The organism is Pseudomonas lundensis (genome assembly GCF_001042985.1).
GTDB lineage: Bacteria > Pseudomonadota > Gammaproteobacteria > Pseudomonadales > Pseudomonadaceae > Aquipseudomonas > Aquipseudomonas lundensis.
Genome location: NZ_JYKY01000001.1, coordinates 1 through 229489 on the forward strand (window position 1 = coordinate 1; position 229489 = coordinate 229489).

The 229489-nt window shown below is 58.1% G+C and carries 205 protein-coding genes, 1 tRNA gene, 1 other RNA gene, 7 pseudogenes and 1 riboswitch (1 of these 215 cut by a window edge); of the genes and pseudogenes, 114 read left to right on the top strand and 100 right to left on the bottom strand.

Features of this window, described 5'->3' with window-relative positions; genetic code table 11:
- Positions 1–276 precede the first annotated feature (276 nt).
- Together TU74_RS00005 and TU74_RS00010 are read left to right on the top strand one after the other, a co-directional pair.
- Positions 277–1368 (top strand): IS630-like element ISPpu2 family transposase, encoded by a 1092-nt coding sequence (locus TU74_RS00005; protein ID WP_048374440.1) that lies wholly within the window; start codon positions 277–279, stop codon positions 1366–1368.
- A gap of 147 nt (positions 1369–1515) precedes the next feature.
- Positions 1516–2079 (top strand): annotated as a pseudogene (locus TU74_RS00010) (alpha-xenorhabdolysin family binary toxin subunit B); the annotation flags it as partial.
- A 53-nt stretch (positions 2080–2132) separates the two neighbouring features.
- Here TU74_RS00010 and TU74_RS00015 read toward each other — a convergent pair.
- From TU74_RS00015 to TU74_RS00035, 5 genes are all read right to left on the bottom strand, one after another.
- Positions 2133–3296, bottom strand: a complete 1164-nt coding sequence (locus TU74_RS00015) for a type III PLP-dependent enzyme (RefSeq protein ID WP_047273687.1) — start codon at positions 3294–3296, stop codon at positions 2133–2135.
- A 423-nt stretch (positions 3297–3719) separates the two neighbouring features.
- Entirely contained in the window at positions 3720–4877 is a 1158-nt protein-coding gene (locus TU74_RS00020; protein ID WP_047273689.1) for an osmoprotectant ABC transporter ATP-binding protein OsmV, read from the bottom strand.
- On the bottom strand, positions 4874–5527 hold the full coding sequence (locus tag TU74_RS00025; RefSeq protein ID WP_047273691.1) for an ABC transporter permease: 654 nt from the start codon (positions 5525–5527) through the stop codon (positions 4874–4876). The genes TU74_RS00020 and TU74_RS00025 overlap by 4 nt, the downstream gene beginning before the upstream one ends.
- A 9-nt stretch (positions 5528–5536) precedes the next feature.
- On the bottom strand, positions 5537–6430 hold the full coding sequence (locus TU74_RS00030; RefSeq protein WP_047278960.1) for a glycine betaine ABC transporter substrate-binding protein: 894 nt from the start codon (positions 6428–6430) through the stop codon (positions 5537–5539).
- A 24-nt stretch (positions 6431–6454) separates the two neighbouring features.
- Positions 6455–7171 (bottom strand): ABC transporter permease, encoded by a 717-nt coding sequence (locus tag TU74_RS00035; RefSeq protein WP_047278955.1) that lies wholly within the window; start codon positions 7169–7171, stop codon positions 6455–6457.
- Between the two features lie 338 nt (positions 7172–7509).
- On the opposite strand from TU74_RS00035, the gene TU74_RS00040 reads away from it, so the two are divergent.
- The 3 genes from TU74_RS00040 to TU74_RS00050 all read left to right on the top strand — a co-directional run bounded on the left by TU74_RS00040 (position 7510) and on the right by TU74_RS00050 (position 11123).
- The gene (locus TU74_RS00040) at positions 7510–9093 is read left to right on the top strand and encodes a peptide chain release factor 3 (protein WP_047278953.1); all 1584 of its coding nucleotides are present in this window, start codon (positions 7510–7512) and stop codon (positions 9091–9093) included.
- A gap of 370 nt (positions 9094–9463) precedes the next feature.
- Positions 9464–10573 carry a hypothetical protein gene (locus TU74_RS24520; protein WP_169775903.1) on the top strand — a complete coding sequence of 370 codons (1110 nt, stop codon included), beginning with the start codon at positions 9464–9466 and terminating at the stop codon, positions 10571–10573.
- A gap of 223 nt (positions 10574–10796) precedes the next feature.
- Complete coding sequence (locus TU74_RS00050; protein WP_048374444.1) at positions 10797–11123, top strand: hypothetical protein; 327 nt, start codon at positions 10797–10799, stop codon at positions 11121–11123.
- Between the two features lie 67 nt (positions 11124–11190).
- On the opposite strand, the gene TU74_RS00055 is transcribed toward TU74_RS00050, so the two are convergent.
- From TU74_RS00055 to TU74_RS00095, 9 genes are all read right to left on the bottom strand, one after another.
- Entirely contained in the window at positions 11191–12162 is a 972-nt protein-coding gene (locus tag TU74_RS00055) for a peptide ABC transporter ATP-binding protein (protein ID WP_048374446.1), read from the bottom strand.
- A complete protein-coding gene (locus TU74_RS00060) occupies positions 12162–13130 on the bottom strand; it encodes an ABC transporter ATP-binding protein (protein ID WP_047292125.1) in 969 nt (322 codons plus the stop codon). Before TU74_RS00060 ends, TU74_RS00055 begins: the two co-directional genes overlap by 1 nt.
- Before the next feature lie 10 nt (positions 13131–13140).
- Positions 13141–14052 (bottom strand): ABC transporter permease subunit, encoded by a 912-nt coding sequence (locus TU74_RS00065; protein ID WP_047292127.1) that lies wholly within the window; start codon positions 14050–14052, stop codon positions 13141–13143.
- A gap of 10 nt (positions 14053–14062) precedes the next feature.
- Entirely contained in the window at positions 14063–15073 is a 1011-nt protein-coding gene (locus TU74_RS00070) for an ABC transporter permease subunit (protein ID WP_047273705.1), read from the bottom strand.
- A gap of 75 nt (positions 15074–15148) precedes the next feature.
- A complete protein-coding gene (locus TU74_RS00075; RefSeq protein WP_048374448.1) occupies positions 15149–16744 on the bottom strand; it encodes an ABC transporter substrate-binding protein in 1596 nt (531 codons plus the stop codon).
- A 76-nt stretch (positions 16745–16820) separates the two neighbouring features.
- The gene (locus tag TU74_RS00080) at positions 16821–18200 is read right to left on the bottom strand and encodes an OprD family porin (RefSeq protein WP_047292131.1); all 1380 of its coding nucleotides are present in this window, start codon (positions 18198–18200) and stop codon (positions 16821–16823) included.
- A gap of 166 nt (positions 18201–18366) precedes the next feature.
- Positions 18367–19965 (bottom strand): ABC transporter substrate-binding protein, encoded by a 1599-nt coding sequence (locus TU74_RS00085; protein ID WP_048374450.1) that lies wholly within the window; start codon positions 19963–19965, stop codon positions 18367–18369.
- A gap of 299 nt (positions 19966–20264) precedes the next feature.
- Entirely contained in the window at positions 20265–21890 is a 1626-nt protein-coding gene (locus tag TU74_RS00090; protein WP_048374736.1) for an ABC transporter substrate-binding protein, read from the bottom strand.
- 420 nt (positions 21891–22310) lie between these two features.
- Complete coding sequence (locus tag TU74_RS00095; RefSeq protein ID WP_048374452.1) at positions 22311–23030, bottom strand: SIMPL domain-containing protein; 720 nt, start codon at positions 23028–23030, stop codon at positions 22311–22313.
- Positions 23031–23300: 270 nt separating this feature from the next.
- Between TU74_RS00095 and TU74_RS00100 the strand changes: the two genes are divergently transcribed.
- The 5 genes from TU74_RS00100 to TU74_RS00120 all read left to right on the top strand — a co-directional run bounded on the left by TU74_RS00100 (position 23301) and on the right by TU74_RS00120 (position 26743).
- Positions 23301–24563 (top strand): ATP-binding protein, encoded by a 1263-nt coding sequence (locus TU74_RS00100; RefSeq protein WP_047273714.1) that lies wholly within the window; start codon positions 23301–23303, stop codon positions 24561–24563.
- Positions 24556–25116, top strand: a complete 561-nt coding sequence (locus TU74_RS00105; RefSeq protein ID WP_047273716.1) for a response regulator transcription factor — start codon at positions 24556–24558, stop codon at positions 25114–25116. Before TU74_RS00100 ends, TU74_RS00105 begins: the two co-directional genes overlap by 8 nt.
- A gap of 144 nt (positions 25117–25260) precedes the next feature.
- Positions 25261–25755 carry a hypothetical protein gene (locus TU74_RS00110; RefSeq protein WP_048374454.1) on the top strand — a complete coding sequence of 165 codons (495 nt, stop codon included), beginning with the start codon at positions 25261–25263 and terminating at the stop codon, positions 25753–25755.
- A 51-nt stretch (positions 25756–25806) separates the two neighbouring features.
- On the top strand, positions 25807–26094 hold the full coding sequence (locus TU74_RS00115; protein WP_047273721.1) for a PA4642 family protein: 288 nt from the start codon (positions 25807–25809) through the stop codon (positions 26092–26094).
- Positions 26095–26287: 193 nt separating this feature from the next.
- Positions 26288–26743, top strand: coding sequence for a hypothetical protein (locus TU74_RS00120; RefSeq protein WP_047292195.1), 456 nt, complete (start codon positions 26288–26290; stop codon positions 26741–26743).
- An 85-nt stretch (positions 26744–26828) separates the two neighbouring features.
- Here TU74_RS00120 and mqo read toward each other — a convergent pair whose 3' ends face one another.
- Together mqo and TU74_RS00130 are read right to left on the bottom strand one after the other, a co-directional pair.
- On the bottom strand, positions 26829–28328 hold the full coding sequence (mqo, locus tag TU74_RS00125; protein WP_047292137.1) for a malate dehydrogenase (quinone): 1500 nt from the start codon (positions 28326–28328) through the stop codon (positions 26829–26831).
- A gap of 739 nt (positions 28329–29067) precedes the next feature.
- Positions 29068–29301, bottom strand: coding sequence for a hypothetical protein (locus TU74_RS00130; RefSeq protein ID WP_047274279.1), 234 nt, complete (start codon positions 29299–29301; stop codon positions 29068–29070).
- A 157-nt stretch (positions 29302–29458) separates the two neighbouring features.
- On the opposite strand from TU74_RS00130, the gene TU74_RS00135 reads away from it, so the two are divergent.
- Entirely contained in the window at positions 29459–30043 is a 585-nt protein-coding gene (locus TU74_RS00135; protein ID WP_047273725.1) for a YajG family lipoprotein, read from the top strand.
- Positions 30044–30101: 58 nt separating this feature from the next.
- On the opposite strand, the gene TU74_RS00140 is transcribed toward TU74_RS00135, so the two are convergent.
- Complete coding sequence (locus TU74_RS00140) at positions 30102–30308, bottom strand: hypothetical protein (RefSeq protein WP_047273727.1); 207 nt, start codon at positions 30306–30308, stop codon at positions 30102–30104.
- 132 nt (positions 30309–30440) lie between these two features.
- Positions 30441–31607: a 1-acyl-sn-glycerol-3-phosphate acyltransferase gene (locus TU74_RS00145; RefSeq protein ID WP_048374456.1), complete on the bottom strand. Its 1167-nt coding sequence runs from the start codon at positions 31605–31607 to the stop codon at positions 30441–30443.
- A 105-nt stretch (positions 31608–31712) separates the two neighbouring features.
- Here TU74_RS00145 and TU74_RS00150 point away from each other — a divergent pair, with 105 nt between their 5' ends.
- The 4 genes from TU74_RS00150 to TU74_RS00165 are packed head-to-tail and all read left to right on the top strand — an operon-like array spanning position 31713 to position 33699.
- Entirely contained in the window at positions 31713–31895 is a 183-nt protein-coding gene (locus TU74_RS00150; RefSeq protein ID WP_048374458.1) for a CPXCG motif-containing cysteine-rich protein, read from the top strand.
- Positions 31896–31900: 5 nt separating this feature from the next.
- Positions 31901–32161: a putative signal transducing protein gene (locus TU74_RS00155; RefSeq protein WP_047273733.1), complete on the top strand. Its 261-nt coding sequence runs from the start codon at positions 31901–31903 to the stop codon at positions 32159–32161.
- A 44-nt stretch (positions 32162–32205) separates the two neighbouring features.
- A complete protein-coding gene (locus tag TU74_RS00160; protein ID WP_047278930.1) occupies positions 32206–32832 on the top strand; it encodes an SOS response-associated peptidase in 627 nt (208 codons plus the stop codon).
- Between the two features lie 45 nt (positions 32833–32877).
- Positions 32878–33699, top strand: a complete 822-nt coding sequence (locus TU74_RS00165; protein WP_047292144.1) for a M48 family metallopeptidase — start codon at positions 32878–32880, stop codon at positions 33697–33699.
- Positions 33700–33752: 53 nt separating this feature from the next.
- On the opposite strand, the gene TU74_RS00170 is transcribed toward TU74_RS00165, so the two are convergent.
- From TU74_RS00170 to TU74_RS00180, 3 genes are all read right to left on the bottom strand, one after another.
- Complete coding sequence (locus TU74_RS00170) at positions 33753–34337, bottom strand: TMEM165/GDT1 family protein (RefSeq protein WP_047274281.1); 585 nt, start codon at positions 34335–34337, stop codon at positions 33753–33755.
- A gap of 90 nt (positions 34338–34427) precedes the next feature.
- Positions 34428–34549, bottom strand: a riboswitch (yybP-ykoY riboswitch).
- A 49-nt stretch (positions 34550–34598) separates the two neighbouring features.
- The gene (locus TU74_RS00175; protein WP_048374460.1) at positions 34599–35597 is read right to left on the bottom strand and encodes a class I SAM-dependent methyltransferase; all 999 of its coding nucleotides are present in this window, start codon (positions 35595–35597) and stop codon (positions 34599–34601) included.
- Between the two features lie 31 nt (positions 35598–35628).
- Positions 35629–36594 carry a 2-hydroxyacid dehydrogenase gene (locus TU74_RS00180; RefSeq protein WP_048374462.1) on the bottom strand — a complete coding sequence of 322 codons (966 nt, stop codon included), beginning with the start codon at positions 36592–36594 and terminating at the stop codon, positions 35629–35631.
- Positions 36595–36674: 80 nt separating this feature from the next.
- On the opposite strand from TU74_RS00180, the gene TU74_RS00185 reads away from it, so the two are divergent.
- From TU74_RS00185 to TU74_RS00205, 5 genes are all read left to right on the top strand, one after another.
- Positions 36675–37304: a LysE family translocator gene (locus TU74_RS00185; protein ID WP_047292148.1), complete on the top strand. Its 630-nt coding sequence runs from the start codon at positions 36675–36677 to the stop codon at positions 37302–37304.
- A 103-nt stretch (positions 37305–37407) separates the two neighbouring features.
- Positions 37408–39060, top strand: a complete 1653-nt coding sequence (locus TU74_RS00190) for a fatty acid--CoA ligase (protein ID WP_048374464.1) — start codon at positions 37408–37410, stop codon at positions 39058–39060.
- 115 nt (positions 39061–39175) lie between these two features.
- Positions 39176–40942 carry a DUF1302 domain-containing protein gene (locus TU74_RS00195; RefSeq protein WP_048374466.1) on the top strand — a complete coding sequence of 589 codons (1767 nt, stop codon included), beginning with the start codon at positions 39176–39178 and terminating at the stop codon, positions 40940–40942.
- 30 nt (positions 40943–40972) lie between these two features.
- On the top strand, positions 40973–41614 hold the full coding sequence (locus TU74_RS00200) for an MBL fold metallo-hydrolase (protein WP_047273748.1): 642 nt from the start codon (positions 40973–40975) through the stop codon (positions 41612–41614).
- Between the two features lie 100 nt (positions 41615–41714).
- On the top strand, positions 41715–42431 hold the full coding sequence (locus tag TU74_RS00205; protein ID WP_047273749.1) for a YiaD family glycine zipper/OmpA-like lipoprotein: 717 nt from the start codon (positions 41715–41717) through the stop codon (positions 42429–42431).
- Between the two features lie 149 nt (positions 42432–42580).
- On the opposite strand, the gene TU74_RS00210 is transcribed toward TU74_RS00205, so the two are convergent.
- Positions 42581–43015 carry a Z-ring associated ZapG family protein gene (locus TU74_RS00210; protein ID WP_047273751.1) on the bottom strand — a complete coding sequence of 145 codons (435 nt, stop codon included), beginning with the start codon at positions 43013–43015 and terminating at the stop codon, positions 42581–42583.
- 139 nt (positions 43016–43154) lie between these two features.
- On the opposite strand from TU74_RS00210, the gene TU74_RS00215 reads away from it, so the two are divergent.
- The 3 genes from TU74_RS00215 to zapE all read left to right on the top strand — a co-directional run bounded on the left by TU74_RS00215 (position 43155) and on the right by zapE (position 46356).
- Entirely contained in the window at positions 43155–43790 is a 636-nt protein-coding gene (locus TU74_RS00215) for an alpha/beta hydrolase (RefSeq protein ID WP_048374468.1), read from the top strand.
- A 24-nt stretch (positions 43791–43814) separates the two neighbouring features.
- Positions 43815–45170 carry a tryptophan--tRNA ligase gene (locus tag TU74_RS00220; protein WP_047278916.1) on the top strand — a complete coding sequence of 452 codons (1356 nt, stop codon included), beginning with the start codon at positions 43815–43817 and terminating at the stop codon, positions 45168–45170.
- A gap of 91 nt (positions 45171–45261) precedes the next feature.
- Positions 45262–46356: a cell division protein ZapE gene (gene zapE, locus TU74_RS00225; RefSeq protein WP_047273757.1), complete on the top strand. Its 1095-nt coding sequence runs from the start codon at positions 45262–45264 to the stop codon at positions 46354–46356.
- Between the two features lie 68 nt (positions 46357–46424).
- Here the strand turns inward: zapE and TU74_RS00230 are convergent, their stop codons facing one another.
- Together TU74_RS00230 and TU74_RS00235 are read right to left on the bottom strand one after the other, a co-directional pair.
- A complete protein-coding gene (locus TU74_RS00230; RefSeq protein ID WP_169858637.1) occupies positions 46425–47345 on the bottom strand; it encodes a GlxA family transcriptional regulator in 921 nt (306 codons plus the stop codon).
- A 286-nt stretch (positions 47346–47631) separates the two neighbouring features.
- Positions 47632–48670: pseudogene (locus TU74_RS00235) on the bottom strand (NADP(H)-dependent aldo-keto reductase).
- A 246-nt stretch (positions 48671–48916) separates the two neighbouring features.
- Between TU74_RS00235 and rplM the strand changes: the two are divergent.
- The 7 genes from rplM to TU74_RS00270 all read left to right on the top strand — a co-directional run bounded on the left by rplM (position 48917) and on the right by TU74_RS00270 (position 53828).
- Positions 48917–49345, top strand: a complete 429-nt coding sequence (rplM, locus tag TU74_RS00240) for a 50S ribosomal protein L13 (RefSeq protein ID WP_047273761.1) — start codon at positions 48917–48919, stop codon at positions 49343–49345.
- Between the two features lie 14 nt (positions 49346–49359).
- On the top strand, positions 49360–49752 hold the full coding sequence (gene rpsI / locus TU74_RS00245) for a 30S ribosomal protein S9 (protein ID WP_047273763.1): 393 nt from the start codon (positions 49360–49362) through the stop codon (positions 49750–49752).
- 253 nt (positions 49753–50005) lie between these two features.
- Positions 50006–50605: a ubiquinol-cytochrome c reductase iron-sulfur subunit gene (gene petA / locus TU74_RS00250; protein WP_048374470.1), complete on the top strand. Its 600-nt coding sequence runs from the start codon at positions 50006–50008 to the stop codon at positions 50603–50605.
- Complete coding sequence (locus TU74_RS00255; protein ID WP_047273766.1) at positions 50605–51816, top strand: cytochrome b; 1212 nt, start codon at positions 50605–50607, stop codon at positions 51814–51816. Before petA ends, TU74_RS00255 begins: the two co-directional genes overlap by 1 nt.
- On the top strand, positions 51816–52595 hold the full coding sequence (locus tag TU74_RS00260) for a cytochrome c1 (RefSeq protein WP_047273767.1): 780 nt from the start codon (positions 51816–51818) through the stop codon (positions 52593–52595). Before TU74_RS00255 ends, TU74_RS00260 begins: the two co-directional genes overlap by 1 nt.
- Before the next feature lie 184 nt (positions 52596–52779).
- On the top strand, positions 52780–53397 hold the full coding sequence (locus tag TU74_RS00265; RefSeq protein ID WP_016779514.1) for a glutathione S-transferase N-terminal domain-containing protein: 618 nt from the start codon (positions 52780–52782) through the stop codon (positions 53395–53397).
- A 17-nt stretch (positions 53398–53414) separates the two neighbouring features.
- The gene (locus TU74_RS00270; protein WP_048374473.1) at positions 53415–53828 is read left to right on the top strand and encodes a ClpXP protease specificity-enhancing factor; all 414 of its coding nucleotides are present in this window, start codon (positions 53415–53417) and stop codon (positions 53826–53828) included.
- A gap of 120 nt (positions 53829–53948) precedes the next feature.
- On the opposite strand, the gene TU74_RS00275 is transcribed toward TU74_RS00270, so the two are convergent.
- From TU74_RS00275 to TU74_RS00290, 4 genes are all read right to left on the bottom strand, one after another.
- Positions 53949–54530 carry a BON domain-containing protein gene (locus TU74_RS00275; RefSeq protein ID WP_047273769.1) on the bottom strand — a complete coding sequence of 194 codons (582 nt, stop codon included), beginning with the start codon at positions 54528–54530 and terminating at the stop codon, positions 53949–53951.
- Positions 54527–55120 carry a phosphoheptose isomerase gene (locus TU74_RS00280; protein WP_047273770.1) on the bottom strand — a complete coding sequence of 198 codons (594 nt, stop codon included), beginning with the start codon at positions 55118–55120 and terminating at the stop codon, positions 54527–54529. Before TU74_RS00280 ends, TU74_RS00275 begins: the two co-directional genes overlap by 4 nt.
- Positions 55121–55258: 138 nt before the next feature.
- The gene (locus tag TU74_RS00285) at positions 55259–55621 is read right to left on the bottom strand and encodes a YraN family protein (RefSeq protein WP_047273771.1); all 363 of its coding nucleotides are present in this window, start codon (positions 55619–55621) and stop codon (positions 55259–55261) included.
- Positions 55621–57393 (bottom strand): penicillin-binding protein activator, encoded by a 1773-nt coding sequence (locus tag TU74_RS00290; RefSeq protein WP_048374476.1) that lies wholly within the window; start codon positions 57391–57393, stop codon positions 55621–55623. The genes TU74_RS00285 and TU74_RS00290 overlap by 1 nt, the downstream gene beginning before the upstream one ends.
- Positions 57394–57611: 218 nt before the next feature.
- On the opposite strand from TU74_RS00290, the gene rsmI reads away from it, so the two are divergent.
- The 18 genes from rsmI to lpxC all read left to right on the top strand — a co-directional run bounded on the left by rsmI (position 57612) and on the right by lpxC (position 77149).
- Positions 57612–58484 (top strand): 16S rRNA (cytidine(1402)-2'-O)-methyltransferase, encoded by an 873-nt coding sequence (gene rsmI / locus TU74_RS00295; RefSeq protein ID WP_047273773.1) that lies wholly within the window; start codon positions 57612–57614, stop codon positions 58482–58484.
- Positions 58485–58624: 140 nt separating this feature from the next.
- Positions 58625–58978, top strand: an RNA gene (gene rnpB / locus TU74_RS23030) — RNase P RNA component class A.
- Positions 58979–59333: 355 nt separating this feature from the next.
- The gene (gene mraZ / locus TU74_RS00300) at positions 59334–59789 is read left to right on the top strand and encodes a division/cell wall cluster transcriptional repressor MraZ (protein WP_047273774.1); all 456 of its coding nucleotides are present in this window, start codon (positions 59334–59336) and stop codon (positions 59787–59789) included.
- Positions 59786–60733, top strand: coding sequence for a 16S rRNA (cytosine(1402)-N(4))-methyltransferase RsmH (gene rsmH, locus TU74_RS00305; RefSeq protein ID WP_048374478.1), 948 nt, complete (start codon positions 59786–59788; stop codon positions 60731–60733). Before mraZ ends, rsmH begins: the two co-directional genes overlap by 4 nt.
- Positions 60730–61023 carry a cell division protein FtsL gene (gene ftsL, locus TU74_RS00310; RefSeq protein ID WP_019823808.1) on the top strand — a complete coding sequence of 98 codons (294 nt, stop codon included), beginning with the start codon at positions 60730–60732 and terminating at the stop codon, positions 61021–61023. Before rsmH ends, ftsL begins: the two co-directional genes overlap by 4 nt.
- Entirely contained in the window at positions 61020–62762 is a 1743-nt protein-coding gene (locus TU74_RS00315; RefSeq protein WP_048374480.1) for a peptidoglycan D,D-transpeptidase FtsI family protein, read from the top strand. The genes ftsL and TU74_RS00315 overlap by 4 nt, the downstream gene beginning before the upstream one ends.
- The gene (locus TU74_RS00320; RefSeq protein WP_048374482.1) at positions 62762–64225 is read left to right on the top strand and encodes a UDP-N-acetylmuramoyl-L-alanyl-D-glutamate--2,6-diaminopimelate ligase; all 1464 of its coding nucleotides are present in this window, start codon (positions 62762–62764) and stop codon (positions 64223–64225) included. The genes TU74_RS00315 and TU74_RS00320 overlap by 1 nt, the downstream gene beginning before the upstream one ends.
- Positions 64218–65585: a UDP-N-acetylmuramoyl-tripeptide--D-alanyl-D-alanine ligase gene (locus tag TU74_RS00325; protein WP_048374484.1), complete on the top strand. Its 1368-nt coding sequence runs from the start codon at positions 64218–64220 to the stop codon at positions 65583–65585. Before TU74_RS00320 ends, TU74_RS00325 begins: the two co-directional genes overlap by 8 nt.
- Positions 65585–66667 (top strand): phospho-N-acetylmuramoyl-pentapeptide-transferase, encoded by a 1083-nt coding sequence (gene mraY / locus TU74_RS00330; protein WP_047273782.1) that lies wholly within the window; start codon positions 65585–65587, stop codon positions 66665–66667. Before TU74_RS00325 ends, mraY begins: the two co-directional genes overlap by 1 nt.
- Before the next feature lie 5 nt (positions 66668–66672).
- Positions 66673–68019: a UDP-N-acetylmuramoyl-L-alanine--D-glutamate ligase gene (gene murD, locus TU74_RS00335; protein WP_048374486.1), complete on the top strand. Its 1347-nt coding sequence runs from the start codon at positions 66673–66675 to the stop codon at positions 68017–68019.
- A complete protein-coding gene (gene ftsW, locus TU74_RS00340) occupies positions 68019–69230 on the top strand; it encodes a putative lipid II flippase FtsW (RefSeq protein WP_169838967.1) in 1212 nt (403 codons plus the stop codon). Before murD ends, ftsW begins: the two co-directional genes overlap by 1 nt.
- Positions 69220–70290: an undecaprenyldiphospho-muramoylpentapeptide beta-N-acetylglucosaminyltransferase gene (gene murG / locus TU74_RS00345; protein ID WP_047278894.1), complete on the top strand. Its 1071-nt coding sequence runs from the start codon at positions 69220–69222 to the stop codon at positions 70288–70290. Before ftsW ends, murG begins: the two co-directional genes overlap by 11 nt.
- On the top strand, positions 70283–71743 hold the full coding sequence (murC, locus tag TU74_RS00350; protein WP_047273787.1) for a UDP-N-acetylmuramate--L-alanine ligase: 1461 nt from the start codon (positions 70283–70285) through the stop codon (positions 71741–71743). Before murG ends, murC begins: the two co-directional genes overlap by 8 nt.
- Positions 71740–72696 (top strand): D-alanine--D-alanine ligase, encoded by a 957-nt coding sequence (locus TU74_RS00355; protein ID WP_047278892.1) that lies wholly within the window; start codon positions 71740–71742, stop codon positions 72694–72696. The genes murC and TU74_RS00355 overlap by 4 nt, the downstream gene beginning before the upstream one ends.
- A gap of 4 nt (positions 72697–72700) precedes the next feature.
- Positions 72701–73567, top strand: coding sequence for a cell division protein FtsQ/DivIB (locus tag TU74_RS00360; RefSeq protein WP_047278891.1), 867 nt, complete (start codon positions 72701–72703; stop codon positions 73565–73567).
- 15 nt (positions 73568–73582) lie between these two features.
- Complete coding sequence (ftsA, locus tag TU74_RS00365) at positions 73583–74842, top strand: cell division protein FtsA (RefSeq protein ID WP_047273790.1); 1260 nt, start codon at positions 73583–73585, stop codon at positions 74840–74842.
- A gap of 65 nt (positions 74843–74907) precedes the next feature.
- Entirely contained in the window at positions 74908–76125 is a 1218-nt protein-coding gene (gene ftsZ / locus TU74_RS00370; protein WP_047273791.1) for a cell division protein FtsZ, read from the top strand.
- Positions 76126–76237: 112 nt separating this feature from the next.
- Positions 76238–77149, top strand: coding sequence for a UDP-3-O-acyl-N-acetylglucosamine deacetylase (gene lpxC, locus TU74_RS00375; protein ID WP_047273792.1), 912 nt, complete (start codon positions 76238–76240; stop codon positions 77147–77149).
- Between the two features lie 75 nt (positions 77150–77224).
- On the opposite strand, the pseudogene TU74_RS24605 reads toward lpxC, so the two are convergent.
- The 5 genes and pseudogenes from TU74_RS24605 to TU74_RS00395 all read right to left on the bottom strand — a co-directional run.
- Positions 77225–77662 (bottom strand): annotated as a pseudogene (locus TU74_RS24605) (GGDEF domain-containing protein); the annotation flags it as partial.
- Positions 77663–77677: 15 nt separating this feature from the next.
- Positions 77678–78736, bottom strand: coding sequence for a cache domain-containing protein (locus TU74_RS00380; RefSeq protein ID WP_053069944.1), 1059 nt, complete (start codon positions 78734–78736; stop codon positions 77678–77680).
- 86 nt (positions 78737–78822) lie between these two features.
- Positions 78823–80316, bottom strand: a complete 1494-nt coding sequence (locus TU74_RS00385; RefSeq protein ID WP_048374489.1) for a sensor domain-containing diguanylate cyclase — start codon at positions 80314–80316, stop codon at positions 78823–78825.
- 82 nt (positions 80317–80398) lie between these two features.
- Positions 80399–81718: an OprD family porin gene (locus TU74_RS00390; protein WP_048374492.1), complete on the bottom strand. Its 1320-nt coding sequence runs from the start codon at positions 81716–81718 to the stop codon at positions 80399–80401.
- A 190-nt stretch (positions 81719–81908) separates the two neighbouring features.
- A complete protein-coding gene (locus TU74_RS00395) occupies positions 81909–82133 on the bottom strand; it encodes a hypothetical protein (protein WP_047278885.1) in 225 nt (74 codons plus the stop codon).
- Between the two features lie 310 nt (positions 82134–82443).
- Here TU74_RS00395 and TU74_RS00400 point away from each other — a divergent pair, with 310 nt between their 5' ends.
- The 4 genes and pseudogenes from TU74_RS00400 to TU74_RS25015 all read left to right on the top strand — a co-directional run.
- Positions 82444–82779 (top strand): hypothetical protein, encoded by a 336-nt coding sequence (locus TU74_RS00400; RefSeq protein ID WP_048374495.1) that lies wholly within the window; start codon positions 82444–82446, stop codon positions 82777–82779.
- Positions 82780–82850: 71 nt separating this feature from the next.
- The gene (locus tag TU74_RS00405) at positions 82851–83096 is read left to right on the top strand and encodes a hypothetical protein (RefSeq protein WP_048374496.1); all 246 of its coding nucleotides are present in this window, start codon (positions 82851–82853) and stop codon (positions 83094–83096) included.
- 152 nt (positions 83097–83248) lie between these two features.
- A pseudogene (locus TU74_RS25010) lies at positions 83249–83530 on the top strand (PAS domain-containing protein); the annotation flags it as partial.
- Positions 83531–83842: 312 nt separating this feature from the next.
- Positions 83843–84835 (top strand): annotated as a pseudogene (locus TU74_RS25015) (methyl-accepting chemotaxis protein); the annotation flags it as partial.
- 4 nt (positions 84836–84839) lie between these two features.
- On the opposite strand, the gene TU74_RS00415 reads toward TU74_RS25015, so the two are convergent.
- From TU74_RS00415 to TU74_RS23220, 6 genes and pseudogenes are all read right to left on the bottom strand, one after another.
- Positions 84840–85316: a GNAT family N-acetyltransferase gene (locus TU74_RS00415; protein ID WP_048374738.1), complete on the bottom strand. Its 477-nt coding sequence runs from the start codon at positions 85314–85316 to the stop codon at positions 84840–84842.
- 4 nt (positions 85317–85320) lie between these two features.
- Positions 85321–86223 (bottom strand): chemotaxis protein CheV, encoded by a 903-nt coding sequence (locus tag TU74_RS00420; protein ID WP_048374501.1) that lies wholly within the window; start codon positions 86221–86223, stop codon positions 85321–85323.
- 131 nt (positions 86224–86354) lie between these two features.
- Positions 86355–87344, bottom strand: coding sequence for an asparaginase (locus tag TU74_RS00425; RefSeq protein ID WP_047292181.1), 990 nt, complete (start codon positions 87342–87344; stop codon positions 86355–86357).
- Between the two features lie 68 nt (positions 87345–87412).
- Positions 87413–88510: a hypothetical protein gene (locus TU74_RS00430; RefSeq protein WP_226942093.1), complete on the bottom strand. Its 1098-nt coding sequence runs from the start codon at positions 88508–88510 to the stop codon at positions 87413–87415.
- A gap of 112 nt (positions 88511–88622) precedes the next feature.
- On the bottom strand, positions 88623–89510 hold the full coding sequence (locus TU74_RS00435) for a nitrilase family protein (RefSeq protein ID WP_047292183.1): 888 nt from the start codon (positions 89508–89510) through the stop codon (positions 88623–88625).
- Between the two features lie 286 nt (positions 89511–89796).
- A pseudogene (locus tag TU74_RS23220) lies at positions 89797–91743 on the bottom strand (flavin monoamine oxidase family protein).
- 328 nt (positions 91744–92071) lie between these two features.
- On the opposite strand from TU74_RS23220, the gene TU74_RS23225 reads away from it, so the two are divergent.
- A protein-coding gene (locus tag TU74_RS23225) for an IS5 family transposase (protein ID WP_088500171.1) occupies positions 92072–92925 on the top strand; the annotation gives its coding sequence in 2 pieces (ribosomal slippage) (positions 92072–92413 and positions 92416–92925; 852 coding nt in all).
- 4 nt (positions 92926–92929) lie between these two features.
- Here the strand turns inward: TU74_RS23225 and norR are convergent.
- On the bottom strand, positions 92930–94477 hold the full coding sequence (gene norR, locus TU74_RS00450; RefSeq protein WP_048374507.1) for a nitric oxide reductase transcriptional regulator NorR: 1548 nt from the start codon (positions 94475–94477) through the stop codon (positions 92930–92932).
- A gap of 162 nt (positions 94478–94639) precedes the next feature.
- Between norR and hmpA the strand changes: the two genes are divergently transcribed.
- The 7 genes from hmpA (at position 94640) to cyoE (ending at position 102193) form a co-directional block, all read left to right on the top strand.
- Entirely contained in the window at positions 94640–95821 is a 1182-nt protein-coding gene (gene hmpA, locus TU74_RS00455) for an NO-inducible flavohemoprotein (RefSeq protein WP_047295473.1), read from the top strand.
- A gap of 241 nt (positions 95822–96062) precedes the next feature.
- Positions 96063–96572: a disulfide bond formation protein B gene (locus TU74_RS00460; RefSeq protein ID WP_047278874.1), complete on the top strand. Its 510-nt coding sequence runs from the start codon at positions 96063–96065 to the stop codon at positions 96570–96572.
- A gap of 799 nt (positions 96573–97371) precedes the next feature.
- A complete protein-coding gene (gene cyoA, locus TU74_RS00465) occupies positions 97372–98310 on the top strand; it encodes a ubiquinol oxidase subunit II (RefSeq protein WP_047273807.1) in 939 nt (312 codons plus the stop codon).
- Between the two features lie 3 nt (positions 98311–98313).
- Complete coding sequence (gene cyoB, locus TU74_RS00470; RefSeq protein WP_047278870.1) at positions 98314–100338, top strand: cytochrome o ubiquinol oxidase subunit I; 2025 nt, start codon at positions 98314–98316, stop codon at positions 100336–100338.
- A 3-nt stretch (positions 100339–100341) separates the two neighbouring features.
- Positions 100342–100968: a cytochrome o ubiquinol oxidase subunit III gene (locus tag TU74_RS00475; protein WP_047273809.1), complete on the top strand. Its 627-nt coding sequence runs from the start codon at positions 100342–100344 to the stop codon at positions 100966–100968.
- On the top strand, positions 100969–101295 hold the full coding sequence (cyoD, locus tag TU74_RS00480) for a cytochrome o ubiquinol oxidase subunit IV (protein ID WP_047295470.1): 327 nt from the start codon (positions 100969–100971) through the stop codon (positions 101293–101295).
- 10 nt (positions 101296–101305) lie between these two features.
- A complete protein-coding gene (gene cyoE, locus TU74_RS00485) occupies positions 101306–102193 on the top strand; it encodes a heme o synthase (protein WP_047278867.1) in 888 nt (295 codons plus the stop codon).
- 91 nt (positions 102194–102284) lie between these two features.
- On the opposite strand, the gene TU74_RS00490 is transcribed toward cyoE, so the two are convergent.
- Together TU74_RS00490 and TU74_RS25020 are read right to left on the bottom strand one after the other, a co-directional pair.
- Positions 102285–103415, bottom strand: coding sequence for a methyl-accepting chemotaxis protein (locus TU74_RS00490; protein ID WP_371264263.1), 1131 nt, complete (start codon positions 103413–103415; stop codon positions 102285–102287).
- A 6-nt stretch (positions 103416–103421) separates the two neighbouring features.
- Positions 103422–103910: pseudogene (locus TU74_RS25020) on the bottom strand (MCP four helix bundle domain-containing protein); the annotation flags it as partial.
- A gap of 522 nt (positions 103911–104432) precedes the next feature.
- Here TU74_RS25020 and TU74_RS00495 point away from each other — a divergent pair.
- Both TU74_RS00495 and TU74_RS00500 read left to right on the top strand, forming a co-directional pair.
- On the top strand, positions 104433–105533 hold the full coding sequence (locus tag TU74_RS00495) for a polyamine ABC transporter substrate-binding protein (protein WP_047282241.1): 1101 nt from the start codon (positions 104433–104435) through the stop codon (positions 105531–105533).
- A 91-nt stretch (positions 105534–105624) separates the two neighbouring features.
- The gene (locus tag TU74_RS00500) at positions 105625–106188 is read left to right on the top strand and encodes a DUF924 family protein (RefSeq protein WP_048374513.1); all 564 of its coding nucleotides are present in this window, start codon (positions 105625–105627) and stop codon (positions 106186–106188) included.
- A 14-nt stretch (positions 106189–106202) separates the two neighbouring features.
- Here the strand turns inward: TU74_RS00500 and TU74_RS00505 are convergent, their stop codons facing one another.
- Positions 106203–106655, bottom strand: a complete 453-nt coding sequence (locus TU74_RS00505) for an Lrp/AsnC family transcriptional regulator (protein WP_047273821.1) — start codon at positions 106653–106655, stop codon at positions 106203–106205.
- Between the two features lie 159 nt (positions 106656–106814).
- Here TU74_RS00505 and TU74_RS00510 point away from each other — a divergent pair, with 159 nt between their 5' ends.
- On the top strand, positions 106815–107429 hold the full coding sequence (locus tag TU74_RS00510; RefSeq protein WP_047273822.1) for a LysE family translocator: 615 nt from the start codon (positions 106815–106817) through the stop codon (positions 107427–107429).
- Between the two features lie 41 nt (positions 107430–107470).
- On the opposite strand, the gene TU74_RS00515 is transcribed toward TU74_RS00510, so the two are convergent.
- The 3 genes from TU74_RS00515 to TU74_RS00525 form a co-directional block, all read right to left on the bottom strand.
- Entirely contained in the window at positions 107471–109903 is a 2433-nt protein-coding gene (locus TU74_RS00515; RefSeq protein WP_048374515.1) for a TonB-dependent siderophore receptor, read from the bottom strand.
- Positions 109904–110002: 99 nt separating this feature from the next.
- The gene (locus TU74_RS00520) at positions 110003–110971 is read right to left on the bottom strand and encodes a FecR domain-containing protein (RefSeq protein ID WP_048374517.1); all 969 of its coding nucleotides are present in this window, start codon (positions 110969–110971) and stop codon (positions 110003–110005) included.
- Positions 110968–111474: a sigma-70 family RNA polymerase sigma factor gene (locus tag TU74_RS00525; RefSeq protein WP_047273825.1), complete on the bottom strand. Its 507-nt coding sequence runs from the start codon at positions 111472–111474 to the stop codon at positions 110968–110970. The genes TU74_RS00520 and TU74_RS00525 overlap by 4 nt, the downstream gene beginning before the upstream one ends.
- A gap of 180 nt (positions 111475–111654) precedes the next feature.
- Here TU74_RS00525 and TU74_RS00530 point away from each other — a divergent pair, with 180 nt between their 5' ends.
- Positions 111655–112050 (top strand): c-type cytochrome, encoded by a 396-nt coding sequence (locus TU74_RS00530; protein WP_047295452.1) that lies wholly within the window; start codon positions 111655–111657, stop codon positions 112048–112050.
- Here TU74_RS00530 and TU74_RS00535 read toward each other — a convergent pair.
- On the bottom strand, positions 112044–112373 hold the full coding sequence (locus TU74_RS00535; protein WP_048374521.1) for a hypothetical protein: 330 nt from the start codon (positions 112371–112373) through the stop codon (positions 112044–112046). The genes TU74_RS00530 and TU74_RS00535 overlap by 7 nt on opposite strands.
- A gap of 93 nt (positions 112374–112466) precedes the next feature.
- A tRNA-Leu gene (locus TU74_RS00540) sits at positions 112467–112551 on the bottom strand.
- Between the two features lie 106 nt (positions 112552–112657).
- Between TU74_RS00540 and queA the strand changes: the two genes are divergently transcribed.
- The 6 genes from queA to TU74_RS00570 all read left to right on the top strand — a co-directional run bounded on the left by queA (position 112658) and on the right by TU74_RS00570 (position 118733).
- Positions 112658–113719, top strand: coding sequence for a tRNA preQ1(34) S-adenosylmethionine ribosyltransferase-isomerase QueA (queA, locus tag TU74_RS00545; protein WP_047281226.1), 1062 nt, complete (start codon positions 112658–112660; stop codon positions 113717–113719).
- 11 nt (positions 113720–113730) lie between these two features.
- Entirely contained in the window at positions 113731–114846 is a 1116-nt protein-coding gene (tgt, locus tag TU74_RS00550; protein ID WP_047281236.1) for a tRNA guanosine(34) transglycosylase Tgt, read from the top strand.
- A 42-nt stretch (positions 114847–114888) separates the two neighbouring features.
- A complete protein-coding gene (yajC, locus tag TU74_RS00555) occupies positions 114889–115224 on the top strand; it encodes a preprotein translocase subunit YajC (RefSeq protein WP_047273832.1) in 336 nt (111 codons plus the stop codon).
- 67 nt (positions 115225–115291) lie between these two features.
- Complete coding sequence (gene secD, locus TU74_RS00560) at positions 115292–117160, top strand: protein translocase subunit SecD (protein WP_047273833.1); 1869 nt, start codon at positions 115292–115294, stop codon at positions 117158–117160.
- A 9-nt stretch (positions 117161–117169) separates the two neighbouring features.
- Positions 117170–118084 carry a protein translocase subunit SecF gene (gene secF / locus TU74_RS00565; protein ID WP_048374525.1) on the top strand — a complete coding sequence of 305 codons (915 nt, stop codon included), beginning with the start codon at positions 117170–117172 and terminating at the stop codon, positions 118082–118084.
- 121 nt (positions 118085–118205) lie between these two features.
- The gene (locus TU74_RS00570) at positions 118206–118733 is read left to right on the top strand and encodes a glycine zipper 2TM domain-containing protein (protein WP_047273835.1); all 528 of its coding nucleotides are present in this window, start codon (positions 118206–118208) and stop codon (positions 118731–118733) included.
- Between the two features lie 129 nt (positions 118734–118862).
- On the opposite strand, the gene suhB is transcribed toward TU74_RS00570, so the two are convergent.
- Positions 118863–119678, bottom strand: a complete 816-nt coding sequence (suhB, locus tag TU74_RS00575; protein WP_047273836.1) for a type III secretion system regulator SuhB — start codon at positions 119676–119678, stop codon at positions 118863–118865.
- 143 nt (positions 119679–119821) lie between these two features.
- Between suhB and trmJ the strand changes: the two genes are divergently transcribed.
- The 21 genes from trmJ (at position 119822) to TU74_RS00680 (ending at position 138721) form a co-directional block, all read left to right on the top strand.
- Positions 119822–120592: a tRNA (cytosine(32)/uridine(32)-2'-O)-methyltransferase TrmJ gene (trmJ, locus tag TU74_RS00580; RefSeq protein ID WP_048374527.1), complete on the top strand. Its 771-nt coding sequence runs from the start codon at positions 119822–119824 to the stop codon at positions 120590–120592.
- Between the two features lie 2 nt (positions 120593–120594).
- Entirely contained in the window at positions 120595–121371 is a 777-nt protein-coding gene (gene cysE / locus TU74_RS00585) for a serine O-acetyltransferase (RefSeq protein WP_048374529.1), read from the top strand.
- Between the two features lie 258 nt (positions 121372–121629).
- The gene (gene iscR / locus TU74_RS00590; RefSeq protein ID WP_047273839.1) at positions 121630–122121 is read left to right on the top strand and encodes a Fe-S cluster assembly transcriptional regulator IscR; all 492 of its coding nucleotides are present in this window, start codon (positions 121630–121632) and stop codon (positions 122119–122121) included.
- A gap of 49 nt (positions 122122–122170) precedes the next feature.
- Positions 122171–123385 (top strand): IscS subfamily cysteine desulfurase, encoded by a 1215-nt coding sequence (locus TU74_RS00595; RefSeq protein WP_047273840.1) that lies wholly within the window; start codon positions 122171–122173, stop codon positions 123383–123385.
- Positions 123386–123481: 96 nt separating this feature from the next.
- A complete protein-coding gene (iscU, locus tag TU74_RS00600; protein ID WP_007929523.1) occupies positions 123482–123868 on the top strand; it encodes a Fe-S cluster assembly scaffold IscU in 387 nt (128 codons plus the stop codon).
- Between the two features lie 62 nt (positions 123869–123930).
- Positions 123931–124254 (top strand): iron-sulfur cluster assembly protein IscA, encoded by a 324-nt coding sequence (gene iscA / locus TU74_RS00605; RefSeq protein WP_047273844.1) that lies wholly within the window; start codon positions 123931–123933, stop codon positions 124252–124254.
- Between the two features lie 8 nt (positions 124255–124262).
- A complete protein-coding gene (gene hscB, locus TU74_RS00610; protein ID WP_047295442.1) occupies positions 124263–124784 on the top strand; it encodes a co-chaperone HscB in 522 nt (173 codons plus the stop codon).
- A gap of 50 nt (positions 124785–124834) precedes the next feature.
- Positions 124835–126697 (top strand): Fe-S protein assembly chaperone HscA, encoded by a 1863-nt coding sequence (hscA, locus tag TU74_RS00615; protein ID WP_047295440.1) that lies wholly within the window; start codon positions 124835–124837, stop codon positions 126695–126697.
- A 3-nt stretch (positions 126698–126700) separates the two neighbouring features.
- Positions 126701–127042, top strand: a complete 342-nt coding sequence (fdx, locus tag TU74_RS00620) for an ISC system 2Fe-2S type ferredoxin (protein ID WP_047273851.1) — start codon at positions 126701–126703, stop codon at positions 127040–127042.
- Between the two features lie 102 nt (positions 127043–127144).
- Positions 127145–127345 (top strand): Fe-S cluster assembly protein IscX, encoded by a 201-nt coding sequence (gene iscX / locus TU74_RS00625; protein ID WP_048374532.1) that lies wholly within the window; start codon positions 127145–127147, stop codon positions 127343–127345.
- Positions 127346–127439: 94 nt separating this feature from the next.
- Positions 127440–127865 carry a nucleoside-diphosphate kinase gene (gene ndk, locus TU74_RS00630; protein ID WP_047273854.1) on the top strand — a complete coding sequence of 142 codons (426 nt, stop codon included), beginning with the start codon at positions 127440–127442 and terminating at the stop codon, positions 127863–127865.
- Between the two features lie 28 nt (positions 127866–127893).
- Positions 127894–129030, top strand: a complete 1137-nt coding sequence (gene rlmN, locus TU74_RS00635; RefSeq protein WP_047273855.1) for a dual-specificity RNA methyltransferase RlmN — start codon at positions 127894–127896, stop codon at positions 129028–129030.
- Between the two features lie 12 nt (positions 129031–129042).
- Positions 129043–129801: a type IV pilus biogenesis/stability protein PilW gene (gene pilW / locus TU74_RS00640; RefSeq protein ID WP_048374534.1), complete on the top strand. Its 759-nt coding sequence runs from the start codon at positions 129043–129045 to the stop codon at positions 129799–129801.
- A complete protein-coding gene (locus TU74_RS00645) occupies positions 129801–130805 on the top strand; it encodes a RodZ domain-containing protein (protein WP_048374536.1) in 1005 nt (334 codons plus the stop codon). Before pilW ends, TU74_RS00645 begins: the two co-directional genes overlap by 1 nt.
- 3 nt (positions 130806–130808) lie before the next feature.
- A complete protein-coding gene (ispG, locus tag TU74_RS00650; protein ID WP_047273860.1) occupies positions 130809–131918 on the top strand; it encodes a flavodoxin-dependent (E)-4-hydroxy-3-methylbut-2-enyl-diphosphate synthase in 1110 nt (369 codons plus the stop codon).
- Between the two features lie 22 nt (positions 131919–131940).
- The gene (gene hisS, locus TU74_RS00655) at positions 131941–133230 is read left to right on the top strand and encodes a histidine--tRNA ligase (RefSeq protein WP_047273862.1); all 1290 of its coding nucleotides are present in this window, start codon (positions 131941–131943) and stop codon (positions 133228–133230) included.
- A gap of 41 nt (positions 133231–133271) precedes the next feature.
- Positions 133272–133913 (top strand): tetratricopeptide repeat protein, encoded by a 642-nt coding sequence (locus tag TU74_RS00660; RefSeq protein ID WP_047273864.1) that lies wholly within the window; start codon positions 133272–133274, stop codon positions 133911–133913.
- Positions 133906–135057 carry an outer membrane protein assembly factor BamB gene (bamB, locus tag TU74_RS00665; protein WP_047273865.1) on the top strand — a complete coding sequence of 384 codons (1152 nt, stop codon included), beginning with the start codon at positions 133906–133908 and terminating at the stop codon, positions 135055–135057. The genes TU74_RS00660 and bamB overlap by 8 nt, the downstream gene beginning before the upstream one ends.
- A 140-nt stretch (positions 135058–135197) precedes the next feature.
- Positions 135198–136667 carry a ribosome biogenesis GTPase Der gene (gene der, locus TU74_RS00670; RefSeq protein ID WP_047273868.1) on the top strand — a complete coding sequence of 490 codons (1470 nt, stop codon included), beginning with the start codon at positions 135198–135200 and terminating at the stop codon, positions 136665–136667.
- Between the two features lie 123 nt (positions 136668–136790).
- Positions 136791–137939, top strand: a complete 1149-nt coding sequence (locus TU74_RS00675) for a pyridoxal phosphate-dependent aminotransferase (RefSeq protein WP_047273870.1) — start codon at positions 136791–136793, stop codon at positions 137937–137939.
- Positions 137927–138721 carry an amidohydrolase gene (locus TU74_RS00680; RefSeq protein ID WP_048374741.1) on the top strand — a complete coding sequence of 265 codons (795 nt, stop codon included), beginning with the start codon at positions 137927–137929 and terminating at the stop codon, positions 138719–138721. The genes TU74_RS00675 and TU74_RS00680 overlap by 13 nt, the downstream gene beginning before the upstream one ends.
- A 101-nt stretch (positions 138722–138822) precedes the next feature.
- Here the strand turns inward: TU74_RS00680 and leuA are convergent, their stop codons facing one another.
- The 3 genes from leuA to xseA form a co-directional block, all read right to left on the bottom strand.
- The gene (gene leuA / locus TU74_RS00685; RefSeq protein WP_047273871.1) at positions 138823–140502 is read right to left on the bottom strand and encodes a 2-isopropylmalate synthase; all 1680 of its coding nucleotides are present in this window, start codon (positions 140500–140502) and stop codon (positions 138823–138825) included.
- 330 nt (positions 140503–140832) lie between these two features.
- On the bottom strand, positions 140833–141657 hold the full coding sequence (locus tag TU74_RS00690) for a peptidoglycan DD-metalloendopeptidase family protein (RefSeq protein WP_048374538.1): 825 nt from the start codon (positions 141655–141657) through the stop codon (positions 140833–140835).
- Between the two features lie 3 nt (positions 141658–141660).
- Complete coding sequence (gene xseA / locus TU74_RS00695; RefSeq protein ID WP_048374743.1) at positions 141661–143040, bottom strand: exodeoxyribonuclease VII large subunit; 1380 nt, start codon at positions 143038–143040, stop codon at positions 141661–141663.
- 80 nt (positions 143041–143120) lie between these two features.
- Between xseA and TU74_RS00700 the strand changes: the two genes are divergently transcribed.
- From TU74_RS00700 to guaA, 4 genes are all read left to right on the top strand, one after another.
- The gene (locus TU74_RS00700) at positions 143121–143867 is read left to right on the top strand and encodes a sulfite exporter TauE/SafE family protein (RefSeq protein WP_048374539.1); all 747 of its coding nucleotides are present in this window, start codon (positions 143121–143123) and stop codon (positions 143865–143867) included.
- A 102-nt stretch (positions 143868–143969) separates the two neighbouring features.
- Entirely contained in the window at positions 143970–144518 is a 549-nt protein-coding gene (locus TU74_RS00705) for a hypothetical protein (RefSeq protein ID WP_047273877.1), read from the top strand.
- Between the two features lie 151 nt (positions 144519–144669).
- Complete coding sequence (gene guaB, locus TU74_RS00710) at positions 144670–146139, top strand: IMP dehydrogenase (protein ID WP_047273879.1); 1470 nt, start codon at positions 144670–144672, stop codon at positions 146137–146139.
- Positions 146140–146241: 102 nt separating this feature from the next.
- Entirely contained in the window at positions 146242–147819 is a 1578-nt protein-coding gene (guaA, locus tag TU74_RS00715) for a glutamine-hydrolyzing GMP synthase (protein WP_048374541.1), read from the top strand.
- A gap of 287 nt (positions 147820–148106) precedes the next feature.
- Here guaA and TU74_RS00720 read toward each other — a convergent pair whose 3' ends face one another.
- The 7 genes from TU74_RS00720 to TU74_RS00750 are packed head-to-tail and all read right to left on the bottom strand — an operon-like array spanning position 148107 to position 154404.
- Positions 148107–149477: a sensor histidine kinase gene (locus TU74_RS00720; RefSeq protein WP_048374543.1), complete on the bottom strand. Its 1371-nt coding sequence runs from the start codon at positions 149475–149477 to the stop codon at positions 148107–148109.
- Complete coding sequence (locus TU74_RS00725) at positions 149477–150136, bottom strand: response regulator (protein WP_048374545.1); 660 nt, start codon at positions 150134–150136, stop codon at positions 149477–149479. Before TU74_RS00725 ends, TU74_RS00720 begins: the two co-directional genes overlap by 1 nt.
- 11 nt (positions 150137–150147) lie before the next feature.
- Positions 150148–150792, bottom strand: a complete 645-nt coding sequence (locus TU74_RS00730) for a tetratricopeptide repeat protein (RefSeq protein ID WP_048374547.1) — start codon at positions 150790–150792, stop codon at positions 150148–150150.
- Positions 150789–151598, bottom strand: a complete 810-nt coding sequence (locus TU74_RS00735; protein ID WP_048374549.1) for an SDR family oxidoreductase — start codon at positions 151596–151598, stop codon at positions 150789–150791. Before TU74_RS00735 ends, TU74_RS00730 begins: the two co-directional genes overlap by 4 nt.
- Complete coding sequence (locus TU74_RS00740) at positions 151585–152259, bottom strand: iron-containing redox enzyme family protein (RefSeq protein ID WP_048374550.1); 675 nt, start codon at positions 152257–152259, stop codon at positions 151585–151587. The genes TU74_RS00735 and TU74_RS00740 overlap by 14 nt, the downstream gene beginning before the upstream one ends.
- Positions 152256–153737 carry an AMP-binding protein gene (locus tag TU74_RS00745; protein WP_048374552.1) on the bottom strand — a complete coding sequence of 494 codons (1482 nt, stop codon included), beginning with the start codon at positions 153735–153737 and terminating at the stop codon, positions 152256–152258. Before TU74_RS00745 ends, TU74_RS00740 begins: the two co-directional genes overlap by 4 nt.
- Entirely contained in the window at positions 153727–154404 is a 678-nt protein-coding gene (locus TU74_RS00750) for a thermostable hemolysin (RefSeq protein WP_048374554.1), read from the bottom strand. The genes TU74_RS00745 and TU74_RS00750 overlap by 11 nt, the downstream gene beginning before the upstream one ends.
- Positions 154405–154593: 189 nt before the next feature.
- Here TU74_RS00750 and TU74_RS00755 point away from each other — a divergent pair, with 189 nt between their 5' ends.
- Both TU74_RS00755 and TU74_RS24405 read left to right on the top strand, forming a co-directional pair.
- On the top strand, positions 154594–155142 hold the full coding sequence (locus TU74_RS00755; RefSeq protein ID WP_048374557.1) for a cytochrome b: 549 nt from the start codon (positions 154594–154596) through the stop codon (positions 155140–155142).
- A gap of 124 nt (positions 155143–155266) precedes the next feature.
- Positions 155267–155440 carry a hypothetical protein gene (locus TU74_RS24405; RefSeq protein WP_164488083.1) on the top strand — a complete coding sequence of 58 codons (174 nt, stop codon included), beginning with the start codon at positions 155267–155269 and terminating at the stop codon, positions 155438–155440.
- Positions 155441–155689: 249 nt separating this feature from the next.
- On the opposite strand, the gene treR is transcribed toward TU74_RS24405, so the two are convergent.
- Positions 155690–156394 (bottom strand): trehalose operon repressor, encoded by a 705-nt coding sequence (gene treR / locus TU74_RS00760; protein WP_047278801.1) that lies wholly within the window; start codon positions 156392–156394, stop codon positions 155690–155692.
- A gap of 267 nt (positions 156395–156661) precedes the next feature.
- Here treR and treP point away from each other — a divergent pair, with 267 nt between their 5' ends.
- From treP to tadA, 7 genes are all read left to right on the top strand, one after another.
- Complete coding sequence (treP, locus tag TU74_RS00765; RefSeq protein ID WP_048374558.1) at positions 156662–158104, top strand: PTS system trehalose-specific EIIBC component; 1443 nt, start codon at positions 156662–156664, stop codon at positions 158102–158104.
- An 85-nt stretch (positions 158105–158189) separates the two neighbouring features.
- A complete protein-coding gene (gene treC / locus TU74_RS00770; RefSeq protein WP_048374560.1) occupies positions 158190–159836 on the top strand; it encodes an alpha,alpha-phosphotrehalase in 1647 nt (548 codons plus the stop codon).
- 69 nt (positions 159837–159905) lie between these two features.
- Positions 159906–161129, top strand: coding sequence for a maltoporin (locus TU74_RS00775; protein WP_048374562.1), 1224 nt, complete (start codon positions 159906–159908; stop codon positions 161127–161129).
- Positions 161130–161188: 59 nt separating this feature from the next.
- Positions 161189–163711 carry a phosphoenolpyruvate--protein phosphotransferase gene (gene ptsP / locus TU74_RS00780; RefSeq protein ID WP_048374565.1) on the top strand — a complete coding sequence of 841 codons (2523 nt, stop codon included), beginning with the start codon at positions 161189–161191 and terminating at the stop codon, positions 163709–163711.
- A gap of 2 nt (positions 163712–163713) precedes the next feature.
- The gene (locus TU74_RS00785; RefSeq protein ID WP_048374567.1) at positions 163714–163980 is read left to right on the top strand and encodes a PTS sugar transporter subunit IIB; all 267 of its coding nucleotides are present in this window, start codon (positions 163714–163716) and stop codon (positions 163978–163980) included.
- 140 nt (positions 163981–164120) lie between these two features.
- On the top strand, positions 164121–165497 hold the full coding sequence (locus tag TU74_RS00790; RefSeq protein ID WP_048374569.1) for a multicopper oxidase family protein: 1377 nt from the start codon (positions 164121–164123) through the stop codon (positions 165495–165497).
- Positions 165497–165994: a tRNA adenosine(34) deaminase TadA gene (gene tadA, locus TU74_RS00795; protein ID WP_047273895.1), complete on the top strand. Its 498-nt coding sequence runs from the start codon at positions 165497–165499 to the stop codon at positions 165992–165994. Before TU74_RS00790 ends, tadA begins: the two co-directional genes overlap by 1 nt.
- Positions 165995–166010: 16 nt before the next feature.
- Here tadA and cmoB read toward each other — a convergent pair whose 3' ends face one another.
- The 7 genes from cmoB to lon form a co-directional block, all read right to left on the bottom strand.
- On the bottom strand, positions 166011–166967 hold the full coding sequence (gene cmoB / locus TU74_RS00800) for a tRNA 5-methoxyuridine(34)/uridine 5-oxyacetic acid(34) synthase CmoB (protein ID WP_047273897.1): 957 nt from the start codon (positions 166965–166967) through the stop codon (positions 166011–166013).
- Complete coding sequence (gene cmoA / locus TU74_RS00805; RefSeq protein WP_047273899.1) at positions 166964–167707, bottom strand: carboxy-S-adenosyl-L-methionine synthase CmoA; 744 nt, start codon at positions 167705–167707, stop codon at positions 166964–166966. Before cmoA ends, cmoB begins: the two co-directional genes overlap by 4 nt.
- Before the next feature lie 111 nt (positions 167708–167818).
- Positions 167819–168328, bottom strand: a complete 510-nt coding sequence (locus tag TU74_RS00810; RefSeq protein WP_048374572.1) for a hypothetical protein — start codon at positions 168326–168328, stop codon at positions 167819–167821.
- Positions 168329–168417: 89 nt separating this feature from the next.
- Positions 168418–169053, bottom strand: coding sequence for a lysoplasmalogenase (locus tag TU74_RS00815; protein WP_048374574.1), 636 nt, complete (start codon positions 169051–169053; stop codon positions 168418–168420).
- Position 169054: 1 nt separating this feature from the next.
- Positions 169055–169447, bottom strand: a complete 393-nt coding sequence (locus tag TU74_RS00820; protein ID WP_047282267.1) for a protease inhibitor I42 family protein — start codon at positions 169445–169447, stop codon at positions 169055–169057.
- Positions 169448–169536: 89 nt separating this feature from the next.
- Entirely contained in the window at positions 169537–169932 is a 396-nt protein-coding gene (locus TU74_RS00825) for a hypothetical protein (protein ID WP_241485533.1), read from the bottom strand.
- Between the two features lie 263 nt (positions 169933–170195).
- Positions 170196–172625, bottom strand: a complete 2430-nt coding sequence (gene lon, locus TU74_RS00830) for an endopeptidase La (protein WP_048374578.1) — start codon at positions 172623–172625, stop codon at positions 170196–170198.
- Between the two features lie 415 nt (positions 172626–173040).
- Between lon and TU74_RS00835 the strand changes: the two genes are divergently transcribed.
- Positions 173041–175383, top strand: a complete 2343-nt coding sequence (locus TU74_RS00835; RefSeq protein WP_048374745.1) for a bifunctional diguanylate cyclase/phosphodiesterase — start codon at positions 173041–173043, stop codon at positions 175381–175383.
- A gap of 72 nt (positions 175384–175455) precedes the next feature.
- Here the strand turns inward: TU74_RS00835 and TU74_RS00840 are convergent, their stop codons facing one another.
- The 5 genes from TU74_RS00840 to TU74_RS00860 form a co-directional block, all read right to left on the bottom strand.
- Positions 175456–177885: a glucose/quinate/shikimate family membrane-bound PQQ-dependent dehydrogenase gene (locus TU74_RS00840; RefSeq protein ID WP_048374581.1), complete on the bottom strand. Its 2430-nt coding sequence runs from the start codon at positions 177883–177885 to the stop codon at positions 175456–175458.
- Positions 177886–178023: 138 nt separating this feature from the next.
- Complete coding sequence (locus TU74_RS00845; protein WP_048374582.1) at positions 178024–179406, bottom strand: carbohydrate porin; 1383 nt, start codon at positions 179404–179406, stop codon at positions 178024–178026.
- 426 nt (positions 179407–179832) lie between these two features.
- Positions 179833–180684: a TauD/TfdA dioxygenase family protein gene (locus TU74_RS00850; protein ID WP_047292426.1), complete on the bottom strand. Its 852-nt coding sequence runs from the start codon at positions 180682–180684 to the stop codon at positions 179833–179835.
- Positions 180685–180732: 48 nt separating this feature from the next.
- On the bottom strand, positions 180733–181707 hold the full coding sequence (locus TU74_RS00855; RefSeq protein ID WP_048374585.1) for an L-tyrosine/L-tryptophan isonitrile synthase family protein: 975 nt from the start codon (positions 181705–181707) through the stop codon (positions 180733–180735).
- Positions 181708–181886: 179 nt separating this feature from the next.
- A complete protein-coding gene (locus TU74_RS00860) occupies positions 181887–183923 on the bottom strand; it encodes a TonB-dependent receptor (protein ID WP_048374587.1) in 2037 nt (678 codons plus the stop codon).
- A gap of 223 nt (positions 183924–184146) precedes the next feature.
- Here TU74_RS00860 and TU74_RS00865 point away from each other — a divergent pair, with 223 nt between their 5' ends.
- Together TU74_RS00865 and TU74_RS00870 are read left to right on the top strand one after the other, a co-directional pair.
- A complete protein-coding gene (locus tag TU74_RS00865; RefSeq protein ID WP_047273926.1) occupies positions 184147–184377 on the top strand; it encodes a VF530 family protein in 231 nt (76 codons plus the stop codon).
- A gap of 7 nt (positions 184378–184384) precedes the next feature.
- On the top strand, positions 184385–185032 hold the full coding sequence (locus TU74_RS00870; protein ID WP_047278762.1) for a Pr6Pr family membrane protein: 648 nt from the start codon (positions 184385–184387) through the stop codon (positions 185030–185032).
- 51 nt (positions 185033–185083) lie between these two features.
- Here TU74_RS00870 and TU74_RS00875 read toward each other — a convergent pair whose 3' ends face one another.
- From TU74_RS00875 to TU74_RS00885, 3 genes are all read right to left on the bottom strand, one after another.
- The gene (locus tag TU74_RS00875; RefSeq protein ID WP_048374590.1) at positions 185084–185869 is read right to left on the bottom strand and encodes a siderophore-interacting protein; all 786 of its coding nucleotides are present in this window, start codon (positions 185867–185869) and stop codon (positions 185084–185086) included.
- A complete protein-coding gene (locus tag TU74_RS00880; protein WP_048374592.1) occupies positions 185866–186474 on the bottom strand; it encodes a PadR family transcriptional regulator in 609 nt (202 codons plus the stop codon). The genes TU74_RS00875 and TU74_RS00880 overlap by 4 nt, the downstream gene beginning before the upstream one ends.
- 133 nt (positions 186475–186607) lie before the next feature.
- Positions 186608–189706, bottom strand: coding sequence for a transglycosylase domain-containing protein (locus TU74_RS00885; protein ID WP_048374594.1), 3099 nt, complete (start codon positions 189704–189706; stop codon positions 186608–186610).
- 369 nt (positions 189707–190075) lie between these two features.
- Between TU74_RS00885 and TU74_RS00890 the strand changes: the two genes are divergently transcribed.
- Entirely contained in the window at positions 190076–191506 is a 1431-nt protein-coding gene (locus TU74_RS00890; protein ID WP_047273936.1) for an amino acid permease, read from the top strand.
- A gap of 54 nt (positions 191507–191560) precedes the next feature.
- Here the strand turns inward: TU74_RS00890 and TU74_RS00895 are convergent, their stop codons facing one another.
- The 3 genes from TU74_RS00895 to TU74_RS00905 all read right to left on the bottom strand — a co-directional run bounded on the left by TU74_RS00895 (position 191561) and on the right by TU74_RS00905 (position 199695).
- The gene (locus TU74_RS00895; RefSeq protein WP_048374596.1) at positions 191561–192667 is read right to left on the bottom strand and encodes an OpgC domain-containing protein; all 1107 of its coding nucleotides are present in this window, start codon (positions 192665–192667) and stop codon (positions 191561–191563) included.
- Positions 192668–192833: 166 nt separating this feature from the next.
- Complete coding sequence (locus tag TU74_RS00900) at positions 192834–197864, bottom strand: dermonecrotic toxin domain-containing protein (RefSeq protein ID WP_048374598.1); 5031 nt, start codon at positions 197862–197864, stop codon at positions 192834–192836.
- Positions 197865–198075: 211 nt separating this feature from the next.
- Positions 198076–199695, bottom strand: coding sequence for an FMN-binding glutamate synthase family protein (locus TU74_RS00905; protein ID WP_048374600.1), 1620 nt, complete (start codon positions 199693–199695; stop codon positions 198076–198078).
- A gap of 430 nt (positions 199696–200125) precedes the next feature.
- On the opposite strand from TU74_RS00905, the gene TU74_RS00910 reads away from it, so the two are divergent.
- The 3 genes from TU74_RS00910 to TU74_RS00920 are packed head-to-tail and all read left to right on the top strand — an operon-like array spanning position 200126 to position 201774.
- Positions 200126–200563 carry an NUDIX hydrolase gene (locus TU74_RS00910; RefSeq protein WP_082149788.1) on the top strand — a complete coding sequence of 146 codons (438 nt, stop codon included), beginning with the start codon at positions 200126–200128 and terminating at the stop codon, positions 200561–200563.
- Positions 200564–200592: 29 nt separating this feature from the next.
- Positions 200593–201231: a LysE family translocator gene (locus tag TU74_RS00915; RefSeq protein WP_048374602.1), complete on the top strand. Its 639-nt coding sequence runs from the start codon at positions 200593–200595 to the stop codon at positions 201229–201231.
- Between the two features lie 12 nt (positions 201232–201243).
- Positions 201244–201774, top strand: a complete 531-nt coding sequence (locus TU74_RS00920) for a GNAT family N-acetyltransferase (RefSeq protein ID WP_048374604.1) — start codon at positions 201244–201246, stop codon at positions 201772–201774.
- Between the two features lie 33 nt (positions 201775–201807).
- Here the strand turns inward: TU74_RS00920 and metR are convergent, their stop codons facing one another.
- The gene (gene metR, locus TU74_RS00925; protein WP_047273951.1) at positions 201808–202725 is read right to left on the bottom strand and encodes a transcriptional regulator MetR; all 918 of its coding nucleotides are present in this window, start codon (positions 202723–202725) and stop codon (positions 201808–201810) included.
- 107 nt (positions 202726–202832) lie between these two features.
- Between metR and metE the strand changes: the two genes are divergently transcribed.
- Positions 202833–205145, top strand: a complete 2313-nt coding sequence (metE, locus tag TU74_RS00930; protein WP_048374606.1) for a 5-methyltetrahydropteroyltriglutamate--homocysteine S-methyltransferase — start codon at positions 202833–202835, stop codon at positions 205143–205145.
- Between the two features lie 2 nt (positions 205146–205147).
- On the opposite strand, the gene TU74_RS00935 is transcribed toward metE, so the two are convergent.
- The 6 genes from TU74_RS00935 to TU74_RS00960 are packed head-to-tail and all read right to left on the bottom strand — an operon-like array spanning position 205148 to position 212393.
- Positions 205148–206539, bottom strand: coding sequence for a sigma-54-dependent transcriptional regulator (locus TU74_RS00935; RefSeq protein WP_047292447.1), 1392 nt, complete (start codon positions 206537–206539; stop codon positions 205148–205150).
- The gene (locus tag TU74_RS00940; protein WP_048374609.1) at positions 206536–208296 is read right to left on the bottom strand and encodes a sensor histidine kinase; all 1761 of its coding nucleotides are present in this window, start codon (positions 208294–208296) and stop codon (positions 206536–206538) included. The genes TU74_RS00935 and TU74_RS00940 overlap by 4 nt, the downstream gene beginning before the upstream one ends.
- Positions 208296–209420 (bottom strand): GNAT family N-acetyltransferase, encoded by a 1125-nt coding sequence (locus TU74_RS00945; RefSeq protein WP_048374611.1) that lies wholly within the window; start codon positions 209418–209420, stop codon positions 208296–208298. Before TU74_RS00945 ends, TU74_RS00940 begins: the two co-directional genes overlap by 1 nt.
- Before the next feature lie 15 nt (positions 209421–209435).
- Entirely contained in the window at positions 209436–210314 is an 879-nt protein-coding gene (locus TU74_RS00950; RefSeq protein WP_047278742.1) for an alpha/beta hydrolase, read from the bottom strand.
- Positions 210311–211705, bottom strand: a complete 1395-nt coding sequence (locus TU74_RS00955; protein WP_047278740.1) for an aspartate aminotransferase family protein — start codon at positions 211703–211705, stop codon at positions 210311–210313. The genes TU74_RS00950 and TU74_RS00955 overlap by 4 nt, the downstream gene beginning before the upstream one ends.
- Positions 211698–212393, bottom strand: a complete 696-nt coding sequence (locus TU74_RS00960; RefSeq protein ID WP_047292454.1) for an MtnX-like HAD-IB family phosphatase — start codon at positions 212391–212393, stop codon at positions 211698–211700. Before TU74_RS00960 ends, TU74_RS00955 begins: the two co-directional genes overlap by 8 nt.
- A 227-nt stretch (positions 212394–212620) precedes the next feature.
- Here TU74_RS00960 and TU74_RS00965 point away from each other — a divergent pair, with 227 nt between their 5' ends.
- On the top strand, positions 212621–213382 hold the full coding sequence (locus TU74_RS00965) for a MipA/OmpV family protein (RefSeq protein WP_047292456.1): 762 nt from the start codon (positions 212621–212623) through the stop codon (positions 213380–213382).
- Between the two features lie 28 nt (positions 213383–213410).
- On the opposite strand, the gene TU74_RS00970 is transcribed toward TU74_RS00965, so the two are convergent.
- From TU74_RS00970 to TU74_RS01035, 14 genes are all read right to left on the bottom strand, one after another.
- Positions 213411–213830: a DMT family transporter gene (locus tag TU74_RS00970; RefSeq protein WP_047292457.1), complete on the bottom strand. Its 420-nt coding sequence runs from the start codon at positions 213828–213830 to the stop codon at positions 213411–213413.
- A 10-nt stretch (positions 213831–213840) separates the two neighbouring features.
- A complete protein-coding gene (locus tag TU74_RS00975; RefSeq protein ID WP_047292459.1) occupies positions 213841–214215 on the bottom strand; it encodes a DMT family transporter in 375 nt (124 codons plus the stop codon).
- A complete protein-coding gene (locus tag TU74_RS00980; protein ID WP_048374749.1) occupies positions 214212–215132 on the bottom strand; it encodes an arginase in 921 nt (306 codons plus the stop codon). The genes TU74_RS00975 and TU74_RS00980 overlap by 4 nt, the downstream gene beginning before the upstream one ends.
- Positions 215133–215245: 113 nt before the next feature.
- Positions 215246–215572, bottom strand: a complete 327-nt coding sequence (locus TU74_RS00985) for a GlpM family protein (RefSeq protein ID WP_169835823.1) — start codon at positions 215570–215572, stop codon at positions 215246–215248.
- Positions 215573–215580: 8 nt separating this feature from the next.
- On the bottom strand, positions 215581–216906 hold the full coding sequence (gene aauR, locus TU74_RS00990) for a two-component response regulator AauR (RefSeq protein ID WP_047278732.1): 1326 nt from the start codon (positions 216904–216906) through the stop codon (positions 215581–215583).
- Positions 216903–218807 (bottom strand): two-component sensor histidine kinase AauS, encoded by a 1905-nt coding sequence (gene aauS, locus TU74_RS00995; protein ID WP_047292465.1) that lies wholly within the window; start codon positions 218805–218807, stop codon positions 216903–216905. Before aauS ends, aauR begins: the two co-directional genes overlap by 4 nt.
- 115 nt (positions 218808–218922) lie before the next feature.
- Complete coding sequence (locus TU74_RS01000; protein ID WP_048374613.1) at positions 218923–219657, bottom strand: amino acid ABC transporter ATP-binding protein; 735 nt, start codon at positions 219655–219657, stop codon at positions 218923–218925.
- On the bottom strand, positions 219654–220328 hold the full coding sequence (locus TU74_RS01005; RefSeq protein ID WP_047273982.1) for an amino acid ABC transporter permease: 675 nt from the start codon (positions 220326–220328) through the stop codon (positions 219654–219656). Before TU74_RS01005 ends, TU74_RS01000 begins: the two co-directional genes overlap by 4 nt.
- Complete coding sequence (locus tag TU74_RS01010; protein ID WP_047273983.1) at positions 220328–221074, bottom strand: amino acid ABC transporter permease; 747 nt, start codon at positions 221072–221074, stop codon at positions 220328–220330. Before TU74_RS01010 ends, TU74_RS01005 begins: the two co-directional genes overlap by 1 nt.
- A 195-nt stretch (positions 221075–221269) precedes the next feature.
- Positions 221270–222187: a glutamate/aspartate ABC transporter substrate-binding protein gene (locus TU74_RS01015; protein ID WP_047273986.1), complete on the bottom strand. Its 918-nt coding sequence runs from the start codon at positions 222185–222187 to the stop codon at positions 221270–221272.
- Between the two features lie 308 nt (positions 222188–222495).
- Positions 222496–224034 carry a glycerol-3-phosphate dehydrogenase gene (gene glpD / locus TU74_RS01020; protein ID WP_047279240.1) on the bottom strand — a complete coding sequence of 513 codons (1539 nt, stop codon included), beginning with the start codon at positions 224032–224034 and terminating at the stop codon, positions 222496–222498.
- Between the two features lie 231 nt (positions 224035–224265).
- Complete coding sequence (locus TU74_RS01025; RefSeq protein ID WP_047278727.1) at positions 224266–225021, bottom strand: DeoR family transcriptional regulator; 756 nt, start codon at positions 225019–225021, stop codon at positions 224266–224268.
- Between the two features lie 135 nt (positions 225022–225156).
- Entirely contained in the window at positions 225157–226662 is a 1506-nt protein-coding gene (glpK, locus tag TU74_RS01030; protein ID WP_047278725.1) for a glycerol kinase GlpK, read from the bottom strand.
- Positions 226663–226749: 87 nt separating this feature from the next.
- Complete coding sequence (locus TU74_RS01035; RefSeq protein ID WP_047273992.1) at positions 226750–227601, bottom strand: MIP/aquaporin family protein; 852 nt, start codon at positions 227599–227601, stop codon at positions 226750–226752.
- A gap of 393 nt (positions 227602–227994) precedes the next feature.
- On the opposite strand from TU74_RS01035, the gene ybaK reads away from it, so the two are divergent.
- Positions 227995–228465, top strand: a complete 471-nt coding sequence (gene ybaK, locus TU74_RS01040; protein WP_047273994.1) for a Cys-tRNA(Pro) deacylase — start codon at positions 227995–227997, stop codon at positions 228463–228465.
- Positions 228466–228509: 44 nt separating this feature from the next.
- Here the strand turns inward: ybaK and TU74_RS01045 are convergent, their stop codons facing one another.
- On the bottom strand, positions 228510–229489 hold the 3' portion of the coding sequence (locus tag TU74_RS01045; protein ID WP_047273996.1) for an ABC transporter ATP-binding protein. It continues 130 nt past the right edge of the window; the window shows 980 of its 1110 coding nt (coding positions 131–1110); the start codon falls outside the window, past its right edge; the stop codon is at positions 228510–228512.

A 229489-nucleotide genomic window follows, 5' to 3' on the forward strand; every position in this document is an offset into this window, starting at 1 on the left:
AGGGCAAGCCCTCCAAGTTATCTGGTGGATGCGTCTAATGGGTGTTTCTATTGGGTCATTCCAAGCCGTCACATTGGCGATGGAGGGGGGGGTGTGTATAGCCATTGTTTAAGCGATGAGGGGGGGGTGTGTATAGCCGCTGCTGCAGCCACCGAAGGGCTTGATCACGGCTAAGCACTTGGTAGTGGAAATTGTGCTTAGTGGACTGAGCGGGTAGTTCATTTATCTACCGGTAACGATATACTGTGCATCCAATGTCATGGATTGGTTATACGCATGGCCCGACCGACTTCCCCCTTTGCTTTAATGCCTTCAGATCTCATCGCCCTGCAAGGTTGGTTGCGTATGAGTACGCTGGAGCAGAGCCTCGCCCAGCGAGCGCGCATCCTGCTTCTACTGGCTGATGGATTGACGCCCAAGGCCGTCAGCGAGCAGTTGCAGGTCACGCCACCGACGGTATTCAAGTGGCGAAAACGCTATCTGGAGGCGGGAATCGAAGGGTTGAGCGATCTGCCGCGCAGCGGCCAGCCACTCAAACTGGGGCCAGAAAAAATCAACGAAATCCTGACATTGACCACCCGGCGTGTACCCCAGGAAGCCACTCACTGGAGCGTTCGTTTGATGGCCAAGTATGCGCGGGTCACCACGTGGCAGGTTCGGCAGGTCTGGGCCGCTTCCGACCTCAAACCCCATCGCCTGAAGACCTTCAAAATCAGCAACGATCCTCATTTCGCCGACAAGGTAGTCGACGTGGTCGGGCTCTATCTGAACCCGCCGGATAACGCCCTGGTGTTGTCGGTTGACGAGAAAACCCAGATCCAGGCGTTGGATCGCACCCAACCGATGCTGCCGCTACGTCCAGGTCAAGTTGAACGTCGCACGCATGATTACAAGCGCCATGGTACGGCGAGTCTGTACGCAGCTTTCGACATCCTGACCGGCCAAGTCATCGGACGGATTACCCAGCGCCATCGAGCCAAGGAGTTTCTGGCTTTCCTGCAACAGATTGACCGCAGCACGCCAGCCGGACTGGATCTGCATGTGATTCTGGATAACAGTTCGACCCACAAAACGGCTGCAATCAAGCAGTGGCTGGAAAAGCATCCGCGTTTCAAGTTGCACTTCACCCCGACCAGCGCGTCTTGGCTGAACGCCGTGGAAGGCTGGTTTGCACAGCTGGAAAGACGAGCGTTGTACCGGGCCGCCTTCACCAGCGTCGCCGACCTGAAGGCGGCTATCCGCCAATTTATCGAGGCTCACAATGAGCATTCAGCCAAGCCGTTTAAGTGGAATAAAACGGCTGAGGCCATCATTAGCTCGGTACATAAAGCGAAGCTGAGCGTGATAAAAAATAAGTTAATGAATTAACCGCTCAAGCCATTAGTCAGGTAAGCTCGGTTCGGTCAGACGCCCATTGATAACGATGTTTTGGAAGCGGGATTGTTTCGCTTAGCAAGCTCAGAAAATTAACTGACTGTTGCACTTGCTCCTTGAGACCGCCATGATGAGGCTCGCCTCACGGCACTGGTGACACGTGAAGCCGCATTGAAAGCCACGGGTGAGCAACTGCAGGCAGATTGGGATGCCATCAAAGCTGCTAATGAATTACTCGAGACTGATTTTTGGAAGGAGCATATTAAAAAAACACTGCCCACTGCCGAAGAACTGCAGATGTTAGTGTCGCAGGCGCTGGTTCCCAAGTTTGATGTGGAAATTATCAAGTTAGGACTGCAGCGATTAGAGACGTACTTGGATATCTTTGGTGCAGCGGCAAAGCTGGTGTCCTTGGGCGAAGCCCTTGTGCGGCTGTCGAAAAATATATCCGCCAACAACCTTGAGCGCCAAGAGGTTCAAGAGAAAATCAAGGCGTTGCAGGCGCGTAAGGAAAAATTTGAGTCCTATGACGGCGTCTTGACGGCAAGAACGCAATGGGTAGAACAAGTGGGGCTGGTCGTGGAAAGTCTGGTGGTGTTTCTAAGAGAGTGTCGTCTTTTTCAAACAGCTGACGGGTGCGACATTGCTTCATTGCAAACTCACCTGACCACATTTATTTCAGTGTTGCGTCAGGTGCGTGTTTGATTTAAGCGTCAGAGCAAAACGCCCATGCAGTTTGGCTGCATGGGCGTGTGGGATTACAAGTAAAAAGACTTCAGCGGAGGGAAGCCATTGAATTCAACGGCGCTGTAGCTTGTGGTATAGGCACCGGTCGACAACCAGTATAGACGGTCGCCAATAGCCAGATTCAGCGGCAAACCATACTTGTAGTTTTCATACATGATGTCGGCGCTGTCGCAGGTGGGCCCGGCGATGACCACTTCTTCCATTTCACCTTTCTTTTCGGTCCAGATCGGAAACTTGATCGCTTCGTCCATGGTTTCAATCAAACCCGAGAATTTGCCGACATCGGTGTACACCCAGCGCTCCACAGCGGTGCGGGATTTACGGGCCACCAGCACCACTTCGCTGACCAGAATTCCCGCGTTGGCAATCAGGGAGCGACCCGGTTCCAGAATGATTTCCGGCAGGTCATCGCCGAAATCTTCTTTCAGGAAACGAATGATTTCTTCAGCGTAGGTTTCAAGGCTGTTGGTGCGCGTGATGTAGTTGGCCGGGAAGCCACCGCCCATGTTGATCAGCTTCAGGTGGATGCCATCTTCTTCTTTCAGGCGTTCGAAAATCACTTTGACCTTGGCAATGGCGGCATCCCAAACGCTGATGTCGCGTTGCTGGGAGCCGACATGGAACGAAATACCGTAAGGCACCAGGCCAAGGTCGCGGGCCAAAATCAGCAAGTCCATGGCCATGTCGGTCTGGCAGCCAAACTTGCGTGACAGCGGCCAGTCAGCGGTGGTCGAGCCTTCGGTGAGGATGCGCACATACACCTTGGCGCCAGGCGCGGCTTTGGCGATGTTGCGCAGGTCGGCTTCGGAGTCCGTGGAGAACAGGCGCACACCTTTCTCGTAGAAGTAGCGGATGTCTTTGGACTTCTTGATGGTATTGCCGTAGCTGATGCGATCCGGGCTCACGCCCTGTGCCATCACTTTATCCAGCTCATAGATCGAAGCGATGTCGAAGTTCGAGCCTTTGTCGCGCAGCAAGTTGATGATTTCAACCGCCGGGTTGGCCTTGACGGCGTAGTACACCTTGGCAAATTCGAAACCTGCGCGCAGGTCATCGTAGGCCTGGCTGATCATCGCGGTGTCGATTACCACGAACGGGGTTTCCTGGGTGTCAGCGAACGCTTTCATTTTCTGAAAGGTATCGCGCGCGTAATAGTCTTCGACCTTAATCGACATGCTGAGGGACTCCTGGTGGCAAACGTCATCAATAAATGGGCGCAACTGAACATCCTCCGTATCCCCACTTTGGTTCGCCTACTTCCCAAGGCATGTCCGCCGAAAGCAAAAAAGGTAAATGAACCTTGCTGTCTCGTCGTCAGTACTTGAGCCGGATGGATCGTTTCCAGCATGGATGTTCGGCGCGAACTGTAGGGGGTGATTGCCCATTGATCAACAAAAAATGTCGCGTTTTTGCACGAGTTCGTCGCAGGCTGTTTACCGGTGGTTTAAGTAACCGACCGTGGCAGGGAGGGGATGTTCAATAAGGCGTTTTTAGAGGTGCCCAGAGGCCGCAGGCGCAAGGCTCTGCTCCCGTTTCATAGCGGTTTGCAATGAAACGGGAGGCAGAGCCTGGAGCGGATCGCACCTGCGGGATGCGATTTAAGCCAGTGCGGTCTCGGCTGGGGACACGATGCTGGTCTTGGCGCCACGTGAACGACCGGAGCTTAAATAAGCCGCGATCGATTCCTGAGTGACTTCACCCTGGAACACACGCTCGGTGTCCATTACCGGCAACCACGAACGGTTAAATTCGTACATGCGCGACAACAGGATGCGCAAGTGTTCTTCGGACGCCGCCGTGGCGGTGAATTCGCGCAGGAACTGCCCGCATGTGCCGGTCTGACGATGCAGGTCGCGACGCCGTACATAACCCAGCGCCTTGTTGTCGGCGCAGGTGACCACCACATAGCGACGGTCAAGTTCGTCCATCAGTTCCAGTGCTTCGCCCACCGGGGTTTCAGGGCTGACTGAAGGAGCGTTGTCGGCTGCGTCTTCGGCCTTGACCAGCAGCAGGCGCTTGAGGGTGCTGTCCTGACCGACAAAGTTGCTGACAAACTCGTCGGCAGGGTGGGCGAGCAGGGTGTCGGGGTGGTCCATCTGCAACAGCTTGCCGCCCCGGAAGATCGCAATCTTGTCGCCCAGCTTGATGGCTTCGTCAATGTCGTGGCTGACCATGATCACGGTCTTGTTCAGCGCCCGTTGCATCTCGAAGAATTCGTTCTGGATCATTTCACGGTTGATCGGGTCAACGGCGCCGAACGGTTCATCCATCAACAGCAGCGGGGCATCAGCGGCCAGGGCGCGAATCACGCCGATGCGCTGTTGCTGGCCGCCCGACAGCTCGCGCGGGTAGCGGTGCAGATACTGCTTGGGTTCAAGTTTGATCATGCTCATCAGTTCGCGTGCCCGCTCATGGCACTTCTGTTTGTCCCAGCCCAGCAGCCTGGGCACGACCGTGATGTTTTCTTCGATGGTCATGTTCGGAAACAAACCGATTTGCTGAATCACGTAACCGATGTTGCGACGCAGGGTCACCGGGTCGAGGTCAGTGGTGTCTTCGCCGTTGATCAGAATCTTGCCGGAGGTGGGCTTAATCAGGCGGTTAATCATTTTCAACGTGGTGCTTTTGCCGCAACCCGATGGCCCGAGGAATACGCAGATTTCGCCTTCGTTGACGGTCAGGTTTACCGAGTCGACGGCTTTGACATCTTTGCCGTTGCTTTGGAAGGTTTTGCTGAGGTTTTGAAGTTCGATCATTTGAGCAGTCCTTTTGGAGTCAGCGAGCGTTGCAGCCATTGCAAAAGCAGGTCAGCGATGATGGCCAGTACACTGACCAGCACGGCGCCGACGATCAGCATCGACATATCGCTGCGGCTGATGGCAGCCAGAATAAGTACACCCAGACCGCCGGCGCCGATGGTGGCGGCGATGGTCATTACCCCGATGTTCATCACGACAGCGGTGCGTACACCGGCCAGAATCACCGGCACCGCGATGGGCAATTCGACCATGCGCAGGCGCTGGCCGAAGGTCATGCCGATGCCGCGGGCGGCTTCACGAATGCCCGGTTCAACACCGGTGAGCGCAAGAAAGGTATTGCGCATGATGGGCAACAGTGAATAAAGGAACACGGCCGTGATGGCCGGCATCGGCCCCAGGCCCTGACCGAACTTGGAGTAGAAGGGCAGCAGCAGACCAAACAGGGCGATGGACGGGATGGTCAGCAGCACCGTGGCGCTGGCCTGCATCGGCCCGGCTAACGACGGGAAGCGCGTCATCAGCACGCCCAACGGCACGCCGACCACAATGGCCAAGGTGACGGCGATGCCGACCAGGGTGATGTGCTGCCATGTGAGGTGCAGTACAAGCGTCCAGTCCATGTGGGAAAAGGCGTTTAGAAATTCCATGTCTTCTCCTCAGTTGAGCGGGTGTTGGCGCAGGAAGTCGGCGGCCACTTTGGACGGGCTTTCGTGGTCCACGTCGACCCGGGCGTTAAGCTGACGCATGGTTTCATCGTCAAACAGGTCGGCCAGCGGCTTGAGCAGGCCTTCGAGATCCGGGTGCTGATCCAGATAGGCTTTACGCACGACGGGAGCGGCGGTGTAGTCCGGGAAGTAATGCAGATCATCGTTCAGCAGCTTGAGGTTGAACGCACTCAAACGGCCGTCGGTTGTGTAGACCAGACCGGCAAACACTTGGCTGTTTTTCAGCGCGGTGTAGACGAGACCGGCGTCCATTTGGCGAATGTTGCGACGGGTCAAGTCCATGTCGTAGAGCTTGACCAGCCCGCCCAGACCGTCAGAACGGTTGGCAAATTCGGTGTCCAGTGCCACCAGTGCCGTTTCGTGCTCTGGGTCGCGCAGGGCTTTGTTCAGGTCGCTGATGCTGTTGATCTGCGGGTATTGCTCAGCCACTTTTTGCGGTAGCGCCAGTGCAAAGGTGTTGCTGAACTTGGACGGGTGCAGCCAGATCAGGCCTTGTTTGGCGTCGACTTCTTTAACGCGGTCGTAGGATTGCTGACTGTCGAGTTTGTCAGTGATGTGGTTGTACGCCACCAGCGAGACCCCGGTGTATTCCCACACCATGTCCAGCTGTCCCGATTCCTGGGCCGACCGTGCCAGGCTGCTGCCCAACCCGCCCGTGACTTGCGCGTTATAGCCCTTGGCGTTGAGGTATTGCGAGGTGATTTCAGCAAGCAGTGTTTGCTCGGTGAATACCCGTGCCCCGATGCGGATCAAAGGTTTTTCAGCGGCCTGCACAATTCCTGCGCACAGCAGGATGCAGCCTAAAAACAAGCTTATTTTTTTCATGGGTTTTCCTATGCTCAGCCCGACCTAAACAGGTCGCAGACCGCGTTCCAACCATTGGCGGCTGATGAGTATCACCAGGCCGTCGAGCAGCAATGCCAGCAGCGCGGTACACGCGGCGCCGAGGATCAATTGCGGCTGATTGTTGAGGGCGATGCCGGGGAAAATCAGGCTGCCCAGGCTGTTGGCGCCGATCAGGAACGCCAGTGGCGCAGTCCCGACGTTGATCGCCAGTGCTACCCGCACACCGCCCATGATGATGGGCACGGCGTTGGGTAACTCGACGCGCCAAAGCACTTGGCGCGGGGTCATACCAATGCCGACGGCGGCTTCTTTGAGTGAACCCTGGACGTTTTTCAGGCCTTCGTAGGTGTTGCGCACAATGGGCAGCAACGAGGCGAGAAACAGGGCGAAGATGGCGGGGCCGCTACCGATCCCCAGAAAGCCCAGTGCAATGGCCAGTACAGCCAGCGGCGGGACGGTGTTGCCGATGTTGAAGACTTGCATGAAGCGTTCCGCACGTCCGGCCATTGAAGGTCGGCTGAGGAAAATGCCGGCGGGTATCCCCACGAGGAGGGCGGCGAGCATTGAAACGAGTACGAGGTACAGATGGGCTTGCAGGTAGAACAACAGATCATCTTGATAGTGTTCGATAGTGCTGATGCCGATCCAATGGACCAACAGGGCCAGGAGGGCGACAACTGCCACGCAACCTATAAGCCCTTTTCTATAGCGATTAGCCACAGGCGGACTCCTTTTTTTAGTCGGCGAACACATTCTCGTGTGGCAACGCCATTCCTGGCTGCCGACAATGTGTTCGCGAAGAGCAACAGGCGGGGGCAGAGTAAACGCCGGCATCGCCTGTCATTAGCGCAGCCTCGTCAGGCTAACTTGCTGATATTTCAGCCCCTGACGGTATGTCTTATCAGGAGAGTGGACGCCTCCACCGCTCAAAAGGTTCACATTTTTTACGGCACATTGCCACCCTTGTGATTCAGACCAAGGCACCAACGGTGGCTGCGGATGCCGGATTTGGGCTATAATCCGCGCCCTTTTTTGAATCAATCGTCAGGCGATTTCCCATGACCCATCAGGCCGCCGAAGTCGCGAAACGCCGCACTTTCGCCATCATTTCCCACCCCGATGCGGGTAAAACCACCATCACCGAGAAACTCTTGCTGATGGGCAAGGCCATTGCCGTTGCCGGTACGGTGAAATCGCGAAAGTCCGACCGCCATGCCACCTCCGACTGGATGGAAATGGAGAAACAACGGGGTATCTCGATTACCACGTCGGTCATGCAGTTCCCGTATCGCGACCACATGATCAACCTGCTCGACACCCCGGGCCACGAAGACTTCTCGGAAGACACCTACCGTACGCTGACCGCCGTCGACTCTGCTTTGATGGTGCTCGATGGCGGTAAAGGTGTCGAACCGCGCACCATCGCCCTGATGGACGTTTGCCGTCTGCGTGATACACCGATCGTCAGTTTCATCAACAAACTTGACCGGGACATCCGCGATCCGATCGAGCTGCTGGACGAAATCGAAGCCGTACTCAAAATCAAGGCGGCGCCGATCACCTGGCCGATTGGTTGCTACCGCGACTTCAAGGGTGTTTATCACCTGGCGGGCGACTACATCATTGTGTACACCGCCGGTCATGGCCACGAACGCACTGAAGTCAAAATCATCGAGAAACTCGACTCCGACGAGGCCCGTGCCCACCTGGGTGACGAGTACGACCGTTTTGTCGATCAACTGGAACTGGTCCAGGGCGCCTGCCATGAGTTCAACCAGCAAGAATTCCTCGACGGTCAACTGACTCCTGTCTTCTTCGGTACGGCCCTGGGCAACTTCGGTGTCGACCATGTACTGGATGCGGTGGTGGACTGGGCGCCAATGCCCCTGGCCCGTGTGGCCAACGAGCGTACGGTTGAGCCGGAAGAAGAAAAGTTCACCGGCTTCGTGTTCAAGATTCAGGCGAACATGGACCCAAAACACCGCGACCGGATCGCCTTCATGCGTATTTGCTCGGGCAAGTACGAAAAAGGCATGAAGATGCGCCACGTGCGCACCGGCAAAGATGTGCGCATCGGCGACGCTTTGACGTTCTTCTCCTCCGAGCGTGAACAGCTCGAAGAAGCCTACGCCGGTGACATCATCGGCCTGCATAACCACGGCACGATCCAGATCGGCGACACGTTCAGCGAAGGCGAGAGCCTGAGCTTTACCGGTATCCCGCACTTTGCCCCGGAACTGTTCCGTCGCGTACGTCTGCGCGACCCGCTCAAGTCCAAGCAATTGCGCCAGGGTTTGCAGCAACTGGCCGAAGAGGGGGCCACTCAGGTGTTCTTCCCCGAGCGCAGCAACGACATCATTCTGGGTGCGGTGGGTGTGCTGCAGTTCGACGTGGTCGCGAGCCGTCTGAAAGAAGAATACAAAGTGGAATGCTCCTACGAGCCGATCACGGTGTGGTCGGCGCGCTGGATCGAATGCAGCGATAAGAAGAAGCTGGAAGAATTCAGCGTCAAAGCGGTGGAAAACCTTGCGCTCGACGGCGGCGGTCACTTGACCTACCTCGCACCGACGCGGGTTAACCTCGCGTTGATGGAAGAGCGTTGGCCTGATGTGAAGTTCCGCGCGACGCGTGAGCATCACTAAGGCGTGACCCCTCGATAACGCAGGCCATGTCTGCGTTTGAATGCCAGTCAGTTCTGCTGACTGGCATTTTTTTTGGGTCGATTTTTTTGATTCCGTTCTGCTTGCTCTTAGGAGGTACTGAAAAGACGCAAGCTCGATAACGCTCAACACAATAGCGTTGAGTTGAACGGAAGGGTTCGCCACACCATATGAGTCTGTTGCTTGTGCAATCCTACAGAAGCGTCTGAAAGGTGTTGTCGTACAAACAGAGATTAATCTTGTCCTAAGGCTATTTGTTGTGTGGGTACTCGCTTTTAGTAAATTTCATTTTAGTGTTTGTTAATGGGTAAATAACAATCTCAACTACCAAATAGGTGAGTTGAATAATAGTGTGGCTGTCAAGGTGACGGCTTTAAAGGATGATAAAGAAATGAATGGATTCGATGATAAACCGGGTATTCAGATACTCGAAAACGACTCAGCCAAACGTTTGGATGACGATGAGTTTGAGTTGCTCGACGATCGTAATGAAGTCACTGTTGGCTTGGTACGTGAAGACACGCTAAGAGGAGAACACCAAGAGCCAGAAGCGAAGACCGGGAGCTTGAAGTTAAGTCCGAAACCTCCGGCGTTCAGGGTTTCCAAGCCTGTTGCAAAACCCCCGTTCAAGCCGCCTGTAACCCCCCCGATCAAGCCCCCCGTTCAACCCCCGTTCAAGCCACCTGTAAAACCTCCGATCAAGCCACCGGTTCAGCCGCCAGTGAACCCACCTGTAAAACCTCCGATCAAGCCACCGGTTCAGCCGCCAGTGAACCCACCTGTAAAACCTCCGATCAAGCCACCGGTTCAGCCGCCAGTGAACCCGCCTGTAAAACCCCCGATCAAGCCACCGGTTCAGCCGCCCGTAACCAATCCGGCAACCACTGGCGGTGGTCGAGGTCAGATCAGCGAGGCCCTGCAGTTCATTCTGGCGAATTTCGTTGCGTCTGCCGTTGTTGAGATCGTGGTTGATCAGGTCACCGGCAAGCGAACAGTTAAATACCCCGAAGGCAGTCAAATGAATGCGGACGGTTCTCACACCCTCCCCGACGGCTCTAAAGCGATGCCTGATGGCACGGTCAATCATCTTGATGGCAGCACTACCAGACCGGATGGAGTGTGGGTCTCGAAAACGGGCGATACGTTGGATAACAAAACTGGCATCTACACGTTTTCTACGGGTGAGTCTGTGCAAGGGGTAAAAAATAGCAGTGGTGTGTGGACGTTTCCGGACGGGAAAGGTGCGCAAGGTGATGAAAAGGGGGCGGGTGGCTCAGGCACACTGCCTGAAGGCGCGCATGAAAATGAAGACGGAAGTATCACCACAGCCGATGGCATTACGACTTATAAGAATGGCGATAGCTTTAATGACAATACCGGACTGTTTACGTTCAAGGATGGCAGCACGACTCAGGGCGTTAAAGACGCTGACGGTGCTTGGGGGTTTCCTGAAGATAAATAAAGTCGATTAAAAGCAGCGCCAGTTTTCTTGCATAGACGTATCTATATGTAGATCGGCGATGTGCTTTAGTGCAAATTGATCTAACGGTCACGTTTTGGAATGCTCGCCTTTAAAGTTGGCGAAGACTCCTTTCAGCGACTATTTTTAAAACCTCCACGAGGCGTAACAGCGGTGACGTCTCAGCTATTCACGCGTGCGCTTGAGTAATCAGGGAGAGTTCGACATGAGGATTGATCAACGTTTCGCCATGTTGTTAAAAGTCATGATGTTGCTGGCAGTGAGCGCCTCAACGGCGTGGGCGAGCAATCCGCTGCAAGGTCAGGCCGCCGGGTTTTCTGCAACCGGTGTGCCGGGGCCAACGCTCAATGCGATTTACAAATCGGAATCCGAACCGGGTGATCAAGGGCAGGGAGGAAGCGCGGGGGACGACGATCAGGTCGATGGCGATGAAGACACTGATGACAGCACCACCCATAGCGAGGATGGCAAGACCGATCGCAAGGACGATGACAGTGTCGATCACGGCAAGTCCAGCGATGGGCAGTACTAGTCCTTGAGGTGCTCCAATTGCTGAATAAAAACGCGCCTCTGCACAGGCGCGTTTTTATTAGCCCGTATTAAGTGAGGAACTGCTCGGCATAGTGGCATGCCACCTGTCGGTTATCGAGCAAGCGCAATGCGGGTTCGTCCGTGCGGCATAACTCTGTCGCATAGGGGCAGCGCTTGTGGAATGCGCAACCTGAAGGCGGGTTGAGCGGGTTTGGCAGTTCGCCGACGATCTTGATTTTTGGCTTCAGCGGATCGGGATGAATAGTCGGTGTGGCTGACAGTAGCGCTTGGGTGTAGGGGTGTAGCGGCCGGGTGTAAATCTCCTCTTTCGGCCCCATTTCCACCGGGCGGCCGAGGTACATCACCAACACTTGATCGGCTACGTGCCGCACCACTGCCAGGTTGTGCGAGATGAACACATAGGCTGTATTGAACTCTTGCTGCAGGTCCATGAACAAGTTGAGCACTTGTGCCTGAATCGATACGTCGAGGGCGGACGTCGGTTCGTCGGCCACCAGCACTTTGGGTTGCAGCATCATGGCGCGGGCGAGGGCGATTCGCTGGCGTTGACCGCCGGAGAACATGTGCGGATAGCGCTGATAATGCTCAGGCCGCAAGCCGACTTGCTTCATCATCGCCTGCACTTTTTCACGCCGCTCGGCAGCGCTCAGCGAGGTATTGATCAGCAGGGGTTCGGCCAGTTGATCACCGATTTTCTGACGGGGGTTAAGGGACGCATAGGGGCTTTGGAACACCATCTGCACGTCTTTACGCAGCTGTTTGCGCTCTGCCTTGTTAGCCCCGGCGACCTCGTGCCCGGCGATTTTCAGCGAGCCGGACGACGGCTCTTCAATCAGCGTCAGCGCGCGGGCAAGGGTGGACTTGCCGCATCCGGACTCTCCCACCACGGCCAGGGTTTTACCCGCTTCCAGTTCAAACGACACGCCATTGAGGGCGCGCACCAGTGCATGACCCTTGAACAGGCCACGGGACACTTCGTAGTGACGGGTTAGGTCGCGGGCGGTAAGAACGACAGTCATTACGCCACCTCCTGATTCAAGGGGAAGAAGCAGCGCACCTGGCTGTTGGCTTTGGGTTCCAGCGCCGGACGCTGTTGACGGCAGGTGTCCTGAACGTACGGGCAGCGCGGCGACAGCAGGCAGCCTTGCGGGCGGTCATAGCGGCCCGGCACGATGCCGGGCAGGGTAGACAGACGTGAAGCGCCCATGCTGTGTTCCGGAATGGCGGCCAGCAACGCCTCGCTATAAGGGTGCGCAGGGACATCAAACAACCCTGGCACCTGACCGATTTCCACCGCCTGGCCTGCATACATCACGCACACGCGCTGAGCGGTTTCAGCCACGACCGCCAGGTCGTGGGTGATGAGCACCAGGCCCATGTTCTGCTCGCGTTGCAGGTTGAGCAGCAGGTCCATGATTTGCGCCTGAATGGTCACGTCGAGTGCCGTTGTGGGTTCGTCGGCAATTAACAATTTGGGCTCGCCCGCAATGGCCATGGCGATTGCCACGCGCTGGCTCATGCCCCCGGACAATTGGTGCGGGTAGGCGTCCATGCGGCTGGCCGCGCCGGGGATTTCAACCTTTTCCAGCAACTCGATGGCGCGTTTGCGTGCGGCCCTGCCGGACATTTTCAGGTGCAGGCGCAGCACTTCTTCGATTTGAAAGCCCACGGTGTAGCTGGGGTTGAGTGCGGTCATGGGGTCTTGAAAGACCATGGCCATGTCCTTGCCGACAATTTGCCGCCGTTGACGCGGGTTCAGGGTCAGCAGGTTCTTACCGTCGAAGTTCAGTGCGTCGGCGGTGACGATGCCAGGGTGCTCGATCAACCCCATCAGCGCCATCATGGTCACGGATTTGCCCGAACCCGATTCGCCGACGATGGCCAGTACTTCGCCTTTATCCACAGACAGGCTCAACCCGTCGACCACTGGCACCGCCTTGGCGTCGCCAAAACGGACGTTGAGATTCTTGATTTCTAACAGTGACATGGGAATCTCCTCAGGCGGCGTTCTTGAGTTTCGGGTCCAGCGCATCGCGCAGGCCGTCGCCCATCAGGTTGATTGCCAGCACGCTGAGCAAAATGGTCAGGCCGGGCAGGCTGACGACCCACCAGGCGCGTTCGATGTAATCGCGGGCCGAGGCCAGCATGGTGCCCCACTCGGGGGTTGGCGGCTGTACGCCCAGGCCCAGAAAGCCCAGTGCCGCAGCATCGAGAATCGCTGAAGAGAAACTCAGGGTGGCCTGAACGATCAGCGGCGCCATGCAGTTGGGCAGTACCGTGATGAACATCAGGCGCGGCAGGCTGGCGCCCGCCAGACGGGCGGCGGTTACGTAGTCGCGGTTCAGTTCTCCCATGACGGCTGCGCGGGTCAGGCGCACGTAAGAGGGCAGCGACACCACGGCAATGGCGATTACGGTGTTGATCAGGCCCGGGCCGAGGATGGCGACAATCGCCACCGCCAGCAGCAACGAAGGCAGGGCCAGCATGATGTCCATCAGGCGCATGATGCCGGGGCCGAGAAAACGCGGGAAGAATCCGGCGAACAGGCCCAGGATCACGCCCGGAATCAACGAAATGACCACTGACGACAGACCGATCAGCAGGGACAGGCGCGAGCCTTCGATCAGTCGCGACAGCAAGTCACGGCCCAGTTCATCGGTGCCCAGCAGAAATTGCAGGTGCCCGCCTTCAAGCCACGCTGGTGGCGTCAGCAGGAAGTCGCGGTATTGCTCGCTCGGGTTATGCGGGGCGACCCACGGGGCAAAAATCGCGCAGAACACGATGATGCTCATGAAGATCAGGCCGGCCACGGCGCCCTTGTTGCGGGAAAACGCGTGCCAGAATTCTTTGTAAGGCGATGGATAAAGCAGGCTTTGATCCACGGCGGTAGCAGGGGTAGGTGTGCTCATGGTCATGATCTCAGCGCTGATGACGGATGCGAGGGTTGGCAAAGCCGTAGAGGATGTCCACCACGAAGTTGACCAGAATCACCAGGCAGGCGATTAACAGGATGCCGTTTTGCACCACGGGATAGTCCCGGGCGCCAATGGCTTCGATCAGCCATTTGCCGATGCCCGGCCACGAGAAGATGGTTTCAGTCAGTACAGCGCCCGCCAGCAGGGTGCCGACTTGCAGGCCGACCACGGTCAATACCGGGATCAGTGCATTGCGCAAACCGTGTACGAAAACCACGCGTGCGGGTGACAGGCCTTTGGCGCGGGCGGTACGGATGTAGTCTTCGCGCAGCACCTCGAGCATGGAGGAGCGGGTCATGCGCGCGATCACGGCCAGCGGGATGGTGCCCAGCACGATGGCGGGCAGAATCATGTGGTGCAACGCATCCCAGAAGGCTTCGGGTTCATCGCTGAGCAAGGTGTCAATCAGCATGAAGCCGGTTTTGGGCTCGATGTCGTAGAGCAGGTCGATACGCCCGGACACCGGGGTCCAGCCCAGGCTCACGGAGAAGAACATGATGAGGATCAGGCCCCACCAGAAGATCGGCATCGAGTACCCCGCGAGGGAGATGCCCATCACCCCATGGTCAAATAACGAGCCTCGCTTGAGCGCCGCGATGACCCCGGCCAGCAGGCCGAGTACGCCGGCGAACAACAGCGCGGCCATCGACAGTTCAAGGGTGGCGGGGAACAGCGCGGTAAATTCGGTCCACACGCTTTCACGGGTTCTCAACGATTCGCCCAGATCGCCGTGGGCGAGCTTGGTCACGTAGTCGAAATACTGTTCGTAGAGCGGTTTGTTCAGGCCCAGTCGTTCCATGGCCTGAGCATGCATCTCTGGATCGACCCGACGTTCGCCCATCATGACTTCGACCGGATCGCCGGGGATCATGCGAATCAGGGCGAACGTCAGCAGGGTGATGCCGAAGAACGTAGGGATCAGGAGCCCTATTCGGCGGGCAATAAAACTAAACATCGTGTGGTGTACCTCATCAGCCGGTTAGGCAGGACCGCCAGGGCCCGGGTGAACGCTGGCGGGTGTTTTATTGTTCTACTTCGCCCGGGTGGTGGCGAAGTTGTTGTTCGTCAGCGGGCTAAGTACATAACCCTCGACGTTGTTGCGTCGGGCGGTAAAGAGCATGGGGTGTACGACGTTGATCCAGGGCTGGTCCTGATTAAAGAGCACCTGGGCCTGTTCATAGAGTGCCGCCCGTTCGGCGGGTTCAGTGATGTTACGGGCCTTGGTGATCAGGGCTTCAAAGTCCTTGTTGCACCAGCGGGCGTAGTTTTCGCCATTTTTGGCGGCTTCGCAGCTGAGCAGCGGGGTCAGGAAGTTGTCCGGATCGCCGTTGTCGCCGCCCCAGCCGGTCGAGACCAGATCATGTTCGCCATTTTTGGCGCGCTTGAGCATTTCGCCCCATTCCATGACGCGAATGTCCAGTTTGATGCCGATCTTGGCAAGGTCTGATTGCAATAGCTGGGCCCCGAGCATCGGATTAGGGTTGGTCGGGCCGCCGCCGTTGCGAGTAAAGAGGGTAAAGACCTGCCCCTCAGGCACCCCGGCTTCCTTGAGCAGGGCGCGGGCTTTGTCCAGGTCGCGGGGCGGTTGTTCGATGGCGGTGTTGAACCCCAACATTGTGGGCGGGTAGGGGTTGATGGCCAGTATCGCGTTACCTTTGCCGTGGACGGAAGTCAGGTACGTCTGTTTGTCGAATGCCATGTCGATGGCTTTGCGCACGCGCACATCGTCCAGGTATTTGTGGCGGGTGTTCATGGCGATGTAGCTGGTCATCAGCGCTGCCATTTCGTCGACTTTCAGGTTCGGATCTTTCTTGATGTTGCCGACTTCATCCGGCTTTGGGTACAGCGCGATCTGGCATTCGTTGGCTTTGAGTTTTTGCTGGCGCACGTTGCTGTCGGTGGTGACAGCGAAAATCAGCACATCACTCGGTGGTTTGCCACGAAAGTACTCAGGGTTGGCTTTGAAGCGGACCTGCGCGTCCTTGTTGTAGCGCACAAAAATAAACGGGCCGGTGCCGATGGGTTTGCTATTCAGCTCGCTGGTTTTGCCGGCTTTGAGCAGTTGATCGGCGTATTCGGCCGAATAGATCGAGTTGAACGGCATGGCGATGTCGCGCAAGAAGGGCGATTCGGCATGGTTGAGCGTGATTTTGACCGTCATGTCGTCGACTTTTTCGACGCTCTTGAGCAGGTTTTTAAACCCCATGCTTTCAAAGTAGGGGTAGCCGACCAGCGATTTGTCGTGCCACGGGTGATTCGGGTCCAGCTGGCGCTGAAAGCTCCAGATCACATCATCGGCGTTCAGGGTGCGGGTCGGTTTGAAGTAACTGGTGGTGTGAAATTTCACACCGGGGCGTAGGTAAAAGGTGTACTCCAACCCGTCAGGGCTGATCTCCCAACGTTCCGCGAGGGCGGGTTCTACGTCGGTGGTGCCGGGTTTGAAGTCTGCCAGACGATTGAGGATGGTTTCGGCCGAAGCATCGGCGGTCACGGCAGTGGTGTACTGAACGATGTCGAAACCTTCGGGGCTGGCTTCAGTGCAGACCACCAACGGTTTGGCTGAAACGCTGAGCGCGGTGCTGAACACTGCCACGGCAAGGGCCGAGCGTAGTGGAAGTCGTTTCATGGCAACCCTCTTCAATCGGTTGGGCCAGCGTAGCGGCTGTGCCTGACGTGTTGCGCCAGGCACAGCCGCCAGGTGGTTAAAGGATGTTGAACGGAATGGTGGTAACCAAACGGAACTCGTTGATGTTTCCATCGGCCTGGAACCGGCTGGCGCGGTGCGTGGTGTAGGTCGCACGAATCGCCGTGGCTTTCAGTGGTCCGCTTTGAATAGCATATGACGTGCCAATGCTGTATTCGGAGTGGTCTTCGCCGTTCATGTTCTTGACGTCGTAGGCGGTGCCTTTGTATTTGGTGCCGTCGATGTCAAAGCCGCGCGCGTGGTAGGCGTTGAACTTCAGGCCCGGGATGCCGTACTGCGCCATGTTGATGCTGTAGGCCAGTTGCACCGACTTCTCGTTCGGGCCGTTGAAGTCCGACAGCAGGGAGTTGGCCAGGTAGATACCGTTGGTTTCATGCAGGTAGTCGAAGTACTCGTCGCCGATCACTTGCTGGTAGGACAGGGTCACGGTATGCGCCTGATGGGTCAGGCCGAATGCCAGGCTGAAGGTGTCATTGTTGATGTCCCCCATGGCCTTGCTGCCCGTGTCCAGGGTCTTGTAGTAGTTGAAGTTGGTATTCAACCCCAGCACGGCGTTGTCGCCCAGGTCATGCACGGCACCGAAGTAATACTGGTTCCAGAAGTCTTCAACATGCGTGGCGTACAGCGAAGTCTTCAGGCTTTGCAGCGGTTGATAATTGAGGCCGGCGACGCTGGCACGATCAGTCTCGACCCCGGTTGCGCCGTATTCGCTGCGAAACTTCTTCAAGCCTTGTTCGGTACGCGGCGAGACGCGGTCAAAAGAGCCTGCGTCGAAAGACAGGTTGTTGAATTCTTCGCTGTGCAGGGCCACACCCTGGAAGCTGGACGGCAGGGCACGGTTGCCGATCACATCGATGGTCGGACTGCTGAAGTTCTGTCGGCCCACCACCAGCGTGGTGTTGGAAATACGGGCCTTGACGTTCGCCAGCCCGAGCTTGCTCCACTGGCCAACGGCATCGCCGTCACTGTGGGTCAGGGTGCGGTTGTTCTTGCCAGCAATGTCATTTACATCGCGATCAAGGGCGATCGCGTTGTAGGCCGCGACCTCGGTGCTGAAGCCAACGGTGCCTTGAGTGAACCCCGAGCTGTAATCAAGAATGGTGCCTTGCACCCAGTTGATACGGCGCGGTGTGGTTTTTTCGACGCCGTGATCGTTGTACGTGAAGCGGCCGTTATTGCGCTTGAGTTCGTTGGCGTACCAGTTGCGGGTTGTGCCGCTCAGGCTTTGCCCTTCGATGAAGCCGTTGGCTTCGCTTTGGCTGCTGGCACCGGTTTTCAATTGCGTGGGCACAAATGTCTGACTGACCTCTTCGGCATTCGCCATCGCCGCAAGGCTGCTGATGGATAACGCCAGTAACGCGCTGCTTGTGACTCTCATGGTTGAGGCTCCTCTGCTTCTTTTTTTATTGCCGCTCTTTATGAATTGAGCTGGCTGTTGTGGAACGAGTTAGCACATTGCAAACGTTTGCCAAGGGTCACTTGGCTACAGTGTTCTCCAGGCCGCCCCAAGCGGCCTGAAGACACTGACAAGAGTCGGGTAGGGGTTAGTCGGCGATGCTCACGCCGGAGAACGCGTTACGGCCAAACGGGCTCACGGCGAACCCTTGCACTTTGGCGCTCAGCGGCTGGTTAACCGTCGAGTGGGCAATGGGGGTGATCGGGACGTGCTGTTTGAGTAACTGCTGGGCCTGTTTGTACAAGACCGTGCGCTGATCGCGGTCGGTGACGATCTTGGCGCTCTTGACCAGTGCGTCGTACTCCTTGTTGCACCACATGGAGTAGTTGTTGCCGCCAATGGCGTCGCAGTTGTACAGGGTGCCCAGCCAGTTATCCGGGTCACCGTTATCGCCGGTCCAGCCAATCAGGCTGATGTCGTGCTCGCCATTTTTGGTGCGTTTGATGTACTCGCCCCATTCGTAGCTGACGATCTTGACCTTGAGCCCGACATTGCCCCAGTCCGATTGCAGCATTTCAGCCATCAGCTTGGCATTGGGGTTATACGGGCGTTGCACCGGCATGGCCCACAGCGTGATTTCAGTGCCTTCCTTGACCCCGGCGGCGCGGAGCATTTCGCGGGCTTTTTCAGGGTTATAAGGCGCGTCCTTGATGGTGTCGTCGTAGGACCACTGCGTCGGCGGCATGGCGTTCACGGCTTTCTGGCCAGCGCCTTGATACACGGCCTGCAGGATGCTGTCCTTGTTCACGGCCATGTCCAGCGCCTGACGTACTTCAAGTTGATCGAACGGTTTGTGCTGCACGTTGTAGGCGATGTAGCCAAGGTTAAACCCGGGCTTTTCGATGACCTGCAGTGTGGGGTCGCTTTTGAGGCTGGCCACGTCGGCGGGGCGGGGATTGAGCGAGACCTGGCATTCGTTTTTACGCAGCTTTTGCATGCGCGCCGAGGCGTCGGTGTTGATTGAGAAAATCAGGTTGTCGAGCTTGACCTGACTCGGGTCCCAATAGCCCTTGTTGGCGACGTAGCGAATGTTCGAGTCTTTCTGATAGCGCTGAAACGCATAAGGGCCGGTGCCGACCGGTTTTTGATTGATCTGGCTTGGCTTGCCCTTCTTGAGCAGTTGATCGGCGTATTCGGCAGACAGAATCGCGGCAAAGTTCATGGCGATGTTCTGGATGAATGCAGCGTCGACCGAGTTGAGTGTCATGACGACGGTCATCGGGTCGGTCTTTTTAACGCTGGCGATGTTCTTGTCCAGGCTCATGCTGCTGAAGTAAGGGAACTCCGTGGGATACGCCTTGCGAAACGGGTGTTCGGGATCAAGCATGCGGTTGAACGTGAACAGCACGTCGTCCGCGTTGAAGTCGCGCGTCGGAGTAAACCATTTGGTGGTGTGGAACTTTACGTTCGGGCGCAGATGGAAGGTGTACGTCAGGCCATCTTCGGAAATGTCCCAGCGGGTCGCCAGCGCGGGCTCGGCGGCGGTGCCGCCTTTTTCAAATTCGGCCAGGCGGTTGTAAATCGGGTTGGAGGCATCGTTGTCCGTGGCGGTGGTGTACTGCGCGGTGTCAAATCCGGCCGGGCTGCCTTCAGAGCAGAACACCAGGCTGTTTGCAGCGTGTGCCAGAGGGCTGCCTGCTATGACGCCTGCGCTGAGCAAAGCCGATAAAACCAAATGGTTACGCATTGCGATCCCAATCCTTTTTCTTGTTATTGAGTCCTGAGCAAACGCCTTGCACGGTCATTGTTCTCAGGGCGTCGACATCATCAGCTACGGCGTTCACCTCGGCGCAATACAACATGTGTTCAAAAACCATAAGCGGTCGATGGACATGCGTAAATGCGTCGGGCCTGACAGGAGCGTAGGAAATGTCTCGGCGTCCTATAGCCTCTGCTGTAGTACAGAGTGGCTTCAGGATGAAGGGGATTTCCGCCGTCCTGGCAGAGATAGCAGTGCGGTGCTGAACCGCACTGCCAGGTCCTTGCTTACTTGGTCACGCTGACCCCGTAGAACGAGTTCAAGCCAAATGGGCTGATTTTGAAGTCCTGCACGTTGCTGCGCATGGGTTGATACACCGTCGAGTGCGCGATAGGTGTCATCGGCACTTGTGCCTTGAGCAGTTGCTGCGCCTGTTTGTACAGTTTTGTGCGCTCTTCAACATCCGTCGTGCCTTTGGCCGCTTTGATCAGCTTTTCGTAATCAAGGTTGCACCACTTGGAAAAGTTGTTACCACTCAGTGCGTCGCAGCCAAACAATACGCCGAGCCAGTTGTCCGGGTCACCGTTGTCGCCGCTCCAGCCAATGATCATCGCGCCGTTTTCGCCGCCTTTGGAACGCTTGATGTACTCGCCCCATTCATAGCTGATGATCTTGGCCTTGATGCCAATTTTGTCCCAGTCGGACTGCAGCATTTCGGCCATCAGCTTGGCATTGGGGTTGTACGGGCGTTGTACCGGCATGGCCCACAGGACGATTTCGGTGCCTTCCTTGATGCCGGCTTCTTTGAGCAGTTCCTTGGCTTTTGCGGGGTTGTACGGGGCGTCCTTGATCGTTTCGTCATACGACCATTGGGTCGGTGGCATGCCGTTGACGGCTAACTGCCCCGCGCCTTGATAAACCGAGTCAATGATTTGCTGTTTGTTGACCGCCATGTCCAGCGCCTGGCGGACTTTGAGTTGAGCCATTGGGTTTGGCTCGTTACTGCCCTTGATTTTGTCCATCACGTTGTAGGCGATGTAGCCAACGTTGAAGCCCGCCTGGTCAGGCATTTTCAGGTTCGGGTCTTCTTTGAGTGCCTTGAGATCGGCTGGACGCGGGAAGAGGGTGACCTGGCATTCGTTCTTTTTGAGCTTCTGGATACGCACCGAAGGGTCAGTGGTAATGGCGAAAATCAGGTTGTCGATTTTGACGTCTTCTGGCTTCCAGTAGTCCTTGTTGCCGGTGTAGCGGATGTTCGAGTCTTTTTGGTAACTCTTGAATACAAACGGGCCTGTGCCCACCGGTTTCTGGTTGATGTCCGACGGTTTGCCTTCTTTCAACAGTTTTTCGGCGTACTCGGCAGATTGCACAGAGGCAAAGCTCATGGCCAGGTTTTGAATGAACGCGGCATCGACGCCGTTGAGCGTGAACTTGACGGTCTTATCGTCGATTTTCTCCACCTTGGCGATGTTTTTATCCATGCCCATGTCGGTGAAGTAAGGGAATTCGGTCGGGTAAGCCTTGCGGAACGGCATGTCCTTGTCGAGCATGCGGGTGAAGGTGAAGACCACGTCGTCTGCATTGAATTCGCGGGTGGGCTTGAAGTACGGGGTGGTGTGGAACTTGACCCCGTCACGCAGATGGAAGGTGTAGGTCAGGTTGTCGGGGGATATGTCCCAGCTCGTGGCGAGGCCGGGTTCAACCTTGGTGCCGCCGCGTTCGAATTGGCTCAGACGGTTGTAGATGGTCTCGGCCGAGGCATCGAAGTCGGTCCCGGTCGTGTATTGGCCCGGGTCAAAACCGGCTGGACTGCCTTCAGAGCAAAACACCAGATTGGTCGCTGCTTGAGCGAAAGGTGCACTTGCCAGCAGGCTGGCGCCCACTAAAAACGGAATGACCGCGTGTTTGAACATGGTGGCCTCATGATTTTTGTCATTTTTGGTTTGAGGGCGACCTTGTGAGTCGACCCGGCGATACTTATGCACGGCCCATACCCATTGCAAGATGCCTGCTGCCTTGAACCGGTAATTCGTGGAACGATCGTACAAGAATGTCGCTTTTATGTAATTTATGACGCATTTGATCGTTTGCGTCCGGCTTTTTGACGCATTTAGTAATGTTTGTAGGCAGCGGTGAAACAGTCGTTGCACGGTTTTGGGGCGTAGCTGTTACTTATCTAGACTCTGTCGTTAAAAAGCTGTCAGTCAGAGATGATTTGTTGCGTAAGTCTTCACTGGTTAACACGCATGAAGTATCTGTAGGGTTTTTCGCGCGCGCAAAAAAGCCCCTGAAGCGTGGCCGTCTCAGGGGCTTACAGGTTGCGAATCGAGCGGTTACGGCATCTGCACTTCAATCACACCGTCGGCACTCATGCTGACTTCACTGGTGCCTGCTTCGATGTCCGGGGTCGGTGCGGATTCCATGTCGGCGGCGGCCGCTTTCATCATCATCGGGCCGCGCATGAACGGCTGCGGATAGCCGTTGCTATTGAGGTTCAGGCTGACAATTTTGTAGCCCTTGCCGCCCAACGCGTCTGTGGCCAATTGGGCGCGAGCCTTGAATGCATTGACCGCCTCTTTGAGCAGCGCATCTTCGCTGGTTTTGCGCGCGGCATGACCGACGGCGAACTGCATGTTGCCCATTTTCAGGGTTTGCATCAGGTCGCCAGTGAGCTTGGACAGGGCTGCGAAATCAGAGCTTTCCAGACGCAGCTCCGCGCGTTCACGCCAGCCGGTGATCTTTTGCGATTTGTTGTCGTAGACCGGGTAACTGTTGCGACTGCCCTGGCGCAGCGTCACGTCCTTAACCTGCTTGGCCTGGCCAATCGCCTTGTTCATGGCCGTGGTGATTTCAGCGGCCAGTTTGGCGGCGTCGGCGTTTTGCGCCTCGGTATAGAGCGTGACGATCATCAAGTCGCGCGCTACTTCCTGACTGGCTTCGGCGCGTAAAGACACCTGGTTGTAATGCAAATCATCGGCAGCCAGTGCGGGCAGGCTGGCCAGTGCGCCGAGGCTCAGGGTCAGAAGGGCGGCAGTGCGAGGGAAGGTGGACATGAAGGCTCCTTGAATGAGATCGGCAGGCGCAGGCGTGCGGGCCTGCATCTGAAGCATGAGACTGTAGAACGCCGGATTCAGTTCGCCCGTTTACATTTTCAATACATATGCGGCTTGTCGGGTTGCAGACGGCATACCGCGTGCAAGCGCGGGGTGAGTAGCCCGTATTTGTGAAAAAACACTGTGGCCCATTGCCGCACTTTTGCCTGCGGGGCCATCAGCTTGGTTATACTCCCGGCGATCCGCCTGGAGCGCTCATCAGGAGAGCTCATGCTCGCCCCCGTACAGTTAATGTCTGCTGCCCGTCAGAACCTCTGGCGCCTTACGATTATCCGCACCTTGGTCCTCGCTGCCCAAGCGGGTTCGGTGGGGATCGCCTACCTGTTTGACTGGCTGCCCCTGCCCTGGTTTCAGCTGTGTATAACCCTCGGGTGCTCGATGCTGTTGTGCGCGTTTACCGCCATCCGCTTGCGCACCACCTGGCCTGTCACCGAGCTGGAATACGCGCTGCAACTGACGTGTGATCTGTTTATCCACAGCGCACTGTTGTATTTCTCGGGCGGCTCGACCAACCCGTTTGTTTCTTATTACTTGGTGCCGTTGACCATTGCTGCCGTGACGCTGCCGTGGCGGTTTTCCGTGGCATTGTCCGGGATCGCGCTGGCGCTCTACACGTTGCTGCTGGTGCAGTCTTATCCGCTGGATACGGGCGCTTTCTTCCGCGAAAAATTGCAGATCTACGGAATGTGGTTGAGTTTTGCCCTCTCGGCAGCCGTCATCACCTTCTTCGCTGCGCGTATGGCCGAAGAGCTGCGGCGTCAGGAGGAGCTGCGTGCGCTGCGCCGAGAGGAGGGGCTACGTGACAAGCAATTGTTGGCCGTGGCGACCCAGGCAGCAGGCGCGGCTCACGAGCTGGGTACGCCGCTGTCGACCATGAGCGTATTGCTCAAGGAAATGCGCCGCGAACACCCGGACCCAGAGTTACAGGACGACCTGAGCGTGTTGCAAGATCAGGTCAAATTGTGCAAGGAAACCCTGCAACAGCTGGTGCGCGCGGCAGAAGCAAATCGTCGCTTGGCGGTTGAAGTTCAGGACGTTACCCAGTGGCTGGACGAAGCCTTGAACCGCTGGCATTTGATGCGCCCTGAAGCGACCTATCGCTTCAAGTGCCTGGGGCATGCCCCGGTTCCGCGCCTGGCGCCACCGCCGGATTTGACTCAGGCCTTGCTTAACCTGCTCAACAATGCAGCAGACGCCTGTCCGGAAGGCCTTGAAGTCACGGTGGACTGGGATGCGGTGGACTTGACCATCAGTATCCGCGACCACGGTGCAGGTGTACCGTTGGCTATCGCCGAGCAAATTGGCAAACCCTTTTTTACCACCAAGGGCAAAGGTTTCGGCCTTGGCCTATTTTTGAGCAAAGCCAGCGTGACACGCGCCGGCGGCTCGGTAAAACTCTACAGTCATGAGGATGGCGGTACGCTCACCGAGCTGCGCCTGCCTCGTGTCGCCCGAGGAAACGAAAATGAGTGAAGAAATCCAGGTCGAAGGCGAAGAACTGCCGCATCTGTTGTTGGTGGATGATGACGCAACGTTCACCCGTGTGATGGCGCGCGCCATGAGCCGGCGCGGTTTCCGCGTCAGCACGGCGGGTTCTGCGGAGGAAGGGTTGGAGCTGGCGAAGCAGGATCTGCCTGATTTTGCTGCGCTGGATTTGAAAATGGACGGTGATTCGGGGCTGGTGTTGCTGCCCAAGTTGCTGGAGCTTGACCCGGAAATGCGGGTGGTGATCCTGACGGGGTATTCGAGCATTGCCACTGCCGTTGAAGCGATCAAGCGGGGCGCGTGCAACTACTTGTGCAAACCTGCGGATGCTGACGACGTACTGGCAGCCCTGTTGACCCAGCATGCTGATCTGGATGCTCTGGTGCCGGACAACCCCATGTCGGTTGACCGCCTGCAGTGGGAGCACATCCAGCGCGTATTGGGCGAGCATGAAGGCAATATTTCGGCCACCGCCCGTGCCCTGGGCATGCACCGCCGCACCTTGCAGCGCAAATTGCAGAAGCGACCAGTACGTCGCTGAGCCTTATGGTTATCAATGAAGCCGGCCGTATTGGCCGGTTAGTCCATACGGCCCTGCACTCGCCATTAAGGCTGATGTCAGCCGCGTTCGCGAGTCTCGCCCATGTGCGTGCTAGAGTGCTGGCTTCGACTTGCGGAGCACGTCATGAGCCGTTTATCGCGTTACGTTCTACCTCTTGTGTTGATGGCCAGCCTGCCTTTGGCTGCTGCGCCCGCGACAACTCAACTGTTGCACTCGCAGTTTTTGCCTGCTGATGACCTGCAGTTGCGCACCGAAAAACCTGAGCAGCAGCAGTTGATGCTGGTGACGTCCTATTCGGTGGTTGTGGGCAGTCAACGCCAGTCCAATCAACAGCCGATTCCCGTGACCTCGCCATTATTTGTCCGCTTGAAAGGCAAGCCGATGAGCCAGGGCGCGACGGTGCGCGAGGTGTTGATCTCGTTTGACGGAGAAAGCAAAAGCCTGAAAAAACCCGCGTTTGACAGCACAACCAGAACCCTGACGCTGTCGTACCCCATGTCGCAGTATCGCGTGGTGATGGATCTGCTGCGCAATGACACGGTGTATTGCCAGTTTTTGACCTATGCCAACGGCCATATCTGGGCGGACTTGCACACCGGCAGCGTGCGCGCTCGTTGAGGCTTGGGTAAACTGCGGGCCCCGTGAAGTATCAGCAAGCTGGAGTCGGACATGCGTAAAGACAAGAAACAGTTGATTGGCGATGAGATCGGCGATGAGCAGATCAAGTTGTTCCTGGACTTCGAGCCCGTGGACGCGACGTCCCCTTCGCTGCACAAATTGATCAAGGCCTATCGCGGATTGCGCATCGACGATTTCGAGCGTTTTCTCACGTTCTTTAAAGAAGCCGGTTTTGACCTCGATGGCAAGGACGAACACGGCCAGACCTTCGTGGATGTGATCAAGGATCAGCGCAACGCTGCCGAGTACATCGAACTGATCGCTAACGCCCGCGCCTGACGTATGCCGGTTGTCGCGGCCTGTAAGGCTGCGACGCCAAACTCTTCGCTTATTACCGATTTGTCTTACACCCCTGGCAGCCTTGATCGCCGGGTGTTTTTTCGTGGGCGATCAATACTCAAGTCAACAGGCAGTCTGTTCGCTGCTCATCAGCAGGATGGGCGGTGCAAAAAACAGTGAAAGGATTTCAACGTTGAAAGCGATAAAACGGTTTATTACTCGGCTGTTGATGGGGTTGAGCCTGGGGGTGATGGCCTCGCCGGCAATGGCCCTGGATGAGGTGCTTGAGGTCGAGATTCACAATGCGACCTTTGCGGCGATTGCCCCCGGGAAGGATTTTCCGTGGTTGGAAAGCCCGGCCAATGCCGGGCATGACTTTGTCATTGAGCCGGGTGGCAGTCAGGAGTTGACCTACTATTTGCCGCAATCGCGTGGCAATGAGTCGTTCAGTTATCGCCAGGGTGAGCGCGTGTGTGTGTTCAGTTTTAGCCATCTCCCCCCGGACAATCCGAGAGGCAATCGTCAGGTCAATGCCCGTTCGACGGGGCAGGTATTGAGCCTCTGTAGCGCGGAGTTGATCCCCGTCACTGACGACGATGACTTTGTGAGGAACGGCGGAACGCGCATCCTGTTCACCATGGGGCCGTGATCCGGCACCGGTGCGCGAACAATAAAAAACCCTCACCCCAAAAAGGGTGAGGGTTTAAGCGTGACGGTGAAACCCGAAGGTCGCGTTACGCGATGCTGGTGTTCGGCGCCACCAGTTCCAGCAACTCGGAGTTACGAGTGCTGACTTCACGGTACAGCTCGGCGTCTGTTTCCAGCACCTTTTCCCGTGCCGGGAAAATTTCCTTGAGCTTGGCAGCCCATTCGCCCGTGGCTTTTTGCGCGAAGCAACGTTCGATCAGGTCCAGCATGATCGATACCGTCACCGATGCGCCCGGTGACGCACCCAGCAGTGCCGCCAGGGAACCGTCTTTGGCTGCGACCAGTTCGGTACCGAATTGCAGCACACCGCCTTTTTTCGGGTCTTTCTTGATGATCTGAACCCGCTGGCCCGCAATCTCAAGGCGCCAGTCTTCGGCTTTGGCCTGTGGATAGAAACGGCGCAGGGATTCCAGGCGCTGTTCCATCGATTGACGCACTTCGCTGACCAGGTACTTGGTCAGGTCCATGTTGTCGCGCGCAACGGCGAGCATTGGCCCGATGTTGCCCAGGCGAATCGACATCGGCAGGTCGAGGAACGAGCCATGCTTGAGGAACTTGGTGGTGAAGCCGGCATAAGGCCCGAACAGCAGGGATTTTTTGCCGTCCACGACACGGGTGTCCAGGTGGGGGACCGACATCGGCGGCGAGCCCACTGCGGCCTGGCTATACACCTTGGCCTGGTGGTGCTTGACCACTTCCGGGTTGTCGCAACGCAGCCATTGGCCGCTCACCGGGAAGCCGCCGTACCCTTTGCTTTCTTCGATGCCCGAGGCTTGCAGCAATGGCAAGGCGGCACCGCCTGCGCCCAGGAACACGAACTTGGCATCGATATGGCGCGTGTTGCCGCTATTGATGTCCTTGACGCTCACCGTCCAGCCGCTGCCATTGCGTTTGAGGCCAGTGACTTTTTGGCTGTACTTGATTTGCGTGTCCGCAGCGCTGGCCAGATGCTTGAGCAACTGCTTGGTCAAGGCGCCGAAGTTGACGTCTGTACCGTGCATCACACGGGTCGCCGAAATGACTTCATCTGCCGGGCGGCCCGGCATCATCAGCGGCATCCACTCGGCCATTTTAGCTTTGTCTTCGGTGTATTCCATGTCTGCAAACGCATGGTGCTGGCTCAGCACGTCAAAACGTTTTTTCAGGAAGGACACGCCTTTTTCGCCTTGCACAAAGCTCAGGTGAGGCACCGGGCTAATGAAGGACTTGCAGGAACCGAAGGTCCCCTGTTGCGCCAGGTGGGCCCAAAACTGTTTCGAGACTTCGAACTGCGCATTGATGTGCACAGCTTTTTTGATGTCGATCGAACCGTCGGCCGCCTGGGGCGTGTAGTTCAACTCACACAGCCCGGCATGGCCGGTGCCTGCGTTGTTCCACGGGTTGGAACTCTCCGCAGCACCTGAGTCCATTTGCTCTACTACTTCCAGCGAAATGCCGGGGTCGAGCTCTTTGAGCAGTACGGCGAGGGTGGCACTCATGATGCCCGCTCCAACCAGTACTACGTCGACTGCTTCGTTATGCGCCATTAACGCGTCTCCAAAATCTACGGCACCAAATTGACGGCATAGCTGCCAGGTGGTCCGAGGCGTGGATCAGGTGGAGCCTCGGGTCACGCGTGGCCAGGATCGCCATGTCCGATTCATCGCAATTGCTTGCTGCTTCAGCGGACGCCACCAACCGGGCCTTGAAGGTTCATATGAACGCACTTCACAGGGCGGGAGGCAATTCGACTTAAGGTCAAGAGCGTCCGTTTGGGCAACCAAATCCGTAAGCGGACAGGCTTCAGTCGTGTGCGGTAAAGCTGACTTCAGACCTGCTGGATGGGGCTGTAACAGACGCTAATGGTGCATGTTCAGACGCAAAACTTTTCATTTGCTCGCCACACTCTTGTGAAGTTGTGAAAACCCGTTTTTTTTCACGCTCTTTTGAAGACGTGAACCTCAAAAAAGGGCTGCCGCATGCCTGGCACCAAACCCGTGTACGACCTGCAAGGCAGGTGTGGCATAGCGGGCGAACAACGCAGTGGCCGAGCAACATGGCAGCTCTGCAGACTGTTAACAGGTGGTGGTTTGCATGAAAAAAAGCAAGCGCCAGCTCTACACAGTCTGTGTGGGCGGCTCTCTGTGGGCGATTTTGGGGTGCTGATACCTGCGTATCAACGGTGTTGCGGGGCCCGATCAGGAGACGTCCTTATAATCGGGGGGAGATTGTAGCGAAGAAACGTCGGCAATTGATCCTGTTAAATGACTTTTATTGGTGATTGAGTCAAACACCCCACATCGGTTGCACCCTTGAACGCGTTGCAGGCGAGGTCACACGGGCGTCAGGCGGTAAAACCTGGTGCAACCAGTTCAGGCGAACTTCTGAGATTTCGACCCAGCCATCACCGACCGGCGGTTGCGTGCAGTGCTTGAACGCGCGGCAGCGACCGCTGCTGTCCAGGCGTGCAAAGTGGCGGTGGGGGCGGGTGGTGCTCAGCAACGACTTTAACCAGTTCATGGCAAACCCCTCTTTCAGTAGTGCCCCGAGATTGCCACGTTGACGTGACGCACTGATGTACTGCGCATGACAGCCGGGTGACAGCAAGCGGCTGGTTTGCAGGCCGGTGGCCCCGCTATACTGGCGACCAGTTTGACCTTGCCCTGGAGAGATGAGCATGTTGCAACGCCTGTTGTTCGGTTTGATCACTGTGACCAGTTTGACGCTGGTCGGCTGCGCCCACAGCCCGCAACAACTTAGCCCGCAACCCAAGCTGACCACTCAGCTCGCGCCAGTCGGCCGCGGCCAGCCAGTGGTTGTCCGCGTGGTCGATGGCCGTCCGTCGCCGACGCTGGGCACCCGCGGTGGCATGTACCCGGAAACCAGCGCGATCAGTGTCAGCAGTGCGGACCTGATCCCCAAACTGCAAGCCCAGGCCGAAGCCGCCGTCCGCTTGCTGGGTTACACCCCGACCACCAATGCGATGAATGCCCCGCAATTGACGGTGACCCTGGCGGAACTGAAGTACCAGTCCCCCAAAGACTCCATGTACGTGACTGAAGCGACCATTGGTGCCACGTTCCGTTCTGACGTGAAGAACGGTGGCCGTACTTACAGCGGTCGGTACGGCGCGTCGCTGGATCAGCGTTTCGGCATGGCGCCGAATCAGGAAACCAACACCAAGCTGGTCAGCGACGTATTGAGCGATGCCTTGACCCGCGTGTTCAAAGACCCTTCAGTGGGTCGTTTGCTGGGCGAGTAACGGTAGAAAGCAAAAAGCCCGAACTCGGTGAGTTCGGGCTTTTTTGTGCGCGAAGGGTTCAAGCTGCTTCGGCGTATAGCTCCAGACGGCTGACGCCCGTGAGCAAGTCCAGTTCGGGCAAGTCGACATGGGTGTGACCGCTGAGGGCGCAATAAACCAGCCAATGCTGATCCTGAACGTTAAAGGCTAACCCTTCGATCAACGCCTGCTGTTCGTCGCTGGGGGCGATCAGATAGAGGCGGTCCTGGTTTTCTGCGTGCAGCATGACAAGCTCCGTGTCGGTGTCGAGGGGCCACAGAGTGACCGCTTAACATGACGATACGGTGACAGCAGAATTTAGGCGTTGGGCCTGTAGTCGCCGCCGTACAACACGAGGCAGCGACCACAGACGCGGGCTTTACAAAGGCAGGCCTGCCTTGATGCGGTACTGGTTGCGCACCGGCATTGCATATTGCAGCACCAGGTAAGGGCGGTGCTCGGCCGGGCAAGCGTCCAGACGGCGCTGCCACTCTTGTCGGGCCTTGGCCAATTCATCTGCCGGGAACACCTGTGCGGCGTCAGGCACCTGCAGTTGCGGGTCTGCGTCATCCCACTGCGCATACGCCAGGTAGTGCGCCGGGAACAGGCGATAGCCGCCGAGGATCTGGTGATCCATTTCGGCGGCCAACAGCTTGCTGTCTTCGAAAAACTCAGTCACGGGGGCAGCAAAGTTCACGTGCACGCGGCCTTTGTAACCGGTGATGCCGTTGGCGATGCTGGTGTCGTCTTCGCCGGGCGCCTTGGTGTAAGCGCCGGTGGTGGCTCGGATATACAGCTCGCGTGCCTTGGCCTGATCGCACGGGTCGTATTCGTAGCTGATCGACACGGGGGTCATGTTCAGTGACTGAACCACCTCGCCAAACGGCTCGTTCTTGCGGCTCATGTGGAACATTTTCAGGATGGCCGAATCCGTGCGGTCGTCGCCGTCTTTGGCGCGGCCTTCAGCCTGCGCAATCCAGATCGAGACGCCATCGTTGCGGATCGAGTGATTGATGTACGCCGACAGCAATTGATAGGCCGCGAGCTTTTCCCGGCGTCCGGTGATCGAACGGTGCACGATGAAACTTTTGTTGAGGCGCATCAGGTCGCTGACAAACGGCTTTTGCAGCAAGTTGTCGCCGATGGCAATACGTGGCGTCGGCAGGCCTGCGTGGTAAACCGCGTAATTGACGAAGGCCGGGTCCATCACGATGTCGCGGTGGTTGGCCAGGAACAGGTAGGCAGTGCCGGACTTCAAATTCTCGACGCCGGAGTAGGTCACCCCATCGGTCGCGTGTTCAATGGTGCGGTCGACGTACACTTCGACTTTGTCTTGCAAGGTGGCGACAGAGGTCACGCCAGCGAACTCTTTACGCAGGCGATGCGCTATAAGAGGTTTTAACAGCCAGCCGAAAGCGCCAGCCAGGCGCGGGAAGCGAAAGTGGGTCAGGATATCTAGAAACGCCTTGTCGCTGAGCAGCCGGGCCAGCACGGCTGGGACTTCGGCGTCGTCGTAAGGTCGGATGGTATCGAATTCGCCCATCATGCTCTCTTGTTGGAAACGGCTAGGGTAAGTAAACAAGGCAGGCCAAAAATAATAGCCCTGCAAATAGACCGGCGATTATACGCACAAGTCACTCTGGAGACCGCGATGCTTGAAACCGAACAGTACGATTGCCCTTATTGTGGTGAGCCGGCAGAAGCGGTGCTGGATCTTTCGGGCGGTGACCAGACCTACATTGAAGACTGCCCGGTGTGCTGTCGGCCGATTGTCTTCACTCTCCAGACCGACGGTCATGAGTGGATGCTCGATGTCCGTAGCGAAAACGAGTAGCCGTCATGCAGCGCATCTACGAGCCTGAAAACCTGATGGAAGCCGAGCTGTTGCTGGGCATGCTCGCCAGCGAAGGGGTTACGGCGACCCTTCAGGGGCGTGACCTGATCGGCGGCACGGGCGAATTACCGGCACTGGGTTTGTTGGGACTGGCCGTGGCCGATGATCACGCCCGTTACGCGCGCGAGCTGATCGATGCGTACAATGCCGCCTCGCCCTTTGAGGGCGACGAGCCTGATAGCTACCCCGATGTGCTGGAGTGTTAACGGCCCTTTGTTCACTGCTATATAGAAAAGAGTTGTACAGCCCCATGTGTGGACGTTTTGCCCTGTTTCGCTGGAACCCTGCATTTGCAGCCTTGCCCGGTTTTCCGGCGGATCAGCAGGCGCAATGGAATATCTCGCCCAATGATGCGGTGTTGATCGTGCGCGCAGGCGAAGCGCCGGGCCAGCGAACCCTGGCCCGGGCGCGTTGGGGCCTGACCCCGGCCTGGCTGACGGACCTGTCTCGCACACCGGCCCATGCCCGAGCTGAAACCGTTGCGGAACAGCCGATGTTTCGTGACGCCTTTCGCTTGCGTCGCTGCCTGCTGCCGGCCAATGGGTTTTATGAGTGGCGCGGCACCACGCGCAAACGCCCGTACTGGCTGACGCCCGGTGAGGGCGCTTCACTGTTTTTTGCGGCGATTTGGGAGGCCTATCCGGTGCAAGGCCACGAATGGTTGAGCACGGCTGTCATCACTCAGGCGGCGGCCAGTCAGCGGCGCCCGTTGATTCTGGATGAGGCGGGTCAGCAAGCCTGGCTGGATCCTCAAACCCCTTTGCATGTGTTACAGGCGCTGCTGGCCAGCCAGCAATCCCCGTTGCGGGAGCGCCCGCTGGCTAATCTGGTCAATGATCCCAAGCTTAATGCCCCCGAGTGTCTGACGCCGGGTTGAGGCGCGTGTCTGCTACGATGCGCGCCATCTTTATGGAGAGTCGTGATGGGTAAATTAGCGGTAGTGTGCGTGGTGGGCGCAGGGCTGTTGCTCGGCGGTTGTCAGTCGGTCAATACCACCAATGCCGGTGCGGTCGGCATTGAGCGCAAGCAGTACATGTTCAGCATGCTGTCGAGTCAGCAAGTGGATCAAATGTACGCCCAGTCGTACCAACAAACCGTCAGCGAAGCCAATACCAAAGGTGTTCTGGACAAAACCAGTGCCAATGCCAAGCGCTTGCAAACGATCGCCAACCGGCTGATTGCCCAGGTCCCGGCCTTTCGCCCGGATGCGGCGCAATGGAATTGGGAAGTGAACCTGATCAAAAGTGATGAGCTCAATGCCAGCTGCGGGCCGGGCGGCAAGATCATTTTCTATAACGGGATCATTGATCAGCTCAAACTCAACGACGATGAAATCGCTGCGGTCATGGGCCACGAGATTGCCCATGCATTGCGCGAACATGGCCGCGAGTCGATGTCCAAAGCGTACGGCATCGAAATGGCGAAGCAGGGTGCGGGTGCATTGCTGGGGCTGGGGCAGGACAGCCTGCAACTGGCCGATACCGTGGTCAATTACAGCCTGACGCTGCCTAACAGCCGCAGTAACGAAAACGAAGCAGACCTGATTGGTCTGGAGCTGGCGGCGCGTGCGGGCTACAACCCGAATGCCGCCATCACCTTGTGGCAGAAAATGGCGCAAGCGTCGCAAAGTGCGCCGCCTGAATTCATGAGCACCCACCCGGCGTCGAGTAGCCGGATCGCCGCGTTAGAAGCGGCGATTCCCAAGGTGTTGCCGTTGTATCAGCAAGCGCCAAAAACCCAGTAACCCCTGGCGTTGCCCGGCCCTTTCCCGAAGAAGAGGGCCGGTGATGGGGGGGGCTACACCCAGCCGCTGATCGCCATTGCCTTGTACACCGCCACCGCGGCCAGTACGAAGAAGGCGGTCGCCGCCAACCGGCGAATCAGGGTCAGCGGCAACTTGTCGGCTGCAAAGTTACCTGCCAGCACCACCGGCACGTTGGCAATCAACATGCCCAGGGTTGTGCCGATAATCACCAGCCACAGATCCGGGTATTGAGCGGCCAGCATCACGGTCGCCACTTGGGTCTTATCGCCGATTTCAGCGATGAAAAACGCAATCAGTGTGGTCAGGAACGGGCCAAATTTGCGGGCCGTGCTCGCTTCGTCATCGTCCATTTTGTCCGGCACCAGCGTCCACAGTGCGGTGGCCGCAAAGCTGGCTGCGAGGATCCAGTGCAAGGTCACATCCGAGAAGAAACTTCCGAACCAGGCACCTACCGCACCTGCGGCGGCGTGGTTGGCCAGGGTCGCGGCCACGATGCCGGCAATGATTGGCCACGGCTTGCGAAAGCGGGCGGCGAGAATGAGGGCGAGCAGCTGCGTCTTGTCGCCGATTTCGGCCAAGGCAACGATTGCAGTCGGAACGAGTAAGGAGTCGAGCATCATCAGGTGGTTTCCAGGGGCGGGTCGACACGGCTATGACACGTACAGCCTTCCCGCCCCGGGTAAGGTGTTCGTGTCATAGGTCTTGTCAAACCCCGGTCCGTCTGTGCGGACTCCTGGGTCGCATACGCCATGGTCTGTTGACCAAGTATGTTGACGTATGCCGGACGAGCATGGCGCTCGTGGGAGACTACTCCCCTAGGACGGAGCGGATTCTGCCTATGCAAATCCGATCCGGCAAGCCTTGTTTATTAATTTGTTTTATCGACGTTTGGCGCTGTAAATCCGAAATCCCTGGCCTTCAGTCTTGACGGTGCAGGCCCCGAATTGCTCTTCAATGAGTGGCTGGTAGCGCAGGAAGCTATTGGCAACAATCCGAAGTTCGCCACCTTTTTTCAGATGTTTGACCGCTTTTTGCAGCAAGTTTTCCGTGGCGTGGTAATCGGTATGGACGCCTACATGGAACGGTGGGTTACTCAGAATAGTGTTGAGCTCCATCGGCGCGGCATCGATACCGTCTGCGCAAATCACCTCAGCGTCCAGGCCGTTGGCCGCCAGCGTCAGGCGGCTGCTGGCGGTAGCAAACGCATCCACATCGAGCAGGGTGACGCTGTTGTGCGGGTAGCGACGCTTGACCGCTGCGCCCAATACCCCTGCGCCGCAGCCAAAATCCAGTACGTGACCGCTGGGCAGTTTGTCGAGGTGCTCCAGCAGCAGGGCGCTGCCGCGATCCAGACGGCCGTGGCTGAACACGCCGGGCAGGCTGACCACGTTCAGCGGGCCTTCTTCCAGTGCCAGTTCGTAATGCTGCGCAAGGTCTGCCAGGACCGGTGCTTGCGGCGCATTGACCACAGTGACTTGCCACAACTGGCAATGCCGTGCGCTGTCGAGCTTGCGCGGCTTGCCGAACGGGATCAGTTGTTTGGAGGCGCCTTCAATGCCGCCTTTCTTCTCGCCCACCAGAAACACATCGGCATTGGGCAGGCGTGCGGCCACGGCCTTGAGTACGTAGTCGCTCAGCTCTTTGGACTTGGGCAAATACACGACGGCAGTGTCGAACGCGCGCGCCGGAACATCGACCCCAAAATGCACGCGCCCGGCAAAGCGAGCCTCCAGCGCGGCCTGGTCGCCAGCATGCCAGCACCAGCCGTGGGCGTTCGGTAAGCGGCCGAGTACGTCGTCAGGTGGCAGGCCCACCAAGAGCACCTCGCCCTGAAAGTAATCAGGCTGACGAAGCAGTACTTCACTGCGCGGATCCATAATCTGCTCCTCAAAAAAGGGGCGCAGTTTATCAACTGACGACCCGCAGCGCTGTACCGTTGAAGAACGCGTGAGCGTTTTCAGTCAATTGGCCCACAATTCGCTGCCGCGCCTCACGGCTGCCCCAAGCGCTGTGGGGCGTGATGATCAGGCGCGGGATGTCTGCCGCCAGCAGCGGGTTGCCGTCGCGGGGCGGTTCTACGCTCAGCACGTCGGTGGCGGCTCCACCCAAATGGCCGCTACGCAGGGCGTCTGCCAGGGCCTGTTCGTCGATCATGCCGCCGCGAGCGGTGTTGACCACGAACGCGCCGGGCTTGAGCAGTGCCAACTCTTGGGCGCCGATCAAATTCCGCGTGTGTTCGTTGAGCGGGCAGTGAAACGTCAACGCATCGACCTGCGGCAAGAGTTCATCCAGTGGCAGGCGATCAGCGCGTGCCGGTCGCCCGGGGATTTGCCCGACCAGCACGCGCATGCCAAAGGCTTCGGCCAGTTTTGCGACGGCGCTGCCCAGCTCGCCATGACCCAACAGGCCAAGGGTCTTGCCTTCCAGCTCCACAATCGGGAAGTCCAGCAGGCAGAATTGTTTGGCCGTTTGCCATTGCCCGGTAGACACCGCTTTTTGATAGTCGGGCAGGCGTGTGGCCAGTGCGAGCAGCAGCATCAAGGTGTGTTGCGCCACCGAGGGCGTGCCGTAACCCTGGCAATTTGCCACAACGATGCCGTGGGCGCGTGCGGCTTCCAGGTCAATGTTATTGGTGCCTGTGGCGGCGACCAGGATCAGTTTTAGCTGCGGGCACGCCGCGAGGGTGTCAGCGTCCAGCAGGATTTTATTGCTGATGGCCACGGTGGCGCCTTGCAGGCGTTCGATGACGTTTTCAGGGGTAGTGTCGGCGTACAGGTGCAGATCGCCCAGGCATTCACGCAACGGGCTGAGGTTCAGATCGCCCAGATCCAGTGAGGTGTGATCCAGGAACACGGCGCGGCGAGTGTTAGTCATCAACTGTACCTTTTGTGCGGTGAAATGAAGGCGTAATGTGGCGAGCCTATCAGAAGAAACAATTTGTAATGGAGCCGTGCATGTATTGGACAGAATTCTTGACCGTCGCCCTGATTCATCTGTTGGCGGTGGCCAGCCCGGGCCCGGATTTTGCCGTGGTGGTGCGTGAAAGCGTGACCCACGGTCGCCGCGCAGGCATGTTCACGGCGTTCGGGGTTGGCACGGCGATTTTTGTTCATGTCGGTTATTCGCTGCTTGGCATCGGCATCATCGTGTCGCAATCGATTGTGTTGTTTAACGCACTCAAATGGCTGGCGGCAGCTTACTTGCTGTACATCGGGATCAAGGCGCTGCGTGCCAAACCCGCTGATCCTGCCGCCGTGGCCTCTTCGCTGCCGGTGGGCGAACGTACGGCGCGCGGCGCGTTCACGTCGGGGTTTGTGACCAATGGCTTGAACCCGAAGGCCACGCTGTTTTTCCTGTCGCTGTTTACGGTAGTGATTAACCCGCATACGCCGCTGTCGATTCAGGCCGGGTATGGCGTGTACCTGGCTGTCGCGACCGGGCTGTGGTTCTGCATGGTGGCCATGCTGTTCAGTCATCAACGTGTACGCACAGGGTTTGCGCGCATGGGCCACTGGTTTGATCGCACCATGGGCGCAGTTCTGGTCGCGCTGGGCGTGAAACTGGCCTTTACCGAAATGCATTGAGGCTTTAAGCCCTGATCACCGCTGTGAATTAATGGGTTTTTGTCACTGCCGACTAGAGTTACCCCCAAGGCGACGTTGATCGTTTTCTCATTGGGGGTTTCTCATGTTGCAGACTCGCATTATTGCGCCCACCCAAGCGGCGCATGCAGCCCCGCTGCTGATCAAGCAATTGCTGTTGTCCGGGCGGCGCTATGAAGCGTCGCGGGAAATCGTCTATCGCGACCTGCGGCGTTATTCCTACGACACCCTCAACGAGCGGATTGCCCGGTTGGCCAATGTGCTGACAACTGCCGGTGTCAAAGCAGGTGACACCGTGGCGGTGATGGATTGGGACAGCCATCGTTATCTGGAATGCATGTTCGCCATTCCGATGCTCGGAGCGGTGGTGCACACCCTCAACGTGCGTTTATCTGCCGAACAAATCCTTTACACGATGAACCACGCGCAAGACCGGTTTGTATTGGTCAATAGTGATTTCGTGCCGCTGTATCAGAGCATCGCCGCGCAATTGACCACGGTCGAGAAAACCCTGTTGCTGACGGACACGTTTGAGCCCGCAGGGCAGTTGCCCAATTGCGTCGGGGAGTACGAGCAACTGCTGGCGGCCGCGAGCCCTGACTACAGGTTTGAAGAGTTCGATGAGAACTCGGTGGCCACCACGTTTTACACCACAGGCACGACCGGTAATCCCAAAGGGGTGTATTTCACCCACCGGCAACTGGTGCTGCACACCCTCGGGATCTCGACCATTCTCGGCAGCGTGCCGGCTGAGCGGTTGCTCGGCGGCAGCGACGTGTACATGCCGATCACACCGATGTTTCACGTGCATGCGTGGGGCATGCCGTATCTGGCCACCCTGCTGGGGCTTAAGCAGGTGTATCCGGGGCGATATGAGCCGGAACGGTTAGTTGCGCTCTGGGAACGCGAACAGGTGACGTTTTCTCATTGCGTGCCGACCATTTTGCAAATGCTGCTTAACGCACCAAACGCCCAGGGCACTGACTTCAAGGGGTGGAAAATCATTATCGGCGGCAGCGCATTGAGCCGTACGCTATTCGCCGCTGCCAAGGCCCGCGGCATTGAGTTGATGGGGGCTTACGGCATGTCCGAAACCGGTCCGCTGGTGGCTTGCGCGCACCTGGACGACCACGCATGCGCGGGGCCGGAGGATGAGCGCATCAGTCACAGAATTCGCGCAGGGGTGCCGGGGCCGCTGGTGGATGTGGCCCTTGTGGATGAACACGGGCAGTTCCTCGCCCATGACGGCGAAACCCAAGGGGAGCTGGTGTTGCGTGCGCCGTGGCTGACCGGCAGTTATTTACATGAGCCCGAAAAGGGCGCCGAGTTGTGGGCGGGCGGCTGGCTGCACACCGGCGACGTGGCAACCCTCGACCGTCGCGGGGCGATCGACATTCGTGACCGGATCAAGGACGTCATCAAGAGCGGTGGCGAGTGGGTGTCGTCGCTGGAACTGGAGGACTTGATCGGTCGTCACGCGCAGGTGCGCGAGGTGGCCGTGGTGGGTGTGCCCGATGCGCAGTGGGGTGAGAGGCCAGTGGCAATGCTGGTGCTGGCAGAAGATGCCCGTTTGGATGCTGAGGCGCTCAAAGACCACCTTCAGCCTTTTGTCGATGCGGGTTCTTTGCGCCCTTGGGCGGTGCCCGCTCAGGTCGTGCTGGTGACTGAAATCCCCAAGACCAGTGTCGGCAAGCTCGATAAAAAAAGGATTCGCCATCAGGTTTCACAAACCCTGTAGCCGCTGAAGCATGCAACGACCGTGGGTGAGGGGCATATGCGTCGAGGATCTTGTCAAAATCTGGTTTTCCTTCATCCTTGCGGGCCTATTGCGACGTGCCCTCGGAGAAGTATCAATGCCCTCAGTCAACCGGTTCTGGCGTCGCGCCCAACTGCCGCTGGCAGTCAGCTTTGCCGCGACGCTCGCCGGGCCCGCCTGGGGGCTGAGCTTTAACGTCGGGGACGTCGAAGCTCAGCTCGATTCCGAGTTATCGATTGGCGCCAGTTGGTCGACCGCCAAGGCCGATCAGTCATTGATCGGTGCCAATAATGGTGGCACTGGCCACTCGCAAATTTCCGACGATGGCCGATTGAACTTCAAGCGCGGCGAAACCTTTTCCAAATTATTCATGGGGGTTCACGGGCTGGAGCTGAAGTACGGCGACAGCGGCCTCTATGTGCGTGGCAAGTATTGGTACGACTTCGAACTGCAAGATGACAGCCGCCCGTTCAAGGACATCAGCGACAAAGGCCGTCGTGCCTCGGCGCAATCCGCTGGCGCGCAGTGGCTGGATGCGTTCGTGTACCACAACTATGTGATTGCCGATCAACCCGGCGCCGTACGTTTGGGCAAGCAAGTGGTCAGTTGGGGGGAAAGTGCTTTCATCGGCGGCGGGATCAATGCCATCAATCCGACGGATGCGTCGGCTTATCGCCGTCCGGGCACCGAGTACAAGGACGGCCTGGTGCCGGTCAACCTGTTCTACCTGTCGCAAAATCTCACCGACCGGTTATCGGTGGAAGGTTTTTATCAGTTGGACTGGGAGCAGTCCGAGGCCGACAACTGCGGGACATTTTTCTCGCAATCGGATGTGATTGCGGACGGCTGTAGCGGCAACTACCGGGTGATGAGCGCGCGTTCAGCCCTGGCGGTGGCCGACCTGGCGGCGCTGACCTCGGCCGGGGTCGACATCAACAACGAAGGTGTATTGGTGCGTCGGGATGCGGATCGTAACGCGCGCAACAGCGGGCAGTTCGGACTGGCCATGCACTATCGCTTCGACCCGCTGGACACTGAGTTCGGCGCGTTCTTCATGAACTACCACAGTCGTGATCCGATCATCAGCGGCCGTGCGGCTTCGCAGGCGGTGTACAACGCGGCGTCTGCCGCTGGCAGCCTGGGCTCGATGCAGGTCGCGGGCAATGCCAGTTACTACGTCGAATACCCCGAAGACATTCGGCTGTACGGCATGAGTTTCGCAACCACGTTATCCACAGGCACGGCGTGGAAAGGGGAGTTGAGCTATCGTCCAAATGCGCCGGTGCAACTCAATACCGATGATTTGCTGTACGCCAATGTCACCTTGCTGCCGGGGTTGGCGGATGCGTCCCCGTTGAGCGTGACGCCGGGGGCCGATGCCGCAGGCTATCGGCGTAAAGAGATCACCCAGTTTCAGACCTCGCTGACGCACATTCTGGACAACGCCATGGGCGCCAATCGGCTGATTCTGACCGGGGAAGTTGGCATTACTCACGTTGCCGGGTTGGAAAGCCGATCCGATAAGCGCTATGGCCGCGACCCGGTGTTCGGTCAGGAGGGTAACGATGGCTTTACCACGGCCAATTCGTGGGGCTATCGGGCGCGGGCCGTGTGGGAATACAACAGCGTGCTGCCGGGCATCAATCTCAAACCCGCTGTGGCGTGGTCCCACGACGTCAGCGGTTACGCACCCGGCCCCGCGGCCACGTTCGAAGAAGGCCGAAAAGCGGTCAGCATCGGCCTGGATGCCGAATACCAGAACACCTACACCAGCAGCGTGTCGTACACCAATTTTTTTGGCGGCCGCTACAACACCTTGAGTGATCGCGACTTCATGGCGTTAAGCGTCGGGGTCAAGTTTTAAACCGTTTTATCCGCTTTGGAACCCCGAACCATGAATAACCCGCCTGCGCTGATCCGTGAAACATTCCCCGTCGGCCCTTTGCAGTGCAACTGCACGATCATCGGCGATCCGGTGACGAAAAAGGCCATTGTGGTCGACCCGGGTGGCGATCATGAATTGATTCTGGCGCGCCTGGAGAAGCATGGTTTGAAGGTAGTGAGCATCATCCACACCCATGCGCACCTGGACCATTTCCTGGCATCGGGTCAGCTCAAGGAGAAAACCGGGGCGACGTTGCATCTGCACAAAGAGGATCAGTTCCTGTGGGACAACCTTGAAATGCAGTGCACGTTGTTTCGCGTCCCCTACACACCGGTGCCGTCACCGGATCGCTGGCTTGACGACGATGAAGAACTGGCGTGCGGGTGTGGCGTGGCGATTCACACGCCGGGGCATACGCCTGGCTCCATGAGCTTCTGGTTTGCTGATGCAAAACTGTTGATTGCCGGGGACACGCTGTTCCGTCGTGGTGTTGGCCGTACGGATTTGTGGGGTGGCGATCAGGCAACTATCGTACGTTCCATCAAGCAGCGTCTGTATACGCTGGATGAAGATGCCACCGTGATTACGGGTCACGGCCCTGACACCCGTCTGGGCGATGAGATGCGCGAAAACCCGTTTGTACGTGCTTGATCAGCCAATGGAATTTTTAACGTTGGCTGTGTTCCAACGCCCACAGAGGTCCATTGCCAACGACCTCTGCCCCCAGAAAGTATTGAGTAGGAGCTTCACCATGTTTATTTCGAGTCGTTTGATCGTGGCCGCCAGTGCCATTGCTTTGCTGGCCGGCTGTGCCTCGCCCAACCCGTATGACAATCAGGGTCAGGCATCGACGGGCATGAGCAAGACGGCCAAGTATGGCGGACTGGGCGCGTTGGCCGGTGCAGTGGCGGGGGCTGCCATTGACCACAACAACCGTGGCAAGGGCGCACTGATCGGCGCTGCCGTTGCGGGTCTGGGGGCCGCGGGTTATGGCTACTACGCTGACAAGCAAGAAGCTGCACTGCGCGCCAGTATGGCCAACACCGGTGTAGAAGTTCAGCGTCAGGGTGACAACATCACTTTGGTCATGCCGGGCAATATTACGTTCGCGACCAGCTCAGCGAACATTTCGCCCAGCTTCTACCAGCCGCTCAATAGCCTGGCCAACTCGCTGAAGCAACTCAATAACCAGCAACAGATTCAAATTGTCGGTTACACCGACAGCACCGGTAACTACAACTACAACATGCAGCTGTCTCAGCAGCGTGCGCAGAGCGTTGCCACTTATCTGACGTCTCAGGGTGTCAGTGGCCAGTATTTGTCTGTCACAGGTAAAGGTCCTGCGGACCCGATTGCCAGCAATGCGACCCCTGATGGCCGGGCTCAAAACCGACGTGTTCAGATCACCCTGGCGCCGATTCCAGGCATGAACTACCAGCAACAAGGTCAGGTTCAGCAATACCCGTAAGCCTCGTTTTTAGCCGTTTTTGACGGAGAGCGTGCAGGTTTTGTGAGACGGTTTGCCATGCAAACCTTCAACGGTCACAGCCCGATGCACAACAAAAAGCCCCGCGATCTTCATCGCGGGGCTTTTTGGTGAACGCTTTACCGGATGAATTACTTCTTCAGGCCGTAATGCTCGTCGAGCATGCCGGGGGCGTTCGGGGTTTTCGGCGCGTAGTCCAATGGCGGCTCTGAGCTGTGCGGCGGGGTAAGGCGCTCGCGGTGCGGCTGAGGCGCTTCGGAATGCAGTGCGGCCAGCAGGCGTTGGCGAGTCTGCTCGTCGAGGGCCAAACGGTTGGCGCCCTCGGCGAGATGGTCTTGCACATCCTGATAGCTCTGAGTGAGTTTCTTCACCAGATTGGCGGTGCTGTTGAAGTGGGTGACCACTTCATTCTGATAACTGTCAAAACGTTCCTGGATGTCATCTAGCTGGCGCTGCGTGCGGTTAGGCGCGGCATTGGGCAGAAGACGAGCGACCAGAAAACCAATGGCGACACCTGCAACCAAGGCTAGAGTCGGCAACAACCAAATCAAGAGCGAGTGTTCCACGAGTCCTTCCTCTATAAACGGCTTTGCTTTACGTTAACGGCTCGGACCTGCGCTGTATACCGCGATGCACTCGCAAATATGTCAGACAGAATCTATCAGCTAGACGAGTCGACCCAATTTGAGGTCACGGAGTTCCTTCTTGCTTACCCGCGAAACCCCCCTTTTGATTGATGGCCCGGTGGGCCATCTGGAAGCGTTATACCTCGATCAGCCCGAAGCAAAAGGCCTTGCGCTGCTGTGCCATCCCAACCCGGTACAGGGTGGGACGATGATGAATAAAGTGGTTTCAACCCTTCAGCGCACGGCCCGCGATGCTGGCCTGACTACCTTGCGGTTTAATTATCGTGGCACCGGCGCCAGTCAAGGCCGCCATGACATGGGCACCGGCGAAGTCGATGATGCGTTGGCGGCGGCTCATTGGCTGCGTGCCAAACACCCGGATCTGCCGATCACGTTGCTGGGTTTTTCGTTTGGCGGATTTGTGGCTGCAAGTTTGGGCGGCCGGCTTGAAGCCGAAGGCGAAGCCCTTAAACACGTGTTCATGATTGCACCGGCGGTGATGCGTCTGCGTGACGAAGATGCGTTGCCCCACGAATGCGCATTGACCGTGATCCAGCCACAAACCGATGAAGTGATCGATCCGCATCTGGTTTACGACTGGTCCGAAGACCTCTCGCGCCCCCATGAGCTGCTGAAAGTGGCAGAATGCGGACACTTTTTTCACGGCAAGCTGCCTGAACTCAAAGAGTTGGTGCTGCCACGCCTTTCGAATTGATTGCAGTCTGATAAGCGATTACCTATGACCACTCGTACTCGAATCCTCACCGGTATTACCACCACCGGTACGCCGCACCTGGGCAACTATGCCGGTGCAATTCGCCCGGCCATCGTGGCCAGCCGTGACAGCAACGCCGACTCGTTTTACTTCCTGGCGGACTATCACGCGCTGATCAAATGCGATGACCCGCAGCGCATCCAGCGCTCGCGTCAGGAAATCGCGGCGACCTGGCTGGCGTCGGGTCTGGATGTCGAGCGCGTGACGTTTTACCGTCAATCAGACATCCCCGAGATTCCTGAGCTGACCTGGCTGTTGACCTGCGTAGCGGCTAAAGGTCTGCTCAACCGTGCTCACGCTTACAAGGCGTCGGTGGATAAAAACCTGGAAAACGGCGAAGACCCGGACGCCGGTATCAGCATGGGCTTGTACAGCTATCCGGTGCTGATGGCTGCCGATATTTTGATGTTCAATGCCAACAAGGTGCCGGTCGGTCGCGACCAGATCCAGCACGTTGAAATGGCCCGTGATATCGGCCAGCGTTTCAATCACCTGTTTGGCAACGGCAACGATTTTTTCGCCATGCCTGAAGCGCTGATTGAAGAAAGCGTTGCCACCTTGCCCGGTCTTGATGGGCGCAAGATGTCAAAAAGCTACGACAACACGATCCCGTTGTTCACCAGCGCTAAAGACATGAAAAACGCCATCTCGCGCATCGTGACCGACTCCCGTGCGCCCGGCGAAGCCAAGGATCCGGACAACTCGCATTTGTTCACGCTGTATCAGGCGTTCTCCACCCCCGCGCAGACGGCAGAGTTCCGCAGCGAGCTGTTGCAGGGCTTGGGTTGGGGTGAAGCCAAAGAGCGCCTGTTCAAGCTGTTGGACGCCGAATTGGGCGAGGCTCGCGAGCGGTATCACGAATTGATGTCGCGCCCATCCGACATGGAAGACATTCTGCTGGCCGGAGCCCGCAAGGCTCGCTCCATTGCAACGCCTTTCCTGGCGCAGTTACGCGAAGCCGTCGGCCTGCGTTCGTTTGTCAGTGCGGCGCAGGCCACGACAGCGACCAAGAAGAAAGCCAGCAAAGGCCCGCGCTTTGTCAGCTTCCGTGACGAAGACGGCAGCTTCCGCTTCCGCTTGCTGGCCACCGACGGTGAGCAATTGTTGCTGTCGCGCCGCTTTGCCGATGGTAAGGCGGCAGGGCAGGTGACCAAGCAACTGCAATCCGGCGAGCCGCTGGACGTGCGCACCCAGGACTCGAGTTTCAGTGTGTGGCTGGCAGGAGAATGCGTGGCGGACAGCCCGGAATTCGCCGACAGCGTCGCCCGTGATGCAGCCATCGAGACCCTGCGTGCGGCGCTGGTGCCTGCACAGGATTAAGAAAGTGCGGCGATTCGCCTCAGGTCCGATTGCCATTCCCCAGGGCCGTCGCTACAGTGACGGCCCGTTTTTGTTGCCTTGCTAACGAATTATGACGCCTCTAGAACGATATCAAGCTGATCTGAAACGCCCGGACTTCTTCCACGATGCCGCGCAGGAAAACGCCGTACGCCATTTGCAGCGTCTGTACGACGATCTGGTTGCCTCTTCGCAGAGCAAGCCGGGCCTGTTCGGCAAGCTGTTCGGCAAAAAGGACCAGACGCCGGTCAAAGGCCTGTACTTCTGGGGTGGCGTAGGGCGGGGCAAGACTTATCTGGTTGATACGTTCTTCGATGCCCTGCCGTTTAAGCAGAAGGTTCGTACGCACTTCCACCGCTTCATGAAGCGTGTGCATGAAGAAATGCGCACCCTGAATGGCGAAAAAAACCCGCTGACCATCATTGCCAAGCGTTTTGCCGACGAGGCGCGGGTGATTTGTTTCGATGAGTTCTTTGTGTCGGACATTACCGACGCCATGATTCTCGGGACGCTGATGGAAGAGCTGTTCAAAAACGGTGTCACTCTGGTTGCGACTTCTAACATCGTGCCTGATGGTTTGTACAAAGACGGTTTGCAGCGCGCGCGCTTCTTGCCTGCCATTGCACTGATCAAGCAGAACACCGAGATCGTCAACGTTGACAGTGGTGTGGACTACCGCCTGCGCCATCTGGAACAAGCTGAGCTGTTTCACTTTCCGCTCAATGAAGCGTCGGAAAAATCTCTGCGCGAGAGCTTTAAAGCGCTCACACATAACTCGACCCGTGCTGTGGAAAACGATGACTTGATCATCGAGAACCGCACCATTCGCGCCTTGCGTACGTGCGATGACGTGGCCTGGTTTGAGTTCCGCGAGCTGTGTGATGGCCCTCGTAGCCAGAACGATTACATTGAACTGGGCAAGATCTTCAATGCGGTGATCCTCAGCGGCGTTGAGCAGATGGACGTGAAAACGGATGACATTGCGCGCCGTTTCATCAACATGGTCGACGAATTTTACGATCGCAACGTCAAGCTGATCATTTCGGCTGAAGTCGAGCTCAAGGACTTGTACAAGGGCGGGCGTCTGAATTTTGAATTCCAGCGCACCCTGAGTCGTCTGCTGGAGATGCAATCCCACGAATACCTGACGCGGGCGCACAAGCCTTAGTCGAGCACTTCATGAGAAAGGCCTGCTGATGCAGGCCTTTTTTGTTTGGCGATGTGCGTTGCGGCCGGCTACGCGGCTTGTTGAAATTGGTGGCGGTATTGGTTGGGGGACAGCTCGGTGTGTTGCCGGAACAAGCGCGCAAAGAAGCTGGCGTCGTCGTACCCCACGTCGTAACTGATGGTCTTGATGCTTTTGCGGGTGGCCGAAAGCAGCCCTTTGGCGGTCTCTATGCGCAGGCGTTGCAGGTAATGCAAGGGTTTGTCGCCTGTCGCCAGCTGGAAGCGCCGCATAAAATTACGAATGCTCATGCCGTGCTCGCGAGCCACGTCCTCGAAGCGGAACTTGTCGGCAAAGTGTTCTTCGAGCCAGTGCTGGATTTGCAGAATGATCACGTCCTGATGCAGCTTTTGCCCGCCAAACCCGATGCGGCCGGGGGCGTAGTTGCGTTGCACTTCATACAGGATGTCGCGTGCGACGGCCTGGGCAATATTGGCGCCACAGAAGCGTTCGATCAGGTAAATGTAAAGGTCGCAGGCTGAGGTCGGCCCCCCCGCGCAATACAAATTGTCAGCATCTGTCAGGTGTTTGTCTTGATTCAGATGAACGCCCGGGAAGCGCTCGGCGAAGCTGTTGAAAAATCGCCAGTAGGTTGTCGCTTCCTTGCCCTCCAGCAAACCGGCTTCTGCCAGCCAGAACACGCCAGTGGCTTCAGCGCAGAGCACGGCGCCGCGTGCGTGTTGTGCGCGTAACCAGGGCAAAATTTGCGGATAGCGCTCACACAGTGTGTCGAAATCGTCCCAAAAGGCGGGGAGGATGATGATGTCTGTGTCTTCGAGGCTGCCGTCCACTGGAAGCATCACATTACTGAAACTGCTGACAGGCAGGCCGTCAGGGCTGACGAGCCGTGTTTCGAAGGTAGCGTTGAGGCCTTGGCCAAGCTGTTTGCCGTGGCGCAGGCTGGCGAGGTGAAAGAAATCCTTGGCTTGCATCAGTGTCGAGGCAAAAACCCGATCGATGGCCAATATGCTGACGCGCCGCAAGGGCGCGGTGAGATGAGTAGACATGATTTGATTATTCTTATAGGTGAAATTGGTCAACTTACGGCTGGATCGTCTTATTTTTTATCCTGTGTGTCTAGGGGCTGTTCCCGTTTCATGGCAGCCGCCCTGCGCCACGTGGACTTTCGTCCGTTCAAGTCGCGTGTCACCTGGCCAGCGATACAGCGGCGGCCGGTAGCGGCGCAAGCCATCGCCAGCCGCTGCTACGGGGCGGGTGTCAAGGCGCGGGGTTTGGCTGCGCTTTGTGAATGGCCTCGATACCTGCCAGTACTTCGTCCGAGAGTTTTATTTTGATGCTGTCGATGTTGCTCTCAAGTTGCGCCATCGTGGTTGCGCCAATGATATTGCTGGTGACGAACGGCTGTTGCGTCACATAAGCCAGGGCCATTTGCGCCGGATCCAAGCCGTGTTGACGAGCCAGCGCCACATAGCGCTCGGGCAGCCACGGCCTGCGGGTTGGAATAGCGCGAGAAGCGGCTGTAGAGGCTCAGGCGGCCCTTTGGAGGGCGGGCGCCTGCGTTGTACTTGCCGGAGAGCATCCCGAACGCCAGCGGGGAGTAGGCGAGCAGGCCGCACTGTTCGCGAATGGCGATTTCAGCCAGGCCGACTTCAAAGCTGCGATTGAGCAAGTTGTAGGGGTTCTGGATTGAAACGGCTCGCGGCCAGCCCCGGCTCTCGGCCAGTTGCAGGAATTTCATCGTGGCCCACGGGGTTTCGTTGGACAGGCCGATGTGTCGGATTTTGCCCGCTTTTACTTGCTCGTCGAGGGCTTCGAGGGTGTCTTCAAGCGGAGTGAACTGCTCGTCAGCATGGTGCGTATAGCCCAGTTGGCCAAAGAAATTGGTGCTGCGCTCGGGCCAATGCAGCTGGTAGAGGTCGATCCAGTCGGTTTGCAAGCGTTTGAGGCTCGCATCCAGCGCCTGGACGATATGGGTGCGGTTGTGTTTGAGCTGGCCATCGCGGATGTAGTCGATACCATTGCCGGGGCCGGCGATTTTACTGGCCAGTATCCAGTCGGCACGATCGCCGCGGGCCTTGAACCAGTTGCCTATGTAACGCTCGGTGGTGGCGTAGGTCTCGGCCTTGGGTGGCACCGGGTACATTTCGGCGGTGTCGATGAAATTGATCCCTGCGTTTTTTGCGTACTCAATCTGCGCGAAGGCTTCATCCTGGGTGTTCTGCTCGCCCCAGGTCATGGTTCCGAGGGCAATTGCGCTGACATTCAGGTCGGTTCGGCCTAGCTGGCGGTAGTCCATAGGGTGCTCCTTGGGGGAAAGAATCATAAAAGCAGGTTGTAATTTTTTCCGCAATCTGGATAATTGCCGACCTCTTTCTGCAGTGGAAGTGATGCGCCGCCTGCCGAAGAATCTTGCCGTTGAACGGACGCGCTGACCCGAGCCCCCGATAGCGTCTGTACCCGGCTGCCTTTGACTTGTCAAAGTACGCACTATTCAGTAAGATCCGCCGTCTAATTTACAGGGCGGCCCCTGAGGCTATAAAGAATGAAAACTTTTACTGCTAAACCAGAAACAGTAAAGCGCGACTGGTTTGTCGTCGACGCTGCTGGTCAGACCCTGGGTCGTCTGGCCACCGAGATCGCGAGCCGTCTGCGTGGCAAGCACAAGCCGGAATACACTCCGCACGTTGACACCGGTGACTACATCGTTGTTATCAATGCTGAGCAGATCCGTGTCACTGGTGCCAAAACCTCTGACAAAATGTACTACTCTCACTCCGGTTTCCCGGGCGGGATTAAGTCGATCAACTTCGAAAAGCTGATCGCCAAAGCTCCTGAGCGCGTGATCGAGACCGCGGTTAAAGGCATGCTGCCTAAAAACCCGCTGGGTCGCGACATGTACCGTAAGCTGAAAGTCTATGCGGGCGCTGCTCACCCTCATACTGCTCAGCAGCCCCAAGAACTGAAGTTTTAACGGAATAGTTCATTATGTCGGCGACTCAAAACTACGGCACTGGCCGTCGTAAGACTGCAACCGCACGCGTTTTCCTGCGTCCGGGTACTGGTAACATCTCCATCAACAACCGCTCCCTGGATAATTTCTTCGGTCGCGAAACTGCCCGCATGGTAGTTCGTCAGCCGCTGGAATTGACTGAGACTGTTGAGAAATTCGACATCTTCGTTACCGTGATCGGCGGTGGTGTAAGTGGTCAAGCTGGCGCAATCCGCCACGGTATCACTCGCGCACTGATGCAATACGACGAAACTCTGCGTGGCGCTCTGCGCAAAGCAGGCTTCGTAACTCGCGATGCTCGTGAAGTTGAACGTAAGAAAGTCGGTCTGCGTAAAGCGCGTAAGCGTCCGCAGTACTCGAAGCGTTAATTCGCAGCTTCGTTCAAAAGCGCCCAGTCTCCTTCGGAGCTGGGCGTTTTTTATGGGTGATGATTTATGCGTGTGACAACTTGCCACATCCAGCAAATGCCTATACTACAAGGCTTGTAGCCGACCGAGATCGGTAATTACCTTGTCAGAGTAGGGGCTTTTCATTACCATTCTGCAAAATTTTTATAAGTTCAGATTTTTACTTAGTAGATGCCTGATTTAACAGGCCACAAAGCTGATGGGAGAGGACTGAATGAGCAATGACGGCGTAAATGTCGGCCGGCGTCGCTTCCTCGTAGCAGCCACATCCGTGGTGGGTGCTGCAGGAGCGGTGGGGGCGGCAGTCCCGTTTGTGGGGTCGTGGTTCCCCAGTGCCAAGGCGAAAGCCGCTGGCGCACCGGTGAAGGTCAATATTGCTAAGGTTGAGCCAGGTCAGCAGATGATTGCTGAGTGGCGTGGTCAGCCGGTATTCATTGTCCGCCGCACTGAAGAGATTCTGGCGAATCTCAAAAAGATTGACGGCCAGCTTGCTGACCCGGAATCCAAACAATCTGACCAACCCGAAAGCTCAACAAATGAATACCGTTCCATCAAGCCGGAAATTCTGGTGTTGATCGGTATTTGTACGCACTTGGGTTGCTCGCCGACGTTCCGCCCTGAAGTCGCACCTGCCGACCTGGGTAAGGATTGGGTGGGTGGTTATTTCTGTCCTTGTCATGGTTCGCACTATGACCTGGCCGGTCGCGTCTACAAGGCACAGCCTGCTCCACTGAACCTGCCGGTGCCGCCTTACTACTACGTAGAGGGCAGTGACAACATCATTGTCGTTGGTCTCGAAGGGGAGAGCGCGTAATGAGCAAGTTCATGGATTGGGTAGATGCACGCTTCCCGGCCACCAAGATGTGGGAAGACCATCTCAGCAAGTATTACGCACCGAAGAACTTCAACTTCTTCTACTTTTTCGGCTCGCTCGCGTTACTGGTTCTGGTTAACCAGATCGTAACCGGTGTGTGGTTGACCATGAGCTACACGCCGTCGGCAGAAGAAGCATTTGCTTCTGTCGAATACATCATGCGTGACGTTGAATACGGCTCGATCTTGCGCCTGTTGCACTCTACGGGTGCATCTGCGTTCTTTATCGTGGTGTATCTGCACATGTTCCGTGGCCTGCTCTACGGTTCGTACCAGAAGCCGCGTGAGCTGGTTTGGCTGTTCGGCATGATGATCTATCTGGCCCTGATGGCTGAAGCCTTCATGGGTTACCTGCTGCCTTGGGGGCAAATGTCCTACTGGGGTGCCCAGGTGATCATCTCGCTGTTTGGTGCAATTCCGGTTATCGGCAACGACCTGACTCAGTGGATTCGTGGTGATTACCTGATCTCCGGTATTACCCTGAACCGTTTCTTTGCCCTGCACGTAGTGGCTCTGCCTATTGTGATTTTGGGGCTGGTGGTGCTGCACATTCTTGCCTTGCACGAAGTCGGGTCAAACAACCCGGATGGCGTGGATATCAAGAAGCACAAAGATGAAAACGGCATCCCGCTGGACGGCATTCCTTTCCATCCGTACTACACGGTTAAGGATATTGTCGGCGTAGTCGTGTTCCTGTTTGTCTTCTGCTCGATCGTGTTCTTCTTCCCGGAAATGGGTGGTTATTTCCTCGAAAAGCCGAACTTCGAACAAGCGAACGCCTTTAAAACACCGGAACATATCGCGCCTGTCTGGTACTTCACTCCGTTCTACGCGATTTTGCGTGCTATCCCTGACAAGCTCATGGGCGTTATTGCCATGGGTGCAGCGATCGCGGTGCTGTTCGTGTTGCCATGGCTGGACCGTAGCCCTGTCAAATCCATGCGCTACAAAGGCTGGATGAGCAAAATTTGGCTGTGGGTATTCTGCATCTCCTTCGTGATTCTGGGTGTGTTGGGCGTATTGGCGCCGACCCCGGGCCGCACGTTGCTGTCGCAGGTGTGTACCTTCCTGTACTTCGCCTACTTCATTTTGATGCCGTTCTACACCAGGCTTGAGAAGACCAAACCGGTTCCGGAAAGGGTGACTGGCTGATGAAAAAGCTATTTGCTGTATTGATGCTTGCTGTTATGCCTGCACTGTCTTTCGCTGCGGAGCAGGGTGTTCAGCTCGACAAAGTCGACATTGATGTGTCTGACAAGGCTGCCATGCAGGACGGCGCACGTACGTTCGCCAACTACTGCATGGGCTGTCACAGTGCCAAGTTCCAGCGCTATGAGCGGGTTGCTGACGACCTGGGCATTCCTCACGACGTCATGCTCGAAAACCTGGTGATGACCGGTGCCAAGATCGGTGATCACATGGACATCGGCATGAAGCCTGAAGATGCCAAAGCGTGGTTCGGCGCGGCACCGCCCGATCTGACCCTGGTGGCGCGTGTACGTGGTACTGACTGGCTCTACAGCTACTTGCGCTCGTTCTATGAGGACCCGTCGCGCCCTTGGGGTGTGAACAACAAGGTCTTCCCGAACGTGGGCATGCCAAACGTTCTGGCGCCGCTTCAAGGGCGTCAGGTGATTGGCTGCAAGCAAGTTCAGATCGTCGAAGACGGCAAGAAGCAGTATGATCCGCTCACCGGCACGCCTTTGACACACGAAGCGTGCGACCAGCTGACAGTACTGCCAAAAACCGGCACGCTGACTGAAGAGCAGTTCGACGAGAAGATCAAGAACCTCGTGACCTTCCTGGCCTATTCGGCCAACCCGGTGAAGCTGGAGCATCAGCGCATCGGCACGTACGTTCTGCTCTATCTGGCGTTCTTCTTTGTATTCGCTTATTTGCTCAAGCGTGAGTACTGGAAAGACGTGCACTGATATCGTTACACGCATTGCTGTTTAACGTGTGCGCCCGAGGGTGTCTCTGAACAGGTAGCTAGGCTGGTTGTGGTACACAAGGTCGTTTGATCGTGTGTGCCATCATCATGCAGTTACTGGAGACGCACCTCGGGCGCTTTCGTTTTTCTGCTTCTGATCATTTCAACAAGCGAGGAGGACCGCCATGGGCGTGACCAATCGGTTGGCCTGTTACTCCGACCCCGCCGACCACTATTCCCATCGAGTGCGCATTGTGCTCGCCGAGAAAGGTGTCAGCGCCGAGATCATTAGTGTGGAGGCGGGTCGTCAACCGCCAAAACTGATCGAAGTGAACCCATACGGCAGTTTGCCAACGCTGGTCGATCGTGACCTTGCGTTGTGGGAATCGACTGTAGTGATGGAATACCTGGATGAGCGTTATCCGCATCCGCCTTTGCTGCCGGTCTATCCGGTCGCACGTGCCAACAGCCGTCTGCTGATCCATCGTATCCAGCGTGACTGGTGCGCCTTGGTGGACCTGATTCTGGATTCGCGCACCAAAGAGCCTGCGCGTGTACAGGCACGTAAAGAGCTGCGCGAGAGCTTGACGGGTGTGTCGGCGTTATTTGCTGACAAACCTTTTTTCCTCAGTGACGAGCAAAGTCTGGTCGACTGCTGTCTATTGCCGATACTCTGGCGTTTGCCTGTTTTGGGTATTGAACTGCCGCGGCCTGCCAAGCCGCTGCTTGATTATATGGAGCGCCAGTTTGCGCGTGAGGCTTTCCAGGCAAGCTTGTCTGGTGTCGAACGCGACATGCGCTAAGGCTTTAGGAGCCCTTGATGAATTCAAGTCGACCTTATCTGGTGCGTGCGCTCTACGAGTGGATTGTTGATAACGACTGCACGCCGCACATGTTGGTAAATTCCGAATACCCGAAGGTGCAAGTGCCTCAGGGTTTTGCCAGTGAAGGGCAAATCGTGTTGAACGTTGCGCCTGCCGCTGTGCGTAATCTGCACATGGATAACGAAGCGGTCAGTTTCGAAGCGCGGTTCGGGGGTGTGCCTCACACGCTGTACGTGCCAATTTCAGCCATTCTGGGGGTCTACGCCCGTGAGAATGGCCAAGGCATGGTGTTTGATCTGGAAGAAGCTCTTGAGGCTGATGATGAGATCGAACCGGATGATGATTTGCCGCCTCCGGGCAGCGAGCCTCCACGTCCTAGCGGTCGGCCAAGTCTGAAAGTGGTGAAGTAATAAAAAAGGCGACCTCACGAGGTCGCCTTTTTTGTGCGTGTTGTTTTTCAGGGTCTTGTCTGTCGAACGTGTGCCGATCCGTCATCTGCTTTGTGGCTCGGCACCAGCGTTCGGGTTGGTTCAGTCGATGTATTCAAACAGTTTGACGATTTTTTGCACGCCGGATACGCCTTGAACCAGGTTTGTCGCGCGGGTGGCTTCCTGTTTGGTTACCAGGCCCAGCAGGTAAACAATGCCATTTTCGGTGACGACTTTGATTCTGGAGCCCGGGATCGCGCCATCAGTCAGCATTTGCGATTTGATCTTGGTCGTTAGCCAGGCGTCGTTATTGCGGGCCAGGATCGAAGAGGGGGCCATGACCTGCAGTTCGTTGTTGACCTTTTTAACGCGCTGAACAGCGGCGGCTGCCTGTTCGGCTTGTGCCTTGAGATCGGCGCGCGGTGTTTGCCCGGCCAGCAGAACGATGCCGTTGTAGCTGGTGACAACGATGTGTGAGCCATTATCCAGGTCAGGATTGGCTTTCGCGATATTCACCGCCACTTTGGTTTCGATCAATGAATCGTCGATCTTGCTGCCGAAGGTGCGCGTGCCGCGATCATCTTCAATAGGTTTGTCGCGGGTCGCCGTCAGCACCGAGCTGCAGCCGGCAGTCAAACCCAGGCATAAGGTCAGGGCTACTAAGCCAAGGCGATTAAAAGTCATTCTTCACTCCCGAACAGTTGGCTGTCGATCAGATCGCACAAGCAGTGGATCGCCAGCAGGTGGACTTCTTGGATGCGTGCGGTGACCAGAGAGGGCACGCGGATCTCAACGTCTTCGGGCAGCAACAGCGAGGCCATGCCGCCGCCATCACGACCGGTCAGGGCCACGACCGTCATTTCACGGTCGTGCGCGGCCTGAATGGCCTGAATGATGTTGGCCGAGTTGCCGCTTGTGGAGATTGCCAGCAGTACGTCACCCGGTTGGCCCAAGGCGCGTATCTGCTTGGAGAAAATCTCGTTGAAGCTGTAGTCATTGGCGATTGAGGTGAGGGTCGAGCTGTCAGTCGTCAATGCGATGGCGGGCAGGCTCGGACGTTCGCGCTCGAAACGGTTAAGCAGTTCGGATGAGAAGTGCTGAGCATCGCCCGCCGAACCACCATTGCCGCATGACAGCATTTTGCCTTCGTTTAGCAGGGCATTAACCATCACCTGGCTGGCTTGTTCGATGTGCGGTGCAAGCACTTCCATTGCCTGCTGCTTGGTATCGATACTGGCCTGAAAAAGCAGGCGAATCCGGGATTGCATGTCCATCTATGTGACCTTAAGTAGGGCGGCAGTTCGGGCGTGATCCAGGTATTCCTGAGTGACTTCCCGGTACAAAAAATGTACAGCCTGCCAAGCAAAGCAAAATCGTTGAATAAAGGGTTTTTGAATCGGCCCGCCAGCCCTTCAGCTGTCGAAGGCGTTGCGTAGCCAGTTCATGTCGGGTGTCGAGCTGTCGATGGCAATAACGTCAAACCTGCAAGGGTTATTGGCCCACCGGGATTCTTGCTGCAAAAAGGTTTGAGCGGCCAGAATCAACTTTTGTCGCTTGCGCGCATCGATGCTGGCCAAGGCTCCGCCCCACTGCGCATGTTGCCGGTAACGAACTTCGACGAATACTACTGTATCGCCGTCGAGCATGACCAGATCCAGCTCCCCGCGCTTGCATAGCCAATTGTGTGCCAGCAAGCGTAATCCGTGCTGCTCAAGATGCCGTTGCGCCAGGCGCTCGGCATCTTTGCCTGTTTGTTGGCGTGAGCGCTGGGGCATCAGTGTTGAGTGTCTGGCAGATTTTGAACCTGGCCATTGACGAATTCAGCCCAAGGCAGCTGGCGTTCGATCCGTTGGCTCTGGCTCATGCTCAGACTGCCTGACAGGCCGTCAATGCGGCTGTCTGGTAGTGCTTTCAACTGACCCAGGCTGGGTGTCAGGCGATAGGCGTCAACGCCCATTGCATACAGACGTCCCAGGCTGCCGCCTGCTTGTGGCCATTGGGCAGCTACTTGCTGACGCAAAGGGTTGGACGGGTTTAGCAGCCAAGGTGTTTCGCAAAAGCGGATGCCATTCATGTCGTTGTATTGGTTCTGATCGCCACTGGCGCTGAAGACGTGAGACGTGGCGTACACAGGCAGGTCACCTGCATATTGGTAGTTGAGCGTAGGTTTGATCTGCTGTGCCTGTTGCGGGGTCGCGGCCAGGAAAATGAATTCCATGTCCTGACGGCGGGAAGGATCGCTTGAGTTGCCGCTTTTGCGCAGTTGCACCAGGTCAGCCACTTGCTGGGCCAGTGCGACAGGCTTGTCGATGTGCTCGACTCCAACGATGGTGCCGCCATTGGCTTCCCATTCTTGACGGAAAGCTTTGAGTACGCGGTTGCCCCACTCACCTTGCGGCACCATGGCGCCTGCGCGTGTCAGGCCGTCTGCTCGGGCGCGACGTGCAACCTCACGGGCCTCATCTTCAGCGGCCAGGCCGAATTGGAAGAGTTGCGGTGGTGTTTGCGACGCCTCGCTGTAATTGAGTGCGAGGGTGGTAATAGGAAGTTGTGAACGCGCACTCAGTTGTTTGACCAGTGGCTTCTCCAGCGGGCCGACGACCAGTTGAACGCCGTCAGCCTGGGCTTTGCTGTAGAAACTGTCGAGTGAGCCAATGCGCGAGCTGTCATAGAACAGAATCTCGGGCGGGTTCTGACCGGCTTGCTGGGCCTGGTAGTGGGCTGCCACGAAACCGTCGCGCAATGCCTTGCTTACCGAAGCCAGTTGCCCTTCCTGAGGCAACAGCAGGGCGATTTTGCTCAAGGGTTGGTTGGCCAGTTCTTTGAGCTTGACCAGCGGGGTCGGAAGTTGGATGGCTGCAGGGTGCGCCGGGTTTTGAGCGCGCCATTGATCGATTGCGTTTTGCTGGTCTGCCAGTGTGCCTGCGCTTTTAACGGCGAGGGCAAGTGACATCCAGCCGCCCAGCACGTCGTTGCTTTGGGGTTGCAACTGATCGGCGGGCAGTGCTGCCACCAGTGACCAAATTGCATCGTTGTTGCTGTTGGCGGCATCACCGGTCAGCAGTTGGCTCATTGCCGCGCGTTCGCGAGCTGCTGCCAGTGTCTGGCCGTCCTCTTCCAGTGCGCGAGCGTGGACGGTGTGGCTGCGTACCTGCAAATCGGCAGGCATTTCATTGAGTCGCGCGACGCTTGGATGGCTCAGGGCGACCAGCGCTTCTTTGGTTTGTTTGCGGCTCATGGCCAGCTCGGCAGACAGCGTGCTGGCAAATACTTGCTGGGCAGGTTTGAGTTGCTCCAGCGTAACCTGTGCCAGGATCTGCTGGGCTCGATCAAAGTTATGCTGTTTATAAGCCAGGTCGGCAGCAGACAGTCTCAGCAGCGCAGCCTGTTCCGGGTTCTGGCTCTGCGCTGCCTGCTGGAGCAACTGCTCAAGGCTGGCATCAGGCGTGCGTGGAAGTTCGCCAAGGCTAGAGGAGGGCGAGCTGGCACAAGCCGCCAACAGGGCAGCGAGGCAGAGGGCAGTGAACAGCCGCAGGCAAGCGATCATGTAGTGTTCCTGATACTCGATCAAATAAGGGGGCGAAGTGTACCCAAGCGCTGGCCGGGGTGCGATGTTACAGACCATAAAGCCTAAATTTAGATGACTTCAGGCGTCTGTGGCGGACAATCTTTTCCGTATATGTCTTTTCTGTCATGCCTCAAAGGTGCTGCGAGCAAGGCTCTACGCGCTACAATGGCGCCTTTAACTCTTTTGAGGTGTGCGTTTTGACTGCTCCAGGTGTTGTGAATTCCGTTGTTGGCTCACTTTATGTGGTGGCCACGCCCATCGGTAACCTGGACGATATCAGTGCGCGGGCGCTCAAAGTATTGCGTGATGTCTCGCTTATTGCAGCGGAAGACACGCGCCATTCGCTACGTCTGATGCAGCATTTCGGTATTTCGACGCCGCTGGGTGCGTGTCACGAACACAACGAGCGCGATGAAGGTAGTCGCTTCATTCAGCGGTTGCTGGCAGGCGAAGACGTCGCGCTGATCTCGGATGCCGGAACGCCGTTGATTTCTGATCCGGGCTATCACCTCGTTCGCCAGGCGCGTGCTGCAGGCATTCCTGTCGTCCCCGTGCCAGGAGCCTGCGCCCTGATTGCGGCTTTATCGGCTGCCGGGCTGCCTTCTGATCGCTTCATCTTCGAAGGCTTCCTGCCTGCCAAGGCGGTTGGCCGTCGGACGCGACTTGAACGGCTTAAAGAAGAACCGCGGACCTTGATTTTTTATGAAGCGCCACATCGCATTCTTGAGTGTCTGCAAGATATGGAACTGGTGTTTGGTCCGGATCGTCCGGCGTTATTGGCCCGTGAACTGACCAAGACCTTCGAGACGCTCAAGGGTTTGCCATTGGCTGAGCTGCGTGAGTTCGTCGAAAGTGACAGCAATCAGCAGCGCGGAGAGTGTGTCGTGTTGGTGGCTGGTTGGACCGCCCCTGAAAGCGAAGAGGCAATCAGCAGCGAAGCCATGCGTATTCTTGATCTCTTGCTCAAGGAAATGCCCCTCAAACGTGCGGCAGCGTTGGCCGCTGAAATTACCGGTGAGCGCAAGAACGTGCTCTATCAAGTGGCACTTGAGAAGCAAAAAGTGAATTGAAAGCCCGGTGTGTTCGGTCGGCCATAGCGTGTTTTTGATGTTCTGCCGGCGCGCGCGCCGTTTTCTGATCGGCGGCTGTGCGCCTTTTACGGCTTTTAAAGCTTGTCCTATACGCTTTGTGCCGTTAATCTTCGCGGCGGAGAGTCGATTGGACAGTCGCTGCCTTCTATGAAAATTAGGGGGGGGAGGAAAGTCCGGGCTCCATAGGGCGAAGTGCCAGGTAATGCCTGGGAGGCGTGAGCCTACGGAAAGTGCCACAGAAAATAACCGCCTAAGCGCTTCGGCGCCGGTAAGGGTGAAAAGGTGCGGTAAGAGCGCACCGCACGTCTGGCAACAGTTCGTGGCTAGGTAAACCCCACTTGGAGCAAGACCAAATAGGGTTCCAAGGCGTGGCCCGCGCTGGAACCGGGTAGGTTGCTAAAGATGTCCAGTGATGGCCATCGTAGACGAATGACTGTTCACGACAGAACCCGGCTTACAGATCGACTCTCCACCTTTTTTCCTGCTTGCACTGCGAGCAGTTGGCAATATTCAAGACCCGCTCTAACCCCCTCGCTTCAAACACACGATAATTTCACGAAGTAATGACAAAAAGTTCTTAGTCTTAACAAACTACTTTAAGTTTGAAGTCCAGAGCTTTGAGTTCATTGGCTATCACTCGTCAAATATTCCTTCGCCTTGCTGCTGTACGTCTATTTACCCACCTAAATCTCAGTTCTGTAAGGGTTTTCCTTCGGGTCGCGCCTTGACGGTGTGGTGGGCGCATTCCTATAGTGTGCGCAAGTGGCGAAAAGTGGCATAAAGTGGGTTTTCTAGACGTAAAACGCTAATATTTGGAGAAACGCAGCCGTGTTTCGTGGAGCCAATGCAATCAGTCTCGATGCAAAGGGCCGTCTCGCAATGCCGAGCCGGTACCGTGACGAGTTGATTTCGCGTAGCTCCGGGCAGCTGATTGTGACCATTGATGCGGTAGATCCCTGCTTATGTGTGTACCCGCTCGATGAGTGGGAATTGATAGAAACCAAGCTGCGGGCATTGCCTTCGTTGCGTGAAGAGAACCGCCGGCTGCAACGCTTGCTGATTGGTAATGCCGTCGACCTTGAGCTCGATGGCAGTGGTCGTTTTCTGGTGCCGCCGCGCTTGCGTGAATATGCCAAGTTGGAAAAACGCGCGATGTTGGTGGGCCAGCTGAACAAGTTTCAACTGTGGGACGAGGATGCCTGGGAAGCTGTTTCTGCCGCTGACCTTGCAGCTATTCAACAACCGGGCGCGATGCCTGACGAACTGCGTGATTTAATTCTGTGACTATAGATAGCGGCTTCAACCACATCACCGTACTGCTCGACGAAGCCGTAGAGGTTCTCGCCGTACGTCCTGATGGATGCTATCTGGATGGCACCTTCGGTCGCGGCGGACATAGCCGTTTGATACTCCAGAAGCTCGGTCCGCAGGGACGCCTGCTCGGGTTTGATAAAGATCCACAAGCGATTGCCACAGGGCAAGCGCTGGCGGCCGAAGACGGCCGCTTTGTCATTGTGCAGCGCAGCTTTGCCGAGATGGGCGCTGAGGTGGCTGAGCGTGGGCTGGCTGGCAAAGTCAGCGGCGTTTTGCTGGATTTGGGTGTGTCCTCGCCTCAACTCGATGACCCGCAGCGTGGTTTCAGCTTCATGAACGACGGTCCGCTGGATATGCGTATGGACCCTTCGCAAGGTGTAAGCGCTGCCGAATTCGTGAACACGGCGACCCGTGAAGAAATAGCCCGCGTTTTCAAAGAATATGGCGAAGAGCGTCACGCCTGGCGTATGGCGGGTGCAGTGGTCGATCGGCGTGAAAGCAAGCCGTTCGAGCGCACGGCTGATCTTGCTGAAGTCCTGAAAGTGGCTAACCCTGCGTGGGAAAAGGGCAAGAACCCGGCAACCCGCACGTTCCAGGGCTTGCGCATTCACGTCAATAACGAACTGGGTGATCTGGAAGCGGGCCTTGAGGCCGCTTTGGAATCGCTGGAAATCGGCGGCCGTCTGGTCGTCATCAGTTTCCACTCCCTGGAAGACCGCATCGTCAAGCAGTTCATGCGCAAGCTGGTTAAGGGCGAGTCAGACAACCTGCCTCGCGACCTGCCCATTCAGCACGTTGCTTTTGTTCCTAAAATCAAAATTCATGGCAAGGCCCTGACGGCCTCCGATGCAGAGCTAAAAGCCAACCCGCGCTCACGCAGTGCTGTCATGCGCGTTGCGGAGAAGCTTCGTTGAACAAGCTCTTTGCCAAGCCACTTCCCGGCGGAAGCTTCTTCATGCTGCTGTTGTTTATTGGCGTGCTGGTTTCGGCTGTCGGCGTTTCATACAGCGCGCACTGGAACCGGCAACTGCTCAACACCCTGTACGGCGAATTGAGTGTGCGTGATAAAGCGCAGGCCGAATGGGGCCGCCTGATCCTTGAGCAAAGTACGTGGACGGCCCACAGCCGTATTGAAACCCTGGCCAGCGAACAGCTGAAGATGCGCATTCCTGGCGCAGCAGAAGTTCGGATGGTGGCGCCATGATCAAACTCGAAGGCGCACTCTTCCCGTGGCGTTTTCGCTTGGTGCTGGCTTTGCTGGCACTGCTGGTAGGCGCGATCGCTTGCCAGATCATCTACCTGCAAGTGATCGACCATGACTTCCTTAAAGGTCAGGGCGACGCGCGCAGCGTTCGCCATATTCCGATTCCTGCTCACCGTGGCCTGATTACCGACCGCAATGGCGAGCCGTTGGCGGTCAGTACACCTGTAACCACCTTGTGGGCCAACGCCAAGGAAATGCAGGTTGCCAAAGATCGCTGGCCGGCTCTGGCCCAAGCGCTGGGCCAGGATCCAAAGGTCCTGACGGCGCGTCTTGAGCAGCAAGCCAACAAAGAATTTATCTACCTGGTGCGCGGCTTGACCCCGGAGCAGGGCCAGGCCGTTCTCGACCTGAAGGTGCCAGGTGTTTATGGCATTGAAGAGTTCCGTCGTTTCTACCCGGCGGGTGAAGTGACAGCCCACATGGTCGGCTTTACAGATATCGACGATAAAGGCCGGGAAGGCGTTGAACTGGCTTACGACGAGTGGCTGGCGGGCGTTGCGGGCAAGCGTCAGGTCATCAAGGACCGACGCGGGCGACTGATCAAAGACGTGCAAGTGACCAAAAACGCCAAGGCAGGGAAGACCTTGGCGTTGTCGATTGACCTGCGCCTCCAATACCTGGCTAACCGGGAGCTGCGCAACGCGCTGGTCGAAAACGGTGCCAAGGCAGGCAGCCTTGTGATCATGGACGTAAAAACCGGCGAGATTCTGGCCATGGTCAATCAGCCTACGTACAACCCGAACAATCGTCGCAACCTGCAACCGGCAATGATGCGTAACCGCGCCATGATCGACGTGTTCGAGCCGGGTTCGACGGTGAAGCCGATTTCCATGAGTGCTGCGTTGGAAACCGGTCGCTGGAAACCGACCGACAAGGTTGAGGTTTATCCCGGTACGTTGCAGCTCGGCAAATACACCATTCGTGACGTATCGCGTACCGAAGGGCCGATTCTCGACCTGACGGGCATCCTGATCAACTCCAGTAACGTGGGCATGAGTAAAGTCGCGTTCGATATCGGCGGTGAGGCGATTTTCCGTCAGATGGCGAAAATGGGCCTGGGGCAAGACACCGGGCTCGGCTTTCCCGGCGAGCGTGTAGGCAACCTGCCGAACTACCGCGAATGGCGCAAAGCCGAAACCGCCACGCTGTCTTATGGCTACGGTGTGTCGGTGACAGCGATTCAGCTGGTGCATGCGTTCTCGGCACTGGCCAACAACGGCAAACTGGCGCCCCTGACACTGCTTAAAACCGACAAACCGGTTCAGTCCACCCAAGTGATGCCCGAACAAGTTGCAAAAACAGTGCAGGGCATGCTGCAGGAAGTGATCGAAAACCCCCGTGGTGTGTGGCGTGCCAAAGTGCCGGCTTACCATGTGGGCGGCAAATCAGGGACGGCGCGCAAGACTTCGTCTGGCGGCGTCAAAGGCTACGCCGTGAACTCCTATCGCTCGTTGTTTGCAGGCTTCGGCCCAATGAACGACCCGCGTTACGCCATCGTGGTGGTGATCGACGAGCCGAGCAAAGCCGGTTACTTCGGTGGTCTGGTATCGGCGCCGGTATTCAGCAAGGTTATGTCCGGCACCCTGCGCCTGATGAACGTCACGCCCGATAACCTGCCGACTGCGGCAGAGCAACAAGCAGCGGCGGCCGCTGCGGCAGCCAAAGGAGGGCGCGGCTAATGTCCTTGAGCCTGAACAAAATTTTTCCGCACGCCGGTCACGATTTGTTGATCCGCGAGTTGACCCTTGATAGCCGTAACGTGCGTGCGGGCGACCTGTTCCTTGCCGTGCCGGGCGGCAAGCTCGATGGTCGCGAACACATCGCTGATGCCTTGAGCCGAGGCGCGGCCGCTGTTGCTTATGAAGTGGATGGCGCTTCCGTACTGCCCATCACCTCCGTGCCTTTAATTCCGGTCAAAGGCCTTGCTGCGCAGTTGTCGGACATCGCCGGGCGCTTTTATGGCGAGCCGAGCCATCACCTCAATCTGGTGGGTGTCACTGGCACCAATGGTAAAACCAGCGTTACTCAACTGGTGGCGCAAGCGCTTGATTTGTTAGGCCAGCACTGCGGCATCGTCGGCACGTTAGGCACCGGCTTTTATGGCGCGCTGCAGAGCGGACGCCACACCACGCCCGATCCGATTGCCGTGCAGGCCATGCTGGCGGACCTGAAAAAAGCCGGTGCGAAAGCGGTGGCAATGGAAGTCTCCTCCCATGGTCTGGATCAGGGGCGGGTCAGTGCATTGGCATTTGATGTGGCAGTCCTCACTAACCTGTCGCGCGATCATCTGGACTACCACGGCACGATGCAGGCATATGCGCAGGCCAAGGCCCGGCTGTTTGCATGGTCTACCCTGCGCTGCCGGGTACTGAATCTGGATGATGCGTTTGGTCGCGAGCTTGCCGCTGAACAGCACGACTCCCGCCTGATCAGCTATAGCCTCGAAGACAGCAGTGCCTCTTTGTATTGTTTCGACGCAACGTTTGACGATGACGGCGTGCGTGCCACGGTGAGAACGGCTCAAGGTGAGCACCTGCTGCGCAGTGCGTTGCTCGGTCGTTTTAACCTGAGCAACGTATTGGCCGCCATTGGTGCCTTGATGGGGCTGGATTACCCGCTGGATGAAATTTTAAACGTGCTGCCAAAGCTGGAAGGTCCGGTCGGTCGCATGCAGCGTTTGGGCGGCGGTTCCAAGCCGTTGGTCGTGGTTGATTACGCGCATACCCCTGACGCGCTGGAAAAAGTTCTGCTGGCCCTGCGTCCTCATGCCAAAGGCCAATTGCAGTGCCTGTTTGGCTGCGGCGGTGATCGCGATCGCGGTAAGCGCCCGCTGATGGCTGAGGTGGTGGAGCGTTTGGCTGACACCGTACTGGTCACCGACGACAACCCGCGCACTGAAGACCCTGCGCAGATTTTCGCTGATATCCGCACCGGTTTTGCCGACGACTCCAACGTCACCTTCGTTGCCGGGCGTGGCAAAGCCATTGCGCAGATCATTGCCCGCGCCAATGCAGATGACGTAATCGTCCTGGCGGGTAAAGGGCACGAGGACTATCAGGAAATCAACGGCGAACGCCATGCTTTCTCCGATCTGGTCGAAGCCGAAAGTGCCTTGCTCGCCTGGGAGGCCGACCATGCTTAAGCCTTTGTTGTTGAGCGAAGTCAGCACAGCCCTCGCGGGGCATCTGCTTAACGCGGATGCAACCTTTAAGGGTGTCAGCATCGACAGCCGTGCGATTACCAAGGGGCAATTGTTCATTGCCCTGACAGGCCCGCGTTTTGACGGGCATGACTACTTGAACGAAGTGGCGGCCAAGGGCGCTGTTGCCGCGCTGGTCGAGCGGGAAGTGCCTGAGTCGGTCTTGCCCCAATTGATCGTCAAAGACACCCGCGTTGCGTTGGGCCAACTGGGTGCGCTGAATCGCGCTGGCTATGACAAGCCGGTGGCTGCGATTACAGGTTCCAGCGGCAAAACCACGGTCAAGGAAATGCTCGCATGCATCCTGCGCACGCGCGGGCCCGTATGGGCAACCAAAGGTAATTTGAATAACGACCTCGGTGTGCCATTGACCCTCATGGAGCTGGCGCCCGAGCATACAGCCGCCGTGATTGAGCTGGGCGCGTCGCGTCTGGGTGAAATCGCGTACACCGTCGGTCTCACGCGCCCGCACGTGGCGGTGCTGAACAACGCAGGCACTGCGCATGTCGGTGAATTTGGCGGCCCGGAAAAAATCGTCGAAGCCAAAGGTGAAATCATCGAAGGGCTGGCGGCTGATGGCGTTGCTGTGCTCAATCTGGATGACAAGGCATTTGGTATCTGGAAGGCCCGGGCCGGTGAGCGCAAGGTCCTGACGTTCGCTCTGAGCAATGTTCAAGCGGATTTTCATGCCAGCCAATTGACCCGTGATGCCCGGGGTTGCCCGGGGTTCATGTTGCACAGCCCGGCGGGCGTGGAACACGTTCAGCTCAACCTGTTGGGCAGTCATAACGTGGCCAATGCCCTGGCCGCAGCGGCGGCGGCTCATGCGCTGGGCGTCTCGCTGTTTGGCATCGTTTCTGGCTTGAACGCGGTGCAACCGGTCAAGGGGCGGGCTGTGGCTCAACTGACCCCGTCCGGGCTACGAATTATTGATGACACTTACAACGCAAACCCCACCTCAATGTGCGCTGCCGTTGATATACTCGCCGCCTTTTCCGGCCGCACCGTCCTGGTGCTCGGAGATATTGGCGAGCTGGGTGAGTGGGCGGAGCAAGGACATCGTGAAGTAGGCGCTTATGCCGCCGACAAGGTTTCAGCGCTCTATGCGGTGGGGCCGATGATGGCTCATGCCGTCGCTGCATTTGGACACCAGGCTCGTCACTTCGCCAATCAGGCTGACCTGATCAAGGCGCTTCGCGCTGAGCACGAAACAAACACCACTATTTTGATCAAGGGCTCGCGTAGCGCTGCGATGGAAAACGTCGTTGCGGCGCTGTGCGGTTCCAGCGGGGAGAAACATTAATGCTGCTGCTGCTAGCGGAGTATCTGCAACAGTTCTACAAGGGCTTCGCGGTCTTCCAGTACTTGTCCCTGCGGGGAATTCTCGGGGTACTGACCGCGCTGTCTTTGTCACTGTGCCTCGGGCCGTGGATGATCCGCACCCTGCAAAACCGTCAAATCGGCCAATCTGTGCGTAACGACGGTCCGCAATCGCACTTGTCAAAATCCGGCACCCCCACCATGGGCGGCGCATTGATTCTGTCCGCCATCACCATCAGCACCCTGCTGTGGGCAGACCTGAGCAACCGTTATGTGTGGGTGGTGATGCTGGTCACCCTGCTGTTCGGTGCCATCGGCTGGGTCGATGACTACCGCAAAGTGATCGAGAAAAACTCCCGCGGCCTTCCGAGCCGCTGGAAGTATTTCTGGCAATCGGTGTTCGGCCTGGGCGCCGCGATCTTCCTGTACATGACAGCACCGAGCGCGGTCGAAACCACCCTGATCCTGCCGATCCTCAAAGATGCCAGCATTCCGTTGGGCATTGGCTTCGTGGTGCTGACCTACTTCGTGATTGTGGGCTCAAGCAACGCAGTCAACCTGACTGACGGCCTCGATGGCCTGGCAATCATGCCGACGGTGATGGTGGGTGGGGCGCTGGGCATCTTCTGCTACCTGTCGGGCAACGTGAAGTTTGCCGACTACCTGCTGATCCCTTACGTGCCGGGTGCCGGCGAATTGATCGTCTTCTGCGGTGCGTTGATCGGCGCCGGTCTTGGGTTTCTGTGGTTCAACACATACCCGGCCCAAGTCTTCATGGGCGACGTCGGCGCGCTGGCGCTGGGCGCCGCGTTGGGCACCATCGCGGTCATCGTGCGTCAGGAAATCGTGCTGTTCATCATGGGGGGCGTGTTCGTGATGGAAACACTTTCCGTGGTGATCCAGGTCGCGTCTTTCAAGCTGACCGGCAAGCGTGTGTTCCGTATGGCGCCCATTCATCACCACTTTGAACTCAAGGGCTGGCCCGAGCCGCGTGTGATCGTCCGTTTCTGGATCATCACCGTGATTCTTGTGTTGATCGGCCTTGCCACATTGAAGCTGAGGTAGAACCTGTGTCTCTGATCGCTTCTGACCACTTCCGCATCGTTGTCGGCCTCGGCAAGAGCGGCATGTCCCTGGTGCGCTTCCTGGCGCGTCAGGGCGTGTCGTTTGCCGTCGCCGACACGCGGGAAAACCCACCGGAGCTGGCCACGCTGCGCCGTGACTACCCGCAAGTGGAAGTGCGTTGTGGCGAGCTGGATGTCGAGTTTCTGTGCCGTGCCGACGAGCTGTATGTAAGCCCGGGCCTGGCGCTGGCTACCCCGGCTTTGCAAGCAGCGGCTGCCCGCGGCGTGAAGCTGTCGGGTGACATTGACCTGTTCGCGCGTAACGCGAAAGCGCCCATCGTTGCAATCAGCGGTTCCAACGCCAAGAGCACCGTAACGACACTGGTTGGCGAGATGGCAGTGGCGGCAGGCAAGCGTGTGGCGGTCGGGGGCAACCTCGGCATGCCCGCACTCGACCTGCTCAGCGACGACGTTGAGTTGTACGTGATGGAACTGTCGAGCTTCCAGCTTGAAACCACCCATCAGTTGGGCGCTGAAGTGGCCACCGTGCTCAACGTCAGCGAAGACCACATGGACCGTTACAGTGGCTTGCCCGCGTATCACTTGGCCAAGCACCGGATCTTCCGGGGGGCCCGCCAAGTGGTGGTCAATCGTCAGGACGCGCTGACCCGCCCACTGATGAGTGACGGCCTGCCGTGCTGGACATTCGGTCTTGGCGCACCGGATTTCAAAGCGTTCGGCTTGCGTGAAGAAAACGGCGAAAAATACCTCGCCTTTGAATTTCAAAACCTCATGCCCGTGCGTGAGCTGAAAGTGCGCGGTGCCCACAATCAGGCCAACGCCCTGGCTGCTCTGGCGCTGGGCCATGCGGTGGGGTTGCCGTTCGACGCGATGCTGTCGAGCTTGCGCACTTTCACCGGCCTTGAGCATCGCTGCCAGTGGGTTCGCGAGCTGGACGGCGTGAGTTACTACAACGATTCCAAAGCGACCAACGTAGGCGCGGCATTGGCCGCCATCGACGGTCTGGGCATGGACATGGACGGCAAGCTCGTCCTGATCGCCGGGGGGGACGGCAAAGGCGCCGATTTTAGCGGTCTGCGTGATTCCGTGACGCGTCACTGCCGTGCCGTGGTACTGATCGGCCGGGATGCCGACCTGATTGCCGACGCACTGGGCGATGCTGTGCCTCAAGTACGCGCCGCTTCGCTGGATGAGGCCATTGCCCAATGCCGCGCGCTGGCCCAGCCCGGTGATGCTGTCTTGCTATCGCCCGCCTGCGCCAGTTTCGACATGTTCAAAAACTACGAAGAGCGCGGCCAGTTGTTCGCCCGTGCAGTGGGGGCCCTGGCATGATCTTCGGCGTCCTCAAACCCTATCCTTCACCGCTGATCACGGGCCGTGGCATTGACCTCGACTTCCCGCTGCTCGCCGGTTGCCTGGCCTTGCTGGGCCTGGGTCTGGTGATGATCACCTCGGCATCGTCCGAAGTGGCCGCGTTGCAATCGGGCAACACGCTCTACCACATGATTCGCCACCTGTTTTACATTGTGATTGGTCTGGGCGCCTGCATCCTGACGATGATGGTCCCGATTGCGACTTGGCAGCGGTGGGGCTGGATGTTGTTGGTCGGAGCATTTGGCCTGTTGGTCATGGTGCTGTTGCCCGGCATTGGGCGTGAGGTCAACGGCTCGATGCGCTGGATCGGGTTCAGTTTTTTCAACGTTCAGCCGTCTGAAATTGCCAAGGTCTTCGTGGTGATTTACCTGGCCGGTTACCTGGTGCGCCGCCAGAAAGAAGTCCGCGAAAGCTGGATGGGCTTTTTCAAACCGTTCATCGTGTTGCTGCCCATGGCGGGCCTGTTGCTGATGGAGCCCGACTTCGGCGCCACTGTCGTGATGATGGGGGCGGCGGCTGCCATGTTGTTTCTGGGCGGGGTTGGGCTTTTCCGCTTTGCCCTGATGGTGGCACTCGCGGTAGGTGCGGTGTTTGTGCTGGTTCAGGCGCAACCCTACCGGATGGCACGTTTGATCACCTTTACCGACCCCTGGTCTGACCAGTTCGGTTCGGGCTATCAGTTAACTCAGGCGCTGATCGCGTTTGGTCGTGGGGAGTGGTTCGGCGTCGGTCTGGGCAACAGCGTTCAGAAACAGTTCTACCTGCCCGAAGCCCATACCGACTTCGTGTTCTCCGTGCTGGCCGAAGAGCTGGGCGTGGTGGGTTCGCTCCTCACCGTGGCCCTGTTCGTGTTTGTCTGTGTGCGCGGGATGTACATCGGAATGTGGGCCGAGCGCGCCAAGCAATATTTCGCGGCCTACATGGCGTACGGCTTGTCCTTCCTGTGGATCGGTCAATTCCTGATCAACATCGGGGTGAACGTGGGCTTGCTGCCTACCAAAGGGCTGACTCTACCGTTCCTCAGTTATGGCGGCAGTTCGTTGGTGATTTGCTGCGTGTGCATGGGGTTGTTGCTGCGCATTGAGTGGGAGAGTCGTACCCACTTGGGCAGTGAAGACACCGAGTTTAAAGAAAGCGATTTCGCAGAGGAGCCGAACCATGGGCGCTAATGTGCTGATCATGGCAGGCGGCACCGGCGGACACGTGTTCCCGGCTTTGGCCTGTGCGCGCGAATTTGAAGCCCGTGGTTACACCGTGCACTGGCTTGGTACACCGCGCGGTATCGAAAACGAACTGGTTGAACCCGCCGGTTTCACCTTGCACCGGATCAACGTCACCGGCCTGCGGGGCAAGAGCAAACTGTCGTTGCTCAAGGCGCCCTTCGTATTGCTCAAGGCGTTGATGCAGGCGCGCGCAATCATTCGTCAGCTCAAGCCCGTGTGCGTGCTGGGTTTTGGCGGGTACGTGACTGGCCCCGGCGGTTTAGCCGCCAAAACCTGTGGCGTTCCGGTGATCATCCATGAGCAAAACGCCGTGGCCGGCACCGCTAACCGCCTGCTATTGCCGATGACGCAGCGCGTGCTCGAAGCCTTCCCGGAGACCTTTGAGCCCTCAGACAAACGCCGCACCACCGGCAACCCGGTGCGCGCCGAACTGTTTTCTCTGGCGCCACGCACGCCTTTGCACGGTCGCAAGGCACGTTTGCTGGTGTTGGGCGGTAGCCTTGGGGCCGAGCCGCTGAACAAGTTGCTGCCTGAAGCGCTGGCCCAAGTGCCGGCCGAGGTGCGTCCTGAAGTGTTTCATCAGGCCGGCAAGCAACACGACCAGATTACCGCCGAGCGCTACACCGCGGTTGGCGTTGAGGCTCAAGTACAGCCTTTCATTAAAGACATGGCCCACGCTTATGGCTGGGCCGACCTGGTGGTTTGTCGCGCAGGCGCGCTGACCGTCAGTGAACTGGCTGCGGCCGGTCTGCCTTCGCTGTTGGTGCCTTTGCCCCACGCGATTGACGACCATCAGAGCCGTAATGCCGACTTTTTGGCCCGGGAAGGCGCGGCTTTCCTGATGCCACAAGCGACGACTGGCGCAGCCGATCTGGCTGCACGCCTGACAGAGGTTTTGATGCAACCGGAACGACTGAACAGCATGGCGACCAATGCTCGCCGCTTGGCCAAACCTGATGCGACCCGCAACGTTGTCGATATCTGCCTGGAGGTGGCCAATGGTTGAGAATCAAAAAGCCATGCCACAACCGGAAATGCGCCGTATCCGTCGCATCCACTTTGTCGGTATCGGCGGCGTGGGCATGTGCGGGATCGCTGAAGTGTTGCTGAACCTGGGTTATCAGGTGTCGGGCTCTGACCTGAATGCATCGCCTGTCACCGAACGCCTTGAGTCGTTCGGTGCGCACATTTATATCGGCCACCGCGCCGAAAACGCCGCCAACGCCGATGTGTTGGTGGTGTCGAGTGCCGTCAATACCTCGAACCCGGAAGTGGCCAGCGCGCTTGAGCGTCGCATTCCGGTCGTGCCGCGTGCCGAGATGCTGGCTGAACTGATGCGCTATCGTCACGGGATTGCCGTGGCCGGTACGCACGGCAAAACCACCACCACCAGCCTGTTGGCCTCTGTGTTTGCCGCCGGTGGATTGGACCCGACATTTGTGATTGGTGGTCGGCTGAATGCAGCAGGCACCAATGCACAACTGGGCACCAGCCGTTACCTGATTGCCGAAGCTGACGAGAGCGATGCCAGCTTCCTGCATCTGCAACCGCTGGTAGCTGTGGTCACTAACATCGACGCTGACCACATGGCGACCTATGAAGGCGACTTCAACAAACTGAAGAAAACCTTCGTCGAATTCCTGCACAACTTGCCGTTCTATGGCCTGGCCGTGCTGTGCCTGGACGATCCGGTGGTGCGTGAAATCCTGCCGCTGGTCAAGCGTCCGACCGTGACCTATGGCTTCAGCGAAAACGCTGACGTGCGTGCAATCAATGTACGCCAGCAAGGCATGCAAACATTCTTCACCGTGCTGCGCCCTGACCGTGAGCCGCTGGATGTGTCGGTCAACATGCCGGGCAACCACAACGTGCTCAATGCGTTGGCGACCATCTGCATTGCCAGCGATGAAGGCATCAGCGATGACGCCATCGTTCAAGGTCTGTCGGGCTTCCAGGGTGTGGGCCGTCGCTTCCAAGTGTATGGCGAGCTGCCAGTCGACGGCGGCAGCGTGATGCTGGTTGACGACTATGGCCACCACCCGACTGAAGTCGCCGCCGTGATCAAAGCCGTACGGGGTGGCTGGCCTGAGCGTCGTCTGGTGATGGTCTACCAGCCGCACCGTTTCAGTCGCACCCGCGATCTGTATGACGACTTTGTGCAGGTGCTGGCCGATGCCAACGTGCTGTTGCTGATGGAAGTCTACCCGGCGGGCGAAGAACCGATCCCGGGTGCTGACAGCCGCCAGTTGTGCCACAGCATCCGCCAACGCGGCCAGTTGGACCCGATCTACATTGAGCGCGGCGTTGAGCTGGCGCCGATCGTCAAGCCGCTGTTGCGTGCGGGCGACATCCTGCTGTGTCAGGGGGCTGGTGATATCGGTCGTCTGGCGCCGCAACTCATTAAAAGTCCGTTGTTTGCCGGTGCTACCGTGGCAGCCAGCGAAGGAAAGTTGAAATGACTGCAGCCTACGCCAACCTGTTTTCGACCATTGCCCCCGCAGACTTCGGCCGCGTAGCGGTGCTGTTCGGCGGCAAAAGCGCTGAGCGTGAAGTGTCGCTCAAGTCTGGCAATGCGGTCTTGAATGCACTGCAAAGCGCCGGCGTGGATGCGTTCGGCATTGATGTGGGCGATGACTTCATCACCCGTATCACCCGCGAAAAAATTGACCGTGCGTTCATCATTCTGCACGGCCGTGGCGGTGAAGACGGCAGCATGCAGGGCCTGCTGGAATGCCTTGGCATTCCTTACACCGGCAGCGGCATCCTGGCGTCAGCCTTGGCAATGGACAAGTTGCGCACCAAACAGGTGTGGCACAGCCTGGGTATTCCGACCCCGCGCCATGCCGTATTGAGCACTGAAGCCGATTGTATTTCTGCGGCGAAGGAACTGTGCTTCCCTTTGATCGTCAAACCGGCCCATGAAGGTTCAAGTATCGGTATGGCCAAAGTGAACAGCGTTGACGAGTTGATCAGCGCATGGGCCGACGCCAGCAAGTACGATTCGCAAGTGTTGGTTGAACAATGGATCTCGGGTCCTGAGTTCACCATCGCCACCCTGCGTGACCAGGTGTTGCCTCCGATTGCCCTGGGCACCCCGCATACGTTCTACGACTACGACGCCAAATACGTGGCCAACGATACCCAGTATCGCGTGCCATGCGGTCTCGATAGCGCCAAGGAGCAAGAGCTCATGGACCTCACGGCAAAAGCCTGTGAGGCGATCGGTATTGCCGGTTGGGGCCGTCTGGATGTCATGCAGGACGCCGATGGCCAGTTCTGGCTGCTGGAAGTCAACACCGCGCCGGGCATGACCGATCACAGCCTGGTGCCGATGGCGGCCAAGGCTGCCGGTCTCGATTTTCAACAGTTGGTGCTGTCGATTTTGGCAGCCAGTGTAGAGCGGCGAGGTTAAGTCCATGCAAGGCGCCCAGCATCGCCAGCCGCCCCTCGCTCCCGGCCGCAAGCCGGTGCCGCGTGGCGCGAGCCGAATGGTGGCGAAAGAGCCGATGTCGGCGCGCCTGCCAAAAGCCAATTTCGGCTTTTTGAAAGCGCTGTTCTGGCCGGTGTTGCTGGTGGCGTTGGGTTTCGGCACTTACGAGGGTGCGCAACGGCTCATGCCTTACGCAGACCGGCCGATTACTAATGTCAACGTGCAGGGCGACCTGACCTACATCAGCCAGCAAGCCGTGCAACAGCGCATCGCACCTTACATTGCCGCGAGCTTTTTCACGGTCGACCTGGAAGCCATGCGCACCGAACTGGAACAGATGCCATGGATTGCTCACGCCGAAGTACGGCGGGTCTGGCCGGATCAAGTGGTGATCCGTCTTGAAGAACAATTGCCGGTTGCACGGTGGGGCGATGAAGCACTGCTGAACAACCAGGGGCAAGCCTTCACCCCGCGTGAACTGGCCAATTACGAACATTTGCCGCAGCTGTTCGGCCCTCAACGGGCTCAGCAGCAAGTGATGCAGCAGTATCAGGTATTGAGCCAGATGCTGCGTCCGATGGGCTTCTCCATAGCCCGGCTGGAACTGCGTGAACGCGGTAGCTGGTTCCTGACCACAGGGGCGGGCAGTGCAGGGCCAGGTATCGAGCTGCTGTTGGGACGCGATCACCTGGTAGAGAAAATGCGTCGCTTCATAGCCATCTATGAAAAAACGCTGAAAGAACAGATTACGAACATAGCGCGCATTGATTTGCGTTATGCCAACGGATTGGCCGTCGGCTGGCGGGAACCTGTGGCACCCACGATAGCCCAACCCGCTGTCGCGAAGAATTAAGAAGAGGCAGGACCCATGGCAAATGTGCAAAGCGGCAAAATGATCGTCGGCCTGGATATCGGCACCTCCAAGGTGGTTGCGCTGGTAGGCGAAGTCGCGGCCGACGGCCAACTCGAAATCGTTGGTATCGGCACCCATCCATCCCGTGGCCTGAAGAAGGGCGTGGTGGTGAACATCGAATCCACTGTGCAATCGATCCAGCGCGCAGTGGAAGAAGCGCAGTTGATGGCCGGTTGCCGTATTCACTCGGCGTTTGTCGGCGTGGCAGGCAATCACATTCGCAGCCTGAACTCCCACGGCATCGTGGCGATCCGCGACCGTGAAGTCAGTTCGGCCGACCTTGAGCGCGTGCTCGATGCTGCCCAGGCAGTGGCCATTCCGGCAGACCAGCGGGTGCTGCACACCTTGCCGCAGGACTACGTAATCGATAACCAGGAAGGCGTGCGTGAGCCACTGGGCATGTCGGGCGTACGTCTGGAAGCCAAGGTGCACGTGGTGACATGTGCCGTGAATGCTGCGCAAAACATTGAGAAGTGCGTGCGCCGCTGTGGCCTTGAGGTGGATGACATCATCCTTGAGCAACTGGCGTCGGCCTACTCGGTACTCACCGATGATGAAAAAGAGCTGGGCGTTTGCCTGGTCGACATCGGCGGCGGCACCACTGACATCGCGATTTTCACCGAAGGTGCGATCCGTCATACCGCGGTGATCCCGATTGCCGGCGATCAAGTGACCAACGATATCGCAATGGCGTTGCGCACCCCGACCCAGTACGCCGAAGAAATCAAGATTCGCTACGCCTGCGCGCTGGCCAAGCTGGCAGGCGCCGGTGAAACCATCAAAGTGCCAAGCGTGGGTGATCGTCCACCGCGCGAGCTGTCGCGCCAGGCCCTGGCCGAAGTGGTCGAGCCTCGTTACGAAGAGCTGTTCAGCCTGATCCAGGCCGAGCTGCGCCGCAGCGGTTACGAAGATTTGATCCCTGCGGGCATCGTCCTGACAGGAGGCACCTCGAAGATGGAAGGCGCGGTCGAACTGGCCGAAGAAATCTTCCACATGCCTGTGCGTCTTGGTGTGCCACACAGTTTTAAAGGGTTGGCCGATGTTGTGCGTAACCCGATTTACTCCACGGCTGTGGGCTTGCTGCAATACGGGCTGCAAAAACAGTCCGATGGCATTTCTCTGTCGGGATTAGGCAACCGCGACAGTTACAGCAGTGAAGAACAGAAAGCCCCTGTCCTTGAGCGCCTTAAGCGCTGGGTACAGGGCAATTTCTAAGCAACAAACGATTTACCAGCAGTAGAAGTAGGCGAAAAAAACTAGAGAAGGTAAGGAGAGGGAAAATGTTCGAACTCGTAGACAACATCCCGCAAAGCCCGGTAATCAAGGTTATCGGTGTTGGTGGTGGCGGTGGCAATGCTGTTAACCACATGGTTAAGAGCAACATCGAAGGCGTGGAATTCATCTGCGCCAACACGGACGCCCAAGCGCTGAAGAGCATTGGTGCCCGTACCATCCTGCAATTGGGCACTGGCGTGACCAAGGGCCTGGGTGCCGGCGCGAACCCCGAGGTTGGCCGTCAGGCTGCTCTTGAGGACCGCGAGCGCATCGCTGAAGTGCTGCAGGGCACCAACATGGTGTTCATCACCACGGGCATGGGCGGCGGAACCGGTACCGGTGCTGCACCGATCATTGCCGAAGTGGCCAAGGAAATGGGGATCCTCACCGTTGCGGTAGTGACCCGTCCGTTCCCGTTCGAAGGTCGCAAGCGCATGCAGATCGCTGACGAAGGTATTCGTCTGCTGTCTGAAAGCGTCGATTCGTTGATCACGATTCCGAACGAAAAACTGCTCACCATTCTCGGTAAAGACGCCAGCCTGCTGTCGGCTTTCGCCAAGGCCGATGATGTACTGGCCGGTGCCGTTCGCGGTATCTCCGACATCATCAAGCGTCCGGGCATGATCAACGTCGACTTTGCCGACGTGCGCACCGTGATGAGCGAAATGGGCATGGCGATGATGGGCACTGGCTGCGCCAGCGGTCCTAACCGTGCGCGTGAAGCCACTGAAGCGGCGATCCGCAACCCGTTGCTCGAAGACGTGAACCTGGAAGGCGCGCGCGGCATCCTGGTGAACATCACTGCCGGTCCTGACCTGTCGTTGGGTGAATACTCCGACGTGGGCAGCATCATCGAAGCTTTCGCTTCCGAACACGCGATGGTCAAGGTCGGCACCGTAATCGATCCGGACATGCGCGACGAACTGCACGTGACCGTGGTTGCAACCGGTCTGGGCGCGAAAATCGAGAAGCCGGTCAAGGTGATCGACAACACGGTACAGGCGTCGTACGCCGCTTCTTCGGCTCAGGCCGCAGCCGCGCGTCAGGACGTTCGTCAGGAAACCCGTCAGGAGCTGCCATCGGTTAACTACCGTGACCTCGACCGTCCGACCGTGATGCGTAATCAGGCCCAGCAAGGCGCGACAACCGCTGCCAAGCTCAATCCTCAAGACGATCTGGATTACCTGGACATCCCGGCTTTCCTGCGTCGACAGGCTGATTAATGAAATCAATCAGGGGGATTAAGGTGATTGGTGTTCAGCAAAGGCTCGGTCTGCTATTATCGCCAGCCTTTGTTGATACCAGTTCGCAATTTGCGCTGAAGCGGCCAATGCCATGATTAAACAACGCACCCTGAAAAATATTATCCGTGCCACAGGTGTCGGCCTGCACTCCGGTGAGAAGGTCTACCTGACCCTCAAGCCTGCGCCTGTGGACACCGGCATCGTGTTTTGTCGTGCAGACCTTGACCCTGTGGTGCAGATTCCTGCTCGCGCGGAAAACGTCGGCGAGACAACCATGTCGACCACGTTGGTCAACGGCGATACCAAAGTAGACACGGTAGAGCACTTGCTCTCGGCCATGGCTGGCCTGGGGATCGATAACGCCTACGTCGAACTCTCCGCGTCTGAAGTCCCTATCATGGACGGTAGCGCTGGACCTTTCGTATTTTTGATTCAATCTGCCGGCCTGGAAGAACAGGACGCGCCGAAGAAATTCATCCGTATCCTGCGTGAAGTGACCGTTGAAGATGGCGACAAACGCGCCACTTTTGTCCCTTTCGAAGGCTTCAAGGTGACTTTCGAGATCGATTTCGATCACCCGGTTTTCCGTAATCGCACACAAAGTGCAAGCGTGGATTTCTCAAGCACTTCGTTTGTAAAAGAAGTCAGCCGCGCCCGTACCTTTGGCTTCATGAGTGACATCGAGTACCTGCGCAAGCACAACCTCGCACTCGGTGGCAGTGTGGAAAACGCGATCGTTGTCGACGCGGACGGTGTACTGAACGAAGACGGTCTTCGCTATGAAGATGAATTCGTGAAGCACAAGATCCTCGACGCCATTGGCGACCTCTACCTGTTGGGCAATAGCCTGATCGGCGAGTTCAAGGGCTTCAAGTCTGGCCATGCATTGAACAACCAGCTGCTTCGCAAGCTGATTGAGCAGAAAGATGCGTGGGAAGTCGTGACCTTTGAAGATGCCAGCACTGCACCGATTTCGTACATGCGTCCGGTTGCGGCAGTTTAAGTAAAACTTCTTTCTCTAGTTTTTGAAGGCCGCCCTCGGGTGGCCTTTTTTTATGGCCCCAAAGGGTGCGAGGGGCTAAGCGACGTTTTGCTCGTGTTGCTGCTCACTGACGCTGACAACCCTGTTTCTACCGCTGTGCTTGGCTTCATACAGCGCTGTATCCGCTTTGCGCACCAGCTCTTGCAGCGTGTCACCGGCTCTCACCTGACGGGTATAAGTGCCCAAACTGATGGTCACTGAGGCGCCTCCATCAGTAATCGGCGCCATCCCTTCCACCGCTTTGCGTATCCCTTCGGCAATTTGCCGGGCGCCGCGCGTGTCCGTGTCCACCAGCAACACCGCAAACTCCTCTCCGCCATAACGCGCTGCCAGATCGGAGGGGCGCCGTACCTGTGATTTGATCCGCTGGGCGACTTTGCGGATGACCTCGTCACCGGCCTGATGCCCGTAGGTGTCGTTGAACGCCTTGAAGTGATCAATGTCCATCATGATCAGCGAAATACAGCGACCTCCGCGTTGCGCCCGCCGCTATTCCTGGGCTAACCGCGCATCCAGCGTCCGACGATTGGCCAAGGTGGTGAGGGGATCAGTGGTGGCCAGCCCTTCGAGTTCGGTTTCAACATGCTGACGCAAGCGCATTTCACGGTTCAGCATCCAGGTCATCCAGATCAGAGACAGGCATAGCAGCGCAGCAAAGCTACCCACCACCCAGGTGGTCATGCGCCAGCCCTCAAAGATGCTGTCTGTAGACAAAGCCACGACGACAACCAAGGGTAAATTGCGAACCCGTGAAAAACTGTACAAGCGCTCTACGCCATAGATGTGCGAGGTTGCGATGAAACTGCCCTCGGTCTCGTCGAGAAATCGCTGGATGCCGGGCAGGCAACCGACGTAGGTGCCAAAAAGGGGGCGGATAGTCACGGGGTACTGGGTTATCAGCGTCCCGTCACTGCTCATCAGATTGATAGTGTCATCCGGGCTCAGCTCAAGACTCTGAAACAGCTCATAGAAGTATTCCAGCCTCATTTGTGCAACCCCGACCCCCAAAAAGGTGCCATCAGGCGCACTGATACGGCGACTGAACGCGATGTTCCAGTCATCCACATCGGGGCCAGTCTTGAAGGGAGGGCTGATAAAGAGCGCATCGCGTGAGCCATGACGGTGAGCGCTAAAGTACGCTTGATCGCTAAGGTCAGCAGGTGACGCAATGGCGGTGCGCGAGTCGGCGACTAAAATGCCGTTGGCATTGAGGATGAAAAAACCATCGTCCGAGGGAGCGTCCAGCGCTCTGCTAAACAGGAGCTGGTGCTGAATATCCGCAGGCAGCGTGTTCAGCTCGGCGCTTTGCCAGGTTTTAATCATCCCGTTCAGCACGTCGTCATAAAGGCGCATGACTTCGCTGATGTTGCGATCAACCAATTGCACGATGTTGGTGGCTGAGCGCGTCGCCTGTTTTTTGTCGTCGATGTAATCATGGTGAATAAAAAAACCGATGATGCTCAAAATCGCCATGATCGACAGGCTGGCGAAGGTCATGAGCAGGCGTTGGCTCACGATGTGTTGCTCAGAGGCAGGCCGGGTGTTCATGAGCGCACAATAAGTACGGCTCGCCAAATTTCAAGGTCTTTGAGTTGAAAAAAATGACCCCATAACCAGCGTGCGGGCTGATTGGCTCAAGCGTCGCCTGCGGCGTTGCGACTGACCACGCAATTACGCCCGTTTTTCTTGGCCTCATAGAGCGCCTGATCGGCACAGTGCAAAAAACGGGTTTGTGAATCGTCCGCGGTTACCTGTTGGGTGCACGTGCCAAGGCTCACGGTGATCGGTATACCCCCCGGTTTAATGGGGGGCAGTTGCTCAATGGTGTGACGAATACGCTCTGCGAGCTGCGCTGCACCCTCGGCGTGGGTGTCGGGCAGGACCATGGCGAACTCTTCGCCGCCATAACGGGCAACCAGATCAGTTGAGCGTCGCACGAAAGTCTTCAGGGTTTTGCCAACCAGGCGCAAGGCTTCGTCACCGTAGGGGTGACCGTAAGTGTCATTGAACGACTTGAAATGATCGACGTCGATCATGATCAGCGACAGCGGTTTGCGAGTGCGTTGAGCGCGAAGCCACTCAGTCGTGAGGGTTTCATCCAGTTTTCGGCGGTTGGCCAGTTCGGTAAGCGGGTCGGTGCGGATCATCGCTTCCAGCGTCTGCTCTGCCTTGCGTCGTAATTGCAGTTCGCGACCCAGCAGCCATGTCAGGCCGAGCAAGGTGATGCACAGCATCAGCGTCACACACCCGACCAACAACGCATTGCGCCGCCAACTGGCGAACACGTCTTCAGTGGCCAGTGAAACCACCACCACCAACGGCAGCTTGCCGACCTCAGAAAAACTGTACAGCTCCTCTTGGCCGTGTTTGCTGGAGACCGCAATAAAGCTGCCTTTGTGCTCCTTCAACAGGCGATTGAAGATCGGGTCGTGGCTCAGATCGTCCCGGGCATTGTCACGGCCGGGTTGCTGGATGAGCAGGGTGCCGTCGGTATTGATCAGGCTGATGGTGCTGTTGGCCCCGAGATCCAGCTTTTGAAACAACGAGCGAAAGTACTCGACCTTCATTTGGGCGATCGCCACACCCTGGAACGAACCGTCGGCACCGGAAATTCGACGGCTGAAGCTGATGCAGCACGCTCCCTGAGTGGCCTCGGTCGGGAAGGGATGGGAGATAAACAGGTCATTGCCGGATGAGTCACGCTGCTCGATAAAGCTTTGCCAATGACTGTAGTTTTTACCGGGCGTGTAATCGGCAAGGGAGCTGACCACCAGATCGCCTCGGGCGTTGAGCAGGAAAAAGCCACCGTTGTCGGGTGTTTCTTCAGCTTTATCGAACATCAACATTTGCTTCAGCGGCTGGGAAAGGTTGCCAAGGTCGCCACGTTTCGAGACCCGGATCAGCGCGCTGAGTGCGGAGTCGTATTGCTCAACGGTGTTTTGAACATCGCGATCGATCAGGCGAACAATATTGAGCGAGGTACGGATGGCCGCCAGTTCAACACTGCGATGCTCGCGCATCAGCAAAAACGCATTGATGCTGAGAATGGCCATGACGCACGCCGTCATGGCGATCAACAACCAGCCCTGCGTGATCGGTGGTTTAGATGAGTGGTGGGTTATTGCCATGCTGCGGTCGGCCTCTAGACAGCCCCTAAATAAGCACACCCCCACAAAAAAGCCAGCGTAAACGCTGGCTTTGTATCAGGGTTTAAAACACATCAAGAGGATAGTCGATGATGACGCGGTATTCATCGACATTGCTGTCGACCGCCTGATACGCCTCATTGCCCCGGTTGGCCGACCAGCGCAACGCGACGCCCAGGTCTTTCGCCGGGCCTTCCTGCAGCACATATTTGACGGTCAGGTCGCGTTCCCAGTGTTTGGCGTGCTTGCCGTCAGCGTTGTACCAATTGCCGTAACCCACGCTGTTGGGGTCAACCTTGGTCAGGTCAAGTTCACCGCGCGAGTACGAAATCATGGACGTCAGCCCGGCCAGGCCCACGCCGGCAAAGTCATATTCGTATTGAAGCTTCCACGAGCGTTCGTTCGGCCCGTTGAAGTCCGAATACTGCTGCGAGTTATCCAGATAAACGCTGTCGCCCTGATAGATGTAGTCAAACGGCGTGTTGCCATTGACCCGCTGGTACACCGCGGTCACCGTATGCCCGGCGACAGCCACGGCAAAATGCAGGCTGAAGGTGTTGTTGTCGATGTCACCCAGCAGGGCCTTGCCTGTGTCCTGAGTGTGATAGAAGTGCAGCCCCGGGTTCAGGCTGACGCTATCGGTCAGGGCGTAGGTGTAATCCAGATCGTAGTAGTACTGGTTCCAGATGTCTTGCAGCTCGGCCGCATACAGGTTGCTGGTGAGTTCAGGCACGCCGCTCCACGAGGCGCCAGCCCAGTTCATGTGCTTGCTGCTCTGACCATCGAGGTTGCCATACATGGTCGTCAGGCGGCGCATGCCGCTCTGGTTGTAAGGTTTTTCGAAGCTGACCTGGCCGCCTTCGAACATCCAGCCATCCAGGCTGTGATTAGTCAGTGTCACACCGCGGAAGGTCTGCGGCAGCATGCGCGTCTCGCCACCGGCGATCACCGGGTTGGTGAGGAACATGTCGCCCGCTTTCAACTCAGTGTCAAAGACGCGCATTTTTAGCGCAGCGCCAGCGGACGAAAACGCGGTAGGCGCTTTGCCACTACCGTCGCTGACCGGCAGGATGCTGCTGCCGTCCGTACCGCCACCACCGTCGAGTTTCAGACCGAGCATGCCGTAAGCGTCTAGCCCGAAGCCCACCACACCTTGGGTAAAGCCCGACTCGAACCGCCCGATGACCCCTTGGCCCCACTCTTTACTGTCATCCGCTTTGGGGCTGCGAATATCGTGGTTCATGTAGTAATTGCGAAAATGCAGCTTGAGGCTCGAACCTTCAAAAAAGCCGTCTTTGGCCGTTTCATCATCGGCGTAAGTAAGGGTCGGGATCGTTGCAGCCAGCGCTAGGAATAGCGGGCTGAAGTTGAGTGCGTTCTTCACCGGTCAGTAGCTCCTTTTAGGTGATGGCAGTTTTTATTTTCGTTAGAAACTCGGACTATTTTTGAAAGACGCCAAACGCCGTGACGGCTTTTTGAGAGCAAAAAAAAGCCGCTATAGTAGCGGCTTTTGAAACAATCAGTCACATATAAAGGCCGTGACTGACTGGGTCGGGAAGACTTCCTGGAAGGAATCAGCTGTCCTTGCTGTCATCGCTGGTGCTGGCTTTAACCTGTGTGTGCTGAGGCTGTGCCTCGTGTTGGTGGCTGGCGGCGAGTTCTTTTTGGTGCTGTTCAAAGGCGGCTGCGCGGGCTGCATTTTGTGCAACAAACGCTGGCGATTCTTCCGCCATGGCCAAAGGCGACAACAACAAAGACGACAAAGCGAAAACGCTGGCCATACCCATACTGCTGGACATTTCAAAGACCTTCTTGCTGAGCAAGTTCTGTGTGGTGCGATCAAAATATAGGCAACCCCCACCCCGAAAAAGCCCTGCTCTGGATAAGGACTTTTGCGTTTTGAGTAACAAACGTCAAGACGGGCGGACTAGAGGCAGTGCGCCGATCCAGCGTTTCATCAGCCCCGTTCAATCTTTTCCTTCACCGAGATGCGGGCGGCAATCAGGCTTGAATCACAGCCGTACTTAACCCTAAAGAAAACAAGGTTTTGGCCGATGCGCTGGTTATTAGAGAGGGGCGTCGATGCGTCTCTGGATCGGGGGGATGTGAATGAAAGTATGTGCGCTGGGGCTGGCGGCTTGTGTGTTGTTCGGGCTGTCCAATGAGGCGGTGTCTGAAACGGCTGCCATGAGTGGCACCGTCCATTTTCAAGGCAGGATTGTGGAAGCAGGGTGTGAGCATGGTCGTTCGGGAACCGTGGAATATGGCAATAAAACGCAGTTGATCGAAGTCGCGCCCAATGTGGTGTTGGCGGTGAACATGGCGAGCAATGCCTGCCGCACGGGACATTTACCGTTTGTCGCGTCCTATCAGAAGCTAAACACTCCCGCCTACAGTGAAGAGCAAGGTGTGCGCAACGGCGTGCTGACTATTTCCTACCTCTGAGTGCAACGCGGGGAGAGGATGGCAGGTATACTGCGCGGCTTTCTTCCTACCCCGCATCCTCCGGAGCTTTCATGACTTCCTCCAAACAACCGACGGCTCCTGAAACCCTCGCGGCTGAACAGGCCGAGCTGAAAGCCACTGCGAACGCCGCCGACAAATCGGCAGTTCCTGCATTCAGCTTTCCGTTCAACCCGTCGGCCTTCGCCCAGGCCAAAAAAGACAACCAGCCCTGGTATCAAAAGTCGGGCAAGGGCGGTCATGACAAAACCCCGGGCGCGCCACCCCATGGCACCCGTAAAACCATGGGCAAACGTTAATTTTTGACGTCGGAAAACCGGCGCATATCGCCGATTTTCAGTGGTTTACCGATTAACGTCGGCGAACCTGCGCCAGATCAGTATTTCGTTAATGGGTGCGCTTAGAGTCGACAGCCCTGCCGACTCCTCCCAATATTTCGAGCGCGCCTGTTATGAAAATCAATCTACCGATTACCGGCCGATCCGTTGATTTTGCACCCGACGCTAACATCCTCTCCACCACCGACCTCGACAGCCGTATCACCTACGCCAACCCCGACTTTATAAACGTCAGCGGGTATGAGTTGAGTGAGTTGCTGGGCAGCCCCCACAACGTGCTGCGTCACCCCGACATGCCCGCCGCTGCCTTCAGCCATATGTGGCAGACGCTCAAGGCTGGACGCTCATGGATGGGGATGGTGAAAAACCGCTGCAAGAATGGCGACCATTATTGGGTCAGCGCCTACGTCACGCCGGTCATGCAAAACGGCGAAACCGTCGAGTATCAATCGGTGCGTACTCACCCAACCCCGGAGCGGGTTGCGGTGGCTGAAGCGTGTTATGCCGGTCTGCGCGCAGGGCCGATGCCGCTGTGGAAGCGTCTGCCCACGTTGGGGTTGACCAGCAAAATAGCGTTATTGGTCAGTGCCGTGTTGGGTGCTGTCATGGCGATCGGCACGGTGATGTTGCCGCAGATTAATCCGCCAGCGGGTTTAGGGCTCTGGCTGGCGGGCAGCGTGCTCAGTTCGGCCGCCATCGCATGGGTGCTCAAACCTTTGAACGCTTTGGCCCGTCGCGCCAAGGACGTGGGGGATAACCCATTGAGCCAGCAGATCTATACCGGCCGCCAAGACGAACTCGGGCAGATCGAGTTCGCACTGCACATGTTGCAAGCCCAGGTCGGGGCTGTGGTCGGGCGTATCGGTGACGCTTCCCAGCGCTTGGCCGGGCACGCCGGTGAACTGGTGGAACACCTGCAAAGCAGCCACAACAGCACCCTGCATCAGCAACTGGAAACCGATCAGGTCGCCATCGCCATTAATGAAATGGCGGCCAGCGTGGCCCAAGTGGCAAACAATGCGCAGCAGGCTTCGCAGGCGGCTGATCGTGTCGAGCATGAAACCCGCGAAGGCTACGACCTGGTGATCAGAAGTCGCACCTCGGCGCAGCATTTGGCCACTGAACTGGTGCGAGCCACTGAAGTGGTTCATCACCTCGAAAACCACAGCAGTGATATTTCATCGGTGTTGGAGGTCATACGCAGCATTGCGGAGCAAACCAACCTGCTGGCGCTCAACGCCGCCATTGAAGCGGCCCGTGCGGGCGATCAGGGGCGCGGATTTGCGGTTGTGGCGGACGAAGTGCGCGGTCTGGCGCAGCGCACTCAGCAGTCCACCAGCGAAATTCAGCAGATGATCAGCACCCTGCAAAACGGTGCGCGGGCCGCGGTGCAGGTGATGCAGCAAAGCAGCGAGTACGCGCAAAGCAGCGCCAGCCAAGCGCAATTGGCCAGCAGTGCGCTGGACGGCATCAGCCTGCAAATCAAAAGAATCACCGAAATGAGCGTGCAGATAGCCTCGGCCGTCGAAGAGCAAAGCGTGGTCAGTGAAGACATCAACCGCAACATCGCGGGGATTCGCAGCGCCTGTGAGGTCACGGTCAACGCCGGGCAACAGAGCCAGCGCAACTCCGGGGATGTGTCCGCTCTGGCGGCAGCCTTGCGCAGTCTGGCTCAGGACTTCTGGCAGTCCCGGCGCTAGGCCGTCACAGCGTTTCGCGCTGGACCCAAACCATGCCGTGGCGGGCGTACAGGTTGCGGGCCTTGAGGTTGTGCTCCATGACCTTGAGGTCGACACAGGCTTCGCCACGCTGGCGGAACGCAAGAAACACATGTTCCAGCAGCGTGCTGCCCAGTCCGCGCCCGCGATACGCAGGGTGAACCACCAAATCCTTCAGGTACGCGCTGGTCCAGGCCTGCGCAACCCCCACCACGCGTGCGGCGTGTCGCAGCACAAAACACAGCGTGGGATCGTAGTCGGCATCGCGGCCCAGCGCCTGCTGCCATGCCTGCAAGGGGAGCACGCTGCCCTGTCCGTCGGCGTAGCCCGCAACAAGCAAGGCATGAACCGGCTCAATCAGGCTCGGGTTGAGGGTGCTCAGCGTGAAGCCTTCAGGCCAGGGCTGAGCGGGCGGCAAAGGGGCGCGCAAGTCCTTGCGCAGCAGCAGGCACGCCCCGCTCACGGGTTCAATACCCTTGAGCAGCGACGGTACGGGCAGCTTCAATCAGGCACTTGGTCAGGTCTGGCGACGAGAACTTGGTCAGCACCGCATTTGCCCCGGAGAGGCGCGCTTTCTCGCTGTTCATGGCGCTGTTGAGCGAGGTGTGCAACAACACATACAAGTGATTGAAGTCCGGGGTTTCGCGCAGCGTTCGGGTGAAGGCGTAGCCATCCATCTCGGACATTTCGATGTCCGACACCACCAGGTTGATCTGATCTTTCGTGCCCTGCAGTTCCAGCAAGCGGTCGATAGCTTCTTTGGCGCTGCGAGCGGTATGGCACTGCAAGCCCAGATTGCGCAGGGTAATCACAGATTGTTGCAGGGCGACCTGACTGTCATCGACCACCAGAATCCGTGCATTGGCCAGCAATTGCGCTTCTTCCATGGTCACGGCGTCCGGGTCCTCAACGATCTGTGAAGGCGCAATGCCGTGAATCACTTTTTCGAGGTCCAGCACCTGCACCAGCACGTCATCGACCCGTGTCACGCCGGTAATGAACGAGCGCGAACCGCCCGAACCATAGGGCGGCGGGCGGATGTCGGTACTCAGGCAATGAATGATCTTGCTCACCGCCTGCACATGCAGCCCCTGCTTGGAGCGGCTGACATCCGTGACGATCAGGCAGCCTCCGTTGGGGTCTTCCAGCGGCTGCTCACCGATGGCGCGACTCAAGTCAATCACCGCCAGCGACGCCCCGCGCAGCACGGCAATGCCTTTCACATGCGGGTGCGACTCCGGCATTTTCGTCAGTGGCGGGCAGGGGATGATTTCGCTGACCTTGAGCAAGTTAATCGCCATCAGCTTGCCGCTGCGCAAAGTGAACAGCAGAAGCGAAAGAGAATCTGCGCGGGCGTTGTGGGATGACATAAAAACCTTCTGTGTAAAGAGATGCGCGCGGGCCATAAGCCAACAGCGGCGAGCGATACAGGGTTATCGACCTGATTGGAAGGGTCTTTAGCAAAACCCCCGGATCAATCCCGGTTTAGGGTGGATGACGTTTAACAGCCTTGGCCATGGGCAAGAAAATCGTTCAGTTTTGACAGTTGGCCGCATCCGATCAGTAGCCAGAGTAATATCCGGGCTTTTCGTGGGCAGAGAAATCCGCTCAGATACACACCCTTGCGGATTAAATCGATTTCCCCGCCCGCGAATCCGTAAGTGTGGAAAGCCGTTGTCCCGGCCCCCGTGCGCGAACCCACGATGACAGGGAGGTTGATCGCAATCGCCTGTAGCGCGCATGACCACTGCTCACTGACATGACCAGCCCCCAAACCCGCAATCACCACGCCTTGATACCCCATCTGCTCCAACCGCTCAAGAATGAGGGTGTCAGCTGATAGTGAGGCTTCCAGTAACGCGATTTTGTGCGTTGTGCAGGAGGGTAAGGGCAGTGTCATTCGGGCATTACCGGGGCGCAGAAAGCGGGGCGTGCGCTCGATCATCAATCCCACAGGGCCGAGTGTCGCAGAGGTGAAAGCATTCAGGGCCAGGGTATGGGTTTTACGAACCGAGAGTGATGCGTGAATTTCGCCATTCATGACCACCAAGACACCCCTGCCTTTACTCGACCCACTTATCGCCACACGGCAGGCATCCAGCAGATTGGCAGGACCGTCAGCACCGGTCTCGCTGGCTGAGCGCATTGCGCCCGTTAAAACCAAGGGCGCATCGTGCGCCCACACGTACTCGAAAAACGTTGCGGATTCTTCAAGGGTGTCGGTTCCCTGGGTAATAACCACGCCTTCAGCGCCCAGGTTGATCTGCTCATTGGCCCATGCCAGCACCTCCAACAAAAGCTCAAAATCCACTGAGGCGCTGGGTAACAGGCTCAGCGTTTTGAGCCGTATGTGGGCTAATCTAGCCACTTCAGGCACAGAGGCCAGCAACTCATTACCGCCCAGCGACGGAGTAACGCCTTCGCCCGGCTCCACGCATTGCATGCTGAGGGTGCCGCCCAGTGTTGCGATGGCAATTGTCGGTCGAATCATGCGTTCCTCACTGATACGTAGAGGCAGGTTTCACAGATTTAAACCCGCCACGATGGCTGGCAAAAAGGTTAATTGGAGACCCAAAAGCAAAGGGCTGGAACAATCAGCAACGTACTGATTGCCATCGACAGGACGTTGCCGATGTAAGGGTGTACGTACGTTGGTAACCGTTGAGCAATGGCGCAGGCCAATGGCGGTGCCATTAAGGCCCCAAGAAAGGCACTGATGATCACCACCGTTGCACTGCCGCCGCAGGTCAGCACAGCGGCCGGTACCACGGAGACCAGTGGGACATACGTGGGATACCAGCCTCTTTTTTTCCATTGATGGCGCCACATCGTCACCCCCAGCAAAGAGGTCAAGGCTTGCCCTGCAACCAGATGCAGCACCAAGCCTGACCCATAGGCGGGACTCAAGGGGTTTAACCCGTAGGCCAGCAGCACGCCCACTAATAAACCCAGACTCGCCCACTCATTACCAAAGAAAGGCGCTTCGGAAAAGTCCGCCAGAACCCGGCGCATCGTCCATAACAACCCGTAATCCGGTGCCTTTCTCGCGGGAGGTTGAGCACGTTCAGGTGCAGATTCTGACGGCCGATTCACCAGAACAGGCATTGCACGACACAGCATAAAAGCTGCCGCGCTACCGACAGCCATCCCCAGTACATTGCCAATAACCACGGGTAATCCCAAAGGCGCGCACAGGTAATTGACGAATAACAGGCAAGCCGGGGTGACGAATAGCGCACCCAGGACGGCACCGTTAAGGGTTACTTTCCAGCCTCCACCAAAGAACAGAACCATGGCGGCAGGCAGCGATACAAACGCTGCGAATGTGGGTTGCCAGGTATCGGCGGACAGAGTCCAGCCCCACAACGCATTGCTCAGTAACAAACCCAGCAGGGAACTGGTCACCAGCCATGGCCACAGCCCCGAGCCGTAACTGATGCTGAAGCCTTGCCACGCAGGTGCGTATCGGCTGGTCCAGTAGCCCAAAGCGGCCCCGAGCAGCAAACCGAATGAAGCCAATTCATGCTTATAGAACGCGACCTCGGTGATGTCTCCGAGTACCCAGCGTAGCCAGGACATCGGGGACGGCAGCGCAGCCATCATCTCGCCATAGCTTGGCCAGTGTCCCGTATTTGAGTCCGTATAGCTCAGCGTCATCCAGATCGAAAAAAAAACGATGGCCAATGCGGCAGCCATGATGGCCCCTGCCAGACGGGCAGCCGCGCGTGATGTATCGCGTACTGGTGAGGAGTCCATGGTGGCACTCCCATCAGCGTGGAAAGCAAGGGTGATAGCAATAACCCAGCATCTCGTCATACACGTCAGTGCGACGATCCCGGTGCAGATCGTTCAGGTTGTTCCAGATCGGCGCGCTGCGTGCGCTGGCCAGATCGATATCGGCGTAAAGAATGGTCTGGGTATCTGCCGGCGCGATCTCGCCAATGGGCCAGCCATTGGTGCCAGCGATCAGCGAGCACCCCAAAAAGCGCTCGCCCTGTTCTTCGCCGATACGATTGGCTGCCGCGATAAACACGTTATTAACGTGGGCTGCGGTCATCGTGAGGTAGGAGGCCATGCATTTTCCCGCCTCATCGAACAGTGGCGGCGGGGTCCAGACCCAGTTGTTCAGGCTGCAAATGATATCGGCGCCTTGCTGGGTCAGCAGTCGCGGCACCTCCGGAAACCAGATATCCCAGCAGATCAGCAGGCCAATGCGCCCAATTGGCGTTTCAAACACAGGGAAACCCAGATTGCCCGGTGTGAACCACAGCTTTTCTCGATTCCATAAGTGGGCTTTGCGATATTTGCCGATATAACCGTCCGGCCCGATCAGCAGGGCGGTGTCAAACAACTGCATCCCCCCACGTTCCGCCAGCCCGGCCACCAGATAAATCTGATGTCGGGAAGCGAAATCACACCATGCCTGCGTACTGGGGCCGTCCGGGATGATCTCTGCATGCAGGAAGGCGTCCTGCCGATCTGCGAACGAATAGCCGGTATTGGTCAGTTCGGGAAGCACAATCAAATTCGCCCCGTTTGCGACGGCTTCCTTGGCAAGATCCAGACTGTTATCAAGGTTGGTTTGGCGATGCCGGGTGCCAACTTGCGGATCAAATTGCACCACGGCAACGCGCACACCGCTGACAGCTTTGCTCATGACTGACACCCTTTCTTGTTGGTATGAAGGTGTTCAGTAAGAGGATTTGTCAGCTCTGGCGTCTATCGGCGGCGTCTTCTCGGCTTGTAGTACGTTGCCCGCATCTTGGTAAGGTAGGTCAATATTTCCTACGCCATGAAGGTTTGAATTCTGTTTGCACTGCTGATGGTACAATTTTTAATGAATAGTAATAAATTTTATTGTGAACCTGATGCTGATTTTGTAAGTTTATTGGTTAATATTTTTTAGTTGTGTTTGGAGTCTTAGGTTGTGGGTGGGCGATGATTTATATCTTTGGTCTTGTTTGATATTCGGGGTAATTCTCTAGTCTGAATCCGCCGTTAAACATGGCATGAGTTGTGTTGCATAAGTTAATGACAGCATCAATTGCCCCTCTAAGGCAAGGTTCGGTCCAGCCGGCATCAACAGAAAAAGATTCGCCTGATAGATAGAGTCCTGATATATGAGCATGGTCTCGGTTGTATTTCATGAGGCTGACCGCATCGTAATAGGTCCCTGCGCGATATAGTTTTGCGCATCCTAATGCGTTTTTGTCAGTCATCCAGCGCTGCACAAATGATTTTTTTGAATCAATGAAGGGTGAGATAGGCGTTTTTATATTTCCTGAGCGCAATAGGATGCGATCAAGCTCGGCTAGGCATTTGGTAGTTAATTCTTGATCCTCGAAAGATGCTAATTTGGTTGCGTCATCTTCCCATGTGTAGCTAAGTAATATACAGTCGTATGGATAGTTTTCGTGATACCTGTAGGTGTACACATCGTGAATAAAGCTATCAGTTACGATTGTTTGTGGTATTTTTTTATTTTCAGATAAAAAATTCTTTTTTAGTGGGGCGTAGATCTTGCAACTGGTTTCCCAATGGGCGCTTTTATATGCATTGATAATTGAGTGCGGTAACATGGATTGGCTGAAATTTTCTAATTGAATATGTGTCTCGATTATCCATGATGGCAGGGTCATAATGACTGCATCGAAGTTATCGCTCCGTTCAGACTTTTCAGTAGGGTTGGAGATATTCCAATCATATGTTACTCGAATTTGTCCATTTTCGAGCTTGCTTAAGCGAGTCACTGAAGAGTCAGTTAAAAATCCACTTCCGCGCTTCAGGCAATGGTCGTAAAAAGAAACGCCGGATAGGCTTGTTTTCATGAACAACATACACTCGTCAAGGGCTGCCAGACCAAGATACCGGGGTGGTTGAAAACTTAAATTATTCGAGTCTTTCAGAGAATCATCTCCCAAATACGGAGAGGGCTTTGGATTGCCCTCGGTGTCAATTCGGCCATGTATCAGCTGCAAATTGCTACTAAAACCAAAAATTGCCGTGCGGAGAGGGTAGAGGCAGCAAATGTCATAAAAAGCTCCCCAGCTACCATCTCCAATCCCTATAGAGTAAAAAATGGCCGACTCTTCCGTACTCATTCCCAGTCCGCCGAAATCTCCCGGTGTATTCGATGACCACTTTGAAAGAGCCGGTAACGTCACTAATTCACGGAAGGGAAGGTTTTGATAGCGTGCAACGATAGCTGCCCATGTAGACTCCCAGTCTGAAGTTCCATATATTCGTGCCACGGTATCTGTCATTTGGTCTGCGAAACGGCGCCATTTTTTTATATATACCAGAGAGTTTCTCGCCAGGAGGTGGGGTATGACCCTCCGGATTTTTCCAAATCAGCATTTGAGGTTCGGGTTGATCTTCAAGTTTTCCTTCTTGCAAATAAATCCCGGTACTTCTAACGTGCGGTGTGCCAGGGTTAGGGAAGTCTGAAAGTGATAGTTCGAATAGTTTGCTGTAATAGGCCATTAATGATTGGCCCTCAGTGGGAGGTTCGCCGGCTTTGTTGAAGAGAGGTAAACGCATAGCACCCATCTCAAAGGGAGTACTGCCTAGTAATGGAGAATGGTCATGACTTACAATTGAGAAGTGACGCCCGCCAATGCGATTGGATTGTTCAATTAATGTGATGTTGGTAAAGCCGCAGCGAAGTAGTTCGTGTGCAGCATCAATCCCGTAATGCCAGCACCCACGATGCAGATTTTATAATCTGGTTGTGTTGAGTTGGCGATTCCAAATTGTTGCTCAACTAATTTTCGATAGTTGAAGCACAGATCCGGTGGCCCTGGGAAACGTCCCCTCCATCCACTTTCTAGGTGTTCAATTTGTTGCTTGGCAGCAAAGGCGGGATAGTCATAGGTAGATCCAATCGTCACGGTGATCATTCCATAATTAGTTGTTGTCTATGAGGCGAATTTTAGATGTGCATGGTGTGGCTGAGGTGGTACATGTTTAGAGTTTTTAATATTTCTAAATTGAATAATTTTTCGGTGGAGTGTTGTCAGTATTCTTCGTATGGCGGAGTTACATGATTTGCGATGGTATGCATGTTATGACCGAGTAACCTTTTGCTGTTCTAAGTCTCGCTGTTTGTGTCAGCCTCGGATTTTTTTAGGCTCTGTACGAAATCAGCCGAAACCAATTTGAATTCCGCAGGCGCCGAGTTTCAGTAAAGTCCGCGACCATCAAAGGCAGGAGCCCACGATGGCCAAACGATACAAACTCCCCGACGCCGCCTGGGATTTGGTTGCAGACATCTTCTATGAACTCCGCCGCAGTGGGCGCCCACGAGCAGATGATTGCATGATGCTCAACGGCGTCCTCTGGGTGCTCTGTTCTGGCGCTGCCTGGCGCGATATGCCTGAGCGCTTTGGCCCATGGTCGACGGTTTATCAGCGCATCCGTGATTGGCGCAATCGCGGAGCGTTTGACCAGATGCTCAAGCGGCTTCACATCAAACTCAACGAGCAAGGGTTAATTGATCTGGAGACCTGGATGATTGACTCCACCGCAGTACGAGCAACCCGGACCTCATCTGATGCTGGGAAAAAAGGGGGCCTGAAGAACCGCAAGATCATGCGCTCGGGCGCAGCCGGGGCGGCCTGACCACCAAAATCCATATGCTGTGCGATGCCAACGGTGTCCCGCTGAAGTTCCTATTATCCGGTGGACAGGCCAGTGACATTGCTTACGCTCAGCCGTTGCTCGACGAAGCGTACATACCCAGCTTGCGCGGTCGCCCTCGCAATCGCTGCCGATGGTTGCTGGCGGACAAAGGCTATGACGGTGAAGCGTTGCGTCGCTACTGCGACCGGTATCGGATGCAGCCGGTGATTCCTCTGCACAGTATGAAGCGCAAACCTAAGCCGGGGTTACCGAGATTGTTTGATCGTCCCAAGTACCGACAGCGCAATATCATCGAGCGTATGTTTGGCTGGCTGAAGGAGAACCGCCGCATCGTTACGCGCTTCGACAAACTCGCGAAAAGTTATGCGGCGATGGTCTCTCTGGCCTGCGCCATGCGATGTTTACGACATTACTTTTCGTACAGAGCCTAAGGACCTATTTCAACCCCAACCGCTTGGCCAGTCGCCCCAGATTGGCCCGGTCCAGTCCCAGTTCGCGTGCGGCGCTGGCCCAGTTGTGTTGATGGCGCTCCAGGCAGGCGCTGATGAGGTTTCTTTGGTAGTGCTCAGTCGCTTGGCGCAAGTCGCCGGTTGTCTCGGGCAGTGCGGTGGGTGTGGGTTGGGCCGCCTCGGTGACGCGGGTGGAGGGTAGGTCCAGGTCGTGGGCGGTGAGGGTCAGTATGCGCGGGCGTGTCGGGCAGTTGCCCAGGGCTTTGAGGGCGCTGCGGCCGATGAGGTGTTCCAGCTCGCGCACGTTGCCCGGCCAGTCGTAATGCACCAGCGCGGCTTGCGCGTCGGGGCTCAGGCGTAAGCTGCCCAGGCCCATGCGTGAGCGGTTTTGCTCAAGGAAGAAGCCGCTGAGCAGTAACACGTCGCGCCCGCGTTCGCGCAGGGCGGGTACTTTAAGTGGGTAGACGCTGAGGCGATGGTAGAAGTCGGCGCGGTAGCGGCCGCTGCGCACTTCTTCAGCAAGGTCGCGGTTGGTGGCGGCGATCAGGCGAACGTCAACGCGGTGCTCCTGATCCGATCCCAAACGTTGCAACTGGCCGCTCTGGAGCACGCGCAGCAGTTTGGCTTGTACGGTGAGTGACAGTTCGCCCACTTCGTCGAGGAACAGCGTGCCGCCGTTGGCCAGTTCGAATTTGCCCCGCCGATCGTTGGTGGCGCCGGTGAAGGCGCCGCGTACGTGGCCGAACAGTTCGCTTTCGACCAACGTGTCGGGCAGCGCCGCGCAATTGAGGCTGATCATCGGTTTGTCAGCGCGTGGTGAGGCGGCATGAATCGCTTGCGCCACCAGCTCTTTGCCCACACCCGTTTCGCCGGTGATCAGGACCGTCAGGTCACTGCTGCCCACCAGCGCGATTTCGTCGATCAGACGTTTGTGGGTTTTGCTCTGGCCTATCAATTCTTTGTGGGGGGAGCCGTTGGCCTGCCGGTACAGCTCGGCCTTGAGTTGTTCGTCTTCCACCCGCAACGCCAGCCGTTCAATACGCTGGGCCACGTTTACCGTAGCGGCCGCGAGGCTGGCGAAGGCTTGCAGGGCATCCAGCTCGATGGGTTCGAAGCGTTTAGGGTCCAGGGCATCCAGGGTCAGCAGTCCCCAGGGTTTCTCGTCAATGAACAGCGGGCAACCCATGCAATCGTGAATTTCCAGATGCTCGGCCAGCCCGTCCACTAGGCCGTCGTACGGGTCGGGGAGGTCGCAATTACTGGGGAATCGTGTCGGGCCGGGGCTGCTGAGCAACACGTCAAAGCGCGGGTGTTCGCTGACCTTGAAGCGTCGTCCGAGGGTGTCGAGGCTCAGGCCGTCAACCGCCAGCGGCACCAGCCACTCGCCATCAAGGCGCAGCAAGGCGGCGGCATCGCACGGCAGCAGAGCGCGCATGGCCTCAAGCAAGCGGCGGTAACGCTCGCTCTCTGGCAGTTCGCGGGACAGGTCAGCGACCAGGGGCAATAACGTGGTGAGCAGAAGTCTTGCAGTCATTTTGACCTCATGTAGTCGAACCGACTATAAATCAGCCTGAGTCATAATGACTAATATTGTTTTAACTGACTGTTTTTAAAGGGTTTAAAAGTTGGCACGGATTCTGATACCTCAATGGTCATCAAGTTTTAGTTACTGCCTACGTGCTCTGGAGTCACCTTTATGCTTACTGCTCAGGATCGTGCCATCGTCAAATCCACCGTACCGCTGCTGGAAAGCGGCGGTGAGGCCTTAATCACCCATTTCTACCGGATGATGCTGTCGGAGTACCCCGAGGTACGCCCGTTGTTCAATCAGGCCAATCAGGCCAGCGGTGATCAGCCCCGCGCCTTGGCCACCGGGGTGCTGATGTACGCCCGCCACATCGATCAGCTCGACCAGTTGGGTGATCTGGTCGCCAGGATCATCAACAAACACGTGGCACTGCAAATCCTGCCCGAGCATTACCCGATTGTCGGTAAGTGCCTGTTGCGTGCGATCGAAGAAGTGCTGGGCAGTGACATCGCGACCCCTGAAGTAGTGGCGGCGTGGGGCGCGGCATACGGGCAACTGGCCGATATCCTGATCGGCGCCGAAGCGGCCATTTACGATGCCAAGGCCGCTGCGCCGGGTGGCTGGCGGGGCGGTCGCGCGTTCAAGCTGGCTGCCAGGATCGATGAAAGCGCCGAGATCACGTCCTTTTACTTTCGGCCGGTTGACCAGCAGCCGATCCTTGAATTTGAGCCGGGTCAGTACATCGGTCTCAAACTGGACATCGACGGTGTCGAAGCCCGTCGCAACTATTCGTTGTCGGCGCTGGCGCAGGTGGGTCGTTATCGCATCAGCGTCAAGCGCGAGGTGGGCGGGGTGGTGTCCAACTACCTGCATGACCGTTTGCAAGTGGGCGACGTCGTGGAGTTGTTCCCGCCAGCGGGTGAGTTCACATTGACCGACAGCGAAAAACCGCTGGTGCTGATCAGCGGCGGCGTAGGCATTACGCCGACCTTGCCGATGCTGGAAAGGGCATTGACCACGCAGCGCCCCATCCATTTCATCCACTGCGCGCGTAACGCTCAGGTGCACGCATTCCGCGGCTGGGTGGATGAGCTGGCCGAGCAATACCCGCAATTGCAGCGTTTTTACTGCTATGCCGAGCATGACGGGCAGGGGCAGGGCGCCGATCACGTGGGCCTGTTGAGCGCTGAACTGCTGGAAAAATGGTTGCCGGCCGATCGTGATGTCGATGCTTACTTCCTCGGGCCCAAGGGCTTCATGAGCGCTATCAAGCGTCAGCTCAAGGCGTTGGGTGTGCCTGAAAAGCAAAGCCGCTACGAGTTTTTCGGCCCGGCTGCTGCGCTGGAATAAACCGTTACTGGCCGGGCCCATCAACGGCCAACGAGCCCCGTAGTGATCGTCTGTTGACTTCGCGCCTAGCGTGATGTGTGACTGGCGATGGCTGCGGGGTTTTTGTTAATCGCGCTTTAATCGCGCCCGTTGTTAATCCTCTTCCTGCAGTTGCCCTGCATCCATGCTGTAGGTCTGGGTGTAAACTGCGCGCTTTGTGACGGCCGGACGGCCCTTGGACAATCAGGCAAAAGGAAACACGATGACGGACGACATGATGCGGCTGGGGCGCGAAAAGCGCTTTCTGGTCTTGCTGGGGCTGATTTGCCTCGCCCTCATTGGTGGTGCGCTGTATATGCAGGTCGTGCTCGGTGAGGCGCCTTGCCCGCTGTGCATCCTGCAACGTTATGCGTTACTGCTGATCGCAATTTTTGCCTTCATTGGCGCGGCCATGCGCACCCGGCGCAGCATGACGGTGTTTGAGGGGTTGGTGGTATTAAGCGCCATTGGCGGGATCGTCGCGGCGGGGCGCCACGTGTACATCCTGGCTAACCCTGCGGTCAGTTGCGGTCTGGATGCCCTGCAACCGATTGTGGACGGCTTGCCTTTGGCTGCCGTCTTCCCGCTGGGTTTTCAGGTTGATGGCTTCTGTTCGACGCCGTATCCCCCTGTGCTGGGCCTGTCGCTGGCGCAGTGGGCGCTGGTGGCATTCGTTCTGACGGCCGTGCTGGTGCCGCTGGGCATTTACCGCAATCGCAGCAAACCTGCCTGAAACCCTAAATCAGGTTGCAGCCGCCTCGTTCTTGTGCGCAAGGACGAGGCTTTTTTTCGTCCATGAAAAAGGTGAAGAGGGTGTGATCCGCCGCAGTGAAGGGGTGCGCAGCACTGCGACATATTGTCACGGAGAAATTGTCACAGGGGATGTTTTCATTTCACAATACGCAGCTGAAACGTCTCACTGGTTTCACCACCCATGAGGCGTTTTGACGCTGTAGCAGGGCTTGAAAAGGTCCATGCAAGGCGCCATCAAAAACGCTGCAAGCCTTTTTGTTTGGGCGTTTTGGCGCGTTGGGGGATGAGTTTGCGTGCGCTAAAAAGGGGCGGATTCAGCTAAGGGGGAAGGGCGTGCTACTGGCGCGTCAGGGAGGGGCTTCAAACGCGGCGCGTAATAATAGTGGGGGATTGTTACCACAGCCGAGAATAATTATTTCGGGATGAGACATGGTTTATAGAGAGCTACCTAACTACAATCGCCCGCACTGAACGTCCAGCCTGCTCATCCCTGAGCCCAAGCGGGAAGTTGAAGGTCGCCTGGGTGGTTGTTACAGGCTTCCCATGCGACTCCCAAGGTACTGGCAACCCTTCTAAGTTCCGCACCAAATGGAATTGGTCTGACAAGGCCTTTGACCCAGTATCGAATAAGAAATCACTGCTAACCCAGGATTTGCCCAGTCGCTTCACCGCGATGAAGCAGGCCCTTATTCAATCCGGAAAATTGCCAACCCTTGGCAGGGTGAAGTGTTGGCGGAAAAAACCAACTGCATTGTGCAAGCTGTTTTAGAGGTCGTGAGATGACTAAAAAAAGGTACCCCAGACTCTTTGGCTTATTGCCACTTTTCGGCATGTTGTTGCTGGGAGGCTGCAATATGACGTTGCTCGATCCGGTGGGGCAGATCGGCGTCGATGAAAAGAATCTGATCATCACTGCTACATTGCTGATGCTCTTGGTCGTGGTGCCGGTCATCTTGATGACCCTTGTTTTCGCGTGGAAATACCGCGCGTCGAACAAGAACGCCACCTACGCACCAAAATGGTCTCACTCCACCAAGATCGAAGTTGTGATCTGGACTGTGCCAATCCTGATCATCATCGCGCTGGGTGTGATCACGTATAAGTCGACCCACGCGCTGGACCCGTATCGTCCGATTGAGTCTGACGTCAAGCCTGTGACCATCGAAGTGGTGGCCATGGACTGGAAGTGGCTGTTCATCTACCCGGAACAGGGTATCGCCACCGTCAACAAGATCGTGTTCCCGGCCAACACACCGGTTAATTTCCGTATCACGTCCGACACGGTCATGAACTCGTTCTTCATTCCAGGCCTGGGCGGTCAGATCTACGCCATGGCCGGTATGCAGACCAAGCTGCATTTGATTGCTAACAAGAACGCCGAGCTCGATGGCATCTCTGCCAACTACAGCGGTGCGGGCTTCACTGGCATGAAATTCAAAGCAATCGCGACTTCCCAGGCTGAGTTCGATGCGTGGGTAAGTGAAGTCAAAGCGTCACCTAAACAGCTTGATACAGCTGAATACGAAGCCTTGACCAAGCCAAGTCAGAACAATCCCGTTGAGCTCTACTCCTCGGTCAAACCGAACCTGTTCCAGACCATCATCGACAAGTATGAAGGCATGAAACCAGGCAAGCCGGTGCAGCACGAGAAGAAAGAAGTGGCCGGGACCGAAGGTTTGGACACCAGTTCGCATTCAGCTGCCGGGGCAGAGGAGTAAACGATGTTTGGTAAATTAAGTCTGGACGCCATACCGTTCCACGAGCCGATAGTGATGGTTACCGTCGCTATGATTCTGCTCGGTGGTCTGGCGTTGGTTGCAGCACTCACGTACTACAAAAAGTGGACCTACCTGTGGACCGAATGGCTAACGTCAGTCGACCACAAGAAAATTGGCGTGATGTACATCATCGTTGCCATGATCATGCTGCTGCGTGGCTTTGCCGACGCCGTCATGATGCGTACCCAACTGGCCATGGCCACTGAAGGTTCGCCTGGCTACTTGCCACCTGAACACTATGACCAGATCTTCACCGCTCACGGTGTGATCATGATCATCTTCATGGCGATGCCATTCTTCACCGGCCTGATGAACCTGGCAGTGCCGCTGCAGATCGGCGCACGTGACGTTGCCTATCCGTTCCTGAACTCCCTGAGCTTCTGGCTCCTGGTGTCGGGCGTGGTACTGGTCAACCTGTCGCTGGGCGTCGGCGAGTTCGCCAAGACCGGCTGGGTTGCGTATCCGCCGTTGTCAGGTCTGGCGTACAGTCCGGGCGTGGGTGTGGACTACTACATCTGGGCACTGCAGCTATCGGGGTTAGGTACGACGTTAACCGGGGTTAACTTCCTGGCCACCGTGCTGAAAATGCGTACCCCTGGCATGAAGATCATGGACATGCCGATCTTCACCTGGACCTGCACCTGGGCAAACGTTCTGATCGTGGCTTCGTTCCCGATCCTGACCGCTACCCTGGCACTGCTGACACTTGACCGTTACTTGGATTTCCACATTTTCACCAACGAACTTGGTGGCAATCCAATGATGTACGTCAACCTGTTCTGGGCGTGGGGTCACCCTGAGGTTTATATCCTCATTCTGCCGGCGTTCGGGATCTTCTCTGAAGTCATCTCGACCTTCACTGGCAAGCGTCTGTTCGGTCACCACTCGATGGTCTACGCCAGTGGCGCGATCTCGATCCTGGGCTTCATGGTTTGGCTGCACCACTTCTTCACCATGGGTTCGGGTGCCAGCGTCAACGCCTTCTTCGGTCTGGCGACGATGCTGATTTCCATCCCGACGGGTGTGAAGCTATTTAACTGGCTATTCACCATCTACCGCGGCCGTCTGCAGTTCACCAGCCAGGTGATGTGGACACTGGGCTTCATGGTGACCTTCGCCATCGGCGGTATGACAGGCGTATTGCTGGCCATCCCGGGTGCTGACTTCGTACTGCACAACAGCCTGTTCGTGATTGCTCACTTCCATAACGTGATCATCGGCGGTGCGGTATTCGGTTACATCGCAGGTTTCAGCTTCTACTTCCCTAAAGCGTTCGGCTTCAAACTGAACGAGAAGTGGGGCAAGGCAGCGTTCTGGTTCTGGATCACCGGCTTCTTCGTTGCGTTCATGCCGCTCTATGCACTGGGCTTCATGGGCATGACCCGTCGTCTGAACGCCACCACCAACCCTGAGTGGGTGCCTTACCTGTACGTGGCGTGCGTCGGTGCTGCACTGATCGCCGTGGGTATTGCGTGCCAGCTGATCCAGCTGTACGTCAGCATCCGTGACCGCAACAAGCCAGAGAACGCCTGCGAATTCGGCGATCCATGGAATGGCCACACCCTGGAATGGTCGACCTCGTCGCCACCTCCTTTCTACAACTTTGCTGTATTGCCAAAAGCCGACGGTATCGATCCGTTCACCGAAGCCAAGGAAAACGGTACGGCGTACCAGGCTCCGGCCAAGTACGAACCGATCCACATGCCAAACAACACCGCGACCGGTGTGGTGATGGGCGCACTGCTGACCGTATTCGGTTTCGCAATGATCTGGCACATCTGGTGGTTGGCGATCGTCAGCCTGGTTGGCACCGTGGCGTACTTCGCGATCCACGCTGCCCGTGATGACCAAGGCTACATGGTGCCGGTGGAAACCATCGAGCGCATCGAAGCCGAGCAGCACAAGCGTCTGGTAGCCGCTGGCAAGATTCCGGCTACCCGTGTTGAAACCAAGTTGGAACAGGCATAAACCATGTCGAACTTAGCGACTCATGCTGGACAGGCCCATGGTCACGACCATGGGCACGATGACCATCACCACGACTCGGGCGAGACAACCGTATTTGGTTTCTGGCTCTACCTGATGACCGACTGCATCTTGTTTGCGTCGATCTTCGCGGTATACGCGGTATTGGTTAACAACGTAGCGGGTGGCCCATCGGGCCACGACATCTTCGAACTGCCGTACGTGCTGGGTGAAACCGCACTGCTGCTGGTCAGCTCGATCACCTATGGCTTCGCCATGCTGGCGCTGTTCAAGGGCAAGAAAAGTCAGGTGCTGTTCTGGTTGGCTCTGACCTTCCTGTGCGGTGCAGGCTTCATCGCCATGGAAATCAACGAGTTCCACCTGTTGATCTCCGAAGGCTTTGGGCCTAGCCGTTCCGGCTTCCTGTCCGGGTTCTTCACCCTGGTCGGTACCCACGGTCTGCACGTGACCAGCGGTCTGATCTGGATGGCGATCATGATGTATCAGGTCCAGAAAAAGGGCCTGACGGCGACCAACAAGACGCGTCTGAGCTGCCTGAGCCTGTTCTGGCACTTCCTGGACGTGGTGTGGATCTGCGTATTCACCGTTGTTTACCTGATGGGGACTCTGTAAATGGCTAACGCACATTCTGAAGGCGCGAACCACGGCAGCGTGAAGTCCTACGTAATCGGCTTCATCTTGTCGGTGATCCTGACCGTCATTCCGTTCGGGCTGGTGATGTACCCAACCCTGCCGAAAATGACCACGCTGGCGATCGTGCTGTTGTTCGCCGTGATTCAAGTGATCGTTCACCTGGTGTATTTCCTGCACCTGGACCGTTCGCCTGCACAACGCAATAACGTCGCCGCGCTGGTGTTCTCGGCGCTGGTTATTGTGCTGTTGGTCGGCCTGTCCCTGTGGATCATGTTCAGCATCCACACTGTAATGATGGCGAAGTGAGGTAAGCCCGATGTCCTTTAAGCACTTTATCCAAATCACCAAACCGGGGATCATTTTCGGTAACGTGCTTTCTGTGGCAGGCGGGTTCTTCCTGGCCTCGAAGGGGCATTTCGATCTTGCCCTGTTCCTGGCCGCGGTGATCGGCACCTCCTTGGTGGTTGCGTCCGGTTGCGTGTTTAACAACTGCATCGACCGTGACATCGACATCAAGATGGACCGCACCAAGAACCGCGTACTGGTGCAAGGCCTGATCTCCCTCAAGGTGGCGTTGCTATACGCCACCTTGCTCGGGGTCGCCGGTCTTGTACTGCTGTACCGCGTGGCCAACCCGCTGGCAGCGTTGTTTGCCGCGATTGGTTTCGTGATTTACGTCGGTTTGTACAGCCTGTACTTCAAGCGCAAGTCGGTTCACGGCACCTTGATTGGCAGTCTGTCGGGTGCAATGCCGCCTGTTATCGGCTACGTGGCTGTGAGCAACAGCTTCGACCTGGCCGCGCTGACATTACTGGTGATGTTCAGCCTGTGGCAGATGCCGCATTCCTACGCCATCGCGATCTTCCGCTTCAATGACTACCTGGCTGCATCGATTCCGGTGTTGCCTGTGAAGCGCGGGATCAAGGTCGCCAAGAAGCACATCCTGCTCTACATCCTCGCGTTCCTGATCGCGACCCTGATGCTCACCCTCGGCGGTTACGCCGGCATGAGCTACCTGGCCGTGGCAGCCGCGATGGGCATGTACTGGCTGTACATGGCGTGGACGGGCTACAAAGCCGTCGACGACAAGGTCTGGGCACGCAAGCTGTTCGTGTTCTCGATCTTCACCATCACCGCGCTGAGCGTCATGATGTCCCTGGATTTCAAAGTGCCGACGGAGTTGTTACTGACTTACGCGCACTAAGCATCCCGGATAAAAAAATCCCCGCCCTTCGAAAGAAGCGCGGGGATTTTTTTTGCAGCCTGTCTTCACAGGCCGGGTTGCTCAACCCGCCTCAGAGGCTAAAGCGAGCCACCATGGTATTGAGGTCAATGGCCAGGCGTGACAGGTCGTTACTGGCCAGGTTGGTCTGAGTGGCGCCGCTGGCGGACTGTACGGACAGGTCGTTGATGTTGATCAGGTTGCGATCCACTTCCCGCGCGACTTGAGCCTGCTCTTCGGCGGCGCTGGCTATCACCAGGTTGCGCTCGTTGATTTCAATGACGGCCCCGTTGATGGTTTCCAGGGACAGTCCCGCACCCCGGGCGATGTTGAGCGTCGATTCGGCGCGCTCGGTGCATTGACGCATCGAGTTGACCGCGTGCTCAGTGCCCCCCTGAATGCTGTTAATCATGTGCTCGATTTCGCTGGTCGATTGCTGCGTGCGATGAGCCAGCGCCCGAACTTCATCCGCCACCACGGCAAAACCGCGACCCGCTTCGCCCGCGCGCGCCGCTTCAATCGCGGCGTTGAGGGCCAGCAGGTTGGTTTGGTCGGCCAGGCCACGAATCACGTCCAGCACCTTGCCGATGTCTTGCGACTCCTTGGCCAGCTCCCCGATCAGATTGGCTGTGCTTTGCACGTCATTGCCCATGCTTTCAATGGCGGTAACCGTTTCTTGCACCAGATCACGGCCATCGCCCGCCGAGTCGGCTGCACTTTTAGACGCTTCAGAAGTACTGACCGCATTGCGTGCCACTTCCTCCACTGCGCTGGTCATTTCGGTCACGGCGGTGGCGGCCTGCTGAATCTCATTGTTTTGTTGCGTGAGGCCGCGGGCGCTTTCGTCGGTCACGCTGTTGAGCTCTTCGGCAGCACAGGCCAGTTGCGTGGCAGACCCGGAAATGTGCAGCAGCGTGTCACGCAGGGTGCTTTGCATGCTCTGCATGGCGAGCAACAGGCGAGCCGCTTCATCGCGGCCTTCCACGGTGATCGGGCGTGTCAGGTCACCTTTGGCAATCTCTTGCGCCGCTTCCAACGCCTGCCCGATCGGGTGGGTGATGCTGTGGGTCAACCGCCAGGCGCAGAGGACGGTCAGCCCGGTGGCGAGCAACAACAGTGCGATGGTGAAGTTGAACGTGGTGTCGTAGTCGTCAGTGCTTTGGCGATAAGCACGGGCACTTTGCGCGGAGTTGATGTCCAGCATCGACTCGATCGCGGCGCTGATATTGCGCGAAACCACGCTCAAGGGACCGGCCTGCAGGCGCTTCAATTCGTCCTGTTGATCGTTGCGCGCCAACTGGATCAACTGTGCTTCGAGGGTTCGGTACTGCGCTTGCTCGCGGTTCAGTTGTTCATAACTGGCGCGCTCTTGCGGGCTGCTGATCAGCGGCAGATAGTCAGCCATTGCTTTACGGGTGCGGTCTTCCAGCGATTGCAGCTCACTGAATACACGGGTTTTAGCGTCGGGATCGGGCTCGTCGCGCAGCTGATAGCTCAGTACGCGCTGGCGCTGGTTGAAATAACTGAAGTCGCTGAGACCAACCAGGCTGGGCATATCGCTGGTGGCAATGTTCTGACCCACTTGATGGATTTTGTTCATTTGCGTGAGGGCGTAAATCCCCAAAATCAGCATCAGGGTGCCAATCAGGGAAAACCCCAGCAATGCGCGTGGGGCGATATTCATGTTACGTAAATTCATCAGTGATCCTAAACATCAAAGGCAGCCTGCAAGCGGGCTTGCAGGTAAGACAGCGGCGCGAAAATACTCGCACCAAAGAGTGATAGCGGAATGCTATCGCTCGCCTGTCCGGTAACTTGATCTCAGGGTCAAAGTAATTTGTGAAAAAGTGTGCACCAGCCCGTAGTAGTTATCGCCAGCGCGGCGCTCGCTGCTTGCTGGGTTTGGCTAGATAAGCCATGGGAAGGGTGGGCAAAACGCTGCTTGGCGCTCAAGACCGTCTTCACACCCCCGAACGCGGTCGCGGGTGCCTGAACATGACAATCGCTGACCTTGGAGTGACGGCCGTTTTTAACGGCGTGATGCGACCCCGTGGCCACAATCATCCCCTTTTGGCCTGCCTGCCCCTGTGAACCTGCAAGGTCCGCGGCAAGAATCAAAACAGCATCGCCACCAAGCGTACGGTCTCAACAGCTTTCGCGAGTGACTGCCGTGCACAGCACATAACAATGATCGCTCTCACGCCATTTGGGGAAACACGTCATGAATGCATTGAAATGCGTACTGAATGCTACTGTCTGCGGGCTGGCATTAATGGCTGGCTCGGCACAGGCAGATGAGCGTGAGCTGCGGGTGTACAACTGGGCGGACTACATCCTGCCTTCCGTGCCCAAGGACTTTGCCAAACAAACAGGCATCAAGGTGACGTGGGACACCTTCGACACCAACGAATCGCTGGAAGCCAAATTGCTGACAGGTCATTCGGGTTACGACCTCGTGGTGCCGTCGAACCAGTTCCTCGACACCCAGATCAAGGCCGGCGTGTTTCAAAAACTGGACCGCAGCAAATTGCCGAACTGGCAGCATCAAGACCCAGAATTACTCAAGTTGCTGGATCAAAACGACCCTGGTAATCAGTACGCCATTCCCTACATGTACGGGACGGTGCTGATTGGTTTCAACCCGGCCAAGGTCAAGGCGGCGCTGGGCGACGACGCACCTGTAGACAGCTGGGATTTAGTGTTCAAGCCGGAGAACATGGAAAAGCTCAAATCCTGTGGCGTCGCCATGCTCGACTCCGCATCGGAAATCCTGCCATTGGCCCTGCATTATCTCGGGCTGGACCCCAACAGTCAGAATCCGGCGGACTATGAAAAGGCCAAAGCGCTGATGATGAAAATCCGTCCTTACGTGACTTACTTCAACTCCGCCAAATACATGACAGACATCGCGAACGGCGATATTTGCGTGGCGATTGGCTACTCAGGCAGCTTCTATCAATTTGGTAACCGGGCCAAGGAGGCGGGCAATGGAGTGGTGGTCGATTGGCGCTTGCCGAAAGAGGGCGCGCCGATCTGGTTTGACACCTTCGCCATCCCCAAAAGTGCCAAGAATGTCGACGAAGCCCACGCGTTTCTGAATACCTTGCTGGACCCTAACGTCATCGCCCCGATCAGTGATTTCCTCGGTTATCCCAATGCCAACAAAGACGCCCTCGCGCTGATCAACCAAGACATCACCGGCAACCCCAACCTCACGCCCACCCCGCAAGCCCTGAAAACCCTCTACGTGGTGCAACCGTTGCCGCAAAAGCTGGAGCGGGTACGCACACGCGTCTGGACCAGTATTAAGTCGGACAAGTGACGCCTTGGCGCATCTCAAGCCAGAGTCCTGCGGCTTGCAGACGGTCTATGGTGTAGTCATGGTGTTTACACAGGCCGAGGAATGACACGTGATGACGCTCGACAGCAACGTTGAAACTGAAACTGCCCCGCAACGTGTGATTGAATTTTGGAAAAACGCAGGCCCAAAACAGTGGTTTGCCAAGGATGCAGGGTTTGATAAGCGGTTTCGTGATGCGTTTTACACTGCGCACTTTCACGCCGCGCGGCGGGAGTTGGAGCATTGGTCAGCGGCGCCTGACAGCGCGCTGGCGTTGTTGATTTTGCTCGATCAATACCCGCGCAACGCGTTCAGAGGGACGGCGCATATGTTTGCCACTGACCCGTTGGCGCGGTTTTACGCGCGGCAGATGATCGATGGCGGGATGGACAGGCAGGTGGCCGCTGATCTGCGTATTTTCTGTTACTTGCCGTTCGAGCACTCTGAAGACCCTGTCGATCAACAGCTGTCGTTGCAACTGCATCAAGGCCTGGAGCCCCAGGATTTCAAATGGGCCAAAGAGCACGCAGACATCATCGAAACATTCGGCCGTTTTCCTCATCGCAATGAGGTGTTGGGGCGGGTGACGACGCAGGCTGAGCGCGCTTATCTGGAGAGTGGAGGCTTTGCGGGGTAGGTCGTCCTGTTGTGTTACAGCGGCAACACACGGTCATGGATGACCCGTTTCATCACCAGTGTCGACACCAGGCGCTGTACGTTGGGCAATGCGCTGAGGTGTTCGTCGTAGAGCTGCTGGTAGGCTGGCAAGTCTTTGGCGATGACGTGCAGCAGGTAGTCCGGGTCGCCGAACAGCCGTTGGGCTTCGACGATTTGCGGGATGTCTGGCAGTGCAGCCTCGAAATCGGCTACGGCCTGACGCGTGACTTCGCGCAAGGTCACGAACACCATGGCCGAAAAGTTAAGCCCCAGCTCGCTGGGCGCCAGCACAGCCCGATACCCCAATATCACCCCGGCTTCTTCCAGTGCCCGCACCCGACGATGGCACGGCGACAGGCTCAGGCCCACGCGATCAGCCAATTCAGTGAGAGAAAGCCGGCCATCGGTGTGCAGTTCAGCAAGAATCTTTCGGTCAATTCGATCCACTGAGAAGAACCTTCTAATTGTGTGGCGCTGGTCGGGGATAAACGCAAAGTAATCCTAGCAGCATTTACTTAATCTTCTATCGGTCGGTTTTGCCACGAGCGGCCTCAGTCGTCTGGCTTGCCCTTTAACCCTGTTTGGCCCCTAGAAGGTGCTTATCTCGTGACTCTCAGTGTTCTGGCCGCGTTCTGGGCGGTGTCGTTCCTGTTCATCATCACCCCTGGCGCCGATTGGGCGTATGCCATCTCGGCGGGCATGCGCGGCCGTTGGGTAACGCCTGCGGTGGCAGGTTTGTTGTCGGGGCATTTACTGGCGACGATCATTGTCGCGGCGGGCGTCGGCGGGTTGATGGCCAGCAATCCGATGATTCTCAAGGTGCTGACCGTGGCTGGGTCGCTGTATTTGTTCTGGCTTGGCGTGGGGATGCTCAGAAACCCCGCCACCCCGGTGTCCGGAAGCGTCCAGGTGGCGGACTCCTGGTCACGTTGGGCGTGGAAGGGGTTGTGCGTCAGCGGTTTGAATCCGAAGGTGTTTTTGTTGTTTCTGGCGCTGTTGCCGCAGTTCACCGACCCCCTGTCGACATGGCCAGTGCCTGCGCAGATCGTGGCCCTGGGCGGGCTGCATGCGGTCAGTTGCGGCGTTGTGTATTTATTGGTTGGATTCGGCGCCCGAGCGGTGCTGCAAACTCGGCCCGGCGCGGCGCAACGGGTCAGTCAGACCTCGGGCGCCATCATGATCCTGATTGCCCTGATATTGCTGGCCGAGCAGATGCTGTAACCCGTCGCTGCCCGTGTGTCAGGGCAGCGAGGGTGCAGGGCTTAAAAGTCTGCCTTGAGCGACATGACGACGTTACGCGGTTCGCCATAGAAGTTGCCGAACCCTTCAGTGCCGATACTGGCGTAATAGCGTTTGTCGAACAGGTTGTTGCCATTGAGCGCGACCGACCAGGTGTCATCAATGCGATAGCCAATGCGCCCGTTCCATACCGCGTAACCCGCCTGGCTGACATCGTTGCCGCTGATGGGCGACACGCGGTAGTTGCTGCTCTGCGCGTTGACGCCCGCCCCTAACGTGACGCGCTCCAGGGCGCCCGTCAGTGCGTAATCGGCCCACACACGCAACAGGTGACGCGGCACGTAAGAGGTGTAGGCCAGGCCTTTCTGATCGGGCTGTGCGTCTTCCAGTACTTTGCTCTGGGTGTAGGTGTAGCCCGCCAGCAGTTGCAGGCGCTCGATAACTTCGCCGCTGATTTCTGCCTCGAAGCCCTGGGCGCGGACTTTGCCGGAGTTCAGTGAGCAACTGCTGTCCGGGCACAACGGATCATCTTGCGCGGCATCGTTTTGCACGGTGCGGAACAGGTTAAAAGCGCTGTTGAGGCGTCCTTCGAACCATTCGCCCTTGATCCCCAGCTCGTAACTTTTGCCGATTAACGGTTTGAGGCTGCTGCCGTCGATGGTTTTGTAGCCGCCTTGTGGGGTGAAAATGTCGGTGTAGCTGGCGTAAGTGGTGAGGTTATCGTTGATGTCGAACAACACGGCGGCAAAGGGGGTGACTTGCCCGCTTTCCCTGGCTTTTGAGCTGACCGGGGTGCCTTCACCGCGCCAGTAGGTGGTGGAGTCGCTGTCCGATGAGTACCAGCTGACCCGGCTGCCAACCACAACGGTCAGAGGATCGGCCAGTTTCAGTCGGGCGAGGCTGTAGGCGCCATATTGCTGGATGCGCATGTCCACCGGGCCGCCCCGCGAGGCATTGGCAAGGTAGTAGCCCTCGTCCGGCCGTGGCAGATGGTGATCCGGATTGAAGATGTCCTGGCGCTGGGGCAGGGCCGCCACGGCGTAGAAGTCATCTTTATGCGAGCGACTGGCGTTGGCGCCCACGATCAGTTCGTGCGCTTGGCCGAAGGCATCAAACGTGCCATCGACATAGGCATCGAAGCCGTAGTCGACCTGGTCGTAGTCGTAAATGCTCCCCAGCATGAGCGTGTTGGTGTGGGTAGCACCTACGGGAACAGGCCCGCTGGGGAAGGCGTATTCCATGTCCTGGGTATTTTTGGAATACACCCCGGCCACCTTGAGTGCCCAGTCGTCACTGAGGGTGTGGGTCAGGTCACCGAAGACGGTCGTGCGTTTGCTGCGCTGATTATTCCACGCGGTATTCAGGCAGGTGGAGCGTTTGAGCTTCAAGTCGCTGCCGTCGGCATAGCGCGGCAACCCACCCCAGCACGGGGTGGCATCTACGTCTTCATACGCCAGGCCCAAGCCGAGCGTGGTGTCCGGGGTGAGGTCCAGATCAAGGGCGCCGTAGTAAATCTGGTCGCGGCGTTCCGCGACGTCATAAAAATACTGGCGGGTTTGTTGGGCCATTACGGCGCGGCCTCGCAACGTGCCGGACTCATTCAAGGGCCCGCCGGTGTCCACCAGGCCGCGATAGTTGTCCCATGTGCCCGCCGAGAGCGAGAGTTGCGTGTGCGGCGTGTACCCGCCGCGTTTGCGCACAAAATTGACCCCGCCCGCCGTGCCGCCCGCGCCCTTCATCATGCCAGCGGCACCGCGCAACACCTCAACCCGGTCATAAATTGCCATGTCGCTGTTGAAGCTGTCGGCCTGTACGTAGCTGCTGCCGATGTCCAGCGGCACGCCGTCGTACTGATACTGGCCGCTCATGCGAAATCCGCGCGAGTAAAAGTACTTACCGCCCATGGGAGAGTCGTACACGGTGATCCCGGGGACTTTCTCCATGACTTGATCGATGGTGTTGAGGTTTTGGTCATCGAGCATTTTGCGGGTGATCACGGTGACGGACTGTGGTGTTTCTTTGAGGCTGTGTGAACCCTTGCCGATGGTGACCGCCTGGGCCGTGTAAGACCCGGAACCTTCAGTGGTGGCGTCGCGGCTTTGCTCGACGACGCGGGTGACCCCCAATTGCAGTGCATCGCCGTTTTGCGGAGCCGGTTCGACGCTGAAGTTGCCCTGGCCCGTGATGCGCAATTGCAGACGGCTGCCTGCCAGTGCCGCGTCGATCGCCTGCTCGGGTGACATGCGCCCGACCACAGCCGGTGCCTGCTTGCCCTGCACGAGGGCGGGTTCAAGGGAGATGATGTTCCCGCTCTGGCTGGCAATCGCATTGAGGGTAGTGGCCAAGGGGCCAGCCGGAAGGTTGAAATTCACGTCTTGCGCCTGAACCAGTGCAGGGCTCGCCACCGTTGCCAGAGCAACGGCAACGCAGAGGGCGTTGGGCCACGGGTTGATCACAGCATTCTCCTGATCGTGTGAAGGTGTCAGGAGATAGGTGGGATGAGAAATGAAAACCGGACACAAATACGATTAATTTTCAAAAAGAAAAACCCTTGTTCATCGGGCGCTGATCACGGTCAGCCATGGGCTGTAGTGATCCACGCGAATGGCATGGGTTTCTGCCAGTGCGGCGAATGCCCGCTGGGGATCGTTGAGCGGATACACGCCTTGTACGCGTAATTGCCGTACCTCGGGCGCCACGCGTACGAAGCCACGGGTATAAGGCCTCAACGCATCCACGACCTGCTCCAGCGGATCATCCAGCACGTTCAGCCTGCCGCTTTGCCAGTCGGCGCGCTGGCGTTGTTCACCAGGCACCGGGCTGATGCGGTCGGCATGCAGCAGCGCTGACTGGCCTTCTTGCAGGTTAAGCGTAGCGCCGTTGGGCAGGCGGGTTTCAACGGCATGCTGCAACACCACCACGCGGCTGACCCCGTGCTCTTGAGACACCAGAAAGCGCGTGCCCAAGGCGCGGACTTCACCCTGCGCCGTACGCACCCGCAAAGGCCGTTGCGGATCGGGCGCCACCTGAATCACCAGTTCGCCGCGGCGCAAGATGAGCAGGCGTTGAGCGGCATCGAAGTGCAGGTCCACGGCGCTGTTGGCATTGAGGCTCAAGTGGCTGCCATCTGCCAGATTGAAGTCTTGACGTTGAGCGCGGCCCGTTGACAGGTCGGCCAGCAAGGAAACACCAGACGGGCTTTTTGCGCCGAGCCATACACCGCCGCCCAGCACTCCCAGCCCTGCGATCATGCGCAAGGCGTCACGCCGCGTAGTGTGGGGTTGAAGCAGGACCTTGCGGGCTTCACTTGCCTGGCCGGGTACGCGGTTATCCAGTGCGCGCAATGGGTTGAACGAGGCGCCGATGCGGTTTTGCAGCGTGCACCACGCCTGCTGGTGAGCCGGGTCGTGATTGAGCCATCCAGTGAAGCGCTTGAGCAGATCAGGCGTGGGCGTGTCGGCGCGCAGCTTGACCATCCAGTCAATCGCCTGCTCGCTGATCGGGTCCAGTTGCGGCTTGCTCATTGGCTGGCCTCGCACAGGTAGCACATGCGCAAGGCTTGCTTCATGTAGCGGCTGACGGTGCGTTCTGAAAGCCCCAGCTTTTGAGCGATGGCCACGTAGCTCAAACCGTCGAGCTGGCTGTAAAGGAATGTGGCTTTGACCGCCATCGGCAAACCGTCGAGCGCGCGGTCAATGGCAATCAGTGCTTCGGTCAGTTGCAGTTGTTCTTCTGGCGAGGGGGCGACGGCTTCCGGCAACAGCGCCAATCGCTCCAGATAGGCCAGTTCCAGCTGGCGTCGCCGGTGTCGATCGAAGATCAGCCGCCGGGCAATGGTCGACAGGTAAGCACGGGGTTGCTCAATGCTGTCCGGGTCCACTTGGGCCGCCAGCAACTGGCAAAACGTGTCCGCCGCCGTGTCCTGTGCGTCGGCGTGATTACGTAAGCGGCGCTGAATGTGTTGCAGCAACCAGCGATGATGATCGCTGAAAAAGAAACCCAGCTTGCTGGTCGAAGGAGAATGCACCGGTTGGCGTCCAGATGTGAGTGCGAATAGTTCTCAATAGTAGCGGCGAGATGATGGCCACTGCAATCACTGCGTGCGCGGATGCATACACAGCGGTGTTGGGCCGTGATTGGAGAGACGTCGCGGGTGCGGGCATAATGGGTCACTGACATTGTTTGCAACATCTGACTGGAGTCGCCCATGAAATCCCCCGTCTTGCCAGGCCTGGCCCTGATTGTCGCTGCCGGAATGATGAGCTCAGCGGCCGTCGCAGCGGGGGATGCTGAAGCGGGTGGCAGGTTATTCACGAAAATGTGCGCGGGTTGCCACAGCATCGGCAAAGGCGCCCGGGGCGGTTTTGGCCCGCAACTCAATGGCGTGATCGGACGGCCTGCCGGGGCAACCCCCGACTATCAATACTCCGACGCCATGAAGCATTCAGGCGTGGTGTGGACCAAGGACAAGCTGGCGGCCTACATCGAAGCCCCGAAGAAGGTCGTCAGTGGTACGCGCATGATTTTCTGGGGGATCAGCGATCAGGAAAAAATCGACAACCTGCTGGCCTATCTGGAGACCTTTCAGGACGCCGATCACTGAATGTCTTTCAAGTAACTCGTGAGGTGAGTCAGCGGCGTGCCCATTTGCTCCAAGGTTTGAGCCTGAGCGAAGGCGGTGGCTAGCTTGTGCAGTTCGCGTCCCAAGGGCTTTTGTGTGCCGCCTAACGCGTTCAGCGCCTGGCTCAGACAATCCGCCACTTTTGCCTGAATGCCAGGGGCGTCGTGTTTGCGCACCAGCAACGCAAATACTTCGCGCTGATAGTCATCCATCACCGGGTCGTCACGCAGAATCGGGCTATGACCGTCGGTCTCATAGACCAATTTCAGAGAGAAAAGGGCGACAGTCTCCAGCGACGATTCCATGTTGGGATTTCCTGTTAGAAGGTGCCGTATGGCAGCGTTCACTTTTCTGCAGGCGAAAAAAAAGACCTTGAATTTCAAGGTCTTTTTTTAAGATGGTGCCCCGAGGGAGACTCGAACTCCCACTTCTTTCGAAAACGGATTTTGAATCCGCCGCGTCTACCAATTCCGCCATCAGGGCTCAATGGCGGCGAAGTATAGAGATGAGCTTTAGGTCGGTCAACAACTTATTGGTCTATTTTTGCTAAGTCCGTTAAACTCCCCGGCCCTGCTAGACGAAACCTATCATGCGCGTTGCTGACTTTACTTTCGAACTCCCTGATTCGCTCATCGCACGCCATCCTTTGGCGGAGCGCCGCAACAGCCGCCTGCTGACCCTGGATGGGGAGAGCGGGGCGCTGGCTCATCGTCAATTCACTGATTTGCTTGAACATTTGCGTTCGGGCGATTTGATGGTGTTTAACAATACCCGGGTGATTCCGGCCCGCCTGTTTGGCCAGAAGGCCTCCGGCGGCAAGCTCGAAATCCTCGTCGAGCGGGTGCTCGACAGCCATCGGGTGCTGGCGCATGTGCGCTCCAGCAAGTCGCCCAAACCGGGGTCGAAAATCCTCATCGATGGCGGTGGCGAGGCCCAAATGCTGGCGCGCCACGATGCGTTGTTCGAGCTGGGTTTTGCTGAAGAAGTGCTGCCGTTGCTGGACCGTGTCGGGCACATGCCCCTGCCGCCTTACATCGATCGTCCTGACGAAGGTGCCGACCGCGAGCGTTATCAAACGGTCTACGCTCAACGTCTTGGTGCTGTGGCAGCGCCCACCGCCGGGCTGCATTTCGATGAGCCGCTGATGCAGGCCATCGCCGCCAAAGGTGTCGAGACCGCATTCGTGACGTTGCACGTAGGGGCGGGCACGTTCCAGCCGGTGCGGGTTGAGCGTCTTGAAGACCATCACATGCACACCGAGTGGCTGGAAGTGGGTCAGGAGGTGGTCGACGCCGTGGCCGCCTGCCGCGCGCGCGGCGGTCGCGTAATTGCGGTGGGCACCACCAGTGTGCGTTCGCTCGAAAGTGCCGCGCGCGACGGTACGCTCAAGCCGTTCAGTGGTGACACGGACATTTTTATTTTCCCTGGCCGGCCGTTTCATGTGGTCGATGCGCTGGTGACCAACTTCCATTTGCCGGAGTCCACGCTGTTGATGCTGGTTTCGGCGTTCGCCGGCTACCCCGAAACCATGGCGGCCTATAAGGCTGCGGTTGAGCAGGGGTACCGCTTCTTTAGTTACGGTGATGCAATGTTCATCACCCGCAATCCTGCGCCGACGGCTCCCGCCCCGGCCCCAGAGGATCAAGCATGAGCAACTGTCGTATGTCCTTCGAGCTGCTGGCCACTGATGGCAAGGCGCGTCGCGGTCGTCTGACCTTCCCGCGTGGTGTGGTGGAAACCCCTGCGTTCATGCCGGTAGGAACTTACGGTACGGTCAAAGGCATGCTGCCGCGCGATATCGAAGCGATTGGCGCGCAGATGATTTTAGGCAACACCTTTCACCTCTGGCTGCGTCCGGGCACTGAAGTCATCAAGAAGCACGGCGACCTGCATGACTTCATGAAATGGCAAGGGCCTATCCTGACCGACTCGGGCGGCTTTCAGGTGTTCAGCCTTGGCGCGATGCGCAAGATTAAAGAAGAGGGCGTCACCTTCGCTTCCCCGGTCGATGGTGCCAAGGTGTTCATGGGGCCGGAGGAGTCGATGCAGGTCCAGCGTGACCTGGGTTCTGATGTGGTGATGATTTTCGACGAGTGCACCCCGTACCCGGCCGATGAAGACGTGGCCCGTGTTTCGATGGAGCTGTCGTTGCGCTGGGCTCAGCGTTCCAAAAACGCCCACGGCGATAACACGGCGGCACTGTTCGGTATCGTTCAGGGTGGCATGCACCAGAACCTGCGCGAGCGTTCGCTGGAAGGGTTGAACAAGATCGGCTTCGATGGTCTGGCCATTGGCGGACTGTCGGTGGGTGAACCCAAGCACGAGATGATCAAGGTGCTGGACTACCTGCCCGCCATGATGCCAGCTGACAAACCTCGTTACCTTATGGGGGTTGGCAAGCCTGAAGATCTCGTGGAGGGTGTGCGCCGCGGTGTGGACATGTTCGATTGCGTGATGCCAACCCGTAATGCCCGCAATGGGCATCTGTTTATCGACACCGGTGTGTTGAAGATCCGCAACGCGTTCCATCGCCATGATGATTCGCCGCTGGATCCGACCTGCGATTGCTATACCTGCCAGAACTTCTCCCGTGCTTATCTGCATCATCTGGACAAGTGCGGTGAAATGCTGGGTAGCATGCTCAATACCATCCACAATTTGCGGCACTATCAGGTGCTCATGGCTGGTTTGCGCGAGGCTATTCAACAGGGTACATTGGCCGCCTTTGTCGATGCCTTCTATGCCAAGCGCGGGTTGCCTGTACCGCCCCTGGACTGATTTTCGGACCCTAAGAAACACTTTTTGCAACTGGAGTGCTTAATGAGCTTTTTCATCTCTCCCGCTTTCGCGGACGCTGCTGCACCTGCTGCTGGCCCAGCCGGTACTGGTTTTGAGTGGATTTTCCTGGTCGGCTTCCTGGTCATCTTCTACCTGATGATCTGGCGCCCGCAGGCCAAGCGCGCCAAAGAGCAGAAAGCCCTGTTGGGTAACCTGCAAAAAGGCGACGAAGTCGTTACCACTGGCGGCATCGCCGGCAAAATCACCAAAGTGACTGACGCTTTTGTTGTGATCGAAGTGTCTGACACTGTCGAGCTGAAAATTCAGAAGGGCGCTGTAGCCGCCACGTTGCCTAAAGGCACGCTGAAAGCGATCTAAAGTTTCAACTTTTAACAATCGACGGGGCGCGCAAGGCGCCCCGCGTTCTAAGCGGGCGGCGTGATTGATGCTGAACAAATACCCTCTGTGGAAATACGTACTGATCCTGGCGGTGCTGGCGATCGGTTTTATTTATTCCGCTCCCAATCTCTACCCGGATGACCCTGCAATTCAGGTGTCGGGCGCGAGCACGGCGCTGCAAGTCACTGATGCTGACCTGGAGCGTGCGAGCAAGGCGCTCAAGGATGCTGGCATTGCGGTGAAAGGCGCGACACTGGCCCAGAACGGCAAGGGCGGCTTGTTGCGCCTGGCGAGCAAAGACGATCAGTTGCCGGCCAAAGACGTGGTGCGCAAGGCGTTGGGTGACGACTATGTCGTTGCACTGAACCTGGCTCAGACCACGCCGCAATGGCTGCGTAATCTGGGTGCTCACCCGATGAAGCTGGGTCTGGACTTGTCCGGCGGTGTGCATTTCCTGTTGGAAGTGGACATGGACAAGGCCGTTGACGCGCGCATGAAAGTGTACGAAAGCGACGTCAAAAGCCTGTTGCGTAAAGACAAGCTGCGCTATCGCAGTCTGCCGCAACTCAATGGCGCCATTCAGTTGGGCTTTGCCGACGAAGCGACCCGTGAGCAAGCGCGTAGCCTGATTCGCAAAAACTTCAACGACTTCGACATTACCGCTGCCGACCTCAATGGTCAGCCGGTGCTGCGTCTGGCGATGACCCCGGCCAAGCTGGCGGAAATCCGTGAATATTCCATCAAGCAAAACCTGACCACTGTCCGTAACCGGGTGAACGAGTTGGGTGTTGCCGAGCCTTTGGTTCAGCGTCAGGGTGCTAACCGCATCGTGGTCGAGCTGCCGGGCGTGCAAGACACCGCCGAAGCCAAGCGTATTTTGGGCAAGACGGCCAACCTTGAGTTCCGCCTGGCGGCAGAGCCGGGCGCTTCCAAAGCCACTTCCGAAACGTTCGAGTTCCGTGAAGGCAATCGTCCTTCCGCGCAAATCGAGCGTGGTTTGATCATCACCGGTGATCAGGTAACGGATGCGCAGGCAGGTTTTGACGAGCATGGTCGTCCACAGGTGAACATCAAGCTTGATGGTCATGGTGGCGAGTTGATGAGTCGTTCCACGCGCAGCAACGTCGGTCGCAGCATGGCGGTGATCTTCATCGAGCAGAAGCCGGTGACGACCTACACCAAGCAAGTGGTCGATGGTGTCGAGAAAGAAGTGCCGGTCCAGGCCTTCAAGGAAGAGAAAAAAATCATCAGTCTGGCGACCATTCAGTCGCCGCTGGGCAGTCAGTTCCGGATTACCGGTCTGAACGGTCAGGGTGAGGCTTCCGAGCTGGCGCTGTTGCTGCGTGCCGGTGGTCTGGCTGCACCGATGTACTTCGCTGAAGAGCGCACCATTGGTCCGAGCCTGGGTGCTGACAACATCACCAAGGGTATTGATGCGTCGCTGTGGGGCATGCTGTTTGTGTCCATCTTTATCATCGCGATCTATCGCTTCTTCGGTGTGATTGCGACGGTGGCACTGGCGGGCAACATGGTACTGCTGCTGGCCTTGATGTCTTTGCTGGGGGCTACGCTGACCCTGCCGGGTATCGCCGGTATCGTATTGACGATGGGTATGGCGGTCGACGCCAACGTGCTGATCTTCTCGCGTATCCGTGAGGAAATTGCCAATGGCATGACGCCACAGCGGGCGATCAATGAAGGCTTCAATCGCGCGTTCACGGCGATTGTCGACTCCAACCTGACAACCCTGTTGGTCGGCGGGATTCTGTTTGCCATGGGTACCGGGCCGGTCAAAGGCTTTGCGGTGACCATGTCCCTCGGGATCTTTACCTCGATGTTCACGGCCATCATGGTGACCCGCGCGTTGGTCAACCTGGTTTACGGCGGTCGGGACTTCAAGAAGTTGTGGATTTAAGGGGCTGCCATGTTACGTACAATCAACTTCATGGGCGTTCGCAACGTTGCGTTCGGCGTCACTTTGCTGCTTACCGTGCTGGCCTTGTTCAGCATGTTCCACAAAGGCATGAACTACGGCCTGGACTTCACTGGCGGTACGCTCATCGAGCTGACCTACGAGAAGCCGGCTGATCTGACCAAAGTGCGCAACGAGCTGGTGACGGCTGGTTTTCACGATGCGGTCGTGCAGAGCTTTGGTGCGACCACTGACTTGCTGGTACGCATGCCGGGCGATGATCCATTGCTGGGCAACAAGGTTGCGGCGGCGCTGGGTCAGGCGGATACCGACAACCCGGCCGTGATCAAGCGCGTCGAGTTCGTGGGTCCGCAAGTGGGTGAAGAGCTGCGCGACCAGGGTGGTCTGGGCATGCTCATGGCCTTGGGCGGCATCATGTTGTACCTCGCGTTCCGCTTTCAGTGGAAGTTCGCGGTCGGTGCCATTGTTTCGCTGGTGCATGACGTGATCGTGACCATGGGCGTGTTGTCGTGGTTCCAGATCACGTTTGACCTGACGGTGCTGGCGGCGGTGCTGGCGATCATTGGTTACTCGCTCAACGACACCATTGTTGTGTTTGACCGGGTGCGGGAGAACTTCCGTGTGCTGCGCAAGGCGAGCCTGATCGAGAACATCAACATCTCGACCACGCAGACCCTGCTGCGGACCATGGCGACGTCGATCTCCACGTTGCAGGCCATTGCGGCGCTGCTGATCTTTGGTGGCGATAATCTCTGGGGTTTCTCGATTGCCCTGTTTGTCGGTGTGTTGGCGGGTACTTACTCGTCGATCTACATCGCCAACGTAGTGCTGATCTGGCTGAATCTCAATGCTGAGGATCTGATTCCGCCCGCGGCGAGTGAAAAGGAAATCGACGACCGTCCATGACTGTTCGTTGATGGCCAATGGTCACTAAAAAGGCGCGAGTATTGAACTCGCGCCTTTTTTTATGCTCCAAGGCTGGGATTAGCGCGGGATTGTTCCTGCGTAGAAAGGCCTGGAGGTTCACGTGAATAAATCTTTGCTGGTAGGTGCTGTTTTGGGTGCTGTCGGTGTCACTGCCGGTGGTGCTGTTGCTACTTACAGCTTGGTTAAAGCCCCTGAGTCTGCGCAGGTGCTGGCTGTTCAGCCGGTCAAGCAACAGATTAAAACCCCTCGCGAGGTGTGTAAGGACGTAACCGTAACGCGTCGTGCGGCGGTTAAGGATGAGCATCAAATTGTTGGCAGCGTCATTGGTGCTGTGGCGGGTGGTTTGTTGGGTAATCAGGTGGGTGGCGGTAACGGCAAGAAGATTGCGACCGTTGCGGGTGCCGTAGGCGGTGGCTATGCCGGTAACAAGGTTCAGGAAGGCATGCAGAACCGCGATACGTACACCACGACTCAAACCCGCTGCAATACCGTCAACGACATCAGTGACAAGGTGGTGGGTTACGACGTGCGTTACGTGCTGGACGGTAAGGAAGGCAAGGTTCGGATGGATCACGAGCCGGGCAGCGAAATTGCCGTCGACAAGCAGGGCAAGCTCATACTCAATTGATATCGCTCTAGAGGCAGTAGAGTCAGTTCGGCCTCTCGCCGTTTATCGGCGCGCGCAGCGATCAAGGTGTATTGAAGTGACCAAAAAAAAGCACCCCGAGGGGGTGCTTTTTTGGTTTGCGCGGTTCGCTTAGCGTTTCAGTGAGGCCGGCAAGTGAGGCTGGATTGCAGTCAGTACGGCTTTGAAGCACTTGGTGTTGCCGGCAACGATGTGACCCTTTTCAAGGAAATCGTGGCTACCAGTGAAGTCGCTGACAAGGCCGCCTGCTTCTTGAATCAGCAGGGCGCCCGCAGCCATGTCCCATTCGGACAGGCCGGACTCCCAGAATGCATCGAAGCGGCCTGCTGCGACGTAAGCCAGGTCCAGGCTCGCAGCGCCGGCGCGACGAATGCCTGCAGTTTGGCCTACCAGGCTGCGGAACATGCCCAGGTAGTTATCCAGGTTATCCATTTGGTTGTCGCGGAACGGGAAGCCGGTACCCAGCAGGGCGCCTTCCAGGCTGGTGCGGCCGCTGACACGCAGGCGGCGACCATTCAGTTGAGCGCCGCGACCACGGCTGGCGGTGAATTCTTCCTGGCGAACCGGATCAAGAACGACGGCGTGCTCAAGGCGGCCGCGGTATTTGCAGGCGATGCTGACAGCGAAGTGCGGAACGCCGCGCAGGAAGTTGGTGGTGCCATCGAGCGGGTCGATGATCCACAGGTAGTCAGCACCTTCGCCGCTGCCCGCATGCAGGCCGGTTTCTTCACCGAGAATGCCGTGGGTCGGATAAGCCTTGCGCAAGGCGTCGATGATTTTCTGTTCGGCAGCACGATCGACTTCAGAGACGTAATCCTTGGCGTCTTTTTCGTCAACCTTGATGGTATCCAGGCGCTCGATGGAGCGGAAAATCAATTCACTGGCGCTGCGGGCGGCGCGCAGCGCGATATTCAGCATGGGCTGCATGGACGTTTCACCTAGGTCGTTAAAGAAAGCCGAACATTCTAGCAGAAAAGTTTGGCATATGAAGGTTTGCGTTAGCTTTCGTGGCATAAGGTGATGGGCTTAGGTAAGATTTGCACCCTCTTAACAGTCTGTGAGCGCTTCCATTGCTGTCAAATATTCGTGTCGTTCTGGTCAATACCAGTCATCCCGGCAATATCGGCGGTGCTGCGCGTGCCATGAAAAACATGGGCTTGTCGCGATTGGTTCTGGTAGAGCCAAGACTGTTTCCTCATCACGAGGCGGATGCGCGTGCTTCGGGCGCCGGTGACATCCTCGAACGTGCTCAAGTGGTTGCGACCCTTGAAGAGGCGCTGGTGGGTTGCAACCTGGTCCTGGGCACCAGTGCGCGCGATCGCCGGATTCCCTGGCCGCTGCTGGATCCGCGCGAATGCGGGCAAAAGGTCGTGGATGAGGCGGCTCAAGGCGCCGAGATAGCCTTGGTTTTCGGTCGCGAAGATTCCGGTCTGACCAATGAAGAGTTGCAGCGCTGTCATTATCATGTGCACATTCCGTCGGACCCTGAGTTCAGCTCGCTGAATCTGGGAGCCGCTGTGCAAGTGCTGAGCTACGAAATTCGCATGTCGTGGCTGGCTGCGCAGGGGCAGCCGAGCAAGGTCGAGAAGGATGAAGTTGCCTCCACCAAAAGTGGAGAGTTGGCGACGATGGATGAGCTCGAGCGTTTCTACGAGCACCTGGAGCAGACCTTGGTGGCGATCGAGTTTCTCGATCCTGAAAAACCGCGTCACCTGATGGCGCGCCTGCGTCGTTTGTATGGTCGTAGCTCGGTAAGTCGTGCCGAGATGAATATATTGCGTGGCATTCTGACCGAAACCCAAAAAGCAGCCCGTGGCGAGCTGCTCAAGCGCAAGGATTGAAGATGTTCGAGCGTCTGCGTGAAGATATCCAGAGTGTGTTTCATCGCGATCCTGCTGCGCGCAATGCGTTTGAAGTGTTGACCTGTTACCCGGGCATGCACGCCATCTGGCTTCATCGATTGTCGGGGTGGTTGTGGCATGCAGGCTGGAAGTGGATGGCGCGGCTGGTCTCTAACTTCGGACGCTGGATGACGGGCATTGAAATTCATCCGGGTGCCAAGGTGGGTCGTCGTTTCTTCATTGATCACGGGATGGGGATTGTGATCGGCGAGACCGCAGAGATCGGTGATGACGTCACCCTTTATCAGGGTGTAACCCTGGGTGGCACCAGTTGGAACAAAGGCAAGCGCCATCCTACGCTGGAGAACGGTGTCGTCGTCGGTGCGGGCGCCAAGGTGCTGGGCCCATTTACGGTGGGTGCAGGCGCCAAGGTGGGCTCGAATGCGGTCGTCACAAAGGCAGTGCCTGCGGGTGCAACGGTTGTTGGGATTCCGGGGCGAATTATCATCAAGGCCGAGGGGGACGTTGAAGCCAGGCGTAAGGCGATGGCAGAGAAAATCGGCTTCGATGCTTACGGTGTCAGCGAGGACATGCCCGATCCTGTGGCGCGGGCTATTGCGCAATTGCTGGATCATTTGCAAGCCGTCGATGGCAAGCTGGACGGTATGTGCGGGGCCCTGAAGGAGCTGGGCAGTACCTACTGCGCCAAGGACTTGCCCGCATTGCGCGAGGAAGATTTCGCCTGTGTTCAGGGCAAGGATGAAGTCAAGCCCGGTTAGGCCGAAAGTGGTTCTAGGCGGTTGTGAAGGGTTGCGGCGCCACCTGCTTGCATCATTGGCCTGACGCTTTCTTGAGGCTTGCGGCAACGAGCGCGCTGTAAAACGCAGCATCGCTCGTGTGCCATTACGTCGCATAGCCTGCTACAATGCGCGCGCTGTTTTGCGGGTAATCCCGACTAAAGTACTAGGTCTAATAGTTGACTTAAATACTCGGGAATAGCATACTCGCCCCCATTCCGAATTCCGTGGTACCTGTCCATGAGACTGACTACAAAAGGCCGTTACGCCGTAACTGCAATGCTCGATTTGGCGTTGCACGCACAGCACGGGCCGGTGTCCCTGGCCGATATTTCCGAACGCCAGGGCATTTCCCTTTCCTACCTTGAGCAACTCTTCGCCAAGTTGCGCCGCAGCAGTCTGGTTTCCAGTGTGCGTGGCCCAGGCGGTGGCTATCAGCTATCGCGCGATATGCAAGGTATTCAGGTTGCCCAGGTGATCGATGCAGTCAACGAGTCTGTCGATGCGACACGTTGCCAGGGTCTGGGCGATTGCCATGCTGGCGATACCTGCCTGACACACCACTTGTGGTGCGACCTGAGCCTGCAAATCCACGAGTTTCTCAGCGGTATCAGCTTGGCTGATCTTGTTACTCGCCGTGAGGTACAAGAAGTAGCCCAGCGTCAGGATCAGCGCCGCTGTAATGGCAAAGCGCCGCACCTGGATAAGATCGAAGCGTCCGCCGTCGAGTGATTGCATAAAAACGACGGTGCGCCAGCCAGCCTGATTTAGGAGATAGTCCATGAAATTGCCGATTTACCTTGATTACTCAGCCACCACCCCGGTTGATCCGCGTGTTGCTCAAAAAATGAGCGACTGCCTGCTGGTTGACGGGAACTTCGGTAACCCGGCTTCGCGCTCCCACGTTTTTGGCTGGAAGGCCGAAGAAGCGGTCGAGAACGCACGTCGCCAGGTCGCAGATCTGGTTAACGCCGATCCGCGTGAAATCGTCTGGACCTCCGGTGCGACCGAAGCCAACAACCTTGCCATCAAGGGCGCTGCGCACTTCTATGCGTCCAAAGGCAAGCACCTGATTACCGACAAAATTGAACACAAAGCCGTACTCGACACCATGCGTCAGCTGGAGCGTGAAGGTTTTGAAGTGACCTACATCGAGCCGGGTGAAGACGGTCTGGTCACGCCTGCCATGGTTGAAGCGGCCCTGCGTGAAGACACCATCCTGGTTTCGGTCATGCACGTGAACAACGAGATCGGCACCATCAACGACATCGCTGCCATTGGTGAGCTGACTCGCTCGCGCGGTGTGTTGTTCCACGTTGATGCCGCTCAGTCCACGGGCAAGGTAGAAATCGACCTGTCCAAGCTCAAAGTCGACCTGATGTCCTTCTCGGCTCATAAAACCTATGGCCCTAAAGGCATCGGCGCCCTGTACGTCAGCCGTAAGCCTCGCGTGCGTATCGAAGCCACCATGCACGGCGGCGGTCACGAGCGCGGTATGCGTTCCGGCACGCTGGCGACCCACCAGATCGTGGGCATGGGTGAAGCGTTCCAGATTGCTAAAGAAGAAATGGCTGCTGAAAACGTGCGTATCAAGGCGTTGAGCGATCGTTTCTTCAAGCAGGTTGAACACCTCGAAGAGTTGTACGTGAACGGCAGCATGACTGCGCGCGTGCCGCACAACCTGAACCTGAGCTTCAACTATGTTGAAGGCGAGTCGCTGATCATGGCGCTCAAGGATCTGGCCGTGTCTTCCGGTTCGGCCTGTACCTCGGCTTCCCTTGAGCCGTCTTACGTGTTGCGTGCGCTGGGTCGTAACGATGAATTGGCCCACAGCTCGATTCGCTTCACGTTCGGGCGTTTCACCACGGAAGAAGAAATCGATTACGCCGCGCAGAAAGTGTGCGAGGCGGTGACCAAGTTGCGCGCACTGTCGCCACTGTGGGACATGTACAAAGACGGTGTCGACATCTCGAAAATCGAGTGGGCGGCGCACTGATATTTCAAGTCGCCGCAGACAGCCGCTGTAAATGCAGCGAATAGCAGCGTTTACAGTGGCTCAAGAGCGACTCTCTGATGAGTGAGGATTAGTACCATGGCTTACAGCGAAAAGGTCATTGACCACTACGAGAACCCACGCAACGTCGGCAAGATGAACGCGGAAGACCCGGATGTCGGTACCGGCATGGTCGGCGCGCCTGCTTGCGGCGACGTGATGCGCTTGCAGATCAAGGTTAACGAGCAGGGCATCATCGAAGACGCCAAGTTCAAGACCTACGGTTGCGGATCGGCCATTGCTTCCAGTTCCCTGGCGACCGAGTGGATGAAAGGCAAGACTCTGGACGAAGCAGAGACCATCAAGAACACTCAGCTGGCTGAAGAGTTGGCGCTGCCGCCCGTCAAGATTCACTGCTCTGTACTCGCCGAAGACGCCATCAAGGCTGCCGTTCGCGACTACAAGCAGAAGAAAGGTTTGATCTGATCCATTGCGCCCCAATATGGCGCACATGTGGTGAAGAAACTGGCAACAGGTAAGGAGTCACGATGGCTATCAGCATGACAGAAGCGGCGGCCCGACATATTCGCCGTTCCCTTGACGGGCGCGGCAAGGGTGAGGGGATTCGTCTGGGTGTTCGCACTACCGGCTGCTCCGGCCTCGCCTATGTGCTGGAGTTTGTCGACGAAGTGGGCGAAGACGATCAGGTGTTTGAAACCCATGGCGAAAAAGTGATCATTGATCCCAAAAGCCTGACCTACCTTGACGGCACCGAGCTGGATTTCGTCAAGGAAGGCCTTAACGAAGGCTTCAAGTTCAATAACCCCAACGTGCGTGGCGAATGTGGCTGCGGCGAGAGCTTCAACATTTGAGGCCAGTCGTGGGTACTCCTTGTCATTTTGCTTTGTTTGAACTGCAACCGAGCTTCAGCCTGGACCTCGATCAGTTGGCTACGCGCTACCGTGAGTTGGCGCGCGGTGTTCACCCGGATCGCTATGCTGATGCTTCCGAGCGGGAGCAGCGCATGGCGCTGGAGCAGTCCGCCAGCCTTAACGAGGCCTATCAGACACTCAAAAGCCCATCCAGGCGCGCGCGTTATTTGCTCGAACTCAAGGGTAATGACGTGCCTCTGGAAGCAACGGTGCACGATCCTGAGTTTTTGATGCAGCAGATGCAGTGGCGCGAAGAACTTGAAGACTTGCACGACACCGCCGACATGGCAGGTATTGCAGCTTTCAAGCGTCGACTCAAAGACGCTCAGCAAGCCTTGAACGACAGCTTCGCTGCTTGTTGGGATGATGTTGCGCAGCGTGAACAGGCCGAACGCCTGATGCGGCGCATGCAGTTCCTCGACAAGCTCACTTACGAAGTGCGCCAGCTAGAAGAGCGCCTCGACGATTAACTCCGTGCTTTTCCGATTGCACGCCTGATTACAGATAAGTCCTGATAACGATGGCCCTACTGCAGATCGCCGAACCCGGCCAAAGTCCTCAACCGCACCAGCGACGTCTGGCTGTGGGGATCGACTTGGGCACCACCAATTCGCTGGTTGCTGCCTTGCGCAGTGGCCTTTCCGAGCCTCTGGCTGACGCAAGCGGCAATGTCATTTTGCCCTCAGCCGTGCGTTATCACCCTGACCGCGTAGAGGTGGGTGAATCAGCGCGCCTGGCGGCTTCAGCCGATCCGTTCAATACGGTGTTGTCGGTCAAGCGCCTGATGGGGCGTGGTCTGTCCGACGTCAAGCAACTGGGCGAGCAACTGCCTTACCGCTTTGTGGGCGGTGAGTCGCACATGCCGTTCATCGATACGGTTCAAGGGCCCAAAAGCCCGGTCGAAGTTTCGGCTGAAATCCTCAAGGTATTGCGCGAGCGTGCCGAGAAAACACTGGGTGGTGAATTGGTCGGTGCCGTGATTACGGTCCCCGCTTATTTTGACGACGCTCAGCGTCAGGCGACCAAAGATGCGGCCAAGCTGGCTGGTCTTAATGTGTTGCGTTTGCTCAATGAACCGACGGCTGCTGCGGTGGCTTACGGTCTTGACCAGTCTGCTGAAGGTGTTGTCGCTATCTACGATCTGGGCGGCGGCACGTTTGATATTTCAATCCTGCGCCTGACCGGCGGTGTATTCGAAGTATTGGCGACCGGCGGCGACAGCGCGCTGGGTGGTGACGATTTCGACCATGCCATTGCTAATTGGATAGTCGAGCAGGCAGGGTTGTCGGCTGATCTGGACCCTGGCACTCAGCGTCAACTGCTGCAAAGCGCCTGCGCGGCCAAGGAAGCGCTGACGGATGCGTCGAGCGTGACGGTTACGTTTGGCCAGTGGTCTGCCGAGCTGACCCGCGAAAGGCTCGATGCGCTGATCGAGCCAATGGTCGCCCGCAGCCTCAAAGCCTGTCGCCGAGCCGTGCGCGACGCCAATATCGAAGTCGAAGATGTGCAGGCCGTGGTCATGGTGGGTGGATCGACGCGCGTCCCTCGGGTGCGCGAGGCAGTCGCCGACATGTTTGGCCGTCAGCCGTTGACTGACATCGACCCGGATCAAGTGGTTGCCATTGGGGCAGCGATCCAGGCCGATACGCTCGCGGGCAACAAGCGTGAGGGGGGGGAGTTGCTCCTGCTTGACGTGATCCCGTTGTCGCTCGGTCTTGAGACCATGGGTGGCCTGATGGAGAAAGTCATTCCTCGCAACACCACGATTCCCGTCGCGCGAGCTCAGGATTTCACCACTTACAAAGATGGCCAGACGGCCATGATGATCCACGTACTGCAGGGTGAGCGCGAGCTGATCAGCGACTGCCGTTCGTTGGCGCGTTTCGAGTTGCGTGGCATACCGCCGATGGTCGCAGGTGCCGCGAAAATCCGCGTGACTTTCCAGGTGGATGCCGACGGTTTGCTCAGCGTGTCAGCCCGTGAAACGGGATCGGGCGTTGAAGCCAGTATTCAGGTCAAGCCGTCCTACGGCCTGACGGATGGTGAAATCGCCAAAATGCTCAAAGATTCGTTCCAGTACGCAGGTGACGACAAAGTGGCTCGCGTGTTGCGTGAGCAGCAAGTCGATGCGCAGCGCCTGATCGAAGCCGTGCAAGCCGCGCTGGAGGTGGACGGTGACCGTCTGCTTGATGCTGAAGAGCGCAAGGTGATCGAGCTGCACATGCAGCAATTGTCCGAATTGTTAAAAGGCACCGATGGTTACGCCATTGAGCAGCAGACCAAGCGTCTGTCGCACGTGACCGATGCCTTTGCTGCCCGCCGTATGGATCTGACTGTCAAGGCGGCTCTGGCCGGGCGCAACCTGAATGAAATCGAGGAATAACTGATGCCGCAGATCATTTTTCTGCCACACGCCGAGCATTGCCCGGACGGTATGGTTGTTGAGGCCGAGACCGGTAAGTCGATCCTCGAAGTGGCGCATGACAACCACATCGAAATCGAAAGCGCCTGCGGTGGCGTCTGCGCCTGCACCACTTGCCACTGCATCATTCGCGAAGGGTTTGATTCGCTGGAAGAAGCTGACGAGCTCGAAGAAGACTACCTTGATCGCGCGTGGGGCCTGGAGGCACACTCGCGTCTGAGCTGTCAGGCCAAGGTCGGGACCGAAGACCTGACGGTCGAAATCCCGAAGTATTCGCTTAATCATGCTGCCGAAGCGCCGCACTGATTCGATCGCTGCCGGGGTGCGCTGACTGATTCGGGTCATTCCCTCTTTTCAGCCGCGCCAAGGTTCTGAGCGGTATAAGACTCTGCTTTTAAAGGAAGTGTCATGAGCCTTAAATGGGTTGATGTACAGGAAATCGCGATTCAGCTGGCTGAGGCTCATCCGGATGTTGATCCGCTGACGGTGAATTTCGTCAAGCTGCGCAATCTGGTGATGGCGCTGCCAGAGTTCGATGACGTCCCTGATCGCGGAGGGGAAAAGGTCCTCGAAGCCATTCAGGGGTTGTGGATCGAAGAGGCTGACTAAGCCTGCAACGCACGTAATTATGCAATACCCCTGAACCCGCGTATAATTCGCGGGTTTAATTTTTCGCTTCAATCACTGTTTCTGGAGTTACACCATGGCTGTTCAACGTACTTTCTCCATCATCAAGCCTGACGCCGTTGCTAAAAACGTTATCGGCAAGATCGTTACTCGTTTCGAAGACGCTGGCCTGCGCGTTGTTGCTTCGAAAATGAAGCAACTGTCCAAAGCCGAAGCTGAAGGTTTCTACGCTGAGCACAGCGAACGTGGTTTCTTCGGTGACCTGGTTGCCTTCATGACTTCCGGTCCGGTTGTTGTTCAGGTTCTGGAAGGCGAAAACGCTATCGCTCGTAACCGTGAGCTGATGGGCGCTACCAACCCTAAAGAAGCAGCTGCTGGCACCATCCGTGCTGACTTCGCTGAATCCATCGACGCTAACGCTGTTCACGGTTCCGACTCCGAAGCAGCCGCTGCTCGCGAAATCGCTTACTTTTTCGCAGCTACTGAAGTAACCACTCGATAAGCATCGGCTTGTGAGTGAGGGTGAAGACATGATTGCAACGACTGGCAAAACTAACCTGTTGGGTCTGACTCAACCGGAAATGGAGAAATTCTTCGACTCAATCGGGGAGAAGCGTTTCCGTGCCGGTCAGGTCATGAAGTGGATTCACCACTTTGGCGTCGATGATTTCGACGCCATGACGAACGTCAGCAAGGCCTTGCGCGATAAGCTCAAGGCCATTGCCGAGGTTCGCGGTCCTGAAGTCGTCAGCGAGGACATATCCACCGACGGTACCCGTAAATGGGTCGTTCGCGTGGCGTCCGGCAGCTGCGTCGAGACCGTTTATATTCCCCAGGGCAAACGTGGCACCTTGTGCGTTTCGTCCCAGGCGGGCTGTGCCCTGGATTGCAGTTTCTGCTCCACCGGCAAGCAAGGTTTCAATAGCAACCTCACGGCCGCTGAAGTCATCGGCCAGGTGTGGATTGCCAACAAATCCTTTGGCAGCGTTCCGGCAACCATCGACCGCGCCATCACCAACGTGGTGATGATGGGCATGGGCGAGCCGCTGCTCAACTTCGACAACGTTATCGCTGCCATGCACCTGATGATGGACGACCTGGGCTATGGCATCTCCAAGCGCCGGGTAACCCTGTCCACGTCTGGCGTGGTGCCGATGATCGATGAGCTGGCCAAGCACATCGATGTATCGCTGGCGTTGTCGCTGCACGCACCCAATGACGCACTGCGCAGTCAATTGGTGCCAATCAACAAAAAGTACCCGCTCAAAATGTTGCTGGAATCCTGCCGTCGTTATATGGCGACCCTGGGTGAGAAGCGCGTTCTGACCGTTGAGTACACCTTGCTCAAAGACGTGAACGACCATGTCGATCACGCGCGTGAAATGATCGAACTGCTCAAAGACACGCCCTGCAAGATCAACCTGATCCCGTTCAACCCGTTTCCTCACTCCGGTTATGAGCGCCCTAGCAACAACGCTATTCGCCGTTTCCAGGAGCTGCTGCAAAACGCGGGCTACAACGTGACCGTGCGCACCACGCGTGGTGAAGACATCGACGCGGCGTGCGGGCAGTTGGTGGGGCAGGTCAATGACCGGACGCGCCGCAGCGAGCGCCACATTGCTTCGATTGAAGCCGATCTGGCGCAAAACGCCGCCGCCCGGCCTTAAGAGAGGAACGCTATGACCCTGCGCGCGGCGCTTTGTGTGGTGTTGGTCAGCGTAATGGCTGGCTGCGTTTCATCGGGTGGATCAAACCCGTTGAGCACCAACAAGGGCCGTGATGCAGCGCGTCAGGCGTATGTGCAACTGGGGCTCGGCTATTTGCAGCAAGGTTTGGCCGAGCAGGCGAAGATCCCGCTGGGTAAGGCACTCGAACTCGACAAGCGTGACCCGGACACCCTCGCCGCACTGGCTTTGCTGTATCAGTCCGAAATGGAGCACGAGCTTGCAGAGAACAGTTACCGTCAATCGCTGAGCGCTCGTGCCCAAGACGCGCGTACGCTCAATAACTACGGCAGTTTCCTGTTCGAGCAGCAACGCTATCAAGAGGCCTTTGCGCAGTTTCAGAAAGCCTCGACCGATAATCTTTACCCCGAACGCTCCCGTGTTTACGAAAATTTGGGTATAACGGCGCTCAAGCTTGGGCAACCCGTAGTGGCGCGCCAGCATCTGGTGAAAGCGCTGCGTCTGAATCCGAAGCAGCCGCGAGCCTTGCTGGAGATGGCCGAGCTGTCGTATCAGGACAGGCAATATGTGCCAGCCCGTGACTATTACGATCGTTTTAGCCTGCTTAGTGGGCAAAATGCACGTAGTCTATTGCTCGGCGCGCGGTTGGCGACTGTCTTCGATGACCGTGCCACACCTGCCACGTTTGGCCAGCAACTAAAACGACTTTATCCCGGCACGCCGGAATATCAGCAATACCTGTCGGAGCAATGATGAAAGCGGCGCAACCCGAAGTTCCAGCAGTGACACGAGTCAATCCCGGCGAGACCTTGCGTCAGGCCCGGGAGAACAATGGATGGACATTGGCCGAAGTTGCCTTGAAGCTCAATCTCACGGTCAGCTCCCTGAGTAATCTTGAGGCGGGCGCGTTCGACAAATTGCCGGGTCATACATTTGCCCGTGGCTACATCCGCGCTTATGCCAAATTGCTGGGCATGGACCAGGCTGCGCTGGTGCATGAGTTTGATGTCTACACAGGAACGGATTCGACCGGCAGCAGCGTTCACAGCCTTGGCCGAATCGAAGAGCCCGTGCGTGTGTCGCATACCATCTTGCGTATTGTCAGCCTGTTACTGCTGCTGGCAGTGATCGGCGGCGGCTTTCTCTGGTGGCAGGACCAGACGTCCATGCGCGCCAAAGACCTTGTTGGCCTCACGCCTGAGCACGTTGAAGTGGAAGGCGCGGACGGCACAACCCAGATCCATCCGCTGGACGAACCGGAAGATCAGGCCGTCGCTGAAGCCAAAACCGAAGGCGATGCGGCTGTCCCGGCCGAACCCGCAGACGACCAGACGGGCGCGACTGCGTTAGCACTGCCTGGCGTACCCGAAGCGCCCGTTGCTGTTGCGCCCGCGCCTGCAACCCCTGCGCCGGCGGCTCAAGCAGCGCCAATGCCAACACCGGTGACGCCGGTGGCGCCTGCCTCCGTGGCCGCTCCCGCTGCACCTGTCACTGAAGCGGCACCTGCGGTGGCAGGTGCTGGCAAGGTGGGCGTGCAGTACACCGCCGATTGCTGGACTCAGGTCACCGATGCGAATGGCAAAGTGCTGTTTGGCGGTCTGAAGCGCAAGGGCGACAATCTTGAAGTGAGCGGTAAGCCTCCACTCAGCTTGCGTCTGGGCTATGCCCGGGGTGCGCAAGTGACCTACAACGGTCAGGCAGTGGATGTGGCTCCTTTCACCAGTGGCGAGACTGCTCGCCTGAAGCTAGGTCAATAAGTCATGCACGGCGAATCACCCATCAAACGTCGCGAATCGCGCAAAATCTGGGTTGGCTCTGTACCGGTAGGTGGCGATGCCCCTATCGCGGTTCAGAGCATGACCAACAGTGACACCAATGATGTTGCAGCGACCGTTGCTCAGATCAATCGCCTTGAAGCCGCAGGCGTCGATATCGTGCGGGTTTCCGTCCCGGACATGGATGCTGCCGAAGCGTTTGGCCGCATCAAGCAACTGGTCAAGGTGCCATTGGTCGCCGATATTCACTTTGACTACCGCATTGCATTGCGTGTGGCCGAGTTGGGTGTCGATTGCCTGCGTATCAACCCCGGCAACATCGGTCGCGAAGACCGTGTACGTGCCGTTGTGGATGCAGCACGTGATCGGGGTATCCCGATTCGTATCGGCGTGAATGCCGGTTCCCTCGAAAAAGATTTGCAAAAGAAATACGGCGAGCCGACGCCTGCCGCGCTGGTCGAGTCGGCACTGCGTCACGTAGAGCACCTTGAACGCCTGAATTTTCAGGACTTCAAAGTCAGCGTCAAAGCGTCCGATGTGTTCATGGCCGTTGAGGCCTATCGCTTGCTGGCCAAGGAAATCGTTCAGCCTTTGCACTTGGGAATCACCGAGGCAGGCGGGTTGCGTTCCGGCACAGTGAAATCTGCCGTGGGGCTGGGTATGCTGCTCGCCGAGGGCATTGGCGATACCATTCGTATCTCGCTGGCCGCCGACCCGGTAGAAGAAGTGAAAGTCGGCTACGACATTCTCAAATCCCTGCGTTTGCGTTCCCGTGGCATTAACTTCATCGCGTGCCCAAGCTGTTCGCGCCAGAACTTCGACGTGGTAAAAACCATGAACGAGCTGGAAGGGCGCCTGGATGATCTGTTGGTCCCCTTGGATGTTGCTGTGATCGGCTGTGTGGTCAACGGCCCCGGCGAAGCCAAGGAGGCCCATGTGGGCCTGACCGGCGGTACGCCAAACCTGATTTACATCGACGGCAAGCCGTCGCAGAAATTAACGAATGAAAATCTGGTGGACCAGCTTGAAAAACTGATCCGCCAGAAAGCGGCCGAAAAGGTCGAAGCCGACGCAGCTGTTATTGCGCGCGGCTAATCAAACGAATTAAGGATTTTCTGTGAGCAAGTCACTGCAAGCCATTCGTGGCATGAACGACATCCTGCCCGAGCAGACGCCCCTGTGGCGTTTCTTTGAGGGCAAGGTCGCGCGTCTGCTGGATAACTACGGTTACAAGCAAATTCGCATGCCGATCGTCGAGTTCACCGAGCTGTTCAAGCGTTCGATCGGTGAAGTGACCGACATTGTCGAAAAAGAGATGTACACCTTCGAAGACCGCAACGGCGATTCGCTGACCCTGCGTCCCGAAGGCACTGCGGCCTGTGTGCGTGCTGTGCTTGAGCACGGCATCACCGGCGGCGGTCAGGTGCAAAAACTGTGGTACGTCGGCCCGATGTTTCGCCACGAGCGTCCTCAAAAAGGCCGTTATCGCCAGTTCCACCAGGTGGGCGTCGAGGTGTTCAACCTTGACGGTCCGGACATCGATGCCGAGTTGATCGTGCTGACCTGGCGCCTGTGGGGCGAGCTGGGGATTCGTGACGCGGTCAAACTGGAACTCAATAGCCTGGGCACCAGCGAGGCCCGTGCCCGCTACCGTGCCGCGCTGGTTGAATACCTGACTTCGCGCCTGAGCGAACTGGACGAAGACAGCCAGCGCCGTCTCAAGTCCAACCCGCTGCGTGTTCTCGACACCAAGAACGCTGACACACAGGCCGTTCTGGTTGACGCACCGAAGCTGGTGGACTACCTCGACGAAGAGTCCCGCGTGCACTTCGAGGGCCTCAAGGCGCGTCTCGACGCGGCCGGCATTCCTTACGTCATCAACCCGAAACTGGTTCGCGGGCTTGATTACTACAGCAAGACCGTATTCGAGTGGGTCACCGACAAACTCGGGGCCCAGGGCACTGTCTGTGCCGGCGGGCGTTATGACGGTCTGGTTGAGCAAATGGGCGGCAAACCGACCTCCGGCGTGGGCTTCGCCATGGGCATCGAGCGTCTGATCCTGATGCTGGAAACCCTTGAGCAAATCCCTGAAGAAATCTCGCGCCAGGTCGATGTGTACCTGTGCGCCTTCGGTGAAGCTGCTGAACTGGCCGCACTGGCCTTGAGCGAACGTGTTCGCGATCAGTTGCCGAACCTGCGCCTGCAAGTCAATGCCGGTGCGGGCAGCTTCAAAAGCCAGTTCAAGAAGGCCGACAAGAGCGGCGCGCTGTATGCGCTGATCCTGGGCGACGACGAATTGGCCCGGCAAGTGGTAGGCGTCAAACCCCTGCGTGGCCAGGGTGAACAACAAACTATTGCCTGGGATGCTCTTTCAGAGCACTTGGCCACCTGCGTCGTGCAGGGTTGAAGCTGTAAAAACAGCCGATTTATCGAATAAGGAGTGTTGGGGTGTCGAGTAACGATGATGATCAGCTGGGCGAGTTGAAAGACTGGTGGCAGCGCAACGGCAAACCCCTGGTCACTGGCGGCTTGCTGGCGCTGGTGGTGGTGTTCGGCTGGCAGGCTTGGCACAAATATCAGAGCAATCAGTCGCAGGGTGCGTCGATTCTCTACCAACAACTGCTTGAAACCACATTGACGCCGAGCGGCCAGCCTGATGCCGCGCAAGTCGCTGATCTGGCCAACAAGCTGAAGAACGAATACAGCGGTAGCGCCTACGCGCAATTTGGCGGTCTGTTTGTTGCCAAGGTGGCGGTTGACAGCGGCAAGCTGGATGACGCGGCCAATGAGCTGAAAATCATCGTCGACAAGCCTGCCAATGCCACGTTGGGCGAAGTCGCGCGTCAGCGTCTGGCTCAGGTTCTGGCTGCACAGAACAAGGTTGATGAAGCCTTGAAGCTGCTTGAAGGTGATTCGGACAAAGCATTCCTGGCCAGCCGTGAAGAGCTCAAGGGTGACCTGCTGGTTCAGCAGGGTCGCACTGATGACGCACGTGCAGCCTACGAAAAAGCCAAGGCGGCGCTCTCGGATGAGGCGGCAGTCGGCGGCTTACAAATCAAGCTCGACGACCTGGCCAAAGGGGATGCGTAACGTGATTCGTTGGAAACATGCAGCATTGCTGGCTCTGGCCATTTTGGCCGCGGGTTGCAGCAGCAACAGCAAAAAAGAACTGCCACCGGCCGCGCTGACGGACTTCAAAGAAGAAGTCGTTTTGCAAAAGCAGTGGAGCCGCTCGATTGGCGACGGCCAGGGCAAAACCTACAACATGCTGGTGCCAGCCGTTGAAGGTAATACCCTGTACGCGGCCGATGTGACCGGTGTCGTGATGGCGCTGGACCGCATGAACGGCGACGTCAAATGGAAAAAGGACCTTGAACTGCCTGTTTCCGGCGCTGTTGGCGCGGGTTATGGTCTGGTACTGCTGGGTACCTTGCAAGGTGAAGTGGTTGCGCTTGACGCCAGTTCTGGCGAAGAAAAGTGGCGCTCCCGAGTGACCAGCGAAGTCCTGGCTCCGCCTGCCACCAACGGTGACGTGGTGGTGGTTCAAACCCAGGACGACCGCCTGATCGGCCTGGATGCCTCGACCGGCGACCAGCGCTGGACCTACGACAGCACGCCGGGTGTTCTGACCCTGCGGGGTACGGGGGCTCCTGTAGTCACCAACCATTTGGCGGTGGCAGGTCTTTCCACCGGTAAAGTGGTGGCGCTGGACACTCGCAATGGCGTGCCCGTTTGGGAGCAGCGTGTTGCCATCCCACAAGGCCGTTCCGAACTGGAGCGCATTGTTGACATCGACGGTGGCCTGCTGCTGTCCGGTGGCACGCTGTACGTTGCCAGTTACCAGGGCCGCATGGCGGCACTGGAACTGGAAAGCGGCCGTGTGCTGTGGCAGCGTGATGCTTCCAGCTACGCCGGTGTCGCACAAGGTTTTGGCAGCGTCTACGTCAGCCTGGCGTCCGGCACTGTTGAAGGCGTCGACGAGCGTTCGACCACCGCCCTGTGGAGCAACGATTCCCTGGCCCGCCGTCAGCTGTCGGCACCGGAAGTCTTCTCCAGCTATGTAGCGGTCGGCGACATGGAAGGCTATCTGCACCTGTTGAGCCAGGTTGATGGTCGTTTCGTAGGCCGTACCCGCATTGACAGCGATGGCCTGCGGGCACGCCCGCTGGTGGTCGGTGACATGATTTACGTGTTTGGTAACAGCGGCAAACTGGAAGCCCTGACCATTCGCTAAGGCGTCTATGCTTGAGGCTCTAGGGCCTCGGGCAGCCTTGCTCTGGCAAGGTTTGCGGCACATTTTTGTGCTGTTCCGAACTCTGGCCGCTGCCTTGCAGCGGCTTTTGTATTTTCTGAAATAACGAAGTGGAGAGCCGCATGGTTCCCGTAATCGCCCTGGTGGGCCGACCAAACGTCGGCAAGTCCACCTTGTTCAACCGCCTGACCAGGACACGTGACGCCATCGTCGGCGACTTGTCCGGTCTGACCCGTGATCGCCAATACGGTGAGGCCAAGTGGCAAGGGCGTTCCTACATTCTGGTCGACACCGGCGGTATCTCCGGTGACGAGCACGGTATGGACGAAAAGATGGCCGAGCAGTCACTGCTGGCCATCGAAGAAGCTGATGTGGTGCTGTTCCTGGTAGATGCCAAGGCGGGTTTCACTGCCGCTGACCAGATGATCGGCGAACACCTGCGCAAACGAAACAAGCGTTCCTACGTGGTTGCCAACAAGGTCGACAACATCGACCCGGACATGGCTCGCGCAGAATTCGCACCGTTGGGCATGGGCGACGCGATTCCGATCGCCGGTGCCCACGGCCGCGGTATCTCGCAGTTGCTCGAAGTGGCGTTGTCCTCGTTCCCGCGTGACGAAGACGATGCCGAAGAAGGCGAACCGGAAATCGTTCTTGAAGGCGAGGAAGCCAAGCGCATTCCTGGGCCGGGCGAGAAAGACGGCATCAAGATCGCGATCATCGGTCGTCCGAACGTCGGCAAATCGACACTGGTCAACCGTATGCTCGGTGAAGACCGGGTTATCGTGTACGACCAGCCCGGCACGACCCGTGACAGCATTTACATCCCGTTTGAGCGTAACGACGAGAAGTACACGCTGATCGACACGGCCGGTGTGCGCAAGCGCGGCAAGATCCACGAAGAAGTCGAAAAATTCTCCGTGGTCAAAACCCTGCAAGCGATCAAAGACGCCAACGTGGTGATCTTTGTCATGGACGCGCGCGAAGGCGTTGTGGATCACGACCTGAACCTGTTGGGCTTTGCGCTGGAGGCCGGTCGGGCTCTGGTCATCGCGATCAACAAGTGGGACGGCATGACCCCGAGCGAGCGCGACTACGTCAAGACCGAGCTGCAACGCCGCTTGTTCTTCGTCGACTTTGCCGACATCCACTTCATCTCGGCGCTGCACGGCACGGGCGTGGGTAACCTGTACCAGTCGGTACAGAACTCCTTCAAGTCGGCGGTGACCCGCTGGCCAACGAATCGCCTGACCCAGATCCTTGAAGATGCCGTGGGCGAGCACGCACCGCCGATGGTCAACAACCGTCGCATCAAGCTGCGTTATGCCCACTTGGGTGGTGCCAACCCGCCGATTATCGTGATTCACGGTAACCAGGTTGAGAAGGTGCCGAAGTCTTATGTCCGTTACCTCGAAAACACCTACCGTCGTGTCTTGAAGCTGGTCGGTACGCCGATCCGCATCGAGTTCAAAGGGGGTGAGAACCCGTACGAGGCGAACAAAAACTCGTTGACCGACCGTCAGGTCAACAAGAAGCGCCGCATGATGTCGCACCACAAGAAAGCCGAGAAAAAACGCAAAGACAAGCGCTGATCGCGCAACCTCCATGCGTAATGAGAAAGGGTCCTGACGGGCCCTTTTTCGTGTCTGGTGTTTGGGCTATCCTCCGTGGGTCCTGTGCCGCAGTCAGTGCCGGGAACTCAACAGGGAACGGCCATGATCACCAGCAAGTTGCCGAACGTCGGCACCACCATCTTCACGCGCATGTCGCAGCTCGCGACTGAAACCGGCGCCCTCAACTTGTCTCAGGGGTTCCCTGACTTTGATGGCCCGCAAGCCTTGCGTGATGCTGTCGGTCAACACATTGCCAGTGGTCACAACCAATACGCCCCGATGACCGGCTTGCCCGCGCTACGTCAGCAAGTGGCCGCCAAAATAAGCCGCAGCTATGGCGTAACGGTCGATGCGGACGCTGAAGTGACCATCACGCCGGGTGCGACTCAGGCCATTTTCTGTGCCATTCAGGCTGTTATTCACCCTGGTGATGAAGTCATCGTGTTTGACCCCTGTTACGACAGTTACGAGCCTTCCGTAGAGCTGGCCGGTGGCCGTTGCGTTCACGTGCCGCTGGCACTGGATGATTTCTCCATCGACTGGCAAAAACTCAGTGAGGCCATTGGCCCACGTACGCGCATGATTATCCTCAATAGCCCCCACAACCCGAGCGGGGCGCTGATCAGCCGCGGGGAGCTGGACCAGTTGGCAAAACTGATCGAACACCGTGACATCTACCTCATCAGCGATGAGGTGTACGAACATTTGGTGTTCGACGGGGTGCCCCACGTCAGTGTTTTGTCACATCCCGAGTTGTACCATCGCGCATTCGTTGTCAGTTCTTTCGGCAAGACCTACCACGTAACCGGCTGGAAAACCGGGTATGTGGTCGCGCCGCCCGCCCTGACGTCAGAGCTGCGTAAAGTGCACCAATACGTCAGTTTTTGTGGGGTGACGCCGCTGCAATATGCGCTGGCCGATTTTATGGCCGCTTGCCCGCAGCACGTCGAAGAACTGCCTGCTTTTTATCAGGCCAAGCGCGACCTGTTTTGTGATTTGTTAAGCCCATCGCGCTTTACCTTCAAGCCGGTGGCGGGGACTTACTTTCAGTTGGTTGATTACTCCCTTATTCGTCCGGACCTTAATGATGTCGACATGGCCGTGTGGCTGACCCGCGAACATGGCGTGGCGACGATTCCGGTTTCGGTGTTCTACCAGACCCCGCCCGAAGGGCAGCGGCTGGTTCGCCTATGTTTTGCAAAACGCGAGGAGACGCTGCGTGAAGCAGCAGAAAAACTATGCGTGATCTAAGTGGTTTACCCGATTTAACTGTAGCGCTGGTTCAGACCACCCTGGCCTGGCATGACCGTCAGGCCAATTTCGATCATTTCGACGACCTGCTGCAGCAGGCCGCGGGCGCGGACCTGGTGGTACTGCCTGAAATGTTCACCACCGGTTTCAGCATGGACTCCAGAGCCCTGGCTGAAGCAGAAAATGGCCCGACCACCACGTGGTTGCGCGAGCAAGCCAAAAAACTCGATGCCGTTGTGACAGGCAGCATCATCATTGAAGCGGCGGATGGCAGCCATCGTAATCGGCTGCTATGGGCCCGCCCGGACGGTGTCGTGCTGCACTACGACAAACGTCACTTGTTCCGTATGGCAGGCGAGCACGAACACTTCACCCCCGGTGAACGTCAGGTTCAGTTCGAAGTGAAGGGCTGGCGCATCAGGCCATTGATCTGTTACGACCTGCGCTTCCCGGTCTGGAGTTGCGATCCCCATGACACCGATTTGTTGCTTTACACCGCCAACTGGCCGGGCGCGCGGCGTCTGCACTGGAATCGCCTGCTGCCTGCCCGGGCCATTGAAAACCTGTGTTATGTCGCCGCCGTAAACCGGGTCGGAGCCGATGGCAAGGGACTGGTGTACACGGGTGACAGCCATATTCTCGATTTTCAGGGCGAGTCACTGCTCAGCGCAGGTGAGGCGGATGGCGTGTTCCAGGTCAGCTTGAACGCCGGTGAACTGGCCGCTTACCGTGAGCGTTTTCCGGCGGATCTGGATGCGGATGCGTTCGAGCTGAAAGTCTAAGGCCATACCGTCCACACGGGCGGTGAGGGCGTTCAGGGTGTAGCGCGCAAAAAAAGCCCCCATGGCCTTCACCATGGGGGCTTTTGTGTCGCTGGCCTGCGTTAAGCGGCTTTTGCTTCGGCTTCGCTCAGGGCACGGTTCAGTGCGCTGAACAGGGCTTTGAAGCTGGCGGTGGTGATGTTTTCATCGATGCCGACGCCATGCACGGCGCGCTCGCCGTTGACCCGCAATTCAATGTAGGCCGCCGCTTTGGCGTGGGTGCCCGCACCGATGGCATGCTCGTTGTAATCCATGATCTCGGCCTTGACCGGCAAGCCTGCTACCAGTGCCTCCAAAGCGCCATTGCCTTTACCGCTCCAGCGCAGGTTGGTTTCGCCCGCGCCCTTGGCTGACACCTCGACGTCGACAGCACTGTGGCCGTTCTCTTCTTGCAAGCGATGGCTCACCAACGCGTAAGGCGTGTTGGCTTGCAGGTATTCGCTGTGCAACAGGCTGTGGATCTGCTGGGCCGTCATCTCAAGGCCCAGACGGTCAGTTTCACGTTGCACCACCTGACTGAATTCGATCTGCATGCGGCGCGGCAAGCTGATGCCGTATTCCTGCTCGAGCAGGTAGGCAATGCCGCCTTTGCCGGACTGGCTGTTCACGCGAATCACGGCTTCGTAGCTGCGACCGATGTCTGCCGGGTCGATTGGCAAGTACGGTACTTCCCACAACGCGTCTGGCTTCTGCTGAGCGAATCCTTTGCGGATGGCATCCTGGTGCGAGCCGGAGAAGGCGGTATGCACCAGGTCGCCCACATACGGGTGGCGCGGGTGAACCGGAATCTGGTTGCACTCTTCGACGACTTTGCGCACGCCGTCGATGTCCGAGAAGTCCAGTTGCGGGTCCAGGCCCTGGGTGTACATGTTCAATGCCACGGTCACCAGATCGACGTTACCGGTGCGCTCGCCGTTGCCGAACAGGCAGCCTTCGACACGGTCGGCGCCCGCCATCAGGCCGAGTTCGGTGGCCGCCACACCGGTGCCACGGTCATTGTGGGTGTGCAGGCTGATGATCACGCTGTCACGACGGTTGATATGGCGACCGAACCACTCGATCTGGTCGGCGTAAATGTTCGGCGTGGCGCACTCAACCGTGGCAGGCAGGTTGAGGATCATCTTGTGCTCAGGGGTCGGGTTCCAGACCTCAATCACGGCATCACACACTTCTTTGGCAAATTCCAGCTCAGTGGCGCTGAACGTCTCGGGCGAGTACTCGAATGTCCACTGGGTTTCAGGCTGTTGCGACGCGTATTTGACGAACAGCTTGGCTGCGCTGACGGCGATTTCCTTGATGCCGTCCTTGTCCTGGTTGAACACGATGCGGCGGAAGGCCGGGCAAGTCGCGTTGTACAAGTGAACGATGGCTTTTTTGGCACCGCGAAGCGACTCGAACGTGCGGGCGATCAAATCTTCGCGGCCCTGGGTCAAGACCTGAATGGTCGTGTCATCCGGGATATGGCCGTCTTCAATCAGGGTGCGCACAAAGTCGAAATCGGTTTGCGAAGCGGCCGGGAACGACGCCTCAATCTCCTTTACACCCACGCTCACCAGCGTCTTCCAGAAGCGCAGCTTCTTCGCCGCATCCATCGGTTCGATCAGCGACTGGTTGCCGTCGCGCAGATCGGAGCTGCACCAGATAGGTGCTTGAGTGATGGTTTTCGACGGCCAGGTCCGGTCAGGCAAATCAATGACGGGGAACGGGCGGTATTTGGAAGACGGGTTTTTGAGCATGGTCATCAGGCAATCCTTATTGTACGAGCCGAAAAAAGGCGGCTAACCGGAGATACAAAGCAGAGGGGCGAGGCACCGCAATCAGCTTTGCAGTCGTGCGCTGACGAGGCAAAGGCTGCGATGTTGACGTTGCAGAATGAGGGTGTGAGAGGTTTTCATGGCCTCAACCCTAACCATTGGCAGTAAGGATGGCAAGCGGCCAAAAAACTTTGAGAGGAATGCTCGTAAATGAATGGTTTTCGAAGGTAAATAGCGCAATCGTCTTTTATTGTTGCTTTTGATTGCGCTTCAAAGAGTGCTGCCAGCGTTTTGTGCTCTGCGCGCTCGGTGCAAATGTTACGGCTGGAAAGCGCCAATGAAAATCGCCGGGTCGACGCGCGCATCATTCAGGCTGACATTCCAATGCATGTGCGGTCCGGTAGCGCGGCCGGTTGATCCGACCCTGCCCACCACATCGCCCCGTGCCAGTTGCTGCCCGACCTGGGTGTCAATCTTCGACATGTGACAAAACATGCTGATGAACCCTTGGCCGTGGTCAACAAACACCGTATTGCCGTTGAAGAAATAATTGCCGATCAAAATCACCTTGCCTGCTGCGGGCGTTTTGATTGGCGTACCTGCGGGCACGGCAAAATCCAGACCGGCGTGCGGGTTACGCTCTTCGCCATTGAAGAAGCGCCGCACGCCAAACTTGCTCGACAGCGGTCCATTGACCGGTTTGTCGAGCAACAGGTTGCTCGGCGTCGTGGGGCTGAACGTGCGGTAGGCCTTGATCTGAATGGCCAGCTCGTTGTCGATGCGTTTGAGGTCAGCGGGGTTCGGATTGACCTGACGCTGGTTTTTCAGGGTGATGCGCTGTTCGGGGTATTTTTTGTGACCAACCGTGAAATTCAGGTCACGGCCGCCTGCGCTGATGGATTGAGTACCGGGTTTGACCGTTAACGGAATACCGACGATGGCACGCCAAGTGTCCTGTTCCTTGACCACCAGCACCGGTTTGCCCTGATAGGTGGCCTTGGGCGCTTGCGCGCCGCTGCCCAGTTCAATCACGGCCACACCGCCCTGCACCGGTTTGTTGAGCAGGCGGGTGATGTAACTGTCAGCCGCGTTCGCGTTGACGGTCAGGCATAGCAACAAAAGAGCAGAGACGAAACGCAGCATCGATCAATCCAGTAATGAAAGGGTGACAGGCGTGAGGTGGTTGTCCTCGACGCGCACATGGAGTTCGCCTTCACCCAGCTTGGCTTTCAGGCGTTGGCCGTTGTGAGTTTGTCCGGCGCTGCGAATGGCGTTGCCGCGTTCGTCGAGCAGGATGCTGTACCCGCGTCCCAGGGTGGCCAGCGGGCTGACCACGTGCAGCGTTTGCATCTGGCTTTGCAACTGCAGTCGACGGGCCTTGAGGCCTTCGCGCATCGCGCGCGGCAAGCGCTCGGCCAGACTGTCGAGGCGCTGGCGCAGCAGGGCCAGTTGGCGGCCGGGGTGTTGACCGGCCAAGCGCGTTTCCAGGCGAATCAGGCGCTCTCGACGGGTATTGAGGCTGCGTTCAAAGGCGCGGCGCATGCGCATGTCCAGGTCATCCAGGCGCTGTGCTTGCTGGCGCAGACGCTCGCCGGGGTGACGCAAGCGACGCGCGAGCCCGTCAAGGCGCAGGCGCTCACGCATCAAACGGTCACGTATACGCATCACCAGGCGTCTGTGCAGGCTTTCAATGCGGTGTTGCAAGTCGCTGGAATCCGGGGCCAGCAACTCGGCGGCGGCAGACGGCGTAGGCGCTCGCACATCGGCCACGAAGTCACTGATCGAGACATCGGTCTCGTGACCGACAGCGCTCACGATCGGGGTGACGCAGGCATCGATGGCGCGGGCGACGGCCTCTTCGTTGAAGCACCACAAGTCCTCCAGCGAACCCCCGCCACGGGCCAGAATCAGCGCATCAAAGCCACGTGCATCGGCAATTTTCAACGCTCGCACGATTTGCGCAGTGGCTTCGCGCCCCTGAACGGCGGTAGGAATCAGGGTCAACTCGACCTGAGGTGCGCGTCGGCGAAATACGCTGATGATGTCGCGTATCACGGCGCCGGTGGGCGAACTGATAATCGCGATGCGCTGCGGGTGGGCGGGCAGGGCGACCTTGCGTTCAGCGCTGAACAGGCCTTCGGCGCTGAGCTTTTCTTTCAGCGCATCAAAGGCCATCCGCAGCGCGCCGTCACCCGCAGGCTCAACGGTATCGAGGATCAGTTGGTAATCGCCCCGGCCTTCGAATAACGACACCTTGCCGCGCACCTTGACCGCCAGGCCATCTTTCAAGGTTTGGCGTACGCGGGCAGCGTTGTTGCGAAACAGCGCGCACCGCACCTGGGCGCCGCTGTCCTTGAGGGTGAAATACACGTGGCCGGACGCCGGGCGAGCGAGGTTGGAGATTTCGCCTTCGACCCAGATGTTGCTGAACACGTCTTCGAGCAACACCCGGGCACGGCCGTTTAGCTGGCTGACGGTCAGGACTTCGCGGTCCAGATTGAGTCTTGCAAAGGGGTCTTTAATCATGTCGGCCATCATAAGGGCGGATTGTTATCACTGCACGTATCTGGTTACAGTCCGAGCACTAAAAACAAGGAAGTTGCCCCATGGATCTGCCTTACACCGGGAGCGAGTGGTTGTTGCTGGAGCTGGCCATCGCTCTGGCGTACATCGTATTTGGCGTGGCCGGGTTCGGCACCGCGCTGGTGGCGGGCCCGCTGTTGATCCTGTGCCTGCCGTTATCGAAAATCATCCCGTTGCTGGTGCTGCTCGATTTTGTGGCGGCATTCGGGAATTGGTTGCCCGCGCGTCGCGACGTGGCACGCGCCGAGCTCTTACGCTTGCTGCCCTGCATGGCGCTGGGGTGCCTGGTCGGTGTGGTGTTTCTGCTGAACCTCAAATCAGATGTGTTGCTGCTGATGATGGGGATTTTCATCAGCGCCTATGCGATCTACAGCCTGGCCGTGAAGGCACGGCCAAGGCAGGTGGCGGCCGGTTGGGCGATTCCGGCCGGCACGGTGGGCGGGTTGTTTGGTGCACTGTTTGGCAGTGGCGGCTTTTTGTATGCGCTGTACCTCAATGCACGCTTGCCCAAAGAGGCGGCGCGGGCCACGCAAAGTGCGTTGATCAGTTGCAGCACGGTGGTGCGCTTGACCTTGTTTGTGATGGCCGGGGTGTACGCCGATGGCGCGCTGCTGCTATTGGCCGTCTGTCTGTTACCGGCAATGGCACTCGGGTTATGGACGGGACGCCGACTGACGCGCAAATTGTCCCGCGAGGCCTTTGTGCGACTGGTGACATGGCTGGTGCTGGCCAGCGGCATTGCCCTGATCGTGCGCTACTTGAGCGCTTGACCTCGGGGGATCAGGCTTTAAGCTGCGCCCCCTGAAACCCTTGCAGTCTGCGCCAGTGTTTACACCTTTGGCTTTGTTCTCTTTTTATACGTGTCGTTTTTCATGAATTCGCAAAGCATCATCGTCCCCAAAATCTCCACCTTGCCGGTTCATGAGCCGCGCGCCCGCGCCATCGTGCGCTGGTTAGTGCGCAAAAATATCATTGAAGAAGCCCTGACCACCTGCGGTCGCACCGGCAACGGCATGGCCCATGCCATCGCGCCAGGCGCTGCCGAGGTCGTGCTGCACCCTGAGGCGCTGCCGTTCGGTGAACCGGTCAATGGTCTGGAAATCATTACCAAGCGCTGCATCTACACCCCGGCCAAGGGGTTTCTTGAAGAAGCCGGATGCGCCGAGTGTCGCAAGGAAGTCGGTGAGGCCCTGTTCGAAAGCCTTGAAGACTGGATGCCGGGGCGCACCGACAACTTCACTTGCCCGTTGTGCGGCCATGAAGATGACATCAATGGTTTCCTGTTCCTGCAGCCCTGTGCGTTCTCCAATCTGGGGTTCATCTTCAATAATTGGGCCGAGGCGGGTTTCAAACAGAGCTTCCTGGACGAGTTTGCCGACTGGCTGGATCAACCCGTGGCGTGGGTGAGGGTGGAGCTTTAACGCGTGCGCCAGCGCCGGGGCATTTTTTCTGCCTTGAGAGTCAGCAAATCATTGACCCTTAGCGCAAAACTCTCTAAAGGTTTCCGTTGAGCCGCACAGGTGTTTTAAGTACAATGGCGCGCTTCCATTTTCCCGCTCGGGAGCCCCAGCGATGCTGCGTATCAGCCAAGAAGCACTCACTTTCGATGACATCCTTCTCGTCCCCGGTTATTCCGAGGTTCTCCCGAACGAAGTCAGCCTCAAGACTCGTTTGACCCGTGGCATTGAACTGAATATTCCGCTGGTTTCCGCCGCAATGGACACCGTAACTGAAGCCCGTCTGGCAATCGCCATGGCTCAGGAAGGCGGTATCGGTATCATCCACAAGAACATGACCATCGAGCAGCAAGCTCACGAAGTCCGCAAGGTCAAGCGTTTCGAAGCCGGTGTGGTCAAAGAGCCCATCACGATCGAAGCGGATGCCACCGTCCGTGAACTGCTCGAACTGACCCGCCAGCACAACATCTCCGGCGTTCCGGTCCTGCAAAATGGCGACCTGGTCGGCATCGTGACTTCCCGTGACGTGCGCTTTGAAAACCGTCTGGAAGCCTCCGTACGCGATGTGATGACGCCCAAAGAGCGTCTGGTCACCGTCAAGGAGGGCGCCGACAAAGAAGAAGCCCGCGAGCTGTTGCACAAACACCGCATCGAGCGCGTTCTGATCGTTGACGACAAATTTGCCCTCAAAGGCATGATGACCGTCAACGACATCGAAAAAGCCAAGGCCTACCCGTTGGCCAGCAAGGACGACCAAGGTCGTCTGCGCGTGGGCGCTGCGGTCGGCACCGGCAAAGACACCGCTGATCGCGTTGCAGCCCTGGTTGCTGCCGGCGTTGACGTTGTCGTAGTCGACACCGCGCATGGTCACTCCAAAGGCGTGATCGACCGCGTGCGTTGGGTCAAGCAGAACTTCCCTGACGTGCAAGTCATTGGCGGCAACATTGCCACCGGCGCAGCGGCACTGGCGCTGGCTGAAGCGGGCGCGGACGCCGTCAAGGTCGGTATCGGCCCGGGCTCGATCTGCACCACCCGTATCGTGGCCGGTGTGGGCGTTCCGCAAATCAGCGCGATTGCCAATGTGGCCGCTGCCCTTGAAGGCACTGGCGTTCCCCTGATCGCTGACGGCGGCATCCGTTTCTCCGGTGACCTGTCCAAGGCCATCGTGGCCGGTGCGTCCTGCGTGATGATGGGGTCGATGTTTGCCGGTACTGAAGAAGCACCGGGCGAAATCGAGCTGTTCCAGGGGCGTTCCTACAAGGCCTATCGCGGCATGGGTTCGCTGGGTGCGATGTCGCAGTCCCAGGGTTCCTCCGACCGTTACTTCCAGGACTCCTCCGCAGGTGCCGAGAAGCTGGTGCCCGAAGGCATCGAAGGTCGCGTGCCGTACAAAGGCTCGCTGACAGCGATCATTCACCAACTGATGGGCGGTCTGCGTTCTTCGATGGGTTACACCGGCAGCGCCGACATCGAACAAATGCGTACCCAGCCAGAGTTCGTGCGTATCACCGGTGCCGGCATGGCTGAATCTCACGTCCACGACGTGCAGATCACCAAGGAAGCGCCAAACTATCGCGTAGGTTGATAGTAATCGCACCCAGGCCAATGCCGGGTGCGATGCGAATTAAGTAACCGGGGCTGTTTGATTCAGCCCCGTGTCGTTTCTGAAATTAATCGAGATTTTGTCATGGCCCTCGACATTCACGCTCACCGCATCCTGATCCTGGACTTCGGTTCCCAGTACACCCAGCTGATCGCCCGCCGCGTGCGCGAGATCGGTGTCTACTGCGAACTGCACCCGTTCGACATGGACGACGCCGCGATCCGCGAATTCGCCCCTAAAGGCATCATCCTGGCAGGCGGCCCGGAGTCGGTTCACGAAGCCAACAGCCCGCGCGCGCCACAGGCCGTTTTCGATCTGGGCGTACCGGTCTTCGGCATTTGCTACGGCATGCAGACCATGGCCGAGCAACTGGGCGGCAAGGTTGAAGGTTCCGAGCTGCGTGAGTTCGGTTATGCCCGCGTAGACGTGGTCGGCAAAAGCCGCCTGCTCGACGGCATCGAAGACCATATCGACTCCGACGGCCTGTTCGGCCTGGACGTCTGGATGAGCCACGGTGACAAAGTCACCAAAATGCCGTCTGACTTCCACATTCTGGCCAGCACCCCGAGCTGTCCGATTGCCGGTATGTTCAACGACGAACGCGGCTACTACGGCGTTCAGTTCCACCCGGAAGTGACCCACACCAAACAGGGCGGCCGCATCCTGTCGCGCTTCATCCTCGACATCTGCGGCTGTGAAGCCCTGTGGACGCCGTCGAAGATCGCTGAAGACGCAATCGCCAACATCCGCGCCCAGGTCGGCACCGACAACGTGTTGCTCGGTCTGTCGGGCGGCGTGGACTCCTCGGTCGTGGCGGCCCTGCTGCACAAGGCCATTGGCGACCAGCTGACTTGCGTGTTCGTCGACAACGGCCTGCTGCGCCTGCACGAAGGCGAGCAAGTGATGGCCATGTTCGCCGAGAACATGGGCGTCAAAGTGATTCGCGCCAACGCTGAGGACCAGTTCCTCAACAACCTGGCGGGCGAATCCGACCCTGAGAAAAAGCGCAAGATCATCGGCCGTACCTTCATCGACGTGTTCGATGCCCAATCCTGCAAGCTGGACAACATCAAGTACCTGGCCCAAGGCACCATCTACCCGGACGTGATCGAATCGGCTGGCGCCAAAAGCGGCAAGGCGCACGTCATCAAGTCGCACCACAACGTGGGCGGCCTGCCGGAAGAAATGAACCTCAAGCTGGTTGAACCGCTGCGCGAGCTGTTCAAGGACGAAGTTCGTCGTCTGGGGCTGGAACTGGGCCTGCCGTACGACATGGTCTACCGTCACCCGTTCCCGGGCCCGGGCCTGGGCGTGCGCATCCTGGGTGAAGTGAAAAAGGAATACGCCGACATCCTGCGTCGTGCTGACCACATCTTCATCGAAGAGCTGCGCAAGGCCGACTGGTATCACAAAGTCAGCCAAGCGTTCGTGGTGTTCCAGCCGGTGAAATCGGTGGGTGTGGTCGGTGACGGCCGTCGTTACGCCTGGGTTGTTGCCCTGCGTGCCGTAGAAACCATCGACTTCATGACTGCGCGTTGGGCACACCTGCCTTACGAACTGCTGGAAACCGTGAGCGGTCGCATCATCAACGAAATCGAAGGCATCTCCCGCGTTACCTACGACGTGTCGAGCAAGCCGCCGGCAACGATTGAGTGGGAGTAAGCATTTCTCGTAACTAATTGATTTTTGTGTAAAAAATTATGATGGTTACGATATTCTCTATGTTATCAATGGCGTTGGCCATGGTGCTCAGTGCAAGCATCACTAGAAAAGGACATCGATACCACGTTCAGTTGGACAATGCTGGCATGGTATCGAGTGTGCTTATCCGCGCAGAGGAAGTAATGGCTGGCGGGGGGGCTGATTTCAGCATCGAATGTGGTGCGCCTCATTGCTCACACGATGTTTACCGACTATGCGAAACGAAATAATCGCTTGATGCTGTGCGATTATTCTTTGGCTGGAATGGATAACGTAGCCCTCAAACCTCCCTCGGCCCTGTTTACCAGTTCGATACTACCGTTCAAGCGCATGGCGATTGTATTGACGATGGTTAGCCCTAAACCGGCTCCTTGCGCCGTTCCACGGCTATAGAAACGCTCAAACAATCGCTCTCTAGATGACTCATCAATTCCCGGCCCTTGGTCGTCGACGGTCAAATTACAGAAGCCATCAGCCTGGCTCAGTTGCACAGTGATTGCCCCGTGTTCGGGAGAGAAACTGGCTGCGTTGGTGATCAGGTTGTTCAGCGCGATGTCAATGGCGGCGGGGTTGGCGAATACGTAAAATGGCTGGTCGCTGACATTGAATATCAGTTCAAGGTTTTTGCTCAACAGCCACGGTGTCAGTTGCACGAGACTGTTACGTACGGTTTCGCTGAGGTCGATGCGCTGTAGCGGTGTCGGATTAGGTTGGGGTTCCAGTCGCGCCATGGTCAGTAACTGGTTGACCAGTCGGCTGGTGCGATCAACGCCTGATATAAGGAATTCCAGCGATTCGCGACGTTCCTGTTCCGTGCCTGCCTCCAGCAGGTTTTGCGCATGTACACGCAGCACGGCGAGTGGCGTACGCATTTCGTGGGCTGCGTCGGCAATGAAGCGTCGTTCGCGGCCAAGCACTTCTTGAATCTGCGCGAGCATGCGGTTGAGCGCCGCCTGCATGGGCTCAAGTTCGCTGGACAACGGTGCCAGTTGCAAGGGCTCAAGTGAACCGCTGTGGCGGGCACGCAGGGTCTCGGCCATGTTTGCCAAGGGCTTTAGGCCCCAGCCTATAGCGAGCCAAACCATCGCCGCGAGCAGCAAACTGCCGACGATGTTCGGCCATAGCGTATGACGCACGATGCGGTCGACCAGATCCGCGCGCACATCATCGCGCTCGCCAACCCAGATGCGCATGCCGTTTTGTGGGTCTTCAAGGAGGAATGCGCGCCAATGACGATGGTTCAAATCCGCCACATCACTGAAACCCGGTTGCGTCGGCGGTGAACTGAAGGAGGGTGCGCTGGCGGTGTGCACCAACACCTCCCCGCCAGGGCTCCATACCTGAAAAGCAATTTTCCGTTCGTAAGGATGGCCATCGCCGCGCGGAACCGCTTCGCCCAGTGCGGTATTGAAGGCCTGGTACAGTTCGGCATGCTGCTTGCTCGCCAGCGGCATGCGCATCACGCCTTGCAATAAGCGCGCGTTTTGCGCCAATTGAGCATCGTAAACCTCGGCGATTTCATGGTTGCTATCGTGCAGGTTAAAGGTGCTCAGCACCGCGAGACCGACAAGCAACAGGCCAATGATCAGCGTCAATGTACGGCGGCGGATCGAAGTCATCAGCGGTCCTCCACTAGATAGCCCACACCCCGAATGGTACGGATCAGCTCAGTGGAGAACTTTTTACGTAGGTGATGGATGTGCACTTCTAGCGTGTTACTTTCCGCTTCTTCACTCCAGCCATAGAGCAGTCGAATCAGTTGGTCGCGAGTCATCACCCGGCCTGGAGGTGAGAGCAGTTCATGCAGCAACTGATACTCCTTGGGCGTCAGTGCTACGGGAAGGCCCTTGTAGCTGACCTGCTGGGTGCTGGGGTTGAGGCTGATGCCGGCATGTTCGATCAGCGCTTGCGCGCGGCCGGCACTGCGCCGCAACAACGCTCGCAATCGCGCCTTGAGTTCGGCCAGGTCGAACGGTTTGATCAGGTAGTCGTCGGCACCGGCATCCAGCCCCGCGATGCGATCTTCGGTTGCATCGCGGGCGGTGAGAATCAATACCGGCAGGTTCGAGCCGCTGTCGCGCAGGCGCCGCAGTACTTCGAGACCGTCCATGCGTGGCAAGCCGAGATCCAGCACAGCGACATCGAACGTTTCGCTGAGCAGGGCATGCAGCGCGCTGCTGCCGTCCTTGAGCCAATCGACGGTGTATCCCTCGCGCCCAAGCGCTTGATGAATGCCTTCACCTAGCGCCACATCATCCTCAATCAGTAATACACGCACGGGGACTCCTGTCAGTCGGTTTTCTTATTGACGTCCACCAGCAGCGTGGTGATCTCTTTGCGACGTCCGGCATCTGCCGTCTCACGGCCGGGACGCGGCGCCGCTTGCAGGGCTTTTTGCAGCGCTGCTTTTGCTTCAGCGTAGCGTTTCTGACGGTAGAGGTGATCGCCCCAGAAGTACAGGGTGTCGATGCCGTCGGAGTTGAGTTGCAGCGCCTGCTTGATCAGTTGCTCAGCTTTGTCGCTGTCGCCGAAACCGATGGGCCAGCCGGGCACCCGATCATACAGCGCCGCCAGGCTAGTATAGGCAGAGCCTTGCAGGGCCTTAGGGTCGAGCGTCAGGGACTTCTCCAGGTCGGCCTTGGCTTCCTTGGCTTTCCCCAGCGCTCCGAGTCCGCCTTCGGCACCGGCCCAGCTGCTGGTGACAATGCCTTTCCAGATCCAGGCTTCGGCTACCGCCGGGCGCTGCGCAGTGAACGCCTGGGTTTCACTGGACAACTGCTCGAACGCGGCAGCGCGCTGTTTTTCCGCCACTTCATATTGGATGTGCGCCCAGCTTTGTTGAATGCTGCTCAGGCGCTGCTGGTCGGCGGCCTCCAGCGCCCAAACGCTTTGGCTGAGGGTTGCTATCAATAGGCACGCGAAGATTTTTTTCATGGTTTGAGGGTCTCGTTCTCGGGTTTTTCGCTGAAGCGACGGATCAGGGGCAACTGCTTGCGCAGACCTCGATCGACCAGTTGCGGCAGTAGATTGTTTAGGCGCACGAAGAAGCGCTCGGGCCATCCCAGATACAGGTCGCGGCGGTCCCCGGCAATCGCGTGGATCACCGCCGAGGCCACGGTTTGCGGATCATCGACGTTGGCCTTAAGCGCATCGTTCAGGGCTTGCGCCGTCACGCTGTTCATCGACGTGCGGGTGGCCCGCGGTGCGACGTAGAGCACGCTGACCCGGGTGTCGGCCAGCTCTCGGCGCAACGCTTCGGAGAACCCGCGCAGGGCAAACTTCGTCGCGCAATAGCTGGCGTAACCGGCATAGCCGATCGAGCCATAGGTCGAGCCGACGTTGACTACCATGGCGCTATCGGCCTGCTTGAGTAGCGGCAGCAAAAGCTTGGTCAGGCAAATCGGCGCGTTGATATTCAACGCGAGCATCGCACTGATATCACTGTCGTCGAGCTGTTCGAGCATGGCGAAGTGATTCACCCCTGCAGCGTTGATCAACAGATTGACTCCGCCAATTTCTTCGGCGGCGGCGAGTACTTTGCGTTGGTCGCTTGGCAGTGTCAGGTCAGCTGCGACCCAGCACAGGGCCTCAGGGTAGCGTTTGAGCAGCGGGGCCAAGGCTTCCTGATGCCGCGCCACGGCCAATACTCGAGCACCGGCGGCGCACAAGGCTTCGGCGATAGCCATGCCGATGCCGCCACTGGCACCGGTCAAGACCACGCGCGCGTTACGCAGCTGCATGTTCAATCTCCGCGTCACGAGGCAGGCCGCGAAACATGTCGGTGTACAGTCGGTACACAACTTTTGAAGCATGAATCACTGCCGCTTGATCCTCAGGATCTTCCAACTGATTCATCAGGCGGCGATAGGTTTGCATGTGTTCGATGTCGAGCGAACCATGAGAACTCAGGTAACTGAAGGCGGTTTCCGGCAACGCCAGGCGGTCCCGAATGCTCCCTGCCGCGTGTGTGGCCAGGGCGATGCTGGTGCCTTCGAGGACATTGACCATGCCGAACAGACCCACCGGGTTGCCTCTGGCGATCAGGTCATAAAGGAAGCTCACCATCAGCTCAATCGGCAGCGAAGGCTGACCATCATGCACGGCCTTGCGATCACCTCCGCAGGCTGCGATGTCGTTGAGCACCCACTGTTCGTGGCCGTATTCGTCTTCGATGTACTCGCACACCGCTTTGCGTAGCCATTCCAGACGTGTGGGCAAACGTGCGCCGCACGCCATCATCAACGGCACGGTGTGGCGCACGTGATAGTAGGCCTGTGCGAGAAAAGCCCGATAGCTATCGAGGCTGACCTTACCGTGCAACGCATCGAGGATGATGGGCAGATTGAACAGCTCGTGGCGTTCATGCTGTGTGGCTTCTTGCAGGGTGTCGAAAAAACTCATGATGCGGCTTCCTCTCGGACAACGGATTCGGTCAATTGGGCGTGGTATTGCGCGACAATGGCATCGCGGCGTGGGCGGCCATTGGCGGTTAGAAAGCCATTGGCGGCGGTGAAGGGGTGCTGCAGGCGCGTCCACTGATGCACCTGGGCGTAATCGGGCAGCGCCTCGTTGGCTTCGGCGACGGCAGCGGCTAGTTCGGCATCGGTGCAGTCCGGGCGATGCGGCCAGAGCAGGGCGTGATTGCGCGGCAAGGACTCGCCGTAAACGAACGCCTGAGCGATGTGGCGGCGCTGGATCAGCTCCGACTCGACCCATTCCGGGTTGACGTTGCGCCCGTAACTGGTGACGAACTGATGCTTCTTGCGGCCCTTGAGATATAGAAAACCTTCCGGGTCGAACTCGCCCAGGTCGCCGCTCGGCCACCACTCATCGGCGTACGGTGCGTCTCCTAGATAGCCGAGCAACGTCGAGCCCTTGATTAGCACTTCACCGTCTTCGGCCAACCGCACTTCGACATGGGGCAGCGGTCGACCGACACTGCCGGGTCGGAGTGCGCCGGGGCGGTTGAGGCACACCACTGACGCGCATTCGGACAAACCGTAACCTTCAAAAACTGGTAAGCCGACCCGTTGCGCACGATCCAGCAAATCTTTGGAAACTCGTGCACCACCGACCGCAGCAAAGCGCAGAGTTTGCGGGGCGAAGGCTTTCTGTTCGGCGGCGCTGACTAGCATCAGTAACAGCTGTGGCACCAGAATAAGGCTATGCGGCGCACGCCCGGCGAGATAACCCAGCAGGTGCGGGACATCGACGCCACTGGCGCCCTGAATGCCGAGGGTTTTCTGGCTCGGCAAACTGAGCATCGCACCGGCATACAGCGCGGCATAACAGCCTAGGTTCTCCAGCAGTATCGCCAACGGTAGTAGCGCCAAGTGATGCTGCGGCCGGGTGGTTTCGCTCGCCTGATCCAGCTCTCGTGCGACCCGCAGCAAGCTGTCGGCACTCAGGCAAACACCTTTCGGCGTGCCGGTGGTGCCGGACGTGAAGGTCAGTTTGGCGGTGCCAATCGGCATGTGTCTTTTGCTGGTAAAGGCGCGGCACCAGAACTCGCCGCGTTGCTCATAGCCCGCAGCGCGCAGTTCGGGGTCCAGCTCCGGTTCGGCAATCACGCGTTCGGCCTGACTCTGCTCCAGGCAATGGGCGCGTTGTGCCGCGCTGAAAAACGGCGGCAGCGTCACGCAGGTCAACCCTTCGAACAACACCGCAAGATCCCAGAGCATTGCGTCGACGCCGTTGTCCAGCGCCAGGGCGACGACTTGCACCTGCTCATCGCGTAGGCGCTCCTGGCGATACAGCACTTCTGCATACAGGGTGGCGTAATCGAGTTTCAGCGTATCGCCCCAAATCGCGGTCGTGTTGTCATTGCGCCGGGCATGCTCGCGCAAGGTTTCCTGAAAGCGTTGCAGTTCAAGCGACATGACAGGCTCCTTCAATCGGGGTCGGCAAACCCAGGCGGCTGAACAGGCCGATATTGCGTAGGTGGGCGAACCCGGCGCGGATATCGCCGACGTGCACCCAAGGTTTGCTCTCGTAATAACTGCCCCAGTGTTGGCGCTCGTCACCCAGTCGATCCGGATCAGCGGCGCACAATGTCACGGGTTTCAGGCCGAGACGACGGAAGCTGTTGACCAGTCCGATATTGCCGGTGAACGTCACCCATTCCAGGCCACCCATGGCCAACAGATAGGTGATGGCGATGATGCTCAGGCGCGCGCTGCCGGTGTCGCTGGCCGCCAGATTGCCAACCTCGACAATGGCATTTCGATCTACCGAGTGATCAGCCGCCGCGCTGATCAAAGGCTCGATTGGTTCATCCAGATACCGCTCCAGAAACAGCGGCTCAAGGTGAGCGCGACGCACGCCGGCCACTGCGCACAACTGGCCCTCACCGTCGTGCATGCCGAACAGCTCAGGCATGAAGTGGCGGATGTCGGCGCCGTGGGCCTTGTGGAAACGCTGCTGGATAAAATCTTCGAACGTCGCTCGCAAAGCGTCGTTCGGCAAAGCACCAGCCAAGGTTAACGGTGACATTTCAGCTTGGCCAAAATGCAAGGGCAGGGGGATGTTCCAGTCGAAATCGAGCATGGGCCGAACGCCTTCCTCAATGAGATTGAGCGAAGTATCCAAGCCATTTCTTAATGAAGTCTGAAGGTGAAAGAGGAATAACCTTTGGGTCGATCTTCAGACTCTCTTAAGGCAGGACGAGCAGGGTTACGCAGCCGGTTCAAGGCAACCGGATCAACGGTCCCTCACAACAATCAACAGGCGTTTCTTATGACCAGCGACACCTCCGTAACCCGATATGGAAAACTTTCAATAACCCTGCACTGGCTGATGCTGGCCCTGTTCGTCGGGGTATATGCCTGTGTTGAAATCAAGGGTTATCTGCCCAAAGGCAGCGAAGCGCGGGGTTTGCTCATGGGCTTTCACGGCTTGTTTGGTACAAGCATCTTCGCCCTGGTGTGGGTTCGCCTGGTCGGGCGCCTGAACCCACGACCACCGATTACCCCGCAACCACCGGCTTGGCAGATTGCTATCGCGCATCTGACACACCTTGCGCTGTACGGGCTGATGATCGCAACGCCCATCCTCGCCTGGCTGATGCTCGCAGCTGGCGATAAGCCGTTCCCGTACTTTGGCTTTCACGTGCCGGCACCGGTAGCCATTGCCCCGGACTTCGCCAAACAGCTCAAGTACTGGCATGAGCTGGTTGGCACTACAGGATATTGGTTGATTGGTTTGCACGCTGTGGCGGGGCTGTTTCATCACTATTGGGTGAAGGACAATACGCTGGAAAGGATGTTGTTTGAACGAAATTCATGAAGGACAGCTGTTGGCCGATTTCTGTCAGTCTTCACAAGCAGTACCGGCCAGAAGCTGATGGATTTGTAGTGGCCTGAGCAGGCTATTCTTGAGGCTGAGGGCATTTGCGAACTAGGGGCGATTGATGAAAGACCGTAGTCACGATGAGGCAATGGCAGAGCTTTTCCAGGCCGATCCGTCTTTTGCGGCGGATCTGCTGGCCGAGGTTGTTCGTGATGGGAATGCGGATGAGTTGGCCATTCTAGAGAGGCAGCTATCGGCAGCCTTTGCCAAGAGAGAGGCTAATCCGACTTCTTGAACGCTTTACTGTGCATGGCATTTTTCATGGTTGTTCAAATATCCAGCGTCTTAAGGCTATGTTTTATAAGAATCTTTTTGGTCAATTGATAATAGAGTGGGAATAAGCCTGGCCGGTTAACCGGTTCGATGTGAAAAAGGCGGTCAACACTCAGTGTTGACCGCCTTTTTTGTTTCTGCGCTTTGTCACCGTGCGGCTAACCGGGGTGGCGGTCACTGACGAGCGCAAGGCTGCGCGTAACCAGTGAGCCTAGCGCCGTGCCACATCGGAAAAGTAAAACTTGTCCAGCGTGTGCCGCGACTCGGTGTACTCAAACTGCCGTCCGTCCTGCAAAAACGTTTGGTTGCTGACCACGATCACATGGCTTTGGCCGTCCATGTCCAGGTGTTGCTGATCGTCCTGGCTGCGCGGCACGGCTTCGATGGTGCGCTGGGCGTAGCTGATTTGCAGCTTCAGGTGCTGTTCGATGTAGGCATAAATCGAGTGCTGGGCGATGCCTTCGTCCAACCCCGGGATCAGGTCGGTCACGAAGTGGTTGATGTCCAGAATCACGCGTTTGCCATCGATGCGCCTGACCCGTTTGATGCGGGTGATCGAACTGCCAGCCTCGGCATCAATGTGCGCGTGCAGCGCGCCTTCAAGGGCAATCTGGCTGAATTCGACCACGTCGGTGCTGACGTTTTCACCCAGCCGCGGCCAGGTTTCTTGAAAACTGACGATGCCGCCCAGTTGAAACTCAATCGGGCGGGTGGACAGCACAAACGTCCCTTTGCCATGCACCTTGTGCGCAAAACCGCGTTCCTGCAGTTGCTCAATTGCTTTGCGCACCGTGCCGCGGCTGGCCTCGTAGGTGGCCATCAATTCAGCTTCCGAGGGCAGGCGGGCGCCGTGTTGCAGGCGCTCGCTGGTGATGCTGGCAAGCAGATCGCTGTAGATCTGGTTGTATTTGGTCATGGCGAGGGCTCGATGCCGATGGGTGCTCTGGGCCCGAACCTTAAGTGCAGGGTTCAGGTAGCGCAAGTCCCATAAAAGATTGGGAGCCATCACACGCAGTCTTCAGATTTGTCTTTCAGTCCCGGTCCTGTGCTGGCGAGCGAAACATACAATACTTTAACTCGTCTGTACCAGTTGTTGATTTAACTGGTACAGACGAGTATTTTTCGTTTCAGCGTGCTGCCTCAACGACGCCCCATAACAATAATTCCAGGCAGGAGATCCGGCATGAGCCACGATTACTCTTCCATCGCCAGCGAGCTGATCACCAGCCTCGGTGGTGCCGACAACATCGAACAGGCTGCGCATTGCGTCACGCGTCTGCGCCTGGCCCTCAACGATGTAAACCGGGTCGACAGCGCGACCCTCAATCAGATCGATCTGGTCAAAGGTTCCTTTTTCAACGGCGGGCTGTTTCAGGTGGTGATCGGCCCCGGCGATGTCGAGAAGGTCTACGCCGCCTTGCGTGAGCAAACCGGGTTGGCGGCCTCGACGCTCGCAGACGTCAAACAGAAGGGCGCCGACAAGGGCAATGGCTTGCAGCGCCTGGTGCGGGTGTTTTCGGATGTGTTCATGCCGATTCTGCCAGCGCTCATCATTGCGGGCCTGTTGATGGGCATTAACAACCTGATCGGCGCCAAAGGCATGTTCATTGCCGACAAAACCCTGCTCGACGCTTATCCCTCGCTGGACGGGCTGTGGAGCCTGATCAACCTGATGGCCAATACCTCGTTTGTGTTCCTGCCCGCGCTGGTCGGCTGGTCAGCGGCCAAGCGCTTTGGCGGCAGTGAAATCCTCGGCATCGTGCTGGGCCTGATGCTGGTGCACCCCGACCTGCTCAATGCCTGGAACTACGGCAAGGCGGTGGCGGGGCTGGAGGGCCAGAGCCTGCCGTACTTCGACATCTTTGGCGTGTTCCAGATTGAAAAGGTCGGCTATCAGGGGCAAATCCTGCCGATTCTGCTGGCTGCCTACGTGATGAGCATGATCGAGAAATGGCTGCGCGCGCGGGTGCCCAATGCCATTCAACTGCTGGTGGTGCCCATTACCACGATTGTCATCACCGGGGTGCTGGCGCTGGCCGTGATTGGCCCGGTCACCCGGCATCTGGGGATTCTGATTACCCAGGGCCTGGTGATGCTGTTTGACCTGGCGCCCGTGATCGGCGGCCTGATCTTTGGTGTGCTGTATGCGCCGATGGTGATTACCGGCATGCACCACATGTTCCTCGCGGTCGATTTGCAGTTGATCTCCACGCAGGGCGGCACCTTTATCTGGCCGATGATTGTGATGTCCAACCTGGCCCAAGGCAGTGCCGCGCTCGGGGTGTTCTACATGAGCCGCAACCTGCGCGAGCGCAGCATGGCGTCAACCTCAGCAATTTCCGCCTATTTCGGCATCACCGAACCGGCGATGTTCGGCATCAACCTGCGCTACAAATTCCCGTTTTATGCGGCGCTCACCGGGTCGGCACTGGGCAGTATTTTCCTGTCGCTCAATCAGGTGCAGGCCTCGGCGATCGGTGTCGGCGGGTTGCCCGGTTTTATCTCGATCACCCCCGGGCACATCCCGATGTTTGTCATCGGGATGCTGGTGGCCATCGTCGTGCCGTTTGCCCTGACGTGTGTGCTGAGCATGAAAATCATCCGCCCCGGTTACCGCGTGGCCTGAACCCTCACTTGAGGGGCGGCGGCAGGCTGCCCCTCCTGAAAAGCGCAACCGCGATAACCCAAGGCAACACAAGGAACTTCCCCCCATGCACGATTGGCAGCGTTCGGTGATCTATCAGGTCTACCCCAAGAGTTTTCATAGCCATGCCGGCAACGCGACCGGCGATTTGCTGGGGGTGGTCGACAAGCTCGACTACCTGCAATGGCTGGGGGTGGATTACCTGTGGCTGACGCCGTTTCTGCGCTCGCCCCAGCGCGACAACGGCTATGACATCAGCGACTACTACGCCATTGACCCGAGCTACGGCAGCATGGCCGATTGCGAGCTGCTGATCCTCGAAGCCCGTGCCAGGGGCATCAAGCTGATGCTCGACATTGTGGTCAACCACACCTCCATCGAGCACCCCTGGTTCCAGCAGGCCCGCAGCAGCCTCGACAACCCGTACCGAGACTTTTACATCTGGCGCGACCAGCCAAACAACTGGCATTCCAAGTTTGGCGGGTTGGCGTGGGAGTACGAGGCGCAAACCGGCCAGTACTACCTGCACCTGTTTGACCACACCCAGGCCGACCTCAATTGGGACAACCCCAAGGTCCGCGCCGAGGTTTACACGTTGATGCGCTTCTGGCGCGACAAAGGCGTGGGCGGTTTCCGTCTGGATGTCATCAACCTGATCTCCAAGCCCGCGGACTTTGCCCAGGATGACAGTGACGGACGGCGTTTTTACACCGATGGCCCGCGGGTGCATGAGTACCTGCAAGAGATGCACCGCGAAGTCTTCGCCGGGCACGACCTGCTCAATGTCGGCGAGATGTCCTCGACCTCCCTTGAACACTGCATCCGTTATTCCGACCCGCAGCGCCGCGAGCTGTCGATGACCTTCAACTTTCATCACTTGAAGGTGGACTACCCGAACCAGCAAAAGTGGGTGCGCGCCGACGTCGACTTCCTCGCGCTCAAACGCATCCTCAGCGAGTGGCAGCAGGGCATGCAGGCCGGTGGCGGCTGGAATGCGCTGTTCTGGTGTAACCACGATCAGCCGCGCGCCGTTTCGCGCTTTGGCGATGACGGCGAACACCGCGTGCTGTCGGCCAAAATGCTGGCCACCGCCCTGCATGGCCTGCAAGGCACACCCTTTGTCTATCAGGGGGAAGAGCTCGGCATGACCAACCCCGGCTTCGAGCACATCGAGCAGTACCGCGACGTCGAAACCCTGAACATTTACCGCCTCAAGCGCGACGCAGGCGAACCCCATGCCGGGTGCATGGCCGCGATCATGCAAAAGTCGCGGGACAACGGCCGTACGCCGATGCAATGGAACCACCAGCCGAATGCAGGTTTCAGCACCGCGAAACCCTGGATAGACCTGCCGGACAACGCCACTCGCATCACCGTCGAAGACCAGCGCCACGACCCGTCGTCGGTGCTGCACCACTACCGCCGCCTGATCGCCTTGCGCCGTGCCGAGCCGTTACTGCAACACGGCGAATATCGCCCGTTGCTGCTGGACCACCCACGTGTCTGGGCCTACCTGCGTCAGGGCGATAACGAGCGATTGCTGGTGCTCAACAACTTTTACGGCACGCCCTGCGATGTCGAATTGCCCGCTGAGGTCATCGACCAGCACCGGCAACAGCGTGTGCTCATCAGTAACTACGACGACTGCCCGCAGCGAACGCGGCGCATCACGTTACGGCCCTACGAATCGTTCGCCTTGCACGTGCAGGACTGACGCGGGCTAACCCCTGCCAGCGGTTTAGCCGTTGTGATTTACCCATAACAATAAGAAAGGTCATCTTTTATGAACACACCACTCAACCGCTGCGTGCTTACCGCATCGTTATGCCTGCTGGCACCGCTCCCGGCGCAGGCGCTGGAATTCTCGGGTTACCTGCGCAGCGGCGTCGGCAACTCGCTCAACGGGGGCAAACAATCGTGTTTCAAACTGCCCGGCGCTGAAACCAAATACCGGCTGGGCAACGAGTGCGAGCAGTACGCGGAGCTGGAACTTCGCCAGGACATCCTGACCCTGGATGACGGCTCGGTGCTCAGCGTCGACGGCATGGCCTCGTTTTACAACCAGTACAACCACCAGCTCACCTTTGAAGGGGAGAACGGTTCGGTGCGCATGCCTCAGCTGTACGCGCAATGGTCGAACCTGCCGCGTCTTAATGGCGGCTCGCTGTGGGCCGGGCGGCGCTACTACAAACGCAATGACATCCACATCTCCGACTTTTACTACTGGAACCAGAGCGCCACGGGCGGCGGCATCGAAGATGTGCTGATCGGCGGTTTGAAATACAGCTATGCGTTTTCGCGCAAAGACAGCCTTTATCAGGAGCAGGCTGTCACCCGTCACGACGTCAACGTTGCCGGGTTCAAGACCAACCCCGGAGGCGAGCTGGAGTTCGGTGTGAGCTACCTCGAAAAACCCCGGCGCACCGATGCCCACAGCGGCTGGGCGATCACGGCGCAGCACGTGCAAAACGCCTTTTTGGGGGGCCGCAACACCGTTGCCCTGCAATACGGCGAGGGTTCAGGGACAGGGCTTGGCTACACCGGCAACACCCGGCTGGACAACAGCAGTAAACGGTATCGGCTGGTGGAGTTTTTTGACTGGCAAGTGACGCCGCGCTTCGGCGGACAGGTCGAGGCGGTCTATCAAAAAGACGTTCGCCCTCAGGGTGGCAATCAAGAGTGGCTGTCGCTGGGTGTGCGCCCGGCGTACGCGATCAGTCAACAGTTCAAACTGGTCACCGAACTTGGCCACGATCAGGTCAAGGCCGCCGACGGCACCCGCACCTTGAGCAAATTTACCTTTGCGCCCACTTGGTCGCCCAAGGGGCCCGGCTTTTGGGAGCGCCCCGAAATTCGCCTGTATTACACCTATGCCCGCTGGAACAAAGCCGCACAACTGGCCGCCAATCGATTGGGCGCCGGGTCGGCGTTATCTGACAGCGGCGCGTTTGGCAGGGCCCGGCACGGTTCAAATATGGGATTGCAGGTCGAGTACTGGTGGAAATAAGCGACGCTGGCGAGGCGCGCACGCCCTCGGCATTCAAACTCTCTATTGCAGGTGAAGTCATGGTCACACCCTCACAACTGGAACTGCTGGCGCCCCTGTCAGGCGTGGTGCTGGCGCTCGACGATGTCCCTGATCCGGTGTTCTCCAGTCGCCTGATGGGCGATGGTGTGTGCATCGACCCGACGTCACAGATGTTATGCGCCCCGCTGGCCGGGGTGGTCAGCAACCTGCAACACACGGGGCATGCCCTGAGCATCACCCTCGACAGCGGTGTGCAGGTGCTGCTGCACATTGGGCTGGACACGGTGAACCTTCAGGGCAAAGGTTTTATCGCGCAGGTTGAGGAAGGCCAGCGGGTTGAGGCCGGGCAGCCGCTGATTGAGTTCGATGCCGACTACCTGGCGCTGCATGCCCGCAGTTTGCTGACGCTGATGCTGGTGATCAGCGGGGAGGGTTTTCAGGCGCTGGCGCACGGCAAGGCGCACATCCAGACCGGGCAGCCTCTTTTGCACGTGCAGGTGCACGCGGGTAAAGACGAGGGGGCAACCGGTCATGAAGACAGTCCGGTGTTGCATTCGCAGGCCGTGTTGCTGCCCAACCCCAATGGCCTGCATGCGCGACCGGCCGGGGTGTTGGCCCAGGCGGCGAAAGGCTTTGCGGCACGTGTTCAACTGCATCGCCAGCACGACAGCGCCAACGCCAAGTCGCTGGTGGCGATCATGGCGTTGCAAACCGCGTATGCAGACAGCGTTTACCTCAGTGCGGCGGGACCGGATGCCGAGGCGGCCCTGCGTGAGTTGTCCGAGCTGCTGAGCCAAGGCTGTGGCGAAGAGGTTGAGCACGTGGTGTTGGCCCCAGACCCCGACCCCGTCGCCCATGACGGGGTGTCGGATGTGCTGCGCGGCGTGTGCGCCTCCACCGGTTCGGCGTTCGGTTACGTGGTGCAGGTGGCGCACAGCGCGCTGGAGGTGGACGAACATGCCAGCGAGGCGCAACGCGAACACGCCGCGCTGCAACACGCGTTGGCCCGGGCGGCCGATGAGTTGCAGGGGCTGCGCGATGACGCATCCAACCCGGCGCAGCGCGACATCTTTCGGGCGCATCAGCAGTTGTTGCAAGACCCGAGCTTGCTGGAGCATGCCGCCGAGCTGATCAACGCAGGCAAAAGTGCAGCCTTTGCCTGGCGCAATGCGACCGAAGCCACCTCGGCGCTGTTCAAGGGCCTGGGCAGTCCGTTACTGGCTGAGCGGGCGCTGGATCTGGAAGACGTGGGGCTGCGCGTGCTCAAACGGATTCTCGGCGTGGATGACCGTGCGCTGGCGTTGCCCGATCAGGCGATATTGGTGGCAGAACAACTGACGCCCTCGCAAACGGCCGGGCTCGACACCCGCAAAGTCGTGGGGGTTGTCACCGTGGGCGGCGGTGCTACCAGCCATGTCGCCATTCTGGCCCGTGCCTTGGGCATCCCGGCGTTGTGCGGGGTGTCACCTCAGGTGCTGGCGCTGGCCAGTGGCCTGCCGGTATTGCTGGATGCCGATGCAGGTCAGTTGCACGTGCAGCCTGATGTAGGGCAGATGGAGCAATTGGGTGCGCAGCGCGCGTTGCGTGAGGACCGTCTACAACGGGATTTGCAGCACGCGTCGTTGGCGGCCTGCACCCTGGACGGGCACCCGGTGAATATCACCGCCAATATTGCCTCGCGGGCAGAGGCTGAACACGCGATGACCCTGGGCGCCCACGGCGTCGGGCTACTGCGCTCGGAGTTTTTGTATCTGGATCGCAGCCGCGCGCCTTCCCATGACGAGCAAGTGGCCACCTACTGCGAGATAGCCCGCGCCGTGGGCACTGAACACCCGCTGGTGGTGCGTACGCTGGATGTGGGCGGTGACAAACCGCTGGCCTACGTGCCAATGGCCAGTGAACTCAACCCGTTCCTGGGCATGCGCGGTATTCGCCTGTGCCTTGAACGTCCGCAGTTGCTGCGCGACCAGTTGCGCGCCGTTTTGGCCAGTGCCGGGCTGACGCAACTGCACATCCTGTTGCCGATGGTCACGCACTTGTCCGAGTTGCGGGTCGCGCGGCAGATGTTGCAGGAAGAGGCGCAGCGGCTGGGGCTCAGCGCGTTGCCCAAGCTGGGCATCATGATCGAAGTGCCTGCGGCGGCCTTGATGGCCGACCTGTTTGCGCCCGAGGTGGATTTCTTCTCGATTGGCACCAACGACTTGACCCAATACACCTTGGCCATGGACCGCGATCATCCGCGCCTGGCCCGTCAGGCCGACAGCTTGCACCCGGCCGTGTTGCGCCTGATCGCTCACACGGTCCGGGCCGCCCACGCCCATGGCAAGTGGGTGGGCGTGTGTGGCGCGCTGGCCTCCGAGCCGTTGGCGGTGCCGGTGCTGCTGGGCCTGGGGGTGGATGAACTGTCGGTCAGCGTGCCGCTGATCCCGGCCATCAAGGCACGGGTGCGCGAAGTGCAATTGACCGCCTGCAAGGCATTGGCCGACAAGGTGCTGGCGCTGGAAAGCGCCGAGCATGTGCTGGCCACCTTACAGCCTCAATCGTTAGTGCTGGAGCATTGAACATGTTTGAAAAACTTCATCAGGCGTTCTGGAAAGCGCTGACCCCGGATCTGATGCCCGACGTGACCCGCCCGGCCTCGTCGTTGCTGGACAGTGCTGTATTGGCGGCGTTGGGCGGGGCCGAGAACATTACATCCGAACAGAAAGTCGCACTTACCCGCGTGCGCGTCCAAGTGTGCGATGCCTCGAAACTGACCCTGCACGCGCAGCAATTACCGAACGTCATGCCCTTGGCCAATGGCGTGGTGCATGTGCTCGTAGGGCTGTAAACGCCTCGTCGAGGTTCAGGCTTGCGGGCGTGGGTGCGGCCCTTCGCCACCCCGGCCTTACTGTTTCTCAACTGCAGGTGTATCGTATTCGCCTTTTGCGGGGCGTAAGCCCGTTTACGATACGAGAGGTAGTTGAGCCCATGTCCTTTACCCGTCGACAAATACTCGGTGGTTTGGCCGGCCTGGTCGTGGTGGGTGTCGGAGCGGGTGGCGCTTCGCGTTACTGGCTGGGGAAAATGGCAGACGCCGAGGCCGGCCACGATTACGAGCTGATTGCCGCGCCGCTGGACGTCGAGCTGGTGCCCGGGCATCAGACCGAAGCCTGGGCCTTTGGCCCATCGGCACCGGGTACCGAGCTGCGGGTGCGTCAGGGCGATTGGCTGCGGGTGCGCTTTATCAATCATCTGCCGGTGCCCACCACCATTCACTGGCACGGGATCCGTCTGCCGCTGGAGATGGACGGCGTGCCTTATGTGTCCCAGTTGCCGGTTCTGCCGGGCGAGTATTTCGACTACACATTCCGCGTGCCGGACGCTGGCAGCTACTGGTATCACCCGCACGTCAACAGCAGTGAAGAGCTGGGGCGCGGGCTGGTGGGGCCGCTGATTGTCGAGGAGCGCGAGCCGACCGGTTTTGTCCACGAACGCACTTTGAGCATCAAAAACTGGCACGTGGATGAAGAGGGCGGGTTCATGCCGTTCAGCATCACCCGCGAAGCCGCACGCGGCGGTACGGCAGGGCGCCTGTCCACGATCAACGGCAGCCATGTGCCGACCATCGAACTGCCCGCCGGGCAAATCACCCGTGTGCGTCTGCTCAACCTCGACAACACCTTGACCTACCGCATCAACATCCCGGGGGTGGAGGCCAGGATCTACGCGCTGGACGGCAACCCCATCGAGCCACGGCCGCTGGGCAAGGAATACTGGCTGGGCCCCGGTATGCGCATTTGCCTGGCCATCAAGGCACCCGCCGAAGGCGAAGAATTGTCCCTGCGTGACGGGCCTGTGCGCCTGGGTACGTTGCGGGCGGTGGCCAGCCCCGGTGCCGCGACCCAGTGGCCTGCCGCCTTGCCGGCCAACCCGATTGCCGAGCCGGATGTGGCCAATGCCGAGAAGCTCAACTTCAATTTTGAATGGGTCGGTTCGGTGTCCGAGAATCAAGACGGCGATCAACCCCCCAGCCTGTGGCAAATCAACGGCATTGCCTGGGACATCAAAGACAAGACCTGCGCCGATCGGCCGATTGCCAAACTCAAGCTGGGGCAGAGCTACATCTTCGAATTGAAGAACATGACCCAGTACCAGCACCCGATCCATTTGCACGGCATGAGCTTCAAGGTGCTGGCGTCCAATCGCAAAAAAATCACCCCGTATTTCACCGACACCTATTTGTTGGGTAAAAACGAACGTGCCCGCGTGGCGTTGGTGGCGGATAATCCCGGCGTGTGGATGTTCCACTGCCATGTGATTGACCACATGGAAACCGGCCTGATGGCCGCCATTGAGGTTTCCTGATGCGACAAGGGCGTCAACCCCAGATCATCGACCGCAGCCGCGATCAAGACTACATGCGTGAAGCGCTGGCACTGGCTGCTCAGGGGGCGGCCCTGGGGGAAGTGCCGGTGGGTGCGGTGCTGGTGCAAAACGGCGAGATTATCGGGCGCGGTTTCAACTGCCCGATCAGCGGTCACGACCCCAGCGCCCATGCCGAAATGGTCGCCATACGTGCCGCAGCCGCCTCGGCCTGTAACTACCGCCTGCCGGGCAGCACGCTGTACGTCACGCTGGAGCCGTGCAGCATGTGCGCGGGCCTGATCGTGCATTCGCGGGTGTCACGCGTGGTGTATGGCGCGCTGGAGCCCAAGGCCGGGATTGTGCAAAGTCAGGGGCAGTTCTTCACCCAGGGCTTTCTCAACCACCGGGTGCTGTTTGAAGGCGGGGTGCTGGCCGACGAATGCGGCGCGATCCTGAGCGACTTTTTCAAGGCCCGCCGCGCCAAACAGCCGTTGTAGCCGGGTTAGCGTGTGGTCACTTGCGGGCCACAATCACTGCGCGCATCGGCGCAGGCAACCCTTCAATGGTTTTGCTGTGGTCGTTCGGGTCGAGGTAGTCGCTCAACGACTGGAATTTCATCCACGGCGTTGCCCGCTGTTCTTGCACGGTGGTGATGCTCACGTCGACACAGCGCACCTCGCTGAAACCGGCGCGCCGCAACCAGCGCTCCAGCGCCGCAATTGACGGCAGGAACCACACGTTGCGCATTTGTGCGTAGCGGTCTTCCGGCACCAGCACCTGATTCTCGTCGCCTTCAATCACCAGGGTTTCGAGCACCAGTTCGCCGCCCTTGACCAAGCAGTCCTTGAGCGCCAGCAAATGCTCGATGGGGGAGCGGCGGTGGTAGAACACGCCCATGGAAAACACGGTATCGAAGCCTTCGAGGTTCGCTGGCAGGTCTTCGAACGGGAAGGGCAAATGCCACGCGGCTTCTTGCTGCAAGAAGCGCTGCACGGCCTGGAACTGGCAGAAAAACAGCCAGTTCGGGTCTACGCCGATGACGCTGTGGGCGCCGGCGCCCAACATGCGCCACATGTAATAGCCGTTGCCGCAGCCCACATCGAGGATGCGTTTGCCTGTGAGGTCGATGTGCGGCGCGACCCGCGACCATTTCCAGTCCGAGTGCCATTCGGTGTCCACATGCACGCCGAACAGGTCAAATGGCCCTTTGCGCCACGGCGACAGCCCCATCAGCGCCTGATGCATCTGCGCGCGGGTGTCGTCGTCGCAGTCGGTGTCCAGGGTCAGCCCGTTGAGCAGGTCGATCTCGGTAGGCTTGACGTCGGGCAACGCATCCAGCGCGCTTTGCCAGCGCTCAAGGTCGCCGTGGCCTTTCTCCATTTTGAGGTCGAGCTGAGCCTGCAGCGTGGTGGCCCATTCGGCCAGGGGCGTGCCGGCCAGACGCCGGGCAAGAGGGGAAAGATCAATCATGGCAAGGCAATCAACGAGGCAAAGTTAAGACACTGGAACCACGGCACGACGGTCGAGAACCCGGCGGCCAGCAGGCGTTCGCGGTGTTCTTCGAGGCTGTCGGGCTTCATGACGTTTTCGATGGCGCTGCGTTTTTGCGCGATCTCCAGATCGCTGTAGCCATTGGCGCGCTTGAACGCAATGTGCAAGTCAGTGAGCAAAGCGTGCTCCTGAGCGTCATTGAAGCGCAGCTTCTCTGACAGGATCAGCGCACCGCCCGGCAACAGCGACTGGCGGATGCGCCCGAGCAGGGCCAGCCGTTGCTCGGGGGCAATGAATTGCAGCGTGAAGTTCAGCGCAACCACTGAGGCCGGTTCAAATTGCAGCGCAAGAATGTCGCCTTCGATCACCTCAACCGGCAACAGCTCCTGAAACATCGAGTTCTGCCCGTTGAGGTATTCGCGGCAGCGCTCGACCATCGCCGCCGAGTTGTCCACCGCAATCACCTTGCACCCTTCGCTGCGCACATGACGGCGCAACGCCTGCGTCACCGCCCCCAGCGAACTGCCCAGGTCATAAAGCACGCTGTGGGGTTGGGCGAATTGCGCCGCCAGCACACCGAGGTTTTCCACAATGGTCGGGTAACCGGGCACCGAGCGTTTGATCATGTCCGGGAACACCCGTACCACGTCTTCGTTAAAGGCGAAGTCCGGCACCTGGGCCAGGGGCTGGGCGAAAATACGGTCGGGTTCTTTGCTCACGAGGGTTCCGGCGATGGAAATTCAAAAGGGGCGGCATTTTAGCCAAGTTGGCGCCGGAGTGCGCGGTCTGTCTGATAAACCGCGCAGCATTCTGAATGTGCTGACAGGGTGTCAGGGGCATTCACACAACGAGGACGAGACGCTCACATGCCCGGTCAGAGTGATGTTTTTCTGTTCGCTGTCCTGTGCGGTAAACGTGAACTCACGGATGTAGTACGCGTGGTCGATGATGTCCAGCGTCAAAGAGCCGTTGATTCCTTCGCAGTTGTAATAGATTTCATTGCCGCCCACGACCGCGAACTCCACATACGACAAGCCCTGGATCGGCCCGAATACACCCTGCTCAAAAGTGTGTGTACCGCTTTTAATACCCAGATCAAAAATGATATTAATCACCCGGTATTCGTAAGAGCCAAAGGTTGCAGCCGAGGCCGCAATGGACAGGGTCTTGAGGCCGCTGCCCAACATGATGTCATCGGCCTTGAAATCGGCGCGGTCCGTAATGGTGGCCGAGGCGTCGCTGATCAGTGCCTGTTTAGGGCGTGACGGGTGCTTGGGGTTTGGTTTGAGCGTGCCTTTGACTTTGTCTTTGCCACGCGTAGAAAAGTGATTGGCCATCATTGAACCCTCGCTGACTGATTGGGTGTGCAGAGACGGTATTAATGATGGCAACGGGCATGGCGTCTACTGTCATAAGTGACAGTGGAGGGTCAGCGTTTGCGCTGGCTAAATACCGATGCGGCAATGCCCCATTGACCGAGCCAGTAGCTGAGGATGATCAGGTAGGGCGCGGCACCGAACTTGATCACGAAGCGGTCAATGCCGATCAGGCTGTCAGACACCACAAACGCCAGTGCGCCGGCCGCTGCCAGGCAGGCCGAGCGCGCAGGCACGTCAGTCCCCAATCGGGCGAGGGCGCGCCACAGCATGGCGCTGATCGTGAGGGCGTAGACGATGACCGGGATCAGCAAATCCCCCAGGCCATGGCTGGCCATAACGCTCAATAACCCGCCGCCGGCGGCCAGCGCCAGTAGCAGAGGCAGCGCTGCGATGCGTCGGCAATCGGCCAGGTAGGCCTTGAGGTACGCCAAATGGGCCAGCAGAAAAGCCCCGAGGCCAAACACGAACAGGTCTACGGGCCAGGCCAGGAGCACGTCACCGAGCAACGAAAACAGTAAACCGATACTGATCCAGCGCCGATAAAGGCTGGGCGGCGCGTCTTGTAGCCAACCGAGCAAGGCCAGCACGGGCAAGGGTTTGCTCAGCAGGCACAACAGCGTGGACTGCATGTGCACGCCATACAGGTAGGCGGCGGCGCCCATGACCGCGAGGATCAGCCACGGCATGTCAGTTCACCGTGACAGGGCAGTCAAACACGTGGGCGGGCTCTGCTTCAGGCTCCCAGGGCTGCTGATAGGTCAGGCGCAGGCGACCGGTGCCCGGTGCAAAGGCCTGAAAGCGCCAGGTGGATTGCCCGCCACTGCCCAGCAACTGGCCACTGTCGGCGCTTTTGTAAACTTCAGGGCCGAGGCTGCGCAACACGCCGCCTGCCGAATCCTGAATGGCCCAGCGGTAACCGGTCGTGGGGTTGCTGGGCAGCGTCAGCGTCAGATTTTGCCCGGTGTGCAATTGCATCGGGCAGTCACTCTGTTCTTCCACAATCACGTTGTGCGCCGGTTGCTGGGCGCAAGCCGCCAGCAAGGTCAAGCTGAGCAAGGGGATAAGACGCGCGGGGGACATTGAAGGCTCCATCGGGACAAGAACAAGCGCGCAGCATAACCCAAGACGGCAATCGGGCTATGCCACGCGGCTAAAGTTGCCCGTGGTGCTCAATAACTCATTGCGGCGTGAGGCGGGGTCACGGTGAATTCGCCGCAGACCTCGAACGGGTCGCTGAGGTGATCAGTGCCTTCAAAGGTGAACAGGCGTGCGCTGTAGCAACTTTCGATGACGGACAGGTGCAGGGTGCCAATATCAGCCTGGGTCAGGTGATACACCAGATCGCCATCCTTCTCGACGCATTCTGTGTAAGACATGTCGCGTACCGGGCCGGGTTGCCCGCGCTTGTACAGGTAAATGCCGGACTGGATATTGACGTCCAGGGTCAGCGACATGCAGCGATACTGCGGCGACCCGAAGTCTTCGATCTCAGCGGTGATGACAATCTTTTTTTGGCTGCTGGCAAAAGTGATTTCCTGCGCTTCGAACAGATGCCGACAGGACACCTCCGCTCTCAGTTCACCCGTAGTTCTAGGGTTGAACGCAGGCTTACCCAAAATTTTTTGCCATATAACGGCAGGGTTTCCATATGCAGGGTGCTGTAGTGCCATGATCCAAGCCCATCCAACGCTAACGGTTCTGGGGCCTATTAGTGTCGGGAACGGGTGTTGTGTCTACTGACAGAAATGACAGGGGTCGCCCCGCACGGGCAGTACTACAGCGCCGTCATGTTTGCATGGAGGCGCTGTAGCCCGTGGCTTTCAGCGGTTTAGAACAGCACTTTGGCCACGTCATTGAAGCGTTTGGCAAAGTGCACGGTGATGCCTTCTTTCAAATAGTCCGGCAGTTCTTCAAAGTGGCCGCGGTTGGCTTCAGGGAGGATCAGCTCGTGAATCTTCTGCCTGCGCGCCGCGATGACTTTCTCACGGACGCCGCCAATGGGCAGCACATGCCCGGTCAAGGTCAGCTCGCCGGTCATGGCGATGCCCTTTTTCGGTGGCTGGTTGCGCGCCAGTGACAGCAGTGCGCTGGCCATGGTCACACCGGCGCTCGGGCCGTCTTTGGGCGTGGCGCCTTCGGGCACGTGCAAATGCACAAACGCCTCATCGAAGAACTTGGGATCACCGCCAAACTGCTTGAGGTTGGAGCTGACGTAGCTGTATGCAATCTCGGCAGACTCCTTCATCACATCACCCAATTGCCCGGTCAGCTTGAACCCGCGGTTGAGGGTGTGGATACGGGTTGCCTCAATCGGCAGGGTCGCGCCGCCCATGCTGGTCCACGCCAACCCGGTGATCACGCCCGTCCCGCTGATGACCTGTTCATTGCGGAACACCGGCATGCCCAATGACGCTTCGAGGTCTTTGGGGCCGATCTTGATCACCGCCTTGGGGTCTTCCAGCAACTTGACCACGGCTTTGCGCACCAGTTTGCCGAGTTGTTTCTCCAACTGACGCACACCGGCTTCGCGGGCGTAGCCATCGATCACGGCCCGCAATGCACTGTCGCTGATGCTCAGGCTGTTTTTGGACACCCCGGCTTTCTCCAACTGCTTAGGCCACAGGTGACGCTTGGCAATCGCGATCTTTTCTTCGGTGATGTAACCCGAGAGGCGAATCACCTCCATACGGTCGAGCAACGGCCCCGGAATCGAGTCCAGCGTGTTGGCCGTGCAGACGAACAGCACTTTGGACAGGTCCAGGCGCAAATCCAGGTAATGGTCGAGGAAATCGACGTTCTGTTCCGGATCAAGGGTTTCGAGCAGGGCAGAGGCAGGGTCGCCCTGGAAGCTCTGACCCATCTTGTCGATCTCGTCGAGCATGATGACCGGGTTCATCACTTCGACGTCTTTGAGGGCCTGCACCAGCTTGCCCGGCTGGGCGCCGATGTACGTGCGACGATGGCCTTTGATCTCGGCTTCGTCACGCATGCCGCCGACACTGAAGCGGTAGAACGGTCGTCCCAGGGACTCGGCGATCGACTTGCCGACGCTGGTTTTACCCACGCCCGGCGGGCCGACCAGCAACACGATCGAACCGCTTACCGACCCCTTGTAGGCGCCGACTGCCAGAAATTCGAGGATGCGGTTTTTGATGTCGTCGAGCCCCGAATGGTGGGCGTCCAGCACCTTGCGGGCATGCTTGAGGTCGAGTTTGTCTTGCCCGAATACACCCCAGGGCAGCGACGTTGCCCAGTCCAGGTAGTTGCGGGTGACCGCGTATTCGGGCGACCCGGTTTCCAGGATCGACAGTTTGTTCATTTCCTCATCGATGCGTTTCTGCGCCTGAGCCGTGAGGGTTTTGCCTTCAAGGCGCTGCTTGAACTGCTCGATGTCCGCGCTGCGGTCGTCTTTGGTCAGGCCCAGTTCCTGCTGGATCACCTTGAGCTGTTCTTTGAGGAAGAACTCGCGTTGATGCTCGCCGATTTTCAGGTTCACTTCGGCGGAAATTTCTTTTTGCAGGCGCGCGACTTCGACTTCCTTGCGCAGCATCGGCAGGACTTTCTCCATGCGTTTGAGCATGGGCACGCAATCGAGCACTTCTTGCAGCTCGTTGCCGGTTGCCGAGGTCAGCGCGGCCGCGAAATCGGTCAGCGGCGACGGGTCGTTGGGGCTGAAGCGATTGAGGTAGTTTTTCAGCTCTTCACTGTACAGCGGGTTGAGCGGCAGCAGCTCCTTGATGGCATTGATCAGCGCCATGCCGTAAGCCTTCACCTCATCGGTGGGCTCTTTGGGCTGCTGCGGGTATTGGACTTCCACCAGATAAGGCGGGCGGTGGTGTTTGAGCCACATGCTGATGCGCACACGGGTCAGGCCCTGGGCCACGAATTGCAATTTGCCGTTTTCGCGGCTGGCGTGATGCACTTTCACCAGCGTGCCGTATTCCGGGAGGCTGGAGGTGTCGAAATGGCGAGGGTCATCAGGTGGCGTATCGACAAAAAACAGGGCCAGCGAGTGATGAGGTGATTTGCTGACCAGTTCCAGTGTTTCGGCCCACGGTTCTTCATTGACGATGACCGGCAGTACTTGCGCCGGGAAGAACGGGCGATTGTGAATCGGGATGATGTACACCTTGTCCGGCAGGCTCTGCTCCGGCAATGCCAGTTCAGTCCCGACCGAGTGGGGTTTGTGTACGGATTCGGTGTGTTCTATGTCTGCGTATTCAGTGCTGTTATCCGGGAAATCTTGCTGGTCGCTCATGGGGCACCTGCGCAATGGGGTATGGGGGTTAGATGGGGCGCGGTGTCAGTGGTTTCAATGGTGAAACGTTTTTCATCCTCTAGCCGCTGCCGAAGACTGCGCCGGTAGCGTAGCCGATGGCGCCCGGACGGCTTTTTGCAAGGGCCCGGCAGCCAGCGCAAAACCTCTGCCAGTGATTGATAAAACCTGGGTACACCCTCGTATTCGCTAGGCCTTTGTCGCCAACAACTTGACGGTAGACGGCCCGAAATTATTAGGCGATCTTCTGTTGGGCGACAGTTACGATTCATAACAATAAAGATGGAGTGGGCAGCCGCTTGCGTGGCTGCCTTCAGGGCGCACAAGGAGCGCGTATGCCTCAGGGAATCATCGCAAGGTGGGTGCAGGCATTGACTCAGTGGATCGAGGCCGCGCCATGAAGCTGCGCAACAGTTTTCAGGCCCGTATCAGCCTGTTTCTGGCGTTGCTCCTGCTGTTGCTCATGGGGGTGGTGTATTTCGCGGTTAAAACCGTGACCATCACCGTTGCCAGAGACCAGGCCGAAGAGCAGCTGCACACAGGCACGCGAGTGTTCGAGCGCTTCATGGATTTACGCTGGCGGCGGATTCAGTACGGTCTCAACTGGCTGACCAATGACTCGGGCTTTCGCCAGGCGGCACTCAACGGCAGCCCCGCACAAATCGAAGCCGCCCTGCAAGAATTCGAACCGAGCATTCGCGGCAGTGAGTTATTCGTACTGGACCTCAACGGTCGCATCATCACCAGCACCCTCAAAGGCCTGCCGCCCGGACAGCGCTTTCCTTACGCCAAAGACTTGAGGCTCGCACGCCGCCACGCGCAATCCATGTTGATCGGCGTTTTGGACAATCGACCCTACATGATGGTCCAGGGCGTGGTGCTCACCCCCTTGCCCGTCGTGCGTGTGGTGTCGGGGATGCCGATGGACGACGTGTTTGCCCACGAACTGCGCTCGTTGAGCAACCTGGAAGTGTCATTCATGGCCCTCAAACAGGGCGAAAGTGGCGTACTCAGCAGTACCCTGCCTGACGCCATGAACACCAGCATCGCCGCGTTCATGAGGGACCGCCCGGTCGGCACCCAGGTCTATTTCAACGAGTTTCAGGACAAACGCTTTCTCGGTCAGTTGCTGCAACTGACCACCTCAAACGATCCGCAAAACGGGCACGTGATGGCTTTCTTGCAAAGCCCGCTGGACCAGACGATGCAGGCGTTCAACTCACTAGATCGCAAGTTTTTGTGGATATCCCTCGGCGCGTTGTTGCTGTCGTTGCTCGGCGCCCTGTGGCTGGCGCGTGCGGTGTCGCGCCCGGTCAGCTTGCTGGCCGAGGCCGCCCAGCGAATCGGACGCGGCAATTATCAGGTGCCGGTCGAACTCAAGCGCAAGGATGAACTGGGCTTTTTGGCCAAGGCGATCAACGCGATGCAAAGCGGTATCGCCCTGCGCGAACAGCAACTGGCGCATAACGCGCTGCACGACGCGCTGACCGGCTTGCCCAACCGCGCGCTGGCCATGGAGCGACTGGGCAGCGCCATCAGCGCGAGCAGGGAGGTGGTGCTGATTTATCTGGGCGTCGAAAACTACCGGGTGATCAACGAAAGCTTCGGCCAGGACGGCCTGGAATTGATCATGCGCGAAATCAGCCGCGTCATGCTCGACACCTTGCACGAACGGGACACCGCCGCGCGCATCACCGGCAATGAGTTTTTATTGCTTCTGGAAAGCACCCAGCTCGATGCCGCCGTGGCCATGGCCGACAGGCTCCACCGGCTGTTGAAACGACCGCTGAGCATCGATGGGCATGAGGTGTCGCTGGAAATCTGCATGGGCATTGCGGCCTACCCGATCAACGGGCAAAGCGTCGAGGAACTGATCAGCCGCGCCGCCCTTGCCCGACGCGATGCCGCTGCGCTGCCGGGTTACTTGCAGGTGTACCAGCAAGACCGCGACCTGGCCCATCAACGGCACATCCAGCTGATACGCGACGTGCGCAGCGCGGCGAGCGAGGGCGAACTGTTTTTGCTGTACCAGCCCAAACTCGACATCAGAAGCGGCCACGTGCATCAGGCTGAAGCCCTGCTGCGTTGGCGTCACCCCGAATTGGGCGTGGTGTCGCCAGCCGAATTCATCCCGCTGGCCGAACGCACCGGCAGCATGCCGTTGCTCACGCACTGGGTCATCGAAGAGGGCGTGCGCCAACTGGCCGAGTGGAATCGCAAAGGGCTGCACCTGCAACTGTCCCTCAACATCTCGGCGGCGGATTTACAGGGCGAAGACCTGCTGTTGAGCGTCGACGCCTTGCTCTCGCGCTATCAGGTATCGGCCGGGCAATTGATTTTCGAAATCACCGAAAGTGCGGTCATGCGCGACCCGGAGCATTCCCTCAGCGTGCTGGAAAAACTGCGCGAGGGTGGCATAGGGCTGTCGGTGGACGATTTCGGCACGGGCTACTCGTCACTGGCGCACCTCAAGCGGCTACCGGTGCAAGAGCTGAAAATCGACCAGTCGTTTATCCGCAACCTGGACGAGACCAGCGAAGACGCAGTCATCGTGCGCTCGACCCTGGAGATGAGCCATAACCTGGGGTTGAAGGTCGTGGCCGAAGGCGTGGAGTACCAGCACACCCTTGACCTGCTGGCGCGTTGGCAATGCGACACGGCTCAGGGCTACCTCATCAGCCGCCCGCTGGAGGCGTCGGCGTTAGAAGCATGGCTGTCACGGTTGGAAGAAACGGCCTGAAATGGGGGGGATCACCCACAAAAAAAGCGGCTATCTCTCGATAGCCGCTTCTCTTTTAACGAGCCGTGTTACTTAGTCGGCCAGTTTGAACGCCATGATGTAGTCACCTTTTTTGGTGCCCAGACCGCCGTGACCGCCCGCCATGACGACGACGTATTGCGTGCCGTCCTTGCCGGTGTAGGTCATCGGGGTGGTCTGACCGCCTGCTGGCAGGCGACCTTCCCACAGCTGCTTGCCGTTACGGACGTCGTAGGCACGCAGGTACTGGTCGAGGGTGCCGCTCAGGAAGGCTACGCCACCTGCGGTGGTGAAGGTCCCGCCCAGGCTTGGAACGCCCATCGACAATGGGATCGGTACCGGCGAGCTGTCACGCACGGTGCCGTTTTTGTGTTTCCAGATCACGTTGTTGTTGGTCAGGTCGACCGCTGCAACGTAACCCCATGCCGGTGCCTGGCAAGGCAGGCCCAACGGGGACAACAGAGGCTCAAGGATGACGCCGTAGGGCGCGCCTTTGTTCGGTTGTACGCCGGAGGTCTCGCCTTTACGCGGGCCCATTGCCGCCACTTCCGCCTGGGGAACCAGTTTGGAGGTGAAGGCCATGTAGCTCGGGTTCAGGAAGGCAATTTGACGGATCGGGTCAACCGAGATGCCGCCCCAGTCGAACACGCCAAAGTTGCCCGGATAAACGATCGAACCTTGCAGCGATGGCGGGGTGTACATGCCGTCGTAACGCAGGGATTTGAAGTTGATCCGGCACAGCATTTGGTCAAACGGTGTCACGCCCCACATGTCACGCTCGGTCAGTTCCGGCGGAATCATGTTCAAATCCGAACGTGGCTGGGTCGGTGCGGTGTGGTCGCCTTCTACAGCGCCGCCCGGAGCCGGCAGTTCACGGATCGGTACGATGTCTTCGCCGGTACGACGGTCAACAACGTAGATGCTGCCTTGTTTGGTGGACGCCAGCAGAGCCGGTTTCACGCCATCAGCTGTTTTCAGGTCCATCAGGGTCGGTTGACCGCCCACGTCCATGTCCCACAGGTCATGGTGCGTGAACTGACGATACCAACGGACTTTACCGGTGTTGATGTCCAGCGCGGTCACGCCGGCGCTGTAACGCTCGGAGTCTTCGGTACGGTCGCCGCCATATTGGTCAGGCATCTGGTTGCCCATCGGCAGGTACAGCATGCCGAGGTTTTCATCGACCGCGAACATCGACCACATGTTAGGCGAGTTGCGGGTATAGGTCTGGCCTTCAGCAATCGGCGTGGTGTCTTGCGGATTGCCGCTGTCCCAGTTCCATACCAGCTTGCCGGTACGTACGTCGTACGCACGGATCACGCCCGACGGCTCGTCAGTGGAGATGTTGTCGGTCACGTGGCCGCCGATCACGACCAGATCTTTGGTCACGGCAGGTGGCGACGTGGAGTAGTAACCGCCCGGTGCAAAGCTACCGATGTTGTGGCGCAGATCGACGGCACCGTGGTCACCGAACGCTTCGCACACTTTACCGGTGTCGGCGTTCAGCGCGATCAGACGGGTGTCGGCAGTCGGCAGGAACAGGCGACGCGGGCACGAGTTGCTGGCGGTCGCCGTGGCTGCTTCAGCCGCTGGCTCGGCAGCGCTCTGCTCGGTGGCGGTGTTGGCATAGGCCGCTTCGTCGTGATAGCTCACGCCACGGCAGGTCATGTGGGCCCAACCTTTGAAGTTTTCAGCGTTCTGCGTGCTGATCTTCGGGTCGTAACGCCAGATTTCCTTGCCGGTGTCCGGATCAAGGGCAATCACCTGACTGTGCGGGGTGCACACGTACAGCATGCCGTTGACTTTCAGCGGGGTGTTCTCGGCCGTGGTTTCGCCCGGATCGCCTTCGCCCGGGATGTCACCGGTACGGAATGTCCACGCTGGTACCAGCTTGTGGGCGTTTTCCGGGGTGATTTCTTTCAGCGGCGAGTAGCGGTCGCCATGGGCAGTACGCCCGTAGGACTGCCAGTCACCGTCCGGCATGGCCGGTGCGGTGTTGGTCATGCCTGGAACGGCATCGCGGTCCAGTTCGCCTTTGATTTCGCCGGGGCTGGTGAATTGGCTGGCCAGTGCAGCCAGACCTGCCAGTACCACGGCGACGCTCAGTGCGCCCGTCGTGACCGGCGCCGATTGGCTGCCCGTCAGCGGACGACGCAACCAAGGCAGTAGCAGTACGATACCGATCGCAAACCAAAGGGCCAGGCGCGGTACCAATTGCCACCAGTCCAGGCCCACTTCCATCAGTGCCCAAACCGTGCTGGCGAACAGCACGATTGCGTACAAGCCAAGCGCCGCGCGGCGTCCCGCCATCAGCAATGCGCCCGACAGACCGAAGCCGATACCTGCCAGCAGGTAGTACAGCGACCCGCCCAGCGTGACCAGCTTGATACCCCCGACCAGCATGGCCAGGCCCATTAGCAGCAGCAGGATACCGAGCAACGTCGGTAACAGGCGGCTACGACTTGAAGCACCTTCAGTGCTCATAGTGTGGTTCTCCGTTACGTTGATAGTGTCCCCGCGCAGGCCCTGCAGAACACAGCGCCAGGCGGGTGCGAATCAGTGAAGTAAGTCCTTGTGAGTCAGCTTCAAGCTTCGTGCTCGTCGCGAGAGTCCGTCCCAGAATCAGAACGAGCTTTGAATCTTCAGACCGCCGATCAGCGCGTCGTCCAGATGGCTCACGCCGCCGGGGTGCCGGATGTATTGCAGGTTCGGTCGAACGGTCAGCCAGTTGGTCACGTGCACCCCGTAGTAGAGTTCGGCGCTGTATTCAGTGTCTTGGGGTGGCAGGTAATCGGCGTTGTCGAAATCGTAGACAGCACGGGCCTGATTGGTCGCCTGGGCGTTTTTGCGGTACGCCGGGTTGACGTGAACCCGTGCCACGGCAAAGCCGATATCGTCTTTGGCGCGTGAATCGAATACGCCTTTGTAAACGATGCCCGCCTGAACATAGTTATCGATAGGATTGGTTTTTTTATCGTGAACGGTGGCATTGGCGAACACACTCAAGCCCCTCGACAGATCGCTGGCGCGGCTGGTGAGTTGCTGCTGCACACCCAACCACATGCCATGCTTGCTCGAACTGCTGCGATAGGCTTCGCCGCTCAAGGCTGCCGGCTGGCCATTGGCATCTTTGTAAACATCGGTTGCCTTGGCACTACTGTAGTAGTAACCGGCACGGTATTCCCCTGGCAGGCCGTTGATTTTTGGCGTCCACACCAACTCAACCGGCAATACCGCGCCTTGGGTGCCGCTGCCGCTGAGCTTGAAACCATTGCCGCGGTCGAGGTTGGACGGGTTCTGCTCGTAAGCACCGACCTGCGCATACAACTCAGGGGTCAAGTGGTATTTGACGCGCAACGCCCACTGGCTGACGGGCCAGTTGTACCAGATGCTGCCAGCCCAGTTGCCGACTTGCGAGCCGCAGAACGCAAGGTTCTGAAAGTCGCAAGGGAAGCTGTTGAAATCCTCGCCCTGACCAAAGCGGCCGACTTTGATGTCGAGCTTCTGGTCAAAGAATTTCTGCTGATACCACATCTGCGTCAGGCGAGTGGTCTGGCCGCGGCCCCAGACTTCCTGAGCGGAGGTGAACCCGCCCACGCGCGGGTCATTGATGCGGTCGTTGCTGATGTTGTTGCCGCTGCGATGGGTGATCGTCAGCTGAAACTCGGCATCGCTCCACCCCAGAATCTTTTGCAGGTCCAGGTGCGTGCCCAGGCCGAACTGGTCGCTGTAGCGCGCGGTGCGGTCGTGGTCATAACCGCCATGCAGGTTGGCGCCTACCTCGCCCACGTAATCGAGGGAGAAGGCGTAGCCTTTTTGCTCCAGCTCGCTACGGGTGCCATTCCAGTCACCGAGCATCCATTTGGAATCGCTGTCGAAAGCAGGGGCCGCGTTGACGCAGGTGGCCAGCCCCAGAGCGGTGAGTCCGCCCATCAGGTTCACGGCTTTTTGCCCGGCAATAGGAAACAACGCACTGTGTTTGCGCAAAATCTGAAATTTGGACATAGGTTGAGGTTGCGAGTCTTTGTAGGTATGGCTGTGGCTGTGGTAGCGCTGTCTTGAGAAAAACGGTGCTAGCCCTTCTGGATTTGGAGGCGGAATGAATCGGTTCAGCCTCTAAAAATGGAATGATAAAGTGCTGTAACGTTTTGAAACAGCACTTTAAATGACATGGATCATTTCGTAATTGGTAACAGTGTGCTGCGACTGATCGTCTCAGGGCTTTACGGCCCTGTATTTGCTGGCTTTGCCAGGTCAGGGCGGCGAACGCATGCGGGGTGAAAAAAACTTCGTCGATCTCCCTCGCACGGAGACGAAATGGGGCGCAGGAAGTGTTTTTTACACGTCTTGGGTTAATGACTGCGTCGCCAGGTAGCGCGCCAGCCCCCGACCTCGCTCATCGCCAAACGTGACGATGCGCGAGGTTGCGGCTTAGCCCTGTGGTTGCAGGGCGCTGTTATGGCAAACGGGATTGGCGTGAATATGCACGCGTTGCAGATGCCGCGCTGAGCGCGCGGTGAACGCTTCGCGCCCGTGCAACAGGGAAAAATTGTCGGCGATCACCACGTCGTTTTGTTGCCACGCATGCCGGTAGTAAACGCGCGGGTCATGCAGCCGGGCCTGCAAGTCCTCCTCGAACCCTTGCACCTGTTCAGGGCTGAGGCCGTGGTAGTGCAATGCATGGCGGTTGAGGAACCGTACGTCATCCTGAGCCGGTTCGTTGTAACGCAAGACGGTTTGGCCGGTACGCGGATGCTCCACCAGCAAGGGCGAGCACACCTGTCCGCCGTAATGCACCACTTGGCGAATACGGTAGGTCACGCTGATGCGGCGCCAACGTTCGATCACGGCTTTGGGCGTGCGCGCCAGCAATCCTTGGGTATCCAGAAACGTCGTACGGCCTCCTTCATCTTCGCCGGGTGCAAAGAGGCAATTGAACAACTGAAACTCAGGAATTGTCGGCTTGTACATGCCATCCCAATGCAGCGGAACCAGGCTGTGATCAAAAATATGGTCGGTGGCGTCCGGGTGTTCCTTGACGTCAAGCACGGCGCCAAAGGGCCACATCTTGATCTCACCCCATTGCTCGGAAAAGCGGGTGAAGCTGGCTGAATCGACGAAGGTCGGAGCAAATCCGCGCAGGATCAGTAAGTGGTGCTCGCGCGCCAGCTGTTTGAGTACTTCAACGTCCAGTTGTTCAGCCGTTTGCCCCGCAAAGCCGGGGGTGATCAGTAAACCAAAGGGTGCGTGAAGGCTGGCCTTGAAAGCGCGTGTGTTTTCCATAACGGGTTACCAAAGTCAGAGGGTGAACGTTCAGACGCAGGGGGCGGCTCACGCGTGTGCGACGGACTTTCGCGAGTCCAGCGTATAGTGGCTGTGCTTGCCATCCACCCAGACCGGTTCGGCGTTCAACTCCACGGCTTCGGTCTTTTTCATCAGCAAGAATGTCCCGTCCACTTCGACAGCCGTGCCGTGCCACGGGGTTAGCCAGTCATCTTTGGTGGGCAGCATGTGAATGCCCATTTTCAGGCTCGATGCCGGTTGCGGATGAATGGACAGGCGGATGGCATCCGGGAAGCACTGCGCCAGTAAATTGCCCCAGGCCCAACTGCTTTGAATCACCCCATAGGCGCGCTGTCGAGCGTCCCGCTGCAGTGCCGTTTTGGAGCCCTGGTAGTCGGGCATCAAGCCGTCTTCAAACATGAAACGCGTAATGGCCCGGTACAGGCGGGTGCCGTCTTCATCGTTGATCAGGAACGTGCGGATGTCTTCCAGCGGGTCTGCATAGCCTTGCAACAAGGTGCTGCGCAGCACGTCATAGTCATCGGTCAAGGCGGCGAACTCGTCGATATCCCCCAGGTTCAAGACGTCCAGGCAATTCAACTGCTCATCGTGAATCAACGCTTTGATCTTGCCTTGATAGGTGTTGATCGTGTCGTCATTGACGTTGATCAGGTCAGAAAAGACGTGCCCATCCGAGCAGATGGTCAGCCTCGCGCCTGGCGCATAGTGGGCTTTGATGTTCTCGCAAAGCGAGTTGAGAAACGTCAGCGCCAGTTTTTCCGCCATGTCCGGCACGGTGCCGAGCACTTTGTTGGGGTTAGGGGATTTGGCGGGGAATGCCGGGAGGATAAAGTGAATCGGCAGATTGGCGCTGACAAATGTCTGAATGCGCGGCAATTGGGTGAGGATGACGAGTTCGTTTTCCAGGGAAATATCTTGATCGCTACCGGAAAAACGACGTCTGTAGTGCAGGATTTCATGCAGAATTTTTGAGGCAGTGGTGTGACGATAGCTTCCGTTCATAGGGACTCCTGACGCTCCATGGATGTAACAGTGACACAGTGAGAACGGAGTGGGAGCGTAGCGATTGAGCGGGTGTTTGCTTTTATTTTTTTGCTCAGGTCATGACCTCATGCCCAATCCAGAGCTGTTGCCGAGCGCCTGCGGGCGTGGGCCGCAGGCGTTTTTGCTAGCCGCTTGCGTTAAAACGTCGTACGCAAGCCCACTTCAATGCTGCGGCCGGGGGCTGGTGCGATGTCTCGCAGAATCGAGCTCGCATAACGCACGGTCTGGTTGGTCAGGTTCTCGCCCTTGACGAATGCCAGCCATTGGCTGCCGCCCAGATCAAAGTGATAACCGGCGCTGGCGCCCAACGTGGTGTAGCCGTCGGTGCCGGACTCGTTGTCCGGGACGCGCCCCTGATTGCTGGCGTGTTCGACGTCCACCCGCGCCTGCCAGCGGTCCAGCTCCCAGAGCAAACCGCTGCTCAGGCGCAAGGGGGCAATCCGCGGCAGGGCTTGGCCGGTGTCGAGGTTGGTGGCGCGGGTGTAATCGCCCGCCAGTTCCAGTGCAAATTTACCGTAGGCGCTTTCGCCCAGCTTCCAGTGATCTTTCGCTTCAAACCCGGTGAAACGTGCGCGAACCCCGGAGTAGGTGTATTCGGGCATGCCATCAGCGTCAGGTTCGCCTTCGTCATTGAGCGTGCGACCTGTACCCAGAAGGCCGATGTAATGGGAGAAATGGCTGTAGAACACGCCAACGCTGCCTGCGTGGGTGCCGTTGTCAAAACGCAGTGCCAAGTCGCTGGAGACGGCTTTTTCTTTCGACAGGTTGGCGTTGCCCACTTCATAGGTGCCGGTGGCCACGTGTGCCCCGTTGGCGTACAGCTCGTAGAACGTCGGGGCGCGCTCGGTGTAGCCCAGCGTGGCTGCCAGCGACCAGACCGGTGTCAGGCTAAAGACCGCGCCTGAAGAGACGCTGCCAGCGGTGAAGTTTTTTGAGCTGTCCGCTGCGCTGAAGCGCTCATTGCCTTTGGCGTCCGGGTCAACCACCGTGCGCTCCAGTCGCCCGCCCAGGCTGAGTGTGAGGCGGTCGGTGGCCTGAAGCTCTTCGAGAATGAATAGCGCGCCGCTGTGGGTGTCGGTGTGCGGGACGAACGCTTCCTCGCCCAAGGCCGAAAACTCATTGCGATTGACCTGTGCACCCACCACTCCATTAAGAGGGCCCAGGGGTACGTGCCTGGCCTCTATCCGGGCTTCATACCCCTTGTTTTTAAAGGTGGTGCCGACTTCGCCGTCTTCGATTTCACGGTGCTCATAGTCGGTGTAGCCCGCGTTGAATTTCAGTGAGCTGAAGGGACCTTGCAGGTTGCGCAGCTCTGAGGCGAACGCGTAGTGGTCCTGTTTCATGCGGATGCGCACATCCTGCTCCGCTGGCGAACCGTAGTTGGCGTCGTAGTTGCTGTAGGACAGGCCCGCGTATCCGTCGTCCCACGTGTAGGAACCGCCGACAGCACCGCCATCCTGTCGGCCATTGCTGTTGCCCAGACGGCCTTTCTTCTCGTCGCCGTCTTCGCTTTGCGGTGCATGACGGCTGCGTGCGTAGCCGGGGATTTTCAGGTCATTGAAGGTCCGTGCATTCGCGTCCAGGTGCAAGGCGAAGCTGCCATCGCCGGCTTCGAGTTTGCCTGCGCTGCTGCGCGTTGTGGCTGCGCCGCCATAACGCAGTTCCCCGGCACCCTGAATGCCCTCAATGGCCTCGGTGGGGATGCGATTGTCAAAGGTGTTGACCACCCCGCCAATCGCATTGCCGCCGTACAGCAGGGCAGCGGGGCCGCGCACTATTTCAATCCGTTCGACGTTAACCGGGTCCAGCGGCACGGCGTGGTCATAGGACAGTGACGAGGCATCCAGCGCGCCCACCCCATTGCGCAGTAGGCGGATACGGTCGCCATCGAGGCCGCGAATGATCGGGCGGCTGGCGCCCGGCCCAAAGTAGGACGACGACACGCCGGGTTGCTTGTTCAGGGTTTCGCCCAGGCTGCCTTGCTGTTGCAGGGTCAGGTCGTCACCTTCGAGCACGGTGGTCGGGGACGCCAGTTGACTGCTGCCCAGCGGGTTGCCGGTAATCACTTGGGGTTGCAGTTCCAGGGCGTAGGCGGGAGAGGCGATGAGCAGAGCGGCGGCCAACGGGGTGAGGGGTAAACGGCGAAGAGGGCGGGGCAAAGCAGGGGACGACATTGCAAGTTCCTTGGCAAGGTGGGCAGGGAAAAACGGACGCGGCGTACGCGCTATCGGGATAACAACGGTTACAATATAACATCACTTTAATGGTCGCCAAGGGGAACTTTCATCCCGTATGCCCACTCAGGGCTAAACTGCGGCAGGGCACGCGCACTTCCCCCTGAGGCAGCGCTCGGCTAAGGTGCGCGGCTTTCCTTCTTTTGCTTACTTAAGGCTCGGCATGACTGAACCCAACAACGATCCCCTGCACGGCGTGACGCTCGAATACATCCTGACCGCGCTGGTGGCGCACTACGGGTGGGAAGGGCTGGCGCAACGCATTGATATTCGGTGCTTCAAGAGTGACCCGAGCATCAAGTCGAGCCTGACCTTCTTGCGTAAAACCCCTTGGGCGCGGGAAAAGGTCGAGAAGCTGTATGTGAAATACGCCCGCACCAAGCGCGATATTTGACGGCCCGATGACTTCTCGCCCGACGACATTCAGCGCAGCCACTGTACGCACGCTGTGCTCCTGGCTGGCGATCCTCGGCTGGAGCGGCTTGGCGATTCAGCTCGACCTGATCCTGATGGCGCGCTGGACGTCAGGCGCCAGCCTGTTGGGCGGGCTGGTGAATTACTTCGGTTTCTTCACCATCCTCACCAACACCCTGGCCGCAGCGGTGTTGACCTGCCAAGCCACACGGCGTGACTCGGCGGGCAGGCGGTTTTTCCTGCAACCCAAGGTCAGCAGCGGAATTTGCGTGAGCATGATCGTGGTGGGCGTTGCCTACAGCCTGTTGTTGCGCAACCTTTGGCAACCCGAGGGGCTGCAATGGCTCGCCAATGAGCTGCTGCACGATGTGATGCCGGTGCTGTACGCGCTGTATTGGTGGTGGTGCGTGCCTAAAGGGGCGCTGCGTATCCGTCACATCGGGCTGTGGGTGCTGTACCCCCTCGTGTACTTCGGCTACATCCTGCTACGCGGGCATCTGTTAGGCGTCTACCCGTATCCGTTTGTGGATGTAGACAAGCTGGGCTACGCGCTGACGATCATGAATGCCAGCGGCATATTGGCGGGGTTTATCGTCGTGGCCGTCATCGTGGTGGGGCTGGATCGCTGGAAGTAGGAGATGAGCGCCGGTGAATCATGGCGCTGCGCCAGCGATCCGCCAGGCGGCTTATTCTTCGGCGCTGGCGTCCAGCCGCCAGTAGCCAGCGGCTTTCACCCACTCGTCATTCAAACCATGGGTGTCGAGCAACACTCTGCGCACTTTGCGCGACAGTGCGCTTTCGGTCGCCACCCATGCGTACAGCTGGCCTTCGGGCATCTTCAATTGCTCGACCGTTTTGAGCAGGTCTTCAGTGGCCTGATCGCGGTGGACCCAGATCACCTCAACGCTTGCAGCGCTTTGGAGCGGTTGTTCTTCTGCCGCATTTTCGACCTCAACCACCACCGTGGCCCGGCGGTTGGCCGGCAACTCTTCCAAACGGCGGGCGATGGCGGGCAGGGCCGTTTCGTCGCCGATCAGCAGATAACTGTCGAACATATCCGGCACCACCATTGAGCCCCGCGGGCCGCCGATGTGCAGGGTTTGGCCGGGTTGCGCCTGCGCCGCCCAAGTGGACGCAGGGCCGTCGCCGTGCAGCACGAAATCGATGTCCAGTTCGCCTGTCTTCAGATCAAAACGACGCGGCGTGTAGTCGCGCATCGGTGGCAGGCTGGTGCTTTTCAGGCCGGCGCTCAGCTCCAGCCCTTCAAGTGACGCCTGTTCTTCAGCGGTTTGCGGGAAGAACAGCTTCACGTGGTCATCGCTGCCCAGGCTGATAAAACCGGCCAGCTCAGGCCCGCCGACAGTGATGCGGCGCATGCGCGGGGTCAGGTCGACGACACGCAGTACCGTCAGTTTTCGGCGTTTTATTTCATGCATGACGCGGTGAATGGTCTGCGGCGTTGCGGCATTCATTGGGCATTCTCCTGCGTGGGCCGGTCAGTCACGGGGCCGTCGACGATGGCTTTGGCGGTGGTGTTGAGCAGGTCGCGAACGCGCAGGATTTCTTCCGGGTTCCAGCGGCCGTGGTGCATTTGCAGGGCGTGGCGCAGGTTGTGCACGGCCTCGTGGATTTCTTCCGGCCGATCATGGCCGCGCAGCGAGCGCTTGCTCACGTCAATGCGCATCCGCACGCCGTCCAGCGCAATCGCCTGTTCAGTCAACGACTGGCGACCCGCCTCGGTGATGGCATAACGCTTTTTACCGCCTTCGGTTTCGCCCTGAATCATCTCGCTTTCTTCAAGGAACGTCAGGGTCGGGTAAATCACGCCGGGGCTTGGGCTGTACGCGCCCTCGAACAGGGTTTCGATCTGGCGGATCAGGTCATAGCCGTGGCAAGGCTGTTCGGCGATCAGGGCCAGCAGCAGCAATTTCAGATCGCCCGGGGCAAATACACGAGGGCCTCGTCCACCGCGTTCACGGCCGGGGCGCTTCTCGAAACCATCCGCGTGCACGCCATGCTCGCGGTGGTGGGGGTGGTGGGGGTGGTGGGGGTGGTGGGGGTGATGATGTTCGCTCATGTTCTCTTCGCACTCTGTATAAGTTAGATACAACTTAAGATATATCTTAAGAGTGTTCAAGCCGAAAGGATGAACGGTAACGATTCTCAAGTGAGCGCCGGCGTTTTTTCAGGTGCGGGTGTTTGGGCAGGTGTTACAGCTGCGCAGTGGGCGGATGACACAACGTGTGGGTGGCGGGTTGCAGATAGGGCGTGAGGATGGGCGCCATGCCTTTGAGCACTTGCACCGGCAACGCGGAGGTGAATTTGAAGGCTTCGGCCGAGCGGCCCGGCACAAACGCTGTCAGGGTGCCAAAGTGCTGTTCGCCGATGTAGAACACAAAGGTCGCGGTGCGGTTGATCGACTTGGAGCTGATAAGGCGCCCGCCAGCGCCCATGCTTTCGATGCGGTTATCGCCGGTGCCGGTTTTGCCGCCCATGGCCAAGACATTGCCGTCGGGTTGTTTGAAGCTGCCGGACACGCGACGTGCCGTACCGGCGTCTACCACCTGTGACAGGGCCTCGCGCAATGCGGTGGCCACTTCACTGGGCATGACCCGCTCGCCTTTGTCGGGGTCATTGATCAGGCGGGTTTCGTAGGGGGTGTCGGCGGCAAAATGCAGGGTATCGATGCGCAACACCGGCAAACGCACGCCATCGTTCAAGATAATCCCCATCAGCTCAGAGAGCGCTGCCGGGCGATCCCCCGAGCTGCCCAGCGCGGTGGCCAGCGAAGGCACCAACTGATCAAACGGGTAGCCGACTTTCTGCCAGCGCTGGTGGATATCGAGGAACGCTTCAATCTCCAGCATCGTGCGAATCCGGCTGTCACGGGCACTCTTGTGTCGGCTTTTGAACAGCCAGCTGTAAACCTCCTGACGCTCAAACTGGCTGGCGGCGACGGCTTGCTGGAAGGTGGCTTGCGGGTTGTTCAGCAAATACCCCATCAACCACAGGTCCAGCGGGTGGACCTTGGCAATGTAGCCTTGATCCGGCAGGTCATACGCGCCAGGACTGTAGCTTTGATAGAGTTTGGCCAGGCGCTCGTCAGGCACCTTGTCACTGCGTAAATGCGAACGCACAAAACTGTTGAAAGTCGCCTGATCGGCGCGCGGAAACAGATACCGGTGGACCGCCGCCATGCGAATAGGGGTGGGGTGCATGCTGTCCAGAAAGGTATCGAGGCGTGCCTGCGTGTCCTTGCCTTTGTATTTTTTCCAGAATTTAAGCATGTAGGTGGTGCCTTCACGGTCCGCAAAGCGCGCCAGGTATTCCTGCCGACGGGGGTTGAGGTCGTCCTTGAGCAGTTCTGCACTGTTGCTCGGCGCCTGATACGTCGTGTAACGCACCACGTCGCGCATCAGGCGCACAAACGGCAGGTTGATGGATTCACGGATCGCGTCGCGCAGGGTTGGGTTGCGGCCATTGTCCTGAACGCGGAAGTTATTGAAGTGGTGCATGCCGCCGCCGGTGAAAAAACGCTCCCCCGGATTTGCCGAATAGGTGCGGTTGAGCGCTGCATCGAGCATGCCGGCAAGGCTCGCGTTCGGGTCGCGGATCAAGTAGTCCACGGCCCAACGGCTCAAGCGGTCTTGCTCATTGATCTGGACTTTCTTCAGGTTGGCGCTGGACTGGCCCGCGTACCGCTCATGCAACTCAGCGATGATTTGCAGGTAAGTGGTCATCACCCGCAGCTTGGCGGTCGAGCCCAGCTCCAGTTTGCTCCCTTCATTGATGTCGAACGGTTGGTCCGTGCTGTCGGTTTGCACCCGTGCGCGGGCACCATCGGGCGTCAGCTCAAACAAGGTGAAGCTGTAGCGCACCTGCGCCGTGCTGCTGGGGGTCAGCAACCGCTCGCCCAGCAGTCCGAGTTTGCCGGCAACAGCGGGGTCGGCCAGGTTGCGCAGGTATTCGCTGACCTGGCGCTGCAAGTCGTACTGCAAGGTGCTGGTGGCTGACAGGTCGAGGCGGTCAAGGTCATACAGCGGGCGTTGGAGCAGGGCCGACAAACGACCGCGGGCCACGCTGATGCCTTTGTTGGTTTCAATCGGCTGGATCGTCGGGGCGGTGTTCCAGTCCCGGTAAGTCACACGGCTGGCCAATGCTGCAGTGGTCAGTGCAGGGTTGATCACCTGATTCTGGGCCAGCAGGCGGATATGGCTGTCAGTCAGCACCGCCAGCTCGTCGCGGCCTTTGGCCAAATAATGCGAAGGTCGGCGTTGGGCAATCATCAGTGACAGCACTTCGCGCAGCGCCAACCCGCGTTGCGCCAGGCTTTGCGGGTCGCTGGCGGTGCTGGCCAGGTGCTGATTGACCTGATTGAAATCGGCGCCGTACCAGACGCGCAAGCCCTCGGCCATACCGTGCACCTCGCCATGCCCGGGCACCGCCGACAACGGCACACTGTTGAGGTAGTCGCGCACAATCGTCTGGCGTGCTTTTAAGGTGTCGGGGCCATCCTGATACGCGCGCACGCTGGCAGACACCATCTGCCGCAGTTTTTCACTGCCCGACACGGTCAGCCCATCGGGGGAGTGCCGGTATTTTTCAAGCTGGGTGGCTAGCGTGCTGCCACCCGCTGACTGGCCGGGCAAGTGGAGTAATTTGGCCACCTGTGACCAAGCGGCCATAGCGAAACGCGGCCAGTCCACCGCCGGGTTGGCCAACGGCTGGGCGGGGTCGAGCAAGTCGCGGTTTTCAATGAACAGCAAACTCTGCACCACCACGGGCGGGATGCTGGCGAAGTCGGAATACAGCTGCTGCGGGTAGTTGTAGTGGTACAGCGGTGCTCCCGAGCAGTCCGTGATGGAGAGTCCGGCCTGAATCTTTTCCGAGTAGGGGACGAAAAACCCTTTCTTGCTGTAGCTCAACAGTTCTGGTGAGAAGCGAGTTTGCTCGGCAATCACGTAATCGCGTTTTAACAGGCGCGGCAAAAAGTCGCCCAGCGAGCTGTAACCCAAGCGCTTGTCGAACGGCCCTGCGCCGGGATACAGCATGGAGTCGCTGGCGCCCGCGTGCATCGAATAGTTCAGGGCTGCGGCAAAGCGACTGAACTCCAGGGCCTGTAGCCTGGAGGTGCGCACTTCCTTCTCGATGGCAAACCCCAGAACCACCAGCGCGATCAACAGCAACACGCCCAACGCCATCCAGCCATAACGCCACCCGCGGTGCCGTGGGGCAGGGGACGGGGCGTCCTCCACTGCCGTATCAGGCACTGCGAGTTTGCTGGAGTTTGAATGCCACAGTGCGCCCATAGTTGACCGATCCACGTGCGCATTTTGGCTGCGCTTGAGTCAAGCGTAGACGGTGGGCCACGGGCACGAGAACTTTGTGTGCCGTTCTTCGCGCGGGATTCCCATCCGTTGCCTCACTTGCGGCGGTGAGGCGATTCGCCCAAGAACGTAGGGATAGAGCCTTCAAGTAAGGTAAATACGTCCTAGGTAGGGGCATGACTGTGCACCAACGCTGTGCAATACTCGCCGCCGATCTCAGTAGGGCATTTCCCTTTTGACCTGCCGACCCACGAGGTCCGGGCCGATCAAGAGGGGAGCCGGACCACACGCCCGGCTTGATAGAGCGCCCGATTGATGCCACATCCAATAACAATATGAGGTTGTACTTTTATGCCAGTCGGCAACCACCAGCCCCACAGCGACACCGCTCAGGGCGGTCCGCTCAAGCGTGAACTGGGCGAGCGTCACATTCGCTTGATGGCGCTTGGCGCCTGTATCGGCGTCGGCCTGTTCCTGGGCTCGGCCAAGGCAATTGAAATGGCAGGCCCTGCCATCATGCTGTCGTACATCATCGGTGGCCTGGCCATTCTGGTGATCATGCGCGCGCTCGGCGAAATGGCCGTGCACAACCCGGTAGCCGGCTCGTTCAGCCGCTACGCACAAGATTATCTGGGCCCGCTGGCAGGCTTTTTGACCGGCTGGAACTACTGGTTCCTGTGGCTGGTGACCTGCGTCGCGGAAATCACGGCGGTGGCGGTGTACATGGGGATCTGGTTCCCGGATGTCCCGCGCTGGATCTGGGCGCTCGCGGCGCTGATCAGCATGGGCTCGATCAACCTGATCGCGGTCAAGGCGTTCGGTGAGTTCGAGTTCTGGTTTGCCCTGATCAAGATCGTGACCATCATTGCGATGGTGCTCGGTGGCATCGGTATCATCGCCTTCGGTTTTGGCAACGATGGCGTCGCGCTGGGTATTTCCAACCTGTGGACCCACGGCGGCTTCATGCCCAATGGGGTGCAGGGCGTGCTGATGTCCCTGCAAATGGTGATGTTTGCGTACCTGGGCGTTGAGATGATCGGCCTCACCGCCGGTGAAGCGAAAAACCCCCAGAAGACCATTCCGAGTGCGATTGGCTCGGTGTTCTGGCGCATTCTGTTGTTCTATGTGGGCGCGCTGTTCGTGATCCTGTCGATTTATCCATGGAACGAAATCGGCACCCAGGGCAGCCCGTTCGTGATGACCTTTGAGCGTCTGGGTATCAAGACCGCTGCCGGTATCATCAACTTCGTGGTCATTACGGCGGCATTGTCGTCGTGCAACGGCGGCATTTTCAGCACCGGGCGCATGCTCTACAGCCTGGCGCAGAATGGTCAGGCGCCTGCCAATTTCGGTACAACCTCCAAGAACGGCGTGCCGCGTCAGGCGTTGCTGCTGTCGATTGCGATGTTGCTGTTGGGCGTGGTGCTGAACTACCTGGCTCCGGAAAAAGTGTTTGTGTGGGTGACGGCCATCGCCACCTTCGGCGCGATCTGGACCTGGTTGATGATTCTGCTGGCGCAACTGCGCTTTCGCAAAAACCTGAGCCCGGAAGAAGCCGCCGCCCTCAAATACCGCATGTGGCTCTACCCGTACAGCTCCTATGCCGCTTTGGCGTTCTTGCTGTTGGTGGTCGGGCTGATGGCGTACTTTGTGGAGACACGCGTGGCGCTGTTTGTAGGGCCTGCGTTCCTGATCCTGCTGACCGTGCTGTTTTACGTGTTCAAGTTGCAGCCGACTCAGGTGAGCGAGCCGAACCCGGGCGCGCAGCTGAAAAAAAGCTGATGCACTGACCCAGTGACACACCGTGCCGGAGCGAGTGAACTCGTTGCGGCACGGTTATTTTGCAGTGGCATTCAACTGTTTGTTCCAGTCCAGCCACGCTGCCAGTACCGCCATCATCCCCACGCCCAACACGGCGCTGATCAGTTTGATCGCCAGTGTGTCACCGCCCAGTGCATTGAGCATGTCGGCCAGTGGCGCCAAAATCACCCCCAAACAAAACACTTCCAGCGAATAACGCCCCATGCGACAGGCTTGCCGTACCAGCCAAAGGTTGAGCCAGTGACTGTGGGGGACCACTTTTGCAGCTACGTAAGCCAGTGCCAGAAAGTGCAATAAACGCACAGAGGACAGGTTGGTCTTGCTGATCGGGTACAAGTGCTCGCCCAGCCACAGCGGCATGAGGGCATCGTGCACTTGAGGCCACTTCCAGGACAGTGCCAGCAGCCCTGCGAGCACCAGGTATGTTACTGAACCCAAGAACAGCGGTTGACGCATCAGCGGGCGGGTTTCAGGCGCTTTATCGCGTTGCGCCCAAAGGGCCGCAGCGCCGCCGAGTACAAACAGGAACTGCCACGCCAGCGGGTTGAAAAACCACACCCCACCTTCTTGTGCCGCCAGGTTCCAGTAGGGGGCCGTGAGGTACACCAGAAAAGAAACACCCACCACCATCGCAGGCTTGCGCAGCAGCAAGGGCAATACCAGCGCTAAGCCCAGTAATAGCAGGATGTAAAGCGGTAACGGGTCCATCAAGTTGGGCTTGAAACGCAATAAAAGTTCGTCGGTCAGCGCCTGTTGCGGGTTGCTCAAAAAGTACTGCAACCCCATTTCTTGCACCAGATCTCGGGTTTCGACGTGATTGTTGGCAAAGAACACAATGCCCATCAGTACCGCCAGCAAGAAAATATGCACCACGTACAACACCCAGGCGCGGCGCAGAATTTTAATGCCTGCCCGAAGAAAGCCGTCCCGCTGTGCGATTTTTCCGTAAGCCAGTACCGCGGCATACCCGGCCAGAAAAACGAAAATTTCGGCGGCATCACTGAAACCGAAGTTGCGCACGGTCAGTTCAGCCAGCGGGTTGTGCGGGATGTGATCCCAGAAAATAAAAATAAGCGCCAGTGCGCGAAAGAAATCGATGCGGTGGTCGCGTCCGGTCGTCATCACGGAAGTACTCAGATATCAAGATTAGATAAAGTCCGGCCTGCGCAGCAGAGGTTGCGCGCCGCACAGCGGCGGCGCGCAGGGTGAAGGCAATTGTCAGTAATTGCAAAGTCTTGATATTACGCCGTGTCTCTGATCATCGACGTTGAGACGTTTAAATCCCTTTTTATTCCTCCTCAATGACCTCAAGCAGCTTTTTATCGAGAATGCCTTGCGTGATCTGTTCGAGGGTTTTGGCCTTATTGGTGGCCACTGCGGTCAGTTCGGCATGGTAGAGGTCTTCAAACGCCGATGATTGAGTGAAAACCTTGCGTTCATCAATCACCAGTTTTTCTGCCAGCTGTTTGAGTTCGCTTTGCAGACTCGTCAGCAGTGCCTGATCGCCGGCTTGCGTCGCATCCACCCACAATTGGTGTGTTTCACGCAGGTTTTCAAGTTCCAGATAGCGTTGATCGAACAAGGCATTGCTGGTTTTGATGCTGGCTTTATACGTTGATTCGATATGGTTTTTCCACGGTTCTTGCTCAAGGAGTTGCTTGGCCATAAAACCGGGCCTGGCTTCTTTATTGACAACGATCTGGTAGGCATCTTCAATTTGAGCCGGCGTTACCTTGGCGACATTCCTGAACTTCATATGGGCTGGCTGCCAGAGCAATTCCAACCGCTTCGCCAGGTCAACCTGGTAAATCAGTTTCACCTCTAGCGGGTCGGGTTTAAGGCGGTCAATCTCCGACACGGACAATTGGGCGTTGCGTCGAGCGGTTTCATAGGCGGCCTGCTGCAGTTCAATCTGGGTTTGAGCGATGTCATTGAGTTCGATCAGTCGAACTTCGCTTTTCATTAACTTAAGCAAGGCGAGTTCTTTTTCAGCCCCTTCAGCCAATAAGGCTTCGCGCAGCAGCACCCTGTAACCGAAGCGACTGAAAAGGGTGGAGACGCGGTCGACACAGGTTTCATTTTCAATCGAGTGTGCAAACACGGTCGCACGGAATTCGCTGTCTAGTGCCGCGGTTTCAAGTACCTGCCAGACCCGATCCGTCAACAGGATGCGGTCACGCTCATAATCTGCACTGGCAACCAGATCGCGTATGACCTTGAAGAAATTTTCAGAGTCGGGCTCGGCGTGTAAAGCGTCCCACAGCTCATTTTTTAAACGGATATCGGCAGGTGGCGTATCGGCGCTCAGCCACAAATTGGCCGGGTGCGGCGTATCGGCTACATGGACACGTGTCTCAAGGGGAAGCCCTAAACGGGTTCTGAGTTCATTGACTAAATCATGGGTCCGGGCGTTCAGCGGATTGTCATGTAGAAAAGTCGATCTCAATCGGATTGCAGGCAATTGAAAATACCCAGCCGGCAGCGAAGTGATGCTGTTTGCGCGCAAGTCGAAGTGCGTTAAATGCTGCAATTGGTTGACCCCCGCTGGCCATTGCGTGAGTCGGTTTTGGCTTAAGTTCAGACGGCGTAGTTCAGTCATCTGGCTGAAATCAGGCAGGAGATCTAACTTATTATGGCTGAGGTCAAGCACCGTGATTTTTTTCAGGTTGGCGAGTTTGCCGGCAGTCTCTTCAGTGAATACCAGCTTGTTCTTGTGCAACTTGAGCACGTTCAACTCCTGCAAAGTGAACAGTGACTCAGGGAGTTTGCGTAGATGGGCTGATTCCAGAGAAAGCTCGCGCAGTGAGGGGAAGTGCTTTAAAAACGAATCCATACTGGGGTGCAGGTATTGATTATTCATTTTCAGTGAAGTGACATGACTGAAATCGGCCTCCAGGGTGGGCAAGGTTCCTAGCTGAGTATTGCTGAAATCCAGTCGCGAGCCATGTACCAAGTTTCCTGAGTCGGGGGTGCGCTGCCAGCATTTGATCAGCTTGTCGGCGAAACGGGCTTTGTCACGCAGGTGCACCTGGCGAATATGCGCGTCGCTGATTTGCACAAACTCCAAAGGTTCTTGTTGCCAGTCTTCCAGGGTCTTTTTCAACCCTTTGAGCTCTTTGTTCAGTGCTTCAAGTCGATTCAAACCTTCGCGGCTGAACAAGCTGTCAACGCCAATAAAGTTCTGAACGTCTTCAGTACTGTGGGCGGGGTACAACTTGGACTTCAAATGCCGGATTCTTCGAGGATGAGTGGAAATACAGGCAAACGGTGCCCGGGTACAACGTGCCCCCTCGATTTCCAGTCGCGGGTAACCGGTGCGTCCTTTTGCCAGGCGAAGCGGTGAGCGGGGTGCGAGTATCTCCGGGGGCATGCCCAATACGGTACGCAGCCTGGAGCGTGTCAGCGGTTGGTGCTGTTTCAGCGCCTCTTTGAGCTGTTGACCCTGACTGGTGTGAGGGAAGCCTAACTCGGCTCTTTGTAGGTCGGGCAAGGCATGCAGTACGCTGGTATACATGTCATCCAGAGGATGCAGCATTTGATCCTCGCCGTTGTACGTGATGTAGCGATCACCTTGTTTGACCAGTACTTTACGAATCGATGCATCCGGTGCGCCCACCTGATCGAGTAGCGTTCCAGAGAGTTTAAGGTCGTGAACTTCCAGCCTGAAATCCGTGGGCCAACCTGGCATGTCGGCCAAGCTGTGGAGTATCAGTTTGTGGGCATCTGGCGAAGTGCGGTAATCGAAGTAAAACCCTTCATAGGCACGCATTAGCCGGTTTTCTTCCTCAAGCAGTCGGGCCTCCTCTTGTAAACGCAACGCAATGCGGCCAGCTTCCAACTGCACGATTTCAGAGGTGTTGGCTGTGCTGATGATTTCGTTGGCGGCGGACAGCGGCAGTGTCGGATGCGCCTCTTTCAGTTTCTTCACCCACAGATCCTCAGACTCCTGAGACTGCGCGTACACCGCGTCCAGCACGTTTTCTTGCAGGTGTTGCGCGTGGTCAGCAATTCTGGAACTCAATAACGTTGCCTGTTCGTTCAGGTCAAGCACGACAGTACCCGTCACGGGGTCTGTTCCGATCAAGGATTCGATTTCCGCATTGCTTAGCGACATCAGTACTGTCTTAAGCAATTGGCCCTCACGTACCTGGCTGTCGAGTACCTGGATAACAGGTGTTTTACCTTCAGTGACAGGTCCATATTCCATGATGACCTTTCCAGAACTGTCGATGCAGCGCAGGTTTTTTTTAGGGGTCCACATTTCGTGGTGGGTCATCACTGTAAGTTGCAATAAAGGATCGGCTGTTGTGTCGCCCGCCCGCATCTGTGCAATGAACCGCTTGAGTTCAAGACGCGCTTTGAGTCGCTGAACACAATCATCCAGCAGGGCGGGAGGCGCTTTCTGATCGATAAAACTCTGTCGTACGGCTGATTCCTCTGTGCCCGAAGCTTTTAATAAAGACAGTGCCTGCTCATCGCTGAGCCCCTGGAGGGATGTATCAAGGCGACGAACAAAGGTAGTGGTCGCCCATGTGTCGATTTCTTCAATTTCATGTATCCAGGCACCTTGACCATTGGAGGTGATTAACGGCGAATAGGCGTCAGGCCGGCTGGGGTGTTTCAGGCGGTAGGTATTTTCAGACTGGTGCTGCACTTGATACTGCTTGCCTTCCAGTGCCACATAACTTTTGTTCTGGTGAGTATAGAGTCCGCGTTTGTCTGCTTTAGTCGAGGCCGTGTGGGGAACGTCATGTTCAAACTGAGTGAGGTCCGGTTTCCAGAGCTGTTGGCTGCCGTCCGGCAGCTCAAACATGTCCAGCTCTTCAACCAGCGGCGACTTTTCGATGACAGGCGGCGCCGTAAATTCCTTGGCCAGTTTTCCTGCTGCCGCAATAAAGGCCACATTGATCAATACGCTTCGGGTATAGGACCAGGCGAGTGCCTGATCGTTTTGCTCCCACGCTTCAATGCCGTGGTAGAGGTCGGTCAGGATCTGTGCGGCGAAGACCACCGTCATCACTTCCCCCAGTCCGGGGATAAATAGCGCGGCGACATTGAGTACATTCAGGCTGACGTCGAAATAATGCTCAAGTCGGTTGATCAGCGAGACGCGATTTATTTCCGACGTGGGCACGGCTAGAAAACGTGCGTCGTTCAGGAGCTGAAACTTCTTATATTCAACGAGATGACTAAACAGATTGCCCCGCACGGGTGTGCGCGTCATTTCAAGCGGGTCGTTATTGTGCTTGATAAACCGTAAGTTCAAACGTTTGAGAAGCCTAAGTTTTTGAGACTGCGGCGCCAGGTGGATAAAAAACTGACGGTACTGCGCATCTTGCATTTTTCTCATCCAGTCGGCCGAGGCCATGCGGATGGAGGGGTACTCTTTGATGCAACTGATTGGGTCGCCGGGTATATAAAGTATGCAACGACGATCCAGTTCAAGCGGGTCGCCATGTGACAGAATCATGGAGTTGAACGGGATGTCGTCCATGTGCAGGGCATTACACGTCAAGGGCAATGTATTGAATAAAGGTTTTTCTTCACCCTGGGCATAACGTATCAACAGGCTATGGGTACTGGTGCTGATGTCACCTTTCATAAGTGCAATCTGAGCCTGTAGCATCAACACATCGCGATCATGGCGTTCGAAGGTGTGGATCAGTTGATGATTAGCGGCGCTGTCAGCGGGATTGAAAATGCGCGTGAGGTGAGCCTGGTACTTGCCACCGATATCCAGGTCTCGACACAGGCGAGCAAAATCAACCGGCGGGATATCAATCAAGCGTGGCGCCGGTTTGTCAGAGCCCTCTGATTGATGTGTCCATAAGTAAGAACCTTTCGGAAAACCGTCGGGTTGCGCCTGGCTTTCGTCGAAGTTATGCAGGGCTGCTTGCAGCAACGTTTGCGTCGTGGAACTTTCGACTTCTTGGGTGAATAGATTGAGTTTGGTGTGAGTGATGATGTTTTTTTCGACGTCGCATTCAATGCCGAATCGTTTGAGTAACGCCGCTTTTAATAATGGGCTTGCAAACGTATTAACGGTCTGCACCTGATCCAGGTACGTGTTGACGGCTGTCATTGACAGGCTATTAAGGGCCTGTATTTCTTTAAGGGCTTCGCGTTGGGCCTGCGTGGCGCCGGTGTACCATGCCGGAAGAGAAAGTGCATGTTCAGGCAATTTTGACATGACTTGGTGCGGCGCCTGCCTGACGGCCTCACGGACAGTGTTTTTTATAAAGTCGTGGTGAATACCCACTTCTTGCAAGTTGGGCAGGGTTTCAGATGCTGTATTTAAAACCGGTGTGGGTGTGGGCATCGAGTTGTCTCCAGACAGTTAAAAATACGAGTCTAGAAAGTTTATCGTGCGCTAAAAAGTCTAAATAGTTGATGGTGTCAGTCAGTGGGTGAGCATATATTGAAGTGCAAGAAGTAACTAATTAATACCGGTGTTTTTTTAAGTGTGCCCGTTTCTTTCAAGCGACCGGGGGATAGGCATGTTCATTCCCCCGGTGCCGCACGACTGAACCTTATGCCGTCGCAATCACGTTGGGTTCAAAGCTGTCTGCTCGTGCCATTTGCCACATGCGCGAATAAAACTCGCCATTGACTTCACCGATCAATAACTCACCGGGCTTGAGGAAGACGTGTAATTGGGAGAACAGTTTGACTTCGGTTGCCGAGACTCGACGTACCAAGTGCTTGGCCTGGAGCTGTGACGGGTGCTCAAGGCCCGCCGCTGCCAGCATCTCTGCCAGCCCTTTGAGCGTGTTGCGATGGAAGTGGAACACCCGCTGCGCTTTGTCGGGCACCACCAGTGCACGTTGACGCAAGGGGTCTTGGGTGGCAACGCCGGTGGGGCATCGGTTGGTGTGGCACGACTGCGACTGAATGCAGCCGATGGCGAACATGAAGCCGCGCGCGGAGTTGGCCCAGTCCGCGCCGATGGCCAGCACGCTGGCGATGTCGAAGGCGCTGACGATTTTGCCGCTGGCGCCCAGTTTGATCTTGCTGCGCAGGTTCAATCCCACCAGCGTGTTGTGCACGAACAGCAGCCCTTCGCGCATGGGCGCACCCATGTGGTCAGTGAATTCCACCGGGGCGGCGCCTGTGCCGCCTTCCTTGCCGTCGATCACGATAAAGTCAGGGAGGATGCCAGTTTCGAGCATTGCCTTGGCGATGCCCATGAACTCCCACGGGTGACCCAGACAGAATTTGAAGCCCACGGGTTTTCCCCCGGACAATTCGCGCAATTGGGCAATCCAGCGCATCAGCTCGATAGGGGTCGAAAACGCGCTGTGCCGCGACGGCGAAATGCAGTCTTCACCCATCATGATGCCGCGTGTTTCTGCGATCTCTTGCGTCACTTTGTCTTTAGGCAAGATCCCGCCATGGCCGGGTTTGGCGCCTTGGCTCATCTTGATTTCGATCATGCGCACTTGCGGGTTTTGCGCCTGGACGGCGAAGCGCTCCGGGTCGAAGCGCCCGTCGGCGGTGCGGCACCCAAAATAACCGCTGCCCAGTTCCCAGGTCAGGTCGCCGCCGTTTTCCCGGTGGTAAGGGCTGATACTGCCTTCGCCCGTGTCATGGGCAAAATTACCCAGCTTGGCGCCCTGGTTCAGTGCGCGGATCGCGTTGGCGCTGAGGGAGCCAAAGCTCATGGCCGAGATGTTGAACACCGACGCGGAGTACGGCTGGGTGCACTGTGGGCCGCCTACCATCACCCGAAAACTGGCCGGGTCGCTCAGTGGCGCAGGGCGCATGGAGTGGCCGATGAACTCGAAGCCCGACTGGTACACGTCAATCAGCGTGCCGAACGGTTTATCAGCGCTTTCATTTTTGGCGCGGGAATAGACCAGCGAGCGTTGGGCGCGAGAGAAGGGCAGCGCATCGCTGTCGGACTCCAACAAATACTGGCGAATTTCCGGGCGGATGGTTTCAACCATGTAGCGGATGTTGCCTAGAATCGGGTAGTTGCGGCGCACCGCGTGGGGTGTTTGCAGCAGGTCGAAAATACCGATCAGGCTCAACACCAGGGTGACCGCAGTAAATGGCCACAACCACTCGTGGTGCATGAACGGCAGGCTGGCAAGCGTGAAAATCACGCAAAAGGCAAAAAACGCATAACGGCTCAACAGTGACAGGCTCATACGGTTTCCTGTTTCAGGCTTATTTGTTCAGTCAGGCCATTGCGCCTGAAGGGCTCGCATGTAACACGAGCGGGGACTCACGGTGTGATCAGGTTCTGTCCGAAATGTCTCTGCGCTCGATGAGGCGGCGTTTAAGACATTTCATACAGATCCTAGAGGCCCTCTCTTTTTAGCCTGGAGGTTTCCCCGGGGAGGCGCTTGCGCTGTATCAAGCAAGCGCCAGTACAGAAAGCAGACTCGCCATTGAACGAGATTTCGCAGGGCGCAGCATCCCGACGAAAGTCGTGGCGTAAACACACACCGCATCAATGACGGGGCTTTCAAGGGGCTCACCATACAGACTGAAGCGGGCAGCGCGCTATCTGTGTCTTTTCGTCAGGGGGCTGTCATGTGATCCTTCGCGCTCTTTCTGGTTAGTTGGCTGATTCTTGTGAGTTCTTCAGATATTTCCTGCGCTATCCTTCCCAACACCATTCGCATCGCGGCGGCCGTACTGATCGGCCCTGACGGTCAGACCTTGCTGGTGCGCAAGCGCGGTACCCAAGCGTTCATGCAGCCGGGTGGCAAAATCGATGCCCATGAGCAACCCATCGACGCGTTGGCCCGAGAGCTGGAAGAAGAGCTGGCGCTCACGATCGACCCGGCCCGTGCCACCTATTTGGGGCATTTTTGCGCGCCTGCGGTGAATGAACCGGGGTTTGAAGTGCAGGCCGAACTGTTTTTGCTGCACATCGATGCGGTCGTGGCCCCGGCTGCGGAGATCGAGGAAGTGCAGTGGATTGATCCGTGCGGGGACGGTGGCCTAACTCTGGCCCCTTTGACCCGTGATGTGATTTTGCCGTTCTACCGTCAGATTATTCCTGCCTGATCCCGACTGACTGCTGACAAGGACTGTCCCTGATGCCTGCCCATGATTTGCTGATGTTTGCCGCCGCGTGTCTGGTGATGGTGCTGACGCCCGGGCCGAACATGATCTACCTGATCTCTCGTTCGATCTGTCAGGGTCGTAAGGCGGGCGTGACGTCGCTGCTGGGCGTGGTGGCCGGCTTTTTCGTGCACATGCTGGCGGCTGCGATCGGGCTTACGGCCGTGTTCCTCGCGGTTCCACTGGCCTATGAAGCCTTGAAGTGGGCAGGCGCGCTGTACCTCTTATGGATGGCCTGGCAAGCGGTGCGACCCGGCGCGCGCTCGCCGTTCGACGCCCGGGAGTTGCTGCCGGATGCCCCGTCAAGGCTGGTTCTGATGGGGTTCTTGACCAGTGTGCTGAACCCCAAGGTGGCGATGTTCTACCTGTCGATTTTTCCGCAGTTCATCAGCCCGGAGCACGGTTCGCTGTTTATCCAAAGTATCCTGTTGGGCCTGACGCAAATCAGCGTCAGTTTCACCGTGAATCTGTTGATCGCATTGTTCGCTTCCGGCATTGCCGTCTGGTTCGTGCGCAACCCGCTGTGGTTGGCCGTGCAGCGTTATGTGATGGGCGGGGTGCTGGCTGCGCTGGCCGTGAGACTGATGCTGGAGCAACGAAAAACCGTATGACGTGGACCTGTAATGGCTATAGAACTGCTTAATCCTTCACACGCCAGGGCGTATCGCCAGCTTATGCTTGAGGCGTACGCACTACACCCCGAGGCCTTTGTCTCTAGCATTACCCGCCGTGAAGCGATGCCGCTGAGCTGGTGGCAATCGCAGCTGGATGACGAACTGAGCACGCTGTATGGCGCGTTTGTGGAGGGGCAGCTGGTGGGGGTTGTCGGTCTGGCGTTCGAACCCTGGGAAGACATGCAGCACAAGGCCACCTTATTTGGCTTGTACGTGGGTGAACACTGCCGGGGGCAGGGGCTGGGCGAGCAACTGGTGCACGTTGTGCTGTCACTGGCTGAAGAAGAACCCGATCTCAACGTGATTGAGCTGACGGTGAGTGCGAACAGTCTCCCGGCATTGGCGCTGTACACCCGTTGCGGGTTTCAGCAGTCGGGCCTGGAAGACTGCGCCATCAGGGTGGGCGAGGACTATTACGACCGTGTGCACATGCGCCGACAGGTCAATCGACCGGATGACCCGGCAGGCGCAGCTGCATAGCTGCGCCCGGCGTCGACAGGTGCAGAGCGCGTTTCAACGCACCGCGCTGACACCGTCCAGCGTCGAGAACGAGGTGTCCTTGGCGGTCAGCAGGAAGTCGCGCATGTAGGGCGCATCCAGCATGTCTGCCCGAATGGCTGCGTAGAGTGTGGCGAACAAGCCTTTTTCCCCCAGGCGCTTGGCCTTTACATAGCCCCGCGAGCTGTATTCATGCAGCGCCCAGTGCGGCATGCCGCAGACCCCGCGCCCGCTGGCGACCAGTTGCATCATCATGACGGTCAGCTCCGAGGTGCGCACTTGCGCGGGCTCCACGTCGGCGGGTTCCAGAAAGCGGGTGAAGATATCGAGGCGATCACGTTCCACCGGATAGGTAATCAACGTTTCGCTTTTCAGGTCGTCGGGCACGATAAACGGCTTGCTGGCCAACGGGTGCTGATTGGCCACTGCCAACATGGCTTCGTAGGTGAACAACGGCACATACGTCAGGCCCGCAATCTCCTGCGGGTCGGAAGTCACCACCAGGTCCAGGTCGCCTCGGGCCAGCGCCGGGAGCGGGGCGAAGGCAAACCCCGAGGCCAGATCGAGCTCCACCTCGGGCCATGCATCGCGGAACTGGTCGATGGTCGGCATCAGCCACTGAAAGCAGCTGTGGCATTCGATGGCCATGTGCAGGCGTCCGGCCGTGCCGCCCACCAGACGCGCGATATCACGCTCCGCGCTGCGCATCAGTGGCAGCATGGCGTCGGCCAGTTGCAACAGGCGTAAACCGGCACTGGTGAAGCGCACGGGTTTGGTTTTGCGCACGAACAACGGCATGCCCATGCGTTCTTCCAACTCTTTGAATTGATGAGACAACGCCGACTGGGTCAGGTGCAGGCGTTCTGCCGCTTCCACCAGGCTGTCGGATTCGCGCAAGGCGTGCAGGGTTTTGAGGTGACGAATTTCCAGCACGGGTGCTCCATGAGTAATTTTGATGATGAACACGAAAACGTTGAGTTTGTCTCATGTTGCACCGTCTGTCGATAATTGGGCCATTACTGACATGGAGGAATGCCGTCATGGCCCTGGCCCACAATCTTGGTTTCCCACGCATCGGCGCGGATCGCGAACTTAAAAAAGCCCTTGAAGCCTATTGGAAAGGCGACATCGACCACGCCGCGCTGCAAGCCGTGGGCCGTGAATTGCGCGCCAAACACTGGCAACTGCAAAAAGACGCGGGTATTGATCTGCTGCCCGTGGGCGATTTCGCCTGGTACGACCAGGTGCTGACTCATTCACTGACCTTCGGGGCGATCCCGGCGCGTTTCGCCAACACGCTGGACCACAACGGCCGCCCGACCCTGGACACCCTGTTCGCCATGGCTCGTGGCGCCAGCCACAGCTGCTGCGGCGGCGAACACAGCCAAGGCCAGTACGCTCAGGAACTGACCAAGTGGTTCGACACCAACTATCACTACCTGGTCCCGGAATTTACGCCGGATCAGCGCTTCGAGCTGAGCTGGAACGAACTGTTTGAGGAAGTCGATGAAGCGCTGGCGTTGGGCCACAAGGTCAAGCCCGTCATCATCGGTCCGCTGACGTATCTGTGGCTGGGCAAGGCCAAAGGCAACGCGTTCGACAAACTCGACCTGCTGGAAAACCTGCTGCCGGTGTACGCACAGATCCTTTCGCGCCTGGCTGAGCAAGGGGTGGAGTGGGTGCAGATCGACGAGCCGATCCTGTCGCTGGACTTGCCGCAAGCCTGGAAAAACGCCTTCGAACGCGCGTATCACATTCTTCAGTACTCGCCCCTGAAAAAACTGGTGGCGACTTACTTCAGCGGGCTGGAAGACAACCTTGGTCTGGCGGTCAGCCTGCCGGTGGAGGGGCTGCACGTTGATCTGGTGCGCGCTCAGGACCAGTTGCACGGGATTCTGGATCGCCTGCCGACCTATAAAGTGCTGTCGCTGGGACTGGTCAATGGTCGCAACGTGTGGCGCTGTGACCTGGAAAACGCCTTGGCGCAATTGCAACTGGCCGAAGAACGTTTTGGGGACAATGTGTGGGTCGCTGGTTCGTGCTCGCTGTTGCACAGCCCGGTGGACCTGGACCGCGAAACCCAACTGGACGCGGAGCTCAAAGGCTGGCTCGCCTTCGCCAAACAAAAATGCAGCGAAATCGCCGTGCTGCGTGATGCCCTGAACATCCCGCAAGACCCAAAGGTGCAACAGGCGCTGGCCGAAAGCCGCGCGCTACAGCACAGCCGTGCCCACTCGCCGCGCATCCATAAACCAGTGGTGCAAGCGCGCCTGGAGGCCATCACGGCCGCTGACAGCCAGCGTCAATCGCCCTTTGCCGAACGTATCGAAGTGCAGCGTGCGCGCTTGAACCTGCCAGCGTTTCCGACCACAACCATCGGCTCCTTCCCGCAGACAGCTTCGATTCGTCTGGCGCGTCAGTCGTACAAACAGGGCAAGTTGTCGACCAGCGAATACACCGACGCCATGCACAGTGAAATCCGCAATGCCGTAGAGACTCAGGAGCGCCTCGGTCTGGACGTGCTGGTTCACGGCGAAGCCGAACGCAATGACATGGTCGAATACTTCGCCGAGCAACTGGACGGCTACGTGTTCACTCACTATGGCTGGGTGCAGAGCTACGGTTCGCGCTGCGTGAAACCGGCGATCATTTTTGGTGACCTGAGCCGCCCCAACGCCATGACCGTGGAGTGGATCACGTACGCCCAAGGCCTGACCGACAAAGTCATGAAGGGCATGCTGACCGGCCCTGTGACCATGTTGATGTGGTCATTCCCGCGCGAAGACGTGCCGCGCAACGTGCAAGCGCGACAATTGGCGCTGGCCATCCGTGACGAAGTGCTCGACCTGGAAAAAGCCGGTATCAAGATTGTGCAAATTGACGAAGCGGCGTTCCGCGAAGGTTTGCCGTTACGCCGCGCGCAGTGGCAGGAGTACCTGGACTGGGCGGTGGAAGCCTTCCGCCTGTGCGCCTCGGGCGTGGGTGACGAAACCCAGATCCACACCCACATGTGCTACAGCGAATTCAACGACGTGATCCAGTCGATTGCCGCGATGGATGCTGACGTGATAACCATCGAAACCTCGCGCTCGGACATGGAGTTGCTGGAGGCCTTTGAAGCGTTCGATTACCCGAACGACATTGGACCGGGGGTCTATGACATCCACTCGCCACGGGTGCCGGACACGGCGCAAATGGTCAAATTGCTGAGCAAGGCCGCGCAGCGCATCCCGGCAGAACGGTTGTGGGTCAACCCCGATTGCGGCCTCAAAACCCGCGCCTGGGCCGAGACTGAAGCCGCGTTGATCAACATGGTGGCCGCCGCCCGCAAGCTACGGGCTGAAGTGGCCTGACTTTAGCGGGCTATTTTTTCGACATGGATGTTCAGCTTTTTCAGTCGATACCAAAAGCTTCTTTCTGAAATACCGATCAATTGCGCCGCAGCCGCCTGCACGCCGTTGGCCTGTTGCAAGGCCGCCAGGATGTACGCTTTCTCGACCTCGGCCAAGGCGGCCTCAAGGTCCGGCGGCACGCTGGGGCCCAATTGCGGTACGGCGCCGTGTTGATTCGGTTGCGGGGTAAACAGGTACGGCGGCAAGTCGCTGTCTTCAATGGTCTGGCTGGTGGCCACGATGGTGGCGCGCTCAACGCAGTTTTGCAGTTCGCGGATGTTGCCCGGCCAGTTGTATTCGGCCATGGCCTGCAAGGCGTCGGGGCTGAAGCCGGTGATGCGTTTACCGGCCGTCGCGCCCAGGCTGTGGGCGAAGTGGCGGGCCAGCGGGGCAATGTCTTCCACACGCTCGCGCAAGGCGGGCAGCGGGATCGGGAACACATTCAGGCGGTAGTACAAGTCTTCGCGAAACTCTTTATTGGCCACGGCCTCCAGCAGATTTTTGTTGGTGGCCGCAATGACCCGCACGTCGACCTTGCGCTCGCGGGGATCTCCCACCGGCTCGATGACCCGCTCCTGCAGCGCGCGCAGAATCTTGGCTTGCAGCGCCAACGGCATGTCACCGACTTCATCGAGAAACAACGTGCCTTTGTCGGCCTGTAGAAAACGCCCGACACGGTCGGCTACGGCGCCGGTAAACGCGCCTTTGCGGTGGCCGAACATCTCGCTTTCAAGCAAACCTTCAGGAATCGCCGCACAGTTGACCGCGACAAACGGCTTGTCGGCGCGGCTGCCATGTTTGTGAATGGCGCGGGCGACCATCTCTTTGCCGGTGCCACTTTCGCCGGTCAGCAGAATGGTGGCGCTGCTGTCACGCACGGAGTCGATGGCCTGCAACACGCGGCGAAAGCTCGGGCTGTCACCGATCAGGCTATCAACGTGCTGATGTTCGTCCAGTTCTGCGCGCATGCGGGCGTTGTCGCGCAAGATGTCGCGAAATTGCAGGGCCTTGTTGACGGTGATGTCCAGCTCGTCAATGTCAAAGGGTTTGGCGATGTAGTCGTAGGCGCCATTGCGCATCGACTGGACGGCGTTTTTTACGGTGCTGTAGGCGGTCATCACAATCACGGGCAACTGCGGGTAGCGCTGTTTGACCTCGGCCAGCAATTGCGGGCCGTCCATGCCCGGCATGCGCCAGTCGCTGATCACCAGATCAATGTCTTGCTGTTCCAGGATCGCCAGCGCCTGCAAGCCATTGCCTGCCGTGAACACCTGTACATCGTTCTGGCTGAGTGCCGAACTGAGCAGGTCGCACAGCTTCGGTTCGTCGTCGACCACCAGCACGTTATGACTCATGACTCATCCCCTCCGTGGACCGGAATATACAGATTGAAGGTGGCACCGGCGCCTTTGTCGCTGACGCATTCGATGCGGCCGTCGTGGCTGTCCATGATTGAGAACACCTTGGCCAGCCCCAGGCCTGTGCCCGAGGCTTTTGTCGTCACAAAGGGCGTGAAAATCCGCTCCATCATGTCGGGCGCAATGCCTTCGCCCGTGTCGGTAATGCTGATGACGGTGTAATCGTCTTCCTGCGCAATGCCGACGGTGAGGTGGCCGCCGTCGGGCATGGCGTCGATGGCGTTGATGATCAGGTTCAGGCACGCCTGCTTCAACTGCCGCGCATCGGCATACAAGGTGGCGCCGGGTGCCTGATCATCGATGCGGGCTTCAACGCGATGAGACTCAAGTTCGGGTTTGCAGAACCCCAGAATGTCCTCCACCAGAGGCCGTGCGGGCTGAACGCAGCGCACGGGCGCACGGGGTTTGGCGAAGTCGAGAAATTCGGTAATCAGGTCGTTGATGCGCGTGACTTCGCTGACCACGTACTCAAGGTGGCGCTTGTCGTTGTCGCCCAGGTCGGCGCGCCGGTGCAGCAATTGGGTGGCGGTTTTGATGATGCCCAGCGGGTTGCGGATTTCGTGGGCCAGGCCCATGGCCACTTCCCCCAGCGCGTGCAGGCGATCGCGGCGCCGCAGTTGCGCTTCGAGGTGATGCAGCTGACCCAAACGCACCGTCATGTGGTTGAAGGTGCTACTGAGCTCAGCCAGTTCATCGTTACCGGACACCGCCACGCGCTGGTTGTAATCCCCCGCCGTGACGGCGCGCACCCCTTCGGAAAGCGCCCGCAACGGGCGTGTCAGGCGTTCGGAAACCAGCCAGCCAACCGTCAGCGAGAGTACCGAACCGAGCAGGAAAATAAGCACAAACAGGTTGGTCTGGTTGACCAGCCCTACGACGCTGGTGTGGCGCAGCAGGCCGCTGTAAATCACGCCTTGCAGTTCGCCAGTGTCGTTCAGGATCGGCCAGTACAAACCGCTGTAGCGGCTGGTGAACTGTTCGCTGGGCAGTTTGGTGTCGCGCAGGGTTTGCTCAATGGCCTGAGGCACCGTAGGTTGGCGGTCTTCAAAGCGCTGGCTGGAGAAAATCTCGGCAAAGCCGCTGGGGTTGTGCAGATAGAGCCGTAAATCGAGCGAGTGGACTTCGGCCACGCTGGTCAGGAAGCTGCTGTCCATGTAGGTCGCGACCAATAATTGGTAATCCACACCGTCCTGAGTCGTAGGGAACGTCGAGACGACGGTGCCAGTTGGCACTTCGCCTACCTTGATGGTCTGCAACACCGCGTTCTGCGCCAGACTGATCTGATCGACAATGTTGTCGCTGGCGGTGCTGAACACCACTTTGTGGTCACTGTCGCGAATCAGGGCGACCACATCGATACCCAAGGCATCGGCAATGTCGGCGGTCAGCCGTTCGTGGCGAATGACTGTTCGGTCGGTCTGCGGGTGCGTGTACTGCAAGAACAGCTTGGCCACTCGGGCGTTGTCCGCGAGGATTTCGCTGATCTCATCCTTGACGATCTTGGTCGACTCTTGCAGCCAGACCCGCACGTTGCTGTCGAAAATCTGTGACAGCGTGGTGGCGGCCAGTTCGGCGGCGATCATGGTCGGGATCACGCTCACCAGCCAGAAGGCCAGCACCAGTTTGCGTTGCACGGTCCAGCGCGAGACCTTGAACGGTTGCGGGGGGCGCGATGCGTCGGACGTGGTCGGCATTAGGACTCGCTTATAGCGGCGGCCATGGCAGGGTCATGGCGGTCAGGGCGGATGAACAGTTTGACCAGTTTGAGCGCGTTATTGATCAGCTGGTTGCGATGACGAAAAAACAGTGTGTTGCCTTCAAACGTGCAGCCCAGGCGAATCTTGCTGGCGTAACCGGCTTGCCCGCATTCGTACAGCCCGATGCCATTACGGATGCAGTAGTCGACGTTCACCAGCCAGCTCCTGAAATACAGGTTGTATTCGCGGGTCAGCGCCAGGTCGTGGCCGAAAAACTTGTCGATCAACCGGTGCTCATCGAGCAGCACCAGATTAAAGGCCACCAGCGTGTCATCGATCCAGTACAGCGCGCACAGGGCCCGGTCACCCAGTTGCTGGAGGATACCCGTGAAATACGCGGGGGGTAAGCGCTCCCATTGCAGGTCGCTGCGCGCCAGCGAGGCTTCGTACAAACGCATGACGTCGGGCAGCACGTCGTCGATGTGGCTGCGCCACTCGACCTGCGGCCCCGGCGCGCGCCATTTGCGGCGCATGTCTTTGCGGGTGGATTTGCCCAGCGACTCCAAGTAACCGTCGACCGAGTCAAACGGCACAGGCAGCAGCGCGCTCGGCAAGCTGGGCATGGACTGAAACCCGGCGCCTTTGCAGCTATTTGCCCAATCGTCGTCATGGCTCGGCACGTCCTTGACTGCCATCAGGCCGATGCCCAGCGCGCGGGCATCCTGTTGCGCGAGGCTCAGCAAGCGGCCTAACAGCGCGGGGCGCTGTGACGGGGTGATGTGGCGGGCGGTGCCGGCGCGGCATTGTTCGGTGACCGGCGAGCCGATGGCATACAGCGGTAATTGCATCAGCCCCGGCAGCACTCGATTGAGTGCTTCGGTAAAACGCTTGCCAACCCCTTGCACAGTGGTGTCAAGGCGATAGCAGGTGGTGAAGGCGGTGGCCACGGCAATCAGGGTCGGGCCTTCAAACAGCGTCAGGTAACGCCAGTTGAATCCCTCAATGCCGGCCTTTTCTACCGCCACGATGTAATCCCAATCCTCCAGCGCGTCTGGAAAACACTCATTCCAGGCGTCGCGTTCGATGGCCTGAATCGATGAAAAGGCGTGGGCTTCAATCATGTGGCGTCCTTGTTGTCAGGCCTGCTGCGCGTACGGCGCGGCGGCCTCTGAAACGGCGCTGTGGTTTCTCACGAAATCAACGCTTAACTCGATCACGCGCCGGTATTGCAAGTCGACGGTAATCATGTGGTAACAGTTGTCGAGCAGCACCTTGGTCACCGGGCCGCCCAGGCGACGTTCGACATAATCGGCATTCCAGCGGCTGGTGATGTCGTCTTCACGGGAATGAATCACCAGCGCGGGCGTCATCACCTTGGGCATGGCGCGTTTGACTGCCGCGATCAGGCGATGCAACTCGCGCACGCTGACGCCCGACATGGTCAACAGCCCGGCATGACTGCTTTCGCCTGCTTTCATCTGGCGTTCAACGATGGCGCGCAAACGCGGGTCTTTGATCCCGTAGGGCGGTGTTTCGTTGAAGCGACACAGGTGCACGCCGAACGGAATCGCCATCAGCAGCGGTGTCAACACCGCCGCTTTTGGCATGTTCCAGCCGTCGTAGCGCAGGGTCGTGGAATACAGCAGCAAGCCCGCGACCTGCCCAGGGTGTTCGGCGGCCAGGTGCATCGACATCACCGCGCCCATGGACAGCCCGCCGACAAACACCTGAGCGTGTTTTTGGCGAATGCCGACAAAGGTGTTGCGGGCGCTGGCGTACCAGTCTTGCCAGCCCGTGGCTTGCAAATCGGCGTTGTCGCCGCAATGCCCGGCCAGCGTCGGGACGTACACCGTACAGCCCTCTTTGGCCAGGCCCATGGCCACCCGACGCAACTCTGTCGGGGTGCCGGTCAGGCCGTGGATCAACAACACCGCGACCTCACCGGTGCCGATCACGAAACCGGCGTCGCCTTCACCCAGGTCGATGGCGCCTGTCAGTGAAACGGCCGCGTTCACCGCTGCATGGCCCGGTGCAGCAGGCGGTCGAGCAGGGCGATGCCGAGGTCGATTTCTGCGTAGCTGATTTCCAGCGACGGGGCCAGGGTGATGACGTTTTTGTAGTAGCCGCCCACGTCCAGAATCAGGCCCAGACGCTTGCCATCGATGTCGATGTCGCCCTTCATGCCTTCTTCCACCATGTAGTCCAGGGTCGCCTTGTCCGGGGTAAAGCCGTCCGGGCCGCAGATTTCGCAGCGCAGCGCTAGCCCCAGGCCGTCCACGTCCCCGATGATCGGGTAACGCTTTTGCAGGTCCTGCAACCCGGCCAGGAAGTACTTGCCCTTGGCCATGACCATCGCGCCGTAATCGACTTCGTGGGTCATCTTGAACATCTCCAGGCCCACGGCTGTGCCCAGCGGGTTGGAGGCGAAGGTGGAGTGGGTGGAGCCTGGCGGGAATACCGTCGGGTTGATCAGTTCTTCGCGGGCCCAAATGCCGCCCAGCGGGTTGAGGCCGTTGGTCAACGCTTTGCCGAATACGATCACGTCGGGTTTGACGTCGAAGTGCTCAATCGACCACAGCTTGCCGGTGCGCCAAAAGCCCATCTGGATTTCATCGACCACCATCAAGATGCCGTGCTGATCCAGCACGTGCTTGAGCTCGCTGTAGAAGTTCATCGGGGGGATGACGTAGCCGCCAGTGCCCTGAATCGGTTCGACGTAAAACGCGGCGTATTCGCTCTGGCCGACTTTCGGGTCCCACACGCCGTTGTATTCCGTCTCAAACAAACGGGCGAATTGCTGCACGCAATGGCTGCCGTATTCTTCCTTGGTCATGCCCTTCGGCCCACGGAAGTGGTACGGGAACGGAATAAAGTTGGCGCGCTCGCCAAAGTGGCCATAGCGGCGACGGTAGCGGTAGCTGGACGTGATCGAGGACGCGCCGAGGGTACGCCCGTGGTAGCCGCCTTCGAACGCGAACATCAGGCTTTTGCCGTTGCTGGCGTTGCGCACCACTTTCAACGAGTCTTCGATGGACTGCGAACCGCCCACGTTGAAGTGCACACGGCCGTCCAGACCGAACTTGTTTTTGGCATCGACGGCGATGCACTCCGACAACTCGATTTTGCCCTTGTGCAGGTACTGGCTGGCGATTTGCGGCAGGGTGTCGATTTGCTGTTTCAGCGCGTTGTTCAGGCGCGGGTTGGCGTACCCGAAGTTGACCGCCGAGTACCACATTTGCAGGTCGAGGTAGGCTTGATCTTCGGTGTCCCAAACGTAGGAACCTTCGCAGCGGCTGAAAATACGCGGGGGCTCAATGTAGTGAACGGTGTCGCCGTAAGAGCAGTATTTGGCTTCTTTTTCCAGAAGGATCTGGTCTTCAGGGGTGGCGATTCGGATGTCAGACATGGTTGAAGAGTTCCTGCTGTTCACGAGAAAAGTGGGGGGCGTTGGCGGCATGGTTCGGCAATTGGGCGAGCAAGGCGGGCAGTTCAGCGAACGAATCGAAGCGCGCGTAAGGAATGCCATTGCGCTCGCAATGGTCGGCCAGGCTGTCCTTGGCAAACACAAAGTCGGCTTTGGCGGCCACGCACATGTCTGAGCGACCGTCACCGATCACCAGCACGCGTTTGCCTGCGGGGGTGGAGGCGCATTTGCAATTACCCGAGGCCGCGCGGCATGCGTCGCTGGCGTAGGGGAAATCGATGCGCCAGCTGTGCTGGTCGACCTGACGCAGCCGATTGGCAAGGATCGGCAGCAAGGTCACGTAGTGACGGGCCAGAATCCGTGCGATGCCTTGTTCGATGCCGTCACTGACGACTTCGAGGGAGGCGCCCCGTGCAATGACGTGATCGACGAAATCCGGGAAGTCCGGGTCGATCTCAACGCTGTCGAAATAGGCCAGCAATTGCGCGGGTGACGCGTTGACCAGTGACAGTTGGCGGCTCAGGCATTCCCGCGAGCCAATCTCGCCCTGCACCCATTGCGCTTCAATGGCTTGCCAGCTCGGGTCGGCGAAGCGCTGAAGAATGTTGTCGATGACGTCAGTCCGGGTGATGGTCCCGTCGAAGTCACACACGATATGCCATTGCATCATCTGCGTTGTCCTGTGGAGGAGGTGCGCACAGTGCGCTTGCAACAGGGGATTGCATTGACTGTGCCAACCTGCGCACGCCCGGCGGGCCGGGGCTTTGAGCGAGACGGGGGTTCAACGGGGGGGTGGAAGCTACAATTTTTGTAGGTTGCTACAAACAACATCAGTGCTTGCGCATGGTGGGCAAAACAGGGATTGATGCGCGCCTGAACCTCCACGGAACCCCTGAGATGAAAACGCCCTTGCCTGCTGTTTTGCTGTTTGTCCTGTTCGGTTCGGTGGGGGTGTTCGCCGCCGATGGCCCAACTGGCGAGATCGGTGCAGGCGTGGGTTATCAGCCCTATGATCCGAGCGCCAGCCGTTATGAAACCGTGCCGTTGCCGTATGTCGATGTGGAGTGGGGCGATGTCAGCCTGGACACTGAGGATGGCCTGAGCTGGCGTGCGCTCCAGGCGGGCGACTGGACGGTGGGGCCGTTCGTTAACTACCTGCCGGGGCGTGATGCCAACGGCTCGTTGCGTGGTTTGCGCGATGTCTCGGACATGGCCCAACTGGGCGGTTTTGTGCAGTACAGCCCGGCCGAATTCTGGCGGGTGTACGCCAAGCTGGGGCAAGCGGTGGGCGGCGCAGGCGGTCAGGGCGGGGTGCTGGGGCAAGTCGGTGGCGAGTTGGGCTACCCGCTGGGGAAAGGGATTATTGGCAGCAGCCAGTTAGCCGCTCATTTCGCAGACGGGCGTCAGACCTCAACGTTTTTTGGTGTCAGCAGCCGTGAAGCGCAAGCGTCAGGCATCGGCGCGTACAAGGCCAGCGGCGGGTTCCAGCAGATCAGCCTGACCCAGAACCTTGAGTTCCCGCTGGCCGCGCACTGGTCGCTGGTGGCCAGTGCCAGCTGGATGCACCTGCTGGGATCGGCCGCGGACAGCAGCATCGTCAAAGAACGGGGCGAGGTGAACCAGGGCAGCGTGCAGACGGCCATCAGTTATACATTCTGACCCTGCTGCCGCCCTGTGCGCAGGCGGATCAATGCTCAGGTTCACCGTCGGCCAGCAGGGCGATGCCGATTATGATCACGGCCACACCCACCCAGTGCAGCACACTGATGTGTTCCCCCAGTCCGAGCCACGAGCCGAGCAAGACGCCGACGAACACCAGCGAACTCAACGGGAATGCCAGCGACAAACTGCTGCGGCGCAGAATCAGCATCCACACGAAAAACGCCCCGATGTAGCAGGCAATGGCGACCCACACGCCGGGGTTCATCATCACCGCGTGGAGCCATTGCAGGCTGAAGTCCATCTGTCCCAGTTGGTCGCCGCCCACTTTGGTGGCGATCTGCCCACTGCTTTCCAGCGCAATCAGCAGCGCCCACAGCACAACGGTGCCCAACCGCCCGTGAAGCCAACCGTCTGCGGCAGTGCTCAGGGTGTTTTCAGATTGCATGTTCAACTCCTCAGGTCCCGGCGATGCAGACCAGCATCACGCCAACGGTAATCACCAGTGTGCCCAGCCAGCGGCGCCGACTGACGTGTTCGCCGAGCAGCACGCTGCCAGCGAACACCACGCCGCAATACGCCAGGGCTGCGGCTGGAAACAACAGACTCAAGGGCGCGCGCGACAGCGCTTCCAGCCAGACGAAAAACTCGATCACGTAGGCGGCGATCCCGGCCCACAGCATCGGTGCGTTAAATACTTGTGCCCAGAAGGCATTGAGGCGGAACCCGCCTTCCAGCTCAGGCAAGCGGTCGAGGCCGACCTTGAAACACAGCTGCCCGATCACATCGAGCACGATGGAAAACGCCACCAGCGCAATCACGATAAGGGTCACGGAAAAAGCTCCTCAAACAGTGTGATCAATGCCTCGTTGGTGTGGGCATTGCGCAGCAGGTCCTGCTCGCTCCAACGCTGCGGCGGGGGCTGGTCGGATTTCGCCTCCCAGCGTTTGAGCCAGTTGCGGTGCGGGGCCTTAGCAAACTCGCCGCACACGTCGATCCCCAGTACACGTGTGCGTGCGGCCAAGGCGCGGATGGCGTGCAGCAAGTGGTTCAGGCGCATGCCGCCTTGATCCCAGTTGGTGGCGGCGTCTTCACTGGCTAGCACGTCTTTGTCGATCGTGATCCACACCGCCCCGGTGGGCAGGTCGTCGATCAGGGCGTCGATAAACGCGGGCCAGTCCTCGTCCACAAGGTTGCGCCAGTGCAGCCGGTTTTCATGTTGCTCATGGCCCGGCCCATCGCCGATGCGGCCCCAGACTTGAGTGGGTGCGTGCTGCCACGGGAACAGTTGCAAGTGCCCGCGTTGCAGGGCGCCCAGATTGCCGCCCTTGATTTGCGGGTTTTCCAGGTCGTCGCTGCACGGTCCCAGGGTGATGATGCGCGCAATGTCGGGCATTTCGAGCGCACGATTGACCCAGGAACCGCAATGGCGCTTGGGCGCCAGGCGCACCCAGTCGGGGTGATTGTCAAAGTGGATCAGGCTGACGGGCTCCGGCAAATCGCTGAGCAATGCCGGGGTCAGGTGGTGATAGTCGCCGGAACCGACAAAGAACAGTTCAGGCCGGTGCGCCGGGCGCGGCGGTCGTTTTTTCAACTGCTGCACGAAGCGCCGGTAGGTGCGCTCGGTGGACCATAACCGCAGTTGCGGGCCTAGCGCCAGCAGGTCAAGGCGCGTGGCGCGGCCATCCAACAGCCGCTCAGCGATGGCGGGTTGCGCCGTCAGGCTGGAATCGAGATCGAGAATGTTCAACGTCAGCTTTACCCCATTCAATCCCCGCCGGATCAAGCTCGGCGGGCGTTAAGGGGTAAATGCAAGGGACGGGCCAAGGTGTCAGCGAGGTGAGCGGCGCCGCCGGTTTGGGGTCAGTGGAGCCTGACCCAGACGCTGACCAATACGGTTGCGGCCATGAGCCAGGCCACCGCTGCCAGCGCCAGCGAGGCTTCAAGGCGCATGCGGTCGACTAGCACGTACAAGGCCGCCAGGTACACAAAGTAGGGAATGATCGACCACATGCCGAACACGATGGTGGTTTTCAGGTCCTCGATGGACCGGCCTTTGCCCACGATGTAATGCGCGATCAGGGCGAAGGTCGGAAACAGCGGCACCAGCCCGGCAATGTAGTAGTTTCTGGTTTTTGCCAGCATGGCCAGAATGATGACCACGCCTGCCCCGAGTGCCGCTTTTAAAATCAGATCCATCAGTGCGCCAAACCGTATTTTTTAACTTTGTCGAACAGGGTGGTCTTGGCCATGCCCAGCTCCTGGCTGGCTTGGGTCAAGTTGCCACCACTGCGTTGCAGGGCGTCGTTGAGCAGGTTGCGCTCGAAGGCTTCCACCGCTTCTGAAAACCCCAGCCCTTGCGCAACACTGCCGCCGGTTTTCTTAAACGCGGGCAGCCCCAGGGCAAAGCGCTCAGCCACGTTACGCAGCTCGCGCACGTTCCCGGGCCAGTCGTGGCTCATGAGGCTGGAGAGGGTCTGGTTGTCCAGCTCGGGCGCGGCGCGGTCGAAGCGCAAGGAGGATTGCTGCAAGAAATATTCGAACAATTGCAGGATGTCTTCGCGGCGCTCGCGCAAAGGCGGCAGTTCGAGGGTGACCACGTTCAGCCGGTAGTACAGGTCGCTGCGAAACTGGTTGGCTTTGCCCAGTTGGTCGAGGTCGGATTTGGTGGCCGCAATCACGCGGCAATCGACATCAATGCTCTGGTTCGAGCCCAGACGTTCGAGTGTGCGTTCTTGCAGCACCCGCAGCAGTTTGATTTGCAAGTTCAGGGGCATGCTTTCGACTTCATCGAGAAACAGCGTGCCGCCGTCGGCGTGTTCGATTTTGCCGATCCGCCGTTTGCCCGCCCCCGTGAAGGCATTGGCTTCGTGACCAAAGATTTCACTTTCGAACAAGTTCTCGGGCAAGCCGCCGCAGTTCAGGGCGACGAACTGTTGGGGCTGGCGTCGACTGAAGTCGTGCAGGCAGCGGGCGACCAGTTCCTTGCCGGTGCCGGTTTCGCCTTCGATCAGCACGTTGGCAGACGTATCAGCAACGTTGGCAATCAGTTCGCGCAAGTGTTGCATGGCGGGGGAGCGCCCAATGATGCGGCCTTCCAGGGAATCGCGCTCCGCCAGTTGCCGACGCAGCGACCACACTTCACGGGCCAGGCTGCGTTGTTCCAACGCGCGACGCACGACGTCCACCAGGCGCTCGGGGGAAAACGGTTTTTCCATGAAGTCATAGGCCCCATCGCGCATTGCGCCCACGGCCATGGAAATGTCGCCGTGCCCGGTAATCAACACCACGGGCAGGCTGTGGTCGCGGGCCTTGAGGCGTTTGAGCAGTTCGAGGCCATCAATGCCGGGCAGTCGAATATCGCTGATGACGATGCCGGGGAAATTATCACCCACCAGTGCCAGGGCTTGTTCGGCGCTGCTTACGCCTTCGCTGCGGATGTCTTCCAGGGCCAGCGCCTGCTGGCAACCCAGCAGGACATGGGGGTCGTCTTCGACAATCAGGACGCTTAATTCAGGGTTCATAGCGGCTCGGCCTTAACGGGTTGCAGCAACGGTAATAAAAGGACAAACGCAACACCACCGCTGGCCGGGAATTCAACGCTCAGGCTGCCACCGGCGGCGGCCGCTAGGCTGGCCGACAGGGTCAGGCCGAGCCCGAGCCCTTGTTCGCCGGGTTTGGTGGTGAAGAACGGTTCAAACAGGTGCTTGCGGGTTTCGGGGTCAATGCCCGGGCCGTTGTCGCGCACGTGCAGGCGATATTTGCCTTCGCTGACATCGCCTTCGAGCCACACGTGCGGCGGCGTGCTTTGGCCCTGCATGGCATCAAGCGCGTTGCCGATCAGGTTGATCAGAATTTGCTCGAGCCGCGTCTGGTCAATTTTCAAATGGGCGTCGCTGAAATCACGCTGCACGCTTGCGCCCGACGCTTGCAGCCGGGCATCGAGCAGTTGCAAGGCGGCGTCTACGGCGTGGCTCAGGCTGGCATGACCATCGTCGTCGCCGCGTCGCGCAAATGAGCGCAGGTTGGCGGTGATACGGCCCATGCGGTCCACCAGGTTGTTGATGGTGCCGAGGTTTTCAGCCGCCACTTTCAAGTCGCCACGCTCCAGGAACCGGACCGTGTTGCCCGAGAGCGTGCGCAAGGCGGCCAAGGGCTGGTTAAGTTCGTGGGCAATGCTGGTGGACATTTGCCCGATCGCAGCAAGTTTGCCAGCCTGCACCAGTTCGTCCTGGGCGCGGCGCAGGGTGTCTTCGGCCTGACGCCGTTCGCGTATCTGCCCTTTGAGGCGTTCGTTACTGGCGCGCAGATGGGTGGTGCGTTCGGTGATTTTCCGTTCCAACTGATTGTTGGCTTCTTGCAGGGCTTCGCGTGCGGCCAGCCGGGTGGCAATCACCTTGCGCCGCTCGTTCCACGCGATGAGCAGGAAGGCCAGCAGGGCAAAGCCGACAGCCACCAGCATGCCCTGATTCGCCGCCTCGCGACGTAGGTCTTGCAGGGGCGTGAGCAGGGTGATGTCCCACGGTGTGTCGTTGAGGTTGCGCGTTTGCGCCAGGTAGCTGACTTGCTGATGATCGGTGATGACTTCGCTGTTGGTGGCGAAGGTGATTTTCTCGACGCCTTCAGCCAACTGTTCGCGCTGCAACGGTTGCAGCTCGTTGAGCGGCCACCAGTAGTACTGAAGGCTGCGCGCGAGTTTTTCTTTGGTGTCGGCCGAAAGCGGTCTGACTGATTTCAGGCGCCGGGTAGGGTCGCTGGACAAGATGATGATGCCGTTCTCATCGCTGACGTAGGCTTCAAGCCGTGCCCGCTGCCAGCGTTCTTCCAGGGCTTCCAGGCGCACTTTAATGACCGCGACGCCGATGATTTTGCCTTGCTCTTCCAGCCCGTGGGCCAAGTAGTAACCGGGCTCGCCGCTGGTGCTGCCGATGCCGTAGAAGCGCCCCGGTTGGCCGCGTACGGCGTCTTGAAAGTACGCCCGAAAGGACAGGTCTTCACCCAGGTAGCTGTCGGCATCTCGCCAGTTGCTGGTGGCCAGCACCCGCCCCGTGGTGTCGAGGACATAGATGGCGCGACTGCGGCTGCGGCGGTTGAGGCCTTCGAGGTATTGATTGACGGTGGTGCGATTCTGCAAATCCGGGTCGGCCAACAGCTTCGATACGCTGGACTCAAGCTCCAGCAAGCTGGGCAGGTAAGTGTATTTGCCGAGTTCACTTTCGACGGTGCGGGCGTGCAGCTCCAGCTGGCGTTCACCGTTTTCGCTGAGGGCGCGGATGCCGAAATGCTCGCTGACGCGATAGCCCGCGTACCCCAGGCCGATAGTCAGCAGGATAATCAGGGGCGGCAACAGCCAGTGGCGCAGCAGACGAGGTTTCACGGCAAGTGAGGGCGGGGCACCGCGATAAAGTGTGGGGTCGCATTTCATCACAGATGCCTTGGGTCAACCACTGCGCAATAAAGAGGTGGCCAATGCTGTAACCGGACGCAGGCTGCGCCCGGTTACAGGCGTGTGGCGAACACCCTGACGGGTGGTTGAGTTATCAGTGCTGCAGGATCTTGCCCAAGAAGTCCTGAGCGCGTTGCGAGCGGGCGCTCACATCGCCAAAGAACTCATCTTTCTGACAGTCTTCGACGATTTTGCCCTGATCCATGAAGATGACCCGGTCGGCCACTTTGCGGGCAAAGCCCATTTCATGGGTTACGCACATCATGGTCATGCCTTCGTGGGCCAGTTGCACCATTACGTCGAGCACTTCGTTGACCATTTCTGGGTCGAGGGCTGAGGTGGGTTCGTCAAACAGCATGACAATCGGGTCCATCGCCAGCGCACGGGCAATCGCCACACGCTGTTGCTGGCCGCCCGACAGTTGGCCAGGGTGTTTGTGGGCGTGGGCCGACAAGCCCACGCGCTCCAGCAACTCAAGGCCTTTTTTGGTGGCTTCGGCTTTGCTGCGCCCCAGTACCTTGACCTGAGCAATGGTCAGGTTTTCGGTGATGGTCATGTGCGGGAACAGTTCGAAATGCTGGAACACCATGCCCACGCGCGAACGCAATTTCGACAGGTTGGTTTTAGGGTCGGCTATCGAGATGCCGTCCACTACGATGTCGCCTTTCTGGAACGGTTCAAGGGCGTTGACGCACTTGATCAGGGTCGACTTGCCGGAGCCCGATGGCCCGCAGACCACCACCACTTCACCTTTTTTGACTTCAGTACTGCAATCGGTCAGTACCTGAAAGTCCCCGTACCACTTGTTGATGTTCTTGATCGAGATCATACGGCAAACCTTTTTTGCAGACGCTTGACCAGCAGCGAGGCGGAAAAGCTGATGATGAAATACACCAGACCGGCGAAGATCAGGAACTCATTGGAGCGGCCGATGATATCGCCGCTTGAGCGCGAGGCATTGAGGAAGTCCACAAGGCCTACGGTGTAAACCAGCGAGGTGTCCTGGAACAGGATGATGCTTTGTTGCAGCAGCAGCGGGGTCATTTTGCGGAATGCCTGAGGCAGGATGATCAGGCGCATGGCCTGGCCGTAACTCATGCCCAGCGCTTTGGCGGCGCCCATCTGGCCTTTAGGAATGGCTTGTACGCCCGCTCGCACGATCTCGCAGAAGTACGCCGCTTCGAACATGACGAATGCCACCAGGCACGACTCGAAGGCGCCGATCGGGGTGTCTTCACCCGTGATCCAGCGCAGCACGAAGGGAACGGCCAGGTAGAACCAGGTGATCACCAGCAGCAACGGAATCGAGCGGAAATAGTTAACGTAGGCGCCCGCCAGATTGGACAGCCACTTGCTTGAAGACAGGCGCATGAGGGCCAAAACGGTCCCCAGCGCCACGCCGCCGATCACACCCATCACCATCAGCTTGAGGGTCATGATCATGCCGTTCCACAGGCCCGGCAGGGCAGGGACGATCCCGCTGAAATCAAAGAAGTCCATTATTTGCCCCCCAGAGACATGAGGCCGGGTACGGCGACTTTTTTCTCGATCAGGCGCATGAGCAACATCAGGCTCATGTTCAAGGTGAAGTAAATCAACGTGGCCAATGTGAAGGCTTCAAACAGGTTGGCTGAGAATTCGGCTGTCTGTTTGGTTTGCGCCAGCAGTTCCATCAAGCCGATCAACGAGGCCACCGACGAGTTCTTGAACACGTTGAGGAATTCGGAGGTGAGGGGCGGAATGATGATCCGGTACGCCTGAGGCAGCAGCACGTGCCAGTAAATCTGCGTCATGCTGAAACCCATGGCGCGAGCGGCTGACTCCTGACCGCGGGGCAGCGCTTCGATACCGGTACGCACTTGTTCGCACACCCGGGCGGCGGTGAACAGGCCCAGGCACACCACGACGCTCAGATAAGCCGAGGTGGTCGGGTTGAGGTCTTGCTTGTACCACTCCTGCAAGTCCGGCGGCAGCAGATCGGGCACCAGGAAGTACCAGATGAACAACTGCACCAGCAGCGGTACGTTACGGAAGATTTCAACGTAAAGGGTGGCGATGCCGGCGATGAAGCGGTTCGGCAGGGTGCGCATCACGCCCAGCAGCGAACCCAGCATCAAGGCAACGATCCAGGCGACGACAGCGATCGCGATGGTCCAGCCCAAGCCCGAAATAAACCAGTCGAGATACGTCTCGCTGCCTACGCCGGTGGACTTGAAAAACACGGTCCAGTCCCAGTTGTAATTCATGCAGGGTCTCCCCTCAGATGGTTCTAGTCACAAGCACTTGCTTCAGGGAATCCGTTCTCACCTGACACGATCGTCAGGCACACGCTCCCCGCTCGACAACCGGCGGGTCGAGTGCTCTCTAATGCAGTCAGTAGCGAGTACAGCGGGTGATCAAGGCTACCGGGCGCGATTATTCACGCCCGGTAGTAACCGGCATCAGGCTTTTGGCTTGTCGTCAGCAGGCTTATCGGTAGGGTTTGCGATCAGCGCTTTCAGCTCGTCGCTCATCGGGAACTGCAGGTTCAGCCCCTTAGGCGGGATTGGCTGCTGGAACCACTTGTCGTAGATCTTGTTGATTTCGCCAGACTTGTAAGTCGCAACGATGGCGTCATCCACGGCCTTTTTGAAGTCAGGATCGCCTTTGCGCATCATGCAACCGTAGATTTCGTACGATTGTGGCGTACCGGTTACAGCCCAGTCAGTGGGCTTCTTGGCCTTGGCCATTTCACCGGCGAGCAGGGCGTCGTCCATCATGAATGCGACGGCGCGGCCCGATTCGAGCATGTTGAACGCTTCACCGTGGTCTTTTGCCGAGATCACGTTCATGCCCATCTGCTTGTCGGCGTTCATGGCCTTGAGAATGCGCTCGGAAGTGGTCCCGGCGGTGGTCACGACGTTTTTGCCTTTCAGGTCAGCGAAATCTTTGTATGGCGAGTCTTTTTTGGACAGCAGACGCGTACCGATTTCGAAGATGCCGACCGAGAAGTCGACTTGCTGGGCGCGTTCGGCGTTGTTGGTGGTAGAGCCACATTCAACGTCGACTGTGCCGTTCTGTACGAGCGGGATGCGGGTCTGGGAGGTGACCAGGTTGTACTTGACCTTGAGGTCCGGCATGTCGAGCTGCTTTTTCAAGCCTTCGACAATTGCCAGTTGCACATCGTGGGAGTAACCCACCGGTTTACCGGAAGCGTCCGCGATGTAGGAGAACGGGATGGAGGAGTCACGATGCCCAAGGGTGATGGTGCCGGATTCTTTGATTTTCTTCAGTGTGCCGGTCAATTCGGCTGCAAAAACTGGAGTGCTAATCAGGGCTGCAGTAATGGCTGCGGCCAAAAGTTGCGGGACGATGCGCATCGGTGGTTCCTCGACATTGTTTTTTTTATTGAGCCAGTTCACTGGACCCTTTATGTACTTCGAACAACTCAACAGGCTAAGGCTGTTTAAGCAGTCGGCCCAGAGTGTAGAGCATGAGTCGTGCCAGATCCTGTTATTAAAGCTAACACTATGATTTATATGGGGTTATAGGTTTGTTGCAGGCAGGCGTGAACATGCGGTTGCCCGGAAAGCCGAACTTGCATGAAGGACCGCGTTCGGAAATCCGAATGATTCGGGCGCGTCGCGATAAAAAAACGCCCACATCGAGGTGGGCGTTAAAGGGAGAGTTAAGCGGCTTCTACCTTGCGGTGTTTGAGGTTCAGGCTGGCCATGTAGTGGGCCAGGTGTTGCTGTTCTTCGGCGGTGGTGAACAACCCCAGCTTGGTGCGGCGCCACAGGATGTCCTGAGCGTCCAGGGCCCATTCCTGACTGCACAGGTAGTCAACTTCGCGGCTGTATAAGCCGCTGCCAATGTGCTCACCCATATCTTCCAGGCCTTGCGCGCCTTCCAGCAGCGTCCAGGCGCGGTTGCCATACGTAATGGCCCAGCGCTTGGCGATAGCGGCATCCAGCCAGCTGTGTTTACTGACCAAGGCTGCGCTCAGTGCCGCCGGGGTGGTCATGTCTTCGCCACCGGGCAAGGTAGCGGCTGCCGTCCAGCTGGGCTTGATCTGGGTGAAGAACGGAGTCAGTTGAGCCATCGCCGACTCTGCCAGTTTGCGGTAGGTGGTCAGCTTGCCGCCAAATACCGACAACAAAGGTGCTTCGCCCGGCGCGCCAGATAAAGCCAGCGTGTAGTCACGGGTTACGGCGGACGGATTGTCGGACTCGTCATTGCACAGCGGACGCACCCCGGAGTAAGTGCGCAGGATATCGTCGCGGCTCAACTGCTTTTTGAAGTGAGCGTTGACCACATTCAGCAGGTAATCCGTTTCTTGCTCAGTGATGCTGACCTTGGCCGGGTCGCCTGTGTATTCGCGATCAGTGGTGCCGATGATGGTGAACTGATCCATGTACGGAATGGTGAACACGATGCGTTGGTCTTCGTTCTGCAGAATGAACGCGTTCGGCGCGTCATACAGCTTCGGCACGATCAAGTGACTGCCCTGGATCAGGCGGATGCCGTAAGGCGAGTCCAGTTTCAGGTCGTCCTTGATGAACTTGGCCACCCACGGGCCTGCGGCATTGACCAGTGCTTTGCTGCGAATTGAGAACAGGCTGCCGTCAGCGCGTTCCAGGTTCAGTTCCCACAGGCCTTTGCTACGACGCGCACCGACGCAACGGGTCTGGGTGTGGACATGAGCGCCTTTTTCACGCGCAGCCATGGCATTGAGTACGACAAGGCGTGCGTCATCAACCCAGCAGTCCGAGTATTCGAAACCTTTGGTGATTTCCGCTTTTAGCGGGCTGTCGGCGCCAAATTTGAGGCTGGTTGAGCCGGCCAATTTTTCACGTTTGCCCAAATGGTCATACAGGAACAGGCCAGCACGAATCATCCAGCCCGGACGCAGGTGCGGGCGGTGTGGCAATACAAAGCGCATCGGTTTGACGATGTGCGGGGCTTTGGCCAACAGCACTTCACGCTCGGCCAAGGCTTCGCGCACCAGACGAAACTCGTAATGTTCCAGATAGCGCAGGCCGCCGTGGATCAGCTTGCTGCTGGCTGAGGACGTGTGGCTGGCGAGGTCATCCTTTTCGCAGAGGAACACTGACAGGCCGCGGCCAGCAGCGTCTGCGGCGATGCCGACACCGTTAATTCCGCCGCCAATCACGGCAACGTCGTAAACCTCGGCAAGAGGCGTGGCAGGCAAGGTGGTGTGCGACATGAAGGAGCCTCGCGTTGAATACGCATATTTGAATTCGAACATTAATGTTCATTTTCGAAAATGGTAGCGGATAAACACGCGCACAGCCAGCCTGCTTCGATTGAAAAAACTCATCGAAGACCGGATAAAGGAAGAATTTCGAACATTTACGCTGGGTGGGCAGGTCAGGACTGACCCGCGAAGCGCCCGAGGGGCTCGGCCGGCGCGAGCCCCGATCCTGCGCAGGAGAGGTTAAACCACTTCGAGGCGGATTTTGTTCTGTGCCAACAACTGCGCCAGCTCCGGGACAGGTGGTTGGTCGGTGACCAGGCAATCAATCAGGGAGATGGGCCCCAAGCGCACCATGGCATTGCGACCAAATTTGCTCGAGTCCGCCGCCAGAATGGTCTGTCGGGCATTGGCAATAATGGCTTGGGATACGCGCACTTCTTGATAGTCGAAATCCAACAAACTGCCGTCAGAATCAATACCGCTGATGCCCACCAAGGCGTAGTCAAACTTGAACTGATTAATGAAGTCGACGCTGGCCTGGCCGACGATACCGCCGTCACGGCGCACGTTGCCCCCTGCAATCAGCACTTCGAAGTCGTCTTTTGCGCTCAGGATCGAGGCAACGTGCAAGTTGTTGGTGATGATTTTCAGGTGGTTGTGATTGAGCAGTGCCCGGGCGATGGACTCGGTGGTCGTCCCGATATTGATAAAAATAGAGGCGTGGTCAGGTATCTGGGCGGCAATGGCTTCACCAATGCGGCGTTTTTCATCGCGCATCTGATCGGCGCGCATGGCGTAGGCGGTGTTTTCTACGCTGGAGTCATACGCCGCACCACCGTGATAGCGGCGCAACAAATCGGCTTCTGCCAACTGGTTGATATCGCGACGAATGGTCTGGGGCGTGACAACGAATAACTGCGCCATTTCCTCGATGCTGACATAGCCGCGCTCGCGAACGAGTTCGAGGATCTGCTGCTGGCGTGGAGGCAGATTCATGGAGTTTCCTTTGGGCGGCGAAGCAAATTCGTCCATGATGCCGCAGGAAAGCGCCGTCTGCTACTCGCAGGTGAGAGCAAGCCAGCATGCAGCAGCCAGCGCGTGAAGCGCCAACTGCTGTATTTGGCGTGGGACTTAGTTGTTTTCTTCGTGGGGTTCCCAGTCGCGGGTACGGCTCACGGCCTTTTTCCAGCCAGCGTAAAGTTTCTCTTTGCTGGCTTCTTCAAGGGTGGGTTCGAACTCGCGTTCAATCACGGCCTTGCCGCGCAACTCGTCCAGGCTGCTCCAGAACCCGCACGCCAGACCCGCCAGATAGGCCGCACCCAGCGCAGTGGTTTCGCGCATTTGTGGACGTTCGACCATGGTCCCCAGAATGTCAGCCTGAAATTGCATCAGGAAGTTGTTGGCCACAGCACCACCGTCCACGCGCAGGGCTTTGAGGCGTTCGCCGGAGTCCTGCTGCATCGCGTCCAGCACATCGCGGGTTTGGTAGGCAATCGACTCAAGTGCTGCACGAATGATGTGATCAACGCGGACGCCACGGGTCAGGCCGAACAGGGCGCCCCGTGCATACGGGTCCCAATACGGTGCGCCAAGACCGGTAAAGGCGGGTACCAGGTACACGCCATTGCTGTCTTTGACCTTGCTGGCAAAGTACTCGGTGTCGTGGGCGTCGTTGATGATCTTTAATTCGTCGCGCAACCACTGCACGGTTGAACCACCGTTGAATACGGCGCCTTCCAGCGCATACGCCACTTCGCCACGGGGGCCGCAGGCGATGGTGGTCAGCATACCGTGGGTGGACTTGACCGCGTTGGTGCCGGTGTTCATCAGCAGGAAGCAACCGGTGCCGTAGGTGTTTTTGGCCTGGCCCGGCTCAACGCACATTTGGCCAAACAGCGCGGCTTGTTGGTCGCCCGCGATGCCGCCAATGGCGATGCCGCTTTTGGTGCGGCCATAGATCTCGGAGGACGATTTCACCTCCGGCAGCATTTCACGCGGGATGTCCAGGATGTCCAGCATCTTCGCATCCCACTCCAGCGTGTGGATGTTGAAGAGCATGGTGCGCGAGGCATTGGTGTAGTCGGTGACGTGGGTTTTGCCGCCGGTAAATTTCCAGATCAGCCAGCTGTCGACAGTGCCGAACAGCAGTTCGCCTTTGCGGGCGCGTTCGCGACTACCTTCAACGTTGTCGAGGATCCACTTCAGCTTGGTGCCGGAGAAGTACGGGTCAGTCACCAGGCCGGTGGTGTCGCTGATGTAGTGTTCGTGGCCGTCGCGCTTGAGCTGTTCGCAGATTTCAGTGCTGCGTCGGCACTGCCAGACGATGGCGTTATAGATCGGACGGCCGCTGACCTTGTCCCATACCACGGTTGTTTCACGCTGGTTGGTGATACCGATGGCCGCGACTTGATCGTGATGCAAGCCGGCCTGCGCCAGGGCTTCTACCATCACCGCGCTTTGGGTCGCGAAAATCTCCATCGGGTCGTGCTCGACCCAGCCTGCTTGCGGGTAATGCTGCTGGAACTCGCGTTGGGCGGTGCAGACCACGTTTGCGTCACGGTCAAAGATGATCGCTCGCGAACTGGTGGTGCCTTGGTCCAACGCAATGATGTAGTTCTTATTCTGAATGTCGGTCATGGGATTGCCTTGCAGAATGAAGTAATGGGTTCAGGGCGCGAGAAGATAACGGGCAGAGTCTCGTGCGCCCCGTTTCATAAGTCGATATCAGGACGCTTGGGTTTTCACTTCAGCGCTTGCTTGGGCATCCGTTGCCACAGGTTCGACGGCAGGCAGGTGGCGGGCAATCATCCCGCGGTAAATGGCTGCGCCGAGGCAAGCACCCACGATGGGTGCAAAGATTGGAACCAGGAAATAAGGAATATCGCGTGCGCCGGTGAACGAAACTTCACCCCAGCCCGCAAAGAAAGTCATCAGCTTAGGCCCGAAATCACGTGCAGGGTTCATTGCAAAACCGGTCAACGGGCCCATCGAACTGCCAATGACGGCAATCAGCAGGCCGATCAGTAAAGGCGCCATTGCCCCGCGTGGCAGACCATTTTTGTCGTCTGTCAGGGCCATGATGACGCCCATGAGGATGGCGGTAATCACCACTTCCACGAGAAAGGCTTGCAGCGTCGACAAGGATGGATGCGGGTACGTCGAGAAAACAGACGCCAGTTCCAGGCTCTCTTTACTGCCGCGCACCATTTGATGGGCTTGTTCGTAATCGAAGAACAGGTTGCTGTACAGCGTGTACACCAGTGCAGCGGCGCAAAACGCCCCCGCGACCTGCGCGAGGATATAGAACGGCAGTTTGCGTTTTTCAAAGTCGGTGAACAGGCACAGCGCAATACTGACGGCCGGGTTCAGGTGAGCACCTGACACGCCCGCCGTGAGGTAAATCGCCATGCTCACGCCAATGCCCCAGATGATGCTGATCTCCCACAAGCCGAAGCTTGCGCCCGCGACCTTGAGCGCCGCGACACAACCGGTTCCAAAGAAAATGAGAAGTGCGGTACCGAGAAACTCGGCCATACACTGGCCTGAAAGCGTGGGGTGCTGCGATGCAGTCGTCATGTGTAAAACCTCGTTTTTGTTGTTTTTTGACGTCGTCAGTCAGGTGGCAGTGGAGCTGCACACATACCGGGAATGGCTTATCCCGGTTTTTCGTGTGCGGGTAAATAGGAACATAATTTTGGCTGATATATTCAGAATCGAAAAAATATAGACAAGAAACACTGCTGTCAAAGGTCGAAAGTGAACGACCATTCACATTCTGACTTTTACCGGATGTTTTGGTATTGGTTTTTCTGTAAGCAAAGACTACAAATTGGTAGGGGAGGATGTAACGATTCAGCGCCCAGTTCATAGGGTATCCATATGGAACGCCCGTTCCAGCGCGTCTTGAGGGCCGAATTGCCCTAGAATCCACTCACTCAAGTGTGCCATCACCGAACGACAGGAATGCTCATGACCCCTGCACTGGACCTGCTGAAAAAAGTTCGCGCCGAACATCGGATACACAGCTATGAACATGACCCCAAAGCGGCTTCGTACGGTCATGAAGCGGCGGAAAAGCTTGGCTTGGCGCCCGCTCAGGTGTTCAAGACGTTGTTGGCCAGCAGTGAAAAGGGTGAATTATTGGTGGCTGTCGTACCGGTCGTCGGAAGTCTTGACCTAAAAGCGCTGGCACATGCCGCCGGAGTGAAAAAAGCCGAAATGGCAGACCCGGCAGCGGCGCAGCGCTCGACCGGCTATTTGTTGGGCGGGATCAGCCCGCTGGGGCAGAAGAAGCGCTTGCGTACCTTTATAGACAGCAGCGCTGAGGGTTTTGAGACGATTTATGTGAGCGCCGGTCGACGCGGGCTGGAGGTCGAATTGGCGCCCTCAGTGCTGGCAGAGCAGACGCGGGCGACCTTTGCGAATATTGGGCGGGTTTGAAGCACAGGCGACGCGGGCGTTACGTCGCTTGTGCTTCACCTAGTTCAGTGAGCGCTGCTCAAACGTCTTACACCTGAGTCGGTGTGGGGGATTTGCGCAGCGGTGCTGCCGCTGGTTTGAAACATCACCAGGTGCTCAGCCGCCACACGGATGCCAACTTCTGCGCCTGGAAGATGATCGACGTGGCTTGGGAAGATGGATTCCAGCTGACTGCCGGTCGGTAGTTGCAAGCGATACAGCGTCGATGCGCCGAGGAAGGTCTTGCCGATGATTCTGGCTTTCAGGTCGCTGTCCGGCGCATAGACAATATCGTCGGGGCGCAGCAGCACGTCGACGGCGCCGCCCGTTGGCCATGTGTAGGCGCGGTTGCCCTGCAGGACGCCAAGCTCTGTTTGCACCGACTCCGGGCTCAGTAACTGGCCGCGAATAAAGTAACCCTGACCAATGAAGCTCGCCACGTAAGGGGTCAGCGGTTCGTGGTAGAGGTTGTAAGGCGTATCCCACTGTTCCAACCGGCCCTCTTTGAACACGCCAACGTGGTCACTAACAGCGAAGGCTTCTTCCTGATCGTGTGTCACCAGAATCGCGCTGGTGCCGCGGGCTTTCAAAATATCCCGCACTTCGTGGCTCAGCTTGCGACGTAACTCGCCATCCAGATTGGAGAACGGCTCGTCCAGCAGAAGCAGCTGTGGCTCAGGCGCCAAGGCGCGCGCTAGCGCCACACGTTGCTGCTGGCCACCCGAAAGCTCATGGGGGAAACGCTTGCCGAGGTTTTTCAGGTTGACCAGTTCGAGCAGTTCTTCGGTGATACGGTCTTTGTTCGGCAGTTTGCGAATACCAAATGCAATGTTGTCGGCCACGCTGAGATGAGGGAAAAGCGCGTAGTCCTGAAACACCATGCCTATGCGACGTTTCTCCGGCGCGAGGGTGAAGCCTGCGCTGGAGATGATTTCGCCGCCCAGCTGGATTTCACCTTGATGCACAGGTTCAAAGCCTGCGATTGCACGAAGGGTGGTGGTCTTGC

Excerpts from the sequence above, each read along its gene's own strand:
- TU74_RS00865 (WP_047273926.1), top strand. The coding sequence starts at position 184,147 with ATGACTGAACCCAACAACGATCCCCTGCACGGCGTGACGCTCGAATAC.
- TU74_RS00775 (WP_048374562.1), top strand. The coding sequence starts at position 159,906 with ATGAACACACCACTCAACCGCTGCGTGCTTACCGCATCGTTATGCCTG.
- TU74_RS00840 (WP_048374581.1), bottom strand. The coding sequence starts at position 177,885 with ATGAGCACTGAAGGTGCTTCAAGTCGTAGCCGCCTGTTACCGACGTTG.
- TU74_RS00075 (WP_048374448.1), bottom strand. The coding sequence starts at position 16,744 with ATGAAACGACTTCCACTACGCTCGGCCCTTGCCGTGGCAGTGTTCAGC.
- TU74_RS00705 (WP_047273877.1), top strand. The coding sequence starts at position 143,970 with ATGAATTCGCAAAGCATCATCGTCCCCAAAATCTCCACCTTGCCGGTT.
- TU74_RS00690 (WP_048374538.1), bottom strand. The coding sequence starts at position 141,657 with ATGCTGCGTTTCGTCTCTGCTCTTTTGTTGCTATGCCTGACCGTCAAC.
- TU74_RS00420 (WP_048374501.1), bottom strand. The coding sequence starts at position 86,223 with ATGTCATCCCACAACGCCCGCGCAGATTCTCTTTCGCTTCTGCTGTTC.
- TU74_RS00135 (WP_047273725.1), top strand. The coding sequence starts at position 29,459 with ATGTTGCAACGCCTGTTGTTCGGTTTGATCACTGTGACCAGTTTGACG.
- yajC (WP_047273832.1), top strand. The coding sequence starts at position 114,889 with ATGAGCTTTTTCATCTCTCCCGCTTTCGCGGACGCTGCTGCACCTGCT.
- cyoE (WP_047278867.1), top strand. The coding sequence starts at position 101,306 with ATGTCCTTTAAGCACTTTATCCAAATCACCAAACCGGGGATCATTTTC.
- murC (WP_047273787.1), top strand. The coding sequence starts at position 70,283 with ATGGTTGAGAATCAAAAAGCCATGCCACAACCGGAAATGCGCCGTATC.
- TU74_RS00750 (WP_048374554.1), bottom strand. The coding sequence starts at position 154,404 with ATGCTCGATTTCGACTGGAACATCCCCCTGCCCTTGCATTTTGGCCAA.
- TU74_RS00175 (WP_048374460.1), bottom strand. The coding sequence starts at position 35,597 with ATGGATCCGCGCAGTGAAGTACTGCTTCGTCAGCCTGATTACTTTCAG.
- TU74_RS00155 (WP_047273733.1), top strand. The coding sequence starts at position 31,901 with ATGCAGCGCATCTACGAGCCTGAAAACCTGATGGAAGCCGAGCTGTTG.
- mraY (WP_047273782.1), top strand. The coding sequence starts at position 65,585 with ATGCTGCTGCTGCTAGCGGAGTATCTGCAACAGTTCTACAAGGGCTTC.
- TU74_RS00905 (WP_048374600.1), bottom strand. The coding sequence starts at position 199,695 with ATGAGCCTGTCACTGTTGAGCCGTTATGCGTTTTTTGCCTTTTGCGTG.
- TU74_RS00015 (WP_047273687.1), bottom strand. The coding sequence starts at position 3,296 with ATGTCGATTAAGGTCGAAGACTATTACGCGCGCGATACCTTTCAGAAA.
- iscA (WP_047273844.1), top strand. The coding sequence starts at position 123,931 with ATGGCTATCAGCATGACAGAAGCGGCGGCCCGACATATTCGCCGTTCC.
- TU74_RS00870 (WP_047278762.1), top strand. The coding sequence starts at position 184,385 with ATGACTTCTCGCCCGACGACATTCAGCGCAGCCACTGTACGCACGCTG.
- TU74_RS00960 (WP_047292454.1), bottom strand. The coding sequence starts at position 212,393 with ATGATGCAATGGCATATCGTGTGTGACTTCGACGGGACCATCACCCGG.
- TU74_RS00700 (WP_048374539.1), top strand. The coding sequence starts at position 143,121 with ATGGATCTGCCTTACACCGGGAGCGAGTGGTTGTTGCTGGAGCTGGCC.
- TU74_RS00355 (WP_047278892.1), top strand. The coding sequence starts at position 71,740 with ATGACTGCAGCCTACGCCAACCTGTTTTCGACCATTGCCCCCGCAGAC.
- guaA (WP_048374541.1), top strand. The coding sequence starts at position 146,242 with ATGGCCCTCGACATTCACGCTCACCGCATCCTGATCCTGGACTTCGGT.
- TU74_RS00065 (WP_047292127.1), bottom strand. The coding sequence starts at position 14,052 with ATGAGCACACCTACCCCTGCTACCGCCGTGGATCAAAGCCTGCTTTAT.
- TU74_RS00315 (WP_048374480.1), top strand. The coding sequence starts at position 61,020 with ATGATCAAACTCGAAGGCGCACTCTTCCCGTGGCGTTTTCGCTTGGTG.
- TU74_RS00520 (WP_048374517.1), bottom strand. The coding sequence starts at position 110,971 with ATGAGCAAGCCGCAACTGGACCCGATCAGCGAGCAGGCGATTGACTGG.
- pilW (WP_048374534.1), top strand. The coding sequence starts at position 129,043 with ATGACCCTGCGCGCGGCGCTTTGTGTGGTGTTGGTCAGCGTAATGGCT.
- rplM (WP_047273761.1), top strand. The coding sequence starts at position 48,917 with ATGAAAACTTTTACTGCTAAACCAGAAACAGTAAAGCGCGACTGGTTT.
- TU74_RS00680 (WP_048374741.1), top strand. The coding sequence starts at position 137,927 with ATGCGTGATCTAAGTGGTTTACCCGATTTAACTGTAGCGCTGGTTCAG.
- TU74_RS00385 (WP_048374489.1), bottom strand. The coding sequence starts at position 80,316 with ATGGCAATAACCCACCACTCATCTAAACCACCGATCACGCAGGGCTGG.
- TU74_RS00785 (WP_048374567.1), top strand. The coding sequence starts at position 163,714 with ATGTTTGAAAAACTTCATCAGGCGTTCTGGAAAGCGCTGACCCCGGAT.
- guaB (WP_047273879.1), top strand. The coding sequence starts at position 144,670 with ATGCTGCGTATCAGCCAAGAAGCACTCACTTTCGATGACATCCTTCTC.
- TU74_RS00030 (WP_047278960.1), bottom strand. The coding sequence starts at position 6,430 with ATGAAAAAAATAAGCTTGTTTTTAGGCTGCATCCTGCTGTGCGCAGGA.
- TU74_RS00165 (WP_047292144.1), top strand. The coding sequence starts at position 32,878 with ATGGGTAAATTAGCGGTAGTGTGCGTGGTGGGCGCAGGGCTGTTGCTC.
- iscR (WP_047273839.1), top strand. The coding sequence starts at position 121,630 with ATGAGACTGACTACAAAAGGCCGTTACGCCGTAACTGCAATGCTCGAT.
- treR (WP_047278801.1), bottom strand. The coding sequence starts at position 156,394 with ATGACCAAATACAACCAGATCTACAGCGATCTGCTTGCCAGCATCACC.
- TU74_RS00220 (WP_047278916.1), top strand. The coding sequence starts at position 43,815 with ATGACCACTCGTACTCGAATCCTCACCGGTATTACCACCACCGGTACG.
- queA (WP_047281226.1), top strand. The coding sequence starts at position 112,658 with ATGCGCGTTGCTGACTTTACTTTCGAACTCCCTGATTCGCTCATCGCA.
- TU74_RS00595 (WP_047273840.1), top strand. The coding sequence starts at position 122,171 with ATGAAATTGCCGATTTACCTTGATTACTCAGCCACCACCCCGGTTGAT.
- TU74_RS00400 (WP_048374495.1), top strand. The coding sequence starts at position 82,444 with ATGAAAGTATGTGCGCTGGGGCTGGCGGCTTGTGTGTTGTTCGGGCTG.
- TU74_RS00280 (WP_047273770.1), bottom strand. The coding sequence starts at position 55,120 with ATGGACATGCAATCCCGGATTCGCCTGCTTTTTCAGGCCAGTATCGAT.
- cyoA (WP_047273807.1), top strand. The coding sequence starts at position 97,372 with ATGACTAAAAAAAGGTACCCCAGACTCTTTGGCTTATTGCCACTTTTC.
- TU74_RS00425 (WP_047292181.1), bottom strand. The coding sequence starts at position 87,344 with ATGATTCGACCGACAATTGCCATCGCAACACTGGGCGGCACCCTCAGC.
- TU74_RS00200 (WP_047273748.1), top strand. The coding sequence starts at position 40,973 with ATGAATAACCCGCCTGCGCTGATCCGTGAAACATTCCCCGTCGGCCCT.
- ybaK (WP_047273994.1), top strand. The coding sequence starts at position 227,995 with ATGACCCCTGCACTGGACCTGCTGAAAAAAGTTCGCGCCGAACATCGG.
- TU74_RS00920 (WP_048374604.1), top strand. The coding sequence starts at position 201,244 with ATGGCTATAGAACTGCTTAATCCTTCACACGCCAGGGCGTATCGCCAG.
- TU74_RS01015 (WP_047273986.1), bottom strand. The coding sequence starts at position 222,187 with ATGCGCATCGTCCCGCAACTTTTGGCCGCAGCCATTACTGCAGCCCTG.
- TU74_RS00260 (WP_047273767.1), top strand. The coding sequence starts at position 51,816 with ATGAAAAAGCTATTTGCTGTATTGATGCTTGCTGTTATGCCTGCACTG.
- TU74_RS00255 (WP_047273766.1), top strand. The coding sequence starts at position 50,605 with ATGAGCAAGTTCATGGATTGGGTAGATGCACGCTTCCCGGCCACCAAG.
- TU74_RS00140 (WP_047273727.1), bottom strand. The coding sequence starts at position 30,308 with ATGCTGCACGCAGAAAACCAGGACCGCCTCTATCTGATCGCCCCCAGC.
- TU74_RS00360 (WP_047278891.1), top strand. The coding sequence starts at position 72,701 with ATGCAAGGCGCCCAGCATCGCCAGCCGCCCCTCGCTCCCGGCCGCAAG.
- TU74_RS00745 (WP_048374552.1), bottom strand. The coding sequence starts at position 153,737 with ATGTCGCTTGAACTGCAACGCTTTCAGGAAACCTTGCGCGAGCATGCC.
- TU74_RS00900 (WP_048374598.1), bottom strand. The coding sequence starts at position 197,864 with ATGCCCACACCCACACCGGTTTTAAATACAGCATCTGAAACCCTGCCC.
- TU74_RS00290 (WP_048374476.1), bottom strand. The coding sequence starts at position 57,393 with ATGATCGCTTGCCTGCGGCTGTTCACTGCCCTCTGCCTCGCTGCCCTG.
- TU74_RS00945 (WP_048374611.1), bottom strand. The coding sequence starts at position 209,420 with ATGATTGAAGCCCACGCCTTTTCATCGATTCAGGCCATCGAACGCGAC.
- ptsP (WP_048374565.1), top strand. The coding sequence starts at position 161,189 with ATGGTCACACCCTCACAACTGGAACTGCTGGCGCCCCTGTCAGGCGTG.
- metE (WP_048374606.1), top strand. The coding sequence starts at position 202,833 with ATGGCCCTGGCCCACAATCTTGGTTTCCCACGCATCGGCGCGGATCGC.
- TU74_RS00860 (WP_048374587.1), bottom strand. The coding sequence starts at position 183,923 with ATGTCGTCCCCTGCTTTGCCCCGCCCTCTTCGCCGTTTACCCCTCACC.
- TU74_RS00895 (WP_048374596.1), bottom strand. The coding sequence starts at position 192,667 with ATGACGACCGGACGCGACCACCGCATCGATTTCTTTCGCGCACTGGCG.
- ndk (WP_047273854.1), top strand. The coding sequence starts at position 127,440 with ATGGCTGTTCAACGTACTTTCTCCATCATCAAGCCTGACGCCGTTGCT.
- TU74_RS00195 (WP_048374466.1), top strand. The coding sequence starts at position 39,176 with ATGCCCTCAGTCAACCGGTTCTGGCGTCGCGCCCAACTGCCGCTGGCA.
- TU74_RS00050 (WP_048374444.1), top strand. The coding sequence starts at position 10,797 with ATGAGGATTGATCAACGTTTCGCCATGTTGTTAAAAGTCATGATGTTG.
- TU74_RS00080 (WP_047292131.1), bottom strand. The coding sequence starts at position 18,200 with ATGAGAGTCACAAGCAGCGCGTTACTGGCGTTATCCATCAGCAGCCTT.
- TU74_RS00815 (WP_048374574.1), bottom strand. The coding sequence starts at position 169,053 with ATGCCGTGGCTGATCCTCGCGGTCATGGGCGCCGCCGCCTACCTGTAT.
- TU74_RS00675 (WP_047273870.1), top strand. The coding sequence starts at position 136,791 with ATGATCACCAGCAAGTTGCCGAACGTCGGCACCACCATCTTCACGCGC.
- TU74_RS00130 (WP_047274279.1), bottom strand. The coding sequence starts at position 29,301 with ATGAACTGGTTAAAGTCGTTGCTGAGCACCACCCGCCCCCACCGCCAC.
- TU74_RS00025 (WP_047273691.1), bottom strand. The coding sequence starts at position 5,527 with ATGGAATTTCTAAACGCCTTTTCCCACATGGACTGGACGCTTGTACTG.
- secD (WP_047273833.1), top strand. The coding sequence starts at position 115,292 with ATGCTGAACAAATACCCTCTGTGGAAATACGTACTGATCCTGGCGGTG.
- cyoB (WP_047278870.1), top strand. The coding sequence starts at position 98,314 with ATGTTTGGTAAATTAAGTCTGGACGCCATACCGTTCCACGAGCCGATA.
- TU74_RS00095 (WP_048374452.1), bottom strand. The coding sequence starts at position 23,030 with ATGTCCACCTTCCCTCGCACTGCCGCCCTTCTGACCCTGAGCCTCGGC.
- cysE (WP_048374529.1), top strand. The coding sequence starts at position 120,595 with ATGTTCGAGCGTCTGCGTGAAGATATCCAGAGTGTGTTTCATCGCGAT.
- bamB (WP_047273865.1), top strand. The coding sequence starts at position 133,906 with ATGCGTAACGTGATTCGTTGGAAACATGCAGCATTGCTGGCTCTGGCC.
- TU74_RS00845 (WP_048374582.1), bottom strand. The coding sequence starts at position 179,406 with ATGTCCAAATTTCAGATTTTGCGCAAACACAGTGCGTTGTTTCCTATT.
- TU74_RS00190 (WP_048374464.1), top strand. The coding sequence starts at position 37,408 with ATGTTGCAGACTCGCATTATTGCGCCCACCCAAGCGGCGCATGCAGCC.
- TU74_RS00790 (WP_048374569.1), top strand. The coding sequence starts at position 164,121 with ATGTCCTTTACCCGTCGACAAATACTCGGTGGTTTGGCCGGCCTGGTC.
- iscU (WP_007929523.1), top strand. The coding sequence starts at position 123,482 with ATGGCTTACAGCGAAAAGGTCATTGACCACTACGAGAACCCACGCAAC.
- TU74_RS00490 (WP_371264263.1), bottom strand. The coding sequence starts at position 103,415 with ATGCTGGACATCAACTCCGCGCAAAGTGCCCGTGCTTATCGCCAAAGC.
- TU74_RS00435 (WP_047292183.1), bottom strand. The coding sequence starts at position 89,510 with ATGAGCAAAGCTGTCAGCGGTGTGCGCGTTGCCGTGGTGCAATTTGAT.
- aauR (WP_047278732.1), bottom strand. The coding sequence starts at position 216,906 with ATGAACCCTGAATTAAGCGTCCTGATTGTCGAAGACGACCCCCATGTC.
- rlmN (WP_047273855.1), top strand. The coding sequence starts at position 127,894 with ATGATTGCAACGACTGGCAAAACTAACCTGTTGGGTCTGACTCAACCG.
- TU74_RS00005 (WP_048374440.1), top strand. The coding sequence starts at position 277 with ATGGCCCGACCGACTTCCCCCTTTGCTTTAATGCCTTCAGATCTCATC.
- TU74_RS00955 (WP_047278740.1), bottom strand. The coding sequence starts at position 211,705 with ATGTCTGACATCCGAATCGCCACCCCTGAAGACCAGATCCTTCTGGAA.
- TU74_RS00275 (WP_047273769.1), bottom strand. The coding sequence starts at position 54,530 with ATGACTTTTAATCGCCTTGGCTTAGTAGCCCTGACCTTATGCCTGGGT.
- TU74_RS00500 (WP_048374513.1), top strand. The coding sequence starts at position 105,625 with ATGACGCTCGACAGCAACGTTGAAACTGAAACTGCCCCGCAACGTGTG.
- TU74_RS00040 (WP_047278953.1), top strand. The coding sequence starts at position 7,510 with ATGACCCATCAGGCCGCCGAAGTCGCGAAACGCCGCACTTTCGCCATC.
- TU74_RS00720 (WP_048374543.1), bottom strand. The coding sequence starts at position 149,477 with ATGACTTCGATCCGCCGCCGTACATTGACGCTGATCATTGGCCTGTTG.
- fdx (WP_047273851.1), top strand. The coding sequence starts at position 126,701 with ATGCCGCAGATCATTTTTCTGCCACACGCCGAGCATTGCCCGGACGGT.
- TU74_RS00890 (WP_047273936.1), top strand. The coding sequence starts at position 190,076 with ATGCCAGTCGGCAACCACCAGCCCCACAGCGACACCGCTCAGGGCGGT.
- TU74_RS00475 (WP_047273809.1), top strand. The coding sequence starts at position 100,342 with ATGTCGAACTTAGCGACTCATGCTGGACAGGCCCATGGTCACGACCAT.
- secF (WP_048374525.1), top strand. The coding sequence starts at position 117,170 with ATGTTACGTACAATCAACTTCATGGGCGTTCGCAACGTTGCGTTCGGC.
- TU74_RS00460 (WP_047278874.1), top strand. The coding sequence starts at position 96,063 with ATGACGGACGACATGATGCGGCTGGGGCGCGAAAAGCGCTTTCTGGTC.
- glpK (WP_047278725.1), bottom strand. The coding sequence starts at position 226,662 with ATGACCGACATTCAGAATAAGAACTACATCATTGCGTTGGACCAAGGC.
- petA (WP_048374470.1), top strand. The coding sequence starts at position 50,006 with ATGAGCAATGACGGCGTAAATGTCGGCCGGCGTCGCTTCCTCGTAGCA.
- ftsZ (WP_047273791.1), top strand. The coding sequence starts at position 74,908 with ATGTTCGAACTCGTAGACAACATCCCGCAAAGCCCGGTAATCAAGGTT.
- suhB (WP_047273836.1), bottom strand. The coding sequence starts at position 119,678 with ATGCAGCCCATGCTGAATATCGCGCTGCGCGCCGCCCGCAGCGCCAGT.
- TU74_RS00145 (WP_048374456.1), bottom strand. The coding sequence starts at position 31,607 with ATGATGGGCGAATTCGATACCATCCGACCTTACGACGACGCCGAAGTC.
- TU74_RS00850 (WP_047292426.1), bottom strand. The coding sequence starts at position 180,684 with ATGGAAAACACACGCGCTTTCAAGGCCAGCCTTCACGCACCCTTTGGT.
- TU74_RS00810 (WP_048374572.1), bottom strand. The coding sequence starts at position 168,328 with ATGATGGCCAATCACTTTTCTACGCGTGGCAAAGACAAAGTCAAAGGC.
- TU74_RS24405 (WP_164488083.1), top strand. The coding sequence starts at position 155,267 with ATGAAAGACCGTAGTCACGATGAGGCAATGGCAGAGCTTTTCCAGGCC.
- aauS (WP_047292465.1), bottom strand. The coding sequence starts at position 218,807 with ATGAAATGCGACCCCACACTTTATCGCGGTGCCCCGCCCTCACTTGCC.
- TU74_RS00405 (WP_048374496.1), top strand. The coding sequence starts at position 82,851 with ATGACTTCCTCCAAACAACCGACGGCTCCTGAAACCCTCGCGGCTGAA.
- murG (WP_047278894.1), top strand. The coding sequence starts at position 69,220 with ATGGGCGCTAATGTGCTGATCATGGCAGGCGGCACCGGCGGACACGTG.
- TU74_RS00430 (WP_226942093.1), bottom strand. The coding sequence starts at position 88,510 with ATGACGCTGAGCTATACGGACTCAAATACGGGACACTGGCCAAGCTAT.
- TU74_RS00970 (WP_047292457.1), bottom strand. The coding sequence starts at position 213,830 with ATGCAATCTGAAAACACCCTGAGCACTGCCGCAGACGGTTGGCTTCAC.
- TU74_RS00265 (WP_016779514.1), top strand. The coding sequence starts at position 52,780 with ATGGGCGTGACCAATCGGTTGGCCTGTTACTCCGACCCCGCCGACCAC.
- TU74_RS00645 (WP_048374536.1), top strand. The coding sequence starts at position 129,801 with ATGAAAGCGGCGCAACCCGAAGTTCCAGCAGTGACACGAGTCAATCCC.
- norR (WP_048374507.1), bottom strand. The coding sequence starts at position 94,477 with ATGACTGCAAGACTTCTGCTCACCACGTTATTGCCCCTGGTCGCTGAC.
- TU74_RS00395 (WP_047278885.1), bottom strand. The coding sequence starts at position 82,133 with ATGTCCAGCAGTATGGGTATGGCCAGCGTTTTCGCTTTGTCGTCTTTG.
- TU74_RS00170 (WP_047274281.1), bottom strand. The coding sequence starts at position 34,337 with ATGCTCGACTCCTTACTCGTTCCGACTGCAATCGTTGCCTTGGCCGAA.
- TU74_RS00820 (WP_047282267.1), bottom strand. The coding sequence starts at position 169,447 with ATGTCCCCCGCGCGTCTTATCCCCTTGCTCAGCTTGACCTTGCTGGCG.
- TU74_RS00180 (WP_048374462.1), bottom strand. The coding sequence starts at position 36,594 with ATGACTAACACTCGCCGCGCCGTGTTCCTGGATCACACCTCACTGGAT.
- lpxC (WP_047273792.1), top strand. The coding sequence starts at position 76,238 with ATGATTAAACAACGCACCCTGAAAAATATTATCCGTGCCACAGGTGTC.
- TU74_RS00380 (WP_053069944.1), bottom strand. The coding sequence starts at position 78,736 with ATGAACACCCGGCCTGCCTCTGAGCAACACATCGTGAGCCAACGCCTG.
- TU74_RS00070 (WP_047273705.1), bottom strand. The coding sequence starts at position 15,073 with ATGTTTAGTTTTATTGCCCGCCGAATAGGGCTCCTGATCCCTACGTTC.
- rpsI (WP_047273763.1), top strand. The coding sequence starts at position 49,360 with ATGTCGGCGACTCAAAACTACGGCACTGGCCGTCGTAAGACTGCAACC.
- tadA (WP_047273895.1), top strand. The coding sequence starts at position 165,497 with ATGCGACAAGGGCGTCAACCCCAGATCATCGACCGCAGCCGCGATCAA.
- iscX (WP_048374532.1), top strand. The coding sequence starts at position 127,145 with ATGAGCCTTAAATGGGTTGATGTACAGGAAATCGCGATTCAGCTGGCT.
- TU74_RS00965 (WP_047292456.1), top strand. The coding sequence starts at position 212,621 with ATGAAAACGCCCTTGCCTGCTGTTTTGCTGTTTGTCCTGTTCGGTTCG.
- ispG (WP_047273860.1), top strand. The coding sequence starts at position 130,809 with ATGCACGGCGAATCACCCATCAAACGTCGCGAATCGCGCAAAATCTGG.
- ftsA (WP_047273790.1), top strand. The coding sequence starts at position 73,583 with ATGGCAAATGTGCAAAGCGGCAAAATGATCGTCGGCCTGGATATCGGC.
- TU74_RS00325 (WP_048374484.1), top strand. The coding sequence starts at position 64,218 with ATGCTTAAGCCTTTGTTGTTGAGCGAAGTCAGCACAGCCCTCGCGGGG.
- TU74_RS00530 (WP_047295452.1), top strand. The coding sequence starts at position 111,655 with ATGAAATCCCCCGTCTTGCCAGGCCTGGCCCTGATTGTCGCTGCCGGA.
- TU74_RS00735 (WP_048374549.1), bottom strand. The coding sequence starts at position 151,598 with ATGCAGCTGCGTAACGCGCGCGTGGTCTTGACCGGTGCCAGTGGCGGC.
- lon (WP_048374578.1), bottom strand. The coding sequence starts at position 172,625 with ATGAGCGACCAGCAAGATTTCCCGGATAACAGCACTGAATACGCAGAC.
- TU74_RS00100 (WP_047273714.1), top strand. The coding sequence starts at position 23,301 with ATGCTCGCCCCCGTACAGTTAATGTCTGCTGCCCGTCAGAACCTCTGG.
- zapE (WP_047273757.1), top strand. The coding sequence starts at position 45,262 with ATGACGCCTCTAGAACGATATCAAGCTGATCTGAAACGCCCGGACTTC.
- cmoB (WP_047273897.1), bottom strand. The coding sequence starts at position 166,967 with ATGATTGATCTTTCCCCTCTTGCCCGGCGTCTGGCCGGCACGCCCCTG.
- TU74_RS00230 (WP_169858637.1), bottom strand. The coding sequence starts at position 47,345 with ATGCAAGCCAAGGATTTCTTTCACCTCGCCAGCCTGCGCCACGGCAAA.
- hmpA (WP_047295473.1), top strand. The coding sequence starts at position 94,640 with ATGCTTACTGCTCAGGATCGTGCCATCGTCAAATCCACCGTACCGCTG.
- TU74_RS00105 (WP_047273716.1), top strand. The coding sequence starts at position 24,556 with ATGAGTGAAGAAATCCAGGTCGAAGGCGAAGAACTGCCGCATCTGTTG.
- TU74_RS00160 (WP_047278930.1), top strand. The coding sequence starts at position 32,206 with ATGTGTGGACGTTTTGCCCTGTTTCGCTGGAACCCTGCATTTGCAGCC.
- TU74_RS00835 (WP_048374745.1), top strand. The coding sequence starts at position 173,041 with ATGAAGCTGCGCAACAGTTTTCAGGCCCGTATCAGCCTGTTTCTGGCG.
- TU74_RS01005 (WP_047273982.1), bottom strand. The coding sequence starts at position 220,328 with ATGGACTTCTTTGATTTCAGCGGGATCGTCCCTGCCCTGCCGGGCCTG.
- TU74_RS00110 (WP_048374454.1), top strand. The coding sequence starts at position 25,261 with ATGAGCCGTTTATCGCGTTACGTTCTACCTCTTGTGTTGATGGCCAGC.
- TU74_RS00020 (WP_047273689.1), bottom strand. The coding sequence starts at position 4,877 with ATGATCGAACTTCAAAACCTCAGCAAAACCTTCCAAAGCAACGGCAAA.
- TU74_RS00880 (WP_048374592.1), bottom strand. The coding sequence starts at position 186,474 with ATGAGCGAACATCATCACCCCCACCACCCCCACCACCCCCACCACCCC.
- der (WP_047273868.1), top strand. The coding sequence starts at position 135,198 with ATGGTTCCCGTAATCGCCCTGGTGGGCCGACCAAACGTCGGCAAGTCC.
- TU74_RS00940 (WP_048374609.1), bottom strand. The coding sequence starts at position 208,296 with ATGCCGACCACGTCCGACGCATCGCGCCCCCCGCAACCGTTCAAGGTC.
- glpD (WP_047279240.1), bottom strand. The coding sequence starts at position 224,034 with ATGTCGCACACCACCTTGCCTGCCACGCCTCTTGCCGAGGTTTACGAC.
- xseA (WP_048374743.1), bottom strand. The coding sequence starts at position 143,040 with ATGATTAAAGACCCCTTTGCAAGACTCAATCTGGACCGCGAAGTCCTG.
- TU74_RS00185 (WP_047292148.1), top strand. The coding sequence starts at position 36,675 with ATGTATTGGACAGAATTCTTGACCGTCGCCCTGATTCATCTGTTGGCG.
- TU74_RS00055 (WP_048374446.1), bottom strand. The coding sequence starts at position 12,162 with ATGACTGTCGTTCTTACCGCCCGCGACCTAACCCGTCACTACGAAGTG.
- TU74_RS01035 (WP_047273992.1), bottom strand. The coding sequence starts at position 227,601 with ATGACGACTGCATCGCAGCACCCCACGCTTTCAGGCCAGTGTATGGCC.
- TU74_RS01010 (WP_047273983.1), bottom strand. The coding sequence starts at position 221,074 with ATGAATTACAACTGGGACTGGACCGTGTTTTTCAAGTCCACCGGCGTA.
- TU74_RS00755 (WP_048374557.1), top strand. The coding sequence starts at position 154,594 with ATGACCAGCGACACCTCCGTAACCCGATATGGAAAACTTTCAATAACC.
- TU74_RS00285 (WP_047273771.1), bottom strand. The coding sequence starts at position 55,621 with ATGCCCCAGCGCTCACGCCAACAAACAGGCAAAGATGCCGAGCGCCTG.
- treP (WP_048374558.1), top strand. The coding sequence starts at position 156,662 with ATGAGCCACGATTACTCTTCCATCGCCAGCGAGCTGATCACCAGCCTC.
- TU74_RS00730 (WP_048374547.1), bottom strand. The coding sequence starts at position 150,792 with ATGAAAAAAATCTTCGCGTGCCTATTGATAGCAACCCTCAGCCAAAGC.
- TU74_RS00535 (WP_048374521.1), bottom strand. The coding sequence starts at position 112,373 with ATGGAATCGTCGCTGGAGACTGTCGCCCTTTTCTCTCTGAAATTGGTC.
- TU74_RS00320 (WP_048374482.1), top strand. The coding sequence starts at position 62,762 with ATGTCCTTGAGCCTGAACAAAATTTTTCCGCACGCCGGTCACGATTTG.
- TU74_RS00090 (WP_048374736.1), bottom strand. The coding sequence starts at position 21,890 with ATGTTCAAACACGCGGTCATTCCGTTTTTAGTGGGCGCCAGCCTGCTG.
- treC (WP_048374560.1), top strand. The coding sequence starts at position 158,190 with ATGCACGATTGGCAGCGTTCGGTGATCTATCAGGTCTACCCCAAGAGT.
- TU74_RS00270 (WP_048374473.1), top strand. The coding sequence starts at position 53,415 with ATGAATTCAAGTCGACCTTATCTGGTGCGTGCGCTCTACGAGTGGATT.
- TU74_RS00875 (WP_048374590.1), bottom strand. The coding sequence starts at position 185,869 with ATGAATGCCGCAACGCCGCAGACCATTCACCGCGTCATGCATGAAATA.
- leuA (WP_047273871.1), bottom strand. The coding sequence starts at position 140,502 with ATGACCATGCTCAAAAACCCGTCTTCCAAATACCGCCCGTTCCCCGTC.
- cyoD (WP_047295470.1), top strand. The coding sequence starts at position 100,969 with ATGGCTAACGCACATTCTGAAGGCGCGAACCACGGCAGCGTGAAGTCC.
- TU74_RS00885 (WP_048374594.1), bottom strand. The coding sequence starts at position 189,706 with ATGGGCGCACTGTGGCATTCAAACTCCAGCAAACTCGCAGTGCCTGAT.
- TU74_RS00205 (WP_047273749.1), top strand. The coding sequence starts at position 41,715 with ATGTTTATTTCGAGTCGTTTGATCGTGGCCGCCAGTGCCATTGCTTTG.
- TU74_RS00060 (WP_047292125.1), bottom strand. The coding sequence starts at position 13,130 with ATGTCACTGTTAGAAATCAAGAATCTCAACGTCCGTTTTGGCGACGCC.
- TU74_RS00740 (WP_048374550.1), bottom strand. The coding sequence starts at position 152,259 with ATGAGTTTTTTCGACACCCTGCAAGAAGCCACACAGCATGAACGCCAC.
- TU74_RS00495 (WP_047282241.1), top strand. The coding sequence starts at position 104,433 with ATGAATGCATTGAAATGCGTACTGAATGCTACTGTCTGCGGGCTGGCA.
- TU74_RS00085 (WP_048374450.1), bottom strand. The coding sequence starts at position 19,965 with ATGCGTAACCATTTGGTTTTATCGGCTTTGCTCAGCGCAGGCGTCATA.
- tgt (WP_047281236.1), top strand. The coding sequence starts at position 113,731 with ATGTCCTTCGAGCTGCTGGCCACTGATGGCAAGGCGCGTCGCGGTCGT.
- TU74_RS00115 (WP_047273721.1), top strand. The coding sequence starts at position 25,807 with ATGCGTAAAGACAAGAAACAGTTGATTGGCGATGAGATCGGCGATGAG.
- TU74_RS01000 (WP_048374613.1), bottom strand. The coding sequence starts at position 219,657 with ATGATCTCGATCAAGAACATCAACAAGTGGTACGGGGACTTTCAGGTA.
- mqo (WP_047292137.1), bottom strand. The coding sequence starts at position 28,328 with ATGGCGCATAACGAAGCAGTCGACGTAGTACTGGTTGGAGCGGGCATC.
- hscA (WP_047295440.1), top strand. The coding sequence starts at position 124,835 with ATGGCCCTACTGCAGATCGCCGAACCCGGCCAAAGTCCTCAACCGCAC.
- TU74_RS00935 (WP_047292447.1), bottom strand. The coding sequence starts at position 206,539 with ATGAGTCATAACGTGCTGGTGGTCGACGACGAACCGAAGCTGTGCGAC.
- TU74_RS00150 (WP_048374458.1), top strand. The coding sequence starts at position 31,713 with ATGCTTGAAACCGAACAGTACGATTGCCCTTATTGTGGTGAGCCGGCA.
- TU74_RS00855 (WP_048374585.1), bottom strand. The coding sequence starts at position 181,707 with ATGAACGGAAGCTATCGTCACACCACTGCCTCAAAAATTCTGCATGAA.
- TU74_RS01025 (WP_047278727.1), bottom strand. The coding sequence starts at position 225,021 with ATGAATCTGCCTCCACGCCAGCAGCAGATCCTCGAACTCGTTCGCGAG.